The organism is Roseobacter cerasinus, assembly GCF_009811755.1.
Lineage (GTDB): Bacteria > Pseudomonadota > Alphaproteobacteria > Rhodobacterales > Rhodobacteraceae > Roseobacter > Roseobacter cerasinus.
Window position 1 is genome coordinate 393764 of the sequence record NZ_BLIV01000002.1, and the last position, 226453, is coordinate 620216.

Here is a 226453-nt window from a genome sequence, read left to right on the forward strand (position 1 = left end):
GGTGAGATCATGTCGCCGATCACGTACTCTGGCGCGTCGTGCAGCAAGGCAGCCAGGCGCCATCGCGCCGGTGCCGCCGGGACAAGTCGCGCAAACAGGGTTTCGACCAAAAGGGAGTGCTCTGCCACCGAATAGGCGTGATCACCATGTGTCTGCCCGTTCCAACGCGCCACAAAGGCCAGACCGTGGGCAATATCTTCAATCTCGATATCCATCGGCGTTGGATCGAGAAGATCCAGCCGCCGTCCGGACAGCATCCTCTGCCAGGCGCGTTTCGGTTTGGCCATGGGGTCCACTCAGTTCGATGTGCCAGCCCGAAGCGTGTCCGGGCCTCCCTCTTTTGGACCGATCCTGCAGAAATGAAAAGCGGCTTGCCAGCGCAGTGTTGCCAGGCTTTACAGACTGTTCAGCTTGTCGCAGCCTGCCGGATTGTATCAGCCAGGCGAGAGTGCTATCTGCGGGCGAAATTCACCGATAGGACATATACGATGACTTCGGACTATATTGTAAAAGATATCTCACTGGCGGCATTCGGGCGCAAGGAACTGGACATTGCGGAAACCGAAATGCCGGGCCTGATGGCGCTGCGCGAGGAATATGGCGACAGCAAGCCGTTGAAAGGCGCGCGGATCGTGGGCTCGCTGCATATGACCATCCAAACGGCCGTGCTGATCGAAACGCTTGTGGCCCTCGGCGCTGACGTGCGCTGGGCGTCCTGCAATATCTTTTCGACGCAAGACCACGCCGCTGCTGCAATTGCCGAAGGCGGCACGCCGGTCTTTGCCATCAAGGGCCAGTCGTTGGAGGAGCATTGGGACTATCTCGACAAATCCTTCATGTTCGAGGACGGCCCAAACATGATCCTCGACGATGGCGGGGACGCGACGCTCTATGTGCTGCTCGGCGCGCGCGCCGAAGCGGGAGAGGACATCATCCCGGTGCCGACGTCGGAAGAAGAAACCGTGATCAAGGCACAGATTCAGAAGCGCATGGCCGCCTCGCCCGGCTGGTTCACCAAGACCCGTGACCAGATCATTGGTGTCTCGGAAGAGACCACCACCGGCGTACATCGTCTTTATGATCTGGTGAAGCAGGGTCAGCTGCCTTTCCCGGCGATCAACGTGAACGACTCCGTCACCAAGTCGAAGTTCGATAACAAATACGGCTGCAAGGAGTCGTTGGTCGACGGCATCCGCCGCGCCACGGATACGATGATGGCAGGTAAAGTCGCTGTCGTTATGGGCTACGGCGATGTGGGCAAAGGCTCCGCCGCCTCGCTGCGCGGCGCGGGCGCGCGCGTGAAGGTTACCGAGATTGACCCGATCTGCGCACTGCAAGCAGCGATGGACGGCTTTGAGGTGGTTCTGCTCGAAGATGTGGTTGGCACAGCTGACATCTTCATCACCACAACCGGCAACAAGGACGTGATCCGCATCGAGCATATGCGCGAGATGAAGGACATGGCCATCGTCGGCAACATCGGCCACTTCGACAATGAGATCCAGGTCGCTGCGCTCAAAAACCACAAGTGGACAAATATCAAAGAGCAAGTGGACATGATCGAGATGCCAAGTGGCAATCGCCTGATCCTACTCTCCGAAGGCCGTCTGCTGAACCTCGGTAACGCGACTGGCCACCCGTCTTTCGTGATGTCTGCATCCTTCACCAACCAGGTGCTGGCGCAGATCGAGCTCTGGACGAAGGGCGACGAATATAAAAACGACGTCTACATCCTGCCCAAGCACCTGGATGAGAAAGTCGCACGCCTGCACCTCGCGCGTATCGGCGTGAAACTCAGCACATTGGATGCGGATCAGGCGGCTTACATCGGTGTCGCACCCGAGGGTCCGTTCAAGCCGGAACACTATCGCTACTGACACCAAACCTTTGCTAACGCGCAACGCGACGCGTCCGTTCCGGCGGGCGCGTCGTTTTTCGTATCAGACAGCAAATTTTTGAAATTACAGGTTTTTCTGTCTATTTTGGGGAACAGATTAGCCGCAGTTGATGTTGCCTCCCTGTACGCAATTTATGGAGGCTAAGATGACACACCTGAAAGCAACCGTTGCAATTCTCGCTCTGACAGCGGGTACCGCATTTGCCGGCACCAGCGCGTCCACCGACGCGGAAATCAAAGCGGACACGTCGATGGAAACCGCCGCAGACGAGACCAAAGAGTTCGTCAATAACGCCGCACAGGCCACTGAAAATGCCGCTGAAGCGACAGCTGACGCTGCATCGGATGCCGCCACTGCCGTGGAAGAGACCGCTGAGGATGCGGCATCAGCCACAGCCGACGCCGTAAAAGATGCGGCGGAGTATTCCGAAGACACCTTGCAGGCGGACAACTCGATTGATGCCGAGATGTCCACAATGGTGGTTGGCGATCTGATCGGCAAAAACGTGGCCGAAGCCAACGGTGAGGTCGTGGGTGAGATCGACTACATCATCCGTGACGGCGACAAACTGGCCGCTGTGATCGGCATTGGCGGGTTCCTGGGCCTGGGTGAATACACCGTGGCCATTCCGTTGAACGAGTTCGACATGACAGCTGAAGAAGACACGCTGAAGCTGGCCAATTGGACAGAGACCGAGCTGGAAGCGCAGCCCGAATTTGACGAAACAAACGTTGAAGGTCTGCCGGACGATATGCCGATCGATCAGATTTCCTAAGTCGGATAGTCTGACAACCGAAAGGGGTCCCTGCTCGGGCCCCTTTTTGCTGTTCCGGTACAGGTGCAAGCAACTTGCGGATATTTTTGGGTGGCAAGAGTATGTGGCGGGGAAGTCGTCGTGCAAAAACTCCTTTTGTGAATGGGCATATGTGACTAGTCTGCCCCGCAACGGTCGGACAAGCCGACCGATTTTGCCAAGAGGGAGTGAATTTATGGGCAAACGAGACGATTTGATCGCGCAATACGCTGATGATCTGAAGAACAAATGTGGCATGTCACCGGACATGGATCTGCTGACCAAGGTCACAATCGGCTGCGGCCCCTCAATCTATGATGCGGATGCGGCGACGGTTGCCTCCAGCCAGGCGGGAGAGATCGAGACCGTCAAGAACAACTTCCTGATCAAGAAGCTGGGTCTGTCTGACGGGCCGGAACTTGATGCGGCGATCACGTCGGTCATCGAAACCTACGGAAAATCCGAGCGCAACAAATATCGCGCAGTGGTCTACTACATGTTGACCAAGCATTTCGGCAAGGAAGCCGTCTATAGCTGAGCCGCAGCACCTCGGACCACCCAGGCGCCTCCTTTCTTAAGGGGGCGTTTCGTTTTTAGGCGGCTTTTAAATCATTGAAAAATTGCGGTTCTTGCTGCGGTGCGGTAAGTCTAAGGTATCCGGCCAGCATGGCCAGGACCAGATTCAGACACGTGCGGTGGGAATAAACGCGCGTTGGGTGAGGAAGGGTTCTGGCATCTGGTCAGGACCCTTCATTTCTTTGATCACCACCGTCCCGCCGTCTTGGCGTGATCCAGATCAGCTTCAGAACAGCGTCAGCACCGTCCCGATCACGGCACAGCCGAAGGTGGCATAACCGCCATCAATCAGGATCAGCTGTTTGGACCGGCCGCCAAAGCTGTAGAATGTTGCGATCCAGGGGCTGACCAGAAACAGCCCGATGCCAAGGCCGGAGAGAAGGCCCTTGCCCAGCGTGTCGATCCCGCTCAACTCAAAGGTATGGCGCATCATGCCCGCCACGAGGATGCCGCCGATCAGGCTGGTGATGTAGGGCACAGGATCAGAGCGGTTTGCGGGCTTTCTGGTCTCATCCACCGCCACGCCGGAGGCGGCCATCCACTTCTCGGCCAGAACGGTGTACCAGACCGCGCCGAACATGAATCCGGCCACCCCGGCCACCAAGACGCTGACGTATTCCATAGCTTCCTCCCATTTGCCTTGCTTTTGAACCTGTCATCAAACTGCGCAATCGGCTAGGTTGAAACGCCAGCCATCTCGCAGATGATCCGCCACTCCTCGGCTGTCACCGGTTGCACCGACAGGCGGGAATTGCGCACCAGTACCATCTCGACCAACCGGGGCTCGGCCTTGATATCGTCGAGTGTGATCGGCGTTTTCACCGGCTTCACCGCCTTGATGTCCACGCAGTCCCAGCGCTCATCATCCGTGGTGCTGTCCGGATGCGCCTCGCCAATCACTTCGACAATACCCACAATCGCGCGCTCTTTCTGGGAGTGATAGAAAAACCCCAGATCGCCCAGTTTCATCTCGCGCATGAAATTGCGGGCCTGATAGTTCCGCACCCCGTCCCATTCTTCGCCCGAATCACCTTTGGCGACCTGCTGATCCCAGCTCCAGGTGGTGGTTTCCGATTTGAAGAGCCAATACTGCATCAGCCGATCACCCGGTTCCACGGAATGAGGTCGACGGAAGCAAAGAGCCCGGCCTTGCCATAAGGGTCAGCAGCGGCCCAAAGCCGCGCCTCGTCCATGTCCTTTACATCCAGAATGATCAGCGAGCCGACCATGTCGCCTGCCGCGTCAAGCAGCGGGCCCGCCTGCTGCACGGCGGTGCTGTCTTTCAGGTAAGCCACATGCGCGGGGCGGTTCTCCTGCCGGACAGGCAGCGCCCCGGGTTTGTCATGTGCGATCAGGGCAACAAGCATCTATTCTTCCTTCAGACTGCGCGACAGCAGGTCTTGCATCGCCTGTGTCACATCCAAGCGGTTTTCGACCAACCCCGCAACTGCCGATGTGATGGGCATGTCCAGATCGTCGCGCGCGGCAATATCTCGCACGGCCCGCGCGGTGGCAGCACCTTCCACGGTGACGCTCGGGTCAAAGGTTGTGCCCTGCCCAAGCGCGCGGCCAAAGCGATAGTTGCGCGATTGCTCGGACGTGCAGGTCAGGACCAGATCACCAAAGCCGGACAAGCCAGAGAGCGTTGCGGCCTGCGCTCCGCGCCGGAGCGCCAGCCGCTGCATCTCGGCAAACCCGCGGGTCAGGACGGTCGCGCGGGCGCTTTCTCCAAGACCGGCGCCGATAGTCGCACCACAGGCAATAGCGATGACGTTTTTCAGCGCACCGCCCAAGGTCGCGCCGATCACATCCGTTGTGCGGTAGAGCCGCAGGGCGGGTGTCGACAGAGCCTTTTGCAACGCCTGTCCCCGCCCGTCGTCGGTGCAGGCCAGAGTCAGGCCGGTGGGCAGGCCTACCGCGATATCACGGGCAAAGCTTGGCCCGGTGAGCAAGGCGAAGCCCGTGTCCGGCAGATGCCGCGCGATGATCTCGGCAGGGCCATCACCGCTGCGCAGGTCCACCCCTTTACAACATGCCACGAGGGTTTTTTCCTGTAGGGCTGCTGCGTTCTCGGCAATAAAATTGTCGAGCTGCTGCATCGGAACTGCCAGAAGCAGCGTATCGCAGCCCGCCAGCTCTTGGAGGTTCGCAGTGACCATCAACTGTTCCGGGAAGGCCTGCTCGGGCAGATAGGCTGTGTTTTGGCGATGGGTTGCCATGTCGCGGGCCCGGGTCTCCGATCTGGCCCAGAGTTGTACCGGCGCCTTTCGGGCCAGCGCGATGGCCAACGCGGTCCCGAAGGCCCCGGCGCCCAGAACGCCGACGCTCACGCCTTGGCGCCTTTCTTGCCGCTGCCCAGCATGGCGGGCTGAGCGGTATCAAGGGGCCAACGCGGTCGGGCGGCGAGGTCGAACCCGTCTGGCGCGCGTGTCTCCATCTGTTCCATGGCGGCAAAGGCGATCATTGCCGCGTTGTCCGTGCAGAGCGCCAGTGGCGGTGCAACGAACTGCGCGCCAGCAACGGCGGCAACCGCTTCCAGTTTCGTCCGGATTGCGCCATTCGCCGCGACACCCCCCGCAACACAGAGCGTTGGTTGCGCGAGTGCGAGATCCAAGTAGTCCCGCAATGCCCGGCGGGTTTTCTCGGCCAAGACATCGACCACAGCCGCCTGAAAGCCCGCGCAAAGATCGGCGCGTACCTGTTCGGGCAATCCACCGTACTGCGCCACCGCTGTGTCACGCGCACGCAGCAGCGCCGTTTTCAACCCGGAAAAAGACATGTCGCACCCGGGCCGGTCCAGCAGGGGCCTTGGCAACGCAAAGGTGTCTGCTGATCCCGACTTTGCCGTTCTCTCAACAGCGGGCCCGCCGGGTTGTGTCAGGCCCAGCAACCGCGCGACCTTGTCAAACGCCTCGCCCGGCGCGTCATCGATCGTCCCGCCAAGCCGCGAGAACGCGTCAGGCCCCTTTACCAGAAGGAACTGGCAATGCCCGCCTGAGACCAGCAGCATCAGATACGGGTAGGCCACATCATCTGTCAGGCGCGGGGTCAGCGCATGACCGGCAAGGTGGTTGACACCGTAAAGCGGCAGGCCCGTGGCCGCCGCCAAACCCTTGGCACACATCACGCCGGAGACCACGCCGCCGATCAGGCCCGGCCCCGCCGTCACGGCGATGGCATCAAGGTCCGGGATCGCACAGCGCGCCTGGCTCAACGCCTCTTCCACGCAATAGTCCAACACCTCGGCATGGGCACGGGCCGCGATCTCGGGCACAACGCCGCCGAAGGCTGCGTGCAGGTTGGTCTGGCTGCGCACAACGGACGATAAAATCTCCGTTCGGCCATCCATCCCGCGCCGCAGGACGGCGGCTGCGGTATCGTCGCAGCTGCTCTCCAATCCCAAAACCGTCAGAGCGCGCGTCACCCAAGTCTCCGTTGCCTAGCCTTCTGGCGGCAGGTAACACCTGTCTAGATCCGAAACAATGCCGGGGGGTCCGATGGACCCAGCTAAGATACCGTTGCTTCTGACCCGCCCGGCGGCGGCCAACGCCCGATTTGCTGACCAGCTGACGGAGCCGTTGCGTCGCAGATGCACCCTTGTCGAAAGCCCGTTACTGGAAATTGTCCAGGTTGATGTCGACTATAAGGTTGGCCCGGAAGATGCGGTTATCTTCACCTCGTCGGCTGCCATTCCGCTGGTGCCGCCAGGTCAGGATCGGCGCGCTTTCTGCGTGGGCGAGGCCACAACCGCGACGGCTCATCAGGCAGGTTGGCATGCTATCTTCTGTGGTGAGACATCCGAAGCGCTGGTCGCCTTTCTGGGGGCCTATCCTTTGCGTGCGCGCATGTGGCACCTGGCTGGTCGGCATACGCGCGGTCATATCGCTGAGCGGTTGATCAGCACGGGCCTCGATGTGACGCGGGTGACGGTCTACGATCAAGAGCTTGTTTCACTGAACGACGCGGCCCGCACCCTGCTGCGCGGCAATGATCCGGTGCTTGTGCCATTGTTTTCACCGCGAACAGCCAGTCATTTTGCTCAAAACCTGGTCAAACCGCAGGCGTTGCATATTCTTGCATTGAGCCCCGCCGTGGCGGAGCCCTTGAAAAGATTGGACGCTCAAACGTTAGAGATAGCAGAAAACCCGACTGCCGAGGCGATGATCCGCAGTCTGGAAAAGCTGGTGGCGCAGGTCAGCTTGGGTTGAGCGGCCCGGTGCGCCCGAGTAAGGTTCATGGGTGCGCCGCTGGGGGAAGATTCGAAAAGGTGGATGTTTGTGGCCAAAGATAAGAAATCAACAAAGAGCGCACCGCCGCCGGTGGCAGAAGAAGAGATCAAGGTTGAGCCTGTAGACGCATCGCCCTCGGAAAAGGCCACCAGAGAGCATAGCGATGCGTTGGCTGAGCCAATTGACATCACACCAGCCGAACCTGAGGTGACCTTGACCGCTGATCAAGCAGCTGTCGAAGGTGACGACCAGACACAGGATGACCAGATTGCTGACGCATCCAACGCCGAGCAGAGCGCGGATGTTACCGACACTGACGTTATTACGGATCCGGTACGGGATACCGATGCCGCAGACACGGTCTCCGCCGATGAGGTGCAAAAGGCCGAGCAGGTCACCAATGAAAGCTCGGAAACTGCGGAAGAGACGGTATCCGAGGACGCCACTGAACCCAAGCCGGCCCCGCCTCCCGCTCCGCAGCGCAGCGGTGGGTTCTGGCCAGCGCTTTTTGGTGGGATTGTGGCTGCACTTCTCGGTTTCATCGCTGGTCGCGGCGACATGCTGGACGCGTATTTCCCGCGGGCAGACTTGCCCGAGCCGGTCGACCTGAGCCCGCTCACGGCCGAAATTGGGACACTATCCAGCCGCCTGGGCGCGCTTGAGACCGCTGAAGCGCCTGAATTGCCGGACCTCTCGCCCGAGCTTGGCGATTTGTCCCAGTCGTTGGCCTCACTTGAAACCACGCTCGAAAGCCTCGCGGCACGGCTGGAGGTGGTCGAAGCCCGCCCAACGGCTACGGCGCCCGAGCCAGTTGTTGACAACAGTGAAGAGATCGCCGCCCTGCAATCGACCGTGTCCGACCTTGAGGCGCGTCTGGCAGAAGAAGACAGTCGGGCCAGTGCTGAAGCGCAGCGCCTACTGGCGCGTGCGGCTCTGATCCGTGTGGTCACGGCTGTGGAAAATGGCGAGGCTTTTGAGCCTGCTTTGGGCGCGTTGGAAGATGTCACACCGGTTGAGGTACCGGAGGCGTTGCGAAATGCAGCAGTCGAAGGTGTTCCGAGCGTGGCGGCATTGCGGGAGAGCTTTCCCGAAGCCGCCCGCGCGGCCCTCGCCGCTGCGCGTGCGGAGGTGCCTGAATCAGAAGTCTCCGGCATCGGTGGGTTCCTGCGACGGCAGCTGAGTGCGCGTTCTGTGACGCCGCGGGAGGGCAATGACCCCGATGCGATCCTGTCACGGGTCGAAGCGGCCCTCCGGGCCAGCGATCTGGATACGGCTCTGGCAGAAGCCGAGGCGCTGCCGGCTCCGGCGCAGGCGGCGATGCAGGGCTGGCTGGACAGCGCCCAAACCCGGCAAACTGCCGCTGCGGCGGCACAGTCCCTGTCGGACAGTTTGACGGTCAATTGAGAAAGTCGGTTTTATGCTTTGGTCCTTAATCAAGATTATCCTCTTCATCGGGGCCGTCGCTCTGCTGGCTCTGGGAGCTGCTTACTTGCTGGAAAGCGAGGGCGGCGTTCAGGTGACCGTCATGGGCAGCGAATATACCTTTGGGCCCTTGCAGTCGACCATTGCCATTGTTGCGCTGGTCGTTGCGGTTTGGATCCTGCTGAAGCTGCTGTCGCTTCTGCTCGCGACGTGGCATTTCCTCAATGGCGATGAAACGGCGCTTTCGCGCTATTTCGACAGAAGCCGCGAGCGAAAGGGCTATGATGCGTTGTCGGATGGGATGATGGCGTTGGCCAGCGGTGAGGGCCGTGTCGCCATGGCCAAGGCCGCCAAGGCAGATCGCTATCTGAACAAGCCGGAGCTGACGAACCTGTTGACCGCGCAGGCGGCTGAAATGGCGGGGGACCGGCGCAAGGCCGAAGAGACCTACAAAAAGCTGGTGACCAATGACGCCACTCGGTTTGTGGGGGTGCGCGGCATTCTCAAGCAGAAGCTGGCCGATGGTGATACGGAAACTGCGCTCAAGCTGGCGGAGAAGGCATTTTCCATCAAGCCCAAGCATGAGGAAACACAGGACGTGCTGCTGCGGCTTCAGGCCCAGAAAGAGGATTGGTCGGGCGCGCGTCAGACGCTGAGCGCCAAGTTGAAATACGGCAGTCTGCCCCGCGATGTGCACAAGCGGCGTGATGCCGTTTTGGCCTTGTCGGAAGCCAAGGAGCTGCTGCAGGACGACGCCTCCATAGAGATGCAGGAGAAAGCCGTGGAGGCCAACAAGCTGTCGCCGGATCTGATCCCCGCAGCGGTGATGGCCGCGCAAAGCTATATCGAAAAGGGCAAGCCGCGCTATGCAACGCGGCTCCTCAAGAAGGCGTGGGAAACCATGCCGCACCCTGATCTTGCCTCGACCTTCGCGGCGATCCAGCCCGATGAGACGCCGGATCAGCGGATCAAACGTTTTGCCTTGCTGACCCGAATCAACGCGCAGAATCCGGAAACACGCATGCTGTTGGCCGAGCTTCACATCGCCAATGAAGACTTCCCCGAGGCGCGCCGCGCGCTGGGAGATCTGGTGGAAACGGACCCGACGGCGCGGTCTGTCACGCTGATGGCGGCGATTGAGCGGGGTGAGGGCGCGGATGATGCCGTTGTTCGTGGATGGCTGGCGCGGGCGCTGTCGGTGTCGCGTGGCCCGCAGTGGATTTGCGAGAACTGCCAACACATTCATGCGGAATGGGCGCCCATCTGCGAAAACTGCGACAGCTTCGATACGCTTGCGTGGAAAACACCACCCATGTCCGAGGTGGCCATGCCCGGCGGTGTTCAGATGTTGCCGCTGATCGTCGGTGCCGTGGAAGATCAAACAAGCGCGTCAGATGAGGTCGCTTCGTCTGAGGCGGATGAGATCGAAGACGCTGAACTTCTCGTGGCGGAGGAGGTTTCGCAAGATGAGGCTCCAGCGCCAGAAGAAAAACGCGCCTAAGACGCTTGACCTTCCAGTTACTGGAGGCCTTATGTGACCCGTGAACCATCGCGGGGGCACCTGATATGCGCGACGCGCAAACGATCACACTGACTGTTGGGAACATGTCCTGCGCGTCTTGTGTGGGCCGGGTGGACCGTGCCTTGGCCGCCGTGCCGGGTGTGCGTGGTGTGGTGGTGAACCTCGCCACCGAGGAGGCGACGATTGAGGTAGACGACACAGGCCCCACCGCCGAGGCGCTGGCGCAGACGGCCACCGATGCCGGCTATCCCGCTCAAATCCTGCAAACCCGCTCGCCTGACGCAGCCCATGATCGCAAAACCGAAGAAGCGCAGGCTCTCGCTCGGCGTACCTGGCTTGCGGGCCTTCTTGCAATGCCCGTCTTCGTGCTGGAAATGGGCAGCCACATGGTGCCCGCCTTCCACCATTTTGTGATGCAAACCATCGGGATGCAGCAAAGCTGGTGGATTCAGGCGCTGCTGACAACACTGATCCTCGCGGGGCCCGGGCGGGCGTTTTACACCAAAGGCATCGCCGCGCTGATGCACCGCGCGCCGGATATGAACAGCCTGGTGGCCGTGGGGACATTTGCCGCCTATGGCTATTCACTTTGTGTTTTGCTGGCGCCTGGGCTGCTGCCAGCCGCCGCGCAAGCGGTGTATTTTGAGGCGGCTGCGGTGATTGTCTTCTTTATCCTGCTGGGTCGCTCGCTGGAGGCGCGCGCCAAGGGGCGTACCGGCGCGGCGATCCGCGCATTACTCAAGCTGCAACCCAAGACGGCGCAGGTATTGCGTGACGGCAACGCGCAGACCGTGGCTGTTGAGCAAATTGTGCCCGGTGACATCGTGCTCCTGCGCCCAGGCGAACGTGTGCCCGTCGACGCTGTGGTCACAGAAGGCAGCAGCCACCTAGATGAAAGCATGATCACCGGGGAGCCCATCCCGGTGGAGAAACACGCTGGCGACCCGGTGACGGGGGGTACGATCAACGGCCCCGGCAGCCTGACACTGCGCGCCACCCATGTGGGAACTGAGACGGTGCTCGCGGGGATCATTCGTATGGTGCAGGACGCCCAGGGTGCCAAGCTGCCCATCCAGGCGCTGGTCGACCGGGTGACGCTTTGGTTTGTGCCCGCTGTTCTGGGCCTCGCCGCGTTGACGGTGATGATCTGGCTCGCTGTCGGGCCCGCGCCGGTTGTCTCTTATGCGCTGGTTGCGGGGGTCGCGGTCCTGATCATCGCGTGCCCTTGCGCCATGGGTCTCGCCACGCCGACCTCGATCATGGTCGCGACAGGCCGCGCGGCTGAGCTGGGCGTGCTGTTCCGCAAGGGTGATGCGCTGCAGGCGCTTGCTGATGTGGATGTGATCGCCTTCGACAAGACCGGTACGCTGACCAAAGGCGCGCCGGTCCTGACCAGCTTCGAGATGTTGGGTGGTCCTGAGCGCGACACGGCGCTTGCTCTCGTCGCTGCCGTCGAGGCCCGGGTGGAGCATCCGGTCGCCAACGCGATTGTCGATGCGGCCAAGGCAGACGGTCTTACCCTGCCGGACGCGCAGGAGGTCACAGCGCTCAGCGGTCTGGGTGCGCGCGGGCAGGTTGGAGGCCAGCGGGTTCTCGTGGGCTCGGAAGGTTTGATGGCGCAGCATGATATCCCTCTGGGTGACGCGCTTGCCAAAGCCGACACCCGCGCTGCGGCTGGCGAGACGGTGTTTTTTGCCGCCATCGATGGGCAGCTCGCAGCGCTGATTTGCGTCGCGGATCAAATCAAGTCAAACGCTGCTGAGGTAGTCGCTGACCTGCATGCCCAAGGAGTGCGTGTCGCCATGATCACCGGTGACAAACAGGAAACCGCCGAGGCCGTGGCCCGTGAGCTTGGCATCGACGACGTCATTGCCCGGGTCCTGCCAGAGGGCAAAACCGCCGCGTTAGAGACGATTCGAGCCAGTGGTGCCAGGGTGGCCTTTGTCGGGGATGGCATCAATGACGCCCCTGCCCTGGCGACCGCTGATGTCGGCATTGCCATCGGTAGCGGCACCGACATCGCCATTGGAGCCGCTGACGTGGTGCTGATGTCAGGTGATCTGCGCGGAGTTCAGACGGCAATGCATGCGTCGCGCGCGGCCATGCGCAACATCCGCCAGAACCTGTTCTGGGCCTTTGCCTATAACACCGCGCTCATCCCTGTCGCGGCGGGTGCGCTCTATGCGAGTTTCGGGTTGCTCCTGTCGCCGCAACTTGCGGCCGGGGCCATGGCGCTTTCCAGTCTCTTTGTGCTCAGCAATGCGCTGCGGCTGCGGGGGCTCAAGAGGGGAACCGCATGAACATTTCCGACGTTGCCAACAGCACGGGGTTGCCCGTCAAAACCATCCGATATTACGAGGACATCGGCCTGATCACACCTGCGCGCAGCGCCAACGGGTATCGCGACTTTTCTGACACAGATCTGCATAAGCTGGCCTTTATCGGGCGGGCCCGCTCTCTGGGATTTGGCATCGAGGCCTGTCGCGACCTGCTGCGTCTCTATAACGACCAGACCCGCGCGAGTGCGGATGTGAAACGCCTCGCGCAATCACATCTGTCCGAGATCGACCGCAAGATCACCGAGCTTGGCGAGATGCGCGATACGCTCTCGCATCTGATCGACGCCTGCGCGGGCAATGACCGGCCCGATTGCCCCATTCTGGCGGACCTCGCAGCAGACCATGGCAGCGCTTGACCCTTGACGCCGCGTGCAGACCGGTCACGGTGGGCGCATGAGCGAGATTTTCCAACATCAGATCAAGGTGCTCTTTCAGCATTGCGACCCCGCTGGCATCGTCTTCTACCCGCGGTATTTCGAGATGGTGAACCAGACCGTTGAGGAATGGCATGACGCAGGCCTCGGCCATTCCTTTGCGCAGATGCATATGGAGTCGGGCTATGGGGTGCCCACCGTCTCCATCGGTGCGGAGTTCACGGCGCCCAGCAAGATGGGTGATGTGCTGACCTGGTCCCTGTCGGTCCTGCGGCTGGGCCGGACTTCGGCGCACTTGCGGATCACGGCTAGATGCGGCGGCGACCTACGCATGACAGCCACACCGGTGCTGGTCTATGTGCATATGGAAAGCGGGCGCCCGGTGCCGTGGTCAGACCCGCTGCGCGCCGAGATGAAGCGGTATCTGAGCGGTGACGCCCTGCCCGGCTGACGGTCAGTCAGCCCGCGCCACATGGCCCTAGCGGACCTGCGCCGCCAGTTCCTCCAGCCTCTCATGCACCATATCCGCGCCGATGATCGCCCGGCGCACCAGTCGGTCGAACTGCCTGGCAAAGCCGCGGATCTGGTCGGGGCTGCTGATCACCAGATAGGCGTCACCGATATAGAGCGCCACGCGCTGCTTGCCGAAGACCGTAAAGGGTGCTGAAAACGTCTGTGTTCCGTCGTAGAGATGCAGCCGCAGCGCCGGGTAATTCTGGCGGCAGACCCCCGCCATATAAGTCAGCTGGTCGCGGCATTGTTCCGGATCGGCGCCGCGCCACAGCCCCGTCCTGGCCGAGAGATCCTGCACCGTCTGCACCGGCATCGCGATCTCGACGTCCATATCGTCGAGCGAGACTTGCTCCAGCACATTCTCCACTCCGCCGCCGCGCGCATCCGGCACGGTTTCGGCTGAAAAGCTGACGATATCCGGCAAGGTCGAGGGCACATAGCGCAGCTTGAACCCCGACGCCGCACTGCGCCACTGATCAAGCGGGGTGGATCCATCTACCTGCACCTCTTGCTCGATCTGTACGCTTTCGGCGACCTCCTGCCGCCCCTCCGGTGCGTTTTCGAGGCAGAGCAGCCAGTCGACCGAAACGCCGCTCACCTGCGCGATCCGCCGAAGCGTTTCGGCGCGGGGCAGCCGGTCACTGTCTGGGCTCAGGAATTGGCTGAGCGCCGAGCGGTCCATGCGCACGTCGCGCAGAAACTGCCCCTTGCCCGCGGGGTGCGAAGCGAGCACCTGCGCCAGTCGGTCCTTGAATCCCGTTGAAAGATCGCGCCTATCCATGGCGTGAAATTACAACATATGAGTGAAATCACAATGTGATCATGCAATCGCAACAAAAGTAATACCTGAAACGCAGATTCACGCTCTTGTCGCATCTCCTAGTTTAGCCAGACTAGACGGATGCGATTTCAGTCGCAAAACCTATTGAAAGGACGGGATAAATTGGTGATCCGAGAAGTGGTCAACACGCCAGAGATTGAATGGCCAACCCTTCTGATCTGTGGCCTGTGTTATGCCGGTTTTGCGTTCTCGACGACGTCTATCAATGTGATTGGCCTCTGGGCTGCATGCCTCATCCTCACTCTCTCGCTCACGCTTTATTCCTCCTTCAGCCACGAGGTGCTGCATGGTCATCCTTTTCGCGATACGCGGCTGAACACCGCGCTGGTATTTCCGGCCTTTGGCCTGCTGATCCCGTATCATCGCTTCCGCGACACGCATCTGGCCCACCACCACGATCCGGCGCTGACCGACCCGTATGACGACCCTGAAAGCAACTTTATCGACCCGGCCGTCTGGGTGCGGTGGAGCACAGGTCGGCGGATCCTTTATACGTGGAACAATACGCTTTTGGGGCGGATGGTGGTGGGCCCGATCATTGGGCTGGCCGCCTTCTACAAGGCCGATTGGCGCGCCATGAGAGACGGAAATAACAGTGTTAGAGACGCATATGTCTTCCATTTCCTCGGCCTCGTTACCGTGGCTTTGTGGTGTATGGTCGTGGCCGACATGCCCGTCTGGCTCTATCTGTTATGCGCTTACGCGAGCCACGCGATCCTGAAAATCCGGACTTTCCTGGAACATCGCGCGCATGAGCGCGCCCGCTGTCGCAGCGTGATCATTGAAGATCGTGGCCCGCTGGCCTTCCTGTTTCTGCAGAACAACCTGCATGCTGTGCATCACGCGCATCCAGCGATGCCGTGGTACCAACTCAAGGCGTCTTATACGGCCCGCCGTGCTACGTTCTTGCAGCGCAATGGCGGCTATGCCTATCGCTCTTATGCCCAGATTGCGCGCCTGTTCCTGTTCAAAACGAAGGATCCGGTGCCGCATGCGCTTTGGGATAGGCCTGCGTTTCACGCTGACCGGACAGAAGGTGCTGCGCCGGGGCGCTGACATTTTCCTTGCAGTGGCGCAGTACTTCCCGCTTTGATGTCGCGAGATCAGACCAAGGGGGCGCTGATGACGAACGACGCTGCACCAGTCCTGTCGGACCGTGCCGAGGGGATCGCCACGATCACCCTCAACCGGCCAAAATCGCTGAATGCGCTGTCTGAAGATATGCTGGCGGCGCTTCAGGCGACACTCGACGAGATCGCCAAGGATCGCGAGACGCGGGCGGTGATTTTGCGCGGCGCGGGTGATCATTTCTGTGCAGGTCATAACCTCAAGGAAATGACGGCGCGGCGGGCGGATGAGGATGGCGGCAAGGCCTATTTCAACGCGCTCTTTGCGACCTGTTCCAAGATGATGCTGTCGATCGTGAACCTGCCTCAGCCAGTGATTGCTGAGGTGCAGGGCATCGCCACGGCAGCAGGCTGTCAGTTGGTCGCCACCTGCGATCTGGCCGTGGCCGCTGATACTGCGCGTTTTGCAACTTCGGGCGTCAACATTGGGTTATTCTGCTCCACACCCATGGTCGCCTTGTCGCGCAACCTGCCCCGCAAGCAGGCGATGGAGATGCTGTTGCTTGGGGAATTCCAGAGCGCGCAAAGGGCTGCTGAGATGGGGCTAATCAATCAGGTGGTCTCGCAAGCGGAGTTGGCTGCTGCGGCCCGCGCTATGGCAGCCAAGATTGTCTCCAAAGCGCCGGTTGCCGTGAAGATCGGCAAGCAGGCGTTTTATGAACAGGCCGATATGGCGCTGACCGAGGCCTATGCTTATGCGGGCGCGGCGATGGCCGAGAATATGCTGGCCCACGACACGGAACGCGGGATCGAAGCCTTCATCGCAAAGAAACCCATGCCGGAGTGGTTGGACGACTAACCGCTTGCTGGCGTCAGGGGGAAAGCCGCCTCACCCCATCGAGGGGGATCGTCGGCTGCCCGGCTATGCCGGGCGGCGTGTGTGGGCTCAGAAGTCCAGGTTTTCCACGCTCAGCGCATTTTGCTGGATGAATTCCCGACGGGGTTCCACCACATCACCCATCAGTTTGGTGAAAATATCATCGGCCTCAGCCATATCATCCACCTTCACTTGCAGCAGCGTGCGGGCGTCCGGGTCGAGCGTCGTCTCCCAGAGCTGGTCGGGGTTCATCTCGCCCAGACCCTTGTAGCGCTGCAGCGACAGCCCTTTCTCGCCCTCCTGCAGGATTGCATCCAAGAGGTCCAGTGGGCCAAGAATAGACTGCACCCGGTCTTTGCGCACCAACGTGGCAGGCAGGTTGTAGGTGTCCTGCAACTCCTTCGTGAAGCTGCCAGTGCGCTTCGCCTCGCCGCCCCGCAGGATGCGACCGTCCAGCGTGCGCACTTCCTCTACGCCGCGCAGGATGCGCGCCAGCCTGATGCCGTGATCCTGTGTGATCCGCCCCTGCCAGCCGCGTTCATACTCCTCGGCGATCAGGTTCAGCCGGGCTGCGACCTTATCGGCCGTCCCTTGCAGGTCGGCATCCACGACACCGGGTGCAAAGGCGCCTGCAATGGCCGCCTGTTCCAGGATATGACGCGGGTAGTGCGTCGGGAAAGCGTCGAGCACGCGGCGCATCTGCCGCGCAAGTTCTACCACGCGCATCAGGTCAGCGCCTGCGATCTCATCGCCGTTGCCCTGCCGCAGCATCGCACCCTCGACACCCTGATTGATCAGATATTCCTCCATGGCGGCCTCGTCCTTGAGGTAGACCTCGGACTTACCGCGCGAGACCTTATAGAGCGGCGGCTGCGCAATGTAGAGGTGCCCGTGTTCGATCAGCTCCGGCATCTGCCGGTAGAAGAACGTGAGCAACAGCGTGCGGATATGCGCACCGTCCACATCCGCATCGGTCATGATGACGATCTTGTGGTAGCGCAGTTTTTCAATGTTGAACTCATCCCGTCCGATGCCGGTGCCAAGCGCCATGACCAGGTTCCCGATCTCCTGACTGCTGAGCATGCGGTCGAACCGCGCCCGCTCCACATTCAGGATCTTACCTTTCAGTGGCAGGATGGCTTGGGTCTGACGGTCCCGACCGGTCTGGGCAGACCCCCCGGCGCTATCCCCTTCCACAAGGAAGACTTCTGTCTTCGAGGGGTCTTTCTCGGAGCAATCCTTGAGCTTGCCCGCGAGGAAGTTCACATCCATCGCCGTCTTGCGCCGTGTGAGTTCACGGGCCTTGCGCGCCGCTTCCCGCGCTTGCGCCGCTTCGATGATCTTGCTGACGACAATTCGCGCCTCGTTCGGATTTTCCTCAAACCACTCCGACAGCTTCTCGTTCATCAACCCTTCAACGGCTGGGCGCACCTCTGAGCTGACCAGCTTGTCCTTGGTCTGGCTGGAAAACTTCGGGTCCGGCACCTTGACCGACAACACACAGGTCAGCCCCTCGCGCGCATCGTCTCCGGTGAAGCTCACCTTCTCCTTCTTCGCAATCCCGCTCGACTGCGCGTAATTGTTGATCGTCCGCGTGAGCGCCCCGCGAAAGCCCGCCAGATGGGTGCCGCCATCGCGTTGCGGGATGTTGTTGGTGAAGGGCAGCACGTTCTCGTGGTAGCTGTCGTTCCACCACATGGCGATTTCCACGCCAATCTCGTCCCGCTCGCCGGTGATGAAAATTGGCTCCGGCATGACGGAAGACTTGGAGCGGTCCAGATACTTCACGAACTCTTTCACGCCGCCTTCGTAGTAAAGCTCCGAACGCAGGCTTTCTGCGGGCCGCTCGTCCACCAGAATGATCCGCACACCGGAGTTCAGAAACGCCAGCTCGCGCAGTCGCTTCTCCAGCACCTCGAAGGAATACTCGATGTTTGAAAACGTGTCGGTCGAGGCCATGAAGCGCACCTCGGTGCCGGTGCGGTCCGTCTCGCCGACCACCTCCAGATGCTTGACGGTGAAGCCGCCTTCGAACCGCGCCACATGCTCGCGACCTTCGCGCCAGATCCGCAGCTCCAGCCAGTCGCTGAGCGCGTTCACCACCGACACACCCACCCCGTGCAGCCCGCCCGAGACCTTGTAGGAGTTGCTGTCGAATTTCCCGCCTGCATGCAGTTGGGTCATGATCACCTCGGCGGCGGACACGCCCTCTTCCTCGTGAATCCCGACCGGAATCCCGCGCCCGTTGTCAGAGACGGACACAGAGGAATCCTCGTGAATGGTAACGGTAACAGCATCCGCATGCCCGGCCAGCGCCTCGTCGATGCCGTTGTCCACAACCTCATAGACCATGTGGTGAAGGCCTGAGCCATCATCAGTGTCGCCGATGTACATGCCGGGCCGCTTGCGGACGGCCTCTAACCCTTTGAGAACCTTGATCGAATCGGCGCCGTATTCTGCTGGCGTTTGCGCGTTGTCGGACATGCCGCTAACCCTTTTTATTTTTCTAGTTTTATAAGGTTTCCAAGGCGGAATGTCACGCGATGGGCACAATATTTTGTGTCAGGTGAAGGGGATAACCACACCGACCAGAATCAGCAAACCGCCCGAGATCACGTTGATCCGCGCAAGGGTGTGCGGTGCCGTGATCACTGCTCTGACGTGGCCCACGCAGAGCGCCAACAACAGGTTCCCAATCAGTGGAATCGCCACCGAGGCGGCAATGATCGCGGTGATATCCGGAGCGGTCACCGCGCGCAGATCAAAGAACCCCGGCAGCACGCCGATATAGAAGAGCACGGCCTTCGGATTCCCGAGGATCGCCACAAGCCCCGCCAGAAATCCGGGCCAGACCCCCGGACGGGTCAGGCGGCTGTCGGTGCTGATCTGTCGATGCGCATGTCGGATCAGCAAAAGCCCCATGCCGATGAACACTCCGCAGGCGACCCAGCGCAGCACCGCCATGAAGACATCAAAGATCGACAGCACCCAGGAGATGCCGAGCACCGCCACCAGCGGCCAGAGGATATCTCCTGCAGCCACACCAACAGCCAGCGGCCAGGCGGCACCAAATCCGCCAGACAGCGCGCGCGCCATCAGCGCCAGCCACACCGGCCCCGGCGTCAGGAACAGGATCACCAGCGCGCCCATGTAAAGGACCAGATCCCCCAACGCGATGGTCACGCGGGCACCAGTTCCGACAGCCCGTCGCTGTCGCGCACTTCCACATATTGCGCGCGGTCACCCATGGCGGCAAAGAGCTCCTGCTCCGTGCCTGTCATCCAGGCTTGCGCCCCAAGGGCTGCAATCTCGTCATAGAGCGCCGCGCGCCGGTCCGGATCCAGATGGGCTGCCACTTCGTCCAGCAACAGGATCGGCGGCGCTCCGAAACCCCGCGCCAGGGCTCGCGCATTGGCGAGGATCAGAGAGACCAGCAACGCCTTCTGCTCGCCCGTCGAGCAATCCTTCGCCGGCACGCCCTTCGCCGCATAGACACCAGAGATATCCGCCCGATGCGGGCCGATCAGGCTACGGCCCGCCGCCACATCTCGTGGACGGCTCTCAGCCAGAGCCACGCGCACATCCTCCACCGTCTGCGGCAAATGCCCCTCCGCATGGGTCAGCGTCAGCTCTGCCGCCGGAAAGGCCGTCTGTGCGTCCTCTTGCGCCTCAGCCAGCTGCTCCAGAGCCGCGCGCCGGTTTTTATCTATCACCACACCGCTCTCCGCCATCTGCGTCTCCAGCGCCGCATACCAACCGGGGTCGCGCACCATATCCTTGAGCAACCTGTTGCGCTCGCGCATGGCGCGCTCATAGGCCAGCGTCGCCTCCGCATGGCCAGGCTCAAAGCTCAGCGTCATCCGGTCGAGAAACCGCCGCCGCCCCTCTGCCCCTTCGATCCACAGCCGGTCCATCGCCGGGATCAGCCACAGAACCCGCGCGATCCGCCCCAGCGCCACTTGAGGCGCGGCTTTCTCGTCAATGCGCACCTGACGCGCCGCGCCACCTTCCGACCAGATCTCGATCTCATGCACCTGCTGCGGCGCTTGCAAAACGCCTGAGAGCTTCCATCCCAAAGCCTCCGGTCGCCGTGTCATATCCTCCGCACTGGACCGCCGCAAACCGCGCCCCGGTGAGAACAGCGACACCGCCTCCAGCACATTGGTCTTGCCCGCTCCATTGGCCCCATAAAGCGCGACAGGCCGCCCATCGAGCGCCAGCCGACCAATCTTGTGCGATCGGAAATGCGACAGGACCAGCGACGTCAGATAGAGCGCCATCACCCTGCCTTCATTGTTCCAGAAATATGCCCGCCGGAGGCAAGGAGTTTAAACGCGCATCGGCATGACCACATAGACCGCCGATTGATCATTGCCTTCGCGCATCAGGGTTGGATCGCCCGAGGAATTGAACAGAAAAACCGCATTCTCGCGGTCCACCTGGCTGGCAATCTCCAGCAAGTATTTGGCGTTGAACCCGATCTCCAACCGCTCGTCGCCATAGGCCACGGCCAGCTCTTCCTCGGCAGCCCCGCTGTCTGGCGCATTCACCGACAACACCAGCCGATCCTCATCCAACTGCAGCTTCACCGCGCGCGAGCGTTCCGAACTCACCGTCGCCACCCGGTCGACCGCTTGGGCGAAGTCCGAGGCGTCTACCTCAAGCTTGCGTGCGTTATTCTGCGGGATCACGCGGGTGTAGTCGGGGAAGGTGCCGTCGATGACCTTCGACGTGAGCGTGATATCGGGCGTGGCAAAGCGCACCTTGGTCTCGCTCACCGACACGGCAATTTTCATCTCGTCATCTTCCAGCAGCTTGCGCAACTCTCCTACGGTCTTGCGCGGCACAATCACACCGGGCATCTCCGACGCGCCCTCGGGCAAATCCGCGTCGATGCGGGCCAGCCGGTGCCCGTCGGTTGCGACACAGCGCAGGGTCTGCCCGCCATCCGCATCGGCGATATGCATGTAAACCCCGTTCAGATAGTACCGCGTCTCCTCTGTCGAAATCGCAAACTTCGACTTGTCGAACAGCCGTCGCAGCACGGGCGCCGGAGCCGAGAAGTTCGAAGCATACTCTGAGGACGCCATGACCGGAAAGTCTTCCTTCGGCAAAGTCGCCAGAGAGAAATTCGACCGCCCCGCTTCAACCGTCAGCCGCCCTGTCGCGCCATCGGCGGTCAGCGTGACCAACGCGCCATCAGGCAATTTGCGCACGATCTCGTGCAGGGTGGTGGCGGCGACCGTTGTGGCACCAGCACGTTCAACCTGCGCCGGCGCCTTATCGACCACCTCGATGTCAAGATCGGTGGCGCGGAAGGTGACATCGCTGCCTTCGGCTTCGATCAGCACATTGGCAAGGATCGGGATTGTATTGCGCCGCTCAACCACGGACTGGGCTTGCGACACGGCCTTGAGCAGGGACGCGCGTTCGATGCTGATTTTCATAGGCTTGATCCTCCCACCAGTCCGGAGGATCAAGGTACCCTTATCCACCGACTTCACAAGTGTTTTATTGGTTTGTGTGGTGGAAAGCCCAGGGCGTCAAGACCCGTCGCTGCATTGCCGCACGACGGGTCCTAAGGTGTGACTATTCTTCCAGCGCGCGGCGCAGAAGTTCCAGATCTTCAGCAATCTGGCCGTCCTGGGTTTTCAACTCTTCGATGCGCTTGACGCCGTGCATGACGGTGGTGTGGTCCCGCCCGCCAAAGCGCCGCCCGATCTCGGGCAAAGACCGCGACGTCATCTTTTTGCAGAGATACATCGCCACCTGGCGCGGGCGCGCATAGCTGCGCAGACGTTTGGGGCCAATCATGTCCGACAGGCGGATGTTGTAGTGGTCCGACACCTTGCGCTGGATCTCTTCGACGGTGATCTTGCGCTCTGACGCGCGCAGCACGTCCGACAGACAATCCTGCGTCAGCTCCATGTTGATCTCGCGGCCGACAAGCGACGCAAAGGCAAAGAGCCGCGTTAGCGCCCCTTCCAACACCCGCACATTGGTCGAGATCCGATGTGCAAGAAACTCCAGCACACCTGCCTCGACTTCAAGGTCCGGGTAGTTCAAGCGTTGCTGCTCCACCTTGCTTTGCAGGATGCCGAGGCGCAGCTCATAGTCGGTTGGGTGCAGATCCACCACCAAGCCGCACTGCAGGCGCGATTTCACGCGGTCTTCGAGATCCTTGATCTCGCTGGGTGAGCGGTCCGCCGAAATGATGATCTGCTTGTTCTGATCCACTAGCGCATTGAACGTGTGAAAGAACTCCTCCTGCGTGGAATCCTTACCTGCGATGAATTGCACGTCATCCACCATCAGCACATCGACCGAGCGGAAGATCTCCTTGAAGTCCATCATCTTGCGGTCGCGCAGGGCCTGGACAAAGCGGTACATGAATTGTTCGGCAGAGAGGTAGAGCACGTTCATCTCGGGGCGGCGGGCGCGCAATTCATGGGCAATCGCGTGCATCAGGTGGGTTTTACCCAGACCAACGCCGCCGTAGAGGAAGAGAGGGTTGAAGGTCACGGGGCCACCTTCAGCAACACGGCGAGCCGCAGCATGAGCCAGCTCGTTGGGCTTGCCGACGACAAACGTGTCGAAGGTGAACCGCTTGTCGAGCGGCGCAGTTGTCAGCGCCGTGTTTGCCGCAGGCTTCACAGCGCGCATCGCTGCGGAGCTTTGCACAGGCTGCGGCGCCTGGGGCATGTCGGCCCCTGCACCAACCGGGGTTGGCACCGCAAACTGCAAACGGCGCAGGCTTGGATCTTCGGTTTTGAGTTCATGCAGGATCAGTTCCGCGAAATTCTGGCTCACATAGTTGCCCAGAAAGTTCGTTGGCACGTCGAACGTCGCAATCCCGTCATCCGCTGCCCGAAACTCTATTGGTTCGATCCAGTTTGTGTAGTTGTTTTGCCCTACCGTCTTTAGCAGTCGCTGCCTCAACTGCCCCCACTTCTCTTTAGTCATATTTGACCTGTTTTCCTCATCGCGTTGCCATTTTGGCAGCAGATCCCGTTCTGGGTCATCTGTGCCGCCTCTACCTTCTTGTTTGCGAACACACCTTTCCTGCCCCGGCTCTTACAAAAACCTGGTTAACGTCCAATGGACATTTACAGAATAGGCGGTGTCCAATGGACTGACGTGCCCTGTGTCGGGCACGCGGTCCAATCAGACGATACCGTCCGCATTTTATTTGACAGGGCAAATCGCTGTTGCGCAGCATTTGCAGACTGAAGGCGTCTCCTTTGTGGTGACACCCAGCCCCTGAGTTACAACATCCACAGCAGTGTGAACGCGCTGATCAGGGCCTGTCCCCCCATGGCGATATGAATCGCACAACATAGGTAGCAACTTCGTCTGCGACCCGGCAACTGATCTTCATTCTTGACTCTGTATTTTCAAAAAAGAATCTCTGAGCGGGCGGAAAGAGTCTCATAAATGCAAAAAAGCGCCGATGAACGACGCCTTTTACCGCTATTTTCGGGGAGACCCCGATACATCTTGGGGTTGTTTTCAGCCTAGAGCTTTCACCCGTGATGACAGGCGCGAAATTTTCCGCGAAGCGGTGTTTTTATGAAACACCCCCTTGGTCACACCGCGCATGAGCTCGGGTTGCGCGGCACGCAGCGCGGCGGTTGCGGCGTCCTTGTCACCGGATGCAATGGCTTCTTCGACCTTGCGCAGAAAGGTCCGAATGCGCGAACGACGGGCTTTGTTGATCTGGAAACGCGCTTCGTTCTGACGGGCGCGTTTTTTGGCTTGGGGCGAGTTGGCCATGTGTAAGTCACCTTCTTGGGCGGTTGTGTGTCTGTCATACACAATGCCGCCACACCGGTTCGAGACCCCGGGAGGTGATTCTAGCCAAAGCGGGCTGCACGCGCATATCTCGGCGGGTACATAGAGAACCCGGCGAAAATTGCAAATCAGAATTTGCGTCCAGAGACAGCGGCACGGCCTGAACCGGCTACACCACCGGCCGCCGGCCTTGTCCGTTACCCGGTGATGAGCTGCTCCAGTGGCCTCCAGCAGGCGTGCGGAACGCGCTGTTCTGCATCGTATTCAAAGTAGCATCCCCCACCACCAGGCCCTTGATCATATGCGCGGCTGATCGCCAGCCCGGACAGGTGACAGTAAAGCAGCGTGCCAACCGCGCCATGGCCAACGAACAGCAGATCGCCCGCAGCATGCTCCGCCTGACACTGCTCAACCTCGGCGACGATCCGCGTTTGCGCAGCGGCAGCTGTTTCCCACCCCCGGACGCTTTGCTCTGGATTGGCAAAGAAGGCGTCTGCCACCTCTTCAAACTCCGCGGGCGGCAGGAACCCTGTGGCGCTGCGGTCATTCTCATGCATGCGCGCGCGGACCTCGACCTCGCATCCCAGCGCGACGGCCAGGGGTCGCGCTGTCTCCAGCGCCTTGGTCTCGGCGCTGCTGATCACCTTCGTTGTGCCTGCCAGCGCGCCGGATTTGGCAAGGGCTGCGACTCGGCTTTGCCCCAGCTTGCTCAGCGACCAGTTCTGGATCGGGATTTCCGGATCAATCTGAACCTGAGGATGGCTGAGATAGCGCACAAGTCTGCTCATGTGCTTTGACCTTTAAACTCGGAGATCTAACAGGCTGAACGGCGCGTGCAAGCGTCACTTGTCGCGGAACTGCGCCTCGCGTTTTTCCAGAAAGGCCCCCATGCCCTCGGCCTGGTCCTCAGTCGCAAAGAGCGCATGGAACATCCGGCGCTCAAACAGCAGACCTTCCCGCAGGGGCACCTCATAGGCGCGGTTCACCGCCTCCTTCACAACCATCACAGTGATCATGGATTTCTCCACGATCTTCTGCGCGGCACTCTGCGCCTCATCCAGAAGCTTCTTGCAAGGCACCACACGGCTGACAAGGCCAGAACGTTCCGCCTCTTCCGCGTCCATGAAGCGACCAGTGAGGTGCATATCCATCGCCTTAGACTTGCCGACAACCCGGGTAAGCCGCTGCGTCCCCCCGATTCCCGCCACCACGCCGAGGTTGATCTCGGGCTGGCCGAACTTCGCGGTGTCCGAACAGATGATGAAGTCGCACATCATAGCCAGTTCGCACCCGCCACCCAGCGCATAGCCCGAAACGGCTGCGATGATCGGCTTGCGCACGGCCATTATCGCTTCACTCTCTGGCGTGAAAAGATCGCCCGAGAACGCCTCGACAAAGCTCTTGTCTTTCATCATCGCGATGTCGGCCCCGGCGGCAAAGGCCTTCTCCGAGCCGGTGAGGATGATGCAGCGCACCTTGTCATTGGCCTGCGCATCGGTGAGCGCATCAGCCAACTCTTTCATCAAGTCGTCGTTCAGGGCGTTCAGGGCGTCGGGCCGGTTCAGCGTGATCTGGGCCACATGGTTCTCTATCTCAACGATGATCGTCTCGTAGGCCATCCGCAAAGCTCTCGATTTGTGTCACGAACCCCGACTCAATACCAAGCCTTGATGAGGTTCAAGCTATCTTTGGCATTGCGCACAGAAGAAAGATGAGCGTCCCGATTGTACGATTCGCCCAATGACACCGGGGCAGTCCGGGGTTTTACAGGGGGCGCCTTCCCGGCCGTAAACATCAAAGCTGTGCTGGAAATATCCAAGCTCGCCATCAGCTTGACGGAAATCGCGCAGCGATGAGCCCCCCGCCTTGATCGCGTCCGTCAGCACCTCGCGGATGATCGGCACAAGCGTCGCGACCCGTGTTGCAGAAATCCGTCCCGCTTTGCGCGTTGGCCTGATTTTTGCACGATAGAGCGCCTCGCAGACGTAGATATTGCCCAACCCGGCAACAATTCTCTGGTCGAGCAGCGCCGACTTTATCGGCGTCATCTTGCCCTTGAAGGCGGCAATCAAGTGGTCTTCATGAAAATCGTTGCCCAGAGGCTCCGGCCCCAGCACGGCGAGCAGCTTGTGCTTTGCCGCTGTCGCCGTCTGCATGAGATCCATCGCCCCGAACCGCCGTGGATCGTTGAAGGTGATGCGCGTGCCGTTCTGCATGTGAAAGACCACATGGTCGTGCTTTTCGGGGGCAGGGTGGGTGTGCACGAATTGCCCAAGCGGATCGCCCGAGACCATCATCCGCCCCGACATGCCCAAATGGATCAGCAGCGTCTCGCCCGAACTCAGATCCGCCAGAATATACTTCGACCGCCGCCGCAACCGTTCGATGCGCTGCCCTGTCAGCCGCGCGGCCATGTCTCGCGGAAACGGCCATCGCAGATCAGGTCGGTTCACATCCGCCTGCGCAATCACAACGCCGGTCATCGCAGGCTCCAGCCCGCGACGTACCGTTTCGACCTCCGGCAATTCTGGCACCGCTCTCCCCGCGACAATCGGGCCGCATTGTGCATCCGCCCGTGAAGCCTATAACAAAAGGCGAAGCGGCAAGGACCACAAGACCCCATGAGCAACGAGACAGACAAAACGACGCACTTCGGTTATGAGACCGTGCCCGAAGCCGAGAAAGCCGGACGGGTACAAGGTGTCTTTTCCTCTGTGGCCAGCCGATACGACATCATGAACGACGTGATGTCCGGCGGCATCCATCGTCTGTGGAAAGACGCAATGATGGACTGGCTCGCGCCGCGCCCGGGGCAAAAGCTGCTCGACGTGGCAGGTGGCACCGGCGACATCTCCTTTCGGTTCCTAAAACGCGCAGGCTCTGGCCACGCCACGGTGCTGGACTTGACCGAGCCCATGCTGGTCGAAGGTCGCAAACGCGCCGAGGCGGCACAAATGCAAGACAGCCTGGACTGGGTGGTGGGTGACGCCATGGCGCTGCCGTTTGACGACAATACCTTTGATGTCTACACCATCTCCTTCGGCATCCGGAACGTGACCCGCCCAGAAGACGCGCTGGCCGAGGCCTACCGGGTGCTCAAGCCCGGCGGTCGCCTGATAGTGCTTGAGTTCAGCCAGTTGCCAAACCCCGGGCTGCAAAAAGCCTATGACCTCTACAGCTTTAACGTGATCCCCCGCATGGGGCAGGTGATCGCGAATGACCGCGATAGCTACCAGTATCTTGTCGAATCGATCCGCAACTTCCCCGATCAGGAGACCTTTCTGAACATGATCCGGGCCACTGGTTTTGGCAACGCGAAGTACCGCAACCTGACCATGGGCATCGCCTGCTTGCACTCGGGATGGAAACTGTGATGCCACCCGCCCGGCTTCTTCTGGCCATAGATATCCTGGGGGTCCGGGGGCAAAGCCCCCGGTTGGTCGGATTGCGTCAGCAATTCGAACCCAAAGGATAACCCATGCGCGGTCCTCACAATATCTGGCGGCTGATCCGCACAGGCGCCACGCTGGAACGCACCGGCGCCATGAACGTGGTGCTCGACGCCTTCGAGGCGCCGCCCACGCTCCGCTTCGTCGCCCGGGCGCTCGGTTTGCCTTTCAAATGGCTGGGCTATGCGGGTGATCCGACCATGCCGCCCGCCACCCGCGCACTCACTGCGCTGGGTCCCGCCTACATCAAATTCGGCCAGATCCTCTCGACCCGCCCAGATGTGGTGGGCGATGAGCTGGCGATTCAACTGCGCGTGCTGCAGGACAAACTGCCACCTTTTTCTGTCGAGGAAGCCAAGGCAGAGGTGCAGCGGGAGCTAGGCCTGCCGGTGGATCAGATATTCTCGGAATTCAGCGAACCCGTTGCCGCCGCCTCCATCGCACAGGTCCACAAGGCCAGGCTGGTCTCAAACGGCGAGGCGGTTGCCGTCAAAGTGCTGCGCCCCGGCATCGAGAAGGCCTTCCGGAAGGACGTGGATGCCTTCTACCTCGCAGCCCGCATGGTCGAGATCTTCTCGCCCGGCTCGCGCCGCCTACGCCCGATGGAGGTGATCGAACACTTCGACGGCGTGGTGCGCGGCGAGCTTGATCTGCGCCTTGAATCCTCCGCCGCGTCAGAGTTTGCTGCGAACACCAAGAATGACGAGGGCTTCCAGCTGCCGCAGATGAAGTGGGAGTATTCCGCCCGCCGCGTCATGACGCTCGGCTGGGCCGATGGTGTGCCTATGGGCGACAACGCCGCCATTGATGCTGCCGGACACAACCGCGTTGACCTTGGCGACCGGGTGCTGAACCTCTTCCTCAACCACGCGCTGCGCGATGGGTACTTCCACGCGGACATGCATCAGGGCAACCTCAAGGTCGCACCCAACGGCGACATTATTGCCTATGACTTCGGCATCATGGGACATATCGACGAATATACCCGCCGCGTCTATGCTGAGATCCTCTTTGGCTTCATCCGCAAGGACTACAAACGCGTGGCCGAGGTGCATTTTGAGGCGGGTTACGTGCCCGCCGACAAGGATGTGGATGAATTTGCCCGGGCATTGCGCGCCGTCGGAGAACCGATCTTTGGTATGGATGCCAATCACATCTCCATGGGCCGATTGCTGAATTATCTCTTTGAAGTGACCGAGCGCTTTGGCATGGAAACCCGGACCGAACTCATCTTACTGCAACGCACCATGGTGGTGGTCGAAGGGGTCGCGCGCTCGCTGAATCCGCAGATCAACATCTGGCAGGTGGCGGCACCCCTGGTCACCGACTATATCTCCAAATCCATTGGTCCCAAAGCCGTGCTCACCGATCTGGCCAAGACAGCCCGTGTTGTCACCCGCTTTGGCCCGCGCCTGCCGGGCATGGTCGAGGCCGCACTCATCCGCCAGAGCAATGCCGAAGATCCGCCCCGCACGCACGGATTTCTGGAGCGGGTTTTCCTCGCGGTTGTCTTCGGTGTGTCCGTTGGTCTGGGCGGGGCTGCGACACTCATTTTGATCGACATGACGCTGTTCTGACCGACACATGTCTTCGAGGAGGCGGGCGGCCTAAAGCCCGCCCGAACCTGCCCGCCAGTTCCGCTGTTCTTTTTGCTGAGGCAGCGGTTTGTTCGTCGGAGGGCTCACATGCGTTCGATGGCGAGGGCGATGCCTTGACCGCCGCCGATGCACATTGTGATCAGGGCCTTGGACCCCTGGATGCGCTCCAGCTCATAGAGGGCTTTTACCGTGATAATCGCCCCCGTCGCCCCCACCGGGTGACCGAGTGCTATGGCTCCGCCGTTGGGGTTCACTTTCATCGGGTCAAGGCCAAGGTTTTTGCTGACAGCCAGCGCCTGCGCGGCAAAGGCCTCATTGCTTTCGATCACGTCGAAGTCGTCTGCGTTGAGGCCGGTCTTTTCCAGCAGGTTTTGAACGGCTGGCACCGGGCCGATGCCCATGACCTCGGGACGCACTCCGGCATGGGCATATCCCAACACCCGTGCCCTTGGTTTCAGCCCTGCGGCCTCAGCGGCCTCTGCTGTTGCCAGAACCACTGCGCCTGCGCCATCATTGATGCCGCTTGCGTTGCCAGCCGTGACCGTACCGTCTTTCTGAAACACGGCACGCAGCCCGGCGAGCGCATCTGCTGTTGTCGCCTTGGGATGTTCGTCGACCTCGAAGGGCACCGTGTCCCGCTTCAACCGCACCTCAACCGGAGCGATTTGGCTGGCGAAATGGCCGGCCTCAATCGCAGCGGCGGCGCGGTTTTGGCTTTCTAGAGCGAACGCATCCTGAGCGTCCCGGCTGATGTCGTGTTCAGCCGCCACGTTTTCAGCCGTCACCCCCATGTGGCCCGTGCCAAAGGGGCAGTTCAGCGCACCCAACATCATGTCGAGCGTGCGGATGTCTCCCATCTTTGCGCCCCAGCGTTGGTCCGGCACGATGAAGGGGGATCGCGACATATTCTCGGCGCCCCCGGCGAGGCCAAAGGCGGCATCCCCCAGCATGAGTGATTGAATAACAGAGACAATCGCCTGCACGCCTGACCCGCAGAGCCGGTTGACGTTCATCGCGGGCACCGTCTCCGGCACGCCCGCCTGCATCGCGACCACGCGGCTGAGATACATATCGCGCGGTTCGGTGTTGATGACATGCCCGAAAGCCACATGGCCGATCTGGCCGGCGCTTACGCCGGAGCGCTCCAGCGCGGCTTTGGCGGCGACTGTACCCAGATCAATCGGCGTGGTCCCGGCAAGCGCCCCGCCGAACGTTCCGATAGCCGTCCGGGCCCCGCCCAGAATCACGATGTCTTTGGTCATGGCGCTCTCCCTCTTTGCCTGTCTTATCCTGCCCGGTGACGTGGCTGTCAGCAACGACGTCTCGTCATGCGGCAGTTTCATTTGACAAGCCTCCGGCATATCGGCGATGTCTCCGGCATGACGGATGCGAGCAACAGCATACTCACCCAACTCCCTGCCCGCCTGAAAGAGGCGCGGCGGGCGCAAGGGCTGTCGCTTGACGCGGTGGCCAAGCTTTCGGGTGTGTCCCGCTCCATGGTCAGCCAGATCGAACGCGGCGAGTCGAGCCCGACCATCGCGACGCTGTGGAACCTGACCCGTGCTCTACAGGTGGATTTCGCAGGGCTGCTCGATGGGGCGTCCGAGGCCATGCGGATCGAAGTGCTGCGGGCCAGCGATGTTCCGACCATCGACAATTTAGGCACCGGGTGTCGCATCCGCATCCTGTCGCCCCCCGAAGAGGCCGGGCGGCACGAGGTTTACGAATTGGTCATCGCCGAGGGCGGGCAGCTCGACAGCCAGCCGCACGCGCGCGGTGCGCGGGAGCACTTGACGGTGATTGAAGGGGCGCTTGAGGTCATGAGCGGTGACCAACGGCAAGCGCTACAGGCAGGGGACACGGCGCGCTATGCGGCGGATGTGCCGCATCGGATCGCGGCCCAAGGCGACGTGCGGGCGTTCCTTGTTGTGCAAGACGCCTGATCCCATAAATCCGAGATCACGGAAATTTTCCGCCATCTTGAATTTCCGCTATTTCGGAATTGAGGGCGATATGGTAGAAGCTTGCCTGTAAAAAGGAGCCCTGCCATGACACAAGCCTATCTGGACCACATCGCCGACACGCTGCAACAGATCGAAGCTGATGGCATGATGAAACGCGAGCGGGTGATCACCTCGCCTCAGGGCGGGCAGATCTCGGTTGGCCCGCGTGAGGTGATCAACCTGTGCGCCAACAACTACCTCGGGCTTGCCGATCATCCCGACCTGATCGCCGCCGCCAAAGGTGCGATGGACCCGCGCGGCTTTGGCATGGCCTCGGTGCGGTTCATCTGCGGCACGCAGGATCTGCACCGGGAGCTGGAGCAGAAGCTGGCGGCGTTTCTAGGCATGGAGGACTCGATCCTCTTCGCCGCCTGTTTCGATGCCAATGGCGGGCTCTTTGAGCCGCTCCTGGGGCCGGAGGATGCGGTGGTGTCGGACGCGCTGAACCATGCGTCGATCATCGACGGCATAAGGCTCTGCAAGGCGAAGCGGTACCGCTATGCGAATTCGGACATGGCGGACCTGGAGGGGCAGTTGCAGCTGGCGCGGGAAGAGGGGGCGCGCTTCATCCTGATCGCGACAGACGGTGTCTTCAGCATGGACGGCTATCTGGCGAAGCTGCCGGAGATCAAGGCGCTGGCGGCGACATACGACGCCATGGTGATGGTGGATGATTGCCATGCGACGGGCTTCATGGGGCCGAAGGGGGCGGGCACCCCGGCGCATGCGGGTGTTGAGGTGGATATTCTGACGGGAACGCTCGGCAAGGCGCTGGGCGGGGCCATCGGCGGCTATATCGCGGGGCCGCAGGTGGTGATCGATCTGTTGCGCCAGCGGGCGCGGCCTTATCTCTTTTCCAACTCCCTGCCGCCTAGCATTGTGGCGGCGGGGATCAAGGCGCTGGAGCTGGTGGAGCAGGGCGACGATCTGCGCGCGCGGCTGTTCGAGAACACCATCTATTGGCGGGCGGGGCTGGAGGCGCTGGGGTTTGACCTGCAGCCGGGGGAGCATCCGATTGTGCCGGTCATGCTGGGGGAGGCGCAGCTGGCGCAGGACATGGCGGCGCGGCTTTTTGAAGAGGGGGTCTATGTGTCGGGGTTCTTCTTCCCGGTGGTGCCGCGCGGGCAGGCGCGCATTCGCACGCAGATGAATGCGGCGCTGACGCGCAAGGAGCTGGACCGGGCGCTCAGCGCCTTTGCTGTGGCCGGTCGGGCCTGTGGCGTGATTGGTGGGTGATCCGCCCGGCGGTGCCGTTGGAGTGCATATATGATGAACAATGAAATGAAAGCCTTGGCGAAGCTGGAGCCCCGGGAGGGGTTGTGGATGGTGGATGCGCCGGTGCCGGAGGTGGGGCCGGATGACGTGCTGATCCGGGTGAAGAAGACCGGGATTTGCGGCACGGATATTCACATCTGGAATTGGGATGACTGGGCGGCGCAGACGGTGCCTTTGGGGTTGATCACGGGCCATGAGTTTGTCGGCGAGATTGTCGAGGTGGGAGCGCATGTCGAGGATCTGGCCGTTGGGCAGCGCTGTTCGGGCGAGGGGCATCTCATTGGCAAGACCTCGCGGCAGAGCCGGGCGGGCAAGTTTCATCTGGATCCGGCGACGCGGGGCATCGGGGTGAACGAGCAGGGGGCCTTTGCGCAGTATCTGAAGCTGCCGGCGTTCAATGTGGTGCCGCTGCCGGATGAGATTTCCGATGATATTGGCGCGATCCTCGATCCCTTGGGCAATGCGGTGCATACAGCCTTGAGCTTTGATCTGGTGGGCGAGGATGTGCTGATCACCGGCGCTGGCCCTATCGGGATCATGGCGGCAGCGGTCGCGCGGCATGTGGGGGCGCGGCATGTGGTGATCACCGATGTGAACCCTGACAGGCTGGCGTTGGCCGGTCAGGTGACCGATGTGATCCCCGTGAATGTGGCTGAGGCTGAACTGGCTGAGACCGTATCCAGCCTGAAGATGACACAAGGCTTCGACGTCGGTCTTGAGATGTCGGGCAATCAAGCCGCGCTGGACCAGATGGTCAAAGCGATGACCATGGGCGGGCGCATCGCGATGCTTGGTATTCCGCCGGGCAAGAGCCCGGTGGATTGGTCCCGCATTGTCTTCAAGGCGATCACGATCAAGGGCGTCTACGGGCGGGAGATTTTCGAGACCTGGTATAAGATGATCGCCATGCTGCAGAACGGTCTGGATGTCAGCCGTGTGATCACGCACCGCTTCCCGGTGGACCAGTTTGAGGCCGGGTTTGCTGCGATGACATCAGGTGAGTCCGGTAAGGTGGTGCTCGATTGGACGGGTGCCTAGCGCGCTGTGTCAGAGCGGCCCATTCTAAGCATTGCTAATTCTACTCCGCGCGTGGCATGGGCTGCCGTCCAGTCTCGGACAACAGCCAGGCGTCCTGGCCCTCGAAGACAGCCGCGTGCAGTGGGCGGAAATACCCCGCGCCGCCGTCCAGGTTCACACGATTTCCCGCATGCTCGGGCCATTCCAGCGCGGTGTGCCCATGCACCACCAGCCGCCCGTGATCGGTCTGATCGTCGATGAACCCTTGGCGGATCCAGATCAGATCTTCCTCGACCTGGTCTTCAAGCGCCACGCCGGGGCGAATGCCCGCGTGAACAAACACCAACGCGTCCATGACATGCATCAGTGGCAGTTGGTTCAGAAAATCGCGATGTGCCTGTGGCACGACTGCCCGGGCGGCGTCCAGAACAGGCTCCAACGGGTCCGTTTCGTCAGCGGTGACGCCATAAGACGCCATGGTCTTGTCTCCGCCCAGCCTTGGGTTGAACCAATGCAGCTCAAAGCTTGTGGCGCTGTCGTAGACGGTCATGTCGTCCAGAAACCGGCTCAGATAGCGGTCGTGATTGCCTTTTAGCGTGATCCAGTTGCGCCCCTGCTGCTGCGCGTCGACCAGAAACTGAATCACACCACAGCTATCCGGCCCGCGATCCACGTAGTCGCCCAGCAGAACGACCTGCGCATCCGGCCCGCCATCTGCTTCGATAAGGGACAGCACACGATGTAACTCGTCCAGCTGCCCATGCACATCGCCAATGGCGTAGATCGGATCGCTCATCACACCCTCCAGCAAACGGTGCGCCCAGAAAGGCGACACCGGTCCGCTGATACAGGGATGTCAGGCGACATCAAATGCCAAAGGCTTGATCTGGGTGAAAAAGCCCGTCTCAGCCAGCTTGGCGCGCGCTTCTGCTGGCACCGGCTCATCCACATAAAGGAGCGCAATCGCCTCACCGCCGGCTTCGGCTCGGCCCAGCGTGAAGTTCGCGATGTTCACACCGTTGTCGCCCATGGTTTGCCCAAGTGTGCCGATGATGCCCGGCACGTCCTCATTGGTGGTGTAGAGCATATGCGCACCGATCTCGGCATCGATGTTGATGCCCTTGATCTGGATGAAGCGCGGCTTGCCGTCAGAGAAGACCGTGCCCGCCACCGACCGCTCGCGCTTGGCGGTGACCACGGTGACCTTGATGTAGCCGTCAAAGGCGCCCGACTTGTCCTGATTAGTAGTGGAGATCTGGATGCCACGCTCCTTGGCGATCACCGGGGCGGAGACCATATTCACATCCGGGTTGGCTTTTTTCATGATGCCCGCGACAACGCCGCAGTTCAGCGCCTCAAGGTTCATGCCTGCGACCACCCCGTCGTAGAGAATGTTGATCGCCTGAATGGGCTCATCCGTCATCTGGCCGATAAAGCTTCCCAGATGGCCTGCGAGCTTGACCCAGGGGCCCATGACCTTGGCCTCTTCTGCCGTGACCGATGGCATGTTGAGCGCATTCTCGACGGCCCCGGTGAGCAGGTAGTTCGACATCTGCTCGGCCACCTGCAGGGCGACATTCTCCTGCGCTTCGGTTGTCGCCGCGCCCAGGTGCGGGGTGCAGACTACGTTGGGTAGGTGGAAGAGCGGGTTGTCGGTGGCCGGTTCCGTCTTGAAGACGTCGAAGGCAGCGCCCGCCACATGGCCTGATTTCAGCGCCTCGGCCAACGCCTCCTCGTCCACCAGACCGCCACGCGCGCAGTTGATGATGCGGACACCCTTCTTGGTCTTGGCGATGTTCTCCCGGCTGAGGATGTTCGCAGTCTGATCGGTAAAAGGCACGTGTAGAGTGATGAAATCCGCGCGGCCAAGCAGTGTGTCGAGGTCGACCTTCTCCACGCCCATCTTCTCGGCCTTTTCCTCACCGAGGAAGGGGTCATAGGCGAGCACCTTCATTTTGAGCGCGCGGGCACGGTCGCAGACGATGCCGCCGATGTTGCCCGCGCCGATCACGCCCAGCGTCTTGCCGGTGAGCTCCACGCCCATGAACTTGGATTTCTCCCACTTGCCGTCATGGGTCGAGGCGCTGGCCTCGGGGATCTGTCGCGCCACGGCGAACATCATCGCGATCGCGTGCTCGGCAGTGGTGATCATATTGCCAAAGGGCGTGTTCATCACGATCACGCCCTTTTTCGAGGCGGCGTCCTTGTCGATATTGTCGGTGCCGATCCCGGCGCGGCCGATGACTTTCAGAGTGTCGGCTGCGGCGAGGATCTTCTCCGTCACCTTGGTGGCGGAGCGGATGGCGAGGCCATCGTAATCGCCTATGATCGCGGCAAGTTTCTCCTTGTCTTTGCCCACATCGGGCTGGAAGTCGACGTCAATGCCGCGGTCGCGGAAGATCTGCACGGCGGCATCGGAGAGCTTGTCGGAGATGAGAACTTTAGGGGCCATATCGTTGGTCCTTGTGAGTGAGGGAGGAAGCGGTGGCCCAAGGCCCACCGTACCTGCCGGCAGGTAGGGTGGGCTTTCAGGCCACCCGTTGTTCAGGCGTTGAGTTCGGTCTCGAAGGCCCAGGCGAGCCAAGGCAGCATCGCCTTGATATCCGAGGTCTCGACAGTGGCGCCGCACCAAATGCGTAGCCCCGGGGGGGCGTCGCGATATGCGCCGACATCGAGCGCCACGCCTTCATCGGCCAGCCGTTTCGCGACAGCCTTGGCGAAGGCGGCACCGTCGGTGATGCGCGTATCGGTGAACTTCAGACAGACTGAGGTGTTCGAGCGGGTCGCCGGGTCGCTGGCGAGAAAGTCGATCCAGTCATGCGCGTCGACGAACTCCGCGATGGCGGTGGTGTTTGCATCGGCCCGCGCCATAAGCCCTTGCAGTCCACCCACCGAGTCGGCCCAGTCGAGCGCCACCAGATAGTCTTCGACGCAGAGCATCGAGGGGGTGTTGATCGTCTCGCCCCGGAAGATGCCCTCGATCAGCTTGCCGCCTTTGGTTAGCCGGAAGATCTTGGGCAGCGGCCAGGGCGGGGTGTAGCTTTCCAGCCGCCCCACGGCGCGCGGGCTCAGGATCAGCATGCCATGCGCCGCCTCACCGCCCAGCACTTTCTGCCAGCTATAGGTGGTCACATCGAGCTTGTCCCAGGGCAGGTCAACCGCAAAAGCCGCGGAGGTGGCATCGCAGAGCGTGAGGCCCGCGCGATCCGCCGGGATCACATCGCCAGAGCGCATGCGCACGCCGGAGGTGGTGCCATTCCACGTAAAGCAGACATCGTTGTCGTAGTTGAGCGCGGCCATATCAACGATCTTGCCGTAGTCCGCTGTGTGGACCGTGTGCTCGATCTTGAGCTGCTTGGCCACATCGGTGACCCAGCCCGCACCGAAGCTTTCCCAGGCAACCATCTCGGCGGGGCGCTCCCCCAGCATCGACCACATCGCCATCTCGAAGGCGCCGGTGTCGGAGGCGGGCACGATCCCGATGCGATAGTCTGCTGGAATACCAAGGATCTCGCGCGTACGCTCAATCGCAGCCAGCAGCTTGGCCTTGCCCTCGGCCGCGCGATGTGACCGGCCCAGCGGGGCATCCGCCAGTTTGGACAATTCAAATGTAGGGGGTTTGGCACAGGGGCCAGAAGAAAAACGCGGGTTCGCCGGCCGCGTTGCCGGTTGTTGAGTAGCCATCAATGCTATCCTTCCAGATATGCGCCCTTCGTTGGGGAAGGGTGTCCCACGGGCGGGTCTATGGGGCTGCGGCCTCTGGTGCAACGGAAAAAACGGGGCTAGAACGGCGCCGCATCGCGTTTTTGCGACATCCTTTGCGCCAATCGGAAACTTTCCTCATGTATATCGCCACGCTTCTCACTGCGCCTGCGGCGCGCACGCTTGATCCCGCGCTTGTGGAGGCGCTGCGCAATGCCTGGGGCGGCGGGGCGGTGCAATGGCTCTCGCCAGATGAGGCGGTGGAGTTTGAGATGCCGGAGGTGCCGGGGAACCGATGGGATGTCTGGGCGGAGCTGCAGGCGCAGGGTGTTGATCTGGTGGTGCAGCCCGCCGAAGGGCGCAGGAAAAAGATGCTGCTCGCGGATATGGACAGCACGATGATCAAGCAGGAATGCATCGACGAGCTGGCCGATGAAGCCGGTGTTGGCGACCGGGTCAAGGATATCACGGCGCGGGCAATGAACGGTGAGCTGGACTTCGAAGGTGCGCTGCGCGCGCGCGTTGGTCTGCTCAAAGACCTGCCTGTGTCGACCATCGCCAAAGTCTTGGACGAGCGCATCGCCTTCATGCCTGGCGGCAAGGTACTGTTGGCCACCATGAAGGCACAGGGAGCTCATGCAGCCCTTGTGTCTGGCGGGTTCACCGATTTCACTTCAGCCGTGGCGGCGGAACTTGGATTTGATGAAAACCGCGCCAATACGCTTTTGTCAGAGAACGGGCGCCTGACCGGTGAGGTGGGCCTGCCTATCCTGGGCAAGCAAGCGAAGGTGGATGCGTTGGTCGAGATCACCGGGCGGCTTGGCATTGATGAGGCGGATGTCATCGCAGTTGGTGACGGTGCGAATGATCTGGGAATGCTGCACCGCGCAGGTACGGGCGTGGCGCTACATGCAAAACCGACGGTGGCCGCGCAATGCGACGTGCGCATCAATCACGGCGACCTGACGGCACTGCTGTATGTGCAGGGCTACGCCGCGTCCGAGTTCGTGACCAACTGATCAGATCCAACCCGCTGCGGGCCTGATCCAACCGGTCTGCACCTTGCGCCGGTTCAGGATCGGCGCGTTCATGCGTTTCAAGGTTGCAGGGTGATCCGGCTCTAACACACCAAGTTTCACCAAAATGGCGGCCATGACACATTCGGAGGCACGCGTCGTGCCATCGGTGATCTTCAAGGCAACGCCGAGCTTTTGCTCGGGCAGGATCGCCGTAAAAAAGCCTTCTGCTCCGGTCTTGATGGCCACTTTTCCATCCATGGCGCGCATCAACTCGGTGCAGGCCCGCCCCTCACCAGCGACCAGATCGGGGTGCAGGCGCATCGCCTCATGCAGGCGGGCCTCTGGGCTGCCTGCGGGCGCCGCGGCGAAATGGGCCATGGCGCGGGCCATGCCGCGCAGGCTGCAGGCGAAGTTGGGCGCAGAGCAGCCATCGATCCCGAACCCGGGGGAGGTTTCGTCCGTCACCCTTTCAAAGGCCTCTAGAGCAGCTTCTTGGACCGGGTGATCAGGGTCAATGTACTCGGGCCCTGCGCCCAGATGACTGGTGAGCGTGAGAAAGCCGGTGTGCTTGCCGGAGCAATTGTTGTGCATCTGACAGGGGCTGCCGTGCCCCCGGATCAACGCTTCACGCGCCTCGCGGTTGTCGGGCATCTGTGGTCCGCAGCGCAGCGCATCGTCGTCCAGTTCAAGCGTTCTCAGCCAATCCGTCACCCGGTCGGTATGGATCGCGGCACCGTTGTGTGAGGCACAGGCCAGCGCCAGATGCTCAGGCGTCAGCCCCGCAGCATCCGCAGCACCCGAGGTGATCAGCGGCAGCGCCTGGATCATCTTGGCCGAACTGCGCGGCAGCACCACGGCACCGGGGTCACCCCAGGCATGCACAATTGCACCTGACCCATCGCAGACGACCGCATGCCCCCTATGTGCGCTTTCCAGAAAATCGCCGCGCCAGATCTCGACCAACGGCACTGCTTGCGTCATCTCTAACCCTCAAGAAAGTGGCAAAAACCTGCACATGGCCCGTTCCGGTCTCGCGGATTTTGCGCTACTGTGACACTTGTCGAGAAGAATAACGGGTCTTGCAAGAGAGTGCGCCGAAAAAGGCACGCCAGGCAGATCCCGAGATTGAGGTTAAGTACGGCTGGAGGCTGTAGACATGCGAATTTTCAATGGGTTTGCCGGTTTGGTTTCGGCACTGGTATTTGCCGCCGCAGGCGCACAGGCACAGGATCAAAGCAGCAGCAATCTGGTTGCGGAAAAGACCGACTGGGGCGTCTATGAAGACACCGACCCCAAGGAGTGCTGGGGTGTGTCTGTGCCCAAAGAGGTGGTGAACACGCGCGATGGCCGTGTTGTGGCAGCCAATCGAGGGCAGATCCTGCTGATGGTCTTTTTTCGACCCGGCGCCGGGGCCAATGCACAGGTCACCTTCACGGGCGGGTATCCCTTTGCCAGCGATTCCAATGTGACCATCGATATCGGTGGATCTAAGTTTTCGCTCTTTACCGATGGCGAGTGGGCCTGGCCTGAAAATACCGAGGAAGACGCCAAGATCGTGGCGGCGATGAAGCGCGGGGCCAATGCGGTTGTGACCGGAGTGTCGAGCCGAGGCACAACCACACAGGACACGTTCTCGCTGCTGGGGTTCACCGCTGCGGTGGAAGAGGCCGAGAAGCGCTGCGCCAGCTGATCCGCTAACTCTTGTGGCGTTTTCCTTTTGATCCGGGCGCAAACCTCTATATAGAGGCGCATCTTGGTCATGTCAGGAAAGCCCATGTCTGCCACCGCGCCGATCACTCAGGATGTTCACACCATTCCGCGCAAGCTGCCGGAGGGGCCCGTCAACCTTGTGGGGTTGACCCGCGACGCCATGCGCGCCGCGCTGATCGAGGCGGGTGTGCCTGAGAAACAGTCGAAGATGCGCGTGGGTCAGATCTGGCAGTGGATCTACCAATGGGGTGTGCGCGACTTCGATGCGATGACCAACCTCGCCAAAACCTTCCGGGCGGACCTGAAAGAGCGGTTTGTCATCGAGATCCCCGAGGTCGTCTCGAAGCAGGTGAGCGAGGACGGAACGCGCAAGTATCTCGTGCGCATTGCAGGCGGGCATGAGGTCGAGGTTGTCTACATCCCCGAAGAGGGGCGCGGCACGCTTTGTGTGTCGTCGCAGGTGGGCTGCACGCTGACTTGTTCATTCTGCCACACTGGCACGCAGAAGCTGGTGCGCAACCTCACGGCGGCGGAGATCATTGGGCAGGTGATGATGGCCCGCGACGATCTGGGGGAATGGCCCGAGATCGGCGCACCGAAGGATGAGACGCGGCTTTTGTCGAACATCGTTCTGATGGGCATGGGCGAGCCGCTTTATAATTTCGAGAACGTGCGCGATGCGATGAAGATCGCGATGGACGCCGAAGGTATCCAGCTCAGCCGCCGCCGCATCACGCTCTCGACCTCCGGCGTGGTGCCGGAAATTGCGCGTACGGCGCAGGAAATCGGCTGTCAGCTCGCAATCAGCTTTCATGCGACCACGGACGAGACCCGCGACAAGCTGGTGCCGATCAACAAGCGCTGGAATATTGCGGAACTGCTGGACGTCCTGCGCAGCTATCCAAAGGTCTCGAACTCCGAGCGCATTACCTTTGAATATGTGATGCTCGATGGTGTGAATGACACGGATGAGGACGCGCGGCGGCTAATCAAGTTGATCGACGGCATCCCGGCCAAAATCAACCTGATCCCCTTCAACGAATGGCCCGGCGCACCATACAAGCGGTCGTCGAACAACCGTATCCGGGCCTTTGCGGATATCATCTACAAAGCCGGATATGCCTCGCCCATTCGCACGCCGCGCGGGGAGGACATCATGGCCGCCTGCGGGCAGCTGAAATCCGCGACCGAGCGGGCGCGCAAATCGCGCCGTCAGATCGAAGCAGACGCGGGGATCGCAGGCTCCTGATGCGCCGCCGGGATGCGCTGATTGTCGGCGGAGCCATTGCTGTGGCGGTGGCTATTCCCCAACTGCTGCAACGACGAGTGCCGAACTTCGAATTTACCGAAATGGCCAATCTGCCGGGCTTTCGCCGCTTGCAACGTGGCGCGCTTTCCGGTGGGCCAGACATTTTCGCAGGTTTGGAGACCGAAGCAGAGGCTGCGGCATCAGCCCGCCTGCCGCGCGATCTGTGTCGCGCAATTTTTCCGGCGCCCGCCCCGTCCGGACATGTCCCGGTTGCGGTGTTCAGTGACTATTACTGCCCGTATTGCGCTATTCTCGATCAACGTTTGGCGGCCTTACAGCGGTCTGGAGCCGAGATATCGCTGATCTTTCACGAGCTGCCGCTGCTGGGTCCGCGCTCCGTCTGGGCGGCGCAGGTGGCGCTTGCGGCGGCACAGCAGGCGGATCACACGGCCGTTCATCTGGAGATGATGCAACATGTCTTACGCCCCGGACGCGCAGGTTTGCGAGATCTGGCAGAGCGGCATGACCTCGATCTGGAGCGTCTGGCGAAAGGTGCCAACAGCGCGCAGGTCGTTGCTCAAGTGGAAGATGCGATGGCGCTGGGCCGCGCACTTGGCCTGCTTGGGACGCCCAGCCTGGCCGTTGGCCGGACACTTGTGGTTGGTGCCTTGTCCGAGGCTGAACTGAACCAGCTCATTGGCCTTGAGCGACAGCGCCAACCGCCGAGCTGCCTTTAGATTCGTGACGGTTGGCATGATGTTAGATCGGTTAGTGGCGTCGGTTATGCGCCATGCCTTCCGCCATGCCCTGCATGAACGCGGCTGCGATGGGAGGCATGTCCTGCTCGCGCGGCGCGGGCCGAGTGTGTACGTCCCGTTTGGCTGGCTTGTGTCGCGACGGGCGTGCAATCACCATCAGCAACAGCCCAAGCCCCAGAAAACCCGCACCCATGATCGCGCAGGCTGTGATTGGGTCGGTCTGGGTGAGCAGGAACAGCAGGGCTGCGGCGCTCAGGAACCCGACGCCTGCCAGTCCCATCAGTGCACCGACGCCGCCCAGAGCGAACCTCTGAGCCGCGTCGCGCGCGGCGTGTTGTAGACGCGCCAGCATATCAGGACCGGCGCGTGGCCATCATGCCGACCAGAAAGCCAAGCCCGGCGGCAAGTCCGACGGCCAATGCAGGCTGCTGGCGCACGGTGTCCTCTGCTGTCCGATAGGCGGCTTCTGCATCGCTGCGCAGCTTCTCTCCGGTCTCCACGGCTTTGACCTGCGCGTGGTTGGCGGCATCTGTCGCGGAACTCTTGAACGCGGCGGCTGCGGTTGCAGCCTGCGTCTTGGCGTCTTGCGATTTGTTCTGCGCCAGCTCTGTCATCATCGATGTGAGCGCCGCAATGTCGCCTTTGATCGTGTCGATCTGTGCTGCCACGTCCGATGTCTCAACTTTTCCGTTTGTGCGTGTCTGTGCCATGTCGATCTCCTGAATAAAAACGGGGTCCGAATGACCCCTGTTACCTCTGTTCATGAAGTCAACGCGGGACAGACGCCCATGGTTCCGCCCGTTTTTGGAAGACGCCCCCGGCGAACAGGTGATCAGGATGGGCCAGACCTCTCGCGCTACCCGATGGGAAGTTTGCCGCGTCGCTCCGGATAGGCAATCTTGATCATTACGTCCGCCAACCCATCATAGGCCCGCCCCCAAGCGGCGCAGGCCTGGTCGGCCTGGGGGCGTTCAAGCAGGATGGTCAGCATGTGCATGAGGGCAGCACGGACCTGTGCGTAATGCTGTTCCTCCACCCCATAGGCCAGGTGCCGCAAGGCCAGATCCTTGACCACAGGTTCCAGTGCTTCGGAGTTCTGGAGCTGCGAGACGACCAGGCCCAGCGTGCTCATCAGCTTCATGGCCTGTGCGCTCATATCGGTCAGGAACATGTTACGCGTGTCTGGCGCATGCTCGAACAACGTGTCGTAGAACACGTCGCCTGCGTGCTGCAGATCAGAAGACAGCTGCATGTATGAGGCACGGATTGCGTCGATATCGTCTTGGCTCAGGTTCATGAATACCTACCCCGTGGCCGCCAGCGTCCGCATGTCAGGCGATGGGCCCGTGGCGCGAAGACCCGTCGATCGCCGCTGCAAACCATAGAATTGCGGGTGTGCTGCAACAACCTGCATTGATGCAAAAGCCATATGCAGGAATGCATGACCCTCTGCGGCAGAGGGGTTGGTGAAGCCGTGTGCGAGGGGTCCTGCGCCGCTGCATGACCTGTGTGCAGCCCTGCGGGTTCTCAGGTGGCGCGTTGCCGGATAGCTGATTGAGACAGAGGCAGACGCCCTATTTCGGGTGCTCGCCCCGTGATCTTAAACGGTATTGCGCGAAGGAGTATCAGCGTGCCAGCCCCAGTCTCTTTTCATGGAACTCAGAACAACGACTATTACAACATTCACAACCTGCCGCCCTGGTTTGTCGGCCCCTGGAACGGGTGGATCTATGGCCACGGTGGGAATGATTTCTTCTACTATCACTTTGACCCGATGGAGGAGAGCCGCTTTGGCAACATCCATCACTATCACGGCGGGTCCGGGTCGGATCAGATCAGCTATACCTGGACCGAGCAGGACGTCAGCGTTGACCTCGAAAGCGGCATCGGTGCCATCCACGGGTTGAGCGTCACGATTTACAGTCAGGAAACAGGTCAGCCGCATGTGGTGAATTATTCGGCTCAGGAGCGTTATTACTACATGGAGAATGTGGTTGGTGGCCTGGGCGATGACACGCTTCTGGGCAATGACGACGCCAATTACATCTTTGGATTCGACGGTCATGATGAGATCGAAGGCCGGGATGGGGACGATACGCTCAACGGCGGCGTTGGCAACGATACGGTGCGTGGCGGCGATGGTGATGACACCGTCGACGGCGCGGCGGGCGACGACTCTCTGGTGGGCGGTCAAGACGATGACCTCGTTCGCGGTGGCAGCGGGGAAGACACGCTCTTTGGCAACGCCGACAACGATACGCTGATCGGGGGCGGCGAAGACGACAAGATGTATGGCGGCAGTGGAAACGACAGCCTCGAAGGTGGTTCAGGCGACGATCTGCTACGCGGCAACAGCGGCAACGACATGATGGAAGGCGGCTCCGGTGACGACAGGATCGAGGGTGGCACTGGTGTCGATACGGCCGTCTATGACACGGCGGGCAGCATCATCGTGCAGCTTCATGTCGGGGCCAGCAGCGGCGCACTTGGCAACGACACGCTGACCGACATCGAAAACGTCATGGTGGTTGGTTCGGGTGACGCCACGGTTGTCGGAGACAGCGGTGGGAACCTGCTTTTCATGGGCAGTGGTGACGACGATGTGCACGGCCTTGAAGGCGCGGATTCGATCTATGGCAACGGAGGGGATGACACCCTGCGCGGCTATAGCGAGGACGACTATATCCACGGCGGTCATGGCGATGATATTGGCCGGGGCGACTCCGGCGACGATACGATCCTCGGCAACGATGGAGAGGACTCGCTCTACGGTGACAGCGGTGATGATTTCATTCAGGGCGGTGATGACAACGACTACATGGAGGGTGGCTCTGGCTGGGATACGCTGGAGGGTGGTAACGGCAATGACGGGATCGTCGGCGGCCAGGGTGCTGACGAGATCAACGGCGGCGAGGGTGACGACACGATCTTTGCCGGTGACTATGACGACGATATCTCAGGTGGCAACGGCAATGACTACATCGATGCAGGCAACGGTGCGGATGTGGCCAATGGCGGCAGTGGCCATGACAATATACTGGGCCGCGAGGGCGATGATAATCTCCGGGGCAGCTACGGCAACGACACGCTGAATGGTGGTGAAGGTGACGACACGCTGCTTGGCGGTCGCGGGAACGATGTCATGATCGGCGGCGAGGGCGTCAACGAGATGCGTGGCGGAAAAGGCCAGGACACCTTTGCCTGGGAGGCGGGTCCCACTGGCTTTGCCGATATCTTCGACTTCAGCCTGTCAAACGACCGGCTCGCCTTCGAAGATGGGTTCTTTGCGCAAGACCTCGGCCCGACAACCAGCTTGTCCGACATGGTTGTGGCCTGGGGGATCGGCACGGACACCTTCCTCGGCGCGCATACCGCTGACGAAGGGTTCCAGTGGATCGCACGCCTGCGCAACGTGGACGCGGACGACTTCATGGTGAAGGTCTACAATGAGACCATCCTTGAATTCGACGATGGGGAAGATGGCCCTCTGCCATGGTCGGATGGTTTGCCTGAGGGTGACGGCGGCATGGCAGCCATCGACTTGAGCGACAGCTTCCTGTTCTGACGTCCCTCCCGGAACATGGTTTGTTCAAGTCCCCAGGCAAACCGGTTGTTCCGGGACCGGTTGGACAGCAACGCCCCTGCATTCCAACCAAAAGCGCCGCGCCCTTCCCCGCGCGGCGCTTGCTTTTTTGCCTTTCGATCAGGATTGGAAGGTTTTGACCTCTCCATCGAGCCACTTCCTGAAGGTCTTGATCTTTGGCGAATTGCGGCGACTTTCGGGATAAGCCAGCCAGTATCCGCTGCCATCATCGCAGGTCAACTCAAACGGTTGGATCAGTAGACCCAGCTCAATTTCATCCTGAAAAAAATCCGGGGTCAGCATTGCGACACCATGACCAGCCACTGCCGCATTGGCCTCGATCACCTGCGGGCCAAAGTTGTGTGTGCTGCCTTCGCTGAATTTTGTCTGTTTGATCCCCGCAGCCTCGAACCACAATTGCCACCACGGGTCGGCGTCCGCGAGAATTGGAAGCTTGCACAGATCTTCCGGTTTTGAGATGCCGCCCACCGATTGGGCCAAGGCCGGGCTCAGCATCGGAGTGAAGGCGGTGCTCATGATCTTATGCGCGGTCAACCCGGGCCAGTCACCTTTCCCGCCGCGAATGCCGATGTCGAATCCACTGGCGTTGAAATCCACCAGCGTTTCGCTCACCTCGATGCGAACGGCGATATCGGGATTGGCCAGTTGGAACCGCCCCAACCGGCGCGCGAGAAAATTCGTCGCAAATGTCGGGATCACGCTGACGGCCAAAGTGCCTTGTGTTGTGCCCTTTGCCTCGGCATAGGCGTCCGCGATCATGTCGAGTGATGCGGTCATCCTGTCCGAGAACCGCGCGCCCACTTCCGTCACCTGAACCCCGCGCGGTTGCCGGTGGAACAGGGAGGCGCCGACGCGATCTTCCAGCACTTTGATCTGATAGCTGACTGCTGCCTGCGTCATGCCAAGCTCCGACGCGGCGGCGGTGAAGTTTCCATAGCGCGCGGCCGCTTCAAAGACGCGAACAGCGGCCAATGGAGGGAGAGGAGATCGAGGCATCCATAAAACTCACTTATGTCTACGATCCCGGCTCTTGTTGGACGCAAGGCAGCGCCAGGCGCATATTCTTACAAGGAATCACAACCACCCAGGATCGAGGGTCATTCGATGAGTATATACCATAGTACGCTGAAAATGTTAAGTTTTCAAAATGCGATACGATCTCTTTGTAGTGGGTTTTCTAGGCGTGAAGGCAAAAAAACCCGCAGCCACCCCATACCTGATCATATCCGTCGAGACATTGGCTTGACTGATTGCTCTTCCCATCCTCCGAAGCGACCTTTTGGCCATCACTGGCTTTGATACCTCCGGTTTCTGCAAGCTTTTCGGGGTGTGCTCGAGCACAGTTTTCGCAGCAAAACCGTATCAAACACCGGCAGCATCACCGTTCGGGCGAAGCCTTCAGCCCTTTTTGTGCCCGTTTTGCCCGCGCCGAAGATCTTGCGTTGTCCAATGAGAATTGTGCCGCAATGCCCAGAAGACGTGGGATCGAGTTGCCATCTCAATGTGCGTATCAGCCCATAGCGATACCCCGGACCCGCATTTGCGCACAGATTTTGGTTGACGCGCTTATCTGAGCGGCAAGTCGGGCGGCCCCTCGGAGGTCAATGTATTCAGCCTCTGATATCTCGGCCAGCGTGGCTTGGCGCGGCTGTCTCAGGAGACATTGGGCAGGCGCGTCGCTGCATAAGTCAGTGACAGACACCCGGCGTTGGCGCTTGATGGATGACCGCGAAATCAATCTATACTATTGAATAAATTGGAAAATACATTCCCGCCTGGGTGAGCGGGAGTTCAACTTATAACTCACGTCAAACACGTCGCCCTTCGGATGAAAAGCTCGTTTCATCTGTCTTCAAGACCGGGGTATAATCTTTGCTCAACAGGCAGCGGGTAGGTGACCTAGATGCCGGTTACGGCGCGCTCACCCAATATCTTGTCCCCGTGGTCCTGCAGGTAGATGCGCAGCCAGGGCGTAAACTTTTCCGGGGTCTGGTCGATCTTCTTGCGCAGCTGATCCAGCGACATCCACGCGGTGGCCATGACCTCATCCGGGTTGGGCGAGACCTTCAGATCCATTGGCGCCTCAGCGACAAAGACATCCACGACCTCATGTTCGATCAAGCCGCCGCCCACCTCCGCGCGGTATTCAAGATGCCGCCGATACTCCAGATCAAGGCCGGTCACGCCAATCTCTTCCCGCAACCGCCGCGTGGCGCAGGCGATGGGCGTCTCATCCCATTCGGGATGCGTACAGCATGTGTTCGCCCAGAGGCCGGGGGTGTGATACTTGCACATTGCGCGCTGCTGCATCAGCACCGCGTCGCCCCGCACCACAAAGACCGAGACCGCCTTGTGGCGCAGGCCTTTCACATGCGCTTCGAGCTTTTCCACAGGTGTCAGCGTGCCGTCGACCCAGGCCGGGATCATGATCGTCATACGCGTGTGGGTGCCACAAGACCGCTCAGATGCGCAAGATTCTTCAGGCCGATTTTCAGGTGGGCCATGGGGCGCGCGCGGACGAGTTTTTTGTTCATATAGGCCTCGAATGTGAGCCGCTGCACGTCGATGTCATGGCAGAGGGAGACAAACCGCTCCCGCCGCTCGTCACTGCGGTAATAGGCGTTCTGCATCGACCCAAGCACGCGAAACACCATCTTGTGCTCCTTCATGAAAAGGCTGCGCGCCAGCCGCAGATCTTTCACCCGGCCCGAGGCCAGCGTTGCGGCACAGGCTGTTGCCGCCACCCGACCGCCGACCATCGCATAGTAGATGCCTTCCCCGGACGAGGGTGCCACGACACCAGCGGCGTCTCCGGCCAGGATCACGTCTTTACCATTGTCCCATCGGTCCAAAGGCTTGAGCGGGATCGGAGCACCTTCCTTGCGCAGGGTCTCGCAGTCGCTCAGACCAGCCGCGTCCCGCAGGGCTGCTGTCGCCTGTTTGAGGTCGACCGATGACACTTCGGTGCCCATGCCCACGCTTGCGCTGTCGCCATGTGGGAAAATCCAGCCATAGAAGTCGGGCGAGATGTCCCCATCATAGATCACATCACAGCGCACCGGGTCATAGACCTCGGATTTGCCCGGTGCCTTGATGATCTCGTGATAGGCCAGAACGTAGGGAATCTTATCGCCACCCGGCACCTCCGCTCGGCCGACCTTTGAGCGCGCGCCGTCTGCGCCGATGACCAGCCTGGTCTGCGCCCGGCGCTCTTCACCCGTGGCCTTTTCGCGGTAGACCACAAAGGTCGCGCCCTCTTCGCGTTCGATCCGAAGAAAGGTGCCGGTCAGCGCTGTGGCACCGGCTGCGGCAGCGCGGGCGCGCAGGAAGGGGTCAAAGTCCTTGCGGTCGACCATGCCGACAAAACCGTTCTCGATGGGGATGTCTACATGCCGCCCCGTGGGCGAGATCATGCGCGCGGTGTTGACCTTGGCCACGAGCTGTTCATCGCGAATGTCAAAATCCTGCATCAGCCGGGGTGGAATGGCTCCGCCGCAGGGCTTGATCCGCCCGTCTCTGTCGAGCAGCGCGACCTTGTGCCCTGAGTTGACCAGATCCAGCGCGGCTGTTGCCCCCGAGGGGCCGCCGCCGACGACAAATACATCATACATAGGTCATTCTCCCGGGACCAATGTTCGGTGTGGCACGCCAGGCCGGTCCATGACCCGCAATGCCATGAGCGCGGAGGCTACGAAAAGCCCCGCCTCGATCAAAAATACTGTGCCAAAGGCGGTCGCATCCTGCCCGACGCCCGCGCGCATCACGTCGACGAGTGCCGCGCCTGTCAGGCCACCAAAGCCCGCAGCCATCGCCTGTGCCGCGCCCCAGAGCCCCATGCGCGTGCCCTCGCGCGCCTGCCGACCTTGCCCGGCCAGCGCCATCATCGAGCCGATGGCCGCCACCGCAAAGACGCCGTTGAAAACACCCAGCCCGACGACGGCGGGTACCAGCAACCCGCCCATCCCGGTCTGGCCCAGCAGCGTCAGCGCGGCGAGCATGGCGGCTGACCCCAGGCATCCGCCCATCACCCAGGCGCGCAGGCTGCCCAGTTTGAAACCGGTGCACATGATCCCGACCACCACCATGCCAATGAAGACGCCCCCGTTCTGCGCAGCCGACAGTGAGGTGGATTGCCCGGGTGTGAAGTTGAAGACCAGCCCGGCGTAGGGTTCAAGGATCAACTCCTGCATGAAATAGGCGGTCATTGAGAGGAATACGAAGAAGGTGAAATTGCGCGCCTTGCGTTCCGCCCAAATCTCGGCCAGCCCTTCGCGGAAGGGCATCGGCGTGGCCTCCGGGGCGGCCTGCACGCGCGCCTCGATACCCCAAACCGCGAAGCAGGTCAGCAGGAACGCGCCGCCAGTCACGCAGGCGACGATGCGCAGCAACAGGCCGGTGGAATAGGGATCAAGCTGCGCGCCAACGACGCCCGCCGTGATCGCGATGCCTGCAATCATCATCAGCCAGGTGATGGTCGCCGCTGCGGCCCGGCGCGCGGGCGCTGTGGCGGTTGCCAGCAGGGCCAGCAGAGAGGTGCCCGATGCACCTACACCCAGACCAATCAGCGCATAGGCGGCCACTGAAATGGCCAACCCCGCGCCAAACCGGGTCTCCAGAACGACAACCCCATATGCCGCCAGCATCGCCCCCGCGGCCAGCGCCGCCATGCCCAGAATGATCCAGCGTGTCCGGTTGCCGCCGGTGTCCGACAGAAACCCCCAGTTCGGGCGGGTGATCTGAATGCCATAGTGCAGCGCCACGAGCAGCCCAGGCAGTACGGCCGGCAGGGCCAGCTCCACCACCATCAGCCGGTTGAGCGTCGAGGTCGTCAGCACCACAATCGCGCCCAGGCACATCTGCACGAGGCCAAGGCGGAAAATGGCGAGCCAACTCAGCGTCATGTGAGCCCCCGCACCGCGAAGGCCGTGATCATCATACCGGTGACATAGAGCAAGACGCCGGTGCCGTTGTACCAGGGCGCCTTGGCCTTCGGATCTTTGAACATCACGGTCATGGCCCAGAACTGTGCGCCAAGGACCGCGGCGACGCCAAACGCATGCACCGGCTTCTCCCAGAGAAACAACAGCGCCAACACAACCACCTGCGGCAGTGCCATCACAGTGCAAGCGACCTTGGCTGCGCGCGCGGGGCCAAGGGTTACGGGCAGGGAGTTCACTCCGGTCTGCCGGTCGCCCTCCAGCGCCTTGAAATCGTTCAATGTCATGATCCCATGCGCGCCAATGCCATAGAGCAGCGCGACGGTGATCACATAGACCGACGGCGCGCCTGCGCTGAGGATGGCAGCGCCGGTGAACCAGGGCAGCGTCTCATAGCTGAGCCCCACGAGGCCCGGCCCCCAGACGCCGGAGCGTTTCATCCGCACCGGTTCGGCGGAATAGGCCCAAGCCGCCAACACGCCCAGAACGGTTGCGCCAAAGCCCCAGGGCCCGAACTGCCAACCGACAATCAGTGATAGGACCGACATGGCCAGTGCGATCCACAACCCCCAACGGCCCGGAATACGACCCGAAGGGATCGGGCGGTCCGGCTCATTGATCGCGTCCACGTGGCGGTCGCACCAGTCGTTCGCCGCCTGGCTCATGCCGCAAACGATCGGCCCGGCCAGAATCACGCCGAGGATCACCAGCCACCACTGACCCGCAGGCCAGACGCCCGAAGACACCACGCCGCAGAGATAGGCCCACATCGGCGGGAACCACGTGATCGGCTTGATCAGACGAAGCGTGGCGGCGGGGTCAGGAAAACGGCGCGACTGTATGACCTGAGTGACAGACATGTGTCAACTATGACTGACAGGTCGAGTCGGTGCAAGAGGACAGACCGTCTCAGCCGTTCCTGCTGAGCAACCCGTATTTGCGCAGTTTCACGTAGAGGCTTTGACGCGAGAGGCCGAGTATTTCTGCCGCCGCCACGCGGTTGTTGCCGGTCAATTCCACGGCCGTCTCGATACACATTTTTTCGACCACATCCGTTGTCTCTGCCACGATGTCCTTGAGCGATGCGGAGCCCACAAGATCCATCACGTTGCGCGATGGCTCTGCTTGCATCTGCGGCGCTGCGCCGCCATGCGGACGCGTGGCTTCCATATGGCTGACATCCCGAAAAATGCAGCCGATCAGCTGCGTGTGCTGATCGTCCAACTGGGTGGCCGATATCTCGACCGACAGGCGGGCGCCCAGGTCGTTGGTCATCTTGGTTGCGTAGGTGCGCATCTGGCCGGATCGCTGCGGCGGGTCTGTCAGCATGCCAAGGTCGATCTGGCCCCGGCCCAGAAAATCCGACAGGCTTCGCCCGACCACATCAGTCAAATGGGCCGCGCCAACGAGGTCGAGAAAGCTCTCATTCACCGAGGTGATGACACCTTTGCCGGTCATGAAGAGCATCGCATCGCTGCTTGTGCGGAACAGCGCCAGTGTCTGATTGGCGGCTGTGTCAGCGGAGGTCGCGGCAACCTCCTCCGCCGTGATCCGGCACAGCAGGATCCGTTGCCCGCCAGCCCGGAAAATCACCGGATGTACCAGGATAGAGCGCCCGGTCTTGCGCGATTTGAGGGTGACCTTGCCACCTTCTTCCGCCAGCGTCGCGTTCATCAGGCTTTCGGTCAGCTCAACCGTTGAGCGATCTGCGAAATGATGCGCAAAGGCGCTGCCCTTCAGCGCATCGATCTTCACCCCCAGCAGGGCTGAGGCCGCTTCATTGGCGTCATCCACACGCCCGGACTGTACGGCGACAAAAATGATGGCTTCAGCGGTGCTGCTCAGCAAAACCCGGAACCGCGCATCGAACTCGCGCCGCGCTTCATAGCCCTGCTCCAGCGCGATCTGGGCCTGCACCAGCTGTTGCTGAGTCTCGGCGATCGGGCGCAGGTCACGCCCCAGCAGCAGGGCGGCGTTCTCCTGCCCGAACCTGTGGAATGTATAGCGCACCGGATACTGCCAGACGGCATTGTCGCTGTGATTGAGCTCCAGCGGCTTGCCGGGCACATCCCCCTGCAGATAGGCCGCATGGGCTGCCTCGAATTTGGGCGCGGTCTCGCGGGTCAGGAACTGAACAACGGGGCGGCCTTCCCAATGTTTGAGGTTGCCAAAGGATTCTGAATGTTTGTTCAGCACCACCGACAGGATTGTACCCTCGGCAGACACCACAAGCGCAATGTCCGAAGCCGCTCCGATAATGCTGCTCAGAAACTCCGGCTCAATCAGCGGAACAGCGCCGCTGCTCCAGAATGTACTGCCACCGGTTGTCATCTAGGTGTCGGCACTTTGCCGGAATTGGAGCAGAAGGCTATGGCTTCCTTTACACTTTTGGTCACCACGTCTACGCCCGTTCTTTCCTGCAAGTCCGCTATGTCACCATCCGCCAAAACAGCACCACCCAGCGCAATTACGGGGTCTGAGATCGGCGCCATTCGAAGGGTTTGCACTGTCTCGGCGACAGTTTCAAGACTTTCGAGCCTCGCGCAAGAGATCAGTACAAGATCGGGGATATCTTCCAACAGTCGTGCGCTGAGTGCACCAAAGGTTTCGTCGAAGGATACAGAGACCTCACAGCCCATCCGCCGCATCTGCGCCGCAGCCACGCTGACGCCCAGAAAATGCTGCTCATTATGCGGCAGGATCGCCAGCACCCGCAACCGGCTGTCGTCCGGCGTCAGATCAAGCCGGATCCGCCCGGTGGCCTCGCTCAACAAAGCCTGCAGCCGCAGCGCCCCCACCGTCACATCCGCAAAGCTTATGTCATCATCAACCCAGGCCTCACCCAGACGGCAGGACGCCTGCGGAATGTAGAGGTCAATGATCTCATCCAGGCCAAGGCGGTGGCCGCGCAACTCATCCAGCATCAATTCGGCGTCAAACGCTCCGCGCACGAGGATGGCTCGAAACAGGTGGTCCAGGACAAACAGCCGCGCGCCGTCCTTGTTTCCGGCCTGGCGGTCCCGCAGAACGGAGATGACTTGTGAGGCAAGCGCACCAACCTCCTCCGGCCGATTTTGCGGAGATCCACGTGTCTGGAAATGATCATCGTGCGACATGGTATCACCCTTGCGACCTCCGTCTGTCGCGAAATCGAGCTCCGCAGGGAGTCGCTGAATGGCGTAAGCCTCGACCTTGTTATGTGTAATGTCAAATCAAATTGACATTCATTCCATAATGGGCTGGCAGCTGTTTCGGTCTGATCGGTCGAATTTACAGGTTTTTCCACAGCTTCCGACAGATCTGAAGATTTCCGATAAATACAAATGTCAACTCAGGTAGTCACCAGTGTAAGTTTGAGTTGACACTTTTCTTTCAAAGCAGCTACCGTTGATGACAGACGTCGGGAGAGGTCATTCACGAGATGCGCAATCAAAGGGCACAAGGAAACGCGCCGGCCGGGCTCTATACGGCAGAGCAACGCGCCCGCCGTGATGCCACTGTCTGGACCCTGGTGCAGGGCATCCTGGCGCCGCTGCAATTTGCGGTGTTCCTGGTCTCTTTCGTGCTGGTTCTACGCTACCTTGCGACGGGTCTTGGCTATGAGATCGCGACCGCCTCGATCCTGCTGAAAACCGGGTTGCTCTACCTGATCATGGTCACCGGTGCGATCTGGGAAAAAATCGTTTTTGGTCAATACCTTTTCGCGCCCACCTTCTTCTGGGAAGACGTGTTTTCCTTCGCTGTGATCGCACTGCACACCGCCTATCTCTGGGCATTGTTTTCAGCCGCTCTTGAGCCCGCGCCTTTGATGCTGCTCGCGCTGGCGGCCTATGCCGCCTACGTCATCAATGCTGCACAGTTTCTCCTCAAGTTGCGCGCCGCCCGATTGCAGGTCGAGCTGGGGCAGACGCCAGCGCAGGAGGCGACCGCATGACCGAAGCGCCGCGCCTTCCTCTGTCCGGCGGCTGCCGCAATGAACCGATTCTGAAACAGCGCGGTCAACGCGAGGTGTTTTGCGGTCTGACGGGCATCATCTGGCTGCACCGCAAGATGCAGGATGCGTTTTTCCTCGTGATCGGCAGCCGCACCTGCGCGCATCTGCTGCAATCCGCCGCCGGTGTGATGATTTTCGCCGAACCGCGCTTCGGCACGGCGATTCTCGAAGAATCAGACCTCGCAGGCATGGCCGATGCGCAGGCCGAACTCGACAAGGTGGTCGATCAGCTGCTCGCCCGGCGGACGGACATCAAGCAGCTCTTCCTCGTCGGCTCCTGCCCCTCCGAGGTGATCAAGCTCGATCTCGCCCGCGCCGCGGAACGCATGACCGAAAGATACGCCCCCTCCGTGCGGGTGCTGAACTTCTCTGGCTCCGGCATCGAGACCACCTTCACCCAAGGCGAAGACGCCTGCCTCGCCGCTATGGTGCCGGTGCTGCCAAAGACGGCGGAGCGCCAGCTCCTGCTCGTCGGCGCCCTGCCGGATGTGGTCGAGGAACAGGCCGTCTCTCTGCTCTCCGACATGGGCATCGGCCCCATCAAGGTCCTGCCCGCGCCGCGTGCTGATGCAGACCTTGGCCTCGGTGAAAACACGGTCTTTGCCCTCACCCAGCCTTTTCTCGGAGACACCCATGCCGCACTCGACCGCCGCGGCGCCCGGCACCTGCCCGCCCCCTTCCCCTTCGGCGAGGAAGGCACCACAGCCTGGCTGCGCGTGATCGCCGAGGAATTCGGCGTCGACGCCGAGACCTTCGACAAAGTCACCGCAGCCCCTCGCGCCCGCGCCCGCAAAGCCATCGCGCAGGCCTCGGAAACCCTGCGCGGCAAATCCATCTTCTTCTTCCCCGACAGCCAGCTCGAAATCCCGCTGGCCCGCTTCCTGACCCGTGAATGCGGGATGGATGCTATCGAGATCAGCGCCCCCTTCATCCACAAAGGCATCGTCGGCCCTGACCTCGACCTGCTCGCCCAGGGCCCCACCTTCTCCGAAGGCCAGGACGTCGATCTGCAACTCGACCGCTGCCGCCAAGCCCGCCCAGACCTCACGGTCTGCGGCCTCGGCCTCGCCAATCCGCTCGAAGCAGAGGGTCTCGCCACCAAATGGGCCATCGAACTGGTCTTCACGCCCGTGCATTTCTACGAACAGGCCGGCGATCTCGCCGGGCTCTTCTCCCGCCCGCTGCGCCGCGCGGACCTCCTGCATCTGGAGGCCACCACATGACCCTTCATTGTTCTAAAAATATGCAAATCGGACGTGGCCCATGAAGCTCACCGTCTGGACATATGAGGGCCCGCCCCATGTGGGCGCCATGCGCGTCGCCACCGGCATGACCGGCCTGCATTATGTGCTGCACGCGCCGCAAGGCGACACCTACGCCGATCTTCTCTTCACGATGATCGAGCGGCGCAACCATCGCCCGCCGGTCACCTATACGACCTTCCAGGCCCGCGATTTGGGCTCGGACACGGCCGATCTCTTCAAAACCTCACTACGGGACGCCTACAATCGCTTCCAACCCGAAGCGCTCATCGTCGGGGCCTCCTGCACCGCCGAGCTTATCCAGGACGATCCGGGCGGCATGTCCGAGACCATGGATATTCCCGTGCCCGTGATCCCGCTGGAGCTGCCGAGCTATCAGCGTAAGGAGAACTTCGGCGCGGATGAGACCTTCTTCCAGATCGTGCGCGCGCTGGCCAAGCCGATGGAGCGTACGGCCCAGATCACCTGCAACCTGATCGGGCCGACCGCGCTTGGGTTTCGCCACCGCGATGACATCACGGAAGTGACCTCGCTGCTCAGCGACATGGGGGTGAGCGTGAATGTGGTGGCCCCGATGACCGCAAGTCCTTCCGACATCGCGCGCATGGGCGCGGCTCATTTCAACGTGCTGATGTACCCCGAAACGGCGGAGAGTGCCGCCCGCTGGATGCAGCGCGAGCTGGGCCAGCCTTACACGAAAACCGTGCCCATCGGTGTCGGCGCCACCCGCGATTTCGTGGCCGAAGTGACGCAGATCACCGGGCGCGATCCCTATCTGGACGACAGCCGGTTGCGTCTGCCCTGGTACTCCAAGTCCGTCGACAGCACCTATCTCACCGGCAAACGCGTCTTCCTTTTCGGCGATGGCACCCATGTGGCCGCCGCGGCCCGCATCGCGCGGGACGAGATGGGCTTCGAGGTTGTGGGCCTGGGCTGCTACAACCGCGAAATGGCGCGGCCCCTCCGGACGCTGGCCAAGGACTATGGCCTCGAGGCGCTGATCACCGACGACTATCTCGAAGTCGAGCGGGTGATCGAGACGCTCCAGCCCGAGATGATCCTCGGCACGCAGATGGAACGGCACATCGGCAAGCGCCTTGGCATCCCCTGCGCGGTGATTTCCGCCCCGGTGCATGTGCAGGATTTCCCGGCGCGGTATTCGCCGCAGATGGGCATCGAAGGCGCAAATGTGATTTTCGATACCTGGGTGCACCCGCTGGTCATGGGGCTGGAAGAGCACCTGCTGCACATGTTCCGGGACGATTTCGAGTTCCACGATGCGGCGGGCCCCTCGCACCACGGTGGCCGTGCGGTGAGGCCGGACGTGGCAGGGGGGCCAGCCCCTGCGGCTGCGCCGCCCCCCCGGGATATTTCTGGCCAGAAGAAGCCGGGCGCGGAGGTGATCTGGCTGGCGGATGCGGAACGGGAGCTGAAGAAAATCCCGTTCTTTGTGCGCGGCAAGGCGCGGCGCAATACGGAGGTCTTTGCGACGGAACGCGGGGTGTCCGAGATCAGCGTCGATACGCTTTACGAGGCGAAGGCCCATTATGCGCGATGAGCGGGGCATAAACGGGCGCCTGCCCGGCTACCGCGTTGTGATCCTGACGCTGGACAGCCATGCGGCGGGCCCGGCGATGCGCGCCATGGAGCGGCTGGGCCGGGACTATCCGGGCCTGTCTCTTTCCGTGCATGCGGCGGCGGAGTGGGGCGAGACCCCGGGCGCTTTTGAAGCGGCCAGGGAGGCCGTGGAGACCGGCGACATCATCATCGCCAACCTGCTGTTCCTCGAAGAACATATCTCGCGCATCTTGCCCAGCCTGCAGGCCCGGCGCGACCAGTGTGACGCCATGGTTGGGGTGATTGCCGACGCGGCCATCGTGAAGCTGACGCGCATGGGTGCGCTGGACATGATGGCGCCGCAGTCGGGCACCATGAAGTTGATGAAGCGGCTGCGGGGGTCGTCGAAACCGTCGAGTTCATCGGGCGCGCAGAAGATGGCGTTGCTGCGCCGTTTGCCCAAGATCCTGAAATATATCCCGGGCAAGAGCCAGGATTTGCGCGCCTGGTTTCTGACCATGCAGTATTGGCTTGGTGGTTCGGACGACAATGTCGAGGCGATGGTGCGGTTTCTGGTGAACCGCTACGCCACCAACACCGGTTGGGTTGCGGCACCGGACGCGGCTGCGCCGATCGAATACCCTGACACGGGCCTTTATCACCCCGATCTGCCCGGGCGGATCACAACGGACGCGACACGCGCGCCCGGCCCCGTGAAGCCCAAGATGACCGTGGGTCTTTTGATGATGCGTTCCTACGTGCTGTCGTCGGATACGGCGCATTATGACGCCGTCATTCGGGCCTTTGAGGCGCGAGGCATCAAGGTTTTGGCGGGTTTTGCTGGCGGGCTTGATGGGCGCCCGGCCATCGATGGCTACTTTCGTGACGGGACGGAGGTGAAGATCGACGCGCTGGTGTCGCTGACCGGGTTTTCGCTGGTTGGGGGCCCTGCGTACAACGACAATGATGCGGCGGTTGAGGTTCTGCAGCAGCTTGACGTGCCCTATATCGCGGCGCATCCGTTGGAGTTCCAGACGCTGGATCAATGGTCGGCTTCGGCGCAGGGTCTGGGACCGATTGAGACCACCATGCTGATCGCCTTGCCGGAGCTGGACGGGGCGACGACCCCCACGGTCTTTGCAGGCCGGCATGGCGATGGTGGGTGTCGCGGCTGCGCGCGAGGCTGCGTGAGCGGGGAACAGGGCAAGTCCATGGCGCCCTGCCCGGAGCGGATCGAGGCGCTTGTTGCGCGGACCGAGCGGCAGGCGCGGCTGCGCCAGTCGGAGGCGTTTGAGCGGACCGTGGGCATTGTGCTCTTTGGGTTCCCACCCAATGCCGGGGCAGCGGGAACAGCGGCCTATTTGAGCGTTTTTGAAAGCCTTTTCAATGCGTTGAGCCGGATGAAGGCCGATGGCTATGACGTCGCGGTGCCTGAGACGGTTGAGGACCTGCGGGCGGCTGTCTTGCAGGGGACAGCGCAGCAATACGGTCAGGAAGCGAATGTTGCCGCTCATGTGAACGCGGATGAGATTGTGGCCAGCACGCCTTGGCTGAGCGAGATCGAAACGCAGTGGGGGCCGGCGCCGGGCCGCGTGCAGTCCGATGGGCGCGGTGTGTTTGTGCTGGGCGCGCAGTTCGGCAAGGTCTTTGTCGGGCTGCAACCGAGCTTCGGCTATGAAGGCGACCCGATGCGTTTGCTCTTTGAGCGCGGCTTTGCGCCAACGCATGCGTTCACGGCCTTCTATCTGTGGCTCAAAAATACGCTGAAGGCGGATGTGCTTTTGCATTTCGGGATGCATGGGGCGTTGGAGTTCATGCCGGGCAAGCAGGCCGGACCCTGCGCCACAGATTGGCCCGACCGGCTGATCGGCGATATGCCGAATGTCTATCTTTATGCCGCCAACAACCCGTCCGAGGCGACACTGGCCAAACGGCGCAGCAATGCGGTGACGGTCAGCCATCTGACGCCACCGCTCGCGACCGCTGGGCTTTATAAGGGGTTGGCAGAGCTGAAGGACAGCCTGACGCGCTGGCGGGGGAGTGACCCTGCGGCCCCCGAGCGCGCCGAGTTGGAAGTGCTGATTGCGGAGCAAGCCGCGGCGGTCGATATGGGCGGTATTCCGGCGGAGAGCTTGTGGATCAAGCTGCTGGAGACCGAGGACGCGCTGATCCCCGAGGGTCTGCACGTGGTGGGTCAGCCGCTGAGTGATGCGGAGCGCGCGGAGTACCTGCGTATTTTGCCGGATCTGGATGACGAAACACGGGCGCGCGTGGATCACCTGTTGCAGCAGGAGACCGAGCTTGATGCGCTGATGGCCGCGCTTGCGGGGCGTTTCACGGCACCGGTGGCGGGAGGAGATCTGATCCGGTCACCAGAAATCCTGCCGACGGGGCGCAACATCCATGCTTTTGATCCGTTTCGGATGCCTACCGCCTTTGCCTGTCAGGATGGCGCAAAACAGGCACAGCTTCTGTTGGACACCCATGCGACTTTGCCGCGCACGGTCGCGCTGGTGCTCTGGGGCAGCGACAACATCAAATCCGATGGCGGGCCCATAGCGCAGGCGCTGGCGCTGATGGGCTGCACCCCGCGTTTTGACAGTTTCGGGCGTATTTCGGGCGCCGATCTGGTCTCGCTGGAGGAGTTGGGCCGCCCGCGCATTGATGTGATCATGACGCTCTCGGGCATCTTCCGAGATCTGTTGCCGTTGCAAACGCGGATGCTGGCCGAAGCCGCGCTGAAATGCGCCACCGCTGACGAGCCGCTGGCGCAGAACTACATCCGCGCCCATGCGCTGGCCTATGCCGAGAAAACCGGCTGCGCGATGGAAGAGGCAGCGCTGCGCGTCTTCTCCAATGCCGCAGGGGCTTATGGCTCGAACGTGAACGGGCTGGTGGACAGTTCTGCCTTTGGCGATGAAGACGAGTTGGCCGACGCCTATGAGGCGCGCAAGAGCTTTGCCTATGGCACCGATGGGAAAGCAGCGGCGAATGCGGCGCTGTTGCAAGCGACGCTGGCAGAAGTGGATGTGGCCTATCAGAACCTCGAATCCGTCGAGTTGGGCGTCACCACGGTAGATCATTACTTCGACACGCTGGGTGGCATTGCCCGTGCGGTGAAACGCGCGAAAGGGTCCGAGGCCGCTGTCTATATCGGGGATCAGACCCGAGGGGCGGGCAAGGTGCGCACGCTGAAGGATCAGGTGGCGCTGGAGACGCGCGCGCGCAGTCTGAACCCGAAATTCTTTGAGGGGCTGTTGAAGCACGGCCCCGAAGGTGTGCGCCAGATTGAGGCGCATGTGACCAATACGCTGGGCTGGTCGGCCACCACCGGACAGGTGGATGATTGGGTCTATCAGCGGATTTCCGAGACCTTCGTGTTGGACCCGGAGATGCGCCAGCGTCTGGCCGATTTGAACCCCACTGCCTCCAGCCGCATGGCGAACCGGCTGTTGGAGGCCAACGACCGCAACTACTGGTCCCCCGATGCTGACACGCTGGCTGCCTTGCAGGATGCCGCCGATGCGCTTGAGGATCAGCTCGAAGGGATTGCAGCGCAATGAGCAAAGCGATGCGTCCAGTGCTGCTGTGCCTCCGGCGGGCATATTTTTGGAACAATGAAGGCGCGCGCGCCCTCTTTGAAAGGACACTGACATGAGTCCCTTAGACAGAACACCGCCCTCTCTGAAGGGTCTGGACGGCGAAGGCTCCGTTCAGGTGCATCAGGACGACACAGCCAAGATCGAAGGGGCCAAGGTCTTTTCCGTCTATGGCAAAGGCGGGATTGGCAAATCGACCACCTCGTCGAACCTCTCGGCGGCGTTTTCGATGCTGGGCAAGCGGGTGTTGCAGATCGGCTGTGACCCCAAGCATGACAGTACCTTTACGCTGACGGGCACGCTGGTCCCGACGGTGATCGACATTCTGAAAGAGGTGGACTTCCACCCGGAAGAACTGCGGGCGGAGGATTTCGTGTTTGACGGCTTCAATGGCGTCAAATGCGTGGAAGCCGGGGGTCCGCCTGCAGGGACCGGATGTGGTGGCTATGTCGTCGGGCAGACGGTGAAACTGCTCAAGCAGCACCATTTGCTCGACGATACGGATGTAGTGATCTTTGACGTCTTGGGCGATGTGGTCTGCGGTGGCTTTGCAGCGCCCCTACAACATGCCGATCGCGCGCTGATCGTGACGGCGAATGACTTCGACAGCATCTATGCGATGAACCGGATCATTGCGGCGGTGCAGGCCAAGTCGAACAATTACAAGGTGCGGCTGGCGGGCTGTGTCGCCAACCGCAGCCGCGAGACGGATGAGGTGGATCGCTACTGCAAGACTGTGGGCTTCGACCGGATTGCGCATATGCCGGATCTCGACGCGATCCGCCGGAGCCGTTTGAAGAAGAAGACCCTCTTTGAGATGCCGGATGATGAGGAAATTGTGCAGGTGCGCAAGGAATACATTCGCCTGGCCGAGACGCTGTGGAACGGGACGGAACCGCTGGCCCCCGCGCCGTTGCCCGACCGTGAGATCTTTGAGCTTTTGGGTTTTGATTGATGCCGGAACTGGCCTCTTCCACCGCCCCGCAGGGCTATGACGCGACAAGGGCGCGTGTCGAAACCTATTTCGATAAAACTGCGACCCGCACGTGGGAGCGGCTGACCTCGGATGCGCCGGTGTCCAAGATCCGCGAGACGGTGCGGCAGGGGCGGGACCGGATGCGCGCGCTGTTGCTCAGCCGTCTGCCTGCGGATCTCAGCGGTCAGCGCGTTTTGGATGCGGGTTGCGGAACAGGTCAGATGAGCGCCGAGCTTGCCGCGCGCGGGGCGGAGGTTTTGGGCGTGGATGTCTCGCCGCAGCTCATCGACATTGCCCATGTGCGCCTGCCCGAACAGTACCGCAAGCAGGTGCGGTTTGCCTCTGGCGACATGCTCAGCGCGGATCATGGGCCGTTTGATCATGTGATCGCGATGGACAGCCTGATCTATTACACGGCGGCTGATATCGGTCGTGCGCTGAACGCATTGGAACAGCGCACGCGGGGCACGATTGTCTTCACCGTGGCGCCGCGCACACGCCTGCTGATGGCGATGTGGTACGCGGGCAAGCTCTTCCCGCGCTCTGACCGCAGCCCCGTGATGGTGCCGCATGCGCATCAACCGCTGGCACAGGCCGCGCGGGCTGAGGGCGTCAGCGGCCTGATCCGCCCGGTGGAGCGTGTGACCTCCGGGTTCTACATCTCTCAGGCGATGGAGGTGCGGCCGTGACCTCTCGCCTGCAGAGTCTCTCGATCCGGGCCATGCCCTTCGCTGATGCGGCGAGCCCCGATCTGCCGATGGGCCAGCTGTTGCGGCTGTCGCTGTTTCAGGTGTCGGTGGGTATGGCGGCTGTGTTGCTCTTGGGCACGCTGAACCGGGTGATGATCGTCGAGCTGGGCGTGCCCGCGATGATCGTCGCTGTGATGATTGCGCTGCCGGTGCTGATCGCACCCTTCCGGGCGCTCCTGGGCTTCCGCTCGGACACGCATAAGTCGGCCATTGGCTGGAAGCGGGTGCCCTATATCTGGTTCGGCTCGCTCTGGCAGTTTGGCGGGCTGGCGGTGATGCCCTTTGCGCTGCTGGTGCTGGGCGGAGACGTGGTGCATGACATTCCCTTCGCGGGCGAGGTCCTTGCCGCGCTGGCCTTCCTGATGACCGGTTTGGGCATGCATATGACCCAGACGGCGGGGCTGGCGCTGGCCTCGGATCGTGCGACGGATGAGACGCGGCCTCGGGTCGTGGCTCTGCTCTACGTGATGTTCCTCGTTGGCATGGGGATTTCAGCGGTGATCATGGGCGTGCTGCTCACTGATTTCACCGCGCTGAAGCTGATCCGCGTGGTGCAGGGGGCTGCCGTGGTCGGCATCCTGCTGAACCTGATCGCGCTTTGGAAACAGGAATCCGTGCGCCCGATGAGCCGCGAGGAGCGCGCGCAGCCGCGCCCGGCCTTCTCTGACGCGTGGCGCGATTTCATGGACGGTGGCCGCGCTGGTCGCCTGCTGGTCTGCGTCTTTGTCGGCACCATGGCCTTCAACATGCAGGACGTGCTGCTGGAGCCCTACGGCGGTGAAATTCTCGGCCTCTCGGTCGCGGCGACGACACTGCTGACCGCGCTCTGGGCCGCAGGGGCGCTGGCAGGCCTTGCGCTGGCTGGCGCGCGGCTCGCCAAGGGCTCCAACCCCTATCGTCTGGCGGGCGCTGGCATTGTCGCTGGTATCTGGGCTTTCTCGCTGGTGATTTTTGCCGCGCCCATGCAGTCAAATGTCCTCTTCTACGCAGGGGCGGCCATCATCGGCTTTGGTGGCGGGCTCTTCGCTGTTGCCACACTGACCGCCGCGATGACCATGCCTGCCACCGGTACCGCTGGCCGGGGTCTGGCGCTGGGTGCCTGGGGCGCGGCGCAGGCTACGGCCGCAGGGCTCTCCATCGCCATCGGTGGCGGCCTGCGCGACTGGGTCGGCCATGCCGCCGTGTCTGGCCAGCTGGGCGAGGCGCTGCAAAGCCCTGCCACCGGATACTCCTTTGTTTACCACACCGAGATTGGCTTGCTTTTCGTCACTCTCGTGATCCTGGGACCGCTCGTGCGCCAAAGCGGTTCCCTCACCCCGCAGGATGTTGGCAAACGCCCCATGGGCCTTGCCGATTTCCCAACATGACCCCGACTGAGAGGGAAACGACATGACAGAAACATTCTTTGGCGAAGTCGATCTGGCGAGTGTCGCCTTATGGCTATTTTACATTTTCTTCGCAGCGCTGGTGATCTGGATCCAGCGCGAGAACATGCGCGAGGGCTATCCGTTGGAGGACGATGAGGGCAACCCCTCGTCCAACTCCGGCATGTGGCCGCTGCCCGAAGACAAGACGTTCAAGCTGCCCCATGGCCGCGGCGATGTGACTGTGCCGAGCGGTCAGACACCGGAGCGCGCCGACATTCCGATGAAGCGCGTGGGCCCCGGCAACGGGTATCCGCTGGAGCCCACGGGCGACCCGATGCTCGATGGTGTTGGCCCGGCCTCCTGGGCCCCGCGCCGCGATGTGCCGGAGCTGGACGGCCACGGGCATCCGAAGATCGTGCCGATGTCCGCCGCTGAGGGCTTCAGCGTTGCCGCAGGCCGTGACCCGCGTGGTCTGCCCGTGGTGGCGGGAGACGGCGAGATCGTGGGCAAGATCGTCGACATGTGGATCGACGAGCCGGAACAGCTGGTCCGCTATCTGGAACTGGAGCTGGATGCCAAATGGGGCTCGGGCAACCGCCTCTTGCCGATGACCTTCGCGCGCATCCGCTCCGACCGGGTGAGCGTGCACGCGCTTTACGGCAAGCACTTCGGCACCGTGCCCACCATCGCCAGCCCGCGTCAGGTGACGCTGCTCGAAGAGGATAAAATCTCGGGCTACTACGGTGGCGGCAAGCTCTATGCAGGCACCCGCGCCGAACCGAAGATCTGACCCCCGCACGGGGCGGTCCGCTGCCCTGAGCCTTATCCGCAACCGAAATGGAGATACTCGCCATGTCCCATGATGATTTTGAGATCGAGCCCGTTGAGGGGCTTCCCGAAAAGCCGCCTGAGGGTGAGCAGATCCTCTGGCAGGGCCGTCCCGACTGGTGGCGCCTGAGCATCGAGGCGCTGAGCCTGAAGTGGGTTGCCGGGTATTTTCTGCTGCTGGCCGCATGGCAGTTCATCTCGGTTGTAGACCTGATGCCGTTGGGCCGCGCCATTGGCGCTGCGGTGCCGTTCTTGTTGCTGGGGCTGGTGGTCTGCGGGCTGCTGATCGCAGTGGCCTATGTGCAGGCGCGGGCCACCATGTACACGGTGACCGATGCGCGGGTTGTGATGCGGATCGGGGCCGCGCTGACCGTCACGCTCAACCTGCCCTATACGCAGGTGGGCAATGCCATGCTCGACCTGCGCAAGGGCGGCACCGGTACCATCGCGCTGGAGACGCTGGGCGAGACGCGTCTGAGCTATCTGGTCTGCTGGCCGCACATCCGGCCCTGGCATATGCGTCAGGCCCAGCCCGCGTTGCGTTGCATTCCCGAGGCGGAACGGGTGGCACATCTGTTGGCTGAGGCTGCGCAAGCGCGCGTGTCCGTGCCCAAGGTGACCCGTGACTTGCCCGCCCGCGCCGTGGCAGCGGAGTAGGCCCATGAGCACCCAGACCCACCCCCGCATTCACGCCAAACCCGAAGAGATGATCCCGCGTATAATGGTGCGGGCGATGTTCGGATTGGTTGGTCTCGTGTTGATCCTCGTGACGCTCGCGACGCTCACCGACCGGCCCGTGCAGCACACGCCCCCCGTCGCTCCGGTGATCGCGGAACGGGCGATCATCCTGACCGGTGATGCCTCGGGCGCTGCGCGTGTCTTTGACACCAATGGTGTGCTGATCGCTGATTTCCCGTCTGACAAGGGCGGCTTTGTCGCCGGTGTCGAACGTGTCCTGGCCCGCACCCGCGGGCTGCAGGGCGTCGACCCGATGACACCCGTTCTTTTGCAATTGCGCGAGGGCAACCGCCTCTCGCTGCATGACCCCGCCACCGGATGGTCTGCCGAGCTTATGGGCTTTGGCGCATCCAATTCCCGCATCTTCGCCAGATTGCTGGACCAACCCAGATCTTAGGAGGAAGCCTTCTCATGGGACTACTGACGAAAGACTTTGAACGTGCCCCCTGCACGGTCGAGATCAGCCACAAGTTCGAAAGCCTGCACGCGCATGTGCGCTTCAACAACGGCGCCGTGATCTACCCCGGCGACGAGGTGAAGGTGCACGGGCCCGAGATCATGGCCCCCTTCGGCGAGATCGTGACCGAGGACCGCGAGGCCACGATCATCCGCGCCAGCAAGCTCGAACAGCTGTGGACCCGCCTGACGGGTGATTTCGAGGTCATGGAGCTCTGTGAATTTTCCTTCTCCGAGGAGGTCACGCTATGAACGCCCCACTGAAACACACCGCCGATGCCACCACTGTGGAGGAAGGCCTCGCTATCCAGGAAGAGCAGGCGAAGTTCGACAGCAAGGCCGCCACCGAGGTCGCCATGCGTAACACGCTGCTGACCCCGCGCTTCTACACCACCGATTTCGATGAGTTGGACGCCATCGACGTCTCGGGCGTGCGCGAGGATTGGGACCAGCTGATCGACCAGATGGTCTCCGACCCCAACAAGGGCCACTTCAAGAAGAACGAAGACTGGGACTATGTGGATTGGGACAACATGGAGCCGCAGCTGAAGAAGGAGTTCATCGACTTCCTGATCAGCTCTTGCACGGCGGAGTTCTCGGGCTGCGTGCTCTACAAAGAGATGAAACGGCGCGGCGCCAACAAGGACATCACCCAGCTTTTCCAGCTCATGGCGCGGGACGAGGCGCGGCACGCCGGCTTCATCAACGATGCGTTGCGCGAGGCGGGCGTGGCGGTGAACCTCGGGTTCCTGACGCAGAAGAAGAAGTATACCTACTTCCGGCCCAAGTTCATCTACTACGCCACCTATCTCTCCGAGAAGATCGGCTATGCGCGCTACATCACGATCTTCCGGCATCTGGAGGCGCATCCCGAGCATCGCTTCCACCCGATCTTCAAGTGGTTCGAGGAGTGGTGCAACGACGAGTTCAGCCATGGTGAGGCTTTTGCCCTGCTGATGAAGACCGACCCCAAGCTGACCAGTGGCTTCAATGTCTATTGGATCAAGTTCTTCCTCACCGCCGTTTATGCGACGATGTATGTGCGTGACCACCAGCGCCCGGCGTTCCACGAGGCACTTGGCGTTGATCCCGACTGGTACGCGCATGAGGTTTTCACCAAAACCTCAAAGCTTTCCGAGCAGATCTTCCCCATCACGCTGGATATTGACCATCCGCGGTGGCAGCCGACGCTGGAGAAGCTGCAGAAAGCAAATGCGGATCTGGCGGAGGCGACGGAGAAGGGCCAGTTTTTTGCCAAGATCGGTGCCCAGGCGCGGGCGGCATTGGCCTTTGTCTCGCTGATCACGATCCCGGCGAAGTCACATAAGGTGCCGGCCTCGACCCGGTTGGAGCCGGTCTATTGAGCCAAGCCCCGGGCATAACCTCTGGCGTATCCGCAAGGGGGCGCGGGCGCTTGGGCCATCGAGGCCCTGCGCGCCCGTGGCTGTCGATTGCAAGCAATCGAAGCCCTGGCGCCCGGTCTCACCGGGTGGGCAGACAGGAGCGTCGCTGGTGAGTGTCTGGACCCCCGCTCTTTTTGCGCTCTTCCTCTGGTGGTTTTCCACCGGGGCGATCCTTTGGGTGGTGAAGTCTGCAGACCGGAGCGGTTTGACGGCGCGCAAGAGGGCGGTGATCTGGGGTCTGCCGTTTCTTGGGTTTGGGTGTCTGGGGTTTTGGTTGTCGCTGCAGGATAGCTCTGTGTTTGGAGCCTATCTGGGGTTTGTCGCAGCGCTTGCGATTTGGGGGTGGATCGAACTGGCCTTCCTCACAGGGATCATTACCGGGCCCAACCACCATGAGTTGCCCAAGGGCATTGCGGAGTGGGAGCGGTTCATTCGAGCCTGGGGCACGTTGGCCTATCACGAGATGCTGCTGGTTGCGACGCTGATTGCCATGGTGCTGATCGATTGGAATCTGGGGGCTGAAAACAAATTCGCGACCTGGACTTTTGCGGTGCTCTTCTTTGCCCGGCTCTCCGCCAAGCTGAACCTGTTTTTCGGTGTGCCCAAGATCAATATCGATTTCTTACCGCAGGCGCTCGCACATCTGCCCAGCCACTTTCGTCACCGTGTGATGAACTGGTTTTTCCCGGTGTCGATCACGGCGCTGACCTTTGCCGCTGCCTGCTGGCTCGAACGGCTCTATGCGGCGGAAACGGCTGGGGCTGTGACAGGCTTCGCCTTGCTGACAGCGATCACGGTTCTGGCGCTCTTTGAGCACTGGATGATGGTGCTGCCCATTCCGGACGAACGGCTCTGGCGTTGGATGATACCGACAGACACACCGAAGCCACACCAAACCAAAAACGACGTACTACCGACAGCTAAAATCAAGGGGGGACATCATGGACTTTGATGCACTGTTCCAGGCGCAGCTCGACGAGCTCAAGAACGATGGCAACTACCGCATCTTTGCGGAACTGGAGCGCAAGGCGGGGTCGTTTCCGACCGCGAAGTGCCACGATGAGGACAGTCCCGAGGAAGTGACCGTCTGGTGTTCAAACGACTACCTGGGCATGGGGCAGCATCCGTCCGTGATCAACGCCATGAAAGAGGCGATCGACAATTGCGGCGCAGGCGCGGGCGGCACGCGTAACATCTCGGGCACGAACCACAACCACAAGCTGCTCGAAGCAGAACTGGCCGACCTGCACCGCAAGGAACAAGCGCTGCTCTTCACTTCGGGCTATGTGTCGAACTGGGCGGCACTTAGCACGCTGGGCGCGCGCATCCCCGACTGTGTGATCCTGTCGGATGAGCTGAACCATGCCTCGATGATCGAAGGCATCCGGCATTCCCGTGCGAACAAGGTGCTTTGGCGCCACAACGACCCCGAAGACCTCGACCGCAAACTGGCCGCCCTGCCCGCCAATGCACCCAAGATCGTCGCGTTTGAGAGCGTCTATTCCATGGACGGCGACATCTGCCCGATGCAGGAGATCGTTGAGGTCGCCGAGAAACATGGTGCCATGACCTACCTTGATGAGGTGCATGCGGTGGGTCTTTATGGTCCGCGCGGCGGTGGCATTTCCGAGCAGGAGGGGCTGCAGGACCGCATTACGCTGATCGAAGGCACCCTAGGCAAAGCTTATGGGGTTGTGGGCGGCTATATCACCGGGTCTGAGGCGCTTTGTGATTTCATCCGGTCCTTTGCATCTGGCTTTATCTTCACGACCGCCCTGCCGCCTGCGGTTGCGGCGGCGGCGCAAACCTCGATCCGGCACCTCAAGCAATCCGATCAGGAGCGGATCTTGCAACGCGAACGTGTCGCCTATCTGCGCAAACGGCTCGACCAGGAAGGCATCCCGCATCTGGAGAACCCCAGCCATATTATCCCCGTGATGATCAAGGACCCGGTCAAATGCCGGATGATCGCGGACTACCTGATGCAGCAATACGGGATCTATGTGCAGCCGATCAACTATCCAACGGTCCCCAAGGGCACGGAGCGGCTGCGGTTCACGCCGTCGCCGTTGCACAGCGCGGATGATATCGAGAAGTTGGTGCTGGCGTTGAAAGAGCTTTGGAAACAATGCGCAATATCTCACGCAGTGGCCTGACCACGCGACATTGTGACTGTTGACTCTGGCTGTGATCTTCTACGTTGTGCACCCAGCAACCAAGGAGATTACGATGACACGTACCTTTGCAGCCATCATCGCGCTCAGCGTCGCGGCGCCCGCATTTGCAGACGGCCACTCCGCTGGCGATGCCGCAGCAGGTGAGAAGGCTTTCAGCAAGTGTAAATCCTGCCACATGATCGTGGCCGACGATGGCACGGAAATCGTCAAAGGCGGCAAAACAGGCCCCAACCTCTACGGTGTGATCGGCCGCCAGGCCGGGACGGCAGACTTCCGCTATGGCGATGATCTGGTTGCCGCTGGCGAGGCAGGTCTGGTCTGGGACGAAGCGACCCTGGCGGAGTACACTGCGGACCCGCGCGCTTTCCTGCGGACCTATCTGGACGATTCCAAAGCCAAATCCCGCATGGCTTTCAAACTGAAGAAGGGTGGCGAGGATGTGGCGGCCTATCTGGCGTCTGTCGGCCCGCAAAGCTGATCAACACATCTTTTGAGAAAGGCCACCGGTTCGTTTGGAGCGGTGGTCTTTCTTATTTGTCCTGCGTGTGCAAGAAGCGACTGATCTCGGTGGCCATCCGGTCCGGCGCCTCTTCATGAACCAGATGTCCATAGCCTTCCAGTTCGACGACCTCGGCATTTTTCAGGCGCGGCGCCGCAGCCCGTGCCACCCGGGGCGGAACTGTCCGGTCTTCGGTGCCGATGACAAAGAGCGTTCGCGTCGCTATCTCGGGCAATGATTTCAGCAGGCCGTCCAGCGACCATTGCGACATCATCAACAGGGTGCCGTCCACATGATCGCGGTTTGCCACGAGGCGCTGGTAAAGGCGCAGCCCCTCTTTGTCTAACTCCGAACCGGTGCCCCGGATCAGGGATTGTACGCGTGCCGGGGTTGAAGAGGTGGCCGAAAACAGGCTGGCGGTAAAGGGAACAGCTGCAAGCATCTTGGCAATGGCTGGGAAGAGCACGCCCGCAAGCCCGTCAAATGTGTCCAGCGCGGGGTTGATCCCTATCACGTCCGGTGCTTGCCCCTGCGGGTCCGTCAGCGTTTGCGACAGGCGCAGCGCCAGGGCGCTGCCCGCCGAATGCCCAATGATCGCCGTGGGTGCCCAGCCTTCCTGTTGGCAGAGCGCGGTGATGTCCTGCACCATTGGCTCCAGCCCACAGCGGTGCCGCGCGCCAAGCTGCGTGAACCCCTGGCCGGGCAGGTCCAGCGCGACAATGCGGAACTGCGGGCACAGCGCGGTGATCAGGCCTCGAAAGGAATGTGTGCTGCCGCCTGCACCGTGCAACATCAACACCAGCGGCCCTTCGCCAACCTCCTGCACATGCCATCGGTGCGGGGCGCACAAGATCTGGCGCGAGGCGGAGACATGTGGCCAATCGGAGGGCGGGGGCCAGCGCACGGGTTCAGCTGTCGAGCGCGGCGCTGACCGCCGTTGTCAGCCTCTGCGCATCCGCGCGTGGCAGCGCAAGGTAGGTCCCGCCCATGCATGCCGCGAGGTCGCGCAGCCCGGTGTGAGGCCGAGTGCCAGTGTCGATCAGCAAGCTGTGCAACCCTTGCGTCTGAATAAGCCGTGCCACTTGTTTTGCATCCTGCCCGGCGCGGCTGCGATCACCCTCACCATCCAGTGCGATGTTGGCGCGCCCGTCGGTCAGGACAATCAGCGAAGGCGTCAGCCCCTTGGCGCGGTTTTGCAGCGCCAGCAGGCTGGCCGCCTGCAGCCCGGCAGCGAGCGGCGTGCCGCCGCCTCCCGGCAATGTTGCAAGGCGTCTTTTCGTCTGAACCAAAGACCGCGTCGGCGGCAGCAGAATATCCGCGCCCGTCCCGCGAAAGGCGATCAGCGCCACGTGATCCCGGGCGGCATAGGCTTGCGCGAGCAGCAGTTCCACCGCGCCCTTCGCCTCGTTCAGCCGCGCAAGTGCGGCGGAGCCGGAGGCATCCACCGCAAAAACCAACAGCCGGTCTGAATGGTCCTGATAGCGTTTGACGCGAATGTCTGACGGGCGGATCAACAGCCGGTCAGCCATCTGCTGTTGCTGACGGCGCAGGGGTTGCCAGGGGGCCGCCGCGCGCAGGGTCGCCACCAGATCAATCCGGGCGCGCCCGTCCAGCCGCCCGGGGCGTGGCGACAGCGGACGGCCGCGCCGGTTGCCGACCCGTTTCTGCCCTGCCCCGGTTCCCGCGCGGCTCGCCCCGGCGCCAGACTGGCCAAGGCCAGCCAAGACATCGGCGGGCAGCAGGGCCTTGACCGCGTCAACGATCATGTCGCCTTCGGGAAGGCTCAGGCCGTCGCCAGTCGCGTCCTGTTGCTCCTCCTGCGGGGGAGGCTCCGGCGTGTCCGCTGGCGGTTCGGTTTCGTCGGGGACTTTCGTGGCGCGGTGCGGGTAGACAAGGCGCGCTGCGACTTCGAGGTCCATGCGGTCGACTGCAGTGCGACCGTTCACTGCCGCGTGCACCCGGGCCGCTCGCAGGGCCAGAAGCGGCGCGCGCAAGCTGGCAATGCCGAACTGCGCCGCGATCACGGTCAGGGTTTGCGCATCCTCCAGCGTGGCGCTGACCTGGCCGGGATCGCATGTGTCTGCTCCGGCGTTGTCGGCGGACCAACCCTCAGGCCGTCGTCCCTCGGGCGAGATGTAAAACGGAAGGCGATCTGCGAGTGCGGCTGGCACACATTCATCCGGCTCTGCGCCTTCATCCAGTGCGATCAGGCAGTGACCAAACTCCCGGTCAAGCTGATGTGCAAGCTTCGCAGCCAGCTCGGTCTCGCAGCGTTCCGCCATTGTGAGCAGTGCCATGCAGGGCGCATCAAAGAGACCAGGGCGCTGTGCCAGCCGCCCGGTCGAGAGGGTTGCTGTCAAATCCAGCCCACCCAAAAGCTGGTCGTCTGAAATGCCTGGGTGGATCTTGCGCAGGGGCAGCGGAGCCATACCCGCCAGGACAGCATCGCGGTCCGGCCCGGCGCGCATCCGGATCACCGCGCCACCAAGATAGTCCGGAGCCGCGCGCAATAGACTGAGACAGGTGGCCGTCAGCGCCCAGCTGTCCGCATCTCGGCTCACACCAGGATCTCCTCCACCACGCGCCCGACCCGTGTGGCGGAGCCAGCCTCGTCCAGCGGGTCGCGCCGCAGCCTGTGCGACAGGGCAGAGGGCGCGATGGCCTTGAGGTGGTCGCGGTGCACCTTGCGCTTGCCCTCATAGGCCGCCAGGGCGCGCGCGGCGCGCAGCAAGGTCAGCTCCCCGCGCAGCCCGTCGGAGCCCAGGGCGATGCACAGCGTCGCGCAGTCCTCCAGAATGCTGTCGGGCGTTGCGATTTTCGGCAGCCGTTTACGAGCTTTCAGAATGGCCTCGCGCACGGTGGCATCTTCCGCGCCGTAGTGCGCCATAAAGGTGGCGTGATCGTTTTCAAATGCATCGCGGCGCTTGATGACCTCGACCCGCTTGGCCACCTCGCCAGGTGATCTGACATCCACAGACAAACCAAAGCGGTCCAGCAGCTGCGGGCGCAGCTCCCCCTCCTCCGGGTTGCCGGAGCCGACCAGCACAAAGCGGGCCGCGTGGCGGATCGAGAGGCCCTCGCGCTCCACCACATTCTCGCCCGATTGCGCCACGTCGAGCAGCAGATCGACGATGTGATCCTCCAGCAGGTTGACCTCATCGATATAGAGATAGCCGCGATTAGCCCGCGCCAGCAGCCCGGGTTCAAAGGCCTTTTCGCCGCGTGTGAGCGCGCGTTCGATGTCCAGCGCGCCGACCACCCGGTCTTCGGTCGCGCCCAGTGGCAGATCGATCACCGGGGTGGGGCGGGAGATGATCTTTTTCGACCCCAGTTCGGCCCAGTCGGGGCAATCGGCGGTTTTTGCGGCGTTGACAGGGCAGCTTTCCACCGCCCGGATCGGGGGGAGCAGGGCGGCAAGTGCCCGCACCGCCGTCGATTTGCCTGTGCCCCGGTCACCAAAGACCAAAACGCCGCCGATGCCCGGGTCGATGGCCGTCAGGACCATCGCGCATTTCATGTCATCCTGTCCGACGATGGCGGAGAAGGGGAACGGTGCGGTCATGCTGCGGTCTCCAGAGCGCACAACGGGCTTGCGCCGTTCCAGGACCCACGGTCGCCCAGAATATCGAAGCGGGCATAAAGCTCTTCCGAGAACCATTTGCCGTCGCGCACGGCGCGGATGGCCGCGGCATGAGGGCCGTTTGTGCGGGCGAAGGCCGCCATCGTCTCCGGGTCGGGCCAGATGGAAAAGGTGATCTGATGCAGCAAGGGCACTTCTCCGATCCCGATTTTGAAGGCAACGTTCGGGTCGTCACCGACCATGCGGCTGATATCCGGTACCCGGCGCCAGAATTTCAGCGCGGCGGCGGGTTTTATGGTGGCACGGGTCAGGGCAGCCACCGGTTTGCCGGGGGCGGCTGCGCCGGGCTGAAACGGGGCCTGCCCCGACCAGGCGCCGCGCACGGATGTCGTGCGCAGGAACAGCGTCCAGCACTCGCTGGCTTGGGACCGGTAGCGTCTGAAAACATCGGTCGTGGCGAGGCGATGAACGGCAGTGTCCTGATCTGGCCAGCAGGCGAGAATCGCATAGACCCCGGTGTTGGGGATCGGTGTGAAGCCCTCCCCCGTCCCTGATCCGCAGAGCTTCCAGAACCCGATATCCGGCACGCGCGACATCGCACGCCGCGCCAGACCCATCATGGCAAAGGCCCATATGCGGGACGACGGTTGAGAGAACCGAAAGAAGCTTAAAGATACGACGGGTGTGTCGGTCATTGCGCGCTGTATTCCGCCAAGTGTCAACTAAGTCTGACACGCTGTATTCAAAATTGGAAGATCACAATTGTAAAGTAAAGTGGACACATCTACTGTACCAGTAGAATGACACGCGTAGACCCCAACGAATCCGCCCACGCGGCCCAAGGCGGGCGCAACAGGGCCATCGTGATCGGTGCCGGCCTGGGCGGGCTGGCAGCGGCCATGCGGCTGGGGGCCAAGGGCTACCGCGTCACGGTGATCGACCGGCTCGACGTGCCAGGCGGGCGTGGCTCTGCGATTTGGCAGGATGGTCACCGCTTTGATCTCGGCCCGACAATTGTGACCGTTCCGCAGCTCTACCGCGAACTTTTTGCGGTTTGCGGGCGCGATTTTGACGACGCGGTTACCCTGAAATCGCTGGACCCGTTTTACGAGATTCGCTGGCCGGACGGCACCAGGTTCACCGCGCAGCAAGACACAGGCCGCCTGCGAGCCGAAGTGGCGCGGCTTGCGCCCGGCGACCTGGCCGGGTTCGACAAGTTTCTGGAAGACAGTGCTGCCCGCTATTGGTTCGGGTTCGAAGACCTGGGCCGCCGCTCGATGCATCAGCTTTGGGAGCTGATCAAAGTGCTGCCCACCTTCGCCAGTCTGCGGGCGGATCGGTCGGTCTATGCGCACGCGGCCCGGCGGGTGAAGGACGAAAAGCTGCGCATGGCGCTGAGCTTTCATCCGCTTTTTATCGGCGGTGATCCGTTGCACGTGACGTCAATGTACATCCTTGTGGCCTACCTCGAAAAGGAATTTGGGGTGCACTATGCCATGGGCGGCTTGGCGCATATGGCGCGTGCCATGGCGGATGTGATTGAGGATCAGGGCGGCACGCTGCTGATGGAGACGGAGGTCGATGAGATCGTTGTCCGCGACGGATCTGTCACCGGTGTTCGGCTGGCCACGGGTTTGGAGATGGGGGCCGATATCGTCGTCTCCAATGCCGATTCGGGCCATACCTACACCAACCTGCTGAGAAACCACAGGAAACGGCGCTGGACCAAGAAGCGACTGACGCGCACGCGATATTCCATGAGCCTCTTCGTTTGGTACTTCGGCACGAAGGGCACCGCGCAGGGGTGGCCGGATGTGGGGCACCATACGATCCTGAATGGTCCCCGATACGCTGGTCTGCTGCGCGACATCTTCATCAAGGGCAAGCTCTGCGACGACATGAGCCTCTATGTGCATCGTCCCTCGGTGACCGACCCGTCGGTGGCGCCTGAGGGCGACGACAGCTTCTATGTGCTCAGCCCGGTGCCGCATCTGGGCCACGACAACGGCGTCGACTGGTCCGAGGAAGAACCACGCTACAAGGCGAAGATGTTGAAGATGCTGGAGGAGCAGCTGCTGCCCGGATTGGGTGAGAAGATCAGCACTGAAGTGGTGTTCACGCCCGAGACCTTCCGCGACCGCTACCTCAGCCCGCTGGGCGCCGGGTTCTCCATCGAGCCGCGCATTCTGCAAAGCGCGTGGTTCCGCCCGCATAACATCTCAGAAGAGGCCAAGGGGCTGTATCTCGTCGGGGCGGGCACCCATCCGGGTGCGGGTGTGCCGGGTGTGATCTCAACCGCCGAAGTCCTCAGCACGCTGGTGCCGGATGCGCAGGTGGCGCGATGATCGCGCCCTCAGATCTGGAGCACTGCCGCGAGGCGATCCGGCATGGGTCGCTGTCGTTCCATGCCGCCTCCAAGGTCCTGCCTGCGCGGGTGCGTGACCCGTCACTGGCGCTCTATGCGTTTTGCCGTCTGGCCGATGATGAGGTGGACCTGAAGGCTGAGAAGATCGAGGCCGTGTTGCGGTTGCGAGACCGGCTTGACGATGTCTATGCGGGCAAGCCCAGAGACGCAGCGCCCGACCGGGCCTTTGCCGCCCTTGTCGAAGATTTCGAGATGCCGCGCGCGCTGCCGGATGCGCTGTTGGAAGGCTTGGCCTGGGATGCGGATGGGCGGCGGTATGCAACCCTGTCGGACGTTCGGGGCTACTCCGCCCGCGTGGCCTCCGCCGTGGGGGCTATGATGTGCGTGCTGATGGGGGTGCGCGATGCCGACGCACTGGCACGTGCGTGCGATCTTGGCGTCGCCATGCAGTTGACCAACATCGCGCGGGATGTTGGCGAAGACGCGCTGGAGAAGCGCATCTACCTGCCCACCGATTGGCTGCAGGAGGCCGGGATCGAACCGGAGCAGTTTCTGGCGGATCCGAAGCCCACCAAGGCCGTGCGCATGATGGTCAAACGTCTGGTGATGGAAGCGAACCGCCTCTACATGCGGTCGGAGGCCGGGATCAGCGCGTTGCCGCGTCGGTGCCGCCCGGGCATCTATGCGGCGCGGTTCATCTATGCGGGGATCGGCGGGCAACTGACGGCCATGGGGTACGATTCGATCTCGGCACGCGCGCGGACGAGCAAGCTGCAAAAGCTGGGCTGGCTTGGGCAATCGATGATGCTGGCCGCCACAAGCACGGTTATGCCGCAGTCTCCGGTGCTCTATGCGCAGCCTTTGGAGGAAGTGGCCTTCCTTGTCACGGCGACGGCGCGCGGGCAGGCCAAAGTGTCGCGCAGCGATACGCTGATCTCGGTGCTGACGGCCTTGGAGCAACGGCGTCATGAACAGCGCGCGCGCTTGACCACGCCACGGCGGGGTCTAACCTAGCAGTATGTTTTGGCTTTTGTTCTGCATCTTCTTTGCAGCCTGTCTCGGCGCGGGCGTGACCGGTGGGCTCTTCGCCCCGGGGCCGTGGTATCGCGCCTTGACCAAGCCCTGGTTCACGCCGCCCGACTGGGTGTTCCCGGTGACCTGGATGGTGCTTTACATCTGCATCGCCGTGGCCGGCGCCCGCATTGCCATGCTGCAGGGCAACGGCGTCGCGATGGCGTTCTGGGCCTTGCAGATTGCGCTGAACGGGCTGTGGACCCCGGTCTTCTTTGGGCTGAAAAACATCCGTTTGGGGATGGCCGTGGTCTCCGTGCTCTGGCTGTCGGTGCTCAGCGGCCTGCTGGCGATGTGGCAGATTGATGTGATCTCCGGTCTGCTCTTTGTGCCTTACCTGATCTGGGTGAGCATCGCGGCAGCGCTGAATGCGGGCGTCTGGCGGCTGAACCCCGACGTGGCGCGGAACCCGCCGCCCGCGCCCTCCTGATCGTCAGCCGAAACTCCAGCTGCGGCGGCGGGGCACGCGCACGGCCAGCATCGGTTTCAGGAAGGGGCTGCGAAAGCGCCGGAGATCCAGGGCCTCATGCACGCCGGTGACCTTTGCGCCGTCCAGCTGCGTCTCAACGGCAGCGCGGGTGTAGAAAGGGGCATCGAGCATGGCCAGCGTCTGGCGCGGCTTGAACCCGGCATCGGCCCGCGTTTCGCGCTTGACCGCCCAGAGGCTGCGGCCCAGCCGCGCCTTCGGGGGCAGGGCGGTGGCCTGGGCCTCACCGGTCGCACCAAAGCGGACAGCAGTGGCCAGCTCAGAGCCATCGCGCCGTGTCGCATCGTAAAAGCAGGTCGCGCCAGAGCCTGTGGGGAAGCGTCCCCAGGTCCAATAGCTGAAATCCTCTTCCAGCGCGCGCGTGCCGAAGTTGGCGTCGAAATAGCCTTCGCCCTGCCACTGCCAGCCGGGGCGGTCGATATCGACCTCAATGCGCGCGCGGGGGGCAAAGGGGCGCCAGATATGGGCGCTGTCTTCTGTCAACGGCAATTCAACCTGGGTCAGCGCCGAAGGGATCACGCGGATTTGCCCGCGTATGCGATTGATCAGCGGCGGGCTTGAGATCTCGTTGATGTCGATCACCAGCTGATCCCTGTCCCAGCGCATCATTGAGGGGCCGACCTCGAATCGCGATGCCGTCTGCCGCAGGGCCGAGGCGCCCCGATCCGTCATGGTAAAGCGCCCGCCGGGTCCGTAGGTCGCGACGTTGATGCAGACGTGGTTCTGCGGGTTGCGACGGCCCGACCAGCGGTACCAGGGCGAGAAAACCGAGCCTATGAAGCCGATCACCGACACCGCGCGGGTGCCGCACGCGCTCAGGCCGTCGACATACCACCACGCATAGCCGTTTGGGCCGACATGGATGTCGAAGTTTGGCCGCTCAAGATCGCCTCGGCCGCGTGCCGGGCGGAGAGGGTCGCCATCGGCACGCCCGCCCCCGGATGCGTCCCGCCGCCCGCCAGCCATAGTCCCTTTACCGCTGTCTGCGCCGTTGGGCGCTTCAGCGCGGCGGTCAGCCCGTGCGGGGTTTGCCCGTAGAGCGCGCCGAGCGTCTGCGGAAACATCTCGGCGAAGCGTTGTGGTGTCGTGATCGTCGCCGTTGTGGGTGTCGGGGACATAGTCACGCCCATGTCCGCCATCCTCTGCATGATCTGATGATGCCATATGTCCAAATCCCTTGGAGGGGTAAAAGTTGAAGTTGCCGGGGCGTTTGAGATGATCTCGAACCGCTCGACGGCCGGAGGCGCGCGCCCCTGGCCGCGATCTTCGGCACAGAGGTAGAGGGTTGGGTCTTTGGGGATGCGTCCGGCGGCCAGATCGTCGAATTCCGACTGCAGATCATCCCCGAAAAAGACGTTGTGATGCGCCAGTGGCACGCCCGAGGGCGTCGCCGCAAAGCTGTGCACCCGGGCCGAGAAAGAGCGGGGCAGGCGCGTGGTTTGCGGCGCGATACCGCTGACGTCGGCACCAAGGCTGCCGGCGGCCAGCGCACGTGGATCGCCCGCATAGACGATGGTCTCGGCCTGCAGGTAAGCGCCGTCTTCGGTCATCACGCCGGTCGCCCGGCCCTGTCTGACCGTGATGTCCGCGACATGGGTTTGCGTCAGCACGTCCACGCCGCGCGCCAGCGCCAGTTTGGTCAGCGCATCGGTCAGCCGGTGCATGCCGCCGTCGACAACCCAAACCCCCGCTGCTTCTGCCTGCCAGATCAGGGACAGCAGCGCCGGGCTGAGATGGGGTGCGCCGCCCACATAGGTGGCATAGCGCCCAAAAAGCTGTGCGAGGCGGCGGTCGCTGAACTGGCGTTTGAGCATTTGCGCCAATGTCGACAGCGGGGCCATGGCCGGAATGAGGTCAGGCTGGCGCAGAACATGCGGCACAAGCTGCCCCATGCGCGGACGCGGCGCCTGCATCACCGGTGCGTCAAACGCCTGAAACAGCCGGGTCGTGCGCTGGTGGAAGCGTCGGAATTGATCCGCCGCCGTAGGGCCTGCGAAGTCGGCAATCGCCGCCGCACTTTTGTCAGCATCCGCGTAGAGATCCAAGCAGCTGCCATCGGACCAGAAATGCCGGGCCAGCACCTCCTGCCGGATCAGCGTCACGTGATCATCCAGCCGTTCGCCCGCCGTGGCAAAGAGGTCGTCAAACACATGTCGCAGTGTCAGCACCGTGGGGCCTGCATCCACCGGCCCGGCCTGGCTAGGCACGGTTCGGATCTTGCCGCCGGTATGGGTGTGTCGCTCCACCAGGGTCACGCGCAGGCCGCCAACCGCCAGCCGCAGCGCCGTTGCAAGCCCTGCGATGCCCGCGCCAATGACAATCGCCTTGGGTTGGGTGCGCTGCGGAAGGAGGGATTTCGCTGCCATATGCAATTGTTGACTCGTCGCCGCAAACTGTCCAGTATGATTTACACTTTTGTGTCCCATTTGAGTGACACTTTGCCGAAGAAAGGGCGCCGTATGAGTATGAGCACGCGCATCGAGGGGGCGATTTCTTCAGCAGTCGCAGTTGGACAGGGCCGAGGTGCGGTACCGGCCCGCCTGGCCTCTGCGCTGGACTATGCGACCGCGCCGGGCGGGGCAAGGATCCGGCCAACGATTCTCATGTCGGTGGCGCTGGCCTGCGGCGATGATCACCCCGCCCTGTCGGACGCAGCCGCTTCGGCGTTGGAGATGATCCACTGCGCCAGCCTCGTGCACGATGATCTGCCCTGTTTTGACGACGCAGCGACCCGCCGGGGCAAGCCTTCGGTTCACAAGGCCTACTCGGAACCGCTGGCCGTGCTGACGGGAGACAGCCTGATCGTATTGGCCTTCGAAACACTGGCGCGGCAGTCGCATTATGCGCCGGATCGGGTGGCGCAGCTGATCATGACGCTGGCGCAACGCACGGGAATGCCGGGCGGCATCTGCGCCGGGCAGGGCTGGGAGAGTGAGGCCGAAGTGGATCTCTCCGCCTACCATCAGGCGAAAACAGGTGCTTTGTTCATCGCTGCGACCCAGATGGGGGCCACTGCGGCGGGGCAGGATGCCGAGCCGTGGTTCGAACTTGGCGCCCGGATTGGCGAAGCGTTTCAGGTGGCCGACGATCTGCGCGATGCGCTTTACGACGCGGAGACGCTGGGCAAGCCGGTTGGGCAGGATGATCTGCACGGGCGGCCCAACGCTGTGTCGCTATTAGGGGTGCAGGGCGCAATCTCCCGGCTGAAAGACATACTCAGCGGCGCGATTTCCTCTATCCCGTCCTGCCCCGGCGAGGCGCAGCTGGCCGAGATGGTGCGCACCTATGCCGAACGTCTGACCCCGGTTGCACCCAATGCTGCGGTGCGGCCCAGCAATGTCTGACACCGTTGGTGATCTGCCGGGATGGCGCGGTGGTTGGCTCAACCGGCTGGTCGCGCGGCCTGGATTTCAGAGCTGGGCGAGCGGTTTTCCCCTGACGCGCGCGCAGGCCCGGCGGGACGGGGCCGAGATCTTTGATTTGGTGCAGGGGTTTGTTCAAAGCCAGGTGCTGATGGCGCTGGTCGAGCTGGATATCTTCCGGCGGCTGCGTGCAGGTCCAATGACTGCTGAGGCGCTGGGTGCCGCGACTGCTATACCCGCCGTGCGCATGCAGGTGTTGCTGCAGGCGGGGGCCGCGCTGCGGTTGCTGAAACGCGGACGGGGCGGGCGCTATCGTCTGGCGCGCAAGGGCGCTGCGCTGATGGGGGTTCCCGGTCTGGAGGCCATGATCCGCCACCATAAGGCGTTCTATGCTGATCTGGCTGATCCCGTTGCGCTGCTGCGTGATCCGCAGGACACCGCGCTTGCGGGGTTCTGGCCTTATGTCTACGGGGCCGCCGGTGCGGTCGATCCGACCACTGCCGAGACCTACTCCGATCTGATGGCGCAAAGCCAGCGTCTGGTGTCCGAGGATACGCTGCGCATGGTTTCCCTGAAAGGGGTCACCCGCCTGCTTGATGTGGGCGGTGGCACCGGCGCTTTTCTGGAAGCGGCGGGTGCTGCGACGCCGGGGCTTGAATTGATGCTCTTTGATCTGCCGCAGGTCGCCCCACAGGCGCTGGACCGTTTTGCCAGGGCAGGGCTGACCGCGCGGGCAACCATCCACCCCGGCTCGTTCCGCGATCAGCCTTTGCCGATGGGCGCGGATGCGATCTCGCTGATCCGGGTGCTCTATGATCATTCCGACGATATCGTGCGCGATCTTCTTGCGCAGGCCTATGCCACGCTGCCGCCTGGCGGCCACCTGATCATCTCAGAGCCGATGAGTGGCGGGGCTGTGCCGGACCGGGCCGGAGACGTCTACTTTGCCTTCTATACGTTGGCCATGCAGACCGGCAAAGCGCGGTCGGCGGCCGAGATTTCCGAGCTGTGTCAGGATGCGGGCTTTGCCGATCTGCGCTGCCCCCGCCCGCGCCGACCGTATGTAACGCAGGTCGTCACGGCACGAAAGCCCGTGTGACCCCGATTAAAGTGTCTAAGTTAGTTGACACACATTAATGTAAGTTTAAACTGACAACACAACACATGCTGTGCAGTGAGTCTTTGGCGCTAGATCAAAGCGGCTGTGCACGCCGAGGAGAGTGAATTGGACACCACAGCCGTTCTTCTAGAAGGTCCGCGTGATCTGAAGGTCGACACCCTGGCGCTGAAAGCGCCGGAGGCTGAGGATCTGGTGGTCGATATCACTCATTCCGGCATCTCCACCGGCACGGAAAAGCTCTTCTGGTCAGGCGAGATGCCACCTTTTCCCGGCATGGGGTACCCGCTTGTTCCGGGCTATGAGGCGGTTGGCGAAGTGGTTGAGGCGACGCCTTCCACCGGCTACAGGCCCGGTGATCATGTCTTTGTGCCGGGTGCCAATTGCTATGAGGGGGCCTTTGGTCTCTTTGGTGGTGCGACGGCACGGTTGGTCACATCACCCGACCGTGTGACGCGAATCGACCCGGGCCTTGGTGCGCAAGGGGCTTTGCTCGCGCTGGCAGCCACGGCGCGGCACACGATGGCCGGTTTGAACAAATCCGTGCCCGATCTGATTGTGGGCCACGGCGTTCTGGGCCGTTTGCTGGCGCGGTTGACGATTGCCGCAGGCGCACCGGCGCCGACGGTCTGGGAGATTGATCCCGCACGCCGCGGTGGGGCCGAGGGTTATCCTGTGATCGCACCCGACGACGACCCGCGCCGCGACTATACTTCCGCCTATGACGCCTCGGGCAGCATGGATGTGCTGAACGATCTTGTGGGCCGGATCGCCAAGGGGGGCGAGATCGTTCTGGCCGGGTTCTACACCGAGCCTGTGCAGTTTGATTTCCCGGCGGCTTTCATGAAGGAGGCACGGTTCCGCGTTGCAGCGGAATGGACCCATGATGATCTGGCAGCCACCCGCGCTCTCGTCGAAAGCGGAACGCTCAGCCTGGGTGGGTTGATCACCCATGCCGTTCCGGCCGCGCAGGCCCCCGATGCCTATACGCGCGCATTCACGGACGCGGCGTGTCTGAAGATGATCCTCAACTGGAGGGATGCGGCGTGAAAGACGGTATTGAAGAGAAGCGCCCGGCTGAGAGTGACGCGCCGAACCTAAAAGAGTTCGACCAGCGCCTGCGCGCTGAGGCCGCTGAGCCGACGCTGGAGGTGCCGCAGTCTGAACCGACGTCCAAGACACAGATCATTGCGATCTATGGCAAGGGCGGGATCGGCAAGTCTTTCACCCTCGCCAACCTCAGCCACATGATGGCGGAACAGGGCAAGCGGGTGCTGTTGATCGGCTGCGATCCCAAGTCTGATACGACGTCGCTTCTGTTCGGCGGCAAGGCCTGCCCGACGATCATCGACACCTCGACCCGCAAGAAACTGGCGGGAGAAGAGGTCAAGATCGGCGATGTCTGCTTCAAGCGCGGCGGTGTTTTTGCCATGGAGCTGGGTGGCCCCGAAGTGGGTCGTGGCTGTGGCGGGCGTGGCATCATCCATGGGTTCGAATTGCTTGAGAAGCTTGGGTTCCATGACTGGGACTTTGACTATGTGCTGCTCGACTTTCTGGGCGACGTCGTCTGCGGCGGCTTCGGCCTGCCGATTGCGCGGGACATGGCGCAGAAGGTGATCCTGGTCGCGTCGAACGATCTGCAGTCGCTTTACGTGGCCAACAACGTTTGCTCGGCGGTGGAGTATTTCCGCAAGCTCGGTGGCAACGTGGGTGTGGCCGGTCTGGTGATCAACAAAGACGATGGCACTGGCGAGGCGGCGGCCTTTGCGGACGCGGTGGATATTCCGATCCTCGCGGCGATCCCGCAGGATGATGACTTGCGCAAGAAATCGGCCAACTATCAGATCGTCGGAACGAAAGAGAGCCAGTGGGGCGGCCTCTTTGCTGAACTAGGCTTGAACGTGGCCGAGGCCCCGCCGATGCGCCCCGCGCCGTTGGATCAGGACGGCTTGCTGGGGCTGTTCGATGCCTCCGAGACCGGCGGCGACGTGGTGCTGGAACCTGCGAGTGATGCGGATATGCGCGGCAAGAATTCCGCGCCTAGGCCCTCGTTGGAGGTGGTCTATGACAACGCGTGACCGGGTTCGGGCAAGTCAGGACACCATGGCGCGGGCGATCTGGCACAGCCAGCAGTCGACGACACTTTTTGAATCGAGCCAAGAGACAATTTCCCAGTCCATTCGCCTGATGGAGATGATGCGCGGTCTGCTACCTAACGTTGGCTGGTCCCTCGAATGAAACAGGAAGTCACATATGATGACGCCGCCGAGGTGGAGGTGATCAAGGGTCACCTCCATGGCGATGTTACACGTGTGGCTGGAGAGGTGCCTGCGGACGGGGCGGGGTGCCATTCGGGTGCTGACATGGCAGAGGCGGCGGCTCTGGCGGGCAAGTCGGAGGTGCTGGAGAAATTCCGCGCGGATTATCCGATGGGTCCGCATGACAAGCCGCAGAGCATGTGCCCGGCCTTTGGGTCCTTGCGCGTGGGCCTGCGGATGAAGCGCGTGGCGACGGTGCTGTCGGGCTCGGCCTGCTGTGTCTATGGGCTGACCTTCGTCAGCCATTTCTACGGCGCGCGGCGGTCGGTGGGCTATGTGCCGTTCAACTCAGAGACGCTGGTGACCGGCAAGCTTTTCGAGGACATTCGCGAGTCTGTGCACGAGTTGGCGGACCCGGATCGCTATGACGCGATTGTGGTGACGAACCTCTGTGTGCCGACGGCCTCTGGTGTACCGCTGCAGCTTCTGCCGCGCGAGATCAATGGCGTGCGGATTGTGGGCATCGATGTGCCGGGGTTCGGCGTGCCGACCCATGCGGAAGCCAAGGACGTATTGGCCGGGGCCATGCTGACCTATGCGCGCGAAGAGGCTGAGGCCGGGCCGGTGGCGGCCCCTGTGGGCGGGCGGTCCTCACGGCCTACGGTGGCTTTGTTGGGCGAGATGTTTCCGGCGGATCCGATGATGATTGGCCAGATGCTGGCGCCCATGGGTCTGGCCGCGGGGCCGGTTCTGCCGTGCCGCGAGTGGCGCGAGCTTTATGCGGCCCTCGACTGTTCTGTCGTGGCGGCGATCCATCCTTTCTATACCGATACGGTGCGCGCCTTCCGCGCGGCCGGGCGGCCTGTGGTCGGCTCGGCACCTGTGGGGCATGACGGGACTGCCGCTTGGCTGCGGGCCATTGGCGAGACCTATGGGGTTGCGGCGGATCAGATCGCGGCGGCGCAGAGTGCGGTGTTGCCTGCGATCAAGGGTGCCTTGGCGGCGACGCCGATCAAGGGGACGATCACACTGTCGGGCTATGAGGGCTCGGAGCTTCTGGTGGCGCGGTTGTTGATCGAAAGCGGGGCGGAGGTGCCTTATGTGGGCACGGCTTGCGCGAAGTCCGAGTGGTCTGCTGAGGATGCGGCCTGGCTGGAGGCCAAGGGCGTGACGGTCAAGTACCGTGCGTCGTTGGAAGATGATTGTGCCGCGATGGAGGCGGTGACGCCCGATCTGGCGATTGGGACGACGCCCGTGGTGCAGAAGGCCAAGCAGCTTGGGATCCCCGCGCTTTACTTCACCAATCTGATTTCGGCGCGTCCGCTGATGGGTGTGGCGGGCGCGGGCTCGCTCGCTGAGGTGATCAATGCGGCGATTGCCAACAAGGACCGGATGGACCGGATGACGGCCTTCTTTGAGGATGTTGGCGCGGGTGATACAGCCGGTGTTTGGGAGGGCAGCCCGAACCTGCGGCCAGACTTCCGGGCGCAGCATCAGAAGAAGCTGGACAAGCAGAAGAGGGCGGCTGAGGCCGCGCGCATGATCTGATGGTGGTTTGGGTTTCATATCACCAAAAGGGGGCTCGGCCCCCGCGCTGCGCGCTCCCCCGGGATATTTCTGGCCAGAAGAAGCAGAGGGGGCTCTGCTGATGCTGGTGACCGATCATGACCGGGCAGGCGGCTATTGGGGGGCGGTTTATGCCTTCTGTGCCGTGAAGGGATTGCAGGTTGTGATCGACGGGCCGGTGGGCTGCGAGAACCTGCCGGTGACCTCCGTGCTGCATTACACCGATGCGCTGCCGCCGCATGAGTTGCCGATTGTTGTCACGGGTTTGGGTGAGGGCGAGATGGGTGCCGGGACCGAGGAGTCCATGAAGCGGGCCTGGGACACGTTGGACCCGGCGCTGCCTGCGGTGGTCGTGACGGGCTCGATTGCCGAGATGATTGGGGGCGGGGTCACGCCTCAAGGAACCAACATTCAGCGGTTTTTGCCGCGCACCATTGATGAGGATCAGTGGGAAGCTGCGGACCGGGCGATGACCTGGATCTTCACCGAGTTCGGGATGACCAAGGGGCGCATGCCGCCTGAGAAGAAGCGGGATGAGGGGGCCAAGCCCCGGGTGAACATTCTGGGGCCGATGTACGGCACCTTCAACATGCCCTCGGATCTGGCGGAGATCCGGCGGTTGGTCGAAGGGATCGGCTGCGAGGTCAACATGGTGATGCCGCTGGGCGCCCATGTGGCTGAAATGAGAGATTTGGTGAATGCGGATGTGAACATCTGCATGTACCGCGAGTTCGGGCGTGGATTATGCGAGCTTCTTGCCAAGCCGTATCTCCAGGCTCCGATAGGGGTCGAGAGCACGACCAAGTTCCTGCGCGCACTGGGGAATTTGGTTGGCCTCGACCCCGAACCTTTTATCGCGCGAGAGAAGCATTCCACGATCAAGCCGGTCTGGGATCTCTGGCGTTCTGTTACGCAGGATTTCTTTGCCACGGCGAGTTTTGCCATCGTGGCGAATGAGACCTATGCGCGGGGGATCCGGCTGTTCCTGGAAGATGACATGGGGCTGCCTTGTGCCTTTGCCGTGGCGCGGGTGGCGGGGCAGAAGACCAACAACGAAGAGGTGCGCGCTTTGATGGGGCAGAAGCGGCCCCTGATCGTGATGGGCTCGATCAACGAAAAGATGTATCTCGCGGAGCTCAAGGGCGGGCATGGGCCAAGCCCGGCGTTCATTCCGGCGAGCTTTCCGGGGGCGGCGATCCGGCGGCACACAGGCACGCCCTTTATGGGCTACGCGGGCGCGACCTATCTCATTCAGGAGATCTGCAACGGGCTCTTTAATGCGCTGTTCCACATCCTGCCCTTAGGCTCGGAGATGGATGCGACAGATGCGACGCTGACGCCGCTGCGGCGCGATTTCCCCTGGGATGCGGATGCGCAGGCTGCGCTCGACAAGATCGTCGAGACCCATCCCATTCTGACACGAATTTCAGCCGCGAAGACCTTGCGCGACGCGGCGGAGAAAGCGGCATTGGCCGCAGGCGCGGACCGCGTGGTGCTCGACACCGTGCGCGCGCTCGACACCGGCATCGCCAGCCCTGATTTGGAGGATCAGACATGACGGACATGACATCTGACATCGTGGAAGCCGCCGTAGAGGCGCCGCATCAGGCGCCCAGCAGGAAGGCGGTGCGCACCGAGTTCATGGTCTATTTCGCGATCATCTTCCTGGCGACGCTGCCGCTGGCGACGCTGACCTGGGCGCTCTCGGCGATCCGGACGCGCAGTTTCACCGAAAAGGGGCCCATGTCCCGCGCCTGGACCCAGGCCCGTATCATCACGCCGATGATCTTTTCCGCGTGACACCGTTTTCGCAACATGGAGGCACCGTGCCCGGTTGCGACCTGAATTCTCGGCTTGTGTGCGCCTGTCGAGGTCAAGAGCTGTACGCCTTTTGCGAGGTGGACAGAGCCCCGAGGGGGGAAACCCCCAAAGGACCCCGCCGCGGGGAGCGCGGCGTCAGCATAACGTTCCGGAGGAATCTTTATGGCTGATAACCACCTGTCTTTTACAGGTCTAACTGACGAGCAGGCGCAAGAATTGCATGCTGTCTATATGAGCGGGCTCTGGCTGTTTTCAGCAGTTGCCGTGGTCGCTCATCTGGCAACATTCATCTGGCGTCCGTGGTTCTAGAGGAGTCGGATATGGCAAAGTTCTACAAGATCTGGCTCATCTTCGACCCGCGTCGTGTGTTTGTGGCACAGGGCGTGTTCCTCTTCCTGCTGGCAGCGATGATTCACCTCGTCCTGCTGAGCACGGATCACTTCAACTGGTTCGAACTGGCGGCGCAATCCGCCCAGTAAGGGATCTGGCCGGGCAAGGGCCAACCCGCACCGGTGCCGGAGTGACACCCAAGAATAGCTGCGGGCGGCCAAATGTGCGCCATCCGCCCGCAGCAAACCCAAGGATTTAACGACGGCCTCCGCCTTGGAGGCAGGCAGGGCCAAGGGGCCCCGCCCGCCCGGGACTGGCGCGCCGCACATACGCGGAGAATAGAAGATGGCATTGCTCAGCTTCGAAAGAAAATATCGCGTCCGCGGAGGGACGCTGATCGGGGGCGATCTGTTCGACTTCTGGGTGGGGCCATTCTATGTGGGCTTCTTCGGAGTGACGACGGCCTTCTTCGCCCTTCTGGGGACGATCCTGATTTTCTGGGGTGCAAGCCAGCAGGGCACGTTTAACCCCTGGCTGATCAATATCGCGCCGCCGGACCTGAGCTATGGGCTTGGGCTTGCGCCGCTGCTTGAAGGCGGATTGTGGCAGATCATCACGATCTGCGCGACGGGCGCTTTCGTTTCCTGGGCGCTGCGCGAGGTGGAGATCTGCCGCAAGCTTGGCATGGGCTATCACGTGCCCTTCGGATTCATGGCGGCCGTGATCGCCTATATGACGCTGGTGATCTTCCGCCCGCTGCTGATGGGCGCCTGGGGGCATGGGTTCCCTTACGGGATCTTCAGCCACCTCGATTGGGTCAGCAACACCGGCTACGCCTATCTGCACTTCCATTACAACCCGGCGCATATGCTGGCGGTGACGCTGTTCTTCACCACCACGCTGGCGCTGGCGCTGCATGGCGGGTTGATCCTCTCGGCCTGTAACCCCGAGAAGGGCGAAGAGGCCAAGACACCTGATCATGAAGACACCTTCTTCCGCGATTTCATCGGCTATTCGGTCGGCACGCTGGGAATTCACCGGGTGGGCTATCTGCTGGCGATCAACGCGGGTCTCTGGTCCGCCGTCTGTATCATCATCTCTGGTCCGGTCTGGACCGCCGGTTGGCCCGAATGGTGGAACTGGTGGCTTGATCTGCCGATCTGGGGTGAGCCCATCGCCGTGGGAGGGATGTGATCATGTGGCTTCCTGAATATCAGAACATCTTCACGCAGGTGCAAGTCCAGGGCAAACCCGAATGGGGCATGGACGACCAAGGCAACAACATGATGGAAGAACGCGCGGGCAAGCCGTTCTTCAGCACCCTCGTCGGCCTCTTCGGCAATGCGCAGGTCGGCCCCTACTATGTGGGCTGGACGACGCTGGTGGCCTTTGCCACGGGCATCGCCTGGTTCGTGATCGTGGGCTTCAACATGCTGGCGCAGGTCGGCTATTCGATCCCGCAGTTCATCCGGCAGCTGTTCTGGCTGGCCCTTGAGCCGCCCTCGCCGGAATACGGGCTGTCGATGCCGCCGCTGGACGAAGGGGGCTGGTACATCATCGCCAGCTTCTTCCTGCTGGTCTCGGTCATGTGCTGGCTCTTGCGGGCCTATCTGCTGGCGCAGCAGCACAAGATGGGCAAGCACATCTTCTGGGGCTTTGCTGCCGCCGTTTGGCTGTTCCTCGTGTTGGGTCTCTTCCGCCCGGTCCTGATGGGCTCGTGGTCGGAGGCGGTGCCTTACGGTATCTTCCCACACCTCGATTGGACCACCGCGTTCTCGATCCGCTACGGCAACCTCTACTACAACCCGTTCCACTGCCTGAGCATCGTGTTCCTCTATGGCTCTGTGCTGCTCTTCTGCATGCACGGCGGCACCATCCTGGCGGTCACCCGCTATGGTGGCGACCGGGAGCTGGAGCAGATCTATGATCGCGGGACAGCCACGGAACGCGCCGCTCTCTTCTGGCGCTGGACCATGGGGTTCAACGCCACGATGGAGGGCATTCACCGCTGGGCCTGGTGGTTCGCGGTGCTGACACCCATCACTGGCGGCATCGGCATCCTGCTCACCGGTACAGTCGTGGACAACTGGTTCATCTGGGCGCAGGAGCACAACTTCGCGCCGATGTATGACGGCTCCTACGGATATGCCGACTACGGCTCCTACGAAGCCTTTATCGGACAGGAGGACTGATCATGCTGCCCAAGTGGTTTGACAAATGGAATCAGGACAACCCGACCAATGTCTTTGGTCCGGCGATCCTGATCGGGGCGGTGGGTGGCGCTGTCTTTGCCGCGATCATGATCATCAGCTTTGGCAACCCGGCGCAGACGGCCTCGCTCCAGACGGGGCCGCGCGGCACGGGCATGTCGGTGCCGGAGTTCAACGTGGTGCGCACGGCGCCTGACCCGACGATCGAGGCCTACTATACCGAAGAGCCCTACGTGCCCGAAGGCGGTGAGGATCTGGCCAAGGACATCTATGAGAATGTCCAAGTGCTGGGCGATCTGACTGAGGACAACTTCAACCGCGTGATGACGGCCATGACCCAGTGGGTCAGTCCGGAGCAAGGCTGTGCCTACTGCCACGGCGACGTGGATCTGGAGGAATACGGCAGTGATGACCTTTACACCAAGGTCGTCGCGCGCCGCATGATCCAGATGACCCAGAACATCAATGAGAACTGGGAAGGCCACGTGAACGCGGTCGAGGAGATCGGTGTGAACTGCTACACCTGTCACCGGGGCGAAAACGTGCCTTCGGAAATCTGGTTCAACATCACCCCGGTGAATGAGGCCGCAGGCGGATGGGCGAGCGTGCAGAACCGCGCAACCTCGATCAGCCAGTCGACCTCTCTGCCGTCCAACGCTTTGGAGGTGTATCTCACCGACTATGAAGCAGTGAATGTGCATGATCTGGAAAGCCGTGTGGAGGGCATTCCGAACGATGAGGAGGTCGCCTCGATCCAGAAGACCGAGATGACCTATTCGCTGATGAACTACTTCGCCAACAGCCTCGGGGTGAACTGTGTCTTCTGCCACAACTCGCGCGCTTTCTACGACCCCGAACAGCACACGCCGCAATGGGCGACAGCGCTGCTGGGCCGGCAGATGGTGATCGAGATGAACCAGGAGTATCTGATCCCGCTGGAGACGGAGTACCCGCCCGAGCGCCTTGGCCCGATCTATGCCGATGCGCCGAAAGCGGCCTGCAAGACCTGTCACAAGGGTTATCAGCGCCCGTTGCAGGGGATGAACGTAATCGCCGACTGGCCCGAGCTCGCGACGACCGAGGCGCCGGTTTACGAATAGGCGCGGGCGGCCCTCGCGCCGCCCCGCCTCGCCTGGCACGGACCCTTGGCTTCCTGGGTTCGGGCACGGGGTCTCAACACCCCGGTTCCCTTCCTGTTGGCTACAGGACCCTGGCGTCGCACTCGGGTCATCCCGGTTGCGGCGCCTTTTCTTTTCCAGGGGCGGCGCCCCGGCTTTGGCAAGAGCTGGCCGCCCCGTGACAAACGGAGACGTGCGCCATGACCAAACCCGACACACCGACACTCGACCAGGTGGCAGGCCCAGCAGACCTGCGGCACATGTCCGACCGTGATCTCGGTCGGGTCGCGACTGAGCTGCGCAGCGAGGTAGTGGCCGCCGTCAGCCAGACTGGCGGGCATCTTGGGTCGTCGCTTGGTGTGGTCGAGCTGACAGTCGCCATCCATGCGGTCTTCGACACGCCACGCGATAAGCTGATCTGGGATGTGGGGCACCAGTGCTATCCGCATAAGATCCTGACCGGACGGCGCGACCGGATGCATACCCTGCGGCAGGGCGGGGGGCTCAGCGGTTTCACCAAGCGGTCGGAATCTGAGTTTGACCCTTTTGGGGCTGCGCACTCCAGCACGTCGATCTCGGCGGCGCTTGGTTTCACGGTGGGGCGCGACATGGGCCAGCCCACGGGCGATGCGATTGCGGTGATCGGGGATGGCTCGATCAGCGCGGGCATGGCCTATGAGGCGATGAACAATGCCGGAAGTGAAGGGCGGCGGCTCTTCGTGATCCTGAACGACAATGAAATGTCTATTGCCCCGCCGGTGGGGGCGATGTCCTCCTATCTCTCCGGGCTGTCCGACCTGACGCGGAAGGGGCCGTTCGGAGGGCTGATGGCGATGGCCGAGGGGATGGAGCAACTGGCGCCCAAGCCGGTGCGTGAAGGCGCGCGGCGCGCGCGCGAGATGGTGACCGGGCTGGAAAGCAAGGGTACCTTCTTCGAGGAGCTGGGCTTTGACTATATCGGGCCGATTGATGGGCACGACATGGGCCAGCTGCTGAGCGTGCTGCGCGCGGCTAAGACGCGGGCGACGGGGCCGGTGCTGATCCACTGCTGCACGGTGAAGGGCAAGGGCTATGCGCCCGCCGAAGGCTCCGCCGACAAGTACCACGGGGTGGCCAAGTTTGACGTGGACACCGGGGTTCAGGCCAAAGCGAAGGCGAACGCGCCGTCCTACACCGGCGTCTTCGGTGATGCCCTGACCGAGGCGGCGTCGCGCGATCCGAGCATTGTCGCCGTGACAGCCGCGATGCCGAGCGGAACGGGTGTGGACCGGATGGCCAAGCGCTTCCCGGCGCGCGTGTTCGACGTGGGCATCGCAGAGCAGCATGGGGTCACCTTTGCCGCCGGGATGGCGGCGAGCGGGCTCAAGCCTTTCTGCGCGATCTACTCGACCTTCCTGCAGCGCGGCTATGACCAGGTGGTGCATGACGTGGCCTTGCAAGGCCTGCCAGTGCGCTTCGCCATCGACCGCGCGGGGCTGGTGGGCGCCGACGGGGCGACGCACGCCGGTGCCTTCGACATTGGCTATCTTGGCGCGCTGCCGGGCATGGTGGTAATGGCTGCCGCTGATGAAGCTGAGCTGGTGCATATGGTGGAAACTGCCGCCGCGCATGACAGCGGGCCAATTGCCTTCCGCTATCCGCGCGGCAACGGCACCGGTGTGACGCTGCCCGAGCGTGGTGAGGTGCTGGAGATTGGCAAAGGCCGGATGATCCGCGAGGGCACAGGCGATGTGGCGCTTTTGTCGCTGGGCACGCATCTGAGCGAATGCGAGGCGGCGGCGACGATGCTGGAAGCTGAAGGGATCAGCGCCACAATTGCGGATGCGCGCTTTGCCAAGCCGCTGGATCTGGACCTGATCGGGCAGTTGGCGCTGACCCACACCGCCCTGTTCACTGTGGAGCAGGGCGCGCAGGGCGGCTTTGGTGCCATGGTTCTGCAGGCGATGGCGGGCGAAGGGATGCTCGATCACGGATGCCGGGTGCGCACGCTCTGCCTGCCGGACCGGTTCATCGATCAGGCGGCCCTTGCCGAGATGTATCGTGATGCAGGCGTCGACGCCGAAGGTATTGTACAGACCGTATTGGCCGCCCTGCAGCAGGACCGCAAGGTAGTGACGCTGCACAGCTAGGCGCGCTAAAGGCTTCGAATGAAGCTTCGCAAGTGGTCTGCCACCTGATCCGGTGCGTCCCAGTGGGGGGCGTGCCCGCAGCCCTCAAGTATCGTCACGGGCATCTCCGCCAGGGCGTTCCGTGCCTCCGTCAGGGGGGTCAACAGGTCGTTCTCGCCCAGTAGGGCCTGCAGCGGGACCTCGGGGCGGGATTGGAACAGCGTCGGGTCCGCGCTGGCAACGGCGGCTATTTGATGGGCCATGGCGTCTGCTGATTGGGCGTAAGGATAGGCCAGCGATTGTGCGATAGCCGCATCGATAGCGCCGGGCATTTGATAGGTAGCAGGCGTGAAGATCCACGGCAGAAAGAGGCGCAGCCAGCTGTCCGGAGACGCGTCGGAGCGGCGAACGGCGAGCAGCGCCTGAAACAGGGCCGCATTGCGCGCCGGGTGCAGCGGAGCGGAGGCCATCATGATGCAACCGGCCAATCGCTCCGGGGCGAGTGACGCCATCGCCCATGCGATGTAGCCACCGAGCGAGTGGCCGAGCACATGAGCAGTCTCGTGACCGAGGTGATCCAGCAACGCCAGCGCGTCCTCCGCCCAGATTTGTGGGGAAGCGGGCGCGTCCCAGGGGGTTGTGCGCCCGGTGGTGCGATTATCCGGGCAGATCAGGGTGAAATCGCCGCTCAGATGTGGGATGAGGGGCGCCCAACTGGCGCTGTCCGACATCATGCCTGCGATCAGGATCAGGGGTGGGCCGCTGCCCGTGATCTCGTAGTGCAGGGTGGCCCCCGGGCGTGCGAGTTCAGGCATTGAGATCTTTCCAGCAAGGCAAGAGATCACCGGGTGCGGGCATCGCCTCATAGACTGCGCGGGCAATCGCGCGGCTGAGGCAGAGCGACGCGGCATGGCCAATCAGACTTATGTCTTGCGTAGGTGTGGTTTGGGCCGATTTGCCGGTGGAGAGGGCAAAGACCAGATCTCCGTCACCGGGCGTATGGGCGGGAACGCAGGCCCGGGCGATGCCGTCATGCGCGGCCACGGCCACGCGGTGGCATTGCGGTTTGGTCAGGTGTGCGTTCGTGGCGACCACAGCGATGGTTGTATTGGCGCGGTCGAAGAAGGCGGCGTGTTTGCGGCTGGTGAGGTCGCGCCCCAGGCCGCTCGCCGGGTCCGGGCCGAGGCCGCCAAACTCGCCATCGATCTCGAAGGGGGCTGCGTAGAAATACCGGTCTCCCGGGGTGGTCACGGCCCCGAGCGGATTGGCTGCGGCCAGCGCGCCGACGGTAGTGCCGTCTGGCAGGCGCAGCGAAGCCGAGCCGAGGCCGCCTTTCAGCATTGCGGTGAGCGCGCCAGTGCCCGCGCCTGCAGTGCCGAACACGAAGTCCTCAGAAGCGGTCTCAAACGCGGTGCGGCCAAGCGCAGGGTAGGGGTTTTGGTGCCACTCTTTGTCGCCGCCGTTCAGCAGATCGAACAGGATGGCGGCTGGCACGATGGGCACGCGGGCCCTGCCCACGGGGTAGCCGCGCCCCGTAGCGCGCAGGGCGTCCACTACGCCAGAGGCGGCCTCCAGCCCGAAGGCGGATCCGCCTGACAGCACCAGTGCGTCGATCTCGCTGACGGATTTGTCGGGCGCGAGCAGATCGGTCTCGCGGGTGCCAGGCGCACCGCCCATGACATGAGCTGAGGCGGTGAAGGGCTGATCAGCGGTGACGACCGTGCAGCCGGATTTCAGGCTGTGATCTTCGGCATTGCCCACGCGCAGGCCGGGCACATCGGTGATGAGATTGCGGGGGCCGGGGATCATGTGCAGTTGTTTAAAGGCACGCCCTGCGGGCGCATTCCATGTTTGATTTGAGTATTTTTGGAAGGGTGAAACATCATCAGATGCGTGGTTTGGGGGCTGCGGTGGTGGCGTCACCGGTGTTGGGTTCGCCTTTGGGCTCGATCAACAGCACTTTGCATTCCTGATCGGCGCGGGGGCGGTGGGTGACGCCCTTTGGCACCACAAAAAGCTCACCGGTTTGGACCGGGTGGGAGGTGTCTTCGAGGTCCATGATCATCTCGCCGTCGAGCACCAGAAAGAAATCATCGGTGTCCTCATGCAGATGGAAGGGGAATTCATCCTGAAAGCGGACAACCATCACTTCGTTGTCGTTGTAGTCGGCCACCACATGTGGATCCCAGTGGCTGGTGAACTGGTCGAGCTTTTCGGCCAGGTTGATGGGTTTCATATGCACCGCCCTCCGTCGACTTCCATGGCTACGCCGGTGATCATGGAAGCCTCATCCGAGCACAGAAAGCAAGCCGCGTTGCCAAGATCCTGCGGGGTCGAGAAACGGCCCAGCGGGATGGTGGCGAGGAATTTGGCGCGCATTTCGGGGGTGTCTTCGCCCATGAAGGATTTGAGCAGCGGGGTTTCGCCCGCCACAGGGTTCAGGGCATTGACCCGCACGCCGCTTGGCGCAAGCTCCACGGCCATCGCCTTGGTTGCCGTGATCATCCAGCCCTTGGAGGCGTTGTACCAATTGAGACGTGGACGTGGCGAGACACCGGCGGTGGAGGCGATATTGAGGATCGCGCCGACCTTCCGGGTTTTCATGTTGGGCACAAAGGCGCGGGCGGTCAGATAGACGGATTTGGCGTTGACTGCGAGCACGCGGTCAAAGTCTTGTTCGCTGACCTCCTCCAGAGGGGTGGGCAGATGTGTAACGCCTGCATTGTTCACCAGGATATCCACGTGCCCCCAGGCGTCCAGCGCCGCGCGGGCCATGGCGTTGACCGAGGGGCCATCCGCGACATCGACCTCCTGCGCCATCGCGTGATCGCCCATCTGATCTGAAAGCTCCTGGGCGGCGCTCTTGTTGATATCCGCGATCATCACCCGGGCCCCTTCGGAGGTGAACTTGCGCACGATCCCCGCACCAAAGCCGGAGGCCCCGCCGGTGACGATGGCTGTCTTTCCTGTCAGTCGCATGGTGTTCTCCCTGTCTTATGTCCTGAGCATACCGCAAATTGCGCGGCAGCGTGGGCTTTGTGAGAGGGACAGGCGGATTATGCGCTCTCAAAGATCGCAGGTCAGGACCCAACGGTTGTGGCCATCGCTGTCGGGAGTAGCAAGCGCATAGCGATGCGGCAGGAAGCCCTGCTGGATCCAGAAGTGCATGGCGCGGGGATTGGCCTCCAGCACTGACAATTTGAGGGAGGCGACGGCTTGGGCGGTGGCATGCTCTTTGATCAGGCCAACCGTGGCAGTCCCGATCCCGCGCCCTCGAAAGGCGGGGTCGAGCAACACCAGACCGATCCACCAGTCGTTGGGGAATTCATAGCCGCGGGCAATGCAGACAATGCCCGCCATGGCGGGCCCCTCCATGACCGCAAAGTGCAGCAAATCATCCGTTGTCAGCCCTGGAGGAGCGGCGGTGAAGAAGCTGTCGACAAAGTCGTGTGTGGGCGCATGGCCAATCTCCAACGTCACGTAGTCGGTGGCTCGTAGGGTCAGGTTGAACACATCGCTTGCGTGTTCGGTTTGCGTGATGGGAGAGAGCTTCAGACCGGGCATGTGGCTGCCCTCCGTCGGCAGACGCCGTCGGGTGCAGTCGGGTGGGGGTCAGATCCGGTCTCCATCAAGGGGCTGCATCCTCAGATCGGGCAGCTTTGGCACCGCCGCAATAAGCTTTTTGGTGTAAGGATGTTGAGGCTTCGTAAAGACGGCATCAGTTTGTCCTTGCTCAACAATTTCACCGGCCTGCATGACAAGCACGCGGTCGGTCACGGACCGTACCACGCCGAGGTCATGAGAGATGAAGAGATAAGTCAGCCCATGGGTGCGGCAGAGGTCTGCGATCAGGTCGAGGATCTGCGCGCGCACCGAGACGTCGAGAGCCGAGACAGCTTCGTCAAAAATGATCAGATCGGGTTTGATGATCAGCGCGCGGGCAATGGCGAGGCGCTGACGTTGGCCGCCGGAGAATTCATGGATGTAGCGGCTGGCATCCTCAGGTTTGAGGCCAACAGCTGTCAGCGCGTCGGCCATGACGTCGCGCCGGATCGGACCGCGCGGTGGGCTATCCAGCAGATGAAACGGCTCGGTGATCAGGCGTGCGACGCGGTGACGGGGGTTGAAGCTGCCGAACGGATCCTGGAAGACCACTTGCATACGGCGGCGGATCTTGAGGTTCGCTTTGCCTTGGGTGGTGACAGGGGTCCCATCGAGCAGGATCTGCCCTCGGCTGGGCGCCTCAAGCCCGAGGAGCGCGCGCGTGAGCGTGGACTTGCCGCAGCCGCTTTCGCCCACAAGGCCCAGCCGCTCCCCATGCATCAGCGTGAAGCTCACGTCTTTCACCGCGTCGAACTGGCCCGGGCGTGCGAAGGGGCGTGGGCGGGGCAGGCGATAGCTGCACTGCAGGTGCTGTACGTCGAGCAAGGCTGTGGGGGGTGGCGGCTTTGGCAGCTTGACCTGATGGGTCGAGGCTTTAAAGAGCATCCGCGTATATGGGTGCTGCCTGGTTTGCAGCATGTGGTGGGTTCGCCCAGTTTCGACGATCTCACCATCGCGCATGATGGCGATCCGGTCAGCGGTGTCAGCGACGACAGCCAGGTCATGGGTGATCAGGATCAGCCCCATGCCAAAATCCCGCACCAGCTCTTTCAGCAAGGTGAGGATCTGTGCCTGCGTCGTTACATCAAGCGCGGTTGTCGGCTCATCTGCGATCAGCAGCTTGGGGCGCAGAGCGATGGCCATGGCGATCACTACGCGCTGACGCTGACCGCCCGAAAGTTCGTGCGGATAGCGGTTTGGCGGGACACGATCAGGTGGCAGGCCGACGCGGGTGAGAATGTCGCGCATCTGGGTGTCTGCGTCGGCTGAGGGGGCGTGCAGACGGATGGTTTCGGCCACTTGCCGTCCAATGCTGTGCACCGGGTTAAGCGCGGTCATCGGCTCCTGAAAGATCATGCCGATATCGTTGCCGCGCAGGGCGCAGAGATCCCGTTCGGGCAGGGTGGTCAGCTCTGCCCCATCAAGGCGGATGCTGCCGCTGGTCCGCGCTGCGCGCGGGAGCAGCTGCATGATGGCCAGCGCGGTCATGGATTTTCCGGAGCCGCTTTCGCCGGTGATCGCGAGGATCTCACCCGGGTTGACGCGCAGGCTGACGCTCTTGAGGATGTCCGCCTCGCCGATCCACAGGGACAGATTGTCGATGTGCAGCAGGCTCATGTCCGGGCCTTTTGCAATCGAGGGTCGAGTGCATCCCGCAGCCCGTCACCGAGCAGGTTCAGCCCCATCACAATGCCGATGATCGCGACCCCTGGGACGATAGCGATATGTGGGGCGAGGGTCACCAGCGTCTGCGCATCTGCCAGCATGCGACCCAGTGACGGTGTGGGGGGCTGTACGCCGAGGCCTACGAAGCTGAGTGCTGCTTCAACCTGAATGCCGAGTGCAAACTGGATGGTGCCTTGCACGATCAGCAGGTTCAGGACGTTGGGCAGGATGTGCTCAATGGAGATATGGGCGTGCGACTTTCCGGCGACGCGGGCGGCGAGGATGAACTCCCGCTCCCACAGCGGGAGTGCGCCGCCGCGGGTGACGCGGGCAAAGACGGGGATGTTGAAGATGCCAAAGGCGACGATGGCGTTTGTGGCCGAGGGGCCGAAGACCGCGGTGATCAGGATCGCCATGACCAGGAGCGGGAAGGCAAAGACAATATCATTGCCGCGCATGATTGTCTCGTCGAGCCAGTTGCCTTTGTGCATCGCCGCTGCCAGCCCGAGGGGGACGCCGAGGCTCAGGCCGATGGCCAAGGCCAGCAGGGCAACCCCAAGCGAGGTGCGCGCGCCCACCATCACCATGCTGAGGATATCGCGGCCCAGATGGTCGGTGCCCAGCAGATGTGCGGCGCCGGGCGGTTGCAATTTGTTGGGAATGTTGAGGCTGGTGTGGTCATAGGGTGTCCAGACTAGCGATAGAAGCGCCAGGCCGATGAGCAACGTGGAGAGCGCGGCTCCGATGATCAGAGTGCGGGTCATTTGGGCGACCTCAGGCGCGGGTCGACGACGGCGTAGGCAAGATCGACCAGGAAGTTGATCAGGATCACCGCGAAGACCACCAGCATCACCACGCTTTCCACCACGATCAGGTCGCGGGCGGAGATCGACTGGAAGATCAGCCGTCCAAGACCCGGCAGGTAGAAGACCTGTTCGATGATGATGGTGCCCGCAAAGAGGAACGAGAACTGCAGCCCGATGATGGTCAGCACCGGGATCATCGCGTTGCGCAGCCCGTGGCGCCACAGGGTCTGGCGGGCGGAGAGGCCCTTGGCGCGGGCGGTGCGCATGAAGTCTTCACCCAGTACGTCGAGCAGGGCGGAACGCATCACACGGGTGAGAATCGCGGCCTGCGGCAGAGCGAGTGCGATGGCGGGCAGCGTGAGCGAGGTGAGACCGGCCAGCAGCCCCTTGTCCCAGCCCGCGAAGCCACCTGCGGGGAACCAGCGCAGCTGGATTGCAAACACCAGCACGAGCATCATCGCAAACCAGAAGTTGGGTAGTGCGACGCCGAATTGTGTGGCGCCCATGACGCCCAGATCGCCCGGCCGGCCCCGCCGGGAGGCCGCGAAGATGCCTGCGGGAAAGGCAATTAGAATAGAGAGGATCAGCGCATAGAGCGCGAGCGGCAGGGAGACGGCGATGCGGTCGGCCACCATCTCGGCCACGGGCGTGCGGTAGGTGTAGGAGGTGCCGAAATCGCCCGTCAGCATCCCGCCGACCCAGGTCAGATAGCGCTGCACCTTGGGTACATCGAGACCCAATTCAGCACGCAGGGCGGCCAGGGTTTCGGGCTGCGCGTTGATCCCCAGCATGAAGGAGGCCGGATCCCCCGGGGCCACCTCGATCAGTGCGAAGATGATCAGTGACGCCACTGCGAGGCTGAGGACAAGCGAGGCCAGACGTTTGAGCATATAACGCAGCATTGTGGCTGAGGTTAATGGATTTGCGGGTGATGTGTACCTCTATCGTTTGTCGTGTCGGCGGTGACGTTGGGGTTTGCATATTTTGGGGAACAATGAAGCGGACCTCCCCCGCGCTTGTTGTTGACCGGGCTCGGTATAGGTTGGGGGCTTATGGAGCAGCCTCTTTTCATCGGAGCGGAGATCTTCCGCCATTCCAGCTATGGCCGCTGGCACCCGCTGCGGGTGCCGCGTGTGAGCACCGTGATGGACCTCAGCCGTGCGTTGGGGTGGTTGCCGAAAGAGCAGTTCATCACCGCGCCGCGCGCCAAGCCAAAGGCACTGGAGGTCTGGCACACGCCGGACTATGTGGCCGCCCTGCAGCGGGTTGAGGCGACGCAGCACAGGACGGATGAAGACCTGCGGCGGCATGATATCGGGTCGGTCACGAACCCGGTCTACCCGGAGATTTACCGGCGACCTGCCACGGCCGCGGGTGGCTCGCTTCTGGCAGGTGAGCTGTTGCGCGAGGGAGGTGTCATCTACAACCCGCCCGGCGGGACGCACCACGGGATGCCGGACCGGGCCAACGGGTTTTGCTACCTGAATGACCCGGTTCTGGCGATGCTGAGCCTGCGCCGCAATGGCGTGCGGCGGATCGCTTATGTGGACATCGATGCGCATCATTGTGACGGGGTGGCCGTGGGGTTCCACGGCGATCCCGACTGCCTGATGATTTCGGTGCATGAGGAGCGGCTCTGGCCGCGTACGGGGGTGCTGGAGGATGACGCAGGCGGCTCGGCGCTGAACCTGCCTGTGCCACGAGGGCTGAACGACAGCGAGATGGCCTTCATCTGCGAGGCGTTGATTGTGCCGCAGGTCGCGGCGTTCCGACCGGATGCGGTGGTGCTGCTCTGCGGAGCGGACGGGGTCGAGGAAGACCCGCTGGCGCATCTGTCCTTGAGCAACAACGCGCATTGGGCGGTTGTCGAGGCCTTGATGAGTATGGCGCCTCGGCTTCTGGTGCTGGGCGGCGGCGGCTACAACCCGTGGTCTGTCGGGCGGCTCTGGACCGGTGTCTGGGCCACGCTGAACGGCCATGTCATCCCGGAGTGGCTTCCTGCGGAGGCTGAGGCGGTTCTTCGCGCCCTGCGGTGGGAGAACACGCGCAGAGGCAGGAACCCGCCGGACCATTGGTTCACCACCTTGCGGGATGCACAGCGCGTTGGCCCGGTACGCGATGCAATCAAGGATCGCGTGCATCTGCTCACGCATGGATCTGTTGGCCGGTTTGGCCAATCACAGCGGAGTATGGGGTAGCGTGGAAAAACTGGAGTCCGACGCGTCGATCTTGCCTTCACCGCGCCGGTGGCAGTGCCGATCCAGACAAGGGAACAGGGCGTGCAACTGGCGTTGTGGTCAACCCGCCGCGACGGCGCCCGGTCGCCTCAGACCGGCATATTGTCGAACATGTCTTCGATGGCTTCGTCGCGCAGGTCGTTGTTCATCCGCTCCAGGCGGCGCGGCACGATCTGTCCGGAGGCTTTGAGCGTTGCGATCACGCGGTCGAACTGGGGTTGCAGCGCGATGCGCTCTTTCGCCGAGGCGTTCTCGATCAGGTGCTCCAGGTGGGACGCGCGCTGTTGTAGCTCGGTCAAGGCAGTCTCCTTTCGTCCAAAGAGGGGTGTCTTGCAGGATGCAGCAGCTTCGGATCTTCTCTCATCCGAATGTCTATATTGTACCCGGAAAAGTAGAATAGCAGCAAGCAAATGCGTAATAATTAGGCGCGGCTTTTGGTCCTGATTGCAGCTTAAGCAGCTCGATTTTTTGACCTAGATCAATTGCTGCGAAGTCCAGACGCTATCGTATGGAAATTGCTGTTTTGCGGCGGAGTGCAGTGAGCCTCCGGGTCTCAATTCCCGAAGGCTCACTGCAAGGTGATTCGCATGATTGGTGGAGCTGGCGGCCTACGCTCTATTCGGCCCAGCTCACGCCGGTCAGGTCGGTCGCCTGGGTCGGGGCGTTGGTCCAGAGACCCTGCAGCCCGGCTTTCGCGACGGACAATTGCGCCAACTGAAAGAGATAGCTGTTCACGTAGTCATCGGCGATCATCCGCTGCGCCTCGCCCATCATTCGGGTCCGCGCGTCCGGGTCGGTGGTGCTGTTGAGTGAGGTGATCAGCGCCTGGAACTCCGGATTGTCATATTGGAAATAATAGTCTGGGTTGGCGTAAATGCCGATGTCCATCGGTTCCGTGTGGCTGATGATGGTCAGGCCGAAATCCTTACCGCGAAAGACGCTTTCCAACCACTGCGCCCATTCGACATTGATGATCTTGGCGGTGATGCCGACCTCTGCCAGCTGAGCTGCGATGATCTCGCCGCCGCGCCGGGCGTAGGCGGGCGGCGGCAGATGCAGGGTGGTCTCGAACCCGTCGGGCAGGCCAGCCTCGGCCAGCAGCGCGCGGGCCTTCTCCGGGTCGTAAGCCGATTGGCTGGTCAGGTCCTTGTAGGCGGGGTTGTGCGGCGCGAAATGCGTCCCGATGGGGGTGCCATAGCCGAACATCGCCCCGTCTATGATCGCCTGCCGGTCGATGGCATGGGCCATGGCCTGCCGCACCCGCGGGTTGTCGAAAGGCGGCATCTTGTTGTTGGTGCTCAGGATCGTCTCGCCTTCGGTGGACCCCACGAGCACCTGGAAGCGCGGGTCCGCCTCGAACTGCGGAAGGTTCTCGGGAGCGGGGAAGGCATAGAAGTAGTCCACGTCCTCGGCCATCACCGCCGCGAAGGCTGCGGTGGGGTCGGAAATGAACTTGAACGTCGCCGCTTCTAGGGCTGCGGGCGTGCCCCAGTAGTCCTCGTTGCGGGCCAGCTCGATGCGGTCGGACTGCACCCAGTCCACGAATTTGAACGCACCGGTGCCGATGGGCTTTTGCTTGATGCCGTCTATGCTTTCAGGAGCGACGATCACCGCGTCCCCCCAGGCGAGGTTGAAGAGCATGTTGCCGTTGGGCTCCGACAGGGTCAGCTGCACGGTCAGCGGGTCGATTACCTCCACTGAAGAGATCGCGGTATAGAGTGCCTTCTGCGCGTTGGCGCTGTCTTCGGCGAGGATCCGGTCGAGGGTGAACTTCACATCTTCGGCGTCCATCACCGTGCCGTCATGGAAGGTCACGCCGGAGCGGAGCGTGAAGGTGTAGGTTAGGCCATCGTCGCTGATCTCCCAGCTCTCCGCGAGACCGGGCACGACGGAGCCATCGGCCATGAAGCGGGTGAGCCCTTCGAAGACGTTGGAGTAGAGCACTGTGTCGATTGCCCCTGCAGCGGCCGACGTCGGGTCCAGATGCGGCGGTTCGAGTTGTACGGCGACGGTGATGTCGGTTTGGGCGTGTGCGCCTAGGCCGATCAGACAGGCGGCGGTGGTCATCATCAGGCGGTGGAACATGGTGGTCTCCCCATGGATGCGGTTGTGCCCACAGCTTTCCCGCAAACGCCGTGTCGCGCAAGGGACAGGTGGCACGGGCGCGCGGGGCCTGCTATGTCGCGCGCCAAGGATCCATGGAAAGGCTCGTGCCATGAGTGCCACCGCCCGCAAGACCGCCCCGCTGCCCGATGATATCCGGGCCATGAAGGGCGGCACACCGATTGTCAGTCTGACCGCCTATACGACGCCCATGGCCCAGATGATGGACGCGCAGTGCGACTTTGTGCTGGTAGGGGACAGCGTGGGCATGGTGCTGCATGGGCTGCCGTCGACGCTGGGTGTCACCATGGAGATGATGGTGATGCACGGGCAGGCGGTGGCGCGGGGGGTGCGCTCTGCGATGATGGTGATCGACATGCCGTTTGGGAGCTATGAAGAGGGACCCGCCCAAGCGTTTCGAAATGCCGCGCATCTGATGCGCGAGACAGGCGCGGGAGCGGTCAAGCTGGAGGGCGGTGTGGCCATGGCGGAGACAATTGCCTTTCTGGTGGCCCGCGGCATTCCGGTGATGGCGCATGTGGGGCTGACGCCGCAGTCGGTGAACACGCTGGGCGGCTACACCGTGCAGGGACGCGGGGCGGCGGGTGCTGCGCTGATGGCCGATGCGCAGGCCGTGGCCCAAGCTGGCGCTTTCGCGGTGGTGCTGGAGAAGGTGCCGCAGGGGCTGGCCGATGAGATCACCGGTGCGGTGCCGATCCCGACAATCGGCATAGGGGCGTCGGCGGGGTGCGATGGCCAGATCCTCGTCGTGGACGATATGCTGGGTCTATTCACCGCCTTCAAAGCGAAGTTCGTAAAGCGCTATGCCGAGCTTGGGATCACCGGCGAGGCGGCGATTGCGGCCTATGCCGAGGACGTACGCGCACGCCGTTTTCCAGGGCCGGAGCATGTGTTTGCGGATGCGGCCCCGTGACCGCGCCGATCATACGCACACGGACTGAGCTGCGCGCGATGACGCGAAGCTGGCGACAGGCGGGGGAGACCATCGGTGTGGTCCCGACCATGGGCGCGTTGCATGATGGGCACTTGAGCCTGGTGGGGCGGGCCGAGGAGATGTCGCAGCGCGTGATTGTGACGATCTTCGTGAACCCCAAGCAGTTCAACAACGCGCAAGATCTCGCGAACTATCCGCGTACGGAGCATGAGGATGCGCGCAAGCTTGAGAGGTTTGCGGTCGATGCGATCTATGTGCCCGATGGGTCGCAGATGTACCCGGATGGCTTTGCCACGAACGTGAGTGTGGCCGGGCTGACGGATGTGCTCTGCGGCGCGCATAGGCCCGGGCACTTCGACGGGGTTGCGACCGTGGTGGCGAAGTTGTTTTTGCAGACCTCGGCGGATTTCGCGTTTTTTGGCGAGAAAGATTTCCAGCAGCTGCAGGTGGTCCGCCGGATGGCGCGCGACCTTGATATCCCGGTGCAAGTGGTCGGCTGCCCCACGATCCGTGAGATCGACGGTCTGGCGATGTCCTCGCGCAATCTCCTGCTGTCTGATCAGGCGCGCAGCCGGGCCGCTGCGCTGCATGAGGTGATGGAACAGATGGCGGAGGCGCTGGGGCGAGGCGCGGTCATCTCAGACCTGAGGCCGGAGGCAGAGGCGCGTCTGGCAGCCTCCGGCTTTGGCAAAATCGACTATCTGGAGATGCGCACGCTGGACGGGTTGGCCTTGATCGATTGCGCAACCGAACCCGCGCGGCTTTTCGCGGCGGCCTACATGGCCGGCGTGCGGCTAATCGACAACATCGAGGTGCCGGTGCCCGGGTCATGAAAGGGCCACCGGCTGTCTTGCCAAGGCATTGCGACGCGTCGACGCGATCCTTCGCGCCGTGCGGCCAAGGCGTGCCACCAGTTTTGACAAAAGAAGGAGCCGTGTCGTGATCACTGCCCCAAAGCTTGCGGCTCTTGCGGTCGTATTGAAAGACGACAAGTTGCTGTTGGTCAAACGGCGCAACGAACCCGATGCCGGATTGTGGGGGTTTCCCGGCGGGCATGTGGATCTGGGTGAGACGGCCATGGAAGCGGCAGCGCGTGAATTGCGGGAAGAGACCGGAGTTGTCGGACGGCCCCTGCGCTATCTCACCAACATCGATGTCATTGTTCGGGATGCGGCAGACAGGATCCAGTTCCATTTCCTGCTGGCTGCTGTCTTATGCGAGCACATTTCAGGAGAACCAACGGCGGATGACGACGTCAGCGACGCCGGGTGGCATGATGTAGAAAGTATCTTGAGCGGCCAGCTGCGTTGCAGTCTGCATGTCGACGATGTCGCCCGGGTTGCACTGGGCGGCTGATCGCGGTCCTTCGTGCTGTGTCGTGTGGCTTGGGCGCATGACATGACGACTGGCTGAGCCACCCACATCTCAGACTGATGTCTACGATAGGCGCCCGATCGCCGTTCCATGCCGTGGTGCCCCCCTAGCTGTCGCGGTAGTGGTCTTCCGCTTCGGTCACATCGATGCCGAGAGCTTCAAGGCCGGCTTCCAGATGGTCGGGCAGCTCGGGCATGCCCGAAAGATAGTTTTCCGTCGGTGCCGTGGCCTCAGCCGTTGCCGTCGCCAAAGCTTCGGCCCAGTCCTCCGGTTCGAAGCTCTCACGCCCGACCCACATGAGGGCGACGAGGTTGGCAGCCTCCTCTTCGTTGAAGCCGGAGATATAGTCCCGCAGGTGGTTGCTGTCCGGCCCATATTCGCGGGCCAGGAAGATCACGCGGACGACCTTGTTTGTGCTGATGTTAGGCACTTTGAAACCTCCCCGTTTTGCGATGTCTGAATGAGGTACAGTCAATCCCGGACGGGCGGTATTGGCAAGCGAGATCGGCAGGCAAAAGCCGATTTAGGCAGGTCTTCGGCTGCGACTTTGTGTCAGCCCTTCGGCAGCAGGAGCGTTTCCAGCGCACGGCCCATGACCTTGGCGCTGTCGACCATATCCTGGATACCCACGTATTCGTCGGGCTTGTGGGCAAGCTCCAGGATGCCTGGCCCATAGGCAATGCAGTTCTTCAGCTTGCCGATGCGATCGATGTGTTTTTGATCGTAGGTTCCGGGGGAGGCCACGTAGTCTGGCGGTTTGCCAATCACGTCCTCGATGGCCTGCGCGACGGTCTGCACCACGGGTGCGTCCCGGTCGGTCATGGAGGGCAGGACGGAGTTCAGCTCTGTCAGCTCATAGTCGAAATCGGGCCGGGTGGCCTTTAACCCTTCCAGTAGGGCTGTGACCTCCTCGCGGACCTGGTCCAGCGGTTCCTCAACCAAAAAACGCCGGTCGATCACGATGCGGCAGCTGTCGGGCACGCAATGCGCCGGCAACCCGGTGAAATCGGGGTCCTGCTCCTGCTGGCCGCCGTGGATGGAATTGATGTTCATGGTCGATTGCCGCGCCCCCTCAGGCACCACCGGCATATCGGTGTGGCGCGCCGCCATGGCCGGGAAGAGCTTGTCTTCGAAAGCGTTCAGCACCGCCCCCATGTGGCGCACTGCGCAATCCCCCAGAAATGGCATGGAGCCATGGGCAATCTCGCCCTTTGTTTCGATCTCAGCCCACCAGCCGCCGCGATGCCCAAGGCAGATCCGATCCTTGTTCAGCGGTTCCGGGATGATCACGTGCTGCACGCGCTTGGGATCGAAATAGCCCTGTTCGGCCAGATGCGCGACGCCGCCGTAGCCGCCGGATTCCTCGTCGGCGGTGCCGGAGATCTCGATGGCGCCCGCGTATCCGGGGTGGGTTTCGATGAAGGCTTCGGCCGCGATGATCGAGGCGGCGAGGCCTCCTTTCATGTCGCAGGCCCCGCGCCCGTAGATCTTGCCGTCCTTGATCTCGCCGCTGAAAGCATCGACCGTCCAGCCGCGCCCGACCTCAACCACGTCCGTGTGGCTGTTGAAATGCACGCACTCGCCAGTGTGCGCCCCCTCGTGCCGGGCGATGATGTTCCAGCGGGGGAAGGTCGCACTGTCGCCCGGGCTATCGGTGGCGCGGAGGAGATGTGTGGCGAATCCATGCGCCGAGAGGCGCTTGTCGAGGTATTCGCAGATCTGGCGATAGCAGGCGCCCGGGGGGTTGAGGGTCGGAATGCGGATCAGGTCCTGGGTCAGGGCGATCAGCTCATCGCGTTTGGCATCGATCGCATCGGGCAGGGAGGGGGGGTGCAACATGGCTGAAACTCTGCGCTGCAGCTCAGGGCTTGGCAAGAGGCGGATGTCGCGCCGATGAGTATTTTTGGAAGGGTGAAGGGGGAGGGTCAGCCCGCGTCGCCCAGGCCGTTCATGGCGGCGAGGAAGGCGGCGATTTCGTCCGGGCTGTTGTAATGGCAGAGCGAGACCCGCACAGCGGCACCAAGACCGAGAGGGGCGAGGATATTACCGGAGTAGTGATCGGCCTTGCGGATATGGGTGCGGATGCCCTGGCTGTTCAGTTTGTTGACAATTTCGGCAGCGGGTCTGGTGTTGGTCGCAAAGGTGACGAGACCTTCACGCCCGGGGTTGTCGATGCCGCCCAGGATGGTCACACCGGGCAGCTCGGCCAGCCCCGGCAGGTTGCCGGTGCCGTGCAGCATCGTCTGGGTCAGCGCCTTCTCATGCGCGCGGATGGCGTCACTTGCCGCCTCGATGCGCAGGCGGGGATCGGCGCTGGATGTGTGCTGTGACCCAAGCCAATTGAGGTAGGCCACCACATCGGAGAATGTGGCATAGGCGCCGGTGTCGCGGGTTCCCATCTCCCAGTTTGTCTCTGGCCCGTTCGTCAGCTGTTCGAGTGGCAGGTCGCTCAGGCGGTCAGAGACCCAGGCCACGCCGTAGCCATGGCGCGAGAAGGCCTTGTAGGGCGAGATCACGTAGCCATCAATGTCATAGGCGGCAATGTCGATGGCGCCGTGGCTTGCGTGTTGGATCCCGTCGACGATGATGAACGCCTCTGGGGCCTTGGCTCGGATTGCCGCCGATATGCTCGCCACATCATTGGCGATGCCGGTCACCGGGGACGTATGCAGGATGGTGGCCACGCGTACGTCTGCGGTCACACGGGCCGCATAAGCCTCGGCTGTCACGGCGCCGGTCGCATTGTCATGTGGGACGGAGATATAGAGTTTGCCCGATTGTTGCGCCCAATGGGTGGCAGCGGAGCGCGAAGCCGGGTGTTCGACGGTGGAGCCGATCACCGTGCCTTGCGGTGTCCCCATCACCGCCGTGCGAAGGAGGCGGAAGGTCAGTTCGGTGCCGCTCTCACCGACAAAGGCCTGCCCGCCGCCCGGATTGAACAGTGTGGCCATATCCTGTTTGGCGGTGGCAATGATCTCCATCAGCGCATGGGCTGCGGGATTGTCGCGGCCCTGATTGTCGGGCAGGGCGGCAAAGCGCGCAGAGGTTTCAACAACACTGTTGAGCGTCAGTGCGCCGCCTGCATTTTCGAAGAAGATGCGCGGGCCCTGGAAGGGACAACTGTCAACATGCGCGAAGCGGCTGCGGATCTCGGACATCAGGATGGGGGTGAAGGCGGGCATGGCGCTCCTTGAGGGCAGTGTCTTTGGAACCCATTCAGGCGCTGGCGTGTTGGGAGTCAAGCGCGCGCGGCGACAGGAGCACCCGACAAACAACATGCGACATGATTTGGAACAGGACGAAGAGAAGCAGGAAGAAGCCTCGGTGCAGGAGGCAATCGGGCTGGCGCCAAAACTGATCTACGAAGTCATTCGCCGCGAAGGCGAGGAGGAGATGGCGCGCCCAAAGCGGTCGTTGATCTGGTCCGGCATTGCGGCGGGTGTCATGATCAGCCTGTCGGTGCTGGGCGAGGCGATCTTTCGAACTTATTTGCCGGATGTGCCGCATAGCTATCTGATCGAAAATCTGGGCTACTCGCTTGGATTTCTGGCTGTGATCCTTGGTCGAATGCAGCTTTTTACCGAGAACACGATCACAACGGTATTGCCGGTGATGGTGCAACGCACATGGTCCAGTTTCGGGTGTATGCTGCGGCTCTGGGGGATCGTGCTGGCGGCCAATGTGGTCGGCGCCTTTGCGGTCGCCGCGCTCTTCGTGTTCACGCCCGCCTTGCCACCGGACATCATGCCAGCGGTCATTGACCTGTCCCATCACGCGACGGGCATGGGGGCACAGGCCTCGTTCTGGCGCGGCATTCCGGCAGGCGTCATCGTGGCATTGATCGTCTGGATGATGCCGCAGGCAGAAAGCTCGAAATTCCTGCTCATCATGGCGTTCACCTGGCTCATTGCTGCAGGTGATTTCACCCATATCGTCGCAGGATCGGTTGAAATGGCAGTGCTTGTCTGGATGGGCGATCTGGGTGCTGCACAGGCGGTCGGCGGATTTTTCCTGCCGGTTCTGGCTGGCAACATCATCGGCGGCACGGCGATCTTTACCCTCATGGCCTGGGGTCAGGTGCGGGACGAGCTGTCGGCGGACTAGGTTTTTTCGGAACCTCGGAGACACAAAGACGTTGAGCCATCAAGGAAACTCAGGAGAAAAATCATGGAATATGCAGGAATTGGCGGCTTTATCATTCTGGTCCTGAACATCTGGGCCATCGTTTCGATCATCGGATCAGGCGCTTCCACGGGTTCAAAAGTGCTTTGGACACTGCTCGTGCTCGTGCTACCTGTGGTTGGGTTCATCGTCTGGTTGATCGCCGGACCCCGTGCTGCGAGGGCCGCCATCTAAAATGCCCCAAGGGCAACCACTCAGATTTTCTGTCAATCGCGCGACCGTCTTTGGCGTCGGAAAACAGGTTGGCACCAACAACCTCAGCCTCATCGCGGCTGGGGTTGCTTTCTATTCCATGCTGTCGGTTTTTCCGGCCCTTGCAGCGCTGATCGCGGTGCTGAGCCTCGTCGCCAACCCGGCTGTTGTCATTGTCCAAATGCAAGAGTTTCGCTCGCTGATGCCGGAAGAGGTGTATGACATTCTCAACGGTCAGGTTGTCGCGCTTGTCAGCGCCAGCTCCGGCACGCTGGGTTGGGCGGGTGCGATTTCACTTGGATTGGCGCTCTGGTCGGCGCGGGCGGGCGTTGGCGCGATGATGCACGGGCTGAATGTTGTTTATGGCCGCGAGGGACGGTCAAGCTTCAAGCACTACCTGCGTGCGTTGCTGCTGACGGCGTGTTTGCTGGGCGTGGGCCTCGTGTCGGTCTTGACCATTGTGGTCACGCCCATCGTCCTGTCATTTTTTCCTCTTGGGGTGCTGGCCTCCTTTGCTCTTGAGTTGTTGCGCTGGGTCATCGCAATTGCCGTGATCTTTGGCGGGATTGGGCTGCTTTATCGGTTTGGGCCCAATCGAAAGGGTATCCAGATCGGGTGGCTGACGCCGGGTGCCGTCGTGTCCGGAACGAGCTGGGCCGCCATGTCCATTGCCTTTTCCTATTACGTCAAGCATTTCGGCAACTACAATGAGGTCTATGGCTCAATCGGAGCAGTGATCGCCATGCTGGTCTGGTTGTGGCTGAGCAGTTTTCTGGTGTTGATCGGGGCCGCTCTGAACGCGGAGATCGAGAAGCGCCAACCGGACCGCGCGCCAGAGATGCAGGGACCGCCCGCGCCTCAGGCTGCACCCCCGCAGGCGGCCGAGTAGCTGCGGCATTCCGTCATCGGGGCCATTTTTTGCGGAACGTATCGCCGATACCTTGTGTTTCTCCTGCAACGAAACACGAAAGGAGATACAGATGACAAGCGCCTTGAATGTCGTACCAGAGACAACCGAGATCAGCACCGGGGTGAAGGACGCCCCCGCGATGGCAACCGGGCTGGAGAGCGCGCTGGCAGACACCTACCGCCTCCTTTTCAAGACACATGCCACCCACTGGAATGTGGAAGGGCCGCTGTTTTTCTCGGTGCACAACCTGACAGAAGAGCAATATGAAAACCTCTTTGAGGCGGCAGACGTTCTGGCTGAGCGTATTCGTGCTTTGGGTCAACTGGCACCGGCAACGCTGTCCTCGATTGTCGCGAATTCGGTGGTTCAGGATGAGGAAACACCTGCCTCCGCTGGCGAAATGTGCGAAGATCTCGCGGCCGATCATGAGCGTGTGGCGCACCGCCTGCATGCGCTGATCAAAATTGCTGGTGAGCACGGCGACCCGGTGACAGAAGATCTCGCAACCGAGCGTGCAGCCTTCCACGAGAAAGCAGCGTGGATGCTGCGCTCCATCGCCAAGAGTTAACCCCGCCACCCCAGGCACAGCAGAAGCCTCGCCACAGTATGGCGGGGCTTCCACTATTCAAGCGGCGTCCAGCACCGCCGAAGTTGTTCACACTGCCTTGGCAGCTGTTTTCCAACCACTGTCGCCCATTTTGCCAATCGGGCGACAAGACAGCAGAACACTTGCGCCAATCACCAAAGCGGCCATTTGGCCCAGGCCGACGGCGGGCCAGATCATGCCGATCTGGGCGTCGAAGTATTTTTGCGGCCCAAAGGACGCCATCGCCATCAGCGCCGCAACGACGCTCAGGACGCGCCCGGTGATCGTGCCCAGCGGGGTTACGATGATCGCGGCCAGAGCAATGGATATCGAGGCCCCGATAAACGGCGCGATCCCAAACAGCGGTGTCGCAACGGGCGGATGGGGCTCTATGCCCGCATAGAGCGCCGACAACATGGTCAGCTGCAAAAGTATCAAAATCGTAAGGGCAGCATTTGCACGTCTTTCCAGTTGAGTCATATTGTCTCTCCTAGGCGTAATATGTGTTACGGTTTGCCTTATCCGTAATATGTGTTACGGATTCTGTCAACCGAGGAGAGAAATTAATTGCGTCAGGAAAAGAGGTCTCTGCGTCAGGAGCAGATCGAAACCGCCGCCTATGAAATCCTGGAGACCAGGGGATATGGCGGCACGTCGATGCAAAGCATTGCGAAGACGGCGCGTGCCTCGAATGAAACACTCTACAGATGGTATGGCGATAAGCAGGGGCTGTTTCTGGCCCTTGTCGCGCGCAACGCTGCTGATGTGAAAGACAGTCTCGAAACGGAGTTGCAGACCGATCACGACGGGCTCTCCATTCTCCATGTGATCGGCCCCAAACTTCTTAGACTGCTGACGGGGGATCGCGCCGTCGCGCTGAACAGAGCCGCAGCCGCGGACAGCACCGGAGAGCTTGGCGGTGCATTGTCGAAAGCGGGCCGCGAGAGTGTTGTCCCGCTGTTGGAGCAGGTGCTTTTGCGGGCCAGAGAGGCTGGCCAGCTTGGTTTTGATGATACCAGCGAGGCGGTTGCGCTCTACCTCGATCTGTTGATTGGGGATCAGCAGATCAGGCGCGTCATCGGGCGCCTGCCTGCCCCATCGGTGACGGTTTGTGAGGATCGGTCAAAGCGCGCGGTGCGCCACCTGCGCGTGCTTCTTCAGAGCTGACGTGATCTTTCAGTGAGGCCGCGCACGCCTCGCCGGGGAGGGCGTGGACCCTGAAAGCAGTGGGCGCCTACTCGGGTCAGGCTTTCAGTGTCTCAGTCGATGAGAAGAACATCGCCTGGCTGACCGCCGAGATGACCTGGTCTTCGGTGTAGGGCTTTGAGATCAGGAAGGCCGGTTCGTGCTTTTCACCTGTCAGCAGACGTTCCGGGAAGGCGGTGATGAAGATCACCGGACGCTCGCCCAGATTGGCCATCAGGTCGTTCACCGCGTCGATGCCCGATGAATTGTCAGCCAGTTGAATGTCCGCGAGGATGAGATCCGGCACATCAGCGGCACCAAGCTTGACCGCCTCGTCCCGGGTGCGCGCAACACCCGTAACCCGGTGCCCCATGTCCGAGACGATGCTCTCGATGTCCATGGCAATGATTGCCTCATCCTCGATGATCATGACCGAGCCGGACACCGCATCCGCCATCTCGCGCCGCGCGATCTGAACCAGCGCTTCGGCTTCGGACTGGTCAATGCCGATGATCGTGGCGATATCGGAAAAGCCAAAGCCTTCGACACTGTGCAGCAGCAGTGCCTCGCGGCTGTTGGCCGTCAGCTGAGCGAGATGCCTCTGGGCACGGGCGCGCAGACCGGTCTCGTCATCGTCAACAGGCGCACCGGCGCTTGACCAGATACCGTAGAGCACGCGGAACACGCCAGTTTTCACCGAAGTACCGTCGAGCACCGAACGATCCACCAGTATGGCCTCCAGCGCGGCGGCGGCAAACCGGTCACCGCTGCTTTGGCTGCCTGTCATCGCGCGCGCGAACCGGCGCAGATAGGGCAGGATGTTGCCAAGTTCATCGCTGATGTCCGGGGAGACTGGGGCATCCGACATATGAAATTTCCCTTTTTTCACTTTTTCTTGGAACCAAACGCGTATTTGTGTGTTTGGTTCCGACGCTCGTGCAAATATTTTAATGCTCTTGGGATTGGTGCGCAGTATGACGCAAGCAGATACAAACGGGAAACGCGAAAGCGTGATCGACGAAAATTTGAAGCGTGTCTTCGAGGAAACGCTCGATGAGGGCGTGCCTGACCGCTTCAAGGATCTGCTTGACGCCCTGAAACAGCAGGACCAGGGCAAAGGGGCAACAAAATGAGCGCACCCGATCCCCGCGATGCGCTTGTGGAACATCTGCCGGCGATGCGCGCCTTTGCGATCAGCCTGACCAGAAATGCGGCCACGGCCGATGACATGGTGCAGGATACGCTGGTCAAGGCCTGGACCAATATCGACAAATTTCAGGCTGGCACCAACATGCGCGCCTGGCTTTTCACCATTCTGCGCAACACGTATTATTCCTCGCGGCGCAAGGCGAAACGCGAAGTGGCGGATGTTGACGGCACCCATACCGAAGGGTTGGCAGAGAAGCCCGCGCATGATGGCCGGTTACAGATGACCGATTTTCGCGAAGCCTTTGCCCAGCTCAGCGATGAGCAGCGGGAGGCGTTGCTTCTTGTAGGCGCATCCGGTTTTTCCTATGAGGAAGCCGCCGACATGTGCGGCGTTGCCGTGGGCACGATCAAAAGCCGCACAAACCGGGGTCGCCAGCGTCTGGCCGAGCTGATGCATCTGAACGAGGACGAATCGCTTGAGCTGACGGATGATGCGACCATGTCCGTTCTGACCGCCGCAAAGGTGGCGTCCTTCTAACCATGACAGGCGGTTTCCTGGACGGCGACATCTTTCGGGGTCTTGCGTTCCGCATTCTGGTATTTCTGTCGCTTGCGCTGCTGCCCTTCGGTCTTATCGCCGTCGTGCAGACCCGCGAGATCGCCCGTCAGGCCGAGGCAAATGCGGAGCTGTCACTGCTGGGTCTGACGGAGCTTGCCTCGGGCGCGGAGCGCAGCTTCATCCAGGAAGCCTTTGGCGCGGGCGAGGCCCTCAGCTCCATCGTGCGGCTCTTTGGTCAGCAGCAGGAGGCTTGTGTCTCTTTCCTGCGTACATATCGGGACAGCTCCGAGATCTATTCGGTGGTGGGCTTCATTCCGACCGACGGCATCATGACCTGCTCCTCCGAGGGTGGGTCCTATGACTTCAGCGCCTATACGGATTTTGAAGCGGTTCTGGCCACGCAGGAGCGCGCCGTGATCCTGAGCCGCACCGGCCCGATCAGCCGTGACCCGGTTCTGGCGATGCTGCAGCCTGTGACGGTGCGGGGCGAATTTGTCGGGTTCATGCTGCTCTCGGTGCCGGTCACCTCCATTGGTGACCGCCCGGACCCACCGAGCGACATGATTCCAAGCGATCTCGTCACCTTCAACGCGCTTGGCGATGTGCTGACCTCGGACCGTCCTCGGCTGATTACCCAGGCTGATCTGCCGTTGAACCGCAGCCTGAAAACACTGATCGGCGAGCGCACGGCGGTGTTTCAAGAGGTGAACACGAAGGGGGAAGAGCGGGTCTATGCGCTGGTCCCCATTGTGCCGGATGTGGTCTATTCGATGAGCATATGGCGGCGGGAAGACGTGCTGGCCAGTGCCGGATCCACCGGCAATCTGAGCATCTTCCTGCCGATCCTGATGTGGCTTGCGAGCCTCGTGGTGGCGTTTTGGGCGATCAATCGTCTGGCGATCCGCTACATCCGCAAGCTGGGTCGGCAGATGCGTCTTTTTGCCTACAACCGGTCGATGCCCCGCACAGCCATGGGCCCTGAAGTCACGCGCGAGTTTGTAGAGATCCAGACCGCTTTCATGAGCATGGCAGACTCGATCATCCGTGACGAGGCGTCACTGGAGGACTCCCTGCGGGAAAAGAATATCCTGCTGAAAGAGGTGCATCACCGTGTGAAGAACAATCTGCAACTCATTTCCTCGATCATGAACATGCAGATACGGCGCGCTCCGACGGAAGAATCTCAGCGGGTTCTGCGACGCCTGCAAGAGCGTATCCTGAGCCTCGCAACGGTGCACAAGAACCTCTATCAGAACGACGGTTTGGAGCGGGTAAACGCAGGTGAGCTGGTCGAGGAGATCGTTGGTCAGCTACTGGTTGTGGGCCTGCCTCCGGGATCATCGGTGAAGGTAACGCAGAGCTATGATCCTGTTCAGCTCGACACCGACGATGCAGCGCCGCTGACGCTTTTGGTGTCAGAGGCGGTGACCAATGCGATGAAATATATTGGCGATGCGACTGCGACCAACCCCGCGACACTGGATATTTTGCTCAAGCAACGGGATGCGGAAACCGCCGTCTTCACGATCAGCAACACAGTGGGTGACGCGCCAGCCGCAGAGGGCACCGGGCTGGGCACACAGCTGATCAACGCATTCTCGACACAGCTGAATGCTGAGGTTGTGACAGAGGAAAAAGGCGGCATGCATCAGCTCACGCTCACCTTCCCGGTGCCGCATCGGGTGAAGCTGGTGCAAGACTATTAAACTTTTCCAGACAGACTGTGGAACAAAGCTTGATCAAATCGCGTTTTTGACACGAACACAGAAGAAAGGACCCCGACATGTCGCCCGACTTGTTCATTTTCGGGCTCTCCATTCTGACCGTGGTTGCGCTGATTGTCCTAGTTTTGACAAGTGAGGGCAAAGGCAAAGGTGGCGATGACAAGGACTAAAGACGCCTTCATCGTCTGACCATTGTTGGTCACTTGGGCATATGCGCACTGTCGCATCTGACCCCAAAAGGACTGTCCGAGGCGGGCAGATGGAAGCCGAAGAAACAACCAAAGCCCCGACCGCGACAAACGGTCGGGGCTTTCATGTGTCAGAAACTCGGTGGCGTGCACGCGCTGATAATTTCGCAGTCCTGCGCCCCGACATTGCGAAAGCGGTGCGGCAGGCGGCTGTTGAACAGGTAGCCGTCGCCCGGCCCCAGCACGCGCACCTCTTCATCCACGGTGATCTCTATTTCGCCCCGGATGACCACACCCGCCTCTTCCGCCTCGTGGCTCAGCAGGCCCGGCCCGGTGTCCGCGCCGGGTGCGTAGCGTTCATGCAGCAGCTGCAGCGCATGGTCTTGAGCGTTCCCCAACTGCCGCAGCGACAGCAGTTGAGCCTGTGAGCTGCCGGCATCAGGCGGGGCGATTTCCGTGAATTCCTCGGCAGTGTAGAAATACCGGCTTTGCGCCTCGTCTTCGAGGGTGGCGAAGAATTCCGCCATGGAAACCTGGATGGCATCAAGCAGACTTTTGAGCGAGGCGACCGAAGGGCTGGTCTTGTTCTGCTCGATCAGCGAGATGGTGCCATTTGTCAGGCCAGCGCGGGTGGCCAGCTCGCGCTGGGACAGCCCGCGTTTCTTGCGGATCGCGCGCAGCCTGTGTCCGATATCCACCTGTCCTGCCCTCGTCATTGGTTTTGCTTGGTTTTTTAAACAGCAACGACTGCGGTGGCTCAATCCTTTTCTCTGCAGGTGGTCAGCGCCATCGCGCCGCGCGGAAAATCGCGATTGACAAGGAAATTAAACGGCGTATCGATATTTTAAACACATCAGATGTCCCCTTGCCCTGAAGGAGCAGAGAAATGGCCACCACCGTCAAGTCGCCTCCCGCAAAGCCCGGCACACGCAAGCCGCGCAAGAGCCGCGCCAAGGCGGCACCCAAGATCGAAGTTGTTGCCTCCACGCCCGCGGAGCAGAGCAATGCCGCCCTGCTGGCCCGGCGCGAGGCTGCCGTGCCGCGCGGGGTTGCCTCCGCCGCACCTGTCTTTGCCGACCGGGCCGAAAACGCCGAGCTGTGGGATGTGGAAGGCAACCGCTACATCGACTTTGCGGGGGGCATCGCGGTGCTGAACACCGGCCACCGGCATCCGGATGTGGTTGCGGCTGCGAAGGCGCAGGAGGACCGCTTTACCCATACGTCGTTTCAGGTGGTCCCTTATGAGCCCTATGTGGCCCTGGCCGAAAAGCTGAACACATTGACGCCGGGAGATTTTGCCAAGAAATCGCTGCTCGTCACCACTGGCGCGGAAGCTGTGGAGAACGCGATCAAGATCGCGCGCGCGGCGACCGGACGACCTGGAGTGATCGCCTTCACCGGTGGTTATCACGGGCGCACGCTGCTGACGCTGGGCATGACCGGCAAGATCAGCCCCTACAAAAAAGACGTCGGCCCCTTCCCGTCCGATATCTTCCGCGCGCCCTTCCCGAGCGTGCGCGACGGCATCACCGTGCAGGACGCGCTGACGGGGTTGCAGAACCTGTTCCTGACCGATGCGCAGCCGGACCGTGTTGCGGCGATTATCATTGAGCCTGTGCTGGGCGAGGGCGGTTATGTGCCCGTGCCCTTCGAGATGATGCAGGCGTTGCGTGCGATTTGCGACGAGCATGGCATTCTGCTGATCGCTGATGAAATCCAGGCGGGCTTTGCCCGCACCGGCACCTGGTTTGCCGTGGAGCATTCCGGCGTGGTGCCCGACATGATCACCGTGGCGAAATCCATGGCGGGGGGCTACCCGATCGCGGGTGTGATTGGGCGTGCGGATGTGATGGACGCGATGGAGCCGGGCGGTCTGGGCGGCACCTATGGCGGCAACCCGGTGGCTTGTGCGGCGGCGCTCGCCGCAATTGACGCAATTGAGCAGGAGGGGCTGCTGGCCCGCTCCACCGCTCTGGGCGAGACCTTCCGGGCCCGCTTTGCCGAGATCGGTGCGCGGGTGGCCCCTTATCGGATGTGGGACATCCGTGGCCTCGGTGCCATGCTGGCAGTGGAGTTCGTGAGCGACTTCGAGACGGCCAAGCCCGATGCCGCATTGGTGAAATCCATCTGCGCGCATGCGCTGAAGCGCGGGCTGATCCTGCTGGGCTGCGGCATGCACGGCAACGCGCTGCGCATCATGGTGCCGCTGACCGCCTCGGATGAGATCATCGAGGAAGGGTTGGCGATCTTCGAGGCCGCTCTTGCCGATGCGGTCGCAGACCACGCGGCCTGATCCTGCGCCAGGATTTCAAAGGGCGCCCGTCGTGGCGCCCTTTTTCATGTCAGCCGGGCGGCGGGGCGAAGCTGGCTGCATCCGCCCGCGCCCAGCGTTTGCGATAGTCGGCCCCCACATCCGCCTGATTGTCGAAAAGGAAGCCCATGGGAAGGTAGGGGTAGGCGTCGCTGCCCTCGGCCATCTCCTTATCCCCAAGCCGCACCATCAGGTGTTGGGGCATGAAATCGCCAGGGTGCTTGAGCCCCGCCGCCCCGGTCATTTCACCCAAAGCCTTCAGCGTATTCCCGTGAAAGCGCGCCACCCGTTCGGATTTGGAGCCCACGTCCAGCGCACGTTGGCGCACGGGGTCCTGCGTGGCGACGCCAACGGGGCAGTGGTTGGTGTGGCAGGCCTGCGCCTGAATGCAGCCGATGGCAAACATGAACCCGCGGGCGGAGTTGCACCAGTCGGCCCCCAAAGCCAGCGCACGGGCGATGTCAAAGGCCGAGATGATCTTGCCCGCCGCCCCGACGCGCACCTGATTGCGCAGCCCCGCGCCGCGAAGCGTGTTGTGCACGAAGGTCAGCCCTTCGGTCAGCGGCATGCCGATGTGGTTTGAGAACTCGACCGGTGCCGCACCGGTGCCGCCTTCGGTCCCGTCGACGACGATGAAGTCAGGGGTGATCCCGGTTTCCAGCATGGCCTTGACCATGCACATGAACTCGCGCCGGTGGCCAATGCAGAGTTTGAAACCCACGGGCTTACCGCCCGACAGGTCTCGCAACCGGCCGATGAACTGCATCATTTCGAGCGGCGTTGAGAACGCCGAATGCGCGGCGGGTGACACACAATCGACCCCCATGGGAATGCCGCGCGCCTCGGCGATCTCGGCGCTGATCTTGGAGGCGGGTAGCATACCGCCGTGGCCGGGCTTGGCGCCTTGCGAGAGTTTCAGCTCGATCATCTTGATCTGTGGTAGGCTGGCGGTGTCGCGGAATTTCTCCGGGTCAAAGCTGCCGTCTTCCGCGCGGCAGCCGAAATAGCCAGAGGCAACCTGGTAGATCAGATCGCCACCCCCCGCTTTGTGATAGCGGCTGACCGAACCTTCACCGGTGTCGTGGGCAAAGCGCCCGAGCTTGGCGCCGGTGTTCAGCGCCTGGATCGCATTGGCGGAGAGCGAGCCAAAGCTCATGGCCGAGATGTTGTAGAGTGAGGCGTCATAGGGCCGTGTGCAGGCGTCGCCGCCGATGCGCACGCGAAAGTCACAGTCTTCGATCTCGACCGGGACGACGGAATGGGTGACCCAGGAATAGCCCGCGTCATAGACCCGTTCGCGCGTGCCGAAGGGTCGCTTGTCTTCCTGCCCTTTGGCGCGCTGGTAGACGAGGCTGCGCGTGTCGCGGGAGAAAGGTTCCTCATCCTGATCGGATTCGATCAGATACTGGCGGATTTCGGGCCGTATGCCTTCGAAGAGAAACCGCATGTGGCCCAGCACCGGGTAGTTGCGCAGGATCGAGTGATGCGGTTGGCGCACATCATGCAGCCCCAGCAGGGACAACAGGAAGAATCCTGCGGCGGGGATCAGAAACCAGCTGGTCCAGATCAGCGCGGCGATCAGGCAAAGCAGGGTGGCTACCACAACCCCGGCAAAGGTGGTGTAGCGCATCATCGAGGAAAGGTCGGGCATGCTGGTGGTCCTGCGTTGCGTGCAGCGGAAATGGGCCTGCACCGGGGTGCGGGCGTTACGATAAATTAAACATATGAAAATGATGAGTCATTGTGCAGATTTGCGCAAGGATTTCCGTATCACCCTTTTGCGACGGCAGGTTTTGCCAACGCGCTTGATCAGTGGCGCAAAGCTTCGTACGCTTCGAAGCAGTCGGTTGCGCATATGATAAAAAGCCGAATCTCGCGACACGACGGGGTGGCGCAGACCGCAGAAAGAAACGGGGGACCTGTTGCCAACGTGCTTGCCCATGGATGCGCCTGCGCGCTTTCCCAGCCAGCGACCCGCAGGGCGGGGCTATGGGTATGTTTAGAATAATAGGCAATACGGTCACTCTAGTGCCCTTTCCTTCGGCAGAACTGCAATTCACCAACGCTCCTTTTACCCCATATCTGTATCCGTGGTTCCAACCTGCGTCTGATGGGCGTAAGGCAACGCGGTGCGAAGCTGTTTGCGGGCCAAACCGGTCCCCTTCGCCGCGACGGAGTGTTTTACTATGACCCCATTCGCCATTGCCGGCGTGCAGATGTATGTGAACGCGTTGCATTCCAACGTGGAAGGGATGATCCACCGGTTGGACGTGCTGATGGCGCGCTTTCCCTGGACGCAGATGGTGCTGTTTTCGGAGCTGGCGCCCTACGGTCCCTTGGACAAGTTCGCGCAGCCGCCGCAAAACGACGCGCTGGAGACCTTTTGCGAGGCCGCGCGCAAGCATCGCATCTGGCTTATTCCGGGGTCGATGTTCCTGCGTGATCCGGAGACGGGGCTGGTGTTCAACACCGCTGTTGTGATCAATCCAGAGGGCGAGGTCATCAAACGCTATGCCAAGATGTTTCCGTTCCGGCCTTATGAAACGGGCATTGCGGCAGGCACCGAGTTCTGCGTGTTCGATGTGCCGGAGGTGGGGCGCTTTGGCCTGTCCATCTGCTATGACATCTGGTTCCCCGAAACCACGCGACAGCTGACCGCGCAGGGCGTCGAAGTGCTGTTGCACCCGGTCCTGACGGGCACCACCGACCGCGATGCGGAGCTTGCAATTGCCCGCTCCACGGCGGCGCAGTTCCAGTGTTATGTCTTCGATGTGAATGGCCTGGGCGCGGGCGGTGTTGGGCGCAGCCTTGTGGTGGACCCCTCGGCGCATGTGCTGCACCAATCCGCCGGGCAGGAAGACATGTTCCCCATCGAGATCGACCTCAACATGGTCCGCCGCCAGCGCGAGACCGGTATGAAGGGTCTGGGTCAGGTGCTCAAGAGCTTCCGCGACCGCTCCGTCGATTTCTCCGTCTATGACCGCGACAGCGGAACCGATGCCTACCTCAAGACGTTAGGCCCTCTGGAGATCCCCCAACAGGGGACGCGTGCGGGCCTCCATGTGGATGTGCCAGCCGACAGGGTGCCAGAGACGCCGGCCTTCAAGGGGCTGGCGATCGACAGTGTCGCGGGCAAAGTGACCGCACCCCAAATCACGCAAGCGGCCCAAACAGAGGCTGTAAATCAACCCTCGGACCACCCGGTTCCGGGGGACAAGAGACAATCCAGCGGGTAGATCGCCGCATCATATCGGGCTTCGGCCCTTGCATGATTGGTGGTGTCCCGGACAGCGGAGGACAACTGATGCATGCGATAAACGACTATTCGTCGGCGATACAGCTGCGGTCGGACAGGTGGAGCGCGCTGCGGGAGGCAACCGCCGCGCTCACCCGTGATCCAAAGCCGAAACAGGCTGCTGCGCTGCAGACCAAAGTGGAGGAGCTGTTCAAGTCCCTCGCGGTGATCGAGCCCTACTGGGCGTTTCCCGGCATGGCGGCTTTTGACCACATCCGGCGGCAGTTCGAGCACAACGCGCTGGATGATCTGGCCTTTGCCGTGGGTCGTGTGACCCGCGCGCTGACCACCGGCGCCTACCGAAGGCGGCATATCCCGCTGGAGCGGGACAGCATCGACATGGACGAACATGACGATGAGGCGATGCTGCCGCCTGAGGCGCGCGCCCTGGCCAAGCCCTATTTCGAAGTGCTCATCGTTGACAATGTGAACGAGCATCAGGAGCGTTGGCTGCGCAGCAATGTCACACGTATGCGCCGCCCCGAAGACCCGTTCCTTTATGAAGCGCTGGTGGTGCCCAGCCTTGAGGACGCGCTCGTCGCGGTGCTTTTCAATCACAACATTCAGGCCATTGTCGTGCGCCCGGGGCTGGTGCTGAAATCCAAGATGGATCAGGAGATCGTCGCGCGGTTCATCACGCGTGCAGGCGGGCAGGACGAGATCGACAACATGCTGCCCGAAAACTACGGGCCAGAGCTTTGCCGTCTGGTCGCCAAGGTGCGGCCGGAGCTGGACGCCTATCTCGTGACCGAACGCTCGGTTGAGGAGATTGCCGGGCTTGATCTGGGGATCTGCCGCCGGGTCTTTTACAATCAGGAAGACTTCATGGAGTTGCACCTGAACATCCTGCGGGGCGTGCAGGCGCGCAACAAGACACCGTTCTTCACGGCGCTCACCGAATATTCCAAGCAGCCGACCGGTGTGTTCCACGCGATGCCGATCAGCCGGGGCAAGTCGATCAGCCGCAGCCACTGGATTCAGGACATGGGCGCGTTTTACGGGCCCAACATCTTTCTGGCGGAGACCTCGGCCACATCCGGCGGGCTTGATAGCCTGCTGGAGCCGAGCGGCCCGATCAAGGAGGCGCAGGAGTTGGCGGCTCGTGCCTTCGGGTCCAAACAGACGTTTTTTGCCACGAACGGCACCTCGACCTGCAACAAGATTGTGGTGCAGGCGCTCGTGCGCCCCGGGGACATCGTGTTGGTCGACCGCGACTGCCATAAGTCGCACCACTACGGCATGGTGCTGGCGGGCGCGCAGGTCTGCTATCTCGACAGCTATCCGCTGAATGAATACTCGATGTATGGCGCGGTGCCACTGCGCGAGATCAAGCACCAGCTTTTGAAGCTGAAGGCCGAAGGTAAGCTCGATCGGGTGCGGATGCTTCTGCTTACCAACTGCACCTTTGACGGGCTGGTCTACAATGTCGAGCGAGTCATGGAAGAGTGTCTGGCCATCAAGCCTGATCTGATCTTCCTCTGGGATGAGGCGTGGTTTGCTTTTGCGCGGTTCAACCCGACGTATCGCCAGCGCACGGCCATGGCGGCGGCAAGCAGCCTGCGCGAGAGGTTCCGGTCGGACACGCATGAGCGGCTCTATGATGCGCAACAATCCATGCTGGAGGGCTGCGACGACGAGAAGCTGCTGGATGCCCGGCTGATCGCGCCGCCTAACGCGCGGGTCCGGGCCTATGCCACGCAATCGACGCACAAGACGCTGACCTCGCTGCGGCAAGGCTCGATGATCCACGTCTATGATCAGGACTTTAAGGGCGAGGTCGAACAGGCGTTTCACGAAGCCTACATGACCCACACCTCCACTTCGCCGAACTACCAGATCATCGCAAGCCTCGATGTGGGCCGCAGGCAGGTGGAGCTGGAAGGCTTCGAATTTGTGCAGCGCCAGATCGAGGCGGCGATGTCGATGCGTCGGGCGATCATGACGCATCCGCTGTTATCGAAGTATTTCAAGGTGTTGACCGCTGGCGATATGATCCCGGATTTCCACCGGCAGTCTGGTATCACCAGCTATTATGATGCCGAACAGGGCTGGACCGATATGTGGGACAGCTGGGAACAGGATGATTTTGTGCTGGATGCCACGCGGGTCACGCTGGCCGTCGGTGGCACCGGTTGGGATGGCGATACGTTCAAGACCGATATCCTGATGGATAAATACGGCATACAAATCAACAAGACCTCGCGCAATACGGTCCTGTTCATGACCAATATCGGCACCACGCGGTCGTCGGTCGCCTATCTGATTGAGGTGCTGGTCGAGATCGCGAAATCGCTGGACGAACGGTTGGACGATGCCAGCCGGATGGAGCGGCTGTCGTTCGAAAGACGGGTGCAGAACCTGATGGAGGATCTGCCGCCGCTGCCGGATTTCAGCCGCTTTCATGACGCCTTCCGCCAGTGTGACGTGACCGGCGAAGGTGATATCCGCTCCGCCTTCTTCCTCGCTTACGACGAGGAGAAATGCGACTATCTGGACATCAATGGCTCGCTGGGCGCCGCGCTGAATGCGGGCGAAGAAGTGGTCTCGGCCAGTTTCATCATCCCCTATCCGCCGGGTTTTCCGATCCTCGTGCCCGGGCAGGTGGTGAGCAAGGAAATCCTCGCTTTCATGCTGGCGCTGGATGTGAGCGAAATCCACGGCTACCGGCCCGATCTGGGGCTGCGGGTCTTTACCCAAGAGGCGTTGCAAACGCTCGTCGATGCCAGACCGGTGATGCAAAAACTGGCCCAGGTGGCTGAATAACCCCAACAGGAAGGACATTAAGACATGGCTGCTACGGTTCTGAAGAACATCTCGGAGATCCGCCGCTATTTCCACCGCAACGAAGACCCGATCTATTTCATTTCGGCCACGAACTTTAACCTGTTGGGCCTCGACGAATGGGTGAAGAATTTCAAATACATATGTTACATCGACTGCTACGGCGGCAAGCACCCGAATGTGTTCTGCCCGTCCGAGCAGCCGCATGCAGAGTTTCAGTCCATCGAGGACATCAACAACTATCTGCTGCAGCACAAAGAGGTCATCGACTTCATCAAGCGGCGCGGGGGTAAGCCGAAGTTTGTCTTCCTGATGTTCGATGCGGAGACGGAGCGGTTGAGCAAAGAGTTGGGTGCGGAGGTCTGGTTCCCCAAAGCCAAGCTGCGCACCAAGATGGACAACAAGATCGAGACGGTGCGCATCGGCAACAAGGCGGGGGTTCCTTCCGTGCCGAATGTGCTGGCCGAGGTGAAATCCTACGAGGATCTGAAGAAGACCTGCGAGAAGGCCAAGATCGGGCATGATCTGGTGCTGCAATCGGCCTTTGGCGACAGCGGCCATACGACCTTCTTCATCAAATCCGAGGCTGATTTCCGGCGGCATGAGCATGAGATCGTCGGCGAGGGCGAGATCAAGATCATGAAGCGGATCGATTGCCGCGGATCGGCGATCGAGGCCTGTGCGACGAAGGAAGGCACCATCGTTGGCCCGCTGATGACGGAACTGGTGGGCTTCAAGGAGCTGACGCCCTATCGCGGCGGCTGGTGCGGCAATGAGATCCTGTCGACAGCCTTCCCGCCGAAAGTCCGACAACAGGCGCGCGATCTGACCTTTAAATTCGGCGAGCAGCTGCGCAAGGAGGGGTATCGCGGGTATTTCGAGCTCGATTTCCTGATCGACAAGAAGACGGGCGAGCTGTGGTTGGGTGAGCTGAACCCGCGCATTACCGGCGCCTCGTCGATGACCAACCACGCGGCCTTTGCCCATGCGGACGCGCCGCTGTTCCTCTTCCACCTGCTGGAGTTCTCCAAGCGGAAGTTCAACCTCGATGTGGATGAGCTGAACGCTCGCTGGGCCGACAGCGCGAACATCGACAGTTGGTCCCAGATGGTGATCAAACACACGGACGACAGTGTCGATATCTGCACTTCGGCCCCCGAGACGGGCATCTATCGCATGCTGGAGGACGGTCGCGTGGTTTATGATCGGTTCGACTATCACCGCCGCGCTGTTGAATCCGAAAACGAGGCGTTTTTCCTACGTATCCTCGGCCCCGGCGATTACCGCTATGAGGGGGCAGATATCGGCATTCTGGTCACGCGTGGACGGTCGATGACCAAGAATTTCCGCTTGAACGAACGCGCGAAAAAATGGATCCACGGGATCAAGCAAGCCGTGACGGCCAAGCCGCTGCCCACGGCCACGGCGCTGGCCGATCCGGCGTTCAAGATCCTCTGAGGCGAAAGGACCCGCGCACGCAATGCTTTGGCGCGCTGTCAGTGAAGACGCGCCCGGGCCGAAATGGTCCGGGCTGTTTGCCGAATATTGGCCCGACTACAAGCAGTGGTGGCTGAAAGAGGGCGAGACCACCCGTCCCACCTACGCGCAATCGCGCGCGGCCTTGCAGCAGCACATGCCCGAGATTGTGCCGCTTTACGATGAGCTTTGCGAGCTGGTCGGTGGTGGCGATCTGGCCGCACGGTTTCTTTCTTTCTACTGCCCGCCGCCCTATCTGGCAGGTTGCAGTCAGGCGATCTGGACCGGGAAAGAGCCGGTCATGGTGCGCAATTACGACTATAATCCCAACGCCTTCGACAGCCTGGTGCTGCATACCAAGTGGCAGGGGCGGCGGGTCATGGGCACGTCCGATGGGCTTTGGGGTCTGGTCGACGGAGTGAATGACGCGGGCCTTGCGATTTCGCTCACCTTCGGCGGGCGCCGCGTGGTGGGGGGTGGCTTTGGCGTGCCTCTGATCCTGCGCTATGTGCTGCAAACCTGTGAAACGGCGGAGGAAGCGGGTGCCGCGCTGGCCCGCATTCCCACACATATGAGCTACAACGTCACCGTGCTGGACCGCAAACGCCAGTATCTGACAGCGATGATGGCGCCGGATCGCCAGACGCTGATCACCCACGCCGCCGTGGCGACCAACCATCAGGAAAACGTCGAATGGGTCAGCCACGCACGCTTCACGGCCACGGTGGAGCGAGAGCGGTTCCTCCTGCACCGGCTGACGCTGCATCGCGACCCTGAGGAGAAATTCATCGGTGCGTTTCTGAAGCCTCCGCTCTATTCGACCGCCTTCAACGTGGGCTTTGGCACGCTTTACACGGCGGTTTACCGCCCCAAGCGGCGGCAGATGGAGCTGCGCTGGCCGGGCACCGTCTGGTCGCTGTCTTTAAAGGACTTCGAAGAAGGCGGGCGGCATATCAGGTTGCCGGGCGCTGCTTGATTTTATCGCATGGTCAAATTTTTTGCAGATAGGGCGGGTAGTTCGCCACTAAGTTGTGCAAAGGGCTTGCCAAACTGGGCGCAGTCCCGAAGATTGCGGGCAGAAAAAAACAAACCGGGGAAATGACCATGAGAAAAACCACAGCCGTATTGTCCGCTGCGATCCTGCTGTCCAGCACCGCGCTGGCCTCAGCGGAGACCCTGCGCTGGGCCCGTGCGGGCGATGCCCTGACACTGGACCCGCATTCCCAGAATGAAGGTCCCACGCACACCATTCGCCACCAGATCTACGAACCACTGATCATTCGCGATGTGACCGGGGCGTTTGAGCCTGCGCTGGCCACCGACTGGGCGCCGTCTGAAGCAGATCCGAACGTTTGGGTCTTCAATTTGCGCCAGGGCGTGACCTTCCACGATGGCGCGGCCTTCACCGCCGAAGACGTCGTGTTCAGCTTTGAACGAGCCAAGCAGCCGAATTCCGACATGAAAGAGCTGATTGGTTCAATCACCGAAGTGCGCGCGGTCGACGATCACACCGTCGAGATGGTTACCGACGGGCCAAACCCGATCCTGCCCAGCAACCTCACCAATCTGTTCATCATGGACAAGGATTGGACCGAGGCCAACAACACCGTGAAGGTGCAGGACTTTGAAGGTGGCGAGCTGACATTTGCCACTACAAGCACCAATGGCACCGGTCCTTATGTGCTGCAAAGCCGCGAGCAGGACGTGCGCACGGTGATGACGCTCAACGAGAACTACTGGGGCATCGACCAGTTTCCGCTGGATGTGACCGAGATCATCTACACGCCGATCCAGAACGCCGCGACTCGCGTGGCTGCGCTGTTGTCCGGCGAGATCGACTTCTTACAGGACATGCCGGTGCAGGACCTTGAGCGCGTGGCCAGTGCGCCCGGGCTTGTCGTGAAGAAGGCGCCGCAGAACCGTGTGATCTTCTTCGGCATGAACCAGGGGCCTGACGATATCGAAGCGGACAACGTGGACGGCGCGAACCCCTTGGCAGACGTGCGTGTGCGCCAGGCGATGTCCATGGCGATCAACCGCGATGCGATCCAGCAGGTGGTGATGCGCGGCCAATCCGAGCCTGCGGGCATGATCGCGCCGCCCTTCGTGAATGGCTGGACCGAGGCAATGGACGCCTCCTCAACCACGGATCTGGATGCCGCCAAAGGGCTGATGGCGGATGCGGGATACGGCGATGGCTTCTCGATCCGGCTGGATTGCCCGAACGACCGCTACATCAATGACGAGGCGATCTGTCAGGCGGCAGTTGGCATGCTGGCGCAGATCGGCGTGACCGTGAACCTCGATGCCAAGCCCAAGGCGCAGCATTTCCCGCTGATCACCGACGGGAAGACCGATTTCTACATGCTGGGCTGGGGCGTGCCGACTTACGATTCCGAGTACATCTTCAACTTCCTTGTGCACGGGCGCGAGAGCGATATTGGCACCTGGAACGGCACAGGGTTCGACAGCGATGATCTTGACGCCAAGATCAAGTCGCTGGCGTCCAACACCGATCTGGCGGCGCGCGACCAGACCATTGCGGACATCTGGCAAGTGGTGCAGGACGAGCAGCTCTACATCCCGGTGCACCACCAGGTGCTGAACTGGAGCATGGTTGAGAAGGTCCAGATCGAGGTCGACCCCGAGGATCAGCCCAAGGTCAAATACTTCGAGATCAACTGAGCCTGATGGCTTTGTAATCGATATCGGCGTGGCCCCATACCGGGGGCCGCGCTGCACGCACGTTCCCGCATCTTTGCTGAAAGGGTTCTTTCGATGTTTCGATCTATTTCACTTGCTGTTGCCGTTACGGTGTCTGCCTCTGCTCTTGTGGCGGAGGAGTTCCGATGGGCCGAAACCACCGACCCGCAGACGATGGACCCGCATGCGGTGAATTCGGCGGCTGTTTTAGGCTTTCTGAACAACGTCTACGAAGGGCTCGTCCGACGCGGCAAGGACATGACTATCGAACCAGCACTGGCAACCCGCTGGGAGCCCATTGGTGACGGTGAAGGTTGGCGGTTCACCCTGCGCGAGGGTGTGACCTTCCATGATGGCAGCGCCTTCACGGCGGAGGACGTGCTGTTTTCCTACGAGCGCGCATCGAGCGAGGCGGCGGATACGCGCAGCTGGTTTGCGCCGGTGTCTGAGGTCAAGGTGGTCGACGATTACACCATCGACATCATGACCAGCGCGCCCAACCCGATCTTCCCCGACAGCATCGCCAACTGGATGATGATGGATTCCGGCTGGGCAGAGGCCAGCAGCGCCGAGCGGCCTGACAAGGACAACGGCAACTTCGCCACGCTCAACGCCAATGGCACCGGCGCGTTTCAACTGACCACGCGCGAGCCCGGCCTGCGCACGGTGTTGGAACCCTTCGATGGCTGGTGGGATGAGGCAGAGCACAACATTACAAGGGCGGAACTGACCCCGATCCAGAACCCTGCGACCGCCGTGGCGGCTCTGCTGTCTGGCGATGTGGATTTTATCAATCCGGTGCCCATTCAGGATACGGCGCGACTGGCCGCAAACGATCAGGTCAAGGTTATTCAAGGCATCGAGGCGCGGGTGATCATGCTGGGCTTTCCGCATGAGGCCGAGGCGCTGAAATACTCCGGAGAGACGACCAACACAAATCCCTTCGCCGATGTGCGCGTGCGCCAGGCGGTGGCCCATGCGATCAACGTGCCCGCGATCTTGCAGACCATCATGCGGGGCAATGCCGAAGAGGTGAGCCAGCTGGTCAGCCCGGCGATGCGCGGTTTCAGCGGTGATCTGGCTGCGCGGCCTGCGTTTGATCCCGACAAGGCGCGCGCGCTGCTGGCCGAGGCAGGCTATCCCGACGGCTTCTCCTTTGGTCTGAAATGCCCGAATGACCGGTATCTGAATGACGAAGCTGTCTGTCAGGCGGTCACCGGCATGCTGGCGCAGGTTGGAGTGCGTGCGACGCTCGACGCCATGCCGGTGCAGAACTACTGGCCCGAGCTGCGCGCCGACAACTATGATATGTATCTGCTGGGTTGGTCGCCGGGCACGTTCGACGCAGAGCACCCCGTGCGTTTCCTCGCCAGCACGCCCAATGAAGAGAAGAAGCTTGGGTCCTGGAACTTCGGCGGGTTCTCAAATGCGCGGGTGGACGAGTTGCTGCCAATGATCCAGTCGGAGATTGACGACAGCAAAAGGCAGATGATGCTGGATGAGACCGCAAAGATCCTGCAGGACGAGGTGGCCTATGTGCCGCTTTACGTGCAACCACTTGTCTGGGGCACGCAGGCCAATATTGAGCTGACGCAGCGGCCGGATAACTTCTTCATCCTGCGCTGGGTGACTGTGAACTAAGGGTTCCTCCCGGACCGTGATGCTGGCGGTGCTGTTTGGACAACGAAAGGAGACCAAAGTGCTACGATCTTGCAGATTTACCCTCTTGGCCTGCCTTGTCGGTCTGGCCGCCTGCACGACCTTGTCGTCGGCTGACCGGGTTGTGCGCGACGTTGATTACGTCGGTCTCTACAACGATATCAACGGCACATTGTCAGATGGCACAGCCTTCACGGGAAAGGCGTGGTTCAAGCGTTCTGCAAGGGTCGGTGACTTCTGCCTGCAGATGTCAGATGCGGTGTGCTCGGGGCGGTACGCGGCAAGTCCTGCCCGGCGCGTCTCAGGCGATTTTGTCTGTTCCAATGGGGTGACCGGCAGCTACGAAACAGACCGCACCAGGAGAGGCAGTTTTGTGGTGCCCGTTGAAGCGACGGGTAGCCTGTCCGACGGGCGCACCGCACGCGCCACATTCTCTGAGGTAAAAGAGGGGCGAGGCACCGCTCAGTGTTTTGTCCCGCCCGCCTAAGCACATATGAACCGGGTTGTAGCCCTTGAGGCTGCAACCTCCTTGACCCTCTTTCACAGGCACTGTCTGCTCACATCATGCTCGCTTTCATCATCCGCCGCGTCCTGCAGTCGATCCTTGTGCTTCTTGTGGTCGGGGCTGTGGCCTTCTCCATGTTCCGCTTCGTGGGTGACCCCATCGACAACATGCTGGGTCAGGAACGTACGCAGGCGGATATCGAGCGGCTGCGCGCGGATCTTGGCCTCGATCAGCCGTTTCCGGTGCAATATTACAAGTTCCTCGAAGGCGCGGTGCAGGGCAACTTCGGGGTGAGCTACCGGCAAGGCCGACCCGTGTCTGACATCCTGCTGGAGCGTGCGCCAGCGACGCTGGAGCTGGCCGCCGTGTCGGGCTTTCTGGCGATCAGCATCGGCATTGCGCTCGGGGTCTTCACCGCAATCCGGCGCAATGGGTTTGCGGCGAATGCAATCATGTCCGTGTCGTTGATTGGGGTGTCGCTGCCCACCTTTCTCATAGGCATCCTTTTGATTTATTTGTTCTCCGTGGAGCTGGGCTGGCTGCCCAGTTTCGGGCGGGGTGAGACGGTGAAGGTCGGTGGCTGGTCCACCGGGTTTCTTACGGAAAGCGGGTTGAAAGCGCTGATCCTGCCGTCGATCACGCTGGGGCTTTACCAGATGACGCTGATCATGCGGCTGGTGCGCTCGGAAATGCTGGAGGTCCTGCGGCAGGACTACATCCGCTTTGCCCGCGCCCGAGGCCTGCGGGACCGTGCGGTGAACTTCCGTCACGCGCTGAAAAACACGCTGGTGCCAGTGATCACGGTCACGGGGCTGCAGCTCGGCTCGATCATCGCCTTCGCGATCATCACGGAGACGGTGTTTCAGTGGCCGGGCGTGGGGCTGCTCTTCATCAACGCGATCCAGTTTGTGGATATCCCGGTCATGGCGGCGTATCTGATGCTGATCTCGGTTATGTTCGTGGGCATCAATCTGATCGTGGACCTTCTCTATTTTGCAATTGATCCGCGTCTGCGCGCGGACAGAACGGCGGCGCACTGATGGCAGAGATCACACCTGACCCCGTGGTGGAACGGTCACGCCTGCGGCTCGCGCTGGACAGCGATTTCGCCTATCAGTTCCGCAAATCACCCGTGGCGATAGTGTCAGCCGCAGTTGTCCTGGTGATGGTCCTGAGCGCGCTTTTGGCGCCGCTGATCGCGCCCTACAATCCGTTTGATCCGGCCTCGCTGAACCTGATGAACGGATTCTCCAAACCGATGGAGCCCAACGCGTTTACGGGCGAGACCTTTTGGCTCGGCACCGATGATCAGGGGCGGGATGTGTTCTCAACCATCCTCTATGGCATGCGGATTTCGCTATTTGTCGGCGCAGCAGCGGTACTGTTTGCTATGGTGCTGGGCGTCACGCTGGGGCTGATCGCGGGGTATCTGGGCGGCTGGACCGAGACGATCATCATGCGGGTTGCGGATGTGCAGCTGACTTTCCCCGCGATCCTTGTGGCCATGCTGATCTTTGGTGTGGCCAAGGGCATCACGCCGGTTGAGTACCGCGATCAGATGGCGATCTGGGTGCTGATCATCGCGATTGGTCTCAGCGATTGGGTGCAGTTTGCCCGTGTGGTGCGGGGTGCGACCCTGGTGGAGAAGAACAAGGAATACGTGCAGGCCGCCCGGCTGATCGGGCGCGGGTCTGGTGCGATCATGCTGCGGCACATCCTGCCGAATGTGTTGTCGCCTGTGCTGGTGATCGCCACGATCTCGCTGGCGCTGGCGATCATCGCCGAAGCGACGCTCAGCTTCCTCGGCGTCGGCGCGCCACCCACGCAGCCGTCGCTGGGCACGCTGATACGCATCGGTCAGGGGTTCCTGTTTTCGGGTGAATGGTGGATCCTGCTCTTCCCCGCCGTGACGCTGCTGGCGCTGGCCCTCAGCGTCAACCTGCTGGGCGATTGGCTGCGCGATGCGCTGAACCCGAGGTTGCGGTGATGTTCCTCAAACAACCGATGGGCCCAGTGGAAACCAGTGGGCAGCCCCGTGCCCGCAGTCGGACGCTGCCCTCAGCGCGCGGGTCAGCTCTGGTCATCACCTTTTCAAAGGGCGATATCAAAGCATTCTCAGAGGCATATCCAAGATGACAGGCGCCATCCTCTCCATCCGCAACCTCACAGTCGAAATCCCAACGCGATACGGCATTCTGCGGCCTGTGAACGGAGTTTCCTACGATATCGCCGCCGGGGAAATCCTCGGTGTCGTGGGCGAGTCCGGGGCGGGCAAGTCGATGGCGGGCAATGCGGTCATCGGGCTGTTGACCCCGCCAGCGCATATCGCCTCGGGCGAGATCCACGTGGGTGGCACGCGGGTGGATCAACTCAAGGGCGACGCCATGCGGCGGCTGCGCGGCAAGGAGATCGGTATGGTCTTTCAGGACCCGCTGACCTCGCTCAACCCTCTGCTCAGAATCGGGGATCAGCTGACCGAAACGATGCTCGCGCATCTCGATATCAGCCGAGCAGAAGCGGACCGTCGCGCGGTGGCCGCTCTCGAAGAGGTCGGCATTCCGGGAGCCGCCGAGCGTGTGGGCAGCTACCCACATGAATTTTCCGGCGGCATGCGTCAGCGGGTGGTGATTGCGCTCGCGCTCTGTGCGGAACCAAGCCTTGTCATCGCCGATGAACCAACGACCGCGCTGGATGTCTCGGTGCAGGCGCAGATCATTGCACTTTTGAAACGGCTGTGTCGCGAGCGGGGTACGGCGGTGATGCTGATCACCCACGACATGGGCGTGATCGCGGAGGCGGCAGACCGCGTGGCGGTGATGTATGCGGGCAAACTGGCGGAACTTGGCCCCGTGCGTGACGTGATCACGCAGCCGCGCCACCCCTACACATACGGCTTGATGGGATCGACGCCCTTGGCGTCGCGTGGCAAGGACCGGCTGCATCAGATTCCGGGCGCCATGCCGCGTCTTGATGCGCTGCCCGAGGGCTGTGCGTTTCACCCCCGTTGTCCCAAGGCGCAGGATGCGTGTCGCAGAACGCCGGAGCCGAAGATGGATGGGCGCGCGGCCTGTTTCTTTCCGATGGTTGGGGAGGCCGTGGCCTGATGGCGCTGGTGGATGTGCGCAACCTGACACGTATTTTTGACGTGTCGAAGCCCTGGCTGAACCGTGTGGTGGAGCGGCGCGGGAAGTCCTATCTGACCGCTGTGTCCGACGTGAGCTTCGAGATTGCGGAGCGTTCTGTTTATGCGCTGGTGGGCGAGAGCGGGTCGGGCAAATCGACCATCGGCAAGATGCTGGTGGGGCTGCTTGGCCCCTCTGAGGGCGCGGTGGAGATCCGCGGCACCGATCTTGCGCGTGAGACGGATGCCGCCAAGGTCGATGCGGTGCGGCGCGATATCCAGATGATCTTTCAGGACCCCTTTGCCTCGCTCAACCCGCGCTGGCGGGTCCGTGATATCATCGTGGAGCCAGTGGCTGCGCGCGGTGGCGACACGACCGGCATGGCCGAGCGCCTGCTGGAGCAGGTGGGGCTGTCGGCCAAGGATGCTGGCAAGTTCCCGCATGAATTTTCCGGCGGCCAGCGGCAGCGTATCTGCATTGCCCGCGCGCTGGCCTCCGAGCCCAAGCTGATTGTCTGTGACGAGCCGACAAGCGCCCTCGATGTCTCGGTGCAGGCGCAGGTTCTGAACCTGATGAGCGACCTGAAGGATGAGTTCGGGCTGACCTATCTCTTCATCAGCCACGATCTCACGGTTGTGCAGCATATGGCCGACCGGATTGGCGTGCTCTACCTCGGGCGGCTGGTGGAGGAGGCGGCGCCGGACGCGCTCTTTGACGATCCCAAGCATCCCTATAGCCAGATGTTGCTCGCTGCCGCGCCGCAGCTCGACAATTTCGGGCGCGAGGTGCCGCCGCCCACGGGTGAGATCCCCGATCCGATCAACCCGCCCAAGGGCTGCGCGTTTCACCCGCGCTGTCCTTTGGCGGAAGATGTCTGCAGCCAGACCCGCCCGGAGATGCGCGAGATCCGGGGCGCGCGCGTGGCCTGCCATATGGCGGAGTAAGTGACTTAACCGTAAAAGTCGGGTGCTTTGCGCAGCTCTGGCCATTGCTTTGGGCAGTGTCCGTAAATCACCATCGCCTGCCTGTCCTGTGCGATTTGCATGAGCCGGTGGGCGCTTGCCTTCGCGGCCTCGACGTCCCACGCCCCGGCACAGCCCTCGTCTATCTCTTCTGGGCGGCTGATTGCGTCTGAGGTCAACACGACCGCGCCGGTGTCCGGGAGCGTGACGCAGAACGCCAGTTGCCCCGGTGTGTGACCCGGCACGAGATAGACGTCGAAACCTGGCCCGAGTTCCGTATCGCCTTCGATCAGGATTTCGTCCTGATCCGGCCATGTCATGGCCTCTTTGCCTGGCCAATAGATCGGGCGCAGCAGGGCGCGTTCAGCGGCTGCAATTAGGAGTGTTGCGTCGGGAAAACCGTGCAGGAAACCTACATGATCGATGTGTGTGTGGCTTTGGATCATCAAAGTGATGTCTGCTGCGGTCAGACCAAGCAGCGCAAGCTGCGCAGGTGCGAGATTCTTGGGCGAAAGCGAAAGCACGCGGCCAAAAGGGTCTAACCCGTCCTCGGCGCTAGCCGCCGCAGCATTGCTGGCGTATTTGGCGGGAAAGCCCGTGTCTATCAGGATGTTTTCACCCGCATCCGTCTGGATGAGATAGCCGCAAATGCCTATGATCCGGCTGGTCTCATGTACTTGAAACAGCCCATAGTCGAGCACCGCCAACCGGCGGGGATGCCCGTTCAACAGGGCGGGCATGCTATCTCAGCCCGGCACGGGCAACAAAGCGCGCCAGATCGAGCATGATCTGCCCACGGGCGGCTGCAATTGCCTGCGGACCACCTTCAGGGTCAAAGGGGACCGCCAGATCGAATAGCCCCGACCGCTCGCGCCTGCCATCCGGCACGGCCACAAAATACTGACCCGTCGCGCGAAAGCGCCCGTCTGCCTCGGCCACCAGGCTTTCGAAGCGCAGATCAAGCCGCGCGTCGGGAAAGCTCTCGAACGGCCAGGGCGCGGAGGCCACACGCGCCCCGCTCAGGCCCGCCAGATGGCGCGCCAGTTCCAGCGCCACGGCGCGTTCGGGCGTATCGGCCCAGAGGGTGCCGCCATCACTGCTGAGCCGCCCGTCTGCATCCAGCCGCGAGATTTCGTCAGAGGCCGCATAGGCCGGCAGCGACACCTCGCGGATTTCCACGGCACGAAAGGCGATGCGCTGCTGTTCGGCGACCGATGGCTGCGGCACCACATAGCGATCAGGGGCGGCGGTGCAGGCCGCCAGAGTGAGCAGCGCAAGGGCGCCAATGGTCGAAAAGTTGGAAAACATGGATCAACGTCCCCTGATCAATGCGCTGGGATTGCGCTCCAGCAGCCGGGCGAGCGAGGTGAGCGCGTCAGCGGCCTGCGAGATGTCACGCAGGGCGGCTTGCGCGTCACGGCTGATCACGTCGCCCTTGTTGTAGCCTTCGATGGTGCGGCTGGCCTGATCGAAAACTGCGGTGATGCGGTCGACCAGCGCGGGCAGATCGCGGCTCGACAAGGCCACCGCATCCGCCGCCTCGCGGGTGGAGGCCAGCGTGGCGTTCACGTTGCGCACGGCCCCGCCTTCGCGCAGTTCGGCCAACGTTGCGTTCAATTCGTCAAGGGCCGCCCCCAGCGCGGCGGGCAACTCCTGCGCGGCCGTGGTGGCAAGAATTTTGTCGGCGGAGACAAGCAGCTCGGTCAACTGCACGGTCAGCTCTTCCAGCGGCATCGCCTCGGCCTTGGCGGCCACTCCGCTGAGGTTGTCGATCAGCTCCGGTATCCCGGCGACCGAGGCATTGACCGCCGCTGCCGCATCTGTCGCTTCGGCAATGGCAGCGACGACACGGTCTACCGCGCGGCCATCCTCGATCTGCTGCAGAATGCTGTCGACCCGCGCCAGGGCCGCGTTCAGCGACACTGGAATGTTACGCACATCCTCCGATGTGAGCAGCCCGCGCAGATCGCCCAGAAGGGCGCGCACTTCCAGCGGCGTTTCCCGCAGCTCCTGGCTTGAGACAAAGGCCTCAGCGCTTTGCATAAAGCCGATGGCGCTGTTCAGCAGCTCTTCGATGGGCAGGCTGTTGATCCGCGTGAAAACGCCCTCGACCGTCGCCGTGGCGTCGGAGATTTCGCTGTCGGTTGTGGGCAGCCGGGCGATCTGATCGGCGGAGAGGGTCAACTCGGCCGGGGGGGCGTCTTCCACTTCGATCAACTCGATCTTCAGCCCACCCGTGAGCAGGCTGGCCGAGGCCAGCCGCGCGCGCATGCCGTCCGCCACCTGCGCCCGCAGGAACTCCAGCGCGCGCTCGGGGCTTACCTCATCCTGAAGCCCGAGACGTCCGGGCTGAATGCCGATCACCACATCTAGGCGCACGCGATTATCACCGAAAGCATCGGAATCGACGATCCCCGACAGGCTTTGAACCGAGCCGATGCGCAGCCCGCTCCATTCCACAGGGGCACCCACCGCGAGGCCCGAGATGTTCTCGTCAAAGATCACCTGCAGTTCCAGTTGCTCCGTTTCAGAGGCGTTGAAGACGCTGTTCCGGGCGCTGGCTTCATCGCCATAGACCTCGAAGACCGCGCCATCGCTGACCCGTCCGCGTCCGGAGACGAAGGTGTCGAAAGTCAGGCCGCCGCTGATCACGGTTGCCAGTGATGAAAAATCAACCTCGGCGCCGGAGGGGCCGAGCGAGACGCTGAAGCCCGATGTGTCCCAGAAGCGGGTAGAACTGCTGATCAGGCGGCCATGCGGTTCATAGATGATGGCTTCGGCAATCACAAAAGCCCCGTTGCGCGAAATGCGCGCCGGACCGACCCGGCCGACCTCGATGCCGCGAAAGAGGATCGGTGCGTTGTCGGTCAGATAGCCATCGGGGCGGGTGCGCAGGGCGATCTGCAGCCCTTCTTTTCCGGGCTGGAACAGCGGCGGATCCTCCAGCCCTCTGAAGCTGCTGCGTTCCTGTCCGACCTCGCTGTCCCAAGAGCCTTCGATAAAGATCCCGCTCAGAACCGTATCGAGACCCGAGACCCCCTGGATAGAGAGCTCAGGCTGCACCACCCAAAAGGACGCACCGGCATCGACGAAGGGGGCGATCTCTTTCTCCAGCCGCACCTGGGCCACCACACCGTCCAGCCCTTCGGCGAATGTTACATTCTCGACGAGGCCCACCGTCACATCGCGAAAGCGCAGCTCCGTCTGACCCGCTGCGATGCCCGCACCGCTTTCGAACTGGATCGAGATCAGCGGCCCACGGTCGTTGTAGGACTGCCATGCCACAATGAGTGAGATCACCAGCGCGATGAAAGGGATCACCCAGACGATGGAGGCCCGGCCAAACATGCTCGCACGTGCGGGGTCAATCGGCACGGGGGCGGGGGTGTCGGTCATTCTGGCTCTTGTCCTCTGCCCTGTTGCGCATCCCAGATCATGCGGCTGTCAAATGCCTGTGCCGAGAGCATAGTGAAAATCACCGAGAGCGCAAAAAATAGACTGGCGAGGCCTGGGTTGATGGCCACCAGCACCTTGAGTTGCACCAGTGAAGACAGGATCGCAACCACGAATATGTCGATCATGGACCAGCGCCCGATGTACTCCACCACCTCATAGAGCATCTGGCGCTGGGTCTTGGACACAGCGGAGGGTCGCCGGACCGAGATCGCCAGAAAGGCGATGGCCATGAATTTGCCAATGGGAATGGCCACGCTTGCCAGTAGGATGATCAGCGCAACGCCGATACTGCCGTAGTGAATAAGCTCAATGGCGCCGCCGACGATGGTGTCTTCCTGCACAAAGAACAGCGTGCGGGTTTGCAGCATCGGATAGATATTGGCGGGGATGTAGCAGATCAGACCCATGATCCACCAGGCCCAGACCCGCTGCAGGCTCTTGGTGTCGCGCTGGACAAGCTGGTGGCCGCATCGTCCACAGGTTTTGACCTCCGCAGGCCAGACCTGAAGGCAGCGCGTGCAGGCGACAACCCCGAGGTCACGCGCGTTTATGACCGTTTCGGTTTGCTCAGCGCGTTCCATACTGACCACCTGCACAACACATTGTCCTGCACCACAACAAGCACCACCAGCATGGAAAACAGCCAGAAGGCGGGGCCAAAGCTAACGTCAGCCAGATCACTGACCTTGACCAGCGCCACGGCGCAGCCGATCACGAAGATCTCTGCCATGGACCACGGGCGCAGGGTTTCGGCAAGGCGAAACGCCTGCGCTGCGTGCCGGGCGGGCGGACGGTCCAGCACCAGCGGCACCAGCACGTAGAGCGACAACAACACCCGGGTCAGTGGCACAAAGATGATCAGCGCCGCCGTCGCCAGCGACAGCACCACCAGCGGCCCGTCGCTGAAGGCCAGCGCTGCATCAAGGACCGAGACAGAGTTGCGTGCGCCGGTGACGGAGATCGACAGAAAAGGGAAGATCGCGGCGGCCGTGATTAAAATGACAATCGCAACGGAGAGCGCGATGATCTGCAGCCCGGCCTTGCGCCGGGGCATGATCAGCACCGTGTCACAGCGGTGGCAGACCGCACGCTCCCCATGACCCGGGCGCGACAGCGTATAGGCCGCATCGCAATGCGGGCAGACGATCAGATCGTCACGCGGCTTTGGGGCATCGGGCGCGGTCATGGCGCAAGGTTACACAGCTTTTGCCGAAAGCAACATGCCCCAGGCCTTAGTCCGCCCACGGCCCGTGCTGATCCGTGCTGTCATCGTCCAGCCGGGCGAACCCGTGCAGTCCGAAATAGTCGCGCTGGCCCTGAATCATATTTGCCGTGCCGCGCGCGGTGCGCATGGCATCGAAATAGGCCAGCCCCGAGGCCAGAGCGGGTGCTGCGATCCCGTGCAGGGCAGCTTGGGCCACCACTTGCCTGAGGGCTGTGTGACCTGCTTTGAGGTGATCAGCGAAGTACGGCGCAAACATGAGATTGCGCGCGGGGTCATCGGTCAGGGCGTCAGCCATATCGTTGAGCATCTCAGACCGGATGATGCAACCTTCGCGCCAGACCCGCGCAATCTCGGGCAGCGGCAGCGCCCATCCGAACGCCTCTGACGCGGCGGCGATCATGGTGAACCCCTGCGCATAACAGAGGATCTTGCCGCAGATCAGCGCCTGTTCCAAAGTGTCCTCGTCAAGTGTGCCGGGTGGCATGGGTGTTGGCGCGGCACCAAACACCGCCTCGCCTTGCGCGCGGGTCTCGCGCCGTGACGACAGGTTGCGCGCCACAACAGCGGCTTCAATCGCGGGGACGGGGGCCGCGAGGTGTTGGGCTTCTATCACTGTCCAGCGTCCGGTACCTTTCTGGCCTGCCGCGTCGACGATCACATCAAGGAGAGGGCCGCCCGTTGCCGGGTCAGTTGTGCCTGCGACCATGCCCGAAATCTCGATCAGGTAGGATTTCAGCGCCCCGTCGTTCCAGCGGTCAAACACGGTGCCAACCGCAGGCGCGTCATAGCCCATGCCGTCGCGCAGCACGCCATAGACTTCGGCGATCATCTGCATATCTGCATATTCGATGCCGTTGTGCACGGCCTTGACGAAATGTCCCGCGCCCTCCTCGCCCATCCATGTGGCACAGGGCGTGCCCTCGTATTTGGCGCTGATCGCTTCAAGGATATGCGCCACACGATCCCAATGGGCGCGATCCCCGCCGCCCATGATCGAGGGCCCATGTCGCGCACCCTCTTCGCCGCCCGAGACGCCAATGCCGAGGAACGGGCCCGTGGCCTCCCGCATGCGGCGGTTGGTGTCGTGGAAGTTTGCGTTGCCCGCATCGATGATCAGATCATCCGGCCCTAGCAGCGGGCGCAGCGCGGCAATCTGCGCGTCCACGATCTCGCCCGCAGGCACCATCAAGATGATGGCGCGGGGCTTCGCCAGTGCGGCGACGAAATCCTCCAGCGTTTCGGTGGGCGTGACGCGGCTGGCAAGCTCACCCGCCTCGCTGTGAAAGTCCCGCGTCACCTCTGCTGTGCGGTTATAGACCGCAATGCCAAAGCCCTTCTCCGCGATGTTCAGCGCCAGCGCGGACCCCATGGTGCCAAGGCCGATGAGGCCGATGTCGCTGCTCATGGAAATTGCACCCCGCGCCGGTTCAAGGTGATGCGGTAGAGGCTGGTTGTGGCGGTGATGTAAAGCTCGTGCTTGGCGCGCCCGCCAAAGCAGATGTTCGAGACCAGCTCGGGCACCAGGATCTTGCCCAGCAGCCGCCCGTCCGGCGCGATGCAATGCACGCCATCGGCGGCGGAGGACCAGAGGTTGCCATCACTATCCAGACGGAAGCCGTCCGCAATGCCCGTGTCTATCTTGTGAAAGAGCCGCCCGTTCTCAACGCCATCTTTGGTAACATCATAGACACGGATGTGCTGCGCATCCTCGCTGAACATGCGGCCCGTGTCTGCCACGTAGAGCAGGCTTTCATCCGGCGAGAAGGCCAGCCCGTTGGGGCAGTTCATATCGTCAACCATCACGTCGAGCGCGCCCGTCTCGGGATCCGCCCGGTAGACAACGCAGGCGTTCTCCTGCGGGCTGGCGAAGCCTTCGTAGTTGGTCATGATCCCGTAGTGCGGATCGCTGAACCAGATCGACCCGTCGGATTTCACCACAACGTCGTTGGGCGAATTCAAGGGCTTGCCATCAAAGCTGTCAGCGATCACCGTAATACTGCCGTCATGCTCCGTCCGCGTGACCCGGCGCGTGCCGTGCTCGCAAGAGATCAGCCGCCCCTGCCGGTCGCGCGTGTGCCCGTTGGCGTAGTTCGACGGCGCGCGGTAGGTGGTGATGCCTACCTCGGGCGTCCAGCGCAGGATGCGGTTGTTGGGGATGTCGGAGAAGAGCAGGCAGCCCGCATCGCCGAACCACACCGGCCCCTCGACCCAGTCAAAACCTGTGGCCAGCTGTTTGACCGGCGCGTTACCCAGCACGTATTGGCCAAAGACCGGGTCGTGCACCTCAAAGAATGACATGTGATTGTCCTCCCATTTCTTGTTGTTGCTGTGGCGCCCTCAAGCAAAGGCGATCTGTGCCTTCATCGCCTGCGTTCGGTCGCTCGCCAGTTCAAAGGCCGCCACCGCATCTGCCAGATCGAGGGTCTGGGTGATCAGCGGTTTCACGTTGATCAGGCCCTTTTGCATCAGCTCAACGCCGGTGAAGAACTCCTCGTGAAAGCGGAACGAGCCACAGAGCCGCAGCTCCTTCGCCGTCAGTGCCTGCAGCGGAACTGTCATGTCGCCCCCGAGGCCAAGTTGCACGATCACGCCGCGCGGACGCAGCGCCGCGATACCGCTGGCCAGCGCCGGGGCCGCACCGGTGCATTCAAAGAGCACATCGAAAGTGCCCTTGTCGGCCTCATAGGCTTTCAACGTGTCGGCATCGCTGCCCACGTTGATGGCCTGATCGGCCCCGTTCTGCCTGGCCATATCAAGGGTGAAATCCGTCAGGTCGGTTGCGACAATCTCGGCCGCTCCGGCGCGCCGGGCGGCGAGGATGCACAACAACCCAATCGGCCCGCACCCGGTGACGAGCACGCGCTTGCCCAGCAGCTCGCCCGCCTGCCGGGCCCCGTGTAGGCACACGGCCAGCGGTTCAGCCATGGCGGCCTCGCCTGGGGTCAGCCCGTCGGCTGGTGCGCATTGCCGCTGATCGGCCACGAGCATCTGGCGGAACGCCCCCTGAATATGCGGAAACGGCATGGCGGAGCCGTAAAAGCGCATGTTCAGGCAATGATTGTGTTTGCCCTCGTCGCAATAGCGGCAGGTCCCGCAGGGGCGCGATGGCGACACGGCCACGAGCTGCCCGACCTCCAGCCCCTGAACCTCCGCGCCAAGGGCGGTGATGTGGCCCGACACCTCATGTCCGAGGATCATCGGTTCTTTGATGCGGATCGTGCCCATCCCACCGTGTTGATAGTAGTGTAGGTCCGATCCGCAGATCCCGCCTGCGGCAATGGCCACCTGAACTTCGCCCGGGCCGGGCGTTTCTTCGGGCGTTTCTTCGATCCGCAGATCGCGGGGCGCGTGGATCACCAGTGATTTCATGAGGTCCTCTCCCGGGCCTTTGGATGCGCGGCCCTTAGCTTGCTTGACTTCGTGAGTTACCGGTAACATAACCGTCTTCGAAATTGACGTCGAGCGCAAAGAGGAACCCCGATGAGCCTAAATCTGTTTGACCTGAACGGGCGTCGCGCCCTGATCACCGGCTCTTCTCAAGGCATTGGTTTTGCCTTGGCAAAGGGGCTGCAGGATGCGGGCGCCGAGGTCGTGCTGAACGGCCGCGATACCGCCAAGCTGGAGGCGGCGGCGGCCAAACTTGGTGGCGCTGTAAAGATGCTGCCCTTCGATGCGACCGATCACGACGCCGTGCGCGCTGCCGTTGACGGGTTTGAGACGGATACCGGATCCATCGATATTCTGGTCAACAACGCGGGCATGCAGCACCGCACCCCGCTCGAAGACTTTCCCGCCGACGCGTTTGAGCGGCTGATGCAGACCAATATCGCCAGTGTGTTCCACGTTGGCCAAGCCTGTGCGCGGCATATGATCGGGCGCGGGCGTGGCAAGATCATCAACATCGCATCGGTGCAGACCGCCCTCGCCCGGCCCGGCATTGCGCCCTACACGATGACGAAGGGCGCTGTGGCAAACCTGACCAAAGGCATGGCCACCGACTGGGCCAAGCACGGGCTGCAGTGCAACGGGCTGGCGCCGGGCTATTTCGACACGCCGTTGAACGCGGCTTTGGTGGCTGACCCGGAATTCTCCGCCTGGCTGGAGAAGCGCACCCCCGCAGGACGTTGGGGCAAGGTCGAAGAACTGGTCGGCACCTGTATTTTCCTGGCCTCCGATGCGTCTTCTTTTGTGAATGGCACAACCGTCTTTGTAGACGGCGGCATCACAGCTTCGCTTTAAGACCTCCACGCGCCCGGGCAGATGGTGTCTACGCATCATTGCAGGATGCTTTGCGGCGCGGGATCTCTCTGATACACCGATCTCTGATGGGCCATCGGCACAATGTCGGTGGTCTTGAGACTTTGATAAAACCCTTTTGATAGAGACATTGCGACGGCCAGTGGCAAGACCCTGCGATAATGCATGACCTAAAGGCGACAGCGCCGCCTTGGTGCGCGCAAGCCTTCGGTGTATAGCGCTCCCGGCTGAACACAGGACAAGACGGACACCCGCATGCAGACATCTTACGCAAAGATTGGGGCCAAGGAACTGCGGACCGTGCGGCGGCGGAGCCGAGGGCTCTACTGGGCTGTGGCGCTGTTCAGCCTCTTTGCCAATTTGTTGATGCTGACCGGGCCGCTTTACATGCTGCAGGTCTATGACCGTGTGCTGGGCTCTGGCTCTCAGGAGACGTTGCTTGCGCTTTCCATGATCGTGATTTTCATGTATGCAATCATGGGGTTGCTGGATTACACCCGTGGCCGGGTCATGGCACGGGTCGGCGCGCGGTTCCAGTCTGATCTTGACCGGCGGGTCTTTGACGCGGTGATCCGTAAGTCCGTTGTGGCTCCGGATCTGAAAACGCAAACCGGCTTGGCAGATTTGGAATCGGTGCAACGGCTGATGACTTCTCCGGTTCTGATGGCCGCGTTTGACCTGCCGTGGACCCCGGTGTTTTTCGCAGGCATTTTCCTGTTCCATCCGATTCTCGGGTATTTCGCGGTGGGCGGGGCCGTTGTCTTGATCCTGATTGCGTTGGCCAACCAGCTGCTCTCACGTGAGCCGCAGGCGGGGGCGACACACGCAGGTCATGTCGCGTCGCAAATGTCCGATCAGATCCGCAACGAATCCGAGATGGTGCAATCCATGGGGATGCGCGACGCCGCATTTTCCCGGTGGCAAACCGCACGGGGCGAATCGCTTGGGCGCACCGTGCAGGCGACGGATGTGACTGGCTTATTTACATCTTTGACCAAGTCACTGCGACTGCTGTTGCAATCGGCGATGCTGGGGATCGGGGCGTATCTGGTGTTGCAAAACCAGATGACAGCAGGCGCGATGATCGCAGGCTCGATCCTGCTGGGCCGCGCACTGGCACCGGTTGAGCTGGCCCTGAACCAATGGCCGGTTGTGCAGCGCGCTTTCAAAGGTTGGGACAGCTTGAGCGAACTTCTGGGTGCTGTTCCGGAGGAACGAGACAAGACGCCGCTGCCCGCGCCCAAAGCCAAGCTTGCAGTGAAGCTGCTGAGTGTCGTGCCTCCGGGGGACAAACAAGCCAGTCTGAAATCGCTGTCGTTCGAGGTGAAGCCGGGGCAGGCGGTTGGTGTGATTGGCCCATCCGGTGCGGGCAAATCCACGCTGGCGCGCGCGTTGACAGGGGCCTGGGCACCCACCGCCGGGTCCATCCGGCTGGATGGGGCAACGCTCGATCAATACGCGCCGCATGTGCTGGGCCAGCACATTGGATATCTGCCCCAGCGCGTGCAGCTCTTCGACGGGACGATCACAGAAAACATCGCGCGGCTGGAAAACAGCCCTGACCCTGAACAAGTCGTCATTGCGGCCAAGAAGGCGGCGGCGCATCAGATGATCCTCGATTTGCCAAACGGTTATGACACAGTGATTTCGTCAGGCCAGTCTCGCCTCTCGGGCGGGCAGATGCAGCGTATCGGCCTGGCGCGCGCGCTCTATCGCAACCCGGTGATTGTTGTGCTGGACGAGCCGAACTCGAACCTCGACAATGAGGGCAGCCAGGCGCTGAACATGGCGATCCGGTCCCTGAAGAAAGCGGGCAGTTCGGTGCTGATCATGGCGCATCGGCCCGCAGCGATCCAGGAATGTGACCTGCTGCTGGTGCTCGACAATGGCATGCGGGCCGCCTTTGGCCCCAAAGAGGAGGTGCTGGCCAGCATGGTCAAGAACCATCAACAGATCAAACAGGCGCCTGCCGCCGCCGGAGGTGTGTCATGAGTGGCGAACAGGGCTGGTCGGCGCGCAAACAGCTCATCTTGGGCTTTCTTGGTCTGATCGTGCTTGTCGGTGGTTTCGGAACCTGGGCGGCGCTGAGCCAGATTTCGGGCGCTGTGGTGTCCTCGGGTCGTTTCGAGGTGGATCGCAACCGCCAGATTGTCCAGCATGAAACGGGCGGCACCGTGGCCGAAATCCTTGTTGATGAAGGGGATGATGTCGCAGCGGGCGATCTGCTGTTGAAGCTTGATGGCGCGCAGCTGACGTCGCAATTGGCGATTGTGGAGGACCAGCTCTACGAGCTGATGGCGCGCCGCGGACGTCTGGAAGCCGAACGCGACGAGAGCGACACCATCGATTTCGAAGAAGAGGTTTTGGCCGCCGGTCAGGTGGATCAGGACGTGCAGGAGCTGATCGAGGGGCAGCAGAACCTCTTTAACGCGCGCCGTGCATCTGTCGCGCAAGAGATTGAGCAGCTGTCCAAACGGTCCGGCCAGATCCGCAGTCAGATCGTGGGCATTGATGCGCAGGAGGTTTCCCTGTCGCAGCAGCTTGCGTTGATCGAGGAGGAACTGGCCAACCAGAAATCTCTGCTGGAGCGGCAATTGACGCAGGCGGGCACGGTTCTCAGCCTGCAACGGGAATCCGCGCGGCTGAACGGCCAATTGGGCGAACTTGCGGCGTCCAAAGCGCAGGCTGAAGGGCGCATCACCGAGATCGATATCGAACGGCTCAAGCTCTCCACTGGCACCCGCGAGGAAGCGATCACCCGCCTGCGCGACCTGCGCGCGCGCGAGTTGGAGTTGATGGAGCAGCGTAATGCCCTGCGGGAGGAAATTGACCGCCTGAACATCCGTGCGCCTGTCTCGGGTATTATTTATGGTATGCAGGTGCGCACCCCACGTTCGGTCATTCGCGCGGCGGAGCCTGTTATGTTTCTCGTCCCGCAGGACCGCCCGCTTGTCATCGCGGCGCGGGTGGATCTGATCCACATCGACCAGTTGGTCGCGGGGCAGGATGTGACGCTGCGCTTGTCCGCGCTTGATCAGCGCACAACGCCTGAGCTTTACGGCAGCGTGGTGCAGATCTCAGCCGACGCCTTCGAGGATGAAGCGACAGGGCAGAGCTATTATCGCACCGAGATTGTTCTGAACGACGGCGAGGTCGATAAGCTGGCCGAAGGCACGGTTCTGATCCCCGGCATGCCGGTGGAAGCCTATATCAAGACCGGCGACCGCAGCCCGCTGGCCTATCTGGTCAAGCCCATGGCGGACTACTTTGCCCGGGCGTTCCGCGAAAGCTGAGAGGCGGGCCTAGTCGCGCCCCGGAATCTTGACACGGGGCGGCAGATCGGCCCAGCCATCGATCAACGTCATCGCTTCGGACGCGCTGTCGACAAAGCGGAAAAGCGACAGATCTTCATCCGAAATGGTGCCCGCGTTGGCCAGCGCCTCCCAGTTCAGGATGCGCTCCCAGAAGTCGCGGCCAAAGAGCATGACAGGCACCGGCTGCATGCGCCCCGTCTGGATCAGCGTCAGCGTCTCAAAGAGTTCGTCCAGCGTGCCAAAGCCGCCGGGAAAGACGCAGATCGCTTTGGCCCGCATCAGAAAATGCATCTTGCGGATCGCGAAGTAGTGGAAGTTGAAGCAAAGCTCTGGCGTGACATATTCGTTGGGCGCCTGCTCATGCGGCAATACGATGTTCAGCCCGATGGAGTGCCCGCCTGCGTCGCGCGCGCCCCGGTTGCCCGCCTCCATCACGCCCGGCCCGCCGCCGGTGACCACCACGTTTTCGCGCCCGTTGCTCTCCAGACTCTTGAGAGTCATCAACCGCGAGAACTCCCGCGCTTCATCATAGAAATGAGACAGCTCTGACAGGGTTTTGGTGCGCGCTGTGTGTTTCTCCGTCGGGCTGGGGATGCGCGCCCCACCAAAAAGTACAATCGTGCTGGTGATGTTATGCGCATCCAGCATCATCTCGGGCTTCAACAGCTCCAGCTGCAAGCGCACGGGCCGCAGCTCCTCCCGGCAGAGGAAATCCTCATCCGCAAAGGCCAACCGGTAGGCGGGCGCACGGGTCTGCGGTGTATCGGGCACCTCACGGGTGGCATCGCGGTCTGTATGCGCATCACGCAAGGGGTGGCGGGGTCTGTTCATCTCGGTTTCTCCGATGCCTCGTCTCTAGTGCAGGGGGACATGTTGTGCGCCAAGATGCAATGGTCTGGCGGCAGATGGATTGCGCGTGTGACACCGGACTTGTATAGGCGCTGCAGATTAACTTTTCCTTTGGGGGACGCTCATGTCGAACGCGCAGCTGGAAACCGCTATCGAAGCCGCATGGGAGGCGCGCGACACGATCACGCCCGTAACCAACGGGGAAACCCGCGAGGCCATCGAAGACACGCTTGCCGCGCTCGACGGGGGCGGACTGCGTGTGGCTGAGCCGCAGGAGGATGGCAATTGGCAGGTGAACCAATGGGCCAAGAAAGCGGTTCTGCTGGGTTTCCGCATCAAGGATATGGAGCATCAGGTTGGCGGCCCGCAAGGCGGTGGCTGGTGGGACAAGGTCGACAGCAAGTTCGCAGGCTGGGGCGACAACCAGTGGAAAGCCGCTGGTTTTCGCGCGGTGCCGAACTGTGTGGTGCGCAAATCGGCCTATATCGCGCCCGGCGTGGTGCTGATGCCGTCTTTCGTGAACTTGGGCGCTTATGTGGATGAAGGCACGATGGTCGACACCTGGGCGACTGTGGGCTCCTGCGCGCAGATCGGCAAGAACGTACACCTCTCGGGCGGCGTCGGCATTGGCGGCGTGCTGGAACCGATGCAGGCTGGCCCCACGATCATCGAAGACAATTGCTTTATCGGTGCGCGCTCGGAAGTGGTCGAAGGCTGCATCGTGCGCGAAGGCTCGGTGCTTGGCATGGGCGTGTTCATCGGAAAATCCACCAAGATCGTCGACCGTGAGACCGGTGAGGTCACCTACGGCGAAGTGCCCGCAGGCTCCGTGGTGGTTGCAGGGTCGATGCCGTCGAAAAACGGCATCAACCTCTACTGTGCTGTGATCGTCAAGAAGGTGGACGCGCAAACCCGCTCCAAAACCTCGATCAACGAGTTGCTGCGCGACTAGGCGCGGGGGCGGTTTCGGCAAAAACCGACGCGCTGATGCAATCCGGTAACCCTCTTGTCGTATGGTGTCGCCATGCGAAGTGCGCCGGTGCCCATATCGTTCCAAACCCTACAGGTCGTCGCCGATCTGCGCGCCGTTGTCGTGGCTGGGGCCGACGGCTTGGCTGCGCATTTGGCAGCTGAGAAAGAGCCCCTGCTGCGCCGGGTGATCGACGACCAAGGCTGCCTATTGTCCGCCGAGGATGCCGAGGCGCTGCGTGAGGATCTGCTTTTGGTGGCGGCTCGGCCAGATCAAGGGCTGGCGGATTTCCTGGCCGCCACGGCGCTGTTGCTGGCCGATCGGTTGCAAGGGGGTGCCGGGGCCGATGATCTCTATTGGAACTGGGACGCCTTTGCCGGGCACTACCGCAAAGGCCCCGCGCCTGTCCGCGCGGCGGTGCTGCATGGGTTTCGCCTGGCGCATGCGACCCGCCGGGTCAATCTGGAGCATCCGCCCGAGGGGCGCGGCCTCTACACATACGACGCCGCCGATCTGCAGCGGTTTCTGACGCTTGTCGCACGCAGCCTGTCGCCCGTGCAGCGCGATCATGTTTGCCGATCCGCTCCGGCGGACACGCGCGCGGTGCATCGCACGGCGCTGGATAATTGCCTGGATGGCAGCTGCCGTCTGTCTGACTACGGCACCTGGTTTCCGCGTGAAGTGGTCGAGATGGTCTCGCTGCAGCCGGAGCATGTGGGCTTTGCGCCCGCGACGGCGCTGCTGCTGCTCGACTGTATCGCCACCCGCGATGCCGAGGGTCGCATGGCGTTTCGTTGGGCAGAACTGGCGCCACACTACGTGCAAATGACGTCCAAGGCGCGCGGGGCGATCCTGGCCGGGGTGCGGCACCTTTACGAGACGTCGCCCGATTGGGCGCCCTATGCGGGCTGGGCGCCGGACCGACTGGTTGAAAAAGCCGTTGTAGTGCCCTTCGCCAAGGCCTAACACCAAGCTATGGCAAAAGACAAAAGCAAATCCAGACAGCAGGTCTATACGCTGGTTGTGCAGATCGGGCGCAAAGAGGGTGACGGGCTGCCCAAGGACGCCAGCGGCGCGGGCCTCGTGGTCTTTGCTTCCGGTGTGGATGAGGCCGAGGCGGTGCGCGAAACGGTGGCGGTGCTGAAACAGGCGGAGACGGCACCGCTCGACGTGACGGGCTATGGCACCTTGGAGGAGCGTCTCGCCGAAGGGCATGAGATCGACGCGGAGGAGCGTGGCTTGATGCAGCGGGCGCTCGATGAAAACGCCGTGATCATCGCACAGATGCAGCCGTTTTATGGCGACGCGCCGGAGGTCGAGGCGGACTGAGCCTCGAATTTCTTGGCCCCACCCCTTGGCATTGCGGGCGTTTCGCCACAAACCTGTGCGGCAAATGGCTCTTGATCAGGAAGGAAGCCCAATGTCCGGCACCGACCCCGTCGCTTTGACGGCAGATCTGGTGCGCTGCCCTTCGGTGACGCCGGCGGATGAGGGCGCGCTTGATGTGTTGCACACCCTGTTGACAGCAGCAGGCTTCGACTGCACCCGTGTGGATCGTGGCGGCATCTGCAACCTCTATGCGCGCTGGGGGGCGAAGGGTCATGCGCGGACCTTCGGCTTCAACGGGCATACGGATGTGGTGCCGGTCGGTGATGAGGCGGCCTGGACCGTGCCGCCGTTTGGCGCTGAAATCAAAGACGGTGTCCTCTACGGGCGTGGTGCAACGGATATGAAATCTGGCGTCGCGGCCTTTGCCGCAGCAGCGGTTGATTTTGTCCGTGACACCCCGCCCGACGGCGCCATTGTGCTGGCGATCACCGGAGACGAGGAAGGCGACGCGGTGGATGGCACCACAGCCCTGCTGGATCATATGGCGAACACGGGAGAGCAGCTGGACGTCTGCCTTGTGGGTGAGCCCACCTGCCCCGACCGCATGGGCGAGATGATCAAGATTGGGCGGCGTGGCTCCATGTCGGCCTGGATTAAGGTGATCGGCAAACAGGGGCACGCGGCCTATCCGCATCGTGCGCTCAACCCCTTGCCTGCGATGATGCGCCTGATGGACCGGCTGGCCCGTCATGAGCTGGATCAGGGCACCGCGCATTTCGACTCGTCGACGCTTGCCGTTGTCACGGTCGATACCGGCAATGCCGCGACCAATGTGATCCCGGCGGAGTGCTCGAGTGCTGTGAACATCCGCTTTAACGACACGCACAGCGGCGCGTCGCTGTGCACCTGGATCAAGGAGGAACTTGCGCGGATTGAAGCTGAATTCGGGGTGCAGACTGACGTGCGGATCAAGATCTCCGGTGAGAGTTTTGTTACCCCGCCCGGTGCCCTGTCTGATCTTGTGGCCAGCGCCGTCAAGGCGGAAACGGGCCTGACGCCGGAACTCTCCACCACCGGCGGCACCTCTGACGCGCGCTTCATCAAGAGCCATTGCCCGGTGGTGGAATTTGGTCTTGTGGGACGCTCCATGCATCAGGTCGATGAGCATGTGGAGGTTGCGCACATCCGACAGCTCAAGGCGATCTATACGCGAATTCTGCAAAGCTATTTCGCGCAATGACCCGGATTACCCAAACCGCTGATCTGCAGGCGTGCCATGCGTTGCGGCGTGCCGTCTTCATGGAGGAACAGGGGATCAGCGAGGCCGATGAGTTCGACGATCTGGACCAGGGCGCGCTGCATTTCCTGGCCGTGCAGGATGGCCATGCGGTGGGTACGGCGCGCCTGCTGATCTCCGGCGATACCGCGAGGGTTGGGCGCATTTGCGTGCTGAAAGACCAGCGCGGCACCGGGCTCGGGGCGCAGCTGATCGGGGCCGCGCTTGAGGTGGCGCGGGCGCAGCCGGGCGTGCAACAGGCCCGCCTTGGGGCGCAGGTCTCCGCGATTGCGTTCTATGAAAAGCTGGGTTTTGTGACCTGTGGCCCGGTCTATGATGACGCGGGCATTCCGCACCGTGAAATGAGCTGCGCGCTGTGATGTCGGGCTGATCCCCGCGCCTACGTGATTTGCGCATGACGGCACCCGACGCGCGTGTTACCTGAGGGGCATGACCCGCATCCCCACGAAATCGGACATCCTCGACTGGATCAGCGAGAACCCCACGCTGACGGCCAAGCGGGACATCGCCAAAGCCTTTGGCATCAAAGGCGCCGCCCGGATTGACCTCAAGCGCGTGCTCAAAGAGCTGGAAGCTGAGGGGCATCTGGAAAAGCGCAAGCGCAGCTATCAGGACCCGGACCGCCTGCCGCCGGTGAGCGTGCTGCAGGTCACGGGGCCGGATGCCGAGGGCGATCTCTTCGCCAAGCCGATGGAATGGCATGGCGAGGGGGTGGAGCCGGTGGTCCTGGTGATCCCGCGCGCCTCTGATCCGGCGCTCGGGGCGGGGGACCGTATTCTGGCGCGGCTGACCCTGATCAAGGGAGAGACGCATCACTACGAGGCGCGTTTGATCAGGCGCATCGGCACCAACCCGCGCCGCGTGCTGGGGGTGTTTCGCAAGACGGCGGAAGGCGGTCGCATTCTACCGATCGACAAAGGCTCGGACACCGAATGGGCGGTGTTCGGTGACGCGACCCATGGCGCCAAGGACGGCGAGTTGGTCGAAGCTGAGCAGGCTGGCCCCAAGGTGCGCATGGGGCTGCCGCGTGCCCGGATCGTGCAGCGGCTAGGCGATCCGTCAGCGGCCAAGGCGGTCTCGCTCATTGCAATCCATCAGCATGGCATCCCCGACGCCTTTCCCGACAAGGTGATCGCTGAGGCGGACCGCGCCAAGCCGATTGGCTTGAAGGGTCGGGAAGACCTGCGCGATCTGCCCTTGATCACCATCGACCCTTCAGATGCACGGGACCATGATGACGCCTGTTATGCCCATGCGGATGACGACCCGACCAATGAGGGCGGGCACATTGTCTGGGTCGCTATTGCCGATGTCGCGGCCTACGTCACGCCCGGCTCCGCACTGGACACGGAGGCACGGACGCGCGGCAACTCCACCTATTTCCCCGACCGCGTGGTGCCGATGCTGCCCGACCGGCTCTCGGGTGATCTCTGTTCGCTGCACGAAGGTGTGCCGCGTGCATGTATCGCCGTGCGCATGGTGCTGGATGCGTCAGGCAACAAGCTGTCGCACAGTTTCCACCGGGGCCTCATGCGCTCGCCCGCCGCGCTGAACTACGAAGAGGTGCAGGCCGCCATCGACGGGCATCCAAACGACCGCTGCGGCCCTTTGTTGGAGCCGGTTCTGAAACCGCTCTATGCCGCCTATGCGGCGCTGGCGGATGCACGTGCCCGGCGGCAACCACTGGATCTGGACCTGCCCGAGCGGCGGATCGAGCTGGATGACGATGGCACCGTGACCTCGGTCAACTATAAGGACCGGTTGGATGCGCACCGTCTGATCGAAGAGTTCATGGTACTGGCCAATGTCGCCGCCGCCGAGACGCTGATCGCCACGAAAGTGCCGCTCCTCTTCCGGGTGCATGAGGAGCCGAGCCCGGAAAAGCTCGACAGCCTGCGCGAGACAGCCAAGGCCAGCGGCTTTGCGCTGGCCAAGGGGCAGGTGCTCAAGACCGCGCATCTCAACCGGCTGCTGAACGATGCGGCAGGCTCTGACGAGGCGGAGCTGATCAATATGTCGACCCTGCGCGCGATGACGCAGGCCTATTACAGCCCGCAGAACCTCGGGCACTTTGGGTTGGCCCTGCCGCGCTATGCGCATTTCACCTCGCCCATTCGCCGTTATTCCGACCTGATCGTGCATCGCGGGCTGATCACGGCGCATGGCTGGGGTAAGGACGGGCTGCAAACCACCGAGCACGAGGAGCTGGAGGCCATTGGCACCCATATCTCCGAGACGGAGCGCCGCTCCATGCTGGCGGAGCGGGACACGACCGACCGCTACATGGCGTCTTATTTGAGCGAGCGGGTTGGCAATGAGTTCGAAGGGCGGATCAGCGGCATCGCGCGCTTTGGTGTGTTCGTGAAGCTGGATGACAGCGGGGCTGATGGGCTGGTGCCCATGCGCTCCATAGGGCGCGAATACTTCCACTATGACGGTGAGGCGAACACGTTGATGGGGTCGGACACGGGCCGGATCATCAGCCTGGGCCAGCGCGCCACCGTGCGCCTGGCCGAAGCCAGCCCGGTGACCGGAGGCATTGCGCTGGAGTTGCTGGCGCTGGAGGGCAACGCGCTGCCACAGGGCAACAGGTCCCCAGCCGGGCGCGTGCCGCGCAGACGCACCGTGAAAGCCAAACGCAAGGGCAGCAAGGTCAGCCGCAAGCTGCGACGCAGCCGGCGCTAAGCGGCTCTCCGGTCGCCCAGCATTTGCTCCACACGGTCGATGTAGCCCATCAGCACCGCGTTTTCGCGAATGCGGCTGGACAGCGCCGTTTCTCCCGGGCTGGAGATCGCGGCACTGAGCATAGGGCCGACACTCGCGTCCGCCGCTGAGGGCGTCTCACCAAAAAGGAACCGGTTCTGCCACAGACGGGTGACGATCGCTTCCAGATCAGGCTCCAGCCGCGCCAGCCGTTCGGCGGGTGTGAAGCGGCCCAAGCCCTGCACTTGCATCGCAGACAGGATCTTGCGGCGGACCCGGTTGGCGACAAGCCTGCGCAAGGGGCGCGGGACCGAGGCAAAGTAGGTCTCGCGAATAGCGGGCCAGGCCAGATCGTCCTCCCAGCGGTCCAGAACGATATGGAAATAGAGATGCTCTTCGGCCATGCGGATGAAGGCGCGCGAGGTCGATTTGTCCATTTCGGTTAAGCCATGGTCGAATGCCGCGCCCTGGGCTTCAAGGTAGCTGCGGATCATGTCGCTGTCGGCAATCAGCTGATCCTCGGCCCGGATCACCGGCAGTTTCTGATGCGGCATCATGCGCGGGTCCAGCGTGTCTTCGCGGGTCCAGCGCAGGCCGGAGAGGTTGAGAAGATGTGCGGCCTTGATGCAGAAGGGGCTGCCGGAAAACTGGCCGAAGGCGGGAGGGTAGGTGAGCAATGTGATCATGAGGGCCTCCTTTTTTCTGATGGGCAAGAGTTATACGGGGATGCTGTCAATTTCTGTCACCACTTCTGCTAGAGTGATCTTATGAGCCGCACCCACCGCCTCTTTCAGATGATGCAAACGCTGCGCCGCTTGCCGCCGCCCGTGACGGCCAGTCAGTTGGCCGACGAGATGCAGATGTCGCCGCGCACGATTTACCGGGACATCGACGCGCTGCGCAGCATGGGTGCTGTGATCGATGGCGAGGCAGGTTTTGGCTACACGCTGATTGAGGATGCGGCGCTGCCGCCGCTTGGGTTTGAGGATGACGAGCTTGAGGCGCTGGTGCTGGGGCTACGCGATGTGGCGGTGATCGGCGATCCGGCGCTGGCCAAGGCGGCGCGGTCGGCGCTGGCCAAGATCAAGGCGCGGGTGCCGCCCCGGCAGGCGCATCGGTTGCAACATGCGGTGCTGGACGCGCATCGCTTTGTCAGCATGCCGGCCATCGAAATTGATGTGGCGGCCCTGCGCGCGGCGACCTGGGATGAGGTCAGCATTGCGTTTGACTATTGCGACCGCAATGGGGCCGAAACGGCGCGCGAGGTTGACCCGCTTGGGCTTGTTTACCTCGACAAGACCAATGTGTTGATGGCCTGGTGCCATCTGCGCGAGGATTTCAGGACCTTTCGGTTGGACCGGATGCGCAATTTTCAGCGCACTGATCACAGTTTCCGTCCGCGCAGGGTGCCGATGCTGCGGGAGCATCTGGAGCGGATCCGCCGCGAGATTGCGCGCACGGCAAAGGACCGCATAACCGCTGATTGAATCCTTTTGAAATGGCCCGTTTTGCGTTATGCTCGAAGGCAATAAAAAGAGCAGCGGTTAGGGCATATCATGCGAAAGAATGCGTTTTGGGCGGTTGCTTTTGCGACCGGACTTTTGGGAACAGGCGTTGGTGCAGTGGGGGCGACGTCGTCCTTGAGGCCGGTCTTGCGGCCAGCGGAGCCTGTGGTTGAGAGGATCTCCGTCGTGGCATCAGCCTTGCGCCCCAAGTTGCGACCGGAGGTGCTGTCGACGACACCCACGCCTGTGACACAGGTGGCGTCGCATGCGGGGTTCAACCGTTGGATCGACGGCTTTCAGCGCCGTGCACAGGCGCAGGGCATCCGGGCGTCGACCTTGCGGGCGGCGTTCAGCGGGGTGCGCTATGATGCGGATGTGATCCGCCGCGACCGCAATCAGTCGGAGTTCACCAAGACGATCTGGGAGTATCTCGACAGCGCGGCCTCTGACACGCGAATTCGCAATGGCAAGGCGGCGCTGCGCAAGCACAATCGCACGCTTGATGCCATCGAGGCGCGCTATGGCGTCGAGAAAGAAGTAGTTGTCGCCGTCTGGGGGCTGGAAAGCGCCTATGGGGAGTATCGCGGCTCCAACGATATTGTTCAGTCGCTGGCGACGCTCGCCTATGACGGGCGGCGTGGGGCATTCTTTGAAGAGCAGCTGATTGCGGCGCTGAGAATTCTGCAGAACGGTGACACCAGCCCGCGCAACATGACTGGCAGTTGGGCGGGCGCCATGGGGCACACGCAATTTATCCCAACGTCGTATCTGGCCTATGCGGTGGATTTCACTGGAGACGGTAGGCGAGATATTTGGGCGGATGATCCGTCAGATGCGTTGGCGTCGACGGCAGCTTATTTGAAGCGATTTGGCTGGGTGAAGGGCCAGCCCTGGGGCGTTGAGGTGCAGTTGCCGCGCGGGTTCGACTATGCGCAGGCCAGCCGCAAGGTGACCCGTAGCCCGGCGCAATGGGCGCAGATGGGGGTTGTGGATATGCGCGGGCGTGCGGTGCCGAACCATGGCAATGCGTCGATCCTGCTGCCTGCCGGCGGGCAGGGCGCGGCATTCATGATCTTCAAGAACTTCGCTGTAATTGAGCGCTATAACACGGCAGACGCCTATGTGATTGGCGTGGGCCATCTGAGTGATCGGATCAAGGGCGGCCCTGCAATCAAGGCGAGCTGGCCGCGCGGCGACCGGGCGCTGACATTTGCGGAGCGCAAGGAGATGCAGCAGCGTCTGACGCGGGCGGGGTTCAGCACGCAAGGGGTCGATGGGCGGATTGGGCCCAAGACCATTGCGGCGGTGCGCGCTTATCAGCGCAGCCAGGGGCTGGCGCCGGATGGCTATGCCTCGCTGAGTTTGCTCAAGCGGTTGCGTTAGGAGGTTTTTGTTGTCCGGTCTCGGAGAGACCGGACGGCCTCCGGCGGGCATATTTCTTGAACAATGAAGGTCAGCCCGGTGACATGCCGCGCAGCCTTTCAGAGCGGCGGCGGAGCAGTTCGACCACGGTGAGCAGGGCGACGGAGATGATCACCAGGATCGTGGCTACGGCGAGAATCGTCGGGCTGATCTGTTCGCGCAGTCCGGTGAACATTTGCCAGGGCAGGGTTTTTTGACCAGCGGAGCCGACGAAGAGCACGACGACCACTTCGTCAAAGCTGGTGATGAAGGCGAAGAGGCCGCCTGAGATCACGCCTGGCAGGATCAGCGGCATCTGCACGCGGAAGAAGGTGGTGACGGGGCCCGCGCCCATATTGGCGGCGGCGCGGGTGAGGGAGTTGTCGAAGCCCACGAGCGTCGCCGTGACGGTGATGATCACGAAAGGAATGCCGAGGGCGGCGTGGGCGAGCACGACGCCGGTGTAGGTGCCTTGCAGGCCAATGCGGCTGTAGAAGAAGTACATGCCTGCGGCGGAGATGATCAGCGGCACGATCATTGGCGAGATCAGGATCGCCATGATGGCCCGGCGGAAGGGGACGTGTGCTTGGCTGAGGCCGATGGCTGCCAATGTGCCGAAAGCGACGGAGAGAAAGGTGGCGGCGGGGGCGATTTTGACCGAGTTGGCCAGCGCGCCTTGCCAGTCGGAGTTGGTGAAGAAGTCTTCGTAATGTTTGAGTGAATAGCCCGCGGGGTCAAAGCGCAGCATCTCGGGCGTGAAGGTAAAGAAGTCCTGCGCGTTGAAGCTGAGCGGCATGACCACCAGGATCGGGGTGATCAGAAAGACGAGGATCGCACCGCAAATGACGCGGAAGCTGTGGTGCCAGAGCACTTGACCCGGCGTGAGATAGAGCGGCACGTAGGCCCTGTAACGCCCCTCAAATAGCCAGAAGATAAACCAGCCGAAGACCCAGCCGAAGACGGCACCGATCAGGGCAGCGGCGAGTCCGCCGAGGACAAGACCACCCACGGCCAGAAGGGCCGTGAGGCCCCAACGGCTGGAGCGCTCGGCCTCGATCAGCTGCGTGATGGCGAAGGCACAGCCGCTCATCAGCAGTGCACCCGCAACAATACCCAAGAGCGAGCTGCCCTGCGCCGCGCCAATAAGAAGGCCGGCAAGGGCCCCTGCAAGTGCCACAACAGGTACGTAAAAAGAGACAGGCGTGCGGGACACGGGCGTCAGTGTGGACATGGTTCAGCCCCCTAGCTTCACGTTGTCGATGCCGACGATCTTGTCGTAGGCCCAGTAAAGGCCCAGCACCAGCGCGAGCAAGATGGCACCAAGGGCCGCAGCGAGACCCCAGTTTAGCGAGCTGGAGATATGATAGGCGATCCGATTGGAGATAAACGTGCCTGTGGTGCCACCCACCAGTTCGGGGGTGATATAGTAACCAATTGCCAGGATGAAGACGAGGATTGAGCCGGCGCCGATGCCCGGCACGGATTGGGGGAAATAGACCCGCCAGAAGGCTGTCCAATTCGTGGCACCAAGCGATTTGGCGGCGCGCAGATAGCTCGGCGGGATCGTCTTCATCACCGAATAGAGCGGCAGGATCATGAAGGGCAGCAGGATATGTGTCATGGCGATGATCGTGCCCGTCTGGTTGTTGATCAGCGCGAGGCGGCTGTCGTCTGCGACGAGCCCCAGCCAGACCAGCGTGTCGTTCACCACGCCCTGTTGCTGCAACATAACTTTCCAGGCCGAGGTGCGCACCAACAACGACGTCCAGAAGGGCAGCAGCACCAGGATCATCAGCAAGTTGGCGGTGCGCGCGGGCAGGTTCGCGAGCAGCCACGCCACCGGATAGCCCAGCAGGATGCAGCTGCCGGTGATCACCAGCGACATAATGAGCGTGCGCACGAAAAGCTTGATGTAAATCTGCTCATTCTCTGGTCGCATTTCGGCACCGTCCGGCGATTTCTTCATATCCACGGCGTTGAGGAAATAGCCGGAGGTGAAATCGGGGCTGTAGGTCTGAATGGTTTGCCAGACTTCAATGTCGTGCCAGTCCTTGTCGATCTTCTCAAAAGCGGCGGGGTAGTCGACCGTTTCGAAAGTGCTTGCAGCGGCCATGGCTTCCAGCAGTTCGGCGGAGCCCGGCCCGGCATACCCGGACAGATCCGGCTCCGCGATCAGATCGTCATAGAGCGCCGAATAGACCAGCGCCCAGGGGTCTTCTTTGGCGAGATTGTCGTCGTCCTCGTTCTGCACGAAATCGGCAAAGATCTCGAACGTGGCCGCAGTTTGGGGCAGGACACCCGCAATCTCTTCGCGCAGTTCAAACTGGGGTTGTGGCACATCGGATTTTCCGTCCCACTTGGTTTGCGCGGCCAGCCACGCATCGCTGCCCATCAGCGCGTTCCAGGTCTCGGCATCTTTCCAGAAGTCGTTCAGGTCTTCGAACTGGTCCTGATAGACCTCGCCCATGTCCTCGACCCGGCGGCCCGACTTGCGGAAGAGTGAGGAGACCCCTGTCAACTCGTAGTTCAGGCGGGAGCCGAGGCGGGTGTGCAGCTTGCGCTCCTGCGCGATGAAGATGTCCGTGTAGAGCGCCTTGAAGACCTCCGGCGCCGGGATCTCGCCGCTGTCACCGTCCCACTCGGCCAACTGTTCGGTCGTGCGCGGCAGCGTGTCAGAGACGATCTGGTTTTCGACCGAGCGGAACAGCATATCCGCAATCGGCGCGATGAAGGTGACAAGGATGAAAATCAGCAGGGGGGCGATCAGAGCCAGCGCCCGCAACTTCTGCCGCCGTAGGGCCCGGTTCAGGCTGGTTTTCAAGGGGGTGCCATCGGCCGCCATCATCGGGCCGGTCGGATCGCTCGCCCGGGTCATCTATGCGCCTTCCACCACGATGATTGTGCTCGTGGCGGTGCGATGCCGGATCTTCATGACCTCCTGATACTCGGGGTCGTTGTAGGCGTCGAGCGCGGCCTGATAGCTGGGGAATTCGATGACGACATGCCGGTTCTCGGCCCGCCCTTCCATCACCTGCGCGTCACCGCCCCGGATGATAAACCGACCGCCGAGGCCCTGCAGAATTGGCGTGTCGCGTTCGACGTATTCCTTGTAGGCCTCAGGGTCGTTCACGGTGATATGGCCGATGATATAGCCTTTGGGCATGGTCGCATCCTTCCTCTGGCGGAAGGGGCCGATATGGCCCCGTCCGGTGTCATGCGTGCCGGGTGGCGCTTATTGCGTCAGCCAGGCCTGGAACTTGGAGTCCAGATCGTCGCGATAGTCCGCCCACCAGGTGTAGTTGTTCACGAAGGTGTTCTCGGCGTTGCTCGGCTCGGTCGGCATATGCGGCGCCATGTCGATGCCCAGTTCGGCGTGGGTGCTCACCAGCGGGGCCGAAGAGGCGCGCGCCGGGCCGTAGGAGATGAACTTGGCCTGATCCGCCAGACGCTGTGTGTCGGTGGCGAAATAGAGGTAATCCATCACCCGTGCGAGCCGGTCCTCCGGCAGGTCTGCCGGAACCACCCAGCCGTCAAGGTCGAACATCTGCCAGTCCCAGGCCATGCCGATGGGTTGGCCCTGCTCCTCGATGGCCGAGAAGAGGCGACCGTTATAGGTCGAGCTCATGAAGACCTCGCCATCGGCCAGCAGTTGGATCGCTTCGGCAGCGGAGGACCAGAAGATCGTCTGATCCTTGATGGTGTCGAGCTTGGCAAAGGCGCGGTCCTGGCCTTCTTCGGTTTCCAGCACGTCATAGACGTCTTCATAGGCCACGCCGTCGCAGAGCAGCGCCCATTCCATATTGGCAATCGGCTGCTTGTTCAGACCGCGCTTGCCCGGATAGGTCTCCAGATCGAAGACGTCACAGGCACCTTTCGGCGGCTCCACACCTTCGGCCACCTGATCGGTGCGGTAGCCGAAAGTGGTCGAGAAGACGATCTGCGGGATGAAGCAATCGGAGACGATCATGTCGCCGAAGTCATCGGAGGCAGAGGTGCCATCGGGGGCTGCGGCCAGCACCTCGTCATGGTCGATCTCCATGGCCAGACCTTCGTCACAGACGCGGATCGCGTCCGCGGCCTCGAGGTCCACCAGATCCCAGGTGATGTTCCCGGCTTCAGCCTGTGCGCGCATCTTCGCCACGCCTTCGGGTGAGCTTTCATCGTTGATGATGGTGATGCCCGACTTCTCCATATACGGATCGTGATAGGCTTTCTGTTGCGAGTTGGAGTAGGCCCCGCCCCAGCTGACGATTGTCATCTCCGATGCCATGTGGCCATCGGCGAAGGCCATGCCGCTGGCGACGGTCAGCGCGGTGGAGGCCAAAAGCGTTTTGGTCAGTTTCATCATAGTCTCCCAGTTATCTGCCCGCTGATCGTGTGAGGCAGGTGGCAGCGGGCTTGGCCACCGTCTCTGTCAGGTCGTGCCAGAATGCACTCAGGCATCCAGTGCACGACAGTCTTGTGGCAGCCAGCCTATCTCAAGCTGTTCGCCGGGTTTCAAGCGCGTCTGGTCAGGCGCGTTGCGGCACTTCATGACAAAGTCTTCCCGGCCCGCGACGCGCAGCCGGGTGCGGAAGATGTCGCCCATATAGATGAACTCAAGTACCTCGGCTTTGAGCGTGTGCGCGTCCGGGCTGAGCCGGTCTTTCTTGTACTCGACCCGCTCCGGGCGGATCGAAACACGGGTGCGCTCGCCGGGTTGCGCGACGTTCACCGGCTTTGCGTCGATGAGCTCGCCATCATCCAGTTGGATCAGCGCGGTCTCGCCCTTGATCTCCTTGACGACACCTTCCAGCGTGTTGTTTTCGCCGATGAACTGCGCAACGAAGCTGTTTTCCGGCGCTTCATAGAGCTGATCCGGCGGGGCCAGCTGCTGGATGCGGCCATCGTCAAAGACCGCCACACGGTCCGACATGGTCAGCGCTTCGGTCTGGTCGTGGGTCACATAAACAACGGTGATGCCCAGATCATGCGCCAGCCGCGTGATCTCGAACTGCAATGTCTCACGCAGCTGCTTGTCGAGCGCGCCCAACGGTTCGTCCATCAGCACCAGCTCCGGCTCGAACACCAGCGCGCGGGCCAAGGCGATGCGCTGCTGCTGACCGCCCGACAGCTGCGAGGGCCTGCGCCCGGCAAAGGCGCCCATCTGCACCATGTCGAGTGCGCGTGTGATCTTGGCCTCGCGATCGGATTTGCCAATCTTGCGCACTTCGAGCGGGAAGGAGAGGTTCTCCGCCACCGTCATATGCGGGAAGAGGGCGTAGTTCTGGAACACCATGCCAATGCCGCGCTTGTGTGGTGGAATGTTGTTGATCGACTGCCCATCGAGGCGAATGTCGCCATGGGTGGCCGTCTCGAACCCGGCCAGCATCATCAGACAGGTTGTCTTGCCGGAGCCAGAGGGCCCCAGCATGGTCAGGAATTCACCTTTCGGCATCGAAAGATTGAGGTCTTTTACGACAAGCGTTTCGCCGTCATAGCTTTTTTGCACGCGCTCGAATGCAACGAACGCGTCTTCGGTTTTCATGTCGGCCAAACGTGGCTCCCCGTTTCTCCCCGGCGGTTTTCCGCGCTGATTGGCGCAATGTTAACACGAGAAAAGCGGCGTCGCGCAAGCGCTTACCTCAACTTGAGCCCGTCTTGGGTGCATTGAAGTCCGTTTCGCTGTTTTCAGCGCCAATTCCGGTCGGATGTGCTGTGCAGCGGGGCGTTTCTGGCACGATGATCGGCGATCGCCCCGCGCCGCATCAGGACGCAGGTTGCAGCAGCCCCTGGTTTTTAAGCTCGGCATGGGTTTCATTCAAGGCCCGGCGCGCGCGGGTGATCAGCACGTCGATCTCCTCCGGCGTGATGATCAGCGGAGGCGAGACAATCATGCGGTCACCCACATGCCGCATCACGAGGTTATTCGCAAAACAACGTTCTCGGCAGATGTAGCCAACCGTTCCCTTGTCGGTTGCAAACTTGGCCCGGCTTTCCTTGTGCGGGGTCAGTGGCAGCGAGGCCATCATGCCCTCAATCGCCAGATCGCCGACCAGTGGATGGCCGGTCAGGCTTTCCAGCGCTGTCTTGAGGGCAGGGGCCGCGACCGTTCTTACGTGATCGAGCACATTTTCTTCCTGCAGGATGCGTAGGTTTTCCATTGCAACAGCGGCGGCGACCGGGTGGCCGGAGTAGGTGTATCCGTGGTTGAACTCCGCCGCGCCGATCACCTCGGCCACCTCATCGCAGACAATCGATCCGCCGATGGGCTGGTAGCCGGAGCTTAACCCCTTGGCGATGGTCATGATATGCGGGCGCAGACCCATGGTCTGGCTGCCAAACCAATTGCCCGTTCGGCCAAAACCGCAGATGACCTCATCTGCAATCAGCAGGATGTTGTACTTGTCGCAGATGCGCTGGATCTCGGGCCAATAGCTGTCGGGCGGGACGATCACGCCGCCTGCACCCTGCACCGGCTCTGCGATGAACGCCGCGACTTTCTCCTCGCCCAGCTCAAGGATCTTCTCCTCAAGCTCGCGCGCACGGGCGATGCCGAACTCTTCGGGTGTCATCTCGCCGCCTTCACCCCACCAGTCCGGCTGGTTGATGTGGTGAATGCCGGGGATCGGCATGCCGCCCTGCGCGTGCATATAGCTCATCCCGCCCAGCGAGCCTGACCCGACGGAGGAGCCGTGATAGGCGTTCTTGCGGCTGATGATATGGGTCTTTTCGGGGTGCCCCTTTTCGGCCCAGTAGGTGCGGACCATGCGGATGTTGGTGTCATTCGCCTCCGACCCGGAACTTGCGAAAAACACATGGTTCAGCCCCTCGGGCGCCAGTTTGGTGATCTCTTGTGCCAGGGCGATGGCGGGCACATGCGTCGTCATGAAAAACGTGTTGTAGTACGGCAGCTCCATCATCTGGCGTGCGGCGACATCAGCCATTTCGGTGCGGCCATAGCCGATGTTTACACACCACAGCCCCGCCATCCCGTCGAGGATTTCGTTGCCCTCGCTGTCGGTCAGATAGACCCCTTCAGCCCGCGTGATCACCCGCGCGCCGCGCTCGGCAAGCTCGTTATTTGTTGTGAACGGGTGCATGTGATGCGCTGCATCCAGCGCCTGCAACTCAGCCGTCGGCATGTGATTTGTAATCGCGGGCATCAGGCACCTGTGGGTTTGGGGAAACACGGCATCAGCCGCCAGCAGCAGAATATGATCAAATTATCCGATGTCAATCGAATCGCTGATCAACGGCTGCATCTTCCAGTGAGGCCCGGATTTGCAGCATACCCTGATGCACGTCTTCCGCCATGGCCTGCGCTGCAGCTTCTCCGTCGCGTGCGGCCAGCGCCCGCAGCAGGTCGGCGTGTTTATCTGGTAGATTCAGGGTGCCGTAGCGTCCACAGACCACCCGGAGCGACGGGGCAAAGCGCAGCCACAACCGGTCAACCGTCGCGGTCAGGATCGGCGCTTGCGCAATTTCATAAAGCGTGGCGTGAAAGCGATAGTTGTGCGTGAGGTAACCCGGAATGTCACCCTGTTCGATGGCCGCGTTCAGCGCGTCATCGCGCAACCTTAGTGTCGAGAGCCCATCCACATCGATATGCCAGACCGCGCGTCTTGCCAGCTCTGGCTCTAGAGATTGCCGCATGAAATCAAGCTGTTCTATGCAGTCGTCCTTCAATTCGGGAACGATTACCCGCCGGTTGCCCAACATGCTGAGCGCACCATCGGAAATCAACCGGCGCAGCGCCTCGCGTACCGGGGTCATGCCAGCGCCTAGGTCGTTAACAAGCCCCTGGATCGTGACCGCCTGCCCGGGGGCAAGATCGCCGAACAGGATGCGGGCGCGTAGCTGTTCATAAACCTTCTGATGTGCCGGGCTCTTTGCGCCGGTGGTGGCTGCAGGGGGTGCCGGTTTTGTAGGCAGATCCATATCCGGTCCTTTGAGGTGGTCACACGCACTGCGCTGATCTCTTGCACAGCAGGTGATGGCATGAAAGCATAAGGCATCTTGCCGCCAGCGGCAAAACTTGATCAAAATTGAGGAAATCGGGGCAAACCCGGTCATCATCAACGGGAGTATCACAATGAAAAAGCTCATGTTGAGCTGCGCCGCGCTGGCGTTTGGTGCGTCGGCTGCGCTTGCCGACGAGGTGCGTGTCTACAACTGGTCGGACTACATCGACGAGGCGCTGCTGGAGAAGTTCGAAGCCGAGACCGGAATTGACCTGGTCTATGACGTCTTTGACAGCAATGAGGTGCTGGAAACCAAGCTGCTCGCGGGCGGGTCCGGCTATGACGTTGTGGTGCCGACAGGAACCTTCCTGGCCCGCCAGATCCAGGCCGGTGTGTTCCAGCCGCTTGACAGATCGAAGCTGCCCAATATCGGCAACATGTGGGACGTGATTGAGGCGCGCACGGCGCAGTACGATCCAGAAAACGCTTATTCCATCAACTATATGTGGGGCACCACGGGCATCGGCGTGAACGTCGGCAAGGTGCAGGAAATCCTGGGTGCTGACGCTCCCATTGCTTCACTGGGGCTGATCTTTGACCCAGGCAACATGGAAAAGCTGGCCGCCTGTGGCGTGCATTTCCTGGACGCACCTACCGAGATGATCCCCGCCGCGCTGACCTATCTGGGCGAAGACCCGGACGCCAAGGATGCCGAGGCGCTGGAGAAGGCCGAAGCGGCTCTGAGCGCCGTGCGTCCGCATATCCAGAAGTTCCACAGCTCCGAATACATCAATGCGCTGGCCAACGGTGACATCTGTGTGGCCTTCGGCTGGTCGGGTGACATCCTGCAGGCGCGCGACCGCGCGGCGGAGGCAGAGAATGGCGTTGAGATTGCCTACAACGCGCCCAACGAAGGCGCGCTGATGTGGTTTGACCAGATGGCCATTCCTGCCGACGCCCCGAACCCCGAGGCGGCGCATATATTTTTGAACTTCATCATGGACGCGCAGAACATGGCGGATGCGTCGAACTACGTCTACTACGCCAACGGCAATGAGGCCTCGAAGGAGTTCCTGGTTGAAGATGTGATCGGCGACACGGCGATCTACCCCGACGAGGCGGCGCTGGAAAACCTCTATACCGTGACCACCTGGGGCCCGCGCGACCAGCGCACCCTGACCCGGACGTGGACGCGGATCAAATCGGGCACCTGACCCATTTAACCGGGTGCGGCGCAGCTGCGCCCGGGCCTTTGCGGGAAGACGCCATTGGCTGAAACGATTTTTGCCCCCTGGGACGACCCCACCGAAAAACCGCTGATCCGGTTTCGAAACGTCACCAAGCGCTTCGGCGCATTCACTGCGATCGACGATCTGACGCTTGATATCTTTGAGCGGGAATTCTTTGCGCTGCTGGGCCCTTCGGGCTGCGGCAAGACCACCATGATGCGGATGCTTGCGGGGTTTGAGACGCCGAGTGAAGGCACCATCGAACTGGCCGGGCAGGATATTGCCGCCGTGCCGCCGAACAAGCGAGCGGTGAATATGATGTTCCAATCCTACGCGCTGTTTCCGCATCTCAGCGTCTATGACAACATCGCCTTTGGCCTGCGCCGCGACAGCCTGCCAAGGGCCGACATCGACGCACGTGTCGGAGAGATGCTGAAGCTGACGCGGCTGGAGAAATTCGCGCGTCGCAAGCCGCATCAAATCTCGGGCGGGCAACGCCAGCGGGTCGCCCTGGCGCGCAGCCTTGCCAAGGCGCCCAAGCTTTTGCTGCTCGACGAACCCCTGGGCGCGCTGGATGCCAAGCTGCGGCAGGCGACGCAGTTTGAGTTGATGGACATTCAGGAGAAGACCGGCACCACCTTCGTGATTGTGACCCACGATCAGGAAGAGGCCATGACCGTGGCGAGCCGCGTCGCCGTGATGGATGAAGGCCGTGTCATGCAAGTGGCCACGCCCGAGCGGATCTATGAAGCCCCCGAGAGCGTCTATGTCGCTGATTTCATTGGCGATGTGAATATTGTGCCCGGCACGGCCCGGGCGGTGGGCGACGGGCTGTTCCAGCTCAACTGGGCCGAGGACACGGTGCCCTTCATCGCGGCCTCTGAGGGTGCGTTTTCGGAGGGGCAGGCGTGCCATCTGGCCATTCGCCCCGAGAAAATCGCCATCAGCGCCGAGCGTCCGCCAGAGGCTGAGAATGCAGTGCACGGCAAGGTGCTGGACATCGCCTATCTGGGCAATCTCAGCACCTACCATGTGGAGCTTCCGGGCGGTCAGGTGATCAAGGCGCAGACGGCCAACACGCGCCGTATCTCACGCCGCAGCTTCACCTGGGAGGATCCGGTGTGGGTTTCCTGGACCAAAACCGCCGGCGTCTTGCTCGATCAATGAGCGCGCGGCTGCATATCGGGGTGGACGCCTGATGCAGCGGTTTGTGCTGATTGCCGTGCCCTATACCTGGCTGCTGGCGCTGTTTCTGATCCCCTTCGTGATCGTCTTCAAGATCTCCCTCTCCGACATCGCCCTGTCGATCCCGCCCTACACACCCACGCTGGAAGATGGCTTCGGCCCCTTCTTTTCCGCGCTGGATTTCGAGAATTTCGTCTTTCTGACCACGGATGATCTCTACTGGAAAGCCTATGTCAGTTCGCTGCGCATTGCAGTGACCTCGACGGCGATCACGCTTTTGGTGGGCTACCCCATCGCCTACGCCATGGCCCGCGCGCCGGAAGAATGGCGCGCCACACTGATGATGCTGGTGATCCTGCCGTTCTGGACGTCCTTCCTGATCCGCGTCTATGCGTGGATGGGCATCCTCAGCCAGGAGGGTGTGCTCAATCAGGTGCTGCTTTGGCTTGGCGTGATCGACGCGCCGCTGACCATCCTGAACACAACCACGGCGGTCTATATCGGGATCGTCTATACCTATCTGCCCTTCATGGTGCTGCCGATCTACGCCGCACTTGACCGGCTCGACGGGGCATTGATTGAGGCGGCGGAAGACTTGGGCTGTTCGCGGGTGCAGGCCTTCTGGCTGGTGACCATTCCGCTCTCGAAAAACGGGATCATTGCGGGCAGTTTTCTGGTCTTCATTCCGGCCCTTGGTGAGTTTGTCATTCCCTCGCTGCTGGGCGGCTCTGGCACGTTGATGATCGGCAAGGTGTTGTGGGAGGAATTCTTCAACAACCGCGATTGGCCGGTGGCCAGCGCGGTCGCCGTGATCCTGCTGCTGATCCTGATCATCCCGATCATCCTGTTTCAACGCAATCAGCAAAGGCAGGAGGAGGCATGAACAGGCTCAGCTGGTTCAATGTCACCGCGCTGACCTTCGGGTTTGCGTTTCTCTATCTGCCCATGGTCATTCTGGTGATTTACTCTTTCAATGCGAGCAAGCTGGTCACTGTCTGGGCGGGGTTCTCGACCCGCTGGTACGGTGAGCTGTTGCGGAACGATGCGTTTCTCGATGCGGCCTGGGTCACGATCAAAGTGGCTGTCGTGTCCTCGACCTTCGCGACTGTGCTGGGCACCATGGCGGCCTATGTGCTGGTGCGGGGCGGGCGGTTTCTGGGACGCACGCTGTTCTCGGGCATGATCTATGCGCCGTTGGTGATGCCTGAGGTGATCACTGGTCTGTCTTTGCTGCTGCTCTTCATCGGTATTGGTCTCGATCGGGGCGTGATGACCATTGTTCTGGCGCATACGACCTTTTCAATGTGTTACGTGTCGGTGGTGGTATCCTCCCGGCTGGTGACCTTTGATCGCTCGCTGGAGGAGGCGGCGCTTGACCTGGGTTGCTCCAGTTTCGATGCTTTCCGGCTGGTCACCCTGCCAATCATCGCGCCTGCCGTGATTTCGGGCTGGTTGCTGGCCTTCACCCTCAGTCTCGATGATCTGGTAATTGCCTCTTTCACCGCCGGGCCGTCGGCGACGACCTTGCCCATCAAGATCTTCTCTGCCGTGCGACTCGGGGTGTCACCTGAGATCAATGCGCTGTCCACCATCATGATCGGGATCGTGACCATCGGCGTGATCACCGCAGCCCTCGTTACCAAACGCAACAGCCTGCGCCAGCAGCAAGAGGAACAGGCCGCGGCGCGGGTGGCATGAAACGGATCTTTGCAGACTACGCCTATGGTGAAGGGCCGCGCAGGGGCTGCTGGTGGGACGAAACATGCGATGCGGTGGAGCGGCCTGCCCTGACAGGTGCGCGCCAGGCCGACGTGGCCGTCATCGGTGCCGGGTTTACCGGCATGTCAGCCGCCTATCATCTTGCAAGAGCGGGGTTCAGCACAGTTGTGCTTGATACGCATTTCCCGGGCTGGGGCGCCTCGGGGCGCAATGGCGGGTTTTGCTGTTTGGGAGGTGGTCTGCTGGAGGATGCAGCCTTCGATGCCCGGTTTGGGCGTGCGGCGCGGCTGGGTTTTCGGGCCACTGAGAAGGCCGCCGTCGACCTCGTATCGGATCTGATCGAGAGGTTTGGCCTGGATGTTGGCAGGCACTCCGCTGGAGAGACGGAGCTTGCGCATCGCCCCAAGGATATGGTGGCTCTTCGGAAGAAGGCTGAAGCGGTTGAATGCAACTATGGTGTTGTTCCCGAGCTGATCGAACAGGAAGATCTGGCGCGACACGGGCTGGTAGGGCCGTTTCACGGTGCGCTGACGATCCCTATTGGGTTTGGCCTCAATCCGCGCCGGTTTCTCGATGGCGTCGCATCCGCAGCAGAGATGGCAGGTGCCGAGATTTGTCACAACAGTCCGGTTCTGGCGCGTCGGCTGAGCAATGGGCAGCATCAGCTGGAAACGCCCCTTGGCGTCGTCTCTGCGCCGCATGTGATCATTGCGACGAACGGCTACTCGTCAGAGGACCTGCCGAGCTGGTTGGGTGGGCGATATATGCCCGGCCAGTCAAATGTGCTCGTGACCCGGCCTTTGACAGATCACGAAATCGCGGCGCAGGGCTGGTCGAGCGATCAGATGTGCTATGACACCCGCCATTTGCTCCACTACTTCCGTCTTATGCCCGACCACCGTTTCCTGTTTGGCATGCGGGGCGGTCTGATGACCGGAGCAGCGGCAGAGCGCCGGTCTTGTGGGCGGTTGATGCGCGATTTCGAGAGGCTCTTTCCGGCCTGGGCACAGGTGGAGGTCACGCACATGTGGTCGGGGATGGTCTGCCTGACGCGAAAGGGTCTGCCCTATGTGGGTTCGCCTGTTCCAGGATCTGGGCTGTGGCTGAGTCTTGGGTATCATGGCAATGGTGTCGCCATGGCGACACTCGCCGGTCGATATCTGGCGGATCTGATCGAAGGCCGAACCGCCGATCCCCGACCGGCGGCGATGGGTGAGCCGCTTGCCCGGTTCCCGTTTGGCCGGGCGCGGCGGATCGTCATGCCAACTGCTTATGCCGGGCTTATGCTTGCTGATCTGGGTTAGGCTCGACAGCCGGTTGGCGCAAGGCGCTGATATCATCGTTGGTCACGAAAGCCCCGCCTTCGAGCACAAAGATGGTGTTTGTGCCGTCGCGGCGGGCCTCTGTGATCTTGCTATAGGTTTCTGCGGAACTTAGGCCAAGAGACTCGCCCGCAGCTCTGTGATCGACCCGGAAGGTATAGAGGCCATCAGGCAATATGCTGCCGTCGTCCGCGCGTGCATTCCAGGTCACCGCAGTGTCCGTGATCCCGATCTGTTGGCGACCAACCTCTTTTCCGTCCGCATTGTACGCGATCAGCACAGCTTCGTCGGCACCCGCCATTGTCCCGGTTGTAACGGTCAAGGGGGATCCGTCAAAGGGAACTGCGGCGCTCGTGCGGACCTCCATCCCGATCCAGCTTGCGACCTGGCCAAAGCTGCCTGCACCCATTTGCGCCGAGAGTGCCGTCAGCAGGTCATTTGACAGCACCTGTTGTTCAACCATCGAAAACTGGGCAAGCTGGGCCGCATACTCGGACGAATCGATGGGTTCAAGCGGATCCTGATAACGGGCTTGCGTGGTCAGCATTTGCAAGAATGTCTCAAAGTCCGAGGACAGCACAGCCGACGATTGTGCGTTGGCGGCTGCCGTGCGTGCCGCTGTCTGCGTGGTTTGGGAAGAGGTCACTTCCATGGAGTTCTCCTTACACTCTTAGATCGACGCCGGTGGTCGCAACAAGGCTTATGGGCATGTCGGGGTCGCCTTGATCCGCGTCTCCGTCCACACCCTGAGCGGCGGTGACAGCAGTCTGACCATCGTGGCCGTCTTGTGATCCTGCATTTTGCTCGGCCTGCTCTTCGTTAAATGCGAAGTTGATAGTGTCATATCCCAGAGCCTGGAATTCCCGAGCGAGTTGATCGATATGCCGCCGCATCAGATCCAGTGTCTCTGGCCTTTCGGCCAAGACATGGACGGTGATTCCCGCTTCTCCAGCGGAGATGTTGAGGCGGACCCGGCCCAGCTCTTCAGGGTTGAGTGAGACTTCGACCGGTCGTCCGGGGTTCTGCTGAAGGACTTCGGCGAGTTGCCGCCCGATCATGCCAGGCACTTCAGGACGTGAGAGTGTCTGGGCCAATGTTGCTGGTGCTGCTGCGCGCGGATCCCACGACGAAGGCGCATCCAGATCCCCCACAGGGACCAGTTGCAGGTCAAGCGATGCGCTTTCTGGCTGAGCTGTCAATTGCGCAACGCCTTGCGGGGGAAGGGTCGGGGCCGGTGCATTTGCCGTCTGCTTGGGTTGCGTTGCAGAGGCCGCGTCGGTCTGCGGTGCCGCGCGAATGTCATCCAGCTTGCGTCGCAAGCCGCGTGGCAATTCCTCGACGGCATCCGGAGGAGGCATCACAGGCGTTTTGGGTGTGGTCGCAAGAGGTTTCTCCGCCGTATGTGCCAACTGTAGCTGAGATAGCTCTGCTGCTGCGCGGCTCGCGTCCGCTCCGGATTGTGCTTTGCCAGCCGAGTGCACCATGTCATCCAGGATCTGGCTCGGTGCGGCTTTTGTGGAATCAACGGGAGTCGAACCAGTTCTGGCGAGCGTATCGCCTTGTGCGTCCCGTGCCGCTGATCGACCGGGCATACCGTCGTCTGAGTTCGCCACCTGCGACTCTCCGGAGCGCAGGCGCTGCGCGAATGCCAGTTCACTGGTGTCTGACCTTCGCGCTGTTCGGACAGTTGCAGGATCGTCGACTGCCGCGTCACCCTCCAGCGGCACCTTGGCCCCTTCAGTGCTTGGGACTGTTTTTTCCGGCGCTTTGGCGACCAGCGGCGGGTTGTCATCCGTGGCTTCAGCCTCCGCACCAACGGTGTCAACCGCGCCTTCGGACGTGTCACCACGCACCTTGCGTGTCTCGCCTGAGGTGTCTTCCCCGGCTGTTGCGCGCTGCGCGTCCTTGGCCGTAGGCGTTGCCTCCGCCTCGCCATCGGCCGCATAGGCTGCTTCAAAATCGGCGTCTGTTGCGGCGTCATCCTTGCCGCCTTTTGCGGTGGCAGAGGACATCTTGTCCGCGCGTCCTGCATCTGTCGATGCACGTGTCATTGGAATTTCAAGCACTGGCGTCTCCGGGAGTTCTTCCACGTTCAACGCGCTTATGACGACTGTTGGTTACCGCATCTTTACCGATTGGCGCCATAGTCCGGAAAAATAGTTGCAATTGGAGAGACTTGCCATGACAGCACCTTCGCCGGTTGGCGCGCATGCAGGCGCACAGCCTTTACGGGATCAAGCCTTGAGGGATGTGGCGCAACAGCTTGAGGCCAGTTTTCTGGCCGAAATGCTGAAATCCGCAGGCCTGGGCAAAACGCGTGATCATTTCGGCGGTGGCGCTGGTGAGGATCAGTTCAGCTCGTTCATGGTTCAGGAGCAGGCCCTGCAAATGGTCAAGGCCGGTGGCATCGGTTTGAGCGAAGCACTTTTTCACGCATTAAAGGAGAGACAGAATGAGCAATGAACAGTTTGAAGACGTGATCGACGCACTTGATGACCTGCTGGAGGCTGAGCGTGCGGCTCTGCTTGTCGGGGATCTCGATGAGATCGGGCGACTGCTGGAGCGCAAGGAGGGCTTGATCGATGAGCTTGCAGCGCTGGACGCGGCAGACGCCGAACCGCTGGAAGCCCTGAACGCCAAGGTGAAACGGAACCAGGCGCTGCTGGATCAGGCGCTTGAGGGTATCCGTGCCGTCTCAAAACGACTGGCTGAGCTGCGCCGCGTGCGCAACTCGTTGGAGACCTATGACGAGAAGGGCGAGCGCCACCAGATCGACGTCTCCCCGGACAGCTCTTTGGAGAAGCGCGCATAGCGTCGCATTTGAATAAAACTGCATGGACAGCGTTGGAGGGATTTAAGCACTCATTAGCCTTTGCCGGGGCATGGTCGCGCTGCATCCGAGGTCGGATGGCGCATCGCCGATGAACGGCGATTGCATTGGTCAGAACGACAGTTTCGTGTCCCGCGTGAAGACGTTGGGGCCTAATCCACGCAAAGCGTGAATGATCAAAGGAACATGCTTCATGTCGAGCATTCTTACCAACAACAGCGCAATGGTTGCGCTGCAGACCCTAAAATCCATCAACATGAACCTGGGCAAGGTTCAAAGCGAGATCTCGACCGGCCTGACCGTCGAGAGCGCCAAGGACAACGCTGCGACTTGGGCGATTTCCAAAGTCATGCGCTCTGACGTTGCGGGCTTTGAAGCTATCGCTGACTCGCTGGCCCTCGGGTCTTCGACTGTGGGTGTTGCGCTGAACGCAGCCGAAAGCATCACGGACCTTCTGACTGAAATCAAAGGCAAGATCGTGAACTCGCAAGAGGAAAACGTTGATCGCGCCAAAATCCAGACAGACATCGAAGCGCTGACAAGCCAGATTCAGTCGATTTCCGCCGCGGCGCAGTTCAACGGACTTAACCTGTTGTCGAACACCGAAAATGGTGCAGATGCGGCAGGGACAGGCACCAGCAACATCCTGTCTTCCCTTGACCGCTCCTCGACTGGCGTTGCGGCCAGCAACATTTCGGTGTCTAAGCAGGATCTCGGTACAGGCGCTCAGACAATGGGTACAACTGCCGTCACTACTCTTGCTGACTTTATCGATGGTACAGGTGCGGCTATCACTGGCGCCAGCACCGCCGCTGCCCGGACGTTCTCCATTGATGGAGATGGGATCGAAACCAGCGCCGCTGGTATCGGGTATCGGATCACTCTGTCCGCTCCTCAAAACGACGTAGTCCTTGCGGAAGGTCGGGGTACCAATGTGGTCGCAGCCGGCGTTGTCACGACCGGTGTCTACGAGTATGTGGCACGGGACGGCGATACTTCGGCGGACATTGCCAACGCGCTCAATGCCCAGATTTCCGCCGCTGGTATCGAAGGCTTCTCGGTAGCAATCGCGACCAACACAACTGACGCTGCCGCGACCGACATGACCTTCAACTTCGATGCGGCCGCAGACGGCTTTACGGTTGCTGTAGCTGCCTTCACCAATGCAGGTTCCACGATTGGTGGCGGTTTGGCGGATCTGGCTGATATCGATGTGTCAACAGACGAAGGTTCTGAAGATGCGTTGAGCAAAATCGAAAGCCTGATCCAGACGTCGATTGACGCTGCAGCTGCGTTCGGTTCGGCTGGTCGCCGGATTGAAACCCAGAACTCGTTTGTGGGCAATCTGATCGACAATCTGACATCCGGTATTGGTTCGCTTGTGGACGCAGATATGGAAGCGGCCTCGGCCAAGCTTCAGGCTCTGCAGACACAGCAGCAGCTGGGTGTTCAGGCGCTGTCGATTGCCAACCAGGCACCGCAGACCATCTTGTCGCTCTTCCGTTAAGCGATATCTCGGGGGCGCGGTTGACCGCGCCCCCGAACCCATTGTCCAGTATTCGATAAAGGTTGCATCGTGAACGCATACGCACAGGCCCAAAGCGCATATGCGCCCGCGGCGGCCCCGACCAGAACGGCACGCAGCGCAGAGTACGAAGTTATCGCCCGCATCTCGCACCGGCTTAAAAAAGCCATAAAGGAGGATAATTTCAACGCCCTCGCCGAAGCGCTCTACGAAAACAACAAGCTTTGGACGACGCTGGCCATTAACGTGGCAGACGAAAACAACCTCCTCCCTGAAGACTTGCGCGCTCGCATACTATATCTTGCAGATTTTACGCGCATTCATACACAGAAGGTTCTCCGCAAAGAAGAATCTGCGATCCCGCTTCTGGAAATCAACGCTCTGATTTTGGGTGGCTTGAAACAACAAGGAGAGACAAAATGAGTGGTCTTGTCCTAAAGCTCAGCCCCAAAGAACGTGTGTTGATCAACGGTGTGGTGATCGAAAATGGAGATCGCCGCAGCAGGCTCGCGATCATGACGCCAGGCGCGCATATTTTGCGGTTGCGGGATGCGATTCACCCTGAGGACGCAAAGACGCCGGTAAAACGCGCGTGCTTCGCCATGCAACTGGTGCTGTCAGGTGACAAGAGCCCTGAAGAGGCGCATTTGCCGCTACTCCGTCAGATCGAAGAGCTAAGTCAGGTCTTCACAGATGCCGACAGCCGAAATGTGCTTGCCGAAGCAACAAATGGCCTCGTCGAAAAGCAGCACTATCGTGCATTGAAAGCGTTGCGCGCGTTGCTGCCTCGCGAAGAGCGGCTCTTAGCAGCAAGGATGAGCTGATGTTTACGCCAGTTATCCCATCCTCCGGCCTGAGCGGGTGGAGGTTCCTTCAGCGAACTTACGACAGCCAGCTAGAGAATTTTTCGAGCTCTGCGCAGGTGGCGCGGTCCACTGATTATTTTATGCAGAATATCGACAAGGTCAAAACTGCCGAGGATTTGACATCGGATCGGCGACTATTGGAAGTCGCTCTCGGCGCTTTTGGCATACAGGATGACATCGACAACCGGTTTTTCATCAAGAAGATCCTGGAGGAAGGAACCACCGCGCAGGATTCACTTGCCAATCGGTTTTCGGACAATCGTTACAAGGAATTCTCCGAAGCTTTTGGGTTGGGACCAGGTGAGACGCCACAGGTTGGTACAGAGGGTTTCGCAGCTGAAATAGTTGCCAGATTTCAAGCCAGCAGTTTCGAAGTGTCTGCCGGGCAGCAGGACGATACTATGCGCGTTGCTCTTTACGCGCAGAGGGTTCTGGTTGAACTTGCGAGCCCCCCCAGCAAATCGCCAGAGCGTCTGGCTGCTGAAGCCGTTGCCGAAGCGGTGTCAGATTTCGCAACCTCTGTTTCTGAAGACATCGAATACTTCGAGAATCGAATTGCGGATGTGGAAACCCCTGAGGATCTGCGCGATGATCCAAGATTGCTTAAGATTGCATTGGGTGCTTTTGGACTGACTGAGGATTACGATGCCATTGTTGGGTTCGAACCGTCTGCCGAGGTTCCCGAGAGTCCCGAATGGATAAAAATCAAAGAAGTGCTCGAAGAGGGAAGTATTTCGATCGTTGCGCGTGCGAATGAGTTGGACAATCCCGCTTATGCAGATTTGTCCCGGGCTTTCGGATTTGGCATCGCTGAAACGTTCCAGCCCAATAAACGCGGCTTTGGGGAGCGGATCACCGATCTCTACATTGAGCAGAACTTCCCGATGCCGGACGATATTGCTTTCGACGGTGTGGTGACGGTCACAGATGGCGTCTTTGAACTTGAGCCATTTCGGTCGGACGACATCTCCAATGACGCGAAGTGGTTCACGTTGATGGGCGAGCCTCCTCTGCGTGCTCTCTTCGAGGGCGCACTCAACTTGCCGTCTGAATTTGGTCAGGTTGACATCGATCAACAGCTGTCCGTGTTTAAAGAGCGCGCGCAAACCATTTTTGGCAGCGATCAGGTGAACCAGTTTTCGGATCCGGAAAAGCTTGATGAATTGATCACCCGGTATGTGGTTCGGTCTCAGATTTCATCCTTCAACGCTGGGTCATCTTCAGCATCAATCGCGTTGACGTTGCTTCAATCCTAGATCAAGTCATGCTGCGGGGTTTGGTCGGAAGGATCGTCCGCCCCGGATGGGCAAGTTGCCGCTTCCAGCACGTCGCAAGATCAATTCCAGCTGGGTAAAACTGTTTTCTACATTTTGTCGTTCGACCTGGGCTAGGAAACCGTCGAGCTCCGGCCATATCTGTATGGCTGTATCAAGCTCCGGATCGCTGCCAGTAGAGTACAGTCCAGCACGTATCATCATTGCATTTCGATCATAGGCGGCCAGCAGATGCCGCGCCTGGCCGATAAGTGCGTTCTGTGGTTCGGTGGCGGCTGCGGGCAAACTCCTCGATATGGATCGCAACATATCTATGGCCGGATACCGGCCGCGCTCGGCTATGTCTCGGCTGAGCACAATGTGGCCATCCAGCACCCCGCGTAGAATGTCGGATATCGGCTCTTCCATATCGGAACCAGCGACCAGAACACTGAAAACGCCGGTAATGTCGCCCTGTTGCTTCTGACCGGGACCTGCGCGTTCGCACAACGACATGATCATGTGCGCTGTTGAAGGCGGGAAACCGCGCAGCACGGGTGCCTCGCCCGCCGCGATGGCAACCTCGCGATGTGCTTCGGCAAATCTTGTAATAGAGTCCGCAAGAAAAAGGACTGAGCGGCCCTGATCGCGGAAATGCTCCGCGACCGACATGGCGGCCCAAGCGCATCTTCGTCGTATAAGCGGCGATTGATCGGATGTCGCACAGACAACAATGGCGCGTTTGAGCCCCTCAGTGCCCAGAACATCCTCGATGAAGTGACGCAGCTCACGCCCGCGTTCGCCGATCAGGGCGATCACGACGAGATCTGAGGTCATGTTCTGGGCCAGATGACCCAAAAGGCTGGACTTGCCAACGCCGGATCCGGCGAACAGCCCGACCCTTTGCCCGCGGACAATTGGCAGCATGGTATTCAGCCCGGCCATGCCCGTATTCAAGCGTTCCCCTAAGGCCCTGCGTGCACCAGGGTCGGGCGGTGCGCGGCGCAATGGCCGTGCGGCGGCCCCGCGCAAAAGCGGTTTGCCGTCAAGGGGATTTCCAAATGGATCGATGATCCGACCGATCCAGGCATTGGACGGAGCGATGCCACGCGGCTGAAGAAGGGCTGCGCGATCCTGCAAGGCGACACCGTCAGGAGCCTCGTCGGGCAACATGACCAGCACCTCACCGTCCAGCTGCAGCACCTCACCCGATAGCGGCTCTCCAGCCCTGTAGACCACGATAAGATCACCGATGCGGGCCTTGTTTGCCAGGCCGGAGACGTGAATGACCCCCCCCTCGACCCGCGCAACACGCCCAATGGCCCGCACGGGATTGAGCTCGGTGATTTGGGCGGCGAGCCCGTCGAAGGAAATTGTCTCTGTCATCGGAAACCTTTGGCCTTTGCACACTCTTTCTAAAGGAATCAGAGTTAAGCCTTGATGAAACCGTTCGAGGGAGAAGCCCGGATGTTCAAAAATTTGGAAGTCTTCAAGATTTCATATGCGATGGCTGTACACGCGGGGCAGAAGCAGGCCGTTGCAGCGCAGAATGTAGCCAATTCCGATACGCCGGAATATCAAGCGCGCAGTCTTGCACCATTTTCTGAAACATATCAGATTCATACCTCCATGGGAGATAACGCGGGCCAGCGCGCCACGCGCGAACGCCATTTGAATGGTGTGATCGCGGGTCATATGGCGGATCCGGTCATTGATGACGAGGCGGTTGCGTCTCCGAACGGGAATACGGTCTCTCTTGAGGGCGAAATGCTCAAATCACTGGACGCCAAGCGCCAGCACGACCGGGCACTTGCAATTTATAACTCATCTCTTGGGATTCTGCGGGCCACATTGAGCCGTCAGTAAGAGGGAACGTATCATGAACGAATTTGCAAAAGCTTTGAATGTGACGTCGAGCGGTCTGAAGGCGCAGGCAACTCGGCTACGTCATCTGGCGGAGAATATCTCAAATGCAGATACCCCGGGCTACAGGCGCAAGCTGATCCCGTTTGAAACTGCGTTTAATGCCGGCAACGGCGTGTCGATGGTCGAGGTTGGCCGTGTGCAATTGGATCAGTCGACCTTGGAGCGGATCTATGACCCGACGCATCCGATGGCGGATGAAAGTGGCTATTTTGATAGCTCGAACGTTGACCTGATGATCGAACTTGCCGACGCCCGTGAGGCGCAGCGCAGTTACGAAGCCAACCTGAAAGTCTTTGAGCAGACCCGCAAGATGTCCAGCAGCTTGATGGACATCTTGCGCAAGTAAACCAAAACGCGCGGCCGAAGTGCCGTGCTAACTGAAGGAGATCCAGAATGGATATGAAAGCTGTTTCAGCAATTCAGAAGTTCACGGATGCGCGCTCAGCTTCCGCCATACAAAACTATGTGCAGGCGCGGCCTGCAACCGAACCCAAGCCGGACGAGACGCCGACTGTCACCGAGGTCGTTAAGGATGTCGCAATCGATTTTGCGCAAACCCTGGCCGAGAGCGAAGAGACGGCGAAGGCATCCATGATCGGAGATGCGGATCCTCACGCGCTTGTTCAGGCTCTGGCACAGACCGAGCTGGCTGTTGAGGCTGCGGTAACCGTCCGAAACAAGGTTGTCGAGGCTTACCAGGAAATCCTTCGGATGCCGGTCTGATATGCTGGATGAGGTCCTCTTCTTTGACACACTGCGGCAGGGGCTGTGGATTGCGGTGATCATCTCGATCCCCATTCTCACCGCAGCGCTGGTGACTGGTGTCTCGATTGGTTTGGTGCAGGCGCTGACATCCATTCAGGAGATGACCCTGACCTTCGTTCCAAAACTGGCCGCGATCGTGATCGTCTTTTGGCTTTCCATGGGGTTCATGACGCAAACTCTCGTGGCTTTTTTCCATAACCGCATTGTTCCCTTGATCATCGGAGGTTGAGATGGAAAACCCTGGCTATACAACGCTGACACGGCAATCTGGGCTGATGCGCGAAATGCGGGTCATCGCAAATAATATCGCGAATACGGCGACAACCGGGTATCGGCAGGAAGGCCTTGTATTCTCGGAATACGTGATGGCGATCGATGGGGCCTCCAGCCTTTCGATGGGTCAAGGTAACGTTCGTGACACTTCCTTTGATCAGGGCACACTGACCCAGACAGGCGGAACCTTCGACTTCGCCATTGAAGGCGATGGTTTCTTTCTGATCGAAACACCGGCGGGCGAACGGCTGACACGATCAGGTGCGTTTTCGCCAAGCGGTGAGGGTGATCTGGTCACCATGGATGGCTATCGCGTGCTGGATGCCGGAGGTGCCCCGGTTTTCGTTCCGCCAGGGGTCGGTGATATTGCGGTGTCCGCTGACGGTACGATGTCGGCTGAGGGCAATCCGATCGGTCAGATTGGCGTTGTCCAGCCAATCAATCCACGCGAGATGATCCGCGAAGACGGGGTCATGTTCCGTGCGGATGACGGGTATGAGCCAGCAGAGGGCGCCCGCATCCTTCAGCGATTTGTCGAAAATTCGAACGTCAATCCGATCCTGCAGATATCCCGGATGATCGAAGTCCAGCGCGCCTATGAGTTGGGCGCCAGTTTTCTCGATGCCGAGGACGAACGGATACGTCAGGCTATGCGGTCCCTTTCCCAGTAAATCGAATAACCGAGGAGTTTCAGAATGCGTGCCTTGAAAATTGCCGCAACCGGCATGAGCGCCCAGCAGATGCGGGTCGAGACGATTTCGAACAACCTGTCGAACATGAGTACAACTGGATACAACGCGCGCCGCGCCGAGTTTGCCGACCTCCACTATCAACAGTTTGCGCGCCCCGGCACGATCAACGCAACCGATGGAACCCTGATGCCAACTGGCGTGCAGTTGGGTTTGGGTGTGCGGCCCGCAGCGGTGGCTGTTCAGCTACAGCAGGGCTCGCTGAGCCAGACCGGCGGAGATCTTGATCTCGCAATCGAAGGCAACGGATATCTTGAGGTCACACTTCCCTCCGGTTTGAGCGCCTATACCCGCGATGGTGGCCTGAAACGGACGGGCGAAGGCTTGATTGTGAACTCCGACGGGTTCCCCGTTGAACCTCAGATCGTGATCCCGGACGATGCGCGCCAGATCTCAATCAATGCTTCAGGCGAGGTCTATGCCTATTTCGCGGATGCACCGGATGCACAATTGCTCGGCCAGTTCAATATGGTCGGCTTCACCAATGCCAAGGGTTTGGAAGCTCTTGGTGGCAACCTCTTTTCCGAGACCGAAGCCTCTGGTCCACCACTCATCTCCACGCCTGGTGAAGACGGGCTTGGGACCGTTCGGCAAGGTTATCTCGAAGACAGCTCAGTAGATGCTGTTCGAGAGATTACGGAGCTGATCGAGGCACAAAGGGGCTACGAAATGAATGCCAAGGTCATCTCTGCTGCCGACCAGATGATGGGCGCAACGACGCAGATTCGATGACCCGGCTATGCTGCGCAATTTTGGTCTTGATGGTTGCGAATGTGGCCTGGTCGGATGTGGTTGTTCCGACACGCACAATCCGTGCGAATGCCATTATCAGCGATATCGATGTTGGGACAAAGGCAGGCCAAATCCCAAATGGGTTTGATCATATTGGCGATGTCATAGGACAGGAAGCGCGTACGACGCTTTATGCCGGCAGGCCGATTTTGGTGGATGACATCGGGCCGCCTGCGGTTGTCACGCGCAATCAGCTTGTTGCGCTCAGGTTTGAGACCTCTGGTCTGATCATCACAACCGAGGGTCGGTCTCTGGAGCGTGGCGGTGTTGGAGATCGCGTGAGGGTAATGAACCTGACGTCGCGGGCGACTTTGTTTGGGCTGATCCAGCCGGACGGGTCTGTGAGAGTAAGAAAGTAGGGATTGTTATGTTGGTAAGAAATAGCACCGCAATATTGAGCATCTTGGTCATAGCAGCCTGCGGACGTATGGATCACCTTGGCAAACCTCCGTCGTTTTCTTCTCCGAGGGCGACGGCTGAGCACAACGCAATGGCGTCCCCGGGATTGCCGCTGCGGACCGAGGCAGTCAGCCCAACACGCAGGGCCTCTTTGTGGTCCGGTGCGCGGCAGTCACTTCTGGGTGACCGTCGGGCCGTTCAGCAGGGTGACATTCTGACCGTCGTCATTGAAATCGACGAAGAAGCCGAGATCTCCAACGCAACAGATCGGTCCCGCTCGGGTACAGAAAGTCTTGGCATCCCTAGTCTATTTGGTCTGCCGCAACGCCTTGACCGCCGCTTGCCGGAAGGGGCGTCTTCTGCTGACGCGGTGTCCATCAACTCCAGCAGTAGCTCCTCCGGCGATGGTTCCGTTCGTCGGAATGAGAAACTGACCCTGCGTGTCGCCGCGACCGTTGTTGATGTTTTGCCAAATGGGGTTTTGTCCATTTCCGGAAGCCAGGAACTCCGCGTGAATTTTGAGATGCGAGAGCTTCTGGTCAGCGGATACGTCCGCCCTGAAGACATCTCACGTCAAAACGAGATCACCTACGACAAAATTGCCACCGCTCGGGTCTCATATGGTGGACGGGGGCAAATCACTGACGTGCAACAACCCCGCATAGGTCAACAGGTCTTGGATACTGTTCTGCCGTTCTAGAGGGATCGACACAATGAAAAAACTGCTCCCTATTATCATGCTACTTGTCGGGTCCGGCGCCGGCGTCGGCGCTGGCATCTTTTTGAGGCCAGCGCCCGTTGAGGAAGCGATTGCGGACGCCGCAACCGACGCTGATGAGTATGAAGCGGCAGAGACAGTATCCAGTGGCGATGCCAATGAAAAGGAGGGCCCTGCGGATGGTATGGAGTACGTCAGGCTACCCAATCAGTTTGTGGTTCCGTTGGTCGAAGATGAGAGGATTTCGGCGCTTGTTGTGATGTCGCTTAGCATGGAGGTGGCCCTGGGCAGCACCGAGAATATTCTCGAAATGGAACCCAAGCTGCGCGACGGGTTTTTGCGGGTCCTGTTCGATCATGCAAGTATCGGTGGGTTCGACGGAGCGTTCATCAACAACGAGAACCTCGATGTTGTTCGACGTAAGTTACGAGATGTCGGTAAGGGCGTTATGGGGTCCGATATCGTAAACGACGTTCTAATCTTCGAGATTGCCCGTCAGGACTACTAGCCCCATGATCCATTGATTTCCTTCGTGCTGCGTGGTTCGCCTTTCTCAAGACGAGCTGTGAATATACATGCTTCGGTTCATGGTCAACGCCTTGGTTGCCAACATGATTCTGTTTCGTGTAATTCCGATGTGCCCATCGGCAGCGCACCGCCCATTCGGCCATCTCGCGTCTTTGAGACGGCCTCACCACTTTTTTCCAAGCGTTTCCTTCAGCAAATCGTTCTGCATGCTCTTCTCGGCATACATCTTCTTGAGCCGCTTGTTCTCTTCGTCCAGCTCTTTCATGCGCGCCATTGGACTGGCGTCCATACCAACATACTTGGAACGCCACTTGTAGAAGCTCGCGCCGCTCATCCCATGTTCGCGACACAGATCAGAAACCGGCACGCCGTTCTCTGCCTGCTTCAAGATCGCCATGATCTGCGCGTCGCTGTATTTTGATTTCTTCATCAGAAACTCCTCTTTCATCTTCGAGAAAATTCTACTTTCAGACACCACCAAATCTCGGGGGCATTACCGCCTGCCTGTCCGCCCTTCTCCCCGTCACGCTAGCCTCGCGGTAAATACAGCAGGTGCAGTCGCGACGTTTCTTGTGGAGATCTTTAACGAACGCCAAGGCAGCGAATAGTTGAGTAATACCAAAGTTGGTATACTCTGTTCTTAGGAGGCTCATCATGGCAAAAAACACATCCATGTCGATTGGCGACCGCTTTACAGGGTTCATCGATACACAGGTTCAATCAGGCCGCTACGGTTCGGCCAGTGACGTTGTGCGGGCGGGCTTACGCCTGCTGGAAGAGCATGAAGCCAAGGTGAAGTCGTTGCAGGATGCTTTGATCGCGGGTAAGCAATCCGGTGAGCCGCAGCTCTTTGATCGTGACGGCTTCCTGAAACGCATGCACGAGAAGCACATCAGCTAGCATGGCGTCATATAGACTATCACCGCTTGCTGAGAGCGACCTTGAACAAATCTGGCTCTACATCTGGACGAATGGTCATTGGATCAGGCGAACCGCTACTATGACCAGATCATGGATACGATTGAAGAACTGGCTTCTGGTCAGAAGCAGGGGCGGGACGTCGATATTCGCGATAGGTATTTAAAGTACCCTGTGGGGCGTCACTTCGTTTTCTTCAGGCGCTCTGATGGCATGACGGATGTTATCCGCGTGTTGCACCAGAGCATGGATTCTGGGCTGCACTTATTACGCAAAGAGGCCGCCTCGCGGCGACCTCTCGTGATCCTTTGCGTTATCCGCCCCAAAAGCCAGTGCAGTCATCCTAGGTTCAGGACTCATAGCCAGTAGATAACGATTGCCGCTAGGGCGATGGCCGACAGAAAGACCTTTGGGCATCTGTCATATCGGATTGCCATACACGGCCAATCCTTGAGCCTGCCGAACATGATCTCGATCCGGTTGCGCCGTTTGTATCGGCGCTTGTCCATTGCCCGGCAGTGCATTGCGCAGCAATGTCACGAGAGGGGTACTTGACGGTTTTCTTCCGCTGTTTTCGACCGGGGATGCATGGGCGTATCAACGCCGCCCGTAGTGACGTTGGTTTCAATACCTGTATTGCGCAGCCTATCGAGTGCGTCTTTGAATAGCTTGTAGCCGCGTCGGCTGGTGTTGCGGTTGGTAGCTTTTAGCAGATCATGGGCTGAAAAGCGCATTGTCCGGAGCACCTGCCGCCCCTCATTGAGCGCGGCCATGCACTGGCTGATACAATAGATAAAGATATCACGATCAAAGACAGTCGCGCGGCCAATTCTAGACGGTTTCAGCTCAAGCCAGTTTCCGTTCACGCTCATAGCGTCTGGTTGTCATGTCGGGCTTAGTCGAGAGCGTGAAAAGCGGATACTCCATCGAAGCCATATCTAACTTCGGGGCCGCATCGAAGATATAGCAGACGAAGAAACCCCGTCGCGGGTGTTGCACGGGGCTGACGCGGCCCCACTGGGGCCACGCTCCCCTTCAACTGTGCGGACCATCGGCAGCAGGCGCGTCACGCCAGCGCAACCCATTGCGATTGATGAAGATAATCCCGCTCAACACACGCCCCCTCTCGGCAGATCTGCTTTGCAGATCGCCTGCCGGTCAAGGGTCATCAACGCGTGACTTGCCATGGGCCTTGGGGAAGAAGGGGGCAAGACGCGCCATCTGCGCATCGGTCAGCCAGAAAAGATCAAACATGTTCACCGCTCATTTCGAGCCGTGAAGCATGTCGATCAACCAAAATCAATCGGTCATGACCCTAGCCGCGATCTAGTGGCTGCCACGCCCTGAGACTGGGAGATTGACGTCATTTCGTTCACCTAGTCGCCTCGGCCTCCGAAATCGCAGTAAGGTTGGCCTGCTTCGAGAGCGAAGCCAACCGAGTGCATGTGTTTACACCTATCGAGAAACCTTTGATCCACTGGTGCGTTGAACTGCCACACTAATGACCTTGTCTAGATCCGATTTGATCGAGGCTGACCGTTGATGTGATGAAACGGCGTCAGCGATTTCTCCGCTTACGAGCACTTTTCCATACGCCCGCCGAACCTGGCTGAGATGCTGTTCTTTCTCCGCCAGAATGAGGGCAAGCTTCATGTTCAATGCTGTTTTGGATTTTCCAAGCCAAGCTTGCCAGATCACATCTGCACCGATGGCCTGCATGGTTTTATCCGAAGCCCTGTCCGCCTCTTTCGCTTGTTGTCCTAGTTTTGCAAGGTCAGAGCGGATTGCACTTTCCTTCTGGACGAGTTTTTGTAGGCGCTGCCGACGGGTACGATACTTGATATCTGCAAGAATCTGCAATTTCCGTGCGTCTTGCGGTGTCATCAAATGCGTCCTTTGGCTCTTTGGCGCATGGCTTCTGCAAAGCGGATCGCCGCAGCTACGGCCTTGTAGTGTTCAGGTGAAATCTCATCGCCCAGATTCGTTGTGGCGTGCAGCGCGCGAGCTGTTGGTGGATCGCTGTGTATTGGTACATCGTTCTCAGTCGCGATTTCCCGAATGCGAAGCGCGATTTCATCGACGCCCTTGGCCACACAAACGGGCGCCTGACCTGGCTTGCGATCCCACTTCAAGGCAACCGAGTAGTGCGTTGGGTTAACAATGATTACATCAGCAGTCGGGACATCAGCCATCATTTGTGCGCCCGCAATTTCTTGGGCCCGCTGACGTCTTTCGTTCTTCATGTGCGGATCACCCTCGTTGTTCTTCGTCTCGTCCGTGATCTCCTTGCGGGACATCATGTTTTTGCGAAGGTGTTCGAAGTGTTGCCAGACAGCATCAATTGCCCCGATCACGCCGGACACAATAACCACAACCAAAAGAAACGACAGGCAGATCTCGGCCAATAGGGATACCACAATGCGCGGATTGGTCTGCAAGACCGCTACCATATCGTCCATGCGGACATTTATGAAGATGGCCAGGCACGCGGAGTAAATTAGAAGTTTTGCGAAGCTGACCGCGAATTGGAATAACCCACGGCGCCCGAATTTGTTTTTTGCATTCGATAAAATGGAAATGTTGGATAGTTTTGGTTTGATTTTGGTGGGCGCGAAAACGATACTCTTCATGGCGAAGAGGCAGAGAAGAACGGCAAGTGCCGGAAGCCCGAATATCGGTGACATGGACCATAGTATGTCGCGCAAGATACCCTCGGCGGGAGCTGCTGCTGCGCCACCAAAGAAGATGGCGGCAAGTTGCTCTGGCTGATCGATCAGAACCATCATCGTGGTCCCGAGATGGATTAGCCCACCGCTACCGGCCGCGATGAAGGCCAGCAGAAGGCCTGCGTAGGCGCAGGCCGTCAGCATTTCTGTAGATCGGGCGATCTCGCCCTTTTTCCGTGCGTCGATCAGTTTTTGAGGCGTGGCCTCATAGCTCTTGTCGCTACTGTCGGCCTGATCGCTCATTGGGGTCGTCCGAAAGGATTGGCGAGGAAACTGTCCAGAGCATGTGACCAAACCGACAAGATCAAAGGAGCGGACATAAGAAGAAGGAAAAGCCCTCCGGCAGTGATAACCGGCGCGCCCACAAAGGCGACCATCAGCTGCGGCATCGCTTTGTTGATTGCGCCCAGGGCCACATTATAGAGAACCGAAAGAACAATGAACGGTGCAGCCAGTGTGAAGGCGAGGGTAAAGGCGCGTGCGACCTGTGAAACGCCCCAGTCGGACAATACGGATGCATTTGTGAACCGACCTATCGGCAAGACGTCATAGGAGAGGATGATCAACTCCGCTGCTTTGACGTGCAATCCCAACATTACGGCCAGGGCGATGCCCCCAACGATCAAAACATAGCCCATGGCCGGCATGGGGTCGACGCCCGCGCCGCCTAGCACCTGAGATAGTGAGGTCGCATGCGCTGCAATTGTCCCTGCGGTCTGTAGGGCTAAAAGAAACAGGCGAATGCCAATGCCTATGGCGAGACCGGAGAGGATTTCGGTCATGGTCAGAAAGGCGACATCACCGAAGCTCGGTGGCAGCGGCACCGTAGAGATGATTGGGGCGACAATCAGCGTAAAGGCCATGGCGACAATGAGCTTTATCCGCGCTGGCACTGATTGTTCACCAAAGCCCGGCAGCATGGCTGTGATCGCGGACACGCGCAGAAAAATGACGAACCCATGCCAGAGCGCATCATTGACCAATGGTACCAGCTGTCCGAGTCCATTCATGCCGCGACAACACCCACCAGTGACGGTCGTGCATCAAGGCCAATCTCTTCAAATGACAGAACGGGGTTGTTGATCCCTTTGGCGCGCATCACTGTTCGCAGGAATCTGCGGCGCCGCGTATTGGTGACGATTGCTGCGTTTATGCCGTTCTCGCTGGCGGCCTGAAGTTTCTCAGACATGTTGTCGGCCAGCTGATTGAACAATTCGGGTGGCAAAGCAATGTCCAAGCCTCGGTCTGCATCGACTTGATACGTATTGAATGTCTCTTCCCATTCCGGCGCGAGTTGGACCAACGGCAAGGTTCCATCCTCCCGCTTCATATCGGCGATCAGTTGGAATCCAAGCCTCTGACGTACATGCTCGCAGATCGCTTCAGGTTGCGCATTTTGCCCACGCGCTTCGGCTGTCGCTTCGAGAATGAGTGGCAGGTTTCGAATGGAAACCTGCTCGTCAAGCAGCAGCCTCAGAACGGCGTGCAATACATCAATCGGGACTTTGTCCGGTATCATCTCATCGAGCAGTTTGCGATTTGCATCCGCGCGCCCCGGATCTGATACGTTGGTCATCTCCTGCAGCAAACGTCTTAGCGATTTCAAAGAGAGCAATCGGCTGAAGTTTCGTTTGACGGTTTCGAGAAGGTGCGTCGCCAGTATTTCCGCTGGTGTCACAAGTGTCAGCCCGTCGAGCGACGCTTGCTCTTGGTCGCGCGCATTGATCCATCGGGCGGGCGCGCCATAGACAGGTTCGGTCGTGTCGTGACCGTCGGGAAGGCTGCCTGCGTCCTCTGGGACAAGAGCCAGTATCTGATCTGGATTGAGAAACGCGCGCGCTTGTTCGACGCCCTGGATGCGCAAGACATACGTCCCGGCTGGCAGGGCCGCGTTGTCGGTCAACCGGATTTCTGGCAAAATCAAGCCATAAACAGATGCCACATGTGTTCGCATGTTGGAGATGCGCGCGTCGAGCCCGGTTCCCGGATCCAGCACCATATTGACGAGATTGGCGGCGAATTCCACATGGATGTCGTCGAGTTCCAGAATGTCGCCAAGCGGCTTTTCCTTTGGCAATTCGGTGTCATTTGGCTCATGCGCGTCGTCAGCAGCCGTGGTCTTCGTTTTTCGGTACAGCCAATAGGAGAGCCCGCCTAAGGCACCGCCCCCAGCAATGAATGGCGCAAATGGCAGGCCTGGAAACAAGGCAAAGAGCACCATCAACCCGGCGACGGTTGCAATGGCTGCCGGATGCTTGGTTAGCTGGCTGAAGACCGCCAGATCGGTTGCGCCCTGTGCTCCCCCGCGCGCCAACAAAAGCGCTGATGCAATCGAAATTACAACCGCCGGTATTTGCGACACCAGGCCGTCACCAACCGTCAGGATTGCGTAAGTTTCAAAGGCTTGACCAAGCGGCATGTCATGCACTGCGATCCCCATGATCAACCCAGCAACCAGATTGAGGAGTGTAATCAAGAGGCCAGCGACGGCATCGCCTTTCACAAATTTGGAGGCACCGTCCAGTGACCCGAAAAACGTTGTTTCCTGTTGCTCCCTTTCGCGGCGCTCACGGGCTTCTGTGTGTGTGATCGCACCAGCGGACATGTCGCTGTCGATTGCGAGCTGTTTCCCCGGCATCCCGTCAAGAGCAAACCGAGCGCCAACCTCAGCCATCCTCGTGGCGCCTTTTGTGATCACCATGAAGTTGACAATCAAAAGAACACAGAAGACGACGAGCCCCAAGAAGACACTACCACCCATGACGAATTGAGCGAAGCCCTCAATGACATCGCCAGCCGCGTCTGTTCCGGTATGTCCCTGTCCGATGATCAGCTTGGTTGATGAAACATTCAACGATAGCCGGAGCATGAGGGATGCAAGGAGAATCGTCGGAAACGCCGAGAAATCAAGTGGTCGCTCGATAAAAAGGGTGACGGTGAAGATCAGAATGGCCAACGCAAATGATGCGGCAAGGCCTACGTCCAGAACCCAGGCAGGCATCGGCAGGATCATCATGACGATGACCGCCATAAGCGCGATGGCCAGCATGATTGTGGGATTGAAGAGGGCTTTGACCGTCAGGTTCTGCATAATCAAATGCCTCCGGTTTGCCGAAGTAGTCCGCCGCGCGAGGTTTCGTGTCCAAGGGGCACAAGCGAACCGAGACGAGGTTGCGTAGCGGATCGGCGAAGAAGGGGAAACTGATTGCTTTGTTTCTGCACAACCTTTGCGGCTGGTCTAGCGCTGGTGGTTTCAACGTCCAGCTGCGTATGAATTTCGGAGAACCGTCGCTTGTAACGTACCGCATGCTTGGGCGTGCGAGAGTGATAGGCCCCCACCGCGCGCATCCAATTTCCCTTTTCATCGAAAAGTCTATTCAGAAACTTGGCTGCATAGCGCGCATTTGTGACCGGGTCGAACATTTGTTCCAGAGTGGAGAATTCGCCGCCGTGCCAACGGTAGTTCAGCTGGAAGCAGCCGATATCCACGTTCTGACTTGCTCCGCTCAGTCGCCTGCGTGCCTCATTGATCGCCGCGGACTTTGATGCGAGCCAAAGACCTTTTCCAGCCGCATTTATTGCCCAGGGCCAAGGTTCAAGCCGACCATTTTTCTCTCGTCCGGTTTCTGTTCTTGAAATCGCCTTCAAGATCGAAAGAGGGACGCCGGTTTCGCTTGCAACTTGTTCAGCTGCGAGATCGCAGATATTTACATGTTCGGCGCGGGCTTGGGCTATGACTGGTTTCGAAAGAATTACGGTTACAAGAACAATGGGCCAGACAGTGTGCCGAAGCACCGAAGATGAAAATATCACGGGCATTCTACCCCTCCTGATGGCCTCATTCGACGATGTGCCAAAAGTATTTATTCGAAGTTTATTTTAAGTAACTAGGCTCACTTTTCAGATTCTAAGCTCGGCTTTAGCGGGGTACAGCCACACTCTGGAGAAGAGTTTCCAATGTTTCTCGGGCGTTACCGCTGTTTTCGACTTCTGCGATGGCGGCTTCCAACATACCGTCGGCGGCATTGAGCGGTGCGATGGTCTCGCGCGCGAGCGACTGAATTTCACCGAGGACCGGTGTTTCGGAGGGGAGCAGCTCGATCCACTCTTCCGCAAGCCATGCAGATCGAATTGCCTCAGTTTCTGCATCGATGGAGCGAAATACTTCGAATGCTTCTCTGTTTTCACCTAGTTGCAGCAACGCCTCTGCACGCAGATCTTCAACGGGTTCATCGCGTACAAGTGCGAGGGTTGTTATTGCGGCCTGCGGTTGATCTAGCGCCAGATAGATCTCGGCTTGAGTGAGCTTGTGTCTATCGCCTTGCTTCCCAACAGGGACCGAGGACATCAGTTCGTTTGCGTCGTTTGGAAACCCCAGCTCCAGCAGGCGTTTTGATACACCTTCGATTGCGGCGGGTGTTAGACTGGACGGGGACGAGGGAAGATGATCGAAAAAACCGTCTAAGAACGAGATGTCGTCTGCAAGTCTCGATAGCGCCACGAAGATGTGGGATTGCATGTCAGCCAGAAGGTCATCGTCACCGTGAGAGATTTCACTTTGCGACGCCTGAAACGCCTTTTCAAACTGACCCGAATATGCCGATGCAATTACATGCGCGCGGAGAAGCTCTTTTGCCAGCGGGCCTTTGCGATTTTCGAAGGCGTAGGTTTCAACCAATAAAGCCAAATCTGCCGGGACCGTTTCCCCCTCCGACACCAAAGTATCAATAAGGGCAATTGTGGCTTGAGGAGTCTCCGCTGTATTTGTCTCTATCACATTCAATAGGATACTTTCTGCGGTTTCAGAGTTTCCCGATTTATTTTCGATTTTGGCTTCGGCGAGCTGCGCGCCTGCTGTCTCTCCGGATTGATCCCATTCAATATTTCTTAGAGCAATCGCTGCGGAGTCGAGGCTTCCATGGTCTGCAAGTCGTTTGCTCAGAATTGGCGCGATAAAACGCTTCAAATGCGAAGGTAAGCTTGCCAGAGCGCGCAGTGTTGCTTGCTCGTTCAGAACCTGATCCGCAGGGAAGGTTTGAGCAGCCATCGCAGCCCAGAGAGCCAGCGGCGAGGCGCAATCGGAAAACCGATGAACGAAACGAGGGTTGCGCGCGTAGCCATGCTCCATGATGTCAGCCAAATCGACAAGTTCGGGGTGAGTTGATGTAAGGGCTTCCGAGAGACTAAGGGTTTGTTTGGCTTCGGCGCCGAAACCAAAGTAGATATAGAGCCGGGCCAGTTTGATGGCGACTTCCGCATTCAATCGGTCAGTTTCCGAATAAAGCTGGCGTCGAAGGGTGCCGATTTGACTATGGAGATCCAAATCACCGCCCCAATTTGGCACTGCAACGCGATCCGGTTCTGGGCAAACGGCGCCCGAGGTCATCAGACCGCTGTTCGCCGTCGTATTTGTTGGACTATCTCGGCTCGTTGTTACGCGGATGTTGCCGTAGTCGGCAGGCGCGACGTTCACTTCTGTCTCGGAGGAGTCAAAAATCTCCAACGTAGGAGCAGGTGTTGCGTCTTCGAGGAGAGCATCCAGATTGGGTGTTGCGGGTTCCAGAATGCCTCGCGATGCAGCATTTCCGACGCCGCGCAGGAGTTGATCCCGAGTTGCGTCGACCAAGGCAGTTTGCGCCTCCGATAGGGTAGCGCGAGGCTCGCGCGAGACTGTTTCTGTTTCGAGCGCGCCTTGATCCTCTGCCCGCGCGTTCGTTTCCGATCCGGGAAAATCAGACCAGAGCAAATCACCAAAGTTAAAACGCGAGGCTGGGCGCGCTGAGATGAAGCGATTGGGTCGATCTGCAGCCTGTGGTGGCAAAGGTGGGCCGTCGATGATATCGACAACAAGGAAGTTTCCTCTCTCAACGAACGTCCTTGCTTCGCATGCACACGCCAGTTCGAGTTCCAGTCGCGAAGGGTAGCTTCGCACTGCCACCAGCTGATCGCGAGGAATGATGTTAAAGACCCGGCTTGTGTCGAACCCGGTATCATGTTCGACAATTTCTATTGTCTTCAGGCCTGGTTCTTCCTGAAGCTGCCAGGTGCTGTCCTGGGGCAACCGCAAGACAAGGCGGGTAAAACCGTTGTGATCGCCGGACCGGACAACAATTGGTTCAGCCGCAACTGTCCCGCCAATAGACAAGCCAAGTATGCTTGCGAACGCCGCTATGCGAATCATGCGGCACCTTGTTTGACGGACTTCAGCGCATCTTCCAGCTCGGAGAAACTGGGGCGGCAATGAGAGGGCGTATTCTGCCGCCCGACTTCGATACAAATGTTGGTGGCATGGGCATGAAGATTGGCCACCAGAACTTCGCGAATAAGCTGATAAAAATGGCCGTCTTCTTCCGTGATGGTCTTTACTTTGGCAGCGAACGGACCAACAAAGCAATATGCCAAGAACACACCAAGGAAGGTACCGACCAGAGCGCCACCGATCAGTTTGCCAAGGACTTCGGGCGGCTGATCGATTGAACCCATAGTTTTGATGATGCCCAAAACGGCGGCAACAATTCCAAGTGCCGGCAAACCATCTGCCACCGTCTGCAGGGCGTGACTTGAATGCAACGCGTGGTGCATATTCGCTTCCATGCGTTTTTCCAGAACTTCCTCCACCTGATGTGGATCGTCGTAGTTCATCGATGCCGACCGCATGGTGTCGCAGATCAGTGCAATGGCTTCTCGGTCCTGAAGAATCTTTGGATATTTGGAAAAGATGTTTGAGTCGTCCGGTGCCTCAATATGCTCTTCAATCGCCACCGGATTTTGGCGCGCTAATCGGATAAGTTCAAACAAGAGGCAAAGAAGATCTTTGTAGTCATCATGCGCCCATTTAGGACCTTTGAAGACTTTACCCATGTCCCGCGCCGTCTGCTTAATCGCCGATGAATCATTACTGATCAGGAAAGCGCCGACGGCAGCGCCGCCAATCATCGTCATCTCAAACGGCAAGGCTTTGAAAATGATTCCCATCTTGCCTCCAGCGGCAAGATAGCCGCCGAAAACCATGATAAAAACAACCACGATTCCAATGATTCCGATCATCTTCAACCCTCAGTAGCTGGCCGCTGTACTGTCGCAAAAGGAAGTTAAGAAAGCCTCTGCGCCGCTAGCCTTTAGGCACATCAGCGTTTCTACCAGCCATTATGACGCTAATCGAATAGGCCACCTGTGGAGAGAGGCCGGCCATGACTCCAGCCGCCGCCTCTGGCCGCATGCGACCAAGAAAACCGGCCGCGAAAACGGGCTCCATTTGCTCAAACAAAGCCGCGGCGTCTTTGGGCTTCATATTTTCGTAGACTGATGTCAGTCGGGCCAGATCATCTTCGGCTGCCGTGTTCGCAAGCGCCAGCAAATCACGCAGCGAATCTTCTGCACCCTGAAGTGCCGCAAGCCGCCTTTCGATCTCCTCATCTGCAACCGAGAGTGCCTTCATTCGCATCTCAATCTGCTCTTCCCGTTCCGCAAGCCGCTGCTCCCGTGCCTGGAAAGACTGCAGCATCTTTGACATCCGTTCCCTATCGTCAGATGGGGCCTCGGTATCTGGCATGTCCGCCTTGTTTGCCGCGACCTCCACTACCGCGGAGGGATTTTCGGTGGCCACAGCCTGCCCCGCACCTATGCCAATACGAATGACCGCCGAACCGACGAGGAGGCCAGCGATCAACAAGATGGAGCCGCGTCCAGTGCCGCGAGAGAGGAATGTCACGTACTTCACTGGTGTGCCTCCGCACCACGATGCCGCACAAACATGGGTTCATTGGCAGGCTGCGCCGGCGCAACTGGTCGCGGTTGGGTAGCCGGTTCCTGATGCCTTGGGACATCAGGGACGTCGTGCAGAGATGCCATCTGCAGTTCAAGCTTGCGCGACATGTCTTCTGCGCGTTTTGTCAGATCAGTCAGGGTATCTGCGGAGTTCGCCGCTGTAGATTGCGCTGCCGACAGTGTCTTGGTTAGGTCATCGACTTGAGCGGACAAAACTGCCACCGCTCCACCCACACCTTTTTCAAGATCGTTGAAACGATTCAGTCTGCGCCCAAGAACCAGGCAGTAAATCCCCGCCCCAAGCGCGCCAGCGGCCAACAAAACATCTGCAATCAGTTCCATATCACCCTCCTTAGTTCAGTACGAATTCCATGATGAGTAGATCTTTGACTTGCTCGGGTCCGGTGACCACCTGGACCCGTCGCAACATCTGCGCTCGCAAACGTGTCAGAGCGGCCGGGCTGGTGAGATCATTCATCTCAACCGCGCGGAGATAACTGTTCAGAACATCGATGATCCGGGGCAACATCGCCTCGACGTCCGAAGCATATCCGGCAGCCACCTCCAGCTCAGCGCGAAAGCGCAAATGATCCTGCGCGCTGCTTTGCGGCAACGAGACCGTGATCGGCTCGATTGCGACAAATTCTATGACGGGAGATTTGTCCTCTGCCTTCGTTTCTTCGGCGGCGGGTTTTTTTGATTCGCCACCAAGCAGCAACCCGCTCCATGTCGCATAAAAACCACCTCCACCACCGACAAGAAGAAGCACAATGCCAAGAATTAAAGGCATTTTCGACGATTTTGGTTCAACTTCGTCTTCAATGATAGCTGCGTCTGTCATGAGCTTCCCGTTCTTGGTTACGAAAATTGTTATAGACGCGATTGCACTAACCGATTGTTAAGCCAGATCGTTCATTGCTGTTGGCATCGCTGAATAGAACGTTCAGCTCCACGGAGGCGGTTGTGCAGCAGTTATTGAATGCGTGGACGGGGCTTGATTTGCGTCGTCAGATTATTGTGATCGTCGCGACAGTCGCCATGTTTGTCGGCATCCTGGCGATGTCACGCATGGCCTCCGCGCCATCCATGACACTTCTTTATGCGGGCCTTGAAAATGGCGCGGCAGGTGAGGTTGTTCGAGCTCTGGAACAGCGTGGAGCGGCCTTTGAAGTGCGCGGTGGGTCGATTTTTGTCGCGGCTGAAGATCGCGATCAACTGCGCATGACCTTGGCCAGTGAAGGCTTGCCAGCGAATTCGAATCGCGGCTACGAGCTACTTGATAACCTCTCTGGCTTCGGCACCACATCGCAGATGTTCGATGCGGCATATTGGCGTGCGAAAGAAGGAGAGCTGGCTCGGACCATTGTTTCCAGTCCGCATGTCGCGATGGCGAGAGTTCATATCGCCAGCACGGGGTCCAATCCCTTTCAACGGGGTGTCACGCCAAAGGCATCCGTATCTGTGACCCCGACCGGAGGGGCGGTGACCCCACAGCAAGCCAAGGCGATCCGATTCCTTGTGTCTTCCGCCGTAGCCGGGCTTGCTTCAGAAGATGTCGCTGTCATTGATGCAAACGGTGCCCTGATCAATTCTGTGGACGAAGTGGCGCCGGCTGGATCAGATGATAAGGCCCAGGTCTTGCGGGACCGGGTTCAGCGTCTGCTTGAGGCGCGGGTTGGCTTTGGGAATGCCGTTGTCGAAGTCAGCGTCGACACGGTCACTGAAAGTGAAGCCATCAGAGAGCGAATCTTTGATCCTCAGGGACGGGTCGCGATCAGCACGGATACGGAAGAGCGTAACAACACGTCTACTGAAGCTGGTGGTGGCGATGTGACCGTGGCGTCGAATTTGCCGGATGAAGAAGGCGGAAACGGTGAAAACTCGTCTTCCCAAAACTCTGAATCCCGGGAACGGGTAAACTATGAAGTCTCTGAAACTGAAAGGGAGATTGTGCGGGTTCCGGGGGCCATCAAGCGGCTGACCGTCGCTGTCTTGGTCAACGATGTGACTGTGGAAGGCGAAAACGGCGTTCAGGAGCTCGTTTCGCGAGATGAGCTTGAGCTCGAAGCGCTTCGGGATCTGGTTGCCTCGGCCGTTGGTTTCGATGAATCCCGCGGTGACATTATCACAATCAAATCCATGGCGTTGCAAAGTGTATCGCCACAGGGCACCGCCGCTGGTACGTCCTTTCTTGATGGGCTTCACCTCGACTTGATGTCGGCGATCCAAATGGCTGTATTGGCGCTTGTGACCATCATTCTAGGTTTGTTTGTGGTGCGTCCACTGCTGACCAAGCCGGCGCTTACGGACGGGCAAGATGAGCTGGCCCTTCTGCCAGACGGAACTGCGGATGAAGATATCGCTGCCGGTGCAGATGATATGACAGCAGACGACTTTGATTTGCCAGAGCTACCAATGATCTCGGGTTTCGCATCGGATGACCCCGGCGCTCTCCCAGAACTGCCGATGGCTGGCGGGCTGTCTGATGATCCTGTCGAGCGTCTTAGAGCCATGATTGGAGAGCGGCAAGAAGAGACCGTCGAAATCCTCCGGAGTTGGCTCGAGGACAAGGAGGAAAATGCCTGATGTCGCTGTCGCACAGGTATAAGAACTTCAACCAGCCCAGCGAACCGGAACCGGTAGAAAGCCCGGTCAACGTTGCTTTGACAGAGGACCAGCAACTCGAAGCCTTCGAGAAGGGCTATCAGGCTGGATGGGATGACGCGGTCAAGGCGCAGTCGGATTCCGTGTCGAAGGTCAGCGCGGAGTTCGGTCAAAATCTGCAGGATATGTCCTTTAGCTATCATGAAGCACTGTCCAAACTCACATTGTCGGTCCAACCGATCCTTACCGACATCATAGACAAGATTCTGCCAGAGGTAGCGCGAGGCGCCTTGGCTCCACAGATCGTCGAACAGTTGATGGATCCGCTAAAGGACGCCGCATCTCAACCTGTCGAAATTGTTGTGGCGCAATCCAATCTGGAGGCTGTCCAGTCGCTGGCCGAAGATCGGCTTAAAGCGCCTTTCGAGATCGTAGTCGAACCGTCCCTTGCTGATGGTCAAGCCTTTGTCCGGATCGGCAATGAGGAACGCAATATAGATCTGCAGGCTGTCCTGTCTGGTGTCCGCGACGCCATGACAGCCTTTTTCCACGAAACAGAGCAGGAGACCCTCCATGGATGATCTGTCCGCAGACCGGAGCCCGGCGGCCGAAACCAGCAATCCGTTCACATCGGTACCGATCGAGGTGAGCGTCTGTGTTGGCAAGGCGCGACCATTGATCCGGGATCTGGTTGCCTTGGGCGAAAATGCGGTCCTACCGCTTGATCGGTCTGTAGACGATCCGGTCGAGCTTTACGTTGGCGACCGACTGATCGCGCGGGGCATGTTGGAAGAAAAAGACGGCGATGATGCCAGCGGGCAGCTTGTGGTCCGGCTGACTGAAATCGTTGATCTGCAGTCTGGCCACTGAAGGTTCATGCGAACGTCGCATCTACTGGCGGGCTTTCTCGCGCTTTTGTTTGTGGTGTCACCCGATCTGGTGGTGGCACAGGATTTCTCGTTTTCCCTGGCGGATGACGGATCCATAAGCGCCCGGACGATTCAGCTATTTGCCCTCATCACGGTGCTGAGCCTGGCGCCGGGTCTGGCAATCATGGTGACGTGCTTTCCGTTCCTGGTGACCGTTTTGTCGATCCTGCGGCAGGCGATCGGCCTGCAGCAATCCCCGCCAAACATGCTCATTGTCAGCCTGGCGCTGTTCCTGACCTACTTCATTATGGAGCCTGTCTTTACCGAAGCTTGGTCAAATGGAATCATGCCCCTCAACGACAATCTCATTGATGTTGAAACGGCTTTTGTTCGGACGCTTGAGCCATTCAGGGTGTTCATGGCAAGTCGGCTGGATCCGGATACGTTCTTCGCAATGGCGGAGCTTCGGGCCGACACAATTGATGCAACCCCAACGCCCGACGCCCCTTTGTCTGTACTTGTTCCAAGCTTCTTGTTGTCAGAGATATCGCGCGCGTTTCAGATTGGGTTTCTGATTTTCCTGCCATTCCTGATCATTGATCTCGTGGTTGCAGCCATTCTGATGTCGATGGGGATGATGATGGTCCCGCCGGTCATTGTTTCTCTCCCCTTCAAACTGGCCTTTTTTGTCATCGCCGACGGATGGAGCCTGATCGCGGGCAGTCTGGTCAGAAGCTATTTCTGAGTTGAAAGACCAACTCCAACCCTGCATCTGAGGTGGCCGAGCGAGGCGCATGCAAGCGCTGCTGCGCATCGCAAAAGCGACCGTTCTTCCAAAGTGCTGGACGCCAATTCTATTTTGCGGCTTGGCCTTCCTCACAAATGCACAGAGATGCACATTGTGGCGGAGATTTCTGCCCTATGTCCTGTTGCTCCAAACGGTTCCCAAACCACGGTGCGGGGATCATTTGACTTCCAGATCCCCCTGAGAAATGCGCAAAAACCTCAAAATTAGTGGATTTAATGTCCCGTATCTGGTTCTCCAGCCGATCTTGTGTGCGCCCTGTCGAATAATTAGCAACAAAAAAGGCGAGAGCGACGACTATCGCCCCCCAGGTTATGGCCATTTCAGGTTTCTCTGATTGCCGATCCTTATCCGCCGACTGGCGCACATCTGTCGTTTGGCGCCTTTGATTCTGCGCCGACGAGGGGATGACTCTCTCTGCGCAGCAAGCGCTGAACACCGCTGTTCCTGATAGGGTGTTTCAGCGTGGATCTGGCGCAGCCAAGCGGACTGCTGTCTGCCCCTTCCAGAGGCGTTTGGACGGCATCACCAGCATCGTGTCGGGCGTTTGCGTAAGGATGGCGCGATCCCCGTCATGACCGATCAACGTCCCCGCTTCCGCGAAGATCTCACCACCTGTAAAGGGTTTGGCAAACTGAAAGCCATCGCTCTCGATGGTCACGGCTTCGGTAACTGTAAAAAACATCTGCGGAACGGGCTCGGGGTAGGCGTCCAAGCGGTCCGGTGGCAAGGTCCCGGTCGCCACCAGACATCGCAGGGTCGCTTCGATCGCGAGCGGCGCGGCTTTGGCTTCCCAGTGCTGGCCGCATTCGATCAACAAGGCCGTCTTTGTCGCTGCCGGATCATCGAACGCCCCGTAGTCCCGCATCCTGCGTCCAGCAGCATGGCCTGCATCACCGACGACGCGCTTCGGCACCCCGATCTTGGTGGCTAGGTCTTTCGCCCTCGGGTGGCGGCCCGACATCATCAGTGGTGGGGCGACGTGCTGCATGCTGTGAATGTCAAAGAGCACGTCGATATCATCGAGCAGCGGGCGTATCTCCCGCGCACGTCGCAACTCTCGGCTTGTACGCGTGCCGTCCAGAACAGCGGCATCCCAGACTCGGTTCATGTCTTCATCCAACCAGCGCGTGGCGTTCGGATCATGGGGGTCGAAAGCGCGATAGGCCTCCACATTCATGAAGGCCAGGGTCAACGTGCCTGCTGACGGTCGAATGTTCTGCTGAAAGAGCCAATTGAGCGCGATGGCACCGCAGGGCTCATTGCCATGCACCAGCGCACTGACCATCACGTTTGGCCCCGGAGCCTCCGCCTCAAACCGCCAGACAAATGGAATGCCCGTGTTGCCCGCCGCATAAGGTTCGATATCTGGAAGCGTGATCTCGATGGGGTAGTCATTTGGGATGTTGATCCGGCTCATCTCATGGTGTTCCTTCAACACTGTGCTGATCTGAAAAAGGCAATCGCATGACACTGCCCCGGGTTGCGCTGCTTGGCGCCGTTCTTGAATCGAACCGCTATGCAAAACCGGCGGAGGCGGAGGATTTCACCTCGCTCACCTGGCTCACCGGCCCTGCGCTGATGGTGGAAGCGCGGCAAACCGCCCCAAAACTCGCCACCGAATTTGCGGCCTTCGTGCGCGCGATGGATGCGACCGGCCCCTGGGAGCCCGTGCCCTGCATTCTTGCTGCAAGCCATCCCGCCGGCCCTGTCCGACAAAGCGTGTTTGACCAGATCGTGGCGGAGGCGGAGGCCGCCCTGAGCGTGGCCGGCCCTGTTGATGCTGTCTATATTTGCAACCACGGGGCGATGGTTGCCGAGCACGACCCTGACCTGGATGGGGCGTTGATGGCGCGGGTTCGGGAGGTGGTCGGGCCGGATATCCTGATCGTCGGCTACCGCACCAACCCGCATGTGGATCAGATTGAACGCGGCGAGGAAGCGGCCTTTTCGCTCCGCCGATGTCTTGCCAGTGATCAGCGGCCCCAGATCGCGCATGTGAAATTGCCGCTGGTTCCGGCGTCGGTCGCGCTTTTGAGTGGTGAGGCCCCTTACGGCACGTTGATTGACGTCGGGCAGCGCAGGCAGGCCGAGCTGCGGAGCAAGATCCTGAATGTCTCGATCTTTGGAAATTTCCTGTTTTCCGACGTGCCAGACAACGGTCTCAGCATTGTCGTGACCGCGCGGGACGACAAGGCCATCGCGACCGGGCTTGCTGATGAACTGGCGCAGCTGGCATGGGCAGCGCGGCATCAGTTCGTGCGCAGCCTGACCACGGTGGAAGAGGCGGTAGCGCGCGCCATGGCATCCCCCGCGCCGGTGATCTTCTCCGACGCAGGCGACAATCCCGGTGGTGGTGGGTCTGGGCGCACGACGGAGCTTCTTGCGGCCGTTCATGCGGCCGGAGTGACCGACTGCCTGTTTGGCTCGATCTGCGATCCGGAGCTCGCTTCGGAGGCGCATGAGATGGGCGTGGGCGGGCATTTCCGGGCTGTGTTCAATCGATCCTCTGACCTGGATGTCCCTTGGGAGCAATGGGACAAGCCTTTCGAGGCGGAGGCCGAAGTTGTCGCGCTGCACGATGGCAATGTTGTGGGAGAGCGCGGGATGACAGCGGGGCGACGGCTCACCCTCGGGCCGTCGGCGGCTTTGCGGATCGACGGCATCACTGTTGTGGTCATCACCGACCGGACCCAGACCGCTGATCCGGTGTTCTTTCACATGATGGGTCTCGATCCGGGACGAGCGCGAACAGTTGTTGTCAAGTCCCGTGGCCATTTCCGCGCTGGCTTTGCGGCCTGGTTCTCCCCGGAGCAGGTCTTTGAGGTGGACACCGCCGGGTTGACCAGCCCGGTCCATGACCGCTGGCCGCTGACGCATGTGCCGCGCCCGAACTATCCGATGGATCCCGACACAGTCTGGCCCTGAGCCCCAGCCCATCATATCGGCTCTGAATAGCTGTCTGGCGGTGTTGTCAGCTTGACATAGCGCATGAATTGGCGCGCCAGCTGCGTCACCGGGCGGCCCGCAGGTACAACAAAGCCGGTGTTGTAGTAGATCGCTGCGTCAAATGGGCGGATCTCGATACCCTCCATGCCTGTTGTAAGCAGCGGAAAGGGGTTGATCAGCGTCAGCCCCAGCCCTTCGCGGACAAGCTCAAGCGCGGCCATATTCGTCGCGGTTTCGGCCACCTGAACGGGGCGCACACCCGCGCGGGCGAAAATCTGCTCGGTGATGGATCGCGTGCCCAGACGGCGCAGGAATTCGACCAGCTCGACACCTTCGAGGTCGGTGGGCGTGATGATGCGCTTGGCCGCCAGCGGGTGACCTTTGGGCATGGCGCAGACCACCTTGCTGCGACGCCAGGGGATCAGGTTCACACCTGAGCGCTGGATCATCGCGCTGGTCAGCCCAAGATCGTATCGCAGGTCCAGAATGCCGGCGACCAGCACATCGGTGGCCTGGATGTCCAGCTGCAGACGTTTTCCGGGATTGGCCTTCAGAAAGCTGGCGACACGCCCAATGACAAAGTGATGCGCCAGCGTCGGCGGGACGATCAGGCGCAGCGGTTCATCCTGTTGCGCCGCCCAATCCGCGCCTTCGATCTGCGCTAGCGTCTCAAAAATCGGGTCCAGCTTGTCATTCAGGCGCAGCGCTTCGACTGTTGGCTCGATCCGGCCGGAGGTTCTGACAAAGAGGGCATGCCCCACCCGGGCTTCCAGCTGGGTCAGGGCGCGGCTCACAGCCGATTGCGAGATGCCCAGACGCCGCGCAGCGCCGGTTGTGGTGCCAGTGGTGACAACGGCGCGCAGCGATTCCAGCTCGCGCAATCTGTGCCGATGCTCTGTCATATGCGTGATTTTTCCCGTCCGAACACGTCCGATCCACCTTCAGAGCTGACTTGAGCTATGCAAAATCGCATAGCCTAGAGTGTTGGCAATGACTTTATTGGTAGATAGCATTTGAACTTGGGGCAAGACCGGGCGCCAGATTCGGCTGTGCCATTCTCAAAATTGACAGGGAGTCATTTGATGAAAAAGATGAGAGCTGCGACAGCTGTCGCCGCCGGCCTTTTGGCGTTGAGCGCCGGTGCCGTATCCGCCGAAAAACTGACCATCGGCCTTGCATCCGAGCCGACGGCCATGGATCCGCATTTCCACAATCTTGGGCCCAACAATGCGCTGACTTTGCATATCTTTGATCGCCTGGTCGATCAGGATGAACGGCAGCGTCTGATGCCCGGCCTTGCAGTGTCGTGGGAGGCGGTTGATGATCTGACTTGGGAATTCAAGCTGCGTGAGGGCGTCAAGTTCCACGATGGCAGCGATTTCACCGCTGATGATGTGGTCTGCACCATTGAGCGTGCGCCGAATGTGCCGAACTCTCCGTCGAGCTTTGGCACCTACCTGAAGGGCAAAACCGTCGAGAAAATCGACGATTACACGGTGCACTTCAAAACCGCCGAGCCCTATCCGTTGATGGCCAATGACATCTCGACCATCCGCATCATCTCGGACGAAACCGGGTGCGGTGCGACCACCGAAGAGTTCAATTCCGGAACCGCAGCCATCGGAACCGGCCCGTTCAAATTCGTCAGCTACACGCCGGGTGAGAGCATCGTGGTGGAGCGCAACGCGGACTATTGGGGTGAGGCTCCGGTCTGGTCCGAGGTCGAATTCCGACCCATCTCTTCCGGGCCGAGCCGTGTTGCCGCGCTGCTCGCCGGTGATGTGGATATGATCGCGGCTGTGCCGACCACGGACATTGCGACGCTGGAAGGCAAAGACGAGGTCCAACTGAGCCAGGGCGTGTCGAACCGCGTCATCTATCTGCACATGGACCAGTTCCGCGAGAACTCGCCGTTTGTGAAGGCGATGGACGGCGGGGACATCAAGAACCCGCTGATGGATGTGCGCGTGCGCAAGGCGATCAGCATGGCGATCAACCGTGATGCCATTGTCGAGCGTGTGATGGAGGGGGTTGCCCTGCCCGCCGGACAACTCTTGCCGGAAGGCTTCTTTGGCGTTTCCGACAATCTGGACGTGGTGGCCTATGACCCAGAAGGCGCCAAGGCGCTTCTGGCCGAAGCGGGCTATGCTGAAGGGTTCCAGATGACCATTCACGGGCCGAACGACCGCTATATCAACGATGCGCGGATTGCGGAGGCAGTTGCGCAGATGCTCACACGCGTTGGCATCAAGACCGCCGTCGAGACGATGCCACGCTCCGTCTATTTCGGTCGCGCATCTCGTGGTGCGGACGGGGACCTGCCCGAGTTCAGCTTTATCCTCGTGGGCTGGGGTGCGGGATCGGGGGAGGCCTCCTCTCCGCTGAAATCGCTGATCCACACCTTTGACAGTGACAAAGGGTTCGGCTCGTCCAACCGTGGCCGCCACTCCGACCCGGAGACCGATGCGCTGATCGAAGAGGCGCTGCGCACTGTGGATGATGCCAAACGTCAGGATCTTCTGGCTGCGGCAACCGAGCGCGCGATCGACAACGCAGCGATCATTCCGACGCATTTCCAGGTCAACACCTGGGCGGCCAAAGCTGGCCTGAAATACGTTGCCCGCACGGATGAGTACACGCTCGCCACCGGTGTGGTGAAAGAGTAACCGCCGAACATCCGGGCCGCGCGCAGCTGCGGCCCGGTTTTTCTGCTCCAAGCGGCGCACCCTCATGACGGTTTTCATCATCCGCCGATTGCTTCAGGCGCTGCTCGTGGTTGTCCTGATGTCCGTGATCGTCTTCTTTGGCGTCAACATCGTCGGCGACCCGGTCTACATGCTGGTCAGCCCCGATGCGGATCAAGACGATATCGCGGCGGCCATTGCGCGCCTGGGGCTGGATCGGCCGATTTGGGAGCAATATCTGTTGTTCCTCAAGGGCGCGCTGCAAGGCGATCTGGGCAACAGTTTCATCTTTGGTGAGCCTGCGTTGCAACTGATCATGCATCACATGCCCGCCACGATGGAACTGGCGTTTACCGCGCTGATGCTGGCCATTGTCATCGGTATTCCGCTTGGGCTTTATGCCGGGCTCTATTCCGAAAGCCCGCTGTCCAAGGGGATCATGGCTGGGTCTATCCTTGGGTTCTCGCTGCCCACGTTCTGGGTCGGGCTTATGCTGATCATGCTTTTCGCGGTTGAGCTGGGTTGGGTGCCTGCGACGGGTCGGGGCGATACAGCCACCTTTCTCGGCATACAGAGCAGCCTGTTCACTCCCGATGGCCTCAGTCACATCTTTCTGCCCGCGCTGAACCTCGCCCTGCTCAAGATTTCACTGGCGATCCGGCTGACCCGGGCCGGGGTGCGTGAAGCTTTGGGGCAGGACTATGTGAAATACGCCCGCGCCAAAGGGTTGACGACCCGGCGCATCATCTTTGTGCATGTGATGAAAAACATCATGATCCCGGTGGTGACGGTCATGGGGCTGGAGTTCGGCTCGCTCATCGGGTTTTCCGTGGTGACCGAGACGATTTTTGCCTGGCCTGGCATGGGTAAGCTGCTGATTGACGCGATCCTGCAACTCGACCGGCCTGTTGTGGTCGCCTACCTGATGATCATCGTGCTCTTCTTTATCGTGATCAATCTGATCGTGGATATTCTCTATTCGCTTCTCGATCCCCGTGTCCGGCTGCAGGATCAGGGCGCATGACCAACACTGCCACGCCTGTTGAGCTCAAGGTCGAGACGCCGTTCCAGCGGTTTCGCGCGGAGTTCTTTGAAAGCAAGATCGCCACGGCAGCGCTTGGCATTTTCTGCATCATCGTCCTGCTGGCCGTTCTGGCGCCGTGGATCACGCCACAGAACCCTTATGATCTGGCGCAGGTGGATGTTCTAGACGGGCGCTTGCCGCCCGGGTCCGAGGCCTTTCCGGGTTATATCATGTGGCTGGGGTCTGATGGGGCCGGGCGCGATCTCTACTCTGCCATTCTGTATGGCTTGCGCATCTCGCTGACGGTGGGCCTCGCTTCGGGTGTCATCGCGCTGCTGATCGGCATGGTGATTGGTCTTGTTGCGGCCTATGCGGGCGGTCGGGTCGAGGCCTTGATCATGCGGATCGTCGATTTGCAGCTGTCGTTTCCGGCGTCTCTCGTTGCGCTGATGCTGGTGGCGGCGTTGGGCAAGGGGGTCGACAAGATCATCCTCGCGCTGGTGGTGGCGCAATGGGCCTATTATGCGCGCACCGTGCGCGCGACGGCGCTGGTGGAGCGGAACAAGGAATACGTCGAGGCGGCGCAGTGCCTTGGTATCTCGCGCTTTCGGATCGTGTTCCGGCACATCCTGCCGAATTGCATGGCGCCGCTGATCGTGGTGGGCACCGTGCAGACCGCCAGCGCCATTTCGCTGGAGGCCACGTTGTCTTTCCTCGGCGTGGGGCTGCCGCAAACCGAGCCCTCCCTCGGCGTGCTCATCGCCAACGGGTTCGAATACATGCTGTCGGGGCGCTATTGGATCTCGGTCTTCCCCGGCCTCGCGCTGTTGCTGACCGTGGTGTCGATCAATCTAGTCGGCGACCACCTGCGCGACGTCCTGAACCCGAGGCTCAAGAAATGACCGCTGTTCTCGATGTCAGCGGGCTCAAGACCCATTTCTTCACCCATGCAGGCGTGGTGAAGGCGGTGGATGGTGTGGATTTCGCCGTCTCCAAGGGGGAGATCATGGGGCTGGTGGGCGAGTCCGGCTCCGGCAAATCCATCACCGGGTTTTCGATCCTCGGTTTGATCGATCCGCCGGGCCGCATCGTTGAGGGTGCCATCCGTTTTAATGGTGAAGACATCGCCAATGCGCCCGAAGAACGTTTGCAGCGCCTGCGCGGCAACCGCATCTCGATGATCTTCCAGGATCCGATGATGACCCTGAACCCTGTGCTCAGGATCGATACGCAGATGATCGAGGCGATCCTCGCGCATGAGAAAATCGACCGCAAGAGCGCCTGGGAACGCAGCCGCGATGCGCTCGGGCTGGTGGGTATCCCGTCGCCGGAGGAGCGGTTGCGCGCCTATCCGCACCAGCTGTCAGGTGGCATGCGCCAGCGCGTGGCGATTGCGACGGCCTTCCTCAACAAGCCCGACCTGATCATCGCAGATGAACCGACCACCGCGCTCGACGTGACCATTCAGGCCCAGATCATCCACGAGGCGCAGAAGCTGACCCGTCAGACCGGCACCGCGATGATCTGGATCACCCATGATCTGGCCGTGGTCGCCGGGCTCGCCGACAAGATATCGGTGATGTATGCGGGCCGGATTGTGGAGCAGGGCGGCACCGATGATGTCATAGACCATCCGCTGCACCCCTACACCGTTGGTCTGCTCGGGTCGGTGCCGACAGCCAACCAGCGCGGCGCGCGGCTCTTTCAGATTGAGGGGATGACACCGAATATGCTGGCTCTGCCCCAAGGCTGCGCTTTTGGCCCGCGCTGCCGGGCGCGGACGGCGGCCTGTGCCACCCAGCCTGCGATCAGCGATGTCGCCCGGCGTCGGCTGAGATGCTTCAACCCTCAAGCTCTGGCCGAGGTGCAGGAATGACGGCGCCGCTTGTGGAAATCCGTGATGTTTCCAAGCTCTTTACCAAGCGTCTTGATGTGGCGGGAAAGATCGCCCGGCGGCTTGGCGCAAATGTTCGCGAGGAGACGGTGCATGCGGTGGATCGGGTCAGCCTGTCCATCGGGCAGGGTGAGGTTGTAGGCCTGGTCGGCGAGTCGGGCTGTGGCAAATCCACTCTGGGCCGGGTGGTAGCGGGCATTCATGCGGCCAGCGATGGCCAGATGTTCTATCACGGCAAGGAGGTGGCGCAGCTGCGTGGTGCGGAGAAACGGGCCGCGACACTTGCGATCCAGATGATCTTTCAGGATCCCTTCGCCAGCCTCAATCCGCGCATGCGTGTCGAAGACATCATCGGCGAAGCGCCTCTGATGCACGGGATGGTCCGCAAATCGGACCTGCCGGATTACGTGGATGAGGTGATGCGCAAGGTAGGGTTGGACCCGTCGCTGAAACGCCGCTATGCGCATCAGTTCTCGGGCGGGCAGCGGCAGCGCATCGGGATCGCCCGCGCACTGGCGGTGAAGCCCAAATTCATCGTCTGTGATGAGGCCATCGCCGCCCTTGATGTGTCGATCCAGGCGCAGGTGATCAACCTCTTCATGGATCTGCGCGAAGAGCTTGGGCTGACCTATCTCTTCATCAGTCATGACCTAAGTGTGGTCGAACATATCGCGGATCGTGTGGCCATTATGTATCTGGGGCGTCTGGTCGAGATTGGCACCACCGAAGAGGTGTTCGAGAACCCGCGCCACCCCTACACCCGCGCGCTGCTGGCCGAAGCGCCGCGTCTTGATCGGCGCGGGCAGGACTTCACGCCGATTGAGGGGGAAATCCCCTCGCCGCTCGACCCGCCGCCCGGCTGCACCTTTCATCCACGTTGTGCGCTGGCCACGGCGGCGTGCCGGACCACCGCGCCGGAGCTGACGGTGGGCAAGCACGGTCGGCAGACCGCCTGCCTGCTGGAACATGACGGCGCGATGTGACGCTGCCCAAAGATTGCCATGGAGAGGATTATGAAAAACGCCGACCCGATCTGGGACCACGTGGATCGCCACCGCGACGGGTTTATCGCCCTGTCGGATGCCGTGTTCGACACGCCGGAAACCCTGTTTGCCGAGCATAAATCCGTTGCCGAACACACCCGCATGCTGGAGGCGCAGGGCTTTCGGATCACGGAGAATGCCGCAGGGCTGCCCACCGCCGTGGTGGGCGAGGCAGGTGATGAGGGGCCCGTGATTGCCATCCTCGGCGAGTTCGACGCGTTGCCGTACCTCAGCCAGGCGGCGGGTGTCGCGGCGCATCAACCGCTTGAAGAGGGAGGCAACGGGCACGGCTGCGGGCACAACCTTCTGGGCGCTGCGGCCCTGCTTGCGGCCACGGCGGTGAAGGACTGGCTGGCGGAAAGCGGTATCAAGGCCCGCGTCCGCTACTACGGATGTCCGGCCGAGGAGGGCGGCGCGGCCAAGACATACATGGTGCGCGATGGTCTCTTTGATGATGTCGATGCTGCGATCTCCTGGCATCCGGCGACATTTACAGCCGTCAACGCAGCGATGTCTCTGGCCAACACCCGGATTGACTTCACCTTTCATGGCAAGGCCGCGCATGCCGCCGGAGCGCCTGAGCTTGGCCGGTCGGCGCTGGACGCGGTTGAGTTGATGAACATCGGCGTCAACTACATGCGCGAACACATGCCCGATAGCGCCCGCGTGCACTACGCCTATCTCGATGCCGGGGGTGTCGCGCCCAACGTCGTGCAGGCCAAAGCGACTGTGCGGCAGCTGGTGCGCGCAAGTACCTTGCCCGAACTGCGCGATCTGATGCAGCGGGTGCGCAAGATCGCTGAGGGGGCAGCGCTCATGACCGAAACGCAGGTCACAAGTCAGGTATTCTCTGGCGTGTCCAATCTGCTGGGCAATCGCCCGCTGGAAGAAACCCTGCAGGCGGAGCTGGACAGGCTTGGCCCGGTGCCTTTTGACGAGGCGGACAGAGAGTTCGCCCGCGACATTCAGAAAACTCTGACCGATGCGGATATTGCAGCGACCTTCAAACGGATCGGGACCAAACCTGACAAGGGTCTGGCCCTGTGCGATTTTGTGGCACCGCTCGACCGCAACCATGAGGGCGGCGAGGGGTCAACCGACGTCGGAGACGTGAGCTGGGCCGTGCCAACGGTGCAGGCGCGTGTCGCAACCTGCGCCATTGGCACGCCGTTTCACACCTGGCAGACGGTGGCCCAGGGCAAGGCTTCCGCAGCGCACAAGGGGATGGTCTATGCGGCCAAGGCGATGGCGGCCACAGCCTGCCGGTTGATAGAGGACCCGTCGCTTTTGCGTGCCGCTCAAGCGACCCATCGCGCGCATCTGGATGAGACGCCTTACGTCTGCCCCATGCCGGACGATGTGCGTCCGCCCGTCTGACAGACGACGGCCACGGGGGTGCTGGGGTCACGAAAATTAAGCACATCAGCGGTTGGCCTCTCACCTTTGGGGCCTCACTAGAGATAAGTCTTGCTGGCCTATTCGATGTGGCTAGTATTCTTGGCAGTCTTTCCGGGGCACGAATATGCGACGCATTCACTATATCGTTTCGGTCTGCGTTTTGCTGGGTCTGACGAACCCAACATTTGCACAACAGGGCCCGCCCCCTGTGACAGCCGCAAAGCCCGTGGTGAAAACCATTGTGGAAGATGATGAATTCGTTGGGCGATTTGGCGCGTCTGCTGATGTCGAGGTGCGCGCGCGCGTGACCGGCTTCCTGGATGAGGTGCATTTCACCGACGGCAGCCTTGTCGAAAAAGACCAGTTGCTCTTCACCATTGACCAACGTCAGTTCCGCACCGCATTGCGTCAAGCACAGGCGCAGATTGACATAGCCGAAGCCACGGGGGCCTTTACAGCCGAGCAGCTGGAGCGCGCCGAGGCATTGGTCGGAAACGGCACAATCCCGCAAAGCGTGGTTGATGAGCGGCGCGAGGCGTTTTTGGCGGCTCAAGGGGCGTTGGAACAGGCGCGGGCCGCGCTGGAGCTTGCGCAGCTGGATCTCGAATATTCGGAAATTCGTGCGCCCATGGCGGGCCGCATAGATCAGGCGCAGCTGGATCCCGGCAATCTGATCACCGCGAACCAAACGGTGTTGACGTCGATTGTCGCAACCGATCCGATCCACTTTTATTTCGATATCGATGAGCGGTTTTTCCTTGCCTACGCACGGGACGCACGTGCGCGTGGCTCGGTACTGCAGGAGGGGTCAGCGGGTCTTGAAGTGCGGATCACGGTGTCGGACAGCCGGGTGCCGCCACAGATCGGACGGTTGGATTTTTCGGAAAACCGCATTGACCCCGACACCGGCACAATGCGCGTCCGTGCTGTGTTGCCCAATCCGGATGAGCTGCTGACACCCGGGCTCTTTGGGCGGGTCAATGTCCCGGGGTCACTGCCTTATGACGGTGTTCTCATCCCCGATGCGGCTGTGGTCTCTGACCAGAACCGGCGGTTGGTGATGTCTCTTGATGAAAGCGGCAATGTCACGCCCATTCCAATCCGGCCGGGGCCGCGCATTGACGGCTACCGCGTTGTCCGGGACGGTCTGGATGGCTCCGAAACTATTGTGATTGAAGGCTTGGTGCGCGCGCGTCCCGGCAGCGTTGTGGCGCCTGATATCGTCGAATTACCACCGGTGGCAGCCAACTGAGATGGGCCGTTTCTTCGTAAACCGTCCCGTCTTTGCGATTGTTCTCTCGTTGATCATGACAATTGTCGGGCTGCTCGCGTATTTCCAGTTGCCGGTTGAGCAGTACCCCGAGATTGCACCCCCCTCGATTGTGGTGCGCGCAAGCTATCCCGGTGCTGATGCCGCGACCATTGCCGCAACGGTGGCAACGCCGATTGAGCAGGAAATCAACGGGGTTGAGGGCATGCTCTACATGTCCTCCTACGCCACTGCTGATGGGTCGATGTCGCTGACCATCACGTTTGAGCTGGGCACCGATCTCGATGCGGCGCAGGTGCTGGTGCAAAACCGTGTGGCCGTGGCCGAACCACGATTGCCGCAGGAGGTGCGCGCCCTCGGCGTGACCACGACCAAATCCTCCCCGGATCTGATGATGGTTGTGCATATGCTTTCGCCGGATGCCACCTTCGACCAGCTCTATGTGTCGAACTATGCCCGATCCCGGGTGCGCGACCGGTTGGTGCGGCTGGATGGCGTGGGTGACCTGATCATCTTTGGCGAGCGGGAGTTTTCAGCTCGCGTGTGGCTCGACCCGGACCGGCTGGGCTCCCTTGGGCTGACCGGCGGTGACGTGGTGGCGGCCCTGCGCGAGCAGAACGTGCAGGTCTCCGGTGGCTCGCTTGGTGCGCCGCCAAACAGGACCGACAGCGCCTTTGAGGTCACGCTGACCACACAAGGACGCCTGCAGGACCCGCGTGAGTTTGGCCGCGTGATCGTGAAGTCGTCGGAGGACGGACGTGTTGTCCGCGTGCGCGATGTGGCACGGGTTGAGATCGGCGCGCGCTCCTACGTCACGAACTCCTATCTCAACAACAAGCCAGCTGTCGCCCTTGGCATCTTTCAGCGCCCCGGCTCAAATGCCCTGGCCTCTGCAGATGAAATCCTGGCCGTCATGGAGACGCTGTCAGAGGATTTCCCGCCGGGGCTGGAATATCAGGTGGTCTACAATCCAACCGAATTCATAGAATCGTCGGTGAACGCGGTCTATCAGACGCTGTTTGAGGCGGTCTTGCTGGTGATCGCGGTCATCCTTATTTTCCTGCAAAGCTGGCGGACCGCCATCATACCGCTGCTGGCCATTCCCGTCTCGCTCATCGGCACCTTCGCGGTGATGCTCGCGCTTGGCTATTCGCTCAACCTGCTCACACTCTTCGGGCTGATCCTGGCCATCGGGATTGTGGTGGATGACGCCATTGTCGTGGTCGAGAATGTGGAGCGTAACATCGCAAACGGGCTGTCCCCGCGCGAGGCCTCGGCCCGCACGATGGACGAAGTGCAGAATGCGGTGATCGGCACGTCCCTGGTGCTGATTGCGGTCTTTGTGCCCGCTGCGCTTGTGCCGGGGATCACCGGACAGTTTTACCGGCAATTCGCTGTCACGATATCGGTGGCAACGGTGATCTCGACAATCAATTCGTTGAGTCTGTCGCCTGCCATGGCGGCTGCAATCCTGAAGCCTAAGCGGGACAGGCCATCGCGCAACCCGCTGTCGCGGTTCGTCTCCGCCTTGTCTGACGGGTTCAACCGCGGGTTCGACGCGCTTGCCGCTGGCTATGCCCGCGTTGTGCGCGCGCTGGTCAGCACGTCAGGCATGCTTGGTCTGGCGCTGATTGCCTTTGGGGGGCTTCTGGGCACGACCTACTGGCTCAACGGGCAGGTGCCGACCGGGTTTATCCCCGAGGCGGATCAGGGATATGCCATAGTCGTGGTTCAACTGCCCGATGGCGCGGCATTGGACCGCACGGATGCGATTGTCCAGCAGGCGACCGAGATCGCGCTTGAAACACCGGGCGTGACCAATGCCGTGGCCTTCGCCGGGTTCTCAGGGGCGACTTTCACGAACGCCAGCAACCAGGGCGTGATCTTCACCACCTTTGAGAGCTTCGAAGACCGCGAGGCCAGCGGGCTGACGGCGGGAGCCATCGTCGGGCAGCTCTTTGGGCGGATGCAGAGCCTGCGCGAGGCCTTCATCATCGCCATCGCGCCCCCGGCGGTGCGTGGCGTAGGCACCGGTGGCGGGTTCAAACTGCAGCTGCAAGACACCGAAACCGCCGATATTTCGCGTGTCCTGAATGCCGCCTACGCGATCATGGGCAGCGCTGCGACCTCCGATAAAGTGCAGGGGGTTTTCACGACCTTCTCTGCCGGGTCCCCGCAGCTTTATCTTGAGATTGACCGGGTCCGCGCGCAGATGCTGAACGTGCCCATCGGGTCAATTTTCGAGGCGCTGTCGATCAACCTCGGCTCTGCCTACGTGAATGACTTCAACGCGTTTGGCCGCCTGTTTCAGGTGCGCGCGCAGGCGGATGAGCAGTTCCGGCTTGACCAAGACGACATTCGCAACCTGCGCATCCGGTCGGCTACGGGGGCGTTGGTGCCACTTGGTACGCTTGTCACTGTGCAGGAAACCGCAGGCCCCGCGCTGGTGCAGCGCTACAACCAACTGGTGTCCGTGCCGGTGCAAGGCTCGGCTGCGCCCGGGGTCTCGACAGGAGAGGCGCTGATCGCGATGGAGGCGCTTGCCGAAGCCGTCATGCCGCCCGGCTTGGATTACGAATGGACCGAACTGGCGCTGCAAGAGCGGACACAAGGCGACACGGCGGCGTATATCTTTGCGTTTTCCGTTTTGTTCGCCTTCCTGTTCCTCGCGGCGCTTTACGAAAGCTGGGTCTTGCCCATGGCCATCATTCTCATTGTGCCCTTGTCGGTTCTTGGTGCGCTGTTAGGTGTCATGCTGCGCGGCATGGACAATAACATTCTGACGCAGGTGGGCCTGATCGTGTTGGTGGGGCTTGCGGCCAAGAACGCCATTCTCATCGTCGAATTTGCCAAACAGGCGCAGGAGGAGCGCGGGCTGAGCCCAATTGACGCCGCCGTCGACGCAAGCCAACTGCGTTTACGCCCGATCCTGATGACGGCTTTCGCGTTCATTTTGGGTGTCTTGCCATTGATGATTGCCACGGGTCCCGGCTCCGAGATGCGCCAGGCGCTTGGCACGGCGGTCTTCTTTGGGATGTCGGGCGTGACACTCCTGGGCCTGTTTTTCACGCCTGTGTTTTACGTGCTCTTCCGTCGCCTATTCCCGCAGCGCGAGACCAAAGCGGCCTAAGACAGGCGTTTTCGACGTGGTGCACAGACGTGGCCAAGTTTCTTCTTGACCTCAAGTTACTTGAGGCAGGTATCTCCTCGGTAAGTGGAGAGAGAGAACGTCATGCGCATTGCCGAAGCCGCCGCCCGGTGCGGGCTCAATATCGCGACTATTCGCTATTATGAGACGAAGGGGCTGATCCCGAATGTGGGGCGTGGGTCGGACGGACAACGCCGCTTCTCGCCGGAGAATGTGGATTGGCTGACGCTGCTCTATTGGCTGCGCGAAACCGGGATGCCGATGAAAGTGATGCAGAGGTTCGCCGCGCTCTACGCGCAAGGTGACGCGACCATAGCGGATCGCAAGCAGATCCTGCTCACACATTCCAAACTGCTCGCGAAACGTCGGCACGATCTCGACAGATGTGAGGAGATCCTTGCCCGAAAGCTTGAGATTTATGAAGGGGAGCTGCGATGAAGATCATTCTTGTGGGGGCAAGTGGTGATGTGGGGCAAGCGGCCCATGCCGAGTTGTCAAAACGCCACCAGATCATCCGCGTTGGTCGGAAAACCGGCGATGTGATCGCCGATATCGCTGACCGACGCTCGATCGAGGCGATGTACGATCAGATCGGCGCCTTCGATGCCGTGGTGTCTGCGGCGGGAGATGTGCATTTTGCGCCCCTCACCGAGCAGACCGAGACAAGCTTCAGGCTGGGGCTGGATCACAAGGTGATGGGTCAGGTCAATCTGGTGCTCGCCGGTCTGCCACGCATATCGGACAACGGGTCCTTCACATTGACCAGCGGCGTGCTGGACCGTGACCCGATTGTGTCGGGAACCGCTGCGGCCACGGCCAACGGGGCTCTGGCCGGCTTCGTGACCGGTGCCGCGATTGAGATGGTGCGCGGCCTTCGCATCAATGTGGTCAGCCCTGGGCTGCTGGACGCTTCAGAAGCGCGCTACGGAGCCGCCTTCCCCGGCCATGAGCGCGTGTCATCCGCCCGCGTTGGCCGTGCCTTTGCAAAGTCTGTCGAGGGGGCCATCACGGGCCAGGTCATTGTGGTTGGATGAGGAGCAACCTGTGAAAGTTGCCTACCTGATAGAGCCACCCTTCAACCATCTGGACGCCTCCGGCAAGGTCACGGGCTGTGATGTGGAACTTGCGCGCCACGTCCTCGGTCAGCTGGGCATAGAGCAGATCGCGTTTGTTGAGACCGAGTTCGCGCAGCTGCTGCCCGGCCTCGCGTGCGGCGACTGGGAGATGACCACCGGGCTCTTTGCCTCGGAAGAGCGGCGGCGCCACGCGCATTTCAGCCGACCCATCTGGGCATTGACGGATGGCTTGTTGATCAAGACCGAAGATGCTGATCGTCTAAGCGGGTACCGCAGCATTGCGCGATCTGCTGATCTGCACCTTGCCGTCGTTCGTGACCAGGTGCAGTACCAGACGGCAGTGGAGGCTGGTATTCCTACGACCCGAATACGGATCTTCGAGACATATGAGAGGGCTGCCCAAGCCGTGCGAGATGGGCATGTCAGCGCCTATGCAAGTGTCGCACAGGCGCATGTGGGGTACTTGCGGCAAACCACAGCGCCGGATCTCGCCGTGGCCGATGTTCCAGTTTCTGAGAAGCAACCGGCGTTCGGTTGTTTTGGTTTTGGACCGGGCAGTCCTGACCTGCGAGATCGTGTCGATCTCATCCTGGAGGCATTCCTCGGCAGCCCCGCCCATCGCCAGTTCATGCAGCGGTTCGGGTTTGATGACGACACGGTCGACAGGATCCTTTGAAATCATGTGGACGCATTGGTATGCGCAACGAACGGTGCAGGTCGCAGTGTCGTTCACCTGATTGGTGGGCTGGCTGCAAACTCATCTGTGATCCAGTCTACGATGCGGCGGATGGGCCGCCCTCCGACATGCTCCCGAGACCATGAGATGAAGAGCCGCTCTTCGGATGGTTCCGGGTCGATCCATACGTCGACAAGCCGCTTTGACTGGATGTCAGCCTCAACCATATAGGTCGGCGCAACTGCGATACCGTGCCCTCCGATGGCCGCCTCAATCGCCAGCGCGGACCGGTCGAAGTTGAGCAGCTTGTGCGTGTCGCCATATCCGGTTGCCTGGATCAGCTTTTCCCATCGCCGATGCGCATCCTGCAGCAGCGGTAAGGTCAGCAGGGTCTCAAGTCCCATAGGCCGATCTGACCGTGGAAAATCCGGGCTGCACACCGCCACCAGGCGAATGTCGGTCAGCTGTCGGCATTGGTGCGTGGGGTTGGTGTCGGGCGTTGTGCCGGGCCAGATAGCAATTTCGTTGCGTCCAAGGCTGCGCTGCAGCGGCTGCTCATGCACTTGGGTGGTCAGGGACAGCTTTGGAAACTCGGTGGTCAAACCATCCATGCGCGGCATCAGCCACTTGCTGGCTGTCGACGACCCAAGGTGCAGCGTTACGCGATCATTCACCGCGCCGATGTCCACAAATGCAGTTTCCAGCAGCGCCAGGGCGTCATCCGTCGCTGCACGGCATCGCTCGCCCTCGGGCGTCAGGGAGACGCCTTGCGCGCCCCGCAGGAAAAGCACAACGCCAAGATCGAGCTCCAGCTGCTTGATCCGCTGAGAGACCGCCCCGCGCGACAGGTTCAACACATCCGCCGCCCTCTGCAGGTTGCCGTGGCGGGCCACCATGGCGAACACGCGCAGCGCGTTGAGATTTATTTGTTTCATTCCGCAGCTCACAGCCGTTAGTTTTTCTAAAGGCTGGTCAACCTCTCCTGCTTTGTCAAATCGCGAAAACTGGTCGATACGAAGTGCACAGCGACCCCACGCCCCAGCATTGAGGACAGCGACATGCCGCAGATCATCCGGGCCGCAACGCCTTACGACATTCCGCAGTTGATCAAACTTCTACTTCTGGACGCTGCAGAGCGACACGCACAGGACAGCGCGTTGTGGTCGATCGCCCATGATGCGTCGACGCAGGTCGAGAAGGCGCTGACGGTTGCGCTGACGGGGGCGCAGCCCCCTGTGCAGATCTGGCAGGTTGCAGATCGGGACGGTCGGATCACAGGCGTGAGCCATGCGATGCTGCTGCCGGTGCCGCCGATTTACGCAGGCAGCAAGGGCGAGCCGGGGCTGATCATGCCGGATACATGTGTCGCGCCCGATGCACCGGCGGGCACCGTCGATGCGCTTGTGAAGGCGGCAGAAGACGCGTTGCAGGACGCCGGGGCTCAGGTCATCGTCTCCGCTTATGTGGCAGGTGAGGCCTGGCGGACCGCATTTCAAAAACGGGGGTATGATCCGCTGACACTCTATCTGTCGCGGGCGCATCTGGAGGTGCGGGGGCGGCACCCAGATATCCGCCCGGTAAGCGAGGCGGACATTCCCGGTATCGTGGCTCGCAGTGCTGAGAACCGGCAGGTCCTCTTTGACATCGACGAGTTCTGGGAGACTCATGCGGACGCGGATGCCCGTTTTTCGGCTTGGATGACGCGCAGTTTGACCCTCGCGGATCGTGACATGATGGTCATCGGGTCACAGGTGGAGCTCGACGGGTATATCATAGCTCAGCCTGCCTCGCGGCTGCATTTCCCGCCCGCACATGACATTGCGGCGGTTGGGGTGATTGATGACTACTATCACAGAGAGCTGGCCGACCCCGAGACGCTTGGGTCTGGAAACGAAGGGGCGATGGCCCTTTTGCGTGCAGCCGAAGCGGCCTTCGCCGCCCGGGGAAGGACTGCCGCCTTTGTTGTCTGCCCGGCTGGATGGCGATCCAAGATCGAGACGCTGCAGGCCGCCGGGTATGAAACCGCGATGGTGTGTTCGATCAAACGCTGAGCCGTCCACTCAAAGTGGCGATGCCAACGCGCATAGGCGACCCCTGGATGCAGTAACCGGAGGGAACGGCCGGGCGTTGCAGATGCGCCTCAGGAGGCATCTGCAAGCGGATGCCCACGTGACCTCATACGCGGCACTTCGGAACCGGCGATGGAGGCGCAGGGCGCGCCGTCGTGCAGCGGGCTTGGCCTGACTACTTCTCGAAGGATATCCATGGCTCCTATGCACATCCCAAGTCTGCCTGGCGCAGCCATATAGAGCGGTTTCCACGTCGGCGCGAAGGCGGATTTGAATTGATACAAGCCCTGCGCGGCCCATTTGCCACGGACATAGGCAAGGAGTTTGGCACCAGACCCATGATCGCGCACCCCACCCGCTGGTACCGCGGCAAGGGACAGCACCGGGATGCCCGCCTGAGCCGCCAGCCTGATCGCTTCATGGATGAGAAGATACATCGTGCCATCCGGCGCTGCGTCTGCGTCGCGCATCACATCTAGCGCCCATTCTGTTTGCCCCTTGTGCAGGCTGACAAACGCGACAGGCCTGTCGTCGACCTCCGCCACAAGCAGGAGTTGGCTTTCAATATAGCAGGGACAGAACCGGCCCATGGTTCCGCCCCGCGCGCCACCGCATCTTTTTTGCCAAGCCACATCAATCTGGTCCAGCGCTGACAGATGCTCAGATCGAAAAAGCTGAACCGTCACACCTGCTTTGGCGGCTTTGCGCAGCTTCCGACGAAGCCCTGAAAACCGGGCGCCTTTCAGGTCGAACGTCGCTGGCGCAACAATGGCATCCTCCGCCACTTTGACGACCGCCCACCCTGCCTTCCGGGCGGCAATGGCATGGCGGGCAGAGCATTTGTAGAGAACCGGTAGCAGGCTGCGCCGCCTCGCGTGATGTTTGAAATGGCGTGGCCAATCCGGGCCGGCATCGGCAATTGGATCAAACAGGCAGACAAGGCTGTTCCCGGCGGGCCACATCGCGCCAACGCCCGAGGGCAGCGCGACCATCTCTCCCCTGTTTTGTGCAATGACACCGACCTCAGCACGTGGTGGAAAACGCGATGGCAGGGGCGGTTGTACGGCCGGCATCTTTGGTATTGCGTTGGGCGGCCGCAGCAGGACCAGCGCGGCAAGGAGCGCCGGTAGCACATAATATAGCATGCGAAAGCCGCAGATGGCCGTCATCAGGCATGTTTGGTCGATATGTGTTGGCAGGTGCGGCGCCGTCAGCCCAAGCAATACGACCTCGAAGGGGCCGACGCCCCCGGGCACGCCGGAAAGAATGCCAGCGGCGAGCGCAATGCAGAAGATTGGGAGAAAGGCGGAGAAACCCAACTCAACCGGCTCGGGCAACAGCACGTAGAAGGCCGCCGCTGCGGTCACGACATCCGCAGTGGCCCAAAAAATCGAAGCTGAGACAGTCACCAGCCCCGGCATGGCTATCTGCCACTTCAAGATCCGCACCCGGGGACGATACAGAACGAGCGTCAGGACGCAGACAGCCAGGCATGTGATGGCGGCAATGCCAGCGGTCCGGTCAATCAGCAAACCAGAGAAGAGGATCGCGAATGCGGTCACGAACATCATGCCGATCAGGAAGAGCAGCGTGACCAGTGCGGTGATCTGGCTGGCACGGATCATGCCATCTTGCGGGCTCAGCCGGTAGCGCGCCAAAGCTCCGGTGATCAGTCCGAACCCGAGGAGTTGCGATAAAGCGACCGCTGCCGCCCCATTTCGATGTGCCCGGGCCTCATCACCCGTCAACCTCAACTCACGTCTTGCGAGCACATCGTACTGGCCCACGGAATAGAAACTGACCGCAGCAAAGGCTGCTGCAGCAAGCCATGCCCAGACGGGGAGCGCCCTGCCCAGATCAAAAACTTCCGGTAGCGAGACAGAGCTGGCAAGTTGCGGTAGCGAATGCAGGCAAATCGCGACCAAAACCAGCGGCAGCCCGTGGCGGAGAACCGGATCCACCAACACATTCCCAACACGTATACTCATATACATCCCACTTCTCGCGGGGGATTTTAGGGGGGAGACCTCACCAAAGCCCTAAGAGCCATCAAACATCCGGTGATGCCAGATGCTGTGACTTGACATGGATTTAAGACCACAGTGCGTTTCGCGCCGCAGTCATGCTGATCCAGACGAAGGGCTTCATTCGGCAGCCCGTGGGGCTGATGACCTCAAGTCTTCCGAGCGCAGAGAGGTCGGCTTCGTTCACCGCAGAGCACATCAGGACAACGTTGCGTCTCTCGCACCTATCGGTCACGCGCTGCTGGATCAGATCTTCCGGGAAAAATGCGTTCAAGAATAGGAAACATACGTTTACGAAACAGGGGCTTTCGTCCTCGCACAGGGTGATCAGGGTCGGGCCGGTTTCGACCTCATGCCTGTGGATGTTGCGGAAACGCTGCGTGTCGGGGACAAGACCGACGCCCGATACCTTTGCCTGGTCGTCGACCGAGATCAGATTGTTGGAGACGTGAACCGCGGCGTCATACTTGGCGACCTGGTCCTGCAGCGCGGGGGCATAGTCCTTCACCCCAAAAAGCACGCCGCCTGCAGTCATGAACTGAACGTCAGCCACCCGTTGCGGAACCAGGCGTCACCGGACAGTTACAACGCCTTTTGCGGCGCACCGGCGTCTTTGAGCGCGATTTGCGGGCTGACCGACATCTTGTCTGAGAGCCGCTCAATATATCTCTGCCCCTCCTTATAACTCGTTCACGGGCACTTTGAGCATCGGGTTGCCATCCTTGTCGGTCGGCACCGCGCCCGCGCGCATGTTCACCTGTAGCGACGGAATGATCAGTTTGGGCATGGTAAGCTGCGCATCGCGTTCGGTGCGGAGCTTGATGAATTCTGCCTTCGTCTTGCCGCCGCCCACGTGGATGTTGTGCGCCTTCTCATCGCCCACCGTGGTTTCCCACTGGATCTCGCGGCCGTTGGGGCCGTAGTCGTGGCACATAAAAAGCCGCATCTCGTCCGGCAGCGCCAGCACCCGCTGGATGCTGTCGTAAAGAGCACCCGCATCGCCGCCCGGAAAGTCTGCTCTGGCGGAACCGCCATCCGGCATGAACAGCGTGTCGCCCACAAAGGCAGCGTTGCCCATCACATGCACCATGCAGGCAGGCGTATGGCCGGGCGTATACATGGCAAAGGCCTGCATCGTGCCGATCTGGTAGGTGTCGCCATCCTCAAACAGCGCATCGAATTGCGAGCCATCGCGCTGAAACTCTGTCCCTTCGTTGAAGACTTTGCCAAAAGTGTCCTGAACTACCATGATCTTGGACCCAATGCCGATCTTGCCACCCAACCGGCCTTGAATATAGGGAGCTGCGCTCAGATGGTCCGCATGGACATGGGTCTCGATGATCCACTCCAGCTTCAGCCCTTGCGTCTCAATCTGCTGAATCAGCGCGTCCGCGTGATCGTAGGTGATACGTCCGGCGGCATAGTCGATATCCATCACGCTATCGATGATCGCACAGGCGTTCGAAGCGGGGTCTTTCACGATGTAGCTGATTGTGTTTGTGGCCTCATCAAAGCAGGCCTGAACCTCCGGTTTGATATCCATTGTGGCGGGGTAGCTCATGTCATCTCCTTCGAAAGAAGCTGTCAGGTGGCCGTTTTCGCCAGCGCGGGGCTGAGCAGGCGGCGCAGGTAAAAGCCGCCGGTGACCGAAACGAGGAATAGCGCGACTTCCCACCGGCCCGTGCCGAGTGCGGGGATCGCAGCACCAGGGCAGAAACCTGCGATGCCCCAGCCAATGCCAAAGAGGGCTGCGCCGCCGATCAGCCGGGCGTCCAGTGCTGTTGAGGTCGGCAATTGGAAGCTCTGTTCGAACAACGGAGCGGCACGGCGCCACACCAGTCGGTAGCCCAGAGATGTGATGATCAGCGCGCCACCCATGACAAACATCAGACTTAGGTCCCAAGCTCCGGCAATATCGAAGAAGTTGAGAACTTTCGCGGGGTCCATCATGCCGGAGATCGCGATGCCGGTGCCAAAGACCAGGCCTGTCAGACATGCAAAGAGGTGTTTCATCTCAGCCTCCTACAACGTGACGGATCAGGAATACGGTGATCGCAGCGGTTGTCATGAAGGTGGGCACGGCCACAAGCGATCGAAGAGACAGGCGCGACAGGCCGCAAACCCCATGCCCAGAGGTGCACCCGGATCCCAGGCTTGCGCCCAGGCCTACGATGACGCCGCCGATGACGATCATGACCGGGCTGACCGGGACGGTGATCGCAGGCATGGTCCCTGTGATGAGAAAAAGCAGCCCGGGGGCAAGCATCATGCCGAGGATCAGGGCCATCCGCCACGTCAGCTCCGCCCGGCTTTCGGCGAAGACGGCGCCAGAGAGAATTCCGGTCGCGCCGAAGACCCGCCCCAGACCAAGCATCAGGAGCACCGCGCCAAGGCCGATCAGCAAGCCGCCCCCGAAGGACGCAAAGGGGGTGAAAACCGTCTCCATACGCTCAGGCCTTACAGGTCTGGATGTCGAGCGCGTGATTTTCGCTGAGAACCGCAAGGTACAGAAGTCCAAGAATGGCGGGAACGATGCGGTCCAGGGGTCCAATATTTGCGGTCATGGCGTTCTCCATTTTTGTATAGCTTGGAGAACACGTACACTTTTGATCCTGCATCTTCAGTGACAGTGTCACTTAACATGCAGAAAATCGAATATTAATTTGCGGCAGCGAGGTCCTGCAGTGTTGGCTTGTCAAGCAAGGTGACGCGACCGTGGGTTCGGGCAATCATCCAGCGCTTTTTGAGATCTTGTGCATGCGGCTGATAGACTTGGGGTGATACCAAGTTCTCGCACAGGCGGTTTCTTCCCTATCCAGTCTTGTTGCCCTGACACCAGACTCCGCGCAGCAGGGGCGTCGGGCCGATGGTGCGGACCCGCAGTACATCGCCGCGCAGTCCCGGCTGCAACGCCCCGCGATCAGTCAGTTGCGCGGCTTTGGCCGGGCCCGCCGTCACGGTGGCGACGGCGCGGGGCAGATCATCCCAGAGCCGGGCCAAGTGAAAAGCCGACAACAGCAGCGCCGAGGGCACATAGTCCGACGATACAATGTCCAGCAGATCAGCTTTCGCCAGGTCTTCTGCGGCGACGTTGCCCGAATGCGAACCGCCCCGGATCAGGTTGGGTGCGCCCATCATCACTGCGATGCCGTTGGCGCGACAGGCGCGCGCAGCCTCCACGGTTGTCGGGAACTCCGCAAAGCCCACACCATTTTCAGAGGAGGTCGCGACCTGTTCAGCCGTGGTGTCATCGTGGCTTGCCAGCACGGCACCAAGCCGTCCGGCCTCGGCAACCGCTCCGGTTTCATGCCGTGCCCCGAAACGCGTCTGAAGGCCCAGCAGGTTCTCGACGTGTTCGGCAAATTCGACATCATTCATGCCGCGTTTTTTTGTGACATAGGTTTTTAGTGCGGTCAGATCACGGAACTGGCGCTGGCCGGGGGTGTGATCCATGAGGCTGACAATGCCGACGCGGTCCTCCGGGCCAAACGTGGCCAATTCCTCCAGCAGGGTTTCTGAGCAAATCTCGGCCCGCAAATGCAGGAAGTGGCTGATTTTGAACAGCCCTTGCGCGCGCGCCGCCAGCAGTTCGTTGGCCAGCTTGCGCGCATAGTCGATGTAGCGGCCCTTGCCGGTATGGATGGACCCAACCCGCATGGCATCGAAGACGGTTGTGATGCCCGTAGACGCCAGCTCCGCATCATGGGCGATCAGGGCCGGCAGATGCGGCCAGTCCACATCTGGGCGGGGCTCAATATGGCGTTCGACATTGTCGGTGTGAAGCTCGACCAGCCCCGGCAGCACCAGATCACCGGCGCAATCCACCGCGCCGGTCGGCACGTGGTCTCCTTCTGCAATCTCCGAAATTACGCCCTTGTCGATGGTCACTGAGCCGGTCACCACCCGATCCGGCAGCACGAGCCGTGCATTGGCAAGGCAGAGATCACCCGGCAATTCACTGGCGTAGGGTTTGGTGAGAGAGGACGCGGGGAAAGGAGAATTCATATCATGCACTCGCTTTGTGACTTACCATGTACTGCCCCAAAAGGGCCGTTGGCACGCTTGTGCGCCCTTTGCAATGAGCACATCACTCGGCGTGGGACATGCGGAGATGCTCGGGTCAGGGGACGCCATCGCTATACCTTCGCCGGTTGAAGCAGCGCCACGGCCCGCGCGACGGTTTGGGAGAGCGGCCCGTCATTGGACACATGGAGCGCGTCAAGTTCTGGTGGCAAGGGCTTTTCGGCCTGCGCCAGACGTTTGGCGATCTCCGTGTCCGTTTCCCGCCCGCGCGCTGCGAGGCGTTGCGCCAGGGTTTCGGGTTTTGCCGTGATGTTCAGAACCATGACAAGCGGAAAGGTCGCTGCCGCCTCGGCCAAGGCCCTGCGGGAGAAATTCACAAGGCAATCGGTGCCCGTGTTCAAGTGATGTTTCACTGTAACGGGGATGCCATAGTAGAGTCCATGGGCGCCCCAATGCACCGCGAAGGCCCCGCTTGCGACCATGGCTTCGAAGTCCTCCACCGATACCGCGTCATAGTCTTCGCCACCCAACTCCGGCGCTCGCGTTATGACTCTCCGGACCAGATGAATCTCTGGCAGAGCGGCGTGAATGCCAGCCATCACACTGTCCTTGCCAACCCCCGATGGGCCAACGACTGCGATGAGGCGTCCTTGGGTCATGCGGCCAGCCCGGGGGTAAAGCAGCTCACGTCGATCTCGCGGTCGCAGACACGGGCACGGGCTGCTTCGTCGTGGAAGATACCGATGATCGCAGCGCCCCGCGCCTTTGCGGCCTCGATAAGCGTGAGAACCACCTCCCGATTGGCCGCATCCAAGCTCGCCGTCGGTTCGTCAAGCAGCATCGCCGGATAAGCATGGGCAAAGCCGCGTGCGATGTTCACCCGTTGCTGCTCGCCCCCTGAAAACGTCGTGGGCGACAACGACCAGAGCCGCTCCGGGATGTTGAGCTGGCGCAGAAGTTCCTCAGCCCGGGAATGGGCATCCGCGCCGCTCACGCCCAAGGCGCGCAGCGGGTCTGCGACAACGTCCAGCGTCGGCACCCGTGGGACCACGCGCAGGAACTGGCTGACATAGCCCAGCACCTCGCGGCGCAGCGCAATGACCTCTCGTGGCTCAGCCTGCACAATGTCTACGTCACCGATGCGGATCTCGCCCGACTGGGTCAGGTAGTTGCCATAGATCATCCGCATCAGGGTCGATTTCCCGGCGCCCGAGGCCCCGGTCAGCGCGACACATTCGCCCGGTGCGACTGTGAAGGACACATTACTGATCACGCCGATCACGGCGCTCCCCTGATTGTGTAGGGTGAAGGTTTTAGAGACCTCTCTGAGTTCTATCATCATCACACCTGCAAGACGGAGCTGAC

Annotated in this window: 223 protein-coding genes and 4 pseudogenes (2 of these 227 cut by a window edge); 127 read left to right on the forward strand and 100 right to left on the reverse strand. The window is 61.1% G+C overall.

Going from position 1 to position 226453, the window contains the following annotated elements; all coding sequences use genetic code 11:
• On the reverse strand, nt 1-287 hold the beginning of the coding sequence (locus So717_RS05740; protein ID WP_159975255.1) for an HD domain-containing protein. It extends 310 nt beyond the left edge of the window; the window shows 287 of its 597 coding nt (coding positions 1-287); its start codon is at nt 285-287; its stop codon lies beyond the left edge, outside the window.
• Between the two features lie 201 nt (nt 288-488).
• Here So717_RS05740 and ahcY point away from each other — a divergent pair, with 201 nt between their 5' ends.
• The 3 genes from ahcY (at nt 489) to So717_RS05755 (ending at nt 3229) form a co-directional block, all read left to right on the forward strand.
• Nucleotides 489-1877 (forward strand): adenosylhomocysteinase, encoded by a 1389-nt coding sequence (ahcY, locus tag So717_RS05745; RefSeq protein WP_159975256.1) that lies wholly within the window; start codon nt 489-491, stop codon nt 1875-1877.
• 166 nt (nt 1878-2043) lie between these two features.
• Entirely contained in the window at nt 2044-2673 is a 630-nt protein-coding gene (locus tag So717_RS05750) for a PRC-barrel domain-containing protein (protein WP_159975257.1), read from the forward strand.
• Nucleotides 2674-2887: 214 nt separating this feature from the next.
• Nucleotides 2888-3229 carry a DUF2853 family protein gene (locus tag So717_RS05755; protein ID WP_159975258.1) on the forward strand — a complete coding sequence of 114 codons (342 nt, stop codon included), beginning with the start codon at nt 2888-2890 and terminating at the stop codon, nt 3227-3229.
• 264 nt (nt 3230-3493) lie between these two features.
• Here the strand turns inward: So717_RS05755 and So717_RS05760 are convergent, their stop codons facing one another.
• Genes So717_RS05760 through tsaD form a run of 5 tightly spaced genes read right to left on the reverse strand, consistent with a single transcriptional unit; the run spans nt 3494 to nt 6691 of the window.
• A complete protein-coding gene (locus tag So717_RS05760; RefSeq protein WP_159975259.1) occupies nt 3494-3889 on the reverse strand; it encodes a DUF1761 domain-containing protein in 396 nt (131 codons plus the stop codon).
• 53 nt (nt 3890-3942) lie between these two features.
• On the reverse strand, nt 3943-4362 hold the full coding sequence (locus So717_RS05765) for an EVE domain-containing protein (protein ID WP_159975260.1): 420 nt from the start codon (nt 4360-4362) through the stop codon (nt 3943-3945).
• Nucleotides 4362-4634 carry a YciI family protein gene (locus So717_RS05770; RefSeq protein ID WP_159975261.1) on the reverse strand — a complete coding sequence of 91 codons (273 nt, stop codon included), beginning with the start codon at nt 4632-4634 and terminating at the stop codon, nt 4362-4364. The genes So717_RS05765 and So717_RS05770 overlap by 1 nt, the downstream gene beginning before the upstream one ends.
• Nucleotides 4635-5597, reverse strand: coding sequence for an NAD(P)H-dependent glycerol-3-phosphate dehydrogenase (locus So717_RS05775; RefSeq protein ID WP_159975262.1), 963 nt, complete (start codon nt 5595-5597; stop codon nt 4635-4637).
• Nucleotides 5594-6691 (reverse strand): tRNA (adenosine(37)-N6)-threonylcarbamoyltransferase complex transferase subunit TsaD, encoded by a 1098-nt coding sequence (tsaD, locus tag So717_RS05780; RefSeq protein WP_159975263.1) that lies wholly within the window; start codon nt 6689-6691, stop codon nt 5594-5596. The genes So717_RS05775 and tsaD overlap by 4 nt, the downstream gene beginning before the upstream one ends.
• 73 nt (nt 6692-6764) lie before the next feature.
• Here tsaD and So717_RS05785 point away from each other — a divergent pair, with 73 nt between their 5' ends.
• The 6 genes from So717_RS05785 (at nt 6765) to So717_RS05810 (ending at nt 13604) form a co-directional block, all read left to right on the forward strand.
• A complete protein-coding gene (locus So717_RS05785; protein WP_159975264.1) occupies nt 6765-7475 on the forward strand; it encodes a uroporphyrinogen-III synthase in 711 nt (236 codons plus the stop codon).
• Nucleotides 7476-7544: 69 nt separating this feature from the next.
• Nucleotides 7545-8900, forward strand: a complete 1356-nt coding sequence (locus So717_RS05790; RefSeq protein ID WP_159975265.1) for a COG4223 family protein — start codon at nt 7545-7547, stop codon at nt 8898-8900.
• Between the two features lie 13 nt (nt 8901-8913).
• The gene (locus So717_RS05795; protein ID WP_159975266.1) at nt 8914-10419 is read left to right on the forward strand and encodes a heme biosynthesis protein HemY; all 1506 of its coding nucleotides are present in this window, start codon (nt 8914-8916) and stop codon (nt 10417-10419) included.
• A gap of 65 nt (nt 10420-10484) precedes the next feature.
• Nucleotides 10485-12740, forward strand: coding sequence for a heavy metal translocating P-type ATPase (locus tag So717_RS05800; RefSeq protein ID WP_159975267.1), 2256 nt, complete (start codon nt 10485-10487; stop codon nt 12738-12740).
• Nucleotides 12737-13135 (forward strand): Cu(I)-responsive transcriptional regulator, encoded by a 399-nt coding sequence (cueR, locus tag So717_RS05805; RefSeq protein WP_159975268.1) that lies wholly within the window; start codon nt 12737-12739, stop codon nt 13133-13135. The genes So717_RS05800 and cueR overlap by 4 nt, the downstream gene beginning before the upstream one ends.
• 37 nt (nt 13136-13172) lie before the next feature.
• On the forward strand, nt 13173-13604 hold the full coding sequence (locus So717_RS05810; RefSeq protein WP_159975269.1) for an acyl-CoA thioesterase: 432 nt from the start codon (nt 13173-13175) through the stop codon (nt 13602-13604).
• Between the two features lie 27 nt (nt 13605-13631).
• Here So717_RS05810 and So717_RS05815 read toward each other — a convergent pair whose 3' ends face one another.
• Entirely contained in the window at nt 13632-14447 is an 816-nt protein-coding gene (locus So717_RS05815) for a transcriptional regulator (protein WP_159975270.1), read from the reverse strand.
• Nucleotides 14448-14612: 165 nt separating this feature from the next.
• Here So717_RS05815 and So717_RS05820 point away from each other — a divergent pair, with 165 nt between their 5' ends.
• Together So717_RS05820 and So717_RS05825 are read left to right on the forward strand one after the other, a co-directional pair.
• Nucleotides 14613-15563, forward strand: coding sequence for a fatty acid desaturase (locus So717_RS05820; protein ID WP_238840691.1), 951 nt, complete (start codon nt 14613-14615; stop codon nt 15561-15563).
• Between the two features lie 66 nt (nt 15564-15629).
• Complete coding sequence (locus tag So717_RS05825) at nt 15630-16433, forward strand: enoyl-CoA hydratase (protein ID WP_159975272.1); 804 nt, start codon at nt 15630-15632, stop codon at nt 16431-16433.
• 87 nt (nt 16434-16520) lie between these two features.
• Here the strand turns inward: So717_RS05825 and gyrB are convergent, their stop codons facing one another.
• From gyrB to mutM, 9 genes are all read right to left on the reverse strand, one after another.
• A complete protein-coding gene (gene gyrB, locus So717_RS05830; RefSeq protein WP_159975273.1) occupies nt 16521-18935 on the reverse strand; it encodes a DNA topoisomerase (ATP-hydrolyzing) subunit B in 2415 nt (804 codons plus the stop codon).
• Between the two features lie 78 nt (nt 18936-19013).
• Nucleotides 19014-19634, reverse strand: a complete 621-nt coding sequence (locus tag So717_RS05835) for a LysE family translocator (RefSeq protein WP_159975274.1) — start codon at nt 19632-19634, stop codon at nt 19014-19016.
• Nucleotides 19631-20731 (reverse strand): DNA replication/repair protein RecF, encoded by a 1101-nt coding sequence (recF, locus tag So717_RS05840; protein WP_174238996.1) that lies wholly within the window; start codon nt 20729-20731, stop codon nt 19631-19633. Before recF ends, So717_RS05835 begins: the two co-directional genes overlap by 4 nt.
• A 48-nt stretch (nt 20732-20779) precedes the next feature.
• The gene (gene dnaN, locus So717_RS05845) at nt 20780-21898 is read right to left on the reverse strand and encodes a DNA polymerase III subunit beta (RefSeq protein WP_159975276.1); all 1119 of its coding nucleotides are present in this window, start codon (nt 21896-21898) and stop codon (nt 20780-20782) included.
• Between the two features lie 142 nt (nt 21899-22040).
• On the reverse strand, nt 22041-23414 hold the full coding sequence (gene dnaA, locus So717_RS05850; RefSeq protein ID WP_159975277.1) for a chromosomal replication initiator protein DnaA: 1374 nt from the start codon (nt 23412-23414) through the stop codon (nt 22041-22043).
• Nucleotides 23415-23960: 546 nt separating this feature from the next.
• Nucleotides 23961-24224: a 30S ribosomal protein S20 gene (rpsT, locus tag So717_RS05855; RefSeq protein ID WP_159975278.1), complete on the reverse strand. Its 264-nt coding sequence runs from the start codon at nt 24222-24224 to the stop codon at nt 23961-23963.
• Nucleotides 24225-24439: 215 nt separating this feature from the next.
• Nucleotides 24440-25030: a histidine phosphatase family protein gene (locus So717_RS05860; protein WP_159975279.1), complete on the reverse strand. Its 591-nt coding sequence runs from the start codon at nt 25028-25030 to the stop codon at nt 24440-24442.
• A 54-nt stretch (nt 25031-25084) separates the two neighbouring features.
• Nucleotides 25085-25861 carry an enoyl-CoA hydratase gene (locus So717_RS05865; RefSeq protein ID WP_159975280.1) on the reverse strand — a complete coding sequence of 259 codons (777 nt, stop codon included), beginning with the start codon at nt 25859-25861 and terminating at the stop codon, nt 25085-25087.
• A 63-nt stretch (nt 25862-25924) separates the two neighbouring features.
• Nucleotides 25925-26776 (reverse strand): bifunctional DNA-formamidopyrimidine glycosylase/DNA-(apurinic or apyrimidinic site) lyase, encoded by an 852-nt coding sequence (mutM, locus tag So717_RS05870; protein ID WP_159975281.1) that lies wholly within the window; start codon nt 26774-26776, stop codon nt 25925-25927.
• Nucleotides 26777-26863: 87 nt separating this feature from the next.
• Between mutM and ubiE the strand changes: the two genes are divergently transcribed.
• Both ubiE and ubiB read left to right on the forward strand, forming a co-directional pair.
• Nucleotides 26864-27616, forward strand: coding sequence for a bifunctional demethylmenaquinone methyltransferase/2-methoxy-6-polyprenyl-1,4-benzoquinol methylase UbiE (ubiE, locus tag So717_RS05875; protein WP_159975282.1), 753 nt, complete (start codon nt 26864-26866; stop codon nt 27614-27616).
• 104 nt (nt 27617-27720) lie between these two features.
• Nucleotides 27721-29268 carry a 2-polyprenylphenol 6-hydroxylase gene (ubiB, locus tag So717_RS05880; RefSeq protein ID WP_159975283.1) on the forward strand — a complete coding sequence of 516 codons (1548 nt, stop codon included), beginning with the start codon at nt 27721-27723 and terminating at the stop codon, nt 29266-29268.
• A 104-nt stretch (nt 29269-29372) separates the two neighbouring features.
• Here ubiB and So717_RS05885 read toward each other — a convergent pair whose 3' ends face one another.
• A complete protein-coding gene (locus tag So717_RS05885) occupies nt 29373-30551 on the reverse strand; it encodes an acetyl-CoA C-acyltransferase family protein (protein ID WP_159975284.1) in 1179 nt (392 codons plus the stop codon).
• Nucleotides 30552-30668: 117 nt separating this feature from the next.
• Here So717_RS05885 and So717_RS05890 point away from each other — a divergent pair, with 117 nt between their 5' ends.
• From So717_RS05890 to tdh, 3 genes are all read left to right on the forward strand, one after another.
• On the forward strand, nt 30669-31232 hold the full coding sequence (locus So717_RS05890; RefSeq protein ID WP_159975285.1) for a helix-turn-helix domain-containing protein: 564 nt from the start codon (nt 30669-30671) through the stop codon (nt 31230-31232).
• A gap of 105 nt (nt 31233-31337) precedes the next feature.
• Nucleotides 31338-32528 carry a glycine C-acetyltransferase gene (locus So717_RS05895; protein WP_159975286.1) on the forward strand — a complete coding sequence of 397 codons (1191 nt, stop codon included), beginning with the start codon at nt 31338-31340 and terminating at the stop codon, nt 32526-32528.
• A gap of 45 nt (nt 32529-32573) precedes the next feature.
• Complete coding sequence (gene tdh / locus So717_RS05900) at nt 32574-33605, forward strand: L-threonine 3-dehydrogenase (RefSeq protein ID WP_159975634.1); 1032 nt, start codon at nt 32574-32576, stop codon at nt 33603-33605.
• A gap of 40 nt (nt 33606-33645) precedes the next feature.
• Here the strand turns inward: tdh and So717_RS05905 are convergent, their stop codons facing one another.
• The 3 genes from So717_RS05905 to So717_RS05915 form a co-directional block, all read right to left on the reverse strand.
• Nucleotides 33646-34380, reverse strand: a complete 735-nt coding sequence (locus tag So717_RS05905) for a metallophosphoesterase family protein (protein ID WP_159975287.1) — start codon at nt 34378-34380, stop codon at nt 33646-33648.
• Nucleotides 34381-34440: 60 nt separating this feature from the next.
• The gene (gene serA / locus So717_RS05910) at nt 34441-36036 is read right to left on the reverse strand and encodes a phosphoglycerate dehydrogenase (protein WP_159975288.1); all 1596 of its coding nucleotides are present in this window, start codon (nt 36034-36036) and stop codon (nt 34441-34443) included.
• Between the two features lie 92 nt (nt 36037-36128).
• On the reverse strand, nt 36129-37268 hold the full coding sequence (locus So717_RS05915) for a phosphoserine transaminase (protein ID WP_159975289.1): 1140 nt from the start codon (nt 37266-37268) through the stop codon (nt 36129-36131).
• Between the two features lie 158 nt (nt 37269-37426).
• On the opposite strand from So717_RS05915, the gene serB reads away from it, so the two are divergent.
• Nucleotides 37427-38305: a phosphoserine phosphatase SerB gene (gene serB / locus So717_RS05920; RefSeq protein WP_159975290.1), complete on the forward strand. Its 879-nt coding sequence runs from the start codon at nt 37427-37429 to the stop codon at nt 38303-38305.
• Here the strand turns inward: serB and So717_RS05925 are convergent, their stop codons facing one another.
• A complete protein-coding gene (locus tag So717_RS05925) occupies nt 38306-39286 on the reverse strand; it encodes an asparaginase (protein WP_159975291.1) in 981 nt (326 codons plus the stop codon).
• 175 nt (nt 39287-39461) lie between these two features.
• Here So717_RS05925 and So717_RS05930 point away from each other — a divergent pair, with 175 nt between their 5' ends.
• The 3 genes from So717_RS05930 to So717_RS05940 all read left to right on the forward strand — a co-directional run bounded on the left by So717_RS05930 (nt 39462) and on the right by So717_RS05940 (nt 42001).
• Nucleotides 39462-39995 (forward strand): invasion associated locus B family protein, encoded by a 534-nt coding sequence (locus So717_RS05930; protein ID WP_159975292.1) that lies wholly within the window; start codon nt 39462-39464, stop codon nt 39993-39995.
• A gap of 84 nt (nt 39996-40079) precedes the next feature.
• Complete coding sequence (gene rlmN / locus So717_RS05935; RefSeq protein ID WP_159975293.1) at nt 40080-41264, forward strand: dual-specificity RNA methyltransferase RlmN; 1185 nt, start codon at nt 40080-40082, stop codon at nt 41262-41264.
• Nucleotides 41264-42001 (forward strand): DsbA family protein, encoded by a 738-nt coding sequence (locus So717_RS05940; RefSeq protein ID WP_159975294.1) that lies wholly within the window; start codon nt 41264-41266, stop codon nt 41999-42001. The genes rlmN and So717_RS05940 overlap by 1 nt, the downstream gene beginning before the upstream one ends.
• A 31-nt stretch (nt 42002-42032) precedes the next feature.
• Here So717_RS05940 and So717_RS05945 read toward each other — a convergent pair whose 3' ends face one another.
• From So717_RS05945 to So717_RS05955, 3 genes are all read right to left on the reverse strand, one after another.
• Nucleotides 42033-42374: a phage holin family protein gene (locus So717_RS05945; RefSeq protein WP_159975295.1), complete on the reverse strand. Its 342-nt coding sequence runs from the start codon at nt 42372-42374 to the stop codon at nt 42033-42035.
• A 1-nt stretch (nt 42375) separates the two neighbouring features.
• The gene (locus So717_RS05950; RefSeq protein WP_159975296.1) at nt 42376-42732 is read right to left on the reverse strand and encodes an ElaB/YgaM/YqjD family protein; all 357 of its coding nucleotides are present in this window, start codon (nt 42730-42732) and stop codon (nt 42376-42378) included.
• 146 nt (nt 42733-42878) lie between these two features.
• Complete coding sequence (locus tag So717_RS05955) at nt 42879-43319, reverse strand: globin domain-containing protein (RefSeq protein WP_159975297.1); 441 nt, start codon at nt 43317-43319, stop codon at nt 42879-42881.
• Nucleotides 43320-43652: 333 nt separating this feature from the next.
• On the opposite strand from So717_RS05955, the gene So717_RS05960 reads away from it, so the two are divergent.
• Nucleotides 43653-45587 carry a calcium-binding protein gene (locus tag So717_RS05960; RefSeq protein WP_159975298.1) on the forward strand — a complete coding sequence of 645 codons (1935 nt, stop codon included), beginning with the start codon at nt 43653-43655 and terminating at the stop codon, nt 45585-45587.
• Nucleotides 45588-45725: 138 nt separating this feature from the next.
• Here So717_RS05960 and So717_RS05965 read toward each other — a convergent pair whose 3' ends face one another.
• The 7 genes from So717_RS05965 to So717_RS05995 form a co-directional block, all read right to left on the reverse strand.
• The gene (locus tag So717_RS05965) at nt 45726-46622 is read right to left on the reverse strand and encodes a LysR substrate-binding domain-containing protein (protein ID WP_159975299.1); all 897 of its coding nucleotides are present in this window, start codon (nt 46620-46622) and stop codon (nt 45726-45728) included.
• A gap of 903 nt (nt 46623-47525) precedes the next feature.
• Nucleotides 47526-48062, reverse strand: coding sequence for an isopentenyl-diphosphate Delta-isomerase (idi, locus tag So717_RS05970; RefSeq protein WP_159975300.1), 537 nt, complete (start codon nt 48060-48062; stop codon nt 47526-47528).
• A complete protein-coding gene (locus tag So717_RS05975) occupies nt 48059-49237 on the reverse strand; it encodes a geranylgeranyl diphosphate reductase (protein ID WP_159975301.1) in 1179 nt (392 codons plus the stop codon). The genes idi and So717_RS05975 overlap by 4 nt, the downstream gene beginning before the upstream one ends.
• A gap of 3 nt (nt 49238-49240) precedes the next feature.
• Entirely contained in the window at nt 49241-50527 is a 1287-nt protein-coding gene (locus So717_RS05980) for a BCD family MFS transporter (RefSeq protein ID WP_159975302.1), read from the reverse strand.
• Complete coding sequence (chlG, locus tag So717_RS05985; protein WP_159975303.1) at nt 50524-51423, reverse strand: chlorophyll synthase ChlG; 900 nt, start codon at nt 51421-51423, stop codon at nt 50524-50526. Before chlG ends, So717_RS05980 begins: the two co-directional genes overlap by 4 nt.
• Nucleotides 51424-51472: 49 nt before the next feature.
• Complete coding sequence (gene ppsR / locus So717_RS05990) at nt 51473-52894, reverse strand: transcriptional regulator PpsR (RefSeq protein WP_159975304.1); 1422 nt, start codon at nt 52892-52894, stop codon at nt 51473-51475.
• The gene (locus tag So717_RS05995) at nt 52891-53679 is read right to left on the reverse strand and encodes a cobalamin B12-binding domain-containing protein (RefSeq protein WP_159975305.1); all 789 of its coding nucleotides are present in this window, start codon (nt 53677-53679) and stop codon (nt 52891-52893) included. Before So717_RS05995 ends, ppsR begins: the two co-directional genes overlap by 4 nt.
• Before the next feature lie 305 nt (nt 53680-53984).
• Between So717_RS05995 and bchF the strand changes: the two genes are divergently transcribed.
• The 15 genes from bchF (at nt 53985) to So717_RS06070 (ending at nt 70147) form a co-directional block, all read left to right on the forward strand.
• Nucleotides 53985-54497: a 2-vinyl bacteriochlorophyllide hydratase gene (gene bchF / locus So717_RS06000; protein WP_159975306.1), complete on the forward strand. Its 513-nt coding sequence runs from the start codon at nt 53985-53987 to the stop codon at nt 54495-54497.
• Nucleotides 54494-55780, forward strand: coding sequence for a ferredoxin:protochlorophyllide reductase (ATP-dependent) subunit N (locus So717_RS06005; protein ID WP_159975307.1), 1287 nt, complete (start codon nt 54494-54496; stop codon nt 55778-55780). The genes bchF and So717_RS06005 overlap by 4 nt, the downstream gene beginning before the upstream one ends.
• Before the next feature lie 40 nt (nt 55781-55820).
• Complete coding sequence (gene bchB / locus So717_RS06010; RefSeq protein WP_159975308.1) at nt 55821-57377, forward strand: ferredoxin:protochlorophyllide reductase (ATP-dependent) subunit B; 1557 nt, start codon at nt 55821-55823, stop codon at nt 57375-57377.
• The gene (locus So717_RS06015) at nt 57367-60939 is read left to right on the forward strand and encodes a magnesium chelatase subunit H (protein WP_159975309.1); all 3573 of its coding nucleotides are present in this window, start codon (nt 57367-57369) and stop codon (nt 60937-60939) included. The genes bchB and So717_RS06015 overlap by 11 nt, the downstream gene beginning before the upstream one ends.
• 91 nt (nt 60940-61030) lie before the next feature.
• Complete coding sequence (gene bchL / locus So717_RS06020; protein ID WP_159975310.1) at nt 61031-61930, forward strand: ferredoxin:protochlorophyllide reductase (ATP-dependent) iron-sulfur ATP-binding protein; 900 nt, start codon at nt 61031-61033, stop codon at nt 61928-61930.
• Nucleotides 61930-62640, forward strand: a complete 711-nt coding sequence (gene bchM / locus So717_RS06025) for a magnesium protoporphyrin IX methyltransferase (protein WP_159975311.1) — start codon at nt 61930-61932, stop codon at nt 62638-62640. The genes bchL and bchM overlap by 1 nt, the downstream gene beginning before the upstream one ends.
• 32 nt (nt 62641-62672) lie before the next feature.
• Nucleotides 62673-64067 carry an MFS transporter gene (locus So717_RS06030; protein ID WP_159975636.1) on the forward strand — a complete coding sequence of 465 codons (1395 nt, stop codon included), beginning with the start codon at nt 62673-62675 and terminating at the stop codon, nt 64065-64067.
• 22 nt (nt 64068-64089) lie between these two features.
• Complete coding sequence (gene puhA / locus So717_RS06035; RefSeq protein ID WP_159975312.1) at nt 64090-64857, forward strand: photosynthetic reaction center subunit H; 768 nt, start codon at nt 64090-64092, stop codon at nt 64855-64857.
• A gap of 62 nt (nt 64858-64919) precedes the next feature.
• The gene (gene puhB, locus So717_RS06040; RefSeq protein WP_159975313.1) at nt 64920-65552 is read left to right on the forward strand and encodes a photosynthetic complex putative assembly protein PuhB; all 633 of its coding nucleotides are present in this window, start codon (nt 64920-64922) and stop codon (nt 65550-65552) included.
• 4 nt (nt 65553-65556) lie between these two features.
• The gene (puhC, locus tag So717_RS06045; protein ID WP_159975314.1) at nt 65557-66030 is read left to right on the forward strand and encodes a photosynthetic complex assembly protein PuhC; all 474 of its coding nucleotides are present in this window, start codon (nt 65557-65559) and stop codon (nt 66028-66030) included.
• A gap of 14 nt (nt 66031-66044) precedes the next feature.
• Nucleotides 66045-66341 (forward strand): O2-dependent cyclase accessory protein, encoded by a 297-nt coding sequence (locus So717_RS06050; protein WP_159975315.1) that lies wholly within the window; start codon nt 66045-66047, stop codon nt 66339-66341.
• Nucleotides 66338-67453 carry a magnesium-protoporphyrin IX monomethyl ester (oxidative) cyclase gene (gene acsF, locus So717_RS06055; RefSeq protein WP_159975316.1) on the forward strand — a complete coding sequence of 372 codons (1116 nt, stop codon included), beginning with the start codon at nt 66338-66340 and terminating at the stop codon, nt 67451-67453. Before So717_RS06050 ends, acsF begins: the two co-directional genes overlap by 4 nt.
• A 148-nt stretch (nt 67454-67601) precedes the next feature.
• Nucleotides 67602-68444: a putative photosynthetic complex assembly protein PuhE gene (puhE, locus tag So717_RS06060; RefSeq protein WP_159975317.1), complete on the forward strand. Its 843-nt coding sequence runs from the start codon at nt 67602-67604 to the stop codon at nt 68442-68444.
• The gene (gene hemA, locus So717_RS06065; RefSeq protein WP_159975318.1) at nt 68434-69648 is read left to right on the forward strand and encodes a 5-aminolevulinate synthase; all 1215 of its coding nucleotides are present in this window, start codon (nt 68434-68436) and stop codon (nt 69646-69648) included. The genes puhE and hemA overlap by 11 nt, the downstream gene beginning before the upstream one ends.
• 73 nt (nt 69649-69721) lie before the next feature.
• Nucleotides 69722-70147, forward strand: a complete 426-nt coding sequence (locus tag So717_RS06070) for a c-type cytochrome (RefSeq protein ID WP_159975319.1) — start codon at nt 69722-69724, stop codon at nt 70145-70147.
• A gap of 52 nt (nt 70148-70199) precedes the next feature.
• Here So717_RS06070 and bchO read toward each other — a convergent pair whose 3' ends face one another.
• The 4 genes from bchO to crtA are packed head-to-tail and all read right to left on the reverse strand — an operon-like array spanning nt 70200 to nt 74443.
• Nucleotides 70200-71072: an alpha/beta fold hydrolase BchO gene (bchO, locus tag So717_RS06075; RefSeq protein WP_159975320.1), complete on the reverse strand. Its 873-nt coding sequence runs from the start codon at nt 71070-71072 to the stop codon at nt 70200-70202.
• Between the two features lie 4 nt (nt 71073-71076).
• On the reverse strand, nt 71077-72729 hold the full coding sequence (locus tag So717_RS06080; RefSeq protein WP_159975321.1) for a magnesium chelatase subunit D: 1653 nt from the start codon (nt 72727-72729) through the stop codon (nt 71077-71079).
• Complete coding sequence (gene bchI / locus So717_RS06085) at nt 72726-73730, reverse strand: magnesium chelatase ATPase subunit I (protein WP_159975322.1); 1005 nt, start codon at nt 73728-73730, stop codon at nt 72726-72728. Before bchI ends, So717_RS06080 begins: the two co-directional genes overlap by 4 nt.
• The gene (gene crtA, locus So717_RS06090) at nt 73727-74443 is read right to left on the reverse strand and encodes a spheroidene monooxygenase (protein WP_159975323.1); all 717 of its coding nucleotides are present in this window, start codon (nt 74441-74443) and stop codon (nt 73727-73729) included. The genes bchI and crtA overlap by 4 nt, the downstream gene beginning before the upstream one ends.
• A gap of 105 nt (nt 74444-74548) precedes the next feature.
• Between crtA and So717_RS06095 the strand changes: the two genes are divergently transcribed.
• From So717_RS06095 to tspO, 3 genes are read left to right on the forward strand one after another with little or no spacing between them, the layout of a single operon-like run.
• Nucleotides 74549-76093, forward strand: coding sequence for a phytoene desaturase (locus So717_RS06095; RefSeq protein ID WP_159975324.1), 1545 nt, complete (start codon nt 74549-74551; stop codon nt 76091-76093).
• Nucleotides 76090-77127, forward strand: coding sequence for a 15-cis-phytoene synthase (gene crtB, locus So717_RS06100; RefSeq protein WP_159975325.1), 1038 nt, complete (start codon nt 76090-76092; stop codon nt 77125-77127). Before So717_RS06095 ends, crtB begins: the two co-directional genes overlap by 4 nt.
• 4 nt (nt 77128-77131) lie before the next feature.
• The gene (gene tspO / locus So717_RS06105; protein WP_159975326.1) at nt 77132-77614 is read left to right on the forward strand and encodes a tryptophan-rich sensory protein TspO; all 483 of its coding nucleotides are present in this window, start codon (nt 77132-77134) and stop codon (nt 77612-77614) included.
• A gap of 3 nt (nt 77615-77617) precedes the next feature.
• On the opposite strand, the gene crtC is transcribed toward tspO, so the two are convergent.
• Together crtC and crtD are read right to left on the reverse strand one after the other, a co-directional pair.
• Nucleotides 77618-78535, reverse strand: coding sequence for a carotenoid 1,2-hydratase (gene crtC / locus So717_RS06110; protein WP_498049704.1), 918 nt, complete (start codon nt 78533-78535; stop codon nt 77618-77620).
• Nucleotides 78487-80037 carry a 1-hydroxycarotenoid 3,4-desaturase CrtD gene (gene crtD / locus So717_RS06115; protein WP_202981893.1) on the reverse strand — a complete coding sequence of 517 codons (1551 nt, stop codon included), beginning with the start codon at nt 80035-80037 and terminating at the stop codon, nt 78487-78489. Before crtD ends, crtC begins: the two co-directional genes overlap by 49 nt.
• A 93-nt stretch (nt 80038-80130) precedes the next feature.
• Between crtD and So717_RS06120 the strand changes: the two genes are divergently transcribed.
• The 14 genes from So717_RS06120 to dxs all read left to right on the forward strand — a co-directional run bounded on the left by So717_RS06120 (nt 80131) and on the right by dxs (nt 93582).
• Complete coding sequence (locus So717_RS06120; RefSeq protein WP_159975329.1) at nt 80131-81015, forward strand: polyprenyl synthetase family protein; 885 nt, start codon at nt 80131-80133, stop codon at nt 81013-81015.
• Nucleotides 81008-82132, forward strand: a complete 1125-nt coding sequence (locus So717_RS06125) for a methyltransferase (RefSeq protein WP_174238998.1) — start codon at nt 81008-81010, stop codon at nt 82130-82132. The genes So717_RS06120 and So717_RS06125 overlap by 8 nt, the downstream gene beginning before the upstream one ends.
• A 126-nt stretch (nt 82133-82258) precedes the next feature.
• Nucleotides 82259-83200, forward strand: a complete 942-nt coding sequence (gene bchC, locus So717_RS06130) for a chlorophyll synthesis pathway protein BchC (RefSeq protein ID WP_159975330.1) — start codon at nt 82259-82261, stop codon at nt 83198-83200.
• Nucleotides 83201-83208: 8 nt separating this feature from the next.
• On the forward strand, nt 83209-84228 hold the full coding sequence (locus tag So717_RS06135) for a chlorophyllide a reductase iron protein subunit X (protein ID WP_159975640.1): 1020 nt from the start codon (nt 83209-83211) through the stop codon (nt 84226-84228).
• Nucleotides 84215-84388 carry a hypothetical protein gene (locus So717_RS06140; RefSeq protein ID WP_159975331.1) on the forward strand — a complete coding sequence of 58 codons (174 nt, stop codon included), beginning with the start codon at nt 84215-84217 and terminating at the stop codon, nt 84386-84388. The genes So717_RS06135 and So717_RS06140 overlap by 14 nt, the downstream gene beginning before the upstream one ends.
• Entirely contained in the window at nt 84385-85956 is a 1572-nt protein-coding gene (gene bchY, locus So717_RS06145) for a chlorophyllide a reductase subunit Y (protein ID WP_159975332.1), read from the forward strand. The genes So717_RS06140 and bchY overlap by 4 nt, the downstream gene beginning before the upstream one ends.
• Before the next feature lie 100 nt (nt 85957-86056).
• The gene (gene bchZ / locus So717_RS06150) at nt 86057-87532 is read left to right on the forward strand and encodes a chlorophyllide a reductase subunit Z (protein ID WP_159975333.1); all 1476 of its coding nucleotides are present in this window, start codon (nt 86057-86059) and stop codon (nt 87530-87532) included.
• On the forward strand, nt 87529-87774 hold the full coding sequence (gene pufQ / locus So717_RS06155; protein ID WP_159975334.1) for a cytochrome PufQ: 246 nt from the start codon (nt 87529-87531) through the stop codon (nt 87772-87774). The genes bchZ and pufQ overlap by 4 nt, the downstream gene beginning before the upstream one ends.
• A 183-nt stretch (nt 87775-87957) precedes the next feature.
• The gene (pufB, locus tag So717_RS06160) at nt 87958-88104 is read left to right on the forward strand and encodes a light-harvesting antenna LH1, beta subunit (RefSeq protein ID WP_159975335.1); all 147 of its coding nucleotides are present in this window, start codon (nt 87958-87960) and stop codon (nt 88102-88104) included.
• A gap of 11 nt (nt 88105-88115) precedes the next feature.
• Nucleotides 88116-88274 carry a light-harvesting antenna LH1, alpha subunit gene (gene pufA, locus So717_RS06165; protein ID WP_159975336.1) on the forward strand — a complete coding sequence of 53 codons (159 nt, stop codon included), beginning with the start codon at nt 88116-88118 and terminating at the stop codon, nt 88272-88274.
• Between the two features lie 196 nt (nt 88275-88470).
• Entirely contained in the window at nt 88471-89319 is an 849-nt protein-coding gene (gene pufL / locus So717_RS06170; protein WP_159975337.1) for a photosynthetic reaction center subunit L, read from the forward strand.
• A 2-nt stretch (nt 89320-89321) separates the two neighbouring features.
• On the forward strand, nt 89322-90317 hold the full coding sequence (gene pufM, locus So717_RS06175; protein WP_159975338.1) for a photosynthetic reaction center subunit M: 996 nt from the start codon (nt 89322-89324) through the stop codon (nt 90315-90317).
• Between the two features lie 2 nt (nt 90318-90319).
• Nucleotides 90320-91435: a photosynthetic reaction center cytochrome PufC gene (gene pufC / locus So717_RS06180; RefSeq protein WP_159975339.1), complete on the forward strand. Its 1116-nt coding sequence runs from the start codon at nt 90320-90322 to the stop codon at nt 91433-91435.
• A gap of 218 nt (nt 91436-91653) precedes the next feature.
• On the forward strand, nt 91654-93582 hold the full coding sequence (dxs, locus tag So717_RS06185) for a 1-deoxy-D-xylulose-5-phosphate synthase (protein WP_159975340.1): 1929 nt from the start codon (nt 91654-91656) through the stop codon (nt 93580-93582).
• A gap of 5 nt (nt 93583-93587) precedes the next feature.
• Here dxs and So717_RS06190 read toward each other — a convergent pair whose 3' ends face one another.
• From So717_RS06190 to So717_RS06225, 8 genes are all read right to left on the reverse strand, one after another.
• Nucleotides 93588-94376: an alpha/beta fold hydrolase gene (locus So717_RS06190; RefSeq protein ID WP_159975341.1), complete on the reverse strand. Its 789-nt coding sequence runs from the start codon at nt 94374-94376 to the stop codon at nt 93588-93590.
• Nucleotides 94369-95370, reverse strand: a complete 1002-nt coding sequence (locus tag So717_RS06195; protein ID WP_159975342.1) for a P1 family peptidase — start codon at nt 95368-95370, stop codon at nt 94369-94371. The genes So717_RS06190 and So717_RS06195 overlap by 8 nt, the downstream gene beginning before the upstream one ends.
• 76 nt (nt 95371-95446) lie before the next feature.
• Nucleotides 95447-95797 carry a cupin domain-containing protein gene (locus So717_RS06200; RefSeq protein WP_159975343.1) on the reverse strand — a complete coding sequence of 117 codons (351 nt, stop codon included), beginning with the start codon at nt 95795-95797 and terminating at the stop codon, nt 95447-95449.
• Nucleotides 95794-96540 (reverse strand): SDR family oxidoreductase, encoded by a 747-nt coding sequence (locus So717_RS06205; RefSeq protein WP_159975344.1) that lies wholly within the window; start codon nt 96538-96540, stop codon nt 95794-95796. Before So717_RS06205 ends, So717_RS06200 begins: the two co-directional genes overlap by 4 nt.
• Before the next feature lie 87 nt (nt 96541-96627).
• Entirely contained in the window at nt 96628-97125 is a 498-nt protein-coding gene (locus So717_RS06210; RefSeq protein WP_159975345.1) for a GNAT family N-acetyltransferase, read from the reverse strand.
• A gap of 48 nt (nt 97126-97173) precedes the next feature.
• Entirely contained in the window at nt 97174-98781 is a 1608-nt protein-coding gene (locus So717_RS06215) for an ABC transporter ATP-binding protein (RefSeq protein ID WP_159975346.1), read from the reverse strand.
• A complete protein-coding gene (locus So717_RS06220; protein WP_159975347.1) occupies nt 98778-99593 on the reverse strand; it encodes an ABC transporter permease in 816 nt (271 codons plus the stop codon). The genes So717_RS06215 and So717_RS06220 overlap by 4 nt, the downstream gene beginning before the upstream one ends.
• The gene (locus tag So717_RS06225) at nt 99590-100537 is read right to left on the reverse strand and encodes an ABC transporter permease (protein ID WP_159975348.1); all 948 of its coding nucleotides are present in this window, start codon (nt 100535-100537) and stop codon (nt 99590-99592) included. Before So717_RS06225 ends, So717_RS06220 begins: the two co-directional genes overlap by 4 nt.
• Nucleotides 100538-100687: 150 nt before the next feature.
• On the opposite strand from So717_RS06225, the gene So717_RS06230 reads away from it, so the two are divergent.
• Nucleotides 100688-101833, forward strand: a complete 1146-nt coding sequence (locus So717_RS06230; RefSeq protein ID WP_159975349.1) for an acetoin utilization protein AcuC — start codon at nt 100688-100690, stop codon at nt 101831-101833.
• Between the two features lie 128 nt (nt 101834-101961).
• Here So717_RS06230 and So717_RS06235 read toward each other — a convergent pair whose 3' ends face one another.
• Nucleotides 101962-102171 carry a hypothetical protein gene (locus So717_RS06235; protein WP_159975350.1) on the reverse strand — a complete coding sequence of 70 codons (210 nt, stop codon included), beginning with the start codon at nt 102169-102171 and terminating at the stop codon, nt 101962-101964.
• Nucleotides 102172-102487: 316 nt separating this feature from the next.
• Nucleotides 102488-103939 carry an ABC transporter substrate-binding protein gene (locus tag So717_RS06240; protein WP_438810641.1) on the reverse strand — a complete coding sequence of 484 codons (1452 nt, stop codon included), beginning with the start codon at nt 103937-103939 and terminating at the stop codon, nt 102488-102490.
• Between the two features lie 148 nt (nt 103940-104087).
• Here So717_RS06240 and panB point away from each other — a divergent pair, with 148 nt between their 5' ends.
• The 3 genes from panB (at nt 104088) to So717_RS06255 (ending at nt 106286) form a co-directional block, all read left to right on the forward strand.
• Nucleotides 104088-104909, forward strand: coding sequence for a 3-methyl-2-oxobutanoate hydroxymethyltransferase (gene panB / locus So717_RS06245; RefSeq protein ID WP_159975352.1), 822 nt, complete (start codon nt 104088-104090; stop codon nt 104907-104909).
• Nucleotides 104906-105763: a pantoate--beta-alanine ligase gene (gene panC / locus So717_RS06250; RefSeq protein ID WP_159975353.1), complete on the forward strand. Its 858-nt coding sequence runs from the start codon at nt 104906-104908 to the stop codon at nt 105761-105763. Before panB ends, panC begins: the two co-directional genes overlap by 4 nt.
• A gap of 106 nt (nt 105764-105869) precedes the next feature.
• Nucleotides 105870-106286: an NUDIX hydrolase gene (locus tag So717_RS06255; protein WP_159975354.1), complete on the forward strand. Its 417-nt coding sequence runs from the start codon at nt 105870-105872 to the stop codon at nt 106284-106286.
• Between the two features lie 124 nt (nt 106287-106410).
• On the opposite strand, the gene So717_RS06260 is transcribed toward So717_RS06255, so the two are convergent.
• From So717_RS06260 to So717_RS06270, 3 genes are all read right to left on the reverse strand, one after another.
• Nucleotides 106411-106734 carry a DUF3775 domain-containing protein gene (locus So717_RS06260; RefSeq protein ID WP_159975355.1) on the reverse strand — a complete coding sequence of 108 codons (324 nt, stop codon included), beginning with the start codon at nt 106732-106734 and terminating at the stop codon, nt 106411-106413.
• A gap of 122 nt (nt 106735-106856) precedes the next feature.
• Nucleotides 106857-108143, reverse strand: coding sequence for an acetylornithine deacetylase/succinyl-diaminopimelate desuccinylase family protein (locus tag So717_RS06265; RefSeq protein ID WP_159975356.1), 1287 nt, complete (start codon nt 108141-108143; stop codon nt 106857-106859).
• Nucleotides 108144-108229: 86 nt separating this feature from the next.
• Nucleotides 108230-109486 carry an aminotransferase class V-fold PLP-dependent enzyme gene (locus So717_RS06270; RefSeq protein ID WP_159975357.1) on the reverse strand — a complete coding sequence of 419 codons (1257 nt, stop codon included), beginning with the start codon at nt 109484-109486 and terminating at the stop codon, nt 108230-108232.
• A 94-nt stretch (nt 109487-109580) separates the two neighbouring features.
• Here So717_RS06270 and So717_RS06275 point away from each other — a divergent pair, with 94 nt between their 5' ends.
• The 4 genes from So717_RS06275 to So717_RS06290 all read left to right on the forward strand — a co-directional run bounded on the left by So717_RS06275 (nt 109581) and on the right by So717_RS06290 (nt 112156).
• Nucleotides 109581-110408, forward strand: a complete 828-nt coding sequence (locus So717_RS06275) for a formate/nitrite transporter family protein (RefSeq protein ID WP_159975358.1) — start codon at nt 109581-109583, stop codon at nt 110406-110408.
• 63 nt (nt 110409-110471) lie between these two features.
• Nucleotides 110472-110660: a PLDc N-terminal domain-containing protein gene (locus tag So717_RS06280; RefSeq protein WP_159975359.1), complete on the forward strand. Its 189-nt coding sequence runs from the start codon at nt 110472-110474 to the stop codon at nt 110658-110660.
• Between the two features lies 1 nt (nt 110661).
• Nucleotides 110662-111567: a YihY/virulence factor BrkB family protein gene (locus tag So717_RS06285; RefSeq protein WP_159975360.1), complete on the forward strand. Its 906-nt coding sequence runs from the start codon at nt 110662-110664 to the stop codon at nt 111565-111567.
• A gap of 91 nt (nt 111568-111658) precedes the next feature.
• Nucleotides 111659-112156 (forward strand): Dps family protein, encoded by a 498-nt coding sequence (locus So717_RS06290; protein WP_159975361.1) that lies wholly within the window; start codon nt 111659-111661, stop codon nt 112154-112156.
• Between the two features lie 87 nt (nt 112157-112243).
• Here the strand turns inward: So717_RS06290 and So717_RS06295 are convergent, their stop codons facing one another.
• A complete protein-coding gene (locus tag So717_RS06295; RefSeq protein ID WP_159975362.1) occupies nt 112244-112654 on the reverse strand; it encodes a hypothetical protein in 411 nt (136 codons plus the stop codon).
• Between the two features lie 87 nt (nt 112655-112741).
• On the opposite strand from So717_RS06295, the gene So717_RS06300 reads away from it, so the two are divergent.
• Nucleotides 112742-113341, forward strand: coding sequence for a TetR/AcrR family transcriptional regulator (locus So717_RS06300; protein ID WP_159975363.1), 600 nt, complete (start codon nt 112742-112744; stop codon nt 113339-113341).
• A 76-nt stretch (nt 113342-113417) separates the two neighbouring features.
• On the opposite strand, the gene So717_RS06305 is transcribed toward So717_RS06300, so the two are convergent.
• Nucleotides 113418-114227, reverse strand: coding sequence for a response regulator (locus So717_RS06305; RefSeq protein ID WP_159975364.1), 810 nt, complete (start codon nt 114225-114227; stop codon nt 113418-113420).
• A 49-nt stretch (nt 114228-114276) separates the two neighbouring features.
• On the opposite strand from So717_RS06305, the gene So717_RS06310 reads away from it, so the two are divergent.
• From So717_RS06310 to So717_RS06320, 3 genes are read left to right on the forward strand one after another with little or no spacing between them, the layout of a single operon-like run.
• Nucleotides 114277-114492, forward strand: a complete 216-nt coding sequence (locus So717_RS06310) for a NepR family anti-sigma factor (protein WP_438810639.1) — start codon at nt 114277-114279, stop codon at nt 114490-114492.
• Nucleotides 114489-115046, forward strand: coding sequence for an RNA polymerase sigma factor (locus So717_RS06315; RefSeq protein WP_159975365.1), 558 nt, complete (start codon nt 114489-114491; stop codon nt 115044-115046). Before So717_RS06310 ends, So717_RS06315 begins: the two co-directional genes overlap by 4 nt.
• A gap of 2 nt (nt 115047-115048) precedes the next feature.
• Nucleotides 115049-116773 (forward strand): sensor histidine kinase, encoded by a 1725-nt coding sequence (locus So717_RS06320; RefSeq protein ID WP_159975366.1) that lies wholly within the window; start codon nt 115049-115051, stop codon nt 116771-116773.
• A gap of 337 nt (nt 116774-117110) precedes the next feature.
• On the opposite strand, the gene So717_RS06325 is transcribed toward So717_RS06320, so the two are convergent.
• Nucleotides 117111-117677: a cupin domain-containing protein gene (locus So717_RS06325; RefSeq protein WP_159975367.1), complete on the reverse strand. Its 567-nt coding sequence runs from the start codon at nt 117675-117677 to the stop codon at nt 117111-117113.
• A 188-nt stretch (nt 117678-117865) separates the two neighbouring features.
• Between So717_RS06325 and gabT the strand changes: the two genes are divergently transcribed.
• Nucleotides 117866-119272 carry a 4-aminobutyrate--2-oxoglutarate transaminase gene (gene gabT / locus So717_RS06330; RefSeq protein ID WP_159975368.1) on the forward strand — a complete coding sequence of 469 codons (1407 nt, stop codon included), beginning with the start codon at nt 117866-117868 and terminating at the stop codon, nt 119270-119272.
• A gap of 49 nt (nt 119273-119321) precedes the next feature.
• Here the strand turns inward: gabT and So717_RS06335 are convergent, their stop codons facing one another.
• Nucleotides 119322-120941 (reverse strand): FMN-binding glutamate synthase family protein, encoded by a 1620-nt coding sequence (locus So717_RS06335; protein ID WP_159975369.1) that lies wholly within the window; start codon nt 120939-120941, stop codon nt 119322-119324.
• A 535-nt stretch (nt 120942-121476) separates the two neighbouring features.
• Here So717_RS06335 and So717_RS06340 point away from each other — a divergent pair.
• From So717_RS06340 to So717_RS06390, 11 genes are all read left to right on the forward strand, one after another.
• Entirely contained in the window at nt 121477-122526 is a 1050-nt protein-coding gene (locus tag So717_RS06340; RefSeq protein WP_159975370.1) for a carbon-nitrogen hydrolase family protein, read from the forward strand.
• A 68-nt stretch (nt 122527-122594) separates the two neighbouring features.
• Complete coding sequence (locus tag So717_RS06345; protein ID WP_159975371.1) at nt 122595-125348, forward strand: aminotransferase class I/II-fold pyridoxal phosphate-dependent enzyme; 2754 nt, start codon at nt 122595-122597, stop codon at nt 125346-125348.
• A gap of 24 nt (nt 125349-125372) precedes the next feature.
• Complete coding sequence (locus tag So717_RS06350) at nt 125373-126824, forward strand: biotin carboxylase (protein WP_159975372.1); 1452 nt, start codon at nt 125373-125375, stop codon at nt 126822-126824.
• 22 nt (nt 126825-126846) lie between these two features.
• A complete protein-coding gene (locus So717_RS06355; RefSeq protein WP_159975373.1) occupies nt 126847-127818 on the forward strand; it encodes a C45 family autoproteolytic acyltransferase/hydrolase in 972 nt (323 codons plus the stop codon).
• Nucleotides 127819-127946: 128 nt separating this feature from the next.
• Entirely contained in the window at nt 127947-129527 is a 1581-nt protein-coding gene (locus So717_RS06360; protein ID WP_159975374.1) for an ABC transporter substrate-binding protein, read from the forward strand.
• A gap of 93 nt (nt 129528-129620) precedes the next feature.
• Complete coding sequence (locus So717_RS06365) at nt 129621-131186, forward strand: ABC transporter substrate-binding protein (protein WP_159975375.1); 1566 nt, start codon at nt 129621-129623, stop codon at nt 131184-131186.
• Nucleotides 131187-131271: 85 nt separating this feature from the next.
• Nucleotides 131272-131691, forward strand: a complete 420-nt coding sequence (locus So717_RS06370) for a hypothetical protein (protein ID WP_159975376.1) — start codon at nt 131272-131274, stop codon at nt 131689-131691.
• A 77-nt stretch (nt 131692-131768) separates the two neighbouring features.
• A complete protein-coding gene (locus So717_RS06375; RefSeq protein WP_159975377.1) occupies nt 131769-132749 on the forward strand; it encodes an ABC transporter permease in 981 nt (326 codons plus the stop codon).
• Nucleotides 132749-133696: an ABC transporter permease gene (locus So717_RS06380; RefSeq protein WP_159975378.1), complete on the forward strand. Its 948-nt coding sequence runs from the start codon at nt 132749-132751 to the stop codon at nt 133694-133696. The genes So717_RS06375 and So717_RS06380 overlap by 1 nt, the downstream gene beginning before the upstream one ends.
• Nucleotides 133697-133841: 145 nt before the next feature.
• Nucleotides 133842-134813 (forward strand): ABC transporter ATP-binding protein, encoded by a 972-nt coding sequence (locus tag So717_RS06385; protein ID WP_159975379.1) that lies wholly within the window; start codon nt 133842-133844, stop codon nt 134811-134813.
• On the forward strand, nt 134813-135775 hold the full coding sequence (locus So717_RS06390; protein WP_159975644.1) for an ABC transporter ATP-binding protein: 963 nt from the start codon (nt 134813-134815) through the stop codon (nt 135773-135775). Before So717_RS06385 ends, So717_RS06390 begins: the two co-directional genes overlap by 1 nt.
• A gap of 5 nt (nt 135776-135780) precedes the next feature.
• Here So717_RS06390 and So717_RS06395 read toward each other — a convergent pair whose 3' ends face one another.
• From So717_RS06395 to So717_RS06430, 8 genes are read right to left on the reverse strand one after another with little or no spacing between them, the layout of a single operon-like run.
• Nucleotides 135781-136533: an N-acyl homoserine lactonase family protein gene (locus So717_RS06395; RefSeq protein ID WP_159975380.1), complete on the reverse strand. Its 753-nt coding sequence runs from the start codon at nt 136531-136533 to the stop codon at nt 135781-135783.
• A gap of 1 nt (nt 136534) precedes the next feature.
• Nucleotides 136535-137101 (reverse strand): PqiC family protein, encoded by a 567-nt coding sequence (locus So717_RS06400; protein ID WP_159975381.1) that lies wholly within the window; start codon nt 137099-137101, stop codon nt 136535-136537.
• Between the two features lie 3 nt (nt 137102-137104).
• Entirely contained in the window at nt 137105-139189 is a 2085-nt protein-coding gene (locus So717_RS06405) for a PqiB family protein (protein WP_159975382.1), read from the reverse strand.
• On the reverse strand, nt 139186-139830 hold the full coding sequence (locus So717_RS06410) for a paraquat-inducible protein A (protein ID WP_159975383.1): 645 nt from the start codon (nt 139828-139830) through the stop codon (nt 139186-139188). The genes So717_RS06405 and So717_RS06410 overlap by 4 nt, the downstream gene beginning before the upstream one ends.
• Nucleotides 139797-140435 carry a paraquat-inducible protein A gene (locus So717_RS06415; protein ID WP_159975384.1) on the reverse strand — a complete coding sequence of 213 codons (639 nt, stop codon included), beginning with the start codon at nt 140433-140435 and terminating at the stop codon, nt 139797-139799. Before So717_RS06415 ends, So717_RS06410 begins: the two co-directional genes overlap by 34 nt.
• Nucleotides 140436-140481: 46 nt before the next feature.
• A complete protein-coding gene (gene gnd / locus So717_RS06420) occupies nt 140482-141879 on the reverse strand; it encodes an NADP-dependent phosphogluconate dehydrogenase (RefSeq protein WP_159975385.1) in 1398 nt (465 codons plus the stop codon).
• Nucleotides 141876-142772, reverse strand: a complete 897-nt coding sequence (locus So717_RS06425; RefSeq protein WP_159975386.1) for an SMP-30/gluconolactonase/LRE family protein — start codon at nt 142770-142772, stop codon at nt 141876-141878. The genes gnd and So717_RS06425 overlap by 4 nt, the downstream gene beginning before the upstream one ends.
• Nucleotides 142773-142811: 39 nt before the next feature.
• The gene (locus tag So717_RS06430) at nt 142812-143843 is read right to left on the reverse strand and encodes an L-idonate 5-dehydrogenase (protein WP_159975387.1); all 1032 of its coding nucleotides are present in this window, start codon (nt 143841-143843) and stop codon (nt 142812-142814) included.
• Nucleotides 143844-143954: 111 nt separating this feature from the next.
• Here So717_RS06430 and So717_RS06435 point away from each other — a divergent pair, with 111 nt between their 5' ends.
• From So717_RS06435 to So717_RS06445, 3 genes are all read left to right on the forward strand, one after another.
• Complete coding sequence (locus So717_RS06435) at nt 143955-144713, forward strand: SDR family oxidoreductase (RefSeq protein WP_159975388.1); 759 nt, start codon at nt 143955-143957, stop codon at nt 144711-144713.
• A gap of 273 nt (nt 144714-144986) precedes the next feature.
• Nucleotides 144987-146723 carry a type I secretion system permease/ATPase gene (locus So717_RS06440; RefSeq protein WP_159975389.1) on the forward strand — a complete coding sequence of 579 codons (1737 nt, stop codon included), beginning with the start codon at nt 144987-144989 and terminating at the stop codon, nt 146721-146723.
• Nucleotides 146720-148024, forward strand: coding sequence for an HlyD family type I secretion periplasmic adaptor subunit (locus tag So717_RS06445; protein ID WP_159975390.1), 1305 nt, complete (start codon nt 146720-146722; stop codon nt 148022-148024). The genes So717_RS06440 and So717_RS06445 overlap by 4 nt, the downstream gene beginning before the upstream one ends.
• Nucleotides 148025-148033: 9 nt before the next feature.
• Here So717_RS06445 and So717_RS06450 read toward each other — a convergent pair whose 3' ends face one another.
• On the reverse strand, nt 148034-148876 hold the full coding sequence (locus So717_RS06450) for an LOG family protein (RefSeq protein WP_159975391.1): 843 nt from the start codon (nt 148874-148876) through the stop codon (nt 148034-148036).
• Between the two features lie 142 nt (nt 148877-149018).
• Here So717_RS06450 and dapD point away from each other — a divergent pair, with 142 nt between their 5' ends.
• From dapD to rnr, 6 genes are all read left to right on the forward strand, one after another.
• Entirely contained in the window at nt 149019-149846 is an 828-nt protein-coding gene (gene dapD / locus So717_RS06455) for a 2,3,4,5-tetrahydropyridine-2,6-dicarboxylate N-succinyltransferase (protein WP_159975392.1), read from the forward strand.
• 72 nt (nt 149847-149918) lie between these two features.
• Nucleotides 149919-150830, forward strand: coding sequence for a hypothetical protein (locus So717_RS06460; protein ID WP_159975393.1), 912 nt, complete (start codon nt 149919-149921; stop codon nt 150828-150830).
• 9 nt (nt 150831-150839) lie between these two features.
• Nucleotides 150840-151193 (forward strand): DUF8846 family protein, encoded by a 354-nt coding sequence (locus So717_RS06465; protein ID WP_159975394.1) that lies wholly within the window; start codon nt 150840-150842, stop codon nt 151191-151193.
• A 91-nt stretch (nt 151194-151284) separates the two neighbouring features.
• Nucleotides 151285-152433: a succinyl-diaminopimelate desuccinylase gene (gene dapE, locus So717_RS06470; RefSeq protein ID WP_159975395.1), complete on the forward strand. Its 1149-nt coding sequence runs from the start codon at nt 151285-151287 to the stop codon at nt 152431-152433.
• Nucleotides 152430-152849: a GNAT family N-acetyltransferase gene (locus tag So717_RS06475; protein WP_159975396.1), complete on the forward strand. Its 420-nt coding sequence runs from the start codon at nt 152430-152432 to the stop codon at nt 152847-152849. Before dapE ends, So717_RS06475 begins: the two co-directional genes overlap by 4 nt.
• Before the next feature lie 70 nt (nt 152850-152919).
• Nucleotides 152920-155175, forward strand: a complete 2256-nt coding sequence (gene rnr / locus So717_RS06480) for a ribonuclease R (RefSeq protein WP_159975397.1) — start codon at nt 152920-152922, stop codon at nt 155173-155175.
• Here the strand turns inward: rnr and So717_RS06485 are convergent.
• Complete coding sequence (locus So717_RS06485; RefSeq protein ID WP_159975398.1) at nt 155172-155879, reverse strand: glutathione S-transferase family protein; 708 nt, start codon at nt 155877-155879, stop codon at nt 155172-155174. The genes rnr and So717_RS06485 overlap by 4 nt on opposite strands.
• 81 nt (nt 155880-155960) lie before the next feature.
• On the opposite strand from So717_RS06485, the gene So717_RS06490 reads away from it, so the two are divergent.
• Nucleotides 155961-156680: a helix-turn-helix transcriptional regulator gene (locus tag So717_RS06490; RefSeq protein WP_159975399.1), complete on the forward strand. Its 720-nt coding sequence runs from the start codon at nt 155961-155963 to the stop codon at nt 156678-156680.
• Nucleotides 156681-156749: 69 nt separating this feature from the next.
• Nucleotides 156750-158081, forward strand: a complete 1332-nt coding sequence (locus So717_RS06495; protein WP_159975400.1) for a lytic murein transglycosylase — start codon at nt 156750-156752, stop codon at nt 158079-158081.
• A gap of 70 nt (nt 158082-158151) precedes the next feature.
• On the opposite strand, the gene So717_RS06500 is transcribed toward So717_RS06495, so the two are convergent.
• From So717_RS06500 to So717_RS06530, 7 genes are all read right to left on the reverse strand, one after another.
• Entirely contained in the window at nt 158152-159330 is a 1179-nt protein-coding gene (locus So717_RS06500; protein ID WP_159975401.1) for an ABC transporter permease, read from the reverse strand.
• A 3-nt stretch (nt 159331-159333) separates the two neighbouring features.
• Nucleotides 159334-160974, reverse strand: coding sequence for an ABC transporter permease (locus So717_RS06505; protein ID WP_159975402.1), 1641 nt, complete (start codon nt 160972-160974; stop codon nt 159334-159336).
• Entirely contained in the window at nt 160975-161262 is a 288-nt protein-coding gene (locus So717_RS06510; protein WP_159975403.1) for a DUF1330 domain-containing protein, read from the reverse strand.
• A 69-nt stretch (nt 161263-161331) separates the two neighbouring features.
• Nucleotides 161332-162444: an extracellular solute-binding protein gene (locus tag So717_RS06515; protein WP_159975404.1), complete on the reverse strand. Its 1113-nt coding sequence runs from the start codon at nt 162442-162444 to the stop codon at nt 161332-161334.
• Between the two features lie 90 nt (nt 162445-162534).
• Complete coding sequence (locus So717_RS06520; protein WP_159975646.1) at nt 162535-163626, reverse strand: ABC transporter ATP-binding protein; 1092 nt, start codon at nt 163624-163626, stop codon at nt 162535-162537.
• A gap of 220 nt (nt 163627-163846) precedes the next feature.
• Entirely contained in the window at nt 163847-165244 is a 1398-nt protein-coding gene (locus So717_RS06525; protein WP_159975405.1) for an aspartate aminotransferase family protein, read from the reverse strand.
• A gap of 70 nt (nt 165245-165314) precedes the next feature.
• Complete coding sequence (locus tag So717_RS06530; RefSeq protein WP_159975406.1) at nt 165315-166019, reverse strand: GntR family transcriptional regulator; 705 nt, start codon at nt 166017-166019, stop codon at nt 165315-165317.
• 154 nt (nt 166020-166173) lie between these two features.
• On the opposite strand from So717_RS06530, the gene So717_RS06535 reads away from it, so the two are divergent.
• The 5 genes from So717_RS06535 to So717_RS06555 are packed head-to-tail and all read left to right on the forward strand — an operon-like array spanning nt 166174 to nt 171479.
• The gene (locus So717_RS06535; protein ID WP_159975407.1) at nt 166174-167256 is read left to right on the forward strand and encodes a polyamine ABC transporter substrate-binding protein; all 1083 of its coding nucleotides are present in this window, start codon (nt 166174-166176) and stop codon (nt 167254-167256) included.
• 54 nt (nt 167257-167310) lie between these two features.
• Complete coding sequence (locus So717_RS06540; RefSeq protein WP_159975408.1) at nt 167311-168438, forward strand: ABC transporter ATP-binding protein; 1128 nt, start codon at nt 167311-167313, stop codon at nt 168436-168438.
• Nucleotides 168439-168469: 31 nt separating this feature from the next.
• Nucleotides 168470-169339, forward strand: a complete 870-nt coding sequence (locus So717_RS06545; protein ID WP_159975409.1) for an ABC transporter permease subunit — start codon at nt 168470-168472, stop codon at nt 169337-169339.
• The gene (locus So717_RS06550) at nt 169336-170154 is read left to right on the forward strand and encodes an ABC transporter permease (protein WP_159975410.1); all 819 of its coding nucleotides are present in this window, start codon (nt 169336-169338) and stop codon (nt 170152-170154) included. Before So717_RS06545 ends, So717_RS06550 begins: the two co-directional genes overlap by 4 nt.
• On the forward strand, nt 170151-171479 hold the full coding sequence (locus So717_RS06555; protein WP_159975411.1) for an NAD(P)/FAD-dependent oxidoreductase: 1329 nt from the start codon (nt 170151-170153) through the stop codon (nt 171477-171479). Before So717_RS06550 ends, So717_RS06555 begins: the two co-directional genes overlap by 4 nt.
• Here So717_RS06555 and So717_RS06560 read toward each other — a convergent pair.
• Both So717_RS06560 and So717_RS06565 read right to left on the reverse strand, forming a co-directional pair.
• Nucleotides 171457-172149, reverse strand: coding sequence for a flagellar hook capping FlgD N-terminal domain-containing protein (locus So717_RS06560; protein WP_159975412.1), 693 nt, complete (start codon nt 172147-172149; stop codon nt 171457-171459). The genes So717_RS06555 and So717_RS06560 overlap by 23 nt on opposite strands.
• Nucleotides 172150-172159: 10 nt before the next feature.
• The gene (locus tag So717_RS06565) at nt 172160-173548 is read right to left on the reverse strand and encodes a flagellar hook-length control protein FliK (RefSeq protein WP_159975413.1); all 1389 of its coding nucleotides are present in this window, start codon (nt 173546-173548) and stop codon (nt 172160-172162) included.
• 130 nt (nt 173549-173678) lie between these two features.
• Here So717_RS06565 and So717_RS06570 point away from each other — a divergent pair, with 130 nt between their 5' ends.
• From So717_RS06570 to So717_RS06595, 6 genes are all read left to right on the forward strand, one after another.
• Entirely contained in the window at nt 173679-173960 is a 282-nt protein-coding gene (locus So717_RS06570) for a rod-binding protein (protein WP_159975414.1), read from the forward strand.
• A complete protein-coding gene (gene flgN, locus So717_RS06575; RefSeq protein ID WP_159975415.1) occupies nt 173950-174309 on the forward strand; it encodes a flagellar export chaperone FlgN in 360 nt (119 codons plus the stop codon). Before So717_RS06570 ends, flgN begins: the two co-directional genes overlap by 11 nt.
• A gap of 190 nt (nt 174310-174499) precedes the next feature.
• Nucleotides 174500-175834, forward strand: a complete 1335-nt coding sequence (locus tag So717_RS06580) for a flagellin N-terminal helical domain-containing protein (protein ID WP_306439497.1) — start codon at nt 174500-174502, stop codon at nt 175832-175834.
• A gap of 69 nt (nt 175835-175903) precedes the next feature.
• The gene (gene flaF / locus So717_RS06585; protein ID WP_159975416.1) at nt 175904-176275 is read left to right on the forward strand and encodes a flagellar biosynthesis regulator FlaF; all 372 of its coding nucleotides are present in this window, start codon (nt 175904-175906) and stop codon (nt 176273-176275) included.
• Nucleotides 176272-176676 (forward strand): flagellar biosynthesis repressor FlbT, encoded by a 405-nt coding sequence (gene flbT / locus So717_RS06590; RefSeq protein WP_159975417.1) that lies wholly within the window; start codon nt 176272-176274, stop codon nt 176674-176676. Before flaF ends, flbT begins: the two co-directional genes overlap by 4 nt.
• Nucleotides 176676-177974 (forward strand): DUF1217 domain-containing protein, encoded by a 1299-nt coding sequence (locus So717_RS06595; protein WP_159975418.1) that lies wholly within the window; start codon nt 176676-176678, stop codon nt 177972-177974. Before flbT ends, So717_RS06595 begins: the two co-directional genes overlap by 1 nt.
• A 6-nt stretch (nt 177975-177980) precedes the next feature.
• On the opposite strand, the gene So717_RS06600 is transcribed toward So717_RS06595, so the two are convergent.
• Nucleotides 177981-179357 (reverse strand): FliI/YscN family ATPase, encoded by a 1377-nt coding sequence (locus tag So717_RS06600; RefSeq protein WP_159975419.1) that lies wholly within the window; start codon nt 179355-179357, stop codon nt 177981-177983.
• A gap of 54 nt (nt 179358-179411) precedes the next feature.
• Here So717_RS06600 and So717_RS06605 point away from each other — a divergent pair, with 54 nt between their 5' ends.
• The 9 genes from So717_RS06605 to So717_RS06645 are packed head-to-tail and all read left to right on the forward strand — an operon-like array spanning nt 179412 to nt 184101.
• Nucleotides 179412-179837 carry a FlgB family protein gene (locus tag So717_RS06605; RefSeq protein ID WP_306439498.1) on the forward strand — a complete coding sequence of 142 codons (426 nt, stop codon included), beginning with the start codon at nt 179412-179414 and terminating at the stop codon, nt 179835-179837.
• Nucleotides 179838-179850: 13 nt separating this feature from the next.
• Nucleotides 179851-180243: a flagellar basal body rod protein FlgC gene (gene flgC / locus So717_RS06610; RefSeq protein WP_159975420.1), complete on the forward strand. Its 393-nt coding sequence runs from the start codon at nt 179851-179853 to the stop codon at nt 180241-180243.
• 47 nt (nt 180244-180290) lie between these two features.
• Nucleotides 180291-180620, forward strand: coding sequence for a flagellar hook-basal body complex protein FliE (gene fliE, locus So717_RS06615; protein ID WP_159975421.1), 330 nt, complete (start codon nt 180291-180293; stop codon nt 180618-180620).
• A gap of 1 nt (nt 180621) precedes the next feature.
• Nucleotides 180622-180891 carry a flagellar biosynthetic protein FliQ gene (locus So717_RS06620; RefSeq protein WP_159975422.1) on the forward strand — a complete coding sequence of 90 codons (270 nt, stop codon included), beginning with the start codon at nt 180622-180624 and terminating at the stop codon, nt 180889-180891.
• Nucleotide 180892: 1 nt separating this feature from the next.
• Nucleotides 180893-181606: a flagellar hook-basal body complex protein gene (locus tag So717_RS06625; RefSeq protein ID WP_159975423.1), complete on the forward strand. Its 714-nt coding sequence runs from the start codon at nt 180893-180895 to the stop codon at nt 181604-181606.
• A gap of 24 nt (nt 181607-181630) precedes the next feature.
• Entirely contained in the window at nt 181631-182416 is a 786-nt protein-coding gene (gene flgG, locus So717_RS06630) for a flagellar basal-body rod protein FlgG (protein ID WP_159975424.1), read from the forward strand.
• A 29-nt stretch (nt 182417-182445) separates the two neighbouring features.
• Nucleotides 182446-182835 carry a flagellar basal body P-ring formation chaperone FlgA gene (gene flgA, locus So717_RS06635; protein WP_238840695.1) on the forward strand — a complete coding sequence of 130 codons (390 nt, stop codon included), beginning with the start codon at nt 182446-182448 and terminating at the stop codon, nt 182833-182835.
• 8 nt (nt 182836-182843) lie between these two features.
• Complete coding sequence (flgH, locus tag So717_RS06640; RefSeq protein WP_159975426.1) at nt 182844-183575, forward strand: flagellar basal body L-ring protein FlgH; 732 nt, start codon at nt 182844-182846, stop codon at nt 183573-183575.
• 13 nt (nt 183576-183588) lie between these two features.
• Nucleotides 183589-184101 (forward strand): flagellar basal body-associated protein FliL, encoded by a 513-nt coding sequence (locus tag So717_RS06645; RefSeq protein ID WP_159975427.1) that lies wholly within the window; start codon nt 183589-183591, stop codon nt 184099-184101.
• Nucleotides 184102-184246: 145 nt separating this feature from the next.
• Here the strand turns inward: So717_RS06645 and So717_RS06650 are convergent.
• Nucleotides 184247-184551 (reverse strand): annotated as a pseudogene (locus So717_RS06650) (transposase); the annotation flags it as partial.
• 224 nt (nt 184552-184775) lie between these two features.
• On the opposite strand from So717_RS06650, the gene So717_RS06655 reads away from it, so the two are divergent.
• Entirely contained in the window at nt 184776-185021 is a 246-nt protein-coding gene (locus tag So717_RS06655; RefSeq protein WP_159975428.1) for a type II toxin-antitoxin system ParD family antitoxin, read from the forward strand.
• A gap of 111 nt (nt 185022-185132) precedes the next feature.
• Nucleotides 185133-185408, forward strand: coding sequence for a type II toxin-antitoxin system RelE/ParE family toxin (locus So717_RS06660; protein ID WP_238840697.1), 276 nt, complete (start codon nt 185133-185135; stop codon nt 185406-185408).
• Here the strand turns inward: So717_RS06660 and So717_RS22205 are convergent.
• The 13 genes and pseudogenes from So717_RS22205 to So717_RS06725 form a co-directional block, all read right to left on the reverse strand.
• A pseudogene (locus tag So717_RS22205) lies at nt 185396-185637 on the reverse strand (transposase); the annotation flags it as partial. The gene So717_RS06660 and the pseudogene So717_RS22205 sit on opposite strands and share 13 nt — an antisense overlap.
• 61 nt (nt 185638-185698) lie before the next feature.
• Nucleotides 185699-185911, reverse strand: a pseudogene (locus tag So717_RS22210) (replication initiator protein A); the annotation flags it as partial.
• 169 nt (nt 185912-186080) lie between these two features.
• Nucleotides 186081-186293 (reverse strand): annotated as a pseudogene (locus So717_RS06675) (transposase); the annotation flags it as partial.
• Between the two features lie 201 nt (nt 186294-186494).
• A complete protein-coding gene (locus So717_RS06680; RefSeq protein ID WP_159975430.1) occupies nt 186495-186923 on the reverse strand; it encodes a hypothetical protein in 429 nt (142 codons plus the stop codon).
• Complete coding sequence (gene flhB, locus So717_RS06685; protein ID WP_159975431.1) at nt 186923-188008, reverse strand: flagellar type III secretion system protein FlhB; 1086 nt, start codon at nt 188006-188008, stop codon at nt 186923-186925. Before flhB ends, So717_RS06680 begins: the two co-directional genes overlap by 1 nt.
• The gene (locus tag So717_RS06690; RefSeq protein ID WP_159975432.1) at nt 188005-188775 is read right to left on the reverse strand and encodes a flagellar biosynthetic protein FliR; all 771 of its coding nucleotides are present in this window, start codon (nt 188773-188775) and stop codon (nt 188005-188007) included. Before So717_RS06690 ends, flhB begins: the two co-directional genes overlap by 4 nt.
• Complete coding sequence (gene flhA, locus So717_RS06695) at nt 188772-190856, reverse strand: flagellar biosynthesis protein FlhA (protein WP_159975433.1); 2085 nt, start codon at nt 190854-190856, stop codon at nt 188772-188774. Before flhA ends, So717_RS06690 begins: the two co-directional genes overlap by 4 nt.
• Nucleotides 190857-190858: 2 nt before the next feature.
• Nucleotides 190859-191584 carry a lytic transglycosylase domain-containing protein gene (locus tag So717_RS06700; RefSeq protein ID WP_159975434.1) on the reverse strand — a complete coding sequence of 242 codons (726 nt, stop codon included), beginning with the start codon at nt 191582-191584 and terminating at the stop codon, nt 190859-190861.
• Between the two features lie 100 nt (nt 191585-191684).
• Nucleotides 191685-193946: a hypothetical protein gene (locus So717_RS06705; RefSeq protein ID WP_159975435.1), complete on the reverse strand. Its 2262-nt coding sequence runs from the start codon at nt 193944-193946 to the stop codon at nt 191685-191687.
• Entirely contained in the window at nt 193943-194812 is an 870-nt protein-coding gene (motA, locus tag So717_RS06710; RefSeq protein WP_159975436.1) for a flagellar motor stator protein MotA, read from the reverse strand. Before motA ends, So717_RS06705 begins: the two co-directional genes overlap by 4 nt.
• 64 nt (nt 194813-194876) lie before the next feature.
• Nucleotides 194877-195485, reverse strand: coding sequence for a MotE family protein (locus So717_RS06715; RefSeq protein WP_238840699.1), 609 nt, complete (start codon nt 195483-195485; stop codon nt 194877-194879).
• Nucleotides 195482-195874, reverse strand: a complete 393-nt coding sequence (locus So717_RS06720; protein WP_159975437.1) for a hypothetical protein — start codon at nt 195872-195874, stop codon at nt 195482-195484. Before So717_RS06720 ends, So717_RS06715 begins: the two co-directional genes overlap by 4 nt.
• 10 nt (nt 195875-195884) lie before the next feature.
• Entirely contained in the window at nt 195885-196373 is a 489-nt protein-coding gene (locus So717_RS06725; RefSeq protein WP_159975438.1) for a flagellar basal body-associated FliL family protein, read from the reverse strand.
• Between the two features lie 122 nt (nt 196374-196495).
• Here So717_RS06725 and fliF point away from each other — a divergent pair, with 122 nt between their 5' ends.
• Genes fliF through fliP form a run of 4 tightly spaced genes read left to right on the forward strand, consistent with a single transcriptional unit; the run spans nt 196496 to nt 199750 of the window.
• Nucleotides 196496-198118, forward strand: coding sequence for a flagellar basal-body MS-ring/collar protein FliF (gene fliF / locus So717_RS06730; protein WP_159975439.1), 1623 nt, complete (start codon nt 196496-196498; stop codon nt 198116-198118).
• The gene (locus So717_RS06735; protein ID WP_159975440.1) at nt 198118-198717 is read left to right on the forward strand and encodes a FliH/SctL family protein; all 600 of its coding nucleotides are present in this window, start codon (nt 198118-198120) and stop codon (nt 198715-198717) included. The genes fliF and So717_RS06735 overlap by 1 nt, the downstream gene beginning before the upstream one ends.
• A complete protein-coding gene (locus tag So717_RS06740; protein WP_159975441.1) occupies nt 198710-199006 on the forward strand; it encodes a FliM/FliN family flagellar motor switch protein in 297 nt (98 codons plus the stop codon). The genes So717_RS06735 and So717_RS06740 overlap by 8 nt, the downstream gene beginning before the upstream one ends.
• 6 nt (nt 199007-199012) lie before the next feature.
• Complete coding sequence (fliP, locus tag So717_RS06745) at nt 199013-199750, forward strand: flagellar type III secretion system pore protein FliP (RefSeq protein WP_159975442.1); 738 nt, start codon at nt 199013-199015, stop codon at nt 199748-199750.
• Between the two features lie 520 nt (nt 199751-200270).
• Here the strand turns inward: fliP and So717_RS06750 are convergent.
• On the reverse strand, nt 200271-201230 hold the full coding sequence (locus tag So717_RS06750) for a M14 family metallopeptidase (RefSeq protein ID WP_159975443.1): 960 nt from the start codon (nt 201228-201230) through the stop codon (nt 200271-200273).
• A 47-nt stretch (nt 201231-201277) separates the two neighbouring features.
• On the opposite strand from So717_RS06750, the gene So717_RS06755 reads away from it, so the two are divergent.
• Nucleotides 201278-202738, forward strand: a complete 1461-nt coding sequence (locus So717_RS06755) for a M81 family metallopeptidase (protein ID WP_159975444.1) — start codon at nt 201278-201280, stop codon at nt 202736-202738.
• 11 nt (nt 202739-202749) lie between these two features.
• On the opposite strand, the gene So717_RS06760 is transcribed toward So717_RS06755, so the two are convergent.
• Nucleotides 202750-203661 carry a LysR family transcriptional regulator gene (locus So717_RS06760; protein ID WP_238840701.1) on the reverse strand — a complete coding sequence of 304 codons (912 nt, stop codon included), beginning with the start codon at nt 203659-203661 and terminating at the stop codon, nt 202750-202752.
• 180 nt (nt 203662-203841) lie between these two features.
• On the opposite strand from So717_RS06760, the gene So717_RS06765 reads away from it, so the two are divergent.
• From So717_RS06765 to So717_RS06815, 11 genes are all read left to right on the forward strand, one after another.
• On the forward strand, nt 203842-205425 hold the full coding sequence (locus tag So717_RS06765) for an ABC transporter substrate-binding protein (RefSeq protein ID WP_159975445.1): 1584 nt from the start codon (nt 203842-203844) through the stop codon (nt 205423-205425).
• A 64-nt stretch (nt 205426-205489) separates the two neighbouring features.
• A complete protein-coding gene (locus So717_RS06770; RefSeq protein WP_159975446.1) occupies nt 205490-206467 on the forward strand; it encodes an ABC transporter permease in 978 nt (325 codons plus the stop codon).
• Nucleotides 206464-207369: an ABC transporter permease gene (locus So717_RS06775; protein ID WP_159975447.1), complete on the forward strand. Its 906-nt coding sequence runs from the start codon at nt 206464-206466 to the stop codon at nt 207367-207369. Before So717_RS06770 ends, So717_RS06775 begins: the two co-directional genes overlap by 4 nt.
• On the forward strand, nt 207366-208343 hold the full coding sequence (locus tag So717_RS06780; protein WP_159975448.1) for an ABC transporter ATP-binding protein: 978 nt from the start codon (nt 207366-207368) through the stop codon (nt 208341-208343). The genes So717_RS06775 and So717_RS06780 overlap by 4 nt, the downstream gene beginning before the upstream one ends.
• Nucleotides 208340-209344 carry an ABC transporter ATP-binding protein gene (locus So717_RS06785; RefSeq protein ID WP_159975449.1) on the forward strand — a complete coding sequence of 335 codons (1005 nt, stop codon included), beginning with the start codon at nt 208340-208342 and terminating at the stop codon, nt 209342-209344. Before So717_RS06780 ends, So717_RS06785 begins: the two co-directional genes overlap by 4 nt.
• A 30-nt stretch (nt 209345-209374) precedes the next feature.
• Entirely contained in the window at nt 209375-210781 is a 1407-nt protein-coding gene (locus tag So717_RS06790) for an amidohydrolase (RefSeq protein WP_159975450.1), read from the forward strand.
• A gap of 229 nt (nt 210782-211010) precedes the next feature.
• A complete protein-coding gene (locus So717_RS06795; RefSeq protein ID WP_238840703.1) occupies nt 211011-212054 on the forward strand; it encodes an efflux RND transporter periplasmic adaptor subunit in 1044 nt (347 codons plus the stop codon).
• Nucleotide 212055: 1 nt separating this feature from the next.
• The gene (locus So717_RS06800) at nt 212056-215202 is read left to right on the forward strand and encodes an efflux RND transporter permease subunit (RefSeq protein WP_159975452.1); all 3147 of its coding nucleotides are present in this window, start codon (nt 212056-212058) and stop codon (nt 215200-215202) included.
• 102 nt (nt 215203-215304) lie between these two features.
• Nucleotides 215305-215658, forward strand: coding sequence for a MerR family transcriptional regulator (locus So717_RS06805; protein WP_159975453.1), 354 nt, complete (start codon nt 215305-215307; stop codon nt 215656-215658).
• Nucleotides 215655-216254, forward strand: coding sequence for a short chain dehydrogenase (locus So717_RS06810; protein WP_159975454.1), 600 nt, complete (start codon nt 215655-215657; stop codon nt 216252-216254). Before So717_RS06805 ends, So717_RS06810 begins: the two co-directional genes overlap by 4 nt.
• A 10-nt stretch (nt 216255-216264) precedes the next feature.
• A complete protein-coding gene (locus tag So717_RS06815) occupies nt 216265-216972 on the forward strand; it encodes a transporter substrate-binding domain-containing protein (protein WP_202981895.1) in 708 nt (235 codons plus the stop codon).
• Nucleotides 216973-217025: 53 nt separating this feature from the next.
• Here So717_RS06815 and So717_RS06820 read toward each other — a convergent pair whose 3' ends face one another.
• A complete protein-coding gene (locus So717_RS06820; RefSeq protein WP_159975456.1) occupies nt 217026-217907 on the reverse strand; it encodes a LysR family transcriptional regulator in 882 nt (293 codons plus the stop codon).
• A gap of 123 nt (nt 217908-218030) precedes the next feature.
• On the opposite strand from So717_RS06820, the gene So717_RS06825 reads away from it, so the two are divergent.
• Nucleotides 218031-219023, forward strand: a complete 993-nt coding sequence (locus So717_RS06825) for a GNAT family N-acetyltransferase (protein ID WP_159975457.1) — start codon at nt 218031-218033, stop codon at nt 219021-219023.
• An 89-nt stretch (nt 219024-219112) separates the two neighbouring features.
• Here the strand turns inward: So717_RS06825 and So717_RS06830 are convergent, their stop codons facing one another.
• From So717_RS06830 to phnK, 9 genes are all read right to left on the reverse strand, one after another.
• The gene (locus So717_RS06830) at nt 219113-221029 is read right to left on the reverse strand and encodes a GNAT family N-acetyltransferase (RefSeq protein ID WP_159975458.1); all 1917 of its coding nucleotides are present in this window, start codon (nt 221027-221029) and stop codon (nt 219113-219115) included.
• A gap of 103 nt (nt 221030-221132) precedes the next feature.
• The gene (locus tag So717_RS22730) at nt 221133-221618 is read right to left on the reverse strand and encodes a hypothetical protein (RefSeq protein WP_159975459.1); all 486 of its coding nucleotides are present in this window, start codon (nt 221616-221618) and stop codon (nt 221133-221135) included.
• Between the two features lie 126 nt (nt 221619-221744).
• Complete coding sequence (locus So717_RS06840) at nt 221745-222626, reverse strand: MBL fold metallo-hydrolase (protein ID WP_159975460.1); 882 nt, start codon at nt 222624-222626, stop codon at nt 221745-221747.
• Between the two features lie 23 nt (nt 222627-222649).
• Nucleotides 222650-223078, reverse strand: a complete 429-nt coding sequence (locus tag So717_RS06845; protein ID WP_159975461.1) for a DUF6691 family protein — start codon at nt 223076-223078, stop codon at nt 222650-222652.
• 1 nt (nt 223079) lies between these two features.
• Nucleotides 223080-223511: a YeeE/YedE family protein gene (locus tag So717_RS06850; RefSeq protein ID WP_159975462.1), complete on the reverse strand. Its 432-nt coding sequence runs from the start codon at nt 223509-223511 to the stop codon at nt 223080-223082.
• A 365-nt stretch (nt 223512-223876) separates the two neighbouring features.
• Nucleotides 223877-225070, reverse strand: a complete 1194-nt coding sequence (locus tag So717_RS06855; RefSeq protein WP_174238999.1) for an alpha-D-ribose 1-methylphosphonate 5-triphosphate diphosphatase — start codon at nt 225068-225070, stop codon at nt 223877-223879.
• A 131-nt stretch (nt 225071-225201) separates the two neighbouring features.
• Entirely contained in the window at nt 225202-225747 is a 546-nt protein-coding gene (gene phnN, locus So717_RS06860) for a phosphonate metabolism protein/1,5-bisphosphokinase (PRPP-forming) PhnN (RefSeq protein ID WP_159975463.1), read from the reverse strand.
• On the reverse strand, nt 225744-226427 hold the full coding sequence (phnL, locus tag So717_RS06865; protein WP_159975656.1) for a phosphonate C-P lyase system protein PhnL: 684 nt from the start codon (nt 226425-226427) through the stop codon (nt 225744-225746). The genes phnN and phnL overlap by 4 nt, the downstream gene beginning before the upstream one ends.
• A gap of 2 nt (nt 226428-226429) precedes the next feature.
• Nucleotides 226430-226453 carry the end of a phosphonate C-P lyase system protein PhnK gene (gene phnK, locus So717_RS06870; RefSeq protein WP_159975464.1) on the reverse strand. It continues 747 nt past the right edge of the window, so the window shows 24 of its 771 coding nt (coding positions 748-771); the start codon falls outside the window, past its right edge; its stop codon occupies nt 226430-226432.

What these genes read in the sequence shown, in the direction of transcription:
- ahcY (WP_159975256.1), top strand. Translation starts at nt 489, where the DNA reads ATGACTTCGGACTATATTGTAAAAGATATCTCACTGGCGGCATTCGGG.
- So717_RS05750 (WP_159975257.1), top strand. Translation starts at nt 2,044, where the DNA reads ATGACACACCTGAAAGCAACCGTTGCAATTCTCGCTCTGACAGCGGGT.
- So717_RS05755 (WP_159975258.1), top strand. Translation starts at nt 2,888, where the DNA reads ATGGGCAAACGAGACGATTTGATCGCGCAATACGCTGATGATCTGAAG.
- So717_RS05760 (WP_159975259.1), bottom strand. Translation starts at nt 3,889, where the DNA reads ATGGAATACGTCAGCGTCTTGGTGGCCGGGGTGGCCGGATTCATGTTC.
- So717_RS05765 (WP_159975260.1), bottom strand. Translation starts at nt 4,362, where the DNA reads ATGCAGTATTGGCTCTTCAAATCGGAAACCACCACCTGGAGCTGGGAT.
- So717_RS05770 (WP_159975261.1), bottom strand. Translation starts at nt 4,634, where the DNA reads ATGCTTGTTGCCCTGATCGCACATGACAAACCCGGGGCGCTGCCTGTC.
- So717_RS05785 (WP_159975264.1), top strand. Translation starts at nt 6,765, where the DNA reads ATGGACCCAGCTAAGATACCGTTGCTTCTGACCCGCCCGGCGGCGGCC.
- So717_RS05795 (WP_159975266.1), top strand. Translation starts at nt 8,914, where the DNA reads ATGCTTTGGTCCTTAATCAAGATTATCCTCTTCATCGGGGCCGTCGCT.
- So717_RS05800 (WP_159975267.1), top strand. Translation starts at nt 10,485, where the DNA reads ATGCGCGACGCGCAAACGATCACACTGACTGTTGGGAACATGTCCTGC.
- cueR (WP_159975268.1), top strand. Translation starts at nt 12,737, where the DNA reads ATGAACATTTCCGACGTTGCCAACAGCACGGGGTTGCCCGTCAAAACC.
- So717_RS05810 (WP_159975269.1), top strand. Translation starts at nt 13,173, where the DNA reads ATGAGCGAGATTTTCCAACATCAGATCAAGGTGCTCTTTCAGCATTGC.
- So717_RS05815 (WP_159975270.1), bottom strand. Translation starts at nt 14,447, where the DNA reads ATGGATAGGCGCGATCTTTCAACGGGATTCAAGGACCGACTGGCGCAG.
- So717_RS05825 (WP_159975272.1), top strand. Translation starts at nt 15,630, where the DNA reads ATGACGAACGACGCTGCACCAGTCCTGTCGGACCGTGCCGAGGGGATC.
- gyrB (WP_159975273.1), bottom strand. Translation starts at nt 18,935, where the DNA reads ATGTCCGACAACGCGCAAACGCCAGCAGAATACGGCGCCGATTCGATC.
- recF (WP_174238996.1), bottom strand. Translation starts at nt 20,731, where the DNA reads ATGGCGCTCTATCTGACGTCGCTGGTCCTGTCGCATTTCCGATCGCAC.
- dnaN (WP_159975276.1), bottom strand. Translation starts at nt 21,898, where the DNA reads ATGAAAATCAGCATCGAACGCGCGTCCCTGCTCAAGGCCGTGTCGCAA.
- dnaA (WP_159975277.1), bottom strand. Translation starts at nt 23,414, where the DNA reads ATGACTAAAGAGAAGTGGGGGCAGTTGAGGCAGCGACTGCTAAAGACG.
- rpsT (WP_159975278.1), bottom strand. Translation starts at nt 24,224, where the DNA reads ATGGCCAACTCGCCCCAAGCCAAAAAACGCGCCCGTCAGAACGAAGCG.
- So717_RS05860 (WP_159975279.1), bottom strand. Translation starts at nt 25,030, where the DNA reads ATGAGCAGACTTGTGCGCTATCTCAGCCATCCTCAGGTTCAGATTGAT.
- So717_RS05865 (WP_159975280.1), bottom strand. Translation starts at nt 25,861, where the DNA reads ATGGCCTACGAGACGATCATCGTTGAGATAGAGAACCATGTGGCCCAG.
- ubiE (WP_159975282.1), top strand. Translation starts at nt 26,864, where the DNA reads ATGAGCAACGAGACAGACAAAACGACGCACTTCGGTTATGAGACCGTG.
- ubiB (WP_159975283.1), top strand. Translation starts at nt 27,721, where the DNA reads ATGCGCGGTCCTCACAATATCTGGCGGCTGATCCGCACAGGCGCCACG.
- So717_RS05885 (WP_159975284.1), bottom strand. Translation starts at nt 30,551, where the DNA reads ATGACCAAAGACATCGTGATTCTGGGCGGGGCCCGGACGGCTATCGGA.
- So717_RS05890 (WP_159975285.1), top strand. Translation starts at nt 30,669, where the DNA reads ATGACGGATGCGAGCAACAGCATACTCACCCAACTCCCTGCCCGCCTG.
- So717_RS05895 (WP_159975286.1), top strand. Translation starts at nt 31,338, where the DNA reads ATGACACAAGCCTATCTGGACCACATCGCCGACACGCTGCAACAGATC.
- tdh (WP_159975634.1), top strand. Translation starts at nt 32,574, where the DNA reads ATGAAAGCCTTGGCGAAGCTGGAGCCCCGGGAGGGGTTGTGGATGGTG.
- So717_RS05905 (WP_159975287.1), bottom strand. Translation starts at nt 34,380, where the DNA reads ATGAGCGATCCGATCTACGCCATTGGCGATGTGCATGGGCAGCTGGAC.
- serA (WP_159975288.1), bottom strand. Translation starts at nt 36,036, where the DNA reads ATGGCCCCTAAAGTTCTCATCTCCGACAAGCTCTCCGATGCCGCCGTG.
- So717_RS05915 (WP_159975289.1), bottom strand. Translation starts at nt 37,268, where the DNA reads ATGGCTACTCAACAACCGGCAACGCGGCCGGCGAACCCGCGTTTTTCT.
- serB (WP_159975290.1), top strand. Translation starts at nt 37,427, where the DNA reads ATGTATATCGCCACGCTTCTCACTGCGCCTGCGGCGCGCACGCTTGAT.
- So717_RS05925 (WP_159975291.1), bottom strand. Translation starts at nt 39,286, where the DNA reads ATGACGCAAGCAGTGCCGTTGGTCGAGATCTGGCGCGGCGATTTTCTG.
- So717_RS05930 (WP_159975292.1), top strand. Translation starts at nt 39,462, where the DNA reads ATGCGAATTTTCAATGGGTTTGCCGGTTTGGTTTCGGCACTGGTATTT.
- rlmN (WP_159975293.1), top strand. Translation starts at nt 40,080, where the DNA reads ATGTCTGCCACCGCGCCGATCACTCAGGATGTTCACACCATTCCGCGC.
- So717_RS05940 (WP_159975294.1), top strand. Translation starts at nt 41,264, where the DNA reads ATGCGCCGCCGGGATGCGCTGATTGTCGGCGGAGCCATTGCTGTGGCG.
- So717_RS05945 (WP_159975295.1), bottom strand. Translation starts at nt 42,374, where the DNA reads ATGCTGGCGCGTCTACAACACGCCGCGCGCGACGCGGCTCAGAGGTTC.
- So717_RS05950 (WP_159975296.1), bottom strand. Translation starts at nt 42,732, where the DNA reads ATGGCACAGACACGCACAAACGGAAAAGTTGAGACATCGGACGTGGCA.
- So717_RS05955 (WP_159975297.1), bottom strand. Translation starts at nt 43,319, where the DNA reads ATGAACCTGAGCCAAGACGATATCGACGCAATCCGTGCCTCATACATG.
- So717_RS05965 (WP_159975299.1), bottom strand. Translation starts at nt 46,622, where the DNA reads ATGCCTCGATCTCCTCTCCCTCCATTGGCCGCTGTTCGCGTCTTTGAA.
- idi (WP_159975300.1), bottom strand. Translation starts at nt 48,062, where the DNA reads ATGACGATCATGATCCCGGCCTGGGTCGACGGCACGCTGACACCTGTG.
- So717_RS05975 (WP_159975301.1), bottom strand. Translation starts at nt 49,237, where the DNA reads ATGTATGATGTATTTGTCGTCGGCGGCGGCCCCTCGGGGGCAACAGCC.
- So717_RS05980 (WP_159975302.1), bottom strand. Translation starts at nt 50,527, where the DNA reads ATGACGCTGAGTTGGCTCGCCATTTTCCGCCTTGGCCTCGTGCAGATG.
- chlG (WP_159975303.1), bottom strand. Translation starts at nt 51,423, where the DNA reads ATGTCTGTCACTCAGGTCATACAGTCGCGCCGTTTTCCTGACCCCGCC.
- ppsR (WP_159975304.1), bottom strand. Translation starts at nt 52,894, where the DNA reads ATGACAACCGGTGGCAGTACATTCTGGAGCAGCGGCGCTGTTCCGCTG.
- So717_RS05995 (WP_159975305.1), bottom strand. Translation starts at nt 53,679, where the DNA reads ATGTCGCACGATGATCATTTCCAGACACGTGGATCTCCGCAAAATCGG.
- bchF (WP_159975306.1), top strand. Translation starts at nt 53,985, where the DNA reads ATGCGCAATCAAAGGGCACAAGGAAACGCGCCGGCCGGGCTCTATACG.
- So717_RS06005 (WP_159975307.1), top strand. Translation starts at nt 54,494, where the DNA reads ATGACCGAAGCGCCGCGCCTTCCTCTGTCCGGCGGCTGCCGCAATGAA.
- bchB (WP_159975308.1), top strand. Translation starts at nt 55,821, where the DNA reads ATGAAGCTCACCGTCTGGACATATGAGGGCCCGCCCCATGTGGGCGCC.
- So717_RS06015 (WP_159975309.1), top strand. Translation starts at nt 57,367, where the DNA reads ATGCGCGATGAGCGGGGCATAAACGGGCGCCTGCCCGGCTACCGCGTT.
- bchL (WP_159975310.1), top strand. Translation starts at nt 61,031, where the DNA reads ATGAGTCCCTTAGACAGAACACCGCCCTCTCTGAAGGGTCTGGACGGC.
- bchM (WP_159975311.1), top strand. Translation starts at nt 61,930, where the DNA reads ATGCCGGAACTGGCCTCTTCCACCGCCCCGCAGGGCTATGACGCGACA.
- So717_RS06030 (WP_159975636.1), top strand. Translation starts at nt 62,673, where the DNA reads ATGCCCTTCGCTGATGCGGCGAGCCCCGATCTGCCGATGGGCCAGCTG.
- puhA (WP_159975312.1), top strand. Translation starts at nt 64,090, where the DNA reads ATGACAGAAACATTCTTTGGCGAAGTCGATCTGGCGAGTGTCGCCTTA.
- puhB (WP_159975313.1), top strand. Translation starts at nt 64,920, where the DNA reads ATGTCCCATGATGATTTTGAGATCGAGCCCGTTGAGGGGCTTCCCGAA.
- puhC (WP_159975314.1), top strand. Translation starts at nt 65,557, where the DNA reads ATGAGCACCCAGACCCACCCCCGCATTCACGCCAAACCCGAAGAGATG.
- So717_RS06050 (WP_159975315.1), top strand. Translation starts at nt 66,045, where the DNA reads ATGGGACTACTGACGAAAGACTTTGAACGTGCCCCCTGCACGGTCGAG.
- acsF (WP_159975316.1), top strand. Translation starts at nt 66,338, where the DNA reads ATGAACGCCCCACTGAAACACACCGCCGATGCCACCACTGTGGAGGAA.
- hemA (WP_159975318.1), top strand. Translation starts at nt 68,434, where the DNA reads ATGGACTTTGATGCACTGTTCCAGGCGCAGCTCGACGAGCTCAAGAAC.
- So717_RS06070 (WP_159975319.1), top strand. Translation starts at nt 69,722, where the DNA reads ATGACACGTACCTTTGCAGCCATCATCGCGCTCAGCGTCGCGGCGCCC.
- bchI (WP_159975322.1), bottom strand. Translation starts at nt 73,730, where the DNA reads ATGACCGCACCGTTCCCCTTCTCCGCCATCGTCGGACAGGATGACATG.
- crtA (WP_159975323.1), bottom strand. Translation starts at nt 74,443, where the DNA reads ATGACCGACACACCCGTCGTATCTTTAAGCTTCTTTCGGTTCTCTCAA.
- So717_RS06095 (WP_159975324.1), top strand. Translation starts at nt 74,549, where the DNA reads ATGACACGCGTAGACCCCAACGAATCCGCCCACGCGGCCCAAGGCGGG.
- crtB (WP_159975325.1), top strand. Translation starts at nt 76,090, where the DNA reads ATGATCGCGCCCTCAGATCTGGAGCACTGCCGCGAGGCGATCCGGCAT.
- tspO (WP_159975326.1), top strand. Translation starts at nt 77,132, where the DNA reads ATGTTTTGGCTTTTGTTCTGCATCTTCTTTGCAGCCTGTCTCGGCGCG.
- crtD (WP_202981893.1), bottom strand. Translation starts at nt 80,037, where the DNA reads ATGGCAGCGAAATCCCTCCTTCCGCAGCGCACCCAACCCAAGGCGATT.
- So717_RS06120 (WP_159975329.1), top strand. Translation starts at nt 80,131, where the DNA reads ATGAGTATGAGCACGCGCATCGAGGGGGCGATTTCTTCAGCAGTCGCA.
- So717_RS06125 (WP_174238998.1), top strand. Translation starts at nt 81,008, where the DNA reads ATGTCTGACACCGTTGGTGATCTGCCGGGATGGCGCGGTGGTTGGCTC.
- So717_RS06140 (WP_159975331.1), top strand. Translation starts at nt 84,215, where the DNA reads ATGACAACGCGTGACCGGGTTCGGGCAAGTCAGGACACCATGGCGCGG.
- bchY (WP_159975332.1), top strand. Translation starts at nt 84,385, where the DNA reads ATGAAACAGGAAGTCACATATGATGACGCCGCCGAGGTGGAGGTGATC.
- bchZ (WP_159975333.1), top strand. Translation starts at nt 86,057, where the DNA reads ATGCTGGTGACCGATCATGACCGGGCAGGCGGCTATTGGGGGGCGGTT.
- pufQ (WP_159975334.1), top strand. Translation starts at nt 87,529, where the DNA reads ATGACGGACATGACATCTGACATCGTGGAAGCCGCCGTAGAGGCGCCG.
- pufB (WP_159975335.1), top strand. Translation starts at nt 87,958, where the DNA reads ATGGCTGATAACCACCTGTCTTTTACAGGTCTAACTGACGAGCAGGCG.
- pufA (WP_159975336.1), top strand. Translation starts at nt 88,116, where the DNA reads ATGGCAAAGTTCTACAAGATCTGGCTCATCTTCGACCCGCGTCGTGTG.
- pufL (WP_159975337.1), top strand. Translation starts at nt 88,471, where the DNA reads ATGGCATTGCTCAGCTTCGAAAGAAAATATCGCGTCCGCGGAGGGACG.
- pufM (WP_159975338.1), top strand. Translation starts at nt 89,322, where the DNA reads ATGTGGCTTCCTGAATATCAGAACATCTTCACGCAGGTGCAAGTCCAG.
- pufC (WP_159975339.1), top strand. Translation starts at nt 90,320, where the DNA reads ATGCTGCCCAAGTGGTTTGACAAATGGAATCAGGACAACCCGACCAAT.
- dxs (WP_159975340.1), top strand. Translation starts at nt 91,654, where the DNA reads ATGACCAAACCCGACACACCGACACTCGACCAGGTGGCAGGCCCAGCA.
- So717_RS06190 (WP_159975341.1), bottom strand. Translation starts at nt 94,376, where the DNA reads ATGCCTGAACTCGCACGCCCGGGGGCCACCCTGCACTACGAGATCACG.
- So717_RS06195 (WP_159975342.1), bottom strand. Translation starts at nt 95,370, where the DNA reads ATGATCCCCGGCCCCCGCAATCTCATCACCGATGTGCCCGGCCTGCGC.
- So717_RS06200 (WP_159975343.1), bottom strand. Translation starts at nt 95,797, where the DNA reads ATGAAACCCATCAACCTGGCCGAAAAGCTCGACCAGTTCACCAGCCAC.
- So717_RS06205 (WP_159975344.1), bottom strand. Translation starts at nt 96,540, where the DNA reads ATGCGACTGACAGGAAAGACAGCCATCGTCACCGGCGGGGCCTCCGGC.
- So717_RS06210 (WP_159975345.1), bottom strand. Translation starts at nt 97,125, where the DNA reads ATGCCCGGTCTGAAGCTCTCTCCCATCACGCAAACCGAACACGCAAGC.
- So717_RS06215 (WP_159975346.1), bottom strand. Translation starts at nt 98,781, where the DNA reads ATGAGCCTGCTGCACATCGACAATCTGTCCCTGTGGATCGGCGAGGCG.
- So717_RS06220 (WP_159975347.1), bottom strand. Translation starts at nt 99,593, where the DNA reads ATGACCCGCACTCTGATCATCGGAGCCGCGCTCTCCACGTTGCTCATC.
- So717_RS06225 (WP_159975348.1), bottom strand. Translation starts at nt 100,537, where the DNA reads ATGCTGCGTTATATGCTCAAACGTCTGGCCTCGCTTGTCCTCAGCCTC.
- So717_RS06230 (WP_159975349.1), top strand. Translation starts at nt 100,688, where the DNA reads ATGGAGCAGCCTCTTTTCATCGGAGCGGAGATCTTCCGCCATTCCAGC.
- So717_RS06240 (WP_438810641.1), bottom strand. Translation starts at nt 103,939, where the DNA reads ATGACCACCGCCGCCTGTCTGATCGGCCTAGGCGCACACGCCCAAACC.
- panB (WP_159975352.1), top strand. Translation starts at nt 104,088, where the DNA reads ATGAGTGCCACCGCCCGCAAGACCGCCCCGCTGCCCGATGATATCCGG.
- So717_RS06265 (WP_159975356.1), bottom strand. Translation starts at nt 108,143, where the DNA reads ATGTTGCACCCCCCCTCCCTGCCCGATGCGATCGATGCCAAACGCGAT.
- So717_RS06270 (WP_159975357.1), bottom strand. Translation starts at nt 109,486, where the DNA reads ATGCCCGCCTTCACCCCCATCCTGATGTCCGAGATCCGCAGCCGCTTC.
- So717_RS06275 (WP_159975358.1), top strand. Translation starts at nt 109,581, where the DNA reads ATGCGACATGATTTGGAACAGGACGAAGAGAAGCAGGAAGAAGCCTCG.
- So717_RS06280 (WP_159975359.1), top strand. Translation starts at nt 110,472, where the DNA reads ATGGAATATGCAGGAATTGGCGGCTTTATCATTCTGGTCCTGAACATC.
- So717_RS06285 (WP_159975360.1), top strand. Translation starts at nt 110,662, where the DNA reads ATGCCCCAAGGGCAACCACTCAGATTTTCTGTCAATCGCGCGACCGTC.
- So717_RS06290 (WP_159975361.1), top strand. Translation starts at nt 111,659, where the DNA reads ATGACAAGCGCCTTGAATGTCGTACCAGAGACAACCGAGATCAGCACC.
- So717_RS06295 (WP_159975362.1), bottom strand. Translation starts at nt 112,654, where the DNA reads ATGACTCAACTGGAAAGACGTGCAAATGCTGCCCTTACGATTTTGATA.
- So717_RS06305 (WP_159975364.1), bottom strand. Translation starts at nt 114,227, where the DNA reads ATGTCGGATGCCCCAGTCTCCCCGGACATCAGCGATGAACTTGGCAAC.
- So717_RS06315 (WP_159975365.1), top strand. Translation starts at nt 114,489, where the DNA reads ATGAGCGCACCCGATCCCCGCGATGCGCTTGTGGAACATCTGCCGGCG.
- So717_RS06320 (WP_159975366.1), top strand. Translation starts at nt 115,049, where the DNA reads ATGACAGGCGGTTTCCTGGACGGCGACATCTTTCGGGGTCTTGCGTTC.
- gabT (WP_159975368.1), top strand. Translation starts at nt 117,866, where the DNA reads ATGGCCACCACCGTCAAGTCGCCTCCCGCAAAGCCCGGCACACGCAAG.
- So717_RS06335 (WP_159975369.1), bottom strand. Translation starts at nt 120,941, where the DNA reads ATGCCCGACCTTTCCTCGATGATGCGCTACACCACCTTTGCCGGGGTT.
- So717_RS06340 (WP_159975370.1), top strand. Translation starts at nt 121,477, where the DNA reads ATGACCCCATTCGCCATTGCCGGCGTGCAGATGTATGTGAACGCGTTG.
- So717_RS06345 (WP_159975371.1), top strand. Translation starts at nt 122,595, where the DNA reads ATGCATGCGATAAACGACTATTCGTCGGCGATACAGCTGCGGTCGGAC.
- So717_RS06350 (WP_159975372.1), top strand. Translation starts at nt 125,373, where the DNA reads ATGGCTGCTACGGTTCTGAAGAACATCTCGGAGATCCGCCGCTATTTC.
- So717_RS06355 (WP_159975373.1), top strand. Translation starts at nt 126,847, where the DNA reads ATGCTTTGGCGCGCTGTCAGTGAAGACGCGCCCGGGCCGAAATGGTCC.
- So717_RS06360 (WP_159975374.1), top strand. Translation starts at nt 127,947, where the DNA reads ATGAGAAAAACCACAGCCGTATTGTCCGCTGCGATCCTGCTGTCCAGC.
- So717_RS06365 (WP_159975375.1), top strand. Translation starts at nt 129,621, where the DNA reads ATGTTTCGATCTATTTCACTTGCTGTTGCCGTTACGGTGTCTGCCTCT.
- So717_RS06375 (WP_159975377.1), top strand. Translation starts at nt 131,769, where the DNA reads ATGCTCGCTTTCATCATCCGCCGCGTCCTGCAGTCGATCCTTGTGCTT.
- So717_RS06380 (WP_159975378.1), top strand. Translation starts at nt 132,749, where the DNA reads ATGGCAGAGATCACACCTGACCCCGTGGTGGAACGGTCACGCCTGCGG.
- So717_RS06385 (WP_159975379.1), top strand. Translation starts at nt 133,842, where the DNA reads ATGACAGGCGCCATCCTCTCCATCCGCAACCTCACAGTCGAAATCCCA.
- So717_RS06390 (WP_159975644.1), top strand. Translation starts at nt 134,813, where the DNA reads ATGGCGCTGGTGGATGTGCGCAACCTGACACGTATTTTTGACGTGTCG.
- So717_RS06395 (WP_159975380.1), bottom strand. Translation starts at nt 136,533, where the DNA reads ATGCCCGCCCTGTTGAACGGGCATCCCCGCCGGTTGGCGGTGCTCGAC.
- So717_RS06400 (WP_159975381.1), bottom strand. Translation starts at nt 137,101, where the DNA reads ATGTTTTCCAACTTTTCGACCATTGGCGCCCTTGCGCTGCTCACTCTG.
- So717_RS06405 (WP_159975382.1), bottom strand. Translation starts at nt 139,189, where the DNA reads ATGACCGACACCCCCGCCCCCGTGCCGATTGACCCCGCACGTGCGAGC.
- So717_RS06410 (WP_159975383.1), bottom strand. Translation starts at nt 139,830, where the DNA reads ATGGAACGCGCTGAGCAAACCGAAACGGTCATAAACGCGCGTGACCTC.
- So717_RS06415 (WP_159975384.1), bottom strand. Translation starts at nt 140,435, where the DNA reads ATGACCGCGCCCGATGCCCCAAAGCCGCGTGACGATCTGATCGTCTGC.
- gnd (WP_159975385.1), bottom strand. Translation starts at nt 141,879, where the DNA reads ATGAGCAGCGACATCGGCCTCATCGGCCTTGGCACCATGGGGTCCGCG.
- So717_RS06425 (WP_159975386.1), bottom strand. Translation starts at nt 142,772, where the DNA reads ATGTCATTCTTTGAGGTGCACGACCCGGTCTTTGGCCAATACGTGCTG.
- So717_RS06430 (WP_159975387.1), bottom strand. Translation starts at nt 143,843, where the DNA reads ATGAAATCACTGGTGATCCACGCGCCCCGCGATCTGCGGATCGAAGAA.
- So717_RS06435 (WP_159975388.1), top strand. Translation starts at nt 143,955, where the DNA reads ATGAGCCTAAATCTGTTTGACCTGAACGGGCGTCGCGCCCTGATCACC.
- So717_RS06440 (WP_159975389.1), top strand. Translation starts at nt 144,987, where the DNA reads ATGCAGACATCTTACGCAAAGATTGGGGCCAAGGAACTGCGGACCGTG.
- So717_RS06445 (WP_159975390.1), top strand. Translation starts at nt 146,720, where the DNA reads ATGAGTGGCGAACAGGGCTGGTCGGCGCGCAAACAGCTCATCTTGGGC.
- So717_RS06450 (WP_159975391.1), bottom strand. Translation starts at nt 148,876, where the DNA reads ATGAACAGACCCCGCCACCCCTTGCGTGATGCGCATACAGACCGCGAT.
- dapD (WP_159975392.1), top strand. Translation starts at nt 149,019, where the DNA reads ATGTCGAACGCGCAGCTGGAAACCGCTATCGAAGCCGCATGGGAGGCG.
- So717_RS06460 (WP_159975393.1), top strand. Translation starts at nt 149,919, where the DNA reads ATGCGAAGTGCGCCGGTGCCCATATCGTTCCAAACCCTACAGGTCGTC.
- So717_RS06465 (WP_159975394.1), top strand. Translation starts at nt 150,840, where the DNA reads ATGGCAAAAGACAAAAGCAAATCCAGACAGCAGGTCTATACGCTGGTT.
- dapE (WP_159975395.1), top strand. Translation starts at nt 151,285, where the DNA reads ATGTCCGGCACCGACCCCGTCGCTTTGACGGCAGATCTGGTGCGCTGC.
- So717_RS06475 (WP_159975396.1), top strand. Translation starts at nt 152,430, where the DNA reads ATGACCCGGATTACCCAAACCGCTGATCTGCAGGCGTGCCATGCGTTG.
- rnr (WP_159975397.1), top strand. Translation starts at nt 152,920, where the DNA reads ATGACCCGCATCCCCACGAAATCGGACATCCTCGACTGGATCAGCGAG.
- So717_RS06485 (WP_159975398.1), bottom strand. Translation starts at nt 155,879, where the DNA reads ATGATCACATTGCTCACCTACCCTCCCGCCTTCGGCCAGTTTTCCGGC.
- So717_RS06490 (WP_159975399.1), top strand. Translation starts at nt 155,961, where the DNA reads ATGAGCCGCACCCACCGCCTCTTTCAGATGATGCAAACGCTGCGCCGC.
- So717_RS06495 (WP_159975400.1), top strand. Translation starts at nt 156,750, where the DNA reads ATGCGAAAGAATGCGTTTTGGGCGGTTGCTTTTGCGACCGGACTTTTG.
- So717_RS06500 (WP_159975401.1), bottom strand. Translation starts at nt 159,330, where the DNA reads ATGTCCACACTGACGCCCGTGTCCCGCACGCCTGTCTCTTTTTACGTA.
- So717_RS06505 (WP_159975402.1), bottom strand. Translation starts at nt 160,974, where the DNA reads ATGACCCGGGCGAGCGATCCGACCGGCCCGATGATGGCGGCCGATGGC.
- So717_RS06510 (WP_159975403.1), bottom strand. Translation starts at nt 161,262, where the DNA reads ATGCCCAAAGGCTATATCATCGGCCATATCACCGTGAACGACCCTGAG.
- So717_RS06515 (WP_159975404.1), bottom strand. Translation starts at nt 162,444, where the DNA reads ATGAAACTGACCAAAACGCTTTTGGCCTCCACCGCGCTGACCGTCGCC.
- So717_RS06520 (WP_159975646.1), bottom strand. Translation starts at nt 163,626, where the DNA reads ATGAAAACCGAAGACGCGTTCGTTGCATTCGAGCGCGTGCAAAAAAGC.
- So717_RS06525 (WP_159975405.1), bottom strand. Translation starts at nt 165,244, where the DNA reads ATGCCCGCGATTACAAATCACATGCCGACGGCTGAGTTGCAGGCGCTG.
- So717_RS06530 (WP_159975406.1), bottom strand. Translation starts at nt 166,019, where the DNA reads ATGGATCTGCCTACAAAACCGGCACCCCCTGCAGCCACCACCGGCGCA.
- So717_RS06535 (WP_159975407.1), top strand. Translation starts at nt 166,174, where the DNA reads ATGAAAAAGCTCATGTTGAGCTGCGCCGCGCTGGCGTTTGGTGCGTCG.
- So717_RS06545 (WP_159975409.1), top strand. Translation starts at nt 168,470, where the DNA reads ATGCAGCGGTTTGTGCTGATTGCCGTGCCCTATACCTGGCTGCTGGCG.
- So717_RS06550 (WP_159975410.1), top strand. Translation starts at nt 169,336, where the DNA reads ATGAACAGGCTCAGCTGGTTCAATGTCACCGCGCTGACCTTCGGGTTT.
- So717_RS06555 (WP_159975411.1), top strand. Translation starts at nt 170,151, where the DNA reads ATGAAACGGATCTTTGCAGACTACGCCTATGGTGAAGGGCCGCGCAGG.
- So717_RS06560 (WP_159975412.1), bottom strand. Translation starts at nt 172,149, where the DNA reads ATGGAAGTGACCTCTTCCCAAACCACGCAGACAGCGGCACGCACGGCA.
- So717_RS06565 (WP_159975413.1), bottom strand. Translation starts at nt 173,548, where the DNA reads ATGACACGTGCATCGACAGATGCAGGACGCGCGGACAAGATGTCCTCT.
- So717_RS06570 (WP_159975414.1), top strand. Translation starts at nt 173,679, where the DNA reads ATGACAGCACCTTCGCCGGTTGGCGCGCATGCAGGCGCACAGCCTTTA.
- flgN (WP_159975415.1), top strand. Translation starts at nt 173,950, where the DNA reads ATGAGCAATGAACAGTTTGAAGACGTGATCGACGCACTTGATGACCTG.
- So717_RS06580 (WP_306439497.1), top strand. Translation starts at nt 174,500, where the DNA reads ATGATCAAAGGAACATGCTTCATGTCGAGCATTCTTACCAACAACAGC.
- flbT (WP_159975417.1), top strand. Translation starts at nt 176,272, where the DNA reads ATGAGTGGTCTTGTCCTAAAGCTCAGCCCCAAAGAACGTGTGTTGATC.
- So717_RS06595 (WP_159975418.1), top strand. Translation starts at nt 176,676, where the DNA reads ATGTTTACGCCAGTTATCCCATCCTCCGGCCTGAGCGGGTGGAGGTTC.
- So717_RS06600 (WP_159975419.1), bottom strand. Translation starts at nt 179,357, where the DNA reads ATGACAGAGACAATTTCCTTCGACGGGCTCGCCGCCCAAATCACCGAG.
- So717_RS06605 (WP_306439498.1), top strand. Translation starts at nt 179,412, where the DNA reads ATGAAACCGTTCGAGGGAGAAGCCCGGATGTTCAAAAATTTGGAAGTC.
- flgC (WP_159975420.1), top strand. Translation starts at nt 179,851, where the DNA reads ATGAACGAATTTGCAAAAGCTTTGAATGTGACGTCGAGCGGTCTGAAG.
- fliE (WP_159975421.1), top strand. Translation starts at nt 180,291, where the DNA reads ATGGATATGAAAGCTGTTTCAGCAATTCAGAAGTTCACGGATGCGCGC.
- So717_RS06620 (WP_159975422.1), top strand. Translation starts at nt 180,622, where the DNA reads ATGCTGGATGAGGTCCTCTTCTTTGACACACTGCGGCAGGGGCTGTGG.
- So717_RS06625 (WP_159975423.1), top strand. Translation starts at nt 180,893, where the DNA reads ATGGAAAACCCTGGCTATACAACGCTGACACGGCAATCTGGGCTGATG.
- flgG (WP_159975424.1), top strand. Translation starts at nt 181,631, where the DNA reads ATGCGTGCCTTGAAAATTGCCGCAACCGGCATGAGCGCCCAGCAGATG.
- flgA (WP_238840695.1), top strand. Translation starts at nt 182,446, where the DNA reads ATGGTTGCGAATGTGGCCTGGTCGGATGTGGTTGTTCCGACACGCACA.
- flgH (WP_159975426.1), top strand. Translation starts at nt 182,844, where the DNA reads ATGTTGGTAAGAAATAGCACCGCAATATTGAGCATCTTGGTCATAGCA.
- So717_RS06645 (WP_159975427.1), top strand. Translation starts at nt 183,589, where the DNA reads ATGAAAAAACTGCTCCCTATTATCATGCTACTTGTCGGGTCCGGCGCC.
- So717_RS06655 (WP_159975428.1), top strand. Translation starts at nt 184,776, where the DNA reads ATGGCAAAAAACACATCCATGTCGATTGGCGACCGCTTTACAGGGTTC.
- So717_RS06660 (WP_238840697.1), top strand. Translation starts at nt 185,133, where the DNA reads ATGGATACGATTGAAGAACTGGCTTCTGGTCAGAAGCAGGGGCGGGAC.
- So717_RS06680 (WP_159975430.1), bottom strand. Translation starts at nt 186,923, where the DNA reads ATGACACCGCAAGACGCACGGAAATTGCAGATTCTTGCAGATATCAAG.
- flhB (WP_159975431.1), bottom strand. Translation starts at nt 188,008, where the DNA reads ATGAGCGATCAGGCCGACAGTAGCGACAAGAGCTATGAGGCCACGCCT.
- So717_RS06690 (WP_159975432.1), bottom strand. Translation starts at nt 188,775, where the DNA reads ATGAATGGACTCGGACAGCTGGTACCATTGGTCAATGATGCGCTCTGG.
- flhA (WP_159975433.1), bottom strand. Translation starts at nt 190,856, where the DNA reads ATGCAGAACCTGACGGTCAAAGCCCTCTTCAATCCCACAATCATGCTG.
- So717_RS06700 (WP_159975434.1), bottom strand. Translation starts at nt 191,584, where the DNA reads ATGCCCGTGATATTTTCATCTTCGGTGCTTCGGCACACTGTCTGGCCC.
- So717_RS06705 (WP_159975435.1), bottom strand. Translation starts at nt 193,946, where the DNA reads ATGATTCGCATAGCGGCGTTCGCAAGCATACTTGGCTTGTCTATTGGC.
- motA (WP_159975436.1), bottom strand. Translation starts at nt 194,812, where the DNA reads ATGATCGGAATCATTGGAATCGTGGTTGTTTTTATCATGGTTTTCGGC.
- So717_RS06720 (WP_159975437.1), bottom strand. Translation starts at nt 195,874, where the DNA reads ATGGAACTGATTGCAGATGTTTTGTTGGCCGCTGGCGCGCTTGGGGCG.
- So717_RS06725 (WP_159975438.1), bottom strand. Translation starts at nt 196,373, where the DNA reads ATGACAGACGCAGCTATCATTGAAGACGAAGTTGAACCAAAATCGTCG.
- So717_RS06735 (WP_159975440.1), top strand. Translation starts at nt 198,118, where the DNA reads ATGTCGCTGTCGCACAGGTATAAGAACTTCAACCAGCCCAGCGAACCG.
- So717_RS06740 (WP_159975441.1), top strand. Translation starts at nt 198,710, where the DNA reads ATGGATGATCTGTCCGCAGACCGGAGCCCGGCGGCCGAAACCAGCAAT.
- fliP (WP_159975442.1), top strand. Translation starts at nt 199,013, where the DNA reads ATGCGAACGTCGCATCTACTGGCGGGCTTTCTCGCGCTTTTGTTTGTG.
- So717_RS06750 (WP_159975443.1), bottom strand. Translation starts at nt 201,230, where the DNA reads ATGAGCCGGATCAACATCCCAAATGACTACCCCATCGAGATCACGCTT.
- So717_RS06755 (WP_159975444.1), top strand. Translation starts at nt 201,278, where the DNA reads ATGACACTGCCCCGGGTTGCGCTGCTTGGCGCCGTTCTTGAATCGAAC.
- So717_RS06760 (WP_238840701.1), bottom strand. Translation starts at nt 203,661, where the DNA reads ATGACAGAGCATCGGCACAGATTGCGCGAGCTGGAATCGCTGCGCGCC.
- So717_RS06765 (WP_159975445.1), top strand. Translation starts at nt 203,842, where the DNA reads ATGAAAAAGATGAGAGCTGCGACAGCTGTCGCCGCCGGCCTTTTGGCG.
- So717_RS06770 (WP_159975446.1), top strand. Translation starts at nt 205,490, where the DNA reads ATGACGGTTTTCATCATCCGCCGATTGCTTCAGGCGCTGCTCGTGGTT.
- So717_RS06775 (WP_159975447.1), top strand. Translation starts at nt 206,464, where the DNA reads ATGACCAACACTGCCACGCCTGTTGAGCTCAAGGTCGAGACGCCGTTC.
- So717_RS06780 (WP_159975448.1), top strand. Translation starts at nt 207,366, where the DNA reads ATGACCGCTGTTCTCGATGTCAGCGGGCTCAAGACCCATTTCTTCACC.
- So717_RS06785 (WP_159975449.1), top strand. Translation starts at nt 208,340, where the DNA reads ATGACGGCGCCGCTTGTGGAAATCCGTGATGTTTCCAAGCTCTTTACC.
- So717_RS06790 (WP_159975450.1), top strand. Translation starts at nt 209,375, where the DNA reads ATGAAAAACGCCGACCCGATCTGGGACCACGTGGATCGCCACCGCGAC.
- So717_RS06800 (WP_159975452.1), top strand. Translation starts at nt 212,056, where the DNA reads ATGGGCCGTTTCTTCGTAAACCGTCCCGTCTTTGCGATTGTTCTCTCG.
- So717_RS06805 (WP_159975453.1), top strand. Translation starts at nt 215,305, where the DNA reads ATGCGCATTGCCGAAGCCGCCGCCCGGTGCGGGCTCAATATCGCGACT.
- So717_RS06810 (WP_159975454.1), top strand. Translation starts at nt 215,655, where the DNA reads ATGAAGATCATTCTTGTGGGGGCAAGTGGTGATGTGGGGCAAGCGGCC.
- So717_RS06820 (WP_159975456.1), bottom strand. Translation starts at nt 217,907, where the DNA reads ATGAAACAAATAAATCTCAACGCGCTGCGCGTGTTCGCCATGGTGGCC.
- So717_RS06825 (WP_159975457.1), top strand. Translation starts at nt 218,031, where the DNA reads ATGCCGCAGATCATCCGGGCCGCAACGCCTTACGACATTCCGCAGTTG.
- So717_RS06830 (WP_159975458.1), bottom strand. Translation starts at nt 221,029, where the DNA reads ATGAGTATACGTGTTGGGAATGTGTTGGTGGATCCGGTTCTCCGCCAC.
- So717_RS06840 (WP_159975460.1), bottom strand. Translation starts at nt 222,626, where the DNA reads ATGAGCTACCCCGCCACAATGGATATCAAACCGGAGGTTCAGGCCTGC.
- So717_RS06845 (WP_159975461.1), bottom strand. Translation starts at nt 223,078, where the DNA reads ATGAAACACCTCTTTGCATGTCTGACAGGCCTGGTCTTTGGCACCGGC.
- So717_RS06850 (WP_159975462.1), bottom strand. Translation starts at nt 223,511, where the DNA reads ATGGAGACGGTTTTCACCCCCTTTGCGTCCTTCGGGGGCGGCTTGCTG.
- So717_RS06855 (WP_174238999.1), bottom strand. Translation starts at nt 225,070, where the DNA reads ATGAATTCTCCTTTCCCCGCGTCCTCTCTCACCAAACCCTACGCCAGT.
- phnN (WP_159975463.1), bottom strand. Translation starts at nt 225,747, where the DNA reads ATGACCCAAGGACGCCTCATCGCAGTCGTTGGCCCATCGGGGGTTGGC.
- phnL (WP_159975656.1), bottom strand. Translation starts at nt 226,427, where the DNA reads ATGATAGAACTCAGAGAGGTCTCTAAAACCTTCACCCTACACAATCAG.